Raw genomic sequence first — 221,064 nt, 5'->3', positions numbered from 1 at the left:
ATGTGCCGAGTTTGGAGAAGCATTGCCGTTACGGCGGCGCAGGCGTTTTACGTCGTCTTGGGTGCGGAGTACGGAAGTCACAATTATCTTGTTTGGATTCAGCCCCTTGGCGGTCAGTGAATCAAGGAAGTTGTGTCCGATGGTGTCCAGCAGGCTGGCGGCGCCCGGAATGAGATAAGGGATGGAATGCGTCAGTGAATCCACGGCATAGAGCTCGTTCGTCGTGATAGGTTGCAGTTGCTCCTTCATCTTTTCTGCTTCCTCGCGGGAGGAAAGCGCACGTATGCCGATGGCTTGGGCTACATTGAGATGTTTCTCGTTCAAGTCTCCGAAAGAACGTTTGTAGCTGACAACGCCCCGAATGTTGCGCGGTTCGTTCAACTTGAGCGACATGTCCTTCTTCTTACAGCCGGCAAAGGTGAATGTTGCGGCAGCTGCGACAATTATCAGTATAGGTAGGATTCTGGAAGAATATCTCATCTTATAAATGTACTATGTCTGTGAAAAATCTGCGTTAATCTGTGTAATCTGTGGTGAAAACCTTGCAAAGATAATTCAAACCTTCTTAAGTTTGCACTATCTTTGCACACAAAAAAGACCGTGCAACGATATTTTATATACCTGGCTTATGATGGCACCGCTTATCACGGCTGGCAAATCCAGCCGAATGGAGCGAGTGTGCAGGAGTGTTTGATGAAGGCGCTGAGTACCTTGCTGCGTCGCGAGGTGGAAGTCGTGGGAGCGGGGCGTACCGATGCCGGGGTGCATGCCTCACTGATGGTAGCTCACTTTGACAGTGATTCTCCTCTGGACACTGTTTTTATGACGGATAAGCTGAATCGTCTGCTTCCTCCCGATATTTCCGTATACCGCTTGCGGGCCGTGAAGCCCGATGCACATGCCCGCTTTGATGCTACGGCGCGGATGTATAAGTATTACGTCACTACTGCCAAGATGCCTTTCAATCGTCAATACCGTTGCCGTCTGTTCCAAACACCGGACTTTGAACGGATGAATGAGGCTGCCCAAACCTTGTTTGACTATACGGACTTTACCAGCTTCAGCAAACTTCATACGGATGTCAAAACCAATAATTGCAAGATTATGCATGCCGCCTGGACCCGGGTAGACGATGTGACCTGGGTGTTCACCATCCAGGCCGACCGGTTCCTGCGGAACATGGTACGCGCCATTGTCGGTACTTTGCTCGAAGTGGGTCGCGGAAAACTTTCTGTTGAGGGTTTCCGACGCGTCATCGAACAGAAGGACCGTTGTCAGGCAGGAACCTCCGTTCCCGGAAATGCATTGTTTCTAGTGGATGTAGCCTATCCGGAAACTACTTTTTTAGAATAAAAGAGGGATGCACTACAAAAACGTACCCCCCTCCTTTTAATTTTTAATTCTTAATTTTTAATTAACTCTATGTGGTTATTGCTTGCTTTCCTCTCTGCTGCCTTATTGGGATTTTACGATGTCTTCAAGAAGAAGTCGCTTCGTGACAATGCCGTACTGCCGGTACTTTTCCTGAACACGCTGTTCTCGAGCCTGATACTTCTTCCTTTCATTCTGGTATCTGCCTTTGCGCCGTCGGTGTTGGGAGGTACGATGTTTGATGTTCCCGTGGTGGAGTGGGAGGTGCATAAGTTTATTGTTGTCAAGTCGTTTATCGTGCTCTCTTCCTGGATATTCGGTTATTTCGGGATGAAGCATCTGCCGCTGACCATCGTGGGACCGATTAATGCGACGCGCCCCGTGATGGTGCTTGTAGGTGCCATGCTTGTGTTTGGCGAACGCTTGAACCTTTATCAATGGATTGGCGTGATGCTTGCCATAGTATCCTTTTTCATGCTGAGCCGTTCGGGCAAGAAGGAGGGAATCGACTTCAAGCATAACAAATGGATTCTTTTCATCGTGCTGGCTGCCGTTGCTGGAGCTGTCAGTGGGCTGTATGACAAATATCTGATGAAGCAGCTCAATCCGATGCTGGTGCAGTCGTGGTATAATGTCTACCAAGTCTTTATCATGTGCCCCATTATCTTGCTGTTGTGGTACCCCAAGCGAAAAGAAAGTACCCCGTTTCGTTGGGACTGGACCATTATCTGTATCTCCATTTTCCTTTGTGCGGCAGACTTTGTCTATTTTTATGCCCTGAGCTATGAGGACTCCATGATTTCCATCGTTTCGATGGTGCGTCGTGGAAGCGTTGTTGTTTCCTTCCTTTTCGGTGCGCTTTTCTTCCGTGAAAAGAATTTAAAAAGCAAGGCTGTCGACCTCATTTTGGTGTTGATTGGAATGTTCTTCCTATATTTGGGGAGTAAATAAACAAGAGATATATGGCAGAAGACCTATATATAAATGCTGGTAGCAAGACAGAGAAATATCGCGCTTTGCTTCCTCAACTGAAAAATCTGCTGGCAGGTGAAGATGACTTGATAGCCAATCTGGCGAATGTTTCGGCGGCGCTGAAAGAGACTTTCCATTTCTTTTGGGTAGGCTTCTATTTGGTGAAGGGTGAAGAATTGGTGTTAGGACCTTTCCAGGGACCGATAGCTTGTACGCGCATCAGGAAAGGCCGTGGTGTTTGCGGCACGGCATGGGATAAAGACGAGACGTTGGTTGTGCCCGATGTGGATGCATTTCCCGGACATATAGCCTGCAGCTCGCTGTCGCGTTCGGAGATCGTGGTTCCGCTGAAGCGTGAGGACGGTGAAGTGTGGGGAGTATTGGATATTGACAGTGACGATTTGGGCGGTTTTGATGAAACAGATGCCCGTTTCCTTGAAGAAATGATTAAAATGTTATGATAAGAAAACTGAGTGCTTTTTTGATTTTGGCTTTCATCGGATGGGGGTATTTGCAGGCCCAGGAAGCCAAGACGTGTTTTAAGAATATGCCGGATTCTATATGTCCGTTGCTTAGTGCCGTGAACCGTGCGGATTTTATAGACTTTCTGGAAAGTAAGATGAAAGCTGAGGTGACCAACAGCTTTGGTGGTAAATCGGAAATGACGGAACTTGCCCCGGATTATATACATGTGAAGATGACTCCCCAGAGCTCGTGGCAGATGAAGCTCTTGCCTGTCAACGACAGCACGAAAGTGGTTTGTGTGGTATCTACGGTTTGTGCTCCGGCTTGCGACAGCCATGTCAAGTTCTATACGACAGACTGGAAGGAGCTGGTTGCTTCGTCCTACCTGCCGGCATTGCCCGTTCTGGATGATTTTATCGCTGAGGCCGCGGATACGGTGGATGTCTATGAGTATCAGGATGCCCGTCGCCAGGCCGACATGCTGCTGATGAAAGCGGACCTTTCTGCGAAGGATGCCACGTTGGCATTCACTTTTACCACGACCGATTACATGGGTAAAGAAGCGGCGGAGAAACTGAAACCGTTTGTCCGCCGTCCTATTGTTTATACTTGGAATCAAGGGAAGTTCGAGAAATCCTCTACTTCACTTTGATTCTGTCGAATCCCTCTCCATAGACTCCGATGACTGCACTTTGTGATACAAAGGCATTGGGGTCTATGTCTTTTATGAGCCGGAAAATGATGGTGGACTCCCGCTTCTTGGCCAGCACGAACAGCATTTTTATCTCTTTTCCCGTATAGAAGCCCGAGGCGTTGATGACCGTTGCACCTCTGTGAGGATATACCTGGATGTGCTTGGCTATCTCCTCATATTTATCGCTGATAATAAAGAATTGTACGGACTGGCGGGCACTGTTCACCACTTGGTCGAGCACGAAGCTGCATATGTATAGAGTAACGTAGCCATACACCACCTTTTCCCAATCTTTTAGAACAAAGTAACTGGACGAGATGATGATAAGGTCACATATCAACATGACTCTGCCCAGCGTGATGTCGCGGTACTTGTTGATTACGGCGGCAATGATGTCCGTGCCGCCAGTACTGCCGTTGTTGGAAAAGGCGATGCCGATGCCGCTACCGCAGAAGGAGGCACCGATGACACAAGCCATGAAAGGCTGGTCGTGCAGGAGGACAACACCCTCGGTCAGTTTCTGGATAATGGAAAGGAAAAAGGTCAGGGTGAATACGGCAAAGATTGTCTTTACGCTGAACTTCCATCCCAACACACGTAGGGCAAGCAATAGAAGCAGAAAATTGATGGCGAAGTACGTATATTGGACGGGAAATCCAGTGGCAAAATATACGATGGATGCAATGCCCGGTACGCCACCGGTAGTAATATCGTTGGGAAGCAGGAAGACTGTCCAGCCGATACCATATAAGACCATACCCAGGGCAATCATCAGATAATCCCGCAGTTCGCGCATGGTGTTCTGTCGGGAGGGAACATTTACTATTGTTTTCATTATAATTTTATGTGGTTGTGAAAATGCGGGGACAAAGATACAAAAGATATCATTTGTTTGTTTGAGTATAAGATTGATATTTATATTTTGATGTTACTATGAGTTTTAACATACAATAGCTTGCTTTGATAAAATAATTATCTATATTCGCTTTTATAATTAACGGTGATTATTGACTTAGATGACTATGAAACCACTTTACCAAGATCTGCCATTCCCAATAGACAGTCATATACATTATTATATAGAAGACTTGCCGCACTTCATTGTACCTTGGCATTATCATCCGGCCATAGAGATAATGTATATAACTAGAGGTATAGGAACTCGTTTTGTCGGGGATTGCATAGAACAGTATGAGGAGGGGGATGTATGTATGATTGGCCCTAATCTCCCTCATGAATGGCGTAATGATGATGCTTATTTTGATAAGGAGTCTGGTTTGCGTGCTACGTGTATCTGTCTGTTCTTTAAACGTGAGATATTTGATCCGAATTTTATCAGATTACCAGAAATGAATAATATTCGTGATTTGATAGAGAGATCACGGCGTGGACTGAAGTTTACCGGAAATTCGAAATTAGAGATAACCCGGTTTATAAGGAGTTCGGTGAATGATGTAGGGGTTCGGAAGGTAACGAATCTTTTAACACTTCTTGAGCTGATGGCCACATCGACTGAGTATGAGTTACTGGCCTCAGTGGGATTTACGAATTCTGTAAATTCAGAAGATTTTGAGAGATTTAATAAGGTATACAAGTTTCTCGTCAAGAACTTTGCGACTTCCATTAGGTTGGAAGAAGTTTCGACTTTGGTTGGATTGACCCCGACAGCTTTTTGCCGTTATTTCAAGGAGAGGACCAAGAAAACCTTTGTAGAATATCTGAACGAAATGCGTATCGGTTATTCGAAAAAACTATTACTGGAAAACAAAATGAAGATTTCTACTATCAGTGGGGAAGTCGGATTCCCTAACTTATCTAATTTTATATCCCAATTTAAAAAAGTGACAGGAATGTCCCCGTCGCAGTTCCAAAAGCAGTTTGGAGTAAAGGCTAAACAAGCCATTTGATTCTACTATTTTATCATTGAATATTTGGTGGTTAGAGCCTTGGTTTTCTACTTTTTTTGCAAGGTTTTATCCATTTGCTGCGAATAATGGTAAAATACCATAATTATCGGAAAATATAGAGGAAAGAGCGAGTTCCATATCAGCGTACTTTTGCAATATAAGATTTTAAAAGTATGATGCTGATGAATGATAAGAGAACAAATGAGTCGCCTTTGCTCTTTATAAAGGATTCTTTGATCGGTGAAAATGTGAAGAGGAGTTTGAAGACTTTGGCTGATTTACGAGGTGTTTTTCATAATTGTGAGGCTTATGAACAGATGTCTCCTGATACTTTATTGTATGAGGTGACTTGTCATCTGCCGGTTGAAGAAGGAACGCCAGGGGGACTCTATTTCGGAATCACGAGAATTTATCCAGGTAAGGTTGGTGATGAGTATTTCATGACCAAAGGACATTTTCATGCCAATATGAATCGTGGGGAGTACTATTGGGGAGTGGAAGGTGAAGGCAGATTGATTATGATGGATCAGAACCGAAGGGTTTGGAGTGAGCGGATGTTTCCGGGTAGTCTTCATTATATACCTGGAGGGGTGGCCCATCGTGTGGCAAATATAGGATATTCTGTTCTGTCATTCGCTGCTTGTTGGCCTTCGGACGCAGGACATGATTATCAAGTGATTTTGGAGAACGGGTTTTCTGCATCTTTACAGTGTGTGAATGGCAATCCCCAATTGATAGAAATATGAATATGAAGTATATCATAGCTGTAGATTTGGGAGGAACCATTACAAAAGTCGGTCTCTTACGCAATGGAGAACTGGTAGACTATGTAAAAATGCCTTCTCGTCAAGATTTGGATATGACAGCAAGTTTGCCGGAGATTGAAAATGCAATTGATTTCCTGCTAAATTCAAATGGTGTGAAGCGCCTCTTTGGAGTGGGTATAGCTTTTCCAGGGCTAGTAAATAATAAAAAAAGCATTATTATATCTACGAATGAAAAATATGATGATGGAGTGGAGCTTGATTTGGATAGATGGGCGGATGAACATTGGGGAGCCCCCTTTTACATTGATAATGACGCACGGCTTGCAGCAATTGGAGAATGGCAATATGGGAGCGGCAGAGGATATGATAGCGTTGTTATGATGACTATTGGTACGGGCATAGGATCGGGAGTCATTATGAATGGTGAGGTAATGTATGGAAAGCACTTTCAAGCAGGTTCGTTGGGTGGCCATTTTGTAGTAGACTACAAAGGAAGGTTATGCTCTTGTGGAAACAAGGGGTGTGTGGAGGCTTTGTCCTCTTCATTCTTCCTTCATAAAATTATAAAGGATCATGCTTGCCTGTCTCCTTCGTTTAAAATGTCATCTCAGAATTATGATTTTAAAGAAATCTTCCAATTGGCGGAACAAGGAAATAGAGACGCGTTATTGGTACGAAATGAATGCATTGAAATATGGGGAGCTGCTGTTATAAATTTTATTCATGCTTATGATCCTGAAGTGGTGATACTTGGAGGGGGAATCATGAATAGCCATAAAGTGATAGTGCCTTATATCGAGGAACGGGTGTCAAAGTTTGCCTGGACTCCGAGTGCAAAAGTATCTGTGGTAGTTTCTAGCTTGGGAGATTATGCAGCTTTGTATGGTTTGGAATATTGTTTAAGAAAAAAGATAAAAGATGAAGTATTCTGCTAATTACGATAAATATCCTTTTGTGCAGGTGTCCTATAATTCGGATGACTGTATTTCCGGTTGGTTTGCCATTACCGATAGTATCAGTGAACGTTTGAAGGTACTGGAGAAGCCGTTGAAAGTGGTTGCGATTGAGTGCTATCAAGGAGTGTTTGAGAATGATATACGTAATGCTTTTGCCGGTAGGTTCAATAATGCTTTATTTGTTCATACAGATAGTGCGATGTTGCCGGAAGAGAAAATCAATGATTTTTTCTATCCTGATATTACCGATGATGAATTATTCGGCTATCTGACCCGGTATACAATGGAATGTTTTTTTGATTTCGATAAAGTTACTGGTATCCGGCAACAGATAGAAGATTTGCAGTCTGGTATTGTAATAGTCTATGGGGTTGGTGCGGCCTATCTTTGTGAACATCCTGATTTGTTGATTTATGCCGATATGGCAAGATGGGAGATACAGTCCAGATTCCGTAAAAATGAAATATCAAATATAGGTGTCAACAATAAAGAAGAACGAACCTCCTTGCAGTATAAAAGAGCTTTTTTCGTAGATTGGAGAATATGCGATAGGCACAAAAAGATGCTGATGGCAAAGGTGGATTATGTTTTGGATACGAACCGGCGCAATCATCCTAAGATGATTACAGGCAAAGCGATGTTTGAGGGATTGGAGAAAGCGGTAAATGGTCCGTTTCGTGTAGTTCCCTTTTTTGATCCGGGGCCTTGGGGAGGACAGTGGATGAAAGATGTTTGCGATTTAGAACGGACGATGCCTAATTATGCTTGGTGTTTTGACTGTGTACCTGAAGAAAACAGTCTGTTGTTGGCCTTTGGGGATGAGAAAGTGGAAATACCGTCAATTGATTTGATTTTTGCTTATCCCCGACAGTTATTGGGTGATGCTGTGTATGGCAGGTTTGGTGATGAGTTTCCAATACGGTTTGACTTTCTTGATACGATAGAAGGCGGCAATCTAAGCTTACAAGTTCATCCTTTGACTGAATATATACAACAGAAATTTGGGATGCATTATACGCAGGATGAGAGCTACTATATTTTGGATGCTAAGGAGGGGGCAACTGTATATTTGGGTTTGAAGGATAATATTAAACCGGAGGAGATGCTTGATGAATTGGAAAAATCGCAAAGGACTGGTGAATTTGAAGTGGAGAAGTATGTAGGTATTTATCCGGCAAAGAAGCATGATCATTTTTTAATTCCGGCTGGTACGGTACATTGTTCGGGAAGGAATAGCATGGTACTTGAGATTAGTGCAACCCCATACATCTTTACATTTAAGTTGTGGGATTGGGGACGGATGGGACTGGATGGCAGACCGCGTCCGATTAATATAGCTCATGGGGCTAATGTGATACAATGGAATAGAACGGAGTCTTGGGTGAAAGAAGAACTGATAAACAAGGTCTCTGTTATTGGTGAAGGAGATTCTTGGCGTGAAGAAAAGACGGGACTTCATGAATGGGAATTTATAGAAACAAGAAGACATTGGTTCACGGACAAAGTTTTGCATAAGAATGAGTCGGGTGTTAATGTTCTGAATCTGATTGAGGGACGTTCGGTGATAGTGGAAAGTCCTATAGGACAATTTTCTCCGTTTGTTGTCCATTATGCGGAAACTTTTATTATTCCTGCTGCCATAAAGGAATATACAATAAAACCTTATGGGGAGTCTGAAGGAATGGAATGTGGAACAATTAAAGCTTTTGTAAGACATCATGCATAAAGATAATTTTGATAAGGGGATTGATATAGGGATAACAGAAAATCCGTTAGGTTTTATTTATGGTAAGGACGTTTTTGGCCCGACAGTAGAAAACCGGTGGTTGGATGATATCCGGTCTAGTTTGTTGGATCCGAAATGTGAAGGACCGGATATTGTCTATTCTATAGCTATGGATGTGGGTAAGACTGTTCATAAAGCGCTTTTGCAAAAACAGCATTTGCTTTTTGGAGTAGTGGCTTATGCCAAAGGAAGTTTGGGAATGGAACCCATTCGCAGTCAGGGACATATTCATAAGGTCTCACCTTTTAGTCAATGGTCCACTCCAGAGGTTTATGAGATATGGAATGGAGAGGCGGTCATTTACATGCAAGAGTCGGCTACAGATGAACCGGGGAGGTGTTATGCTGTTTATGCACAGCCTGGCGATGTGGTGGTGGTCCCTCCATATTGGGTACATGCTACCATTAGTACGAATGCAGATGAATCTCTTGTGTTTGGTGCATGGTGTGACCGTGAATATGGTTTTGAATATGCTGAGATTCGTCGTCATAAAGGTATTGCATGGTATCCTGTTTTTGAGGGTGATGGATTGAAGTGGATCAGAAATACAAACTATCATTTTTCGGAACTGGTAAGAAAGGCTCCAAGAGAGTATCATGATTTAGGTATTGGGAAAGGTAAATCCATTTATAAAATTTTTGAAGATGCTCCGGATACTTTCTTATATGTTCCGAATCCGTCAGTGAAAAAGGAAGTTTGGATAAGTTTTGAACCCTAAAATATAAGTTTAATATGAAAAACAGACATATAATATTTTTAATAGCTACAGTTGTAGCAACAGGAGGATTGCTTTTCGGCTTTGATACTGGGGTAATTTCAGGAGCGATTCCATTTCTTCAGTCAGATTGGGGAATAGATAATAATGATGTTGAATGGATTACGGCGGCTGGTTTGTTGGGAGCTATGTTGGGGGCTGTATGTTGTGGGCGTTTATCTGATATATTTGGAAGAAGAAAAATCATATTGGTTTCTGCTGTGATATTTGCAGTGGGAGCGTTATGGTCAGGACTGGCAACGGATTTGACGAGCTTGGTTTTTTCTCGTCTGTTTCTTGGTATAGCTATAGGTGTGGCATCATTTACTGTTCCATTGTATATAGCAGAAATTGCTCCAGCTAAATCTAGGGGACGTCTGGTTTCAATGTTTCAGTTAATGGTTACAATAGGTATTTTACTTTCATACATGTCAGATACCTTTTGGGCTGATGAAAACAAGTTGGATTGTTGGAGATGGATGTTTTGGGCAGGTGTCGTACCGGCTTTGGTATTACTGGTAGGTATGTGTTTTGTGCCTGAAACACCTCGGTGGCTGTTGAGTAAAGGACGGTTGAAAGAATGTAGGAAAGTGTTGCAGAAAATAGAACCGGAAAATACAGTAAATGATTTAATTGGACAAATGGAGGTGGAAATAGAGAAAGATAGGAATAGTGCGGTAGGATGGCGATATTTGATGCAGCCTTGGTTGAGAACTCCTCTAATGATTGCTGTTTGTATTATGTTTTTTCAACAGTTTGTAGGTATTAACACAGTTATTTATTATAGTCCGAAGATTTTCCTGATGGCAGGATTTGAAAGTACACTCTCTGCTATTTGGGCTTCTGTAGGTATTGGAATTGTAAATGTTGTATTTACAGTGATTTCTCTTTATTTAGTGGATAGAATCGGACGACGAAAGTTGTATTTTATTGGTCTGTCAGGAATTGCCTTTTCTGTTTTGTGCCTTAGTGCTTGTTTTATTTATGCTAATCAGTTGGGCGAAATCGGAAGGTGGTTAATGGTCATTTTTATGTTTGGATATGTTGCATTTTTTGCAATTAGTATTGGACCTTTGGGATGGTTGGTCATTTCCGAGATATTTCCGCAGAAAGTACGGGGATTGGGGACTTCGATAGGTTCATTGGCTGTATGGATATTTAATTGCATTGTCTCCTTTACTTTCTTTAAGATTATAGATTTTTTTTCTATACCAGGTACCGAAATTGTTGTTGGACAAACGACTTCTGAGAATCCGGCAGGTGCATTTTTTCTTTATGGATTTATTGCCGTGTTGGGTTTGGTATGGGGGTATTTATTCTTGCCGGAGACAAAAGGGTTATCATTGGAGGAGATTGAACAGAAATGGAGAAAAAATAGAGAATGTTGAAGGAATAAATCATTAAAAAAATGATATATGAAAAATGGATTTTATTTTTTAGGTCTATGTATCTGCTTGTGTTTATGGGCTTCTTGCTCCAGTATGGAAGAAGTACGTGATTATAATGAAAAATATACGGGAGAGTATACGAGCAGGATTGCTTTCCCTATTGGGGGATTGGGGACGGGAATGTTTTGTGTAGAAGGTAGTGGTGCAATTTCTAATATGAATATTAGGCATAAAACTGAGATGTTGAATGAACCGACAATGTTTGCCGGATTATATTTGAAAGGGGTAGATAATGGTAGTATTGTTGTGGAAGGACAAGTACCGGATTGGAAAAAATTTGGCCAACCACAGTCAACAAAAGGATACGGCGGCACGTGGGGATTACCTCGATTTAAAGATTGTGATTTTGAAGTAAAATTCCCTTTTGCCAAATTGAGAATGAGTGACGATGAACTGAAGATGGACGTGACAATGAAGGTTTGGAATCCATTTATTCCTACAGATGAAAATAACTCAGGGCTTCCAGTTGCTGGTTTTGAATATACGTTTAAAAATAAATATGCTAAAGAAGTAGAAGCCATATTTTCTTATAATTCAAAGAACTTTGTAGATATTCGTAATGGAGGAGCATCTATTAGGCCAATTGAAAATGGTTTTATAATATCACAGAAAGGAACAGAAACGCAGCCGTTTCATCAGGCTGATTTTGCAATCTTTACAGATGAACCGGAAACTAAGGTTAATTATTGTTGGTTTAGAGGATGGTCTTTTGACTCATTCACGATGTGCTGGAATGAGATGAGCAGTGGGGTAATTAAAGAAAATCCTGCTAATATGGCGGATGCTCCCGGAGCTTCCTTGTATGTACCGTTTAGATTGCAACCGGGAGAGTCAAAGACAATCCGTTTATATATGGCATGGTACGTTCCTTTCTCATTAGTTCGTGAGGGATTGGAACCGATTGATGATGTAGATGTACCTATCGTACCTGTAGTTAATGAAAGAGGAGAGCCCGCAGGCTATATTGATACTTCCATTCAGTTGTCCGATAAATACCGTCCCTGGTATAGCAGTAGATTTGCAAATATAGAGGAAGTCGCAGACTATTGGATGAAAAATTATAATACGTTGAAAGAAAAAACAGAGCTGTTTACTGATGCATTTTATGCTACAACTTTGCCTGCTGAAGTTGTTGAAGCTGTTGCTGCTAATCTTACTATATTAAAATCACCTACGATTTTTCGGCAATACGATGGTCGGATGTGGAATTGGGAAGGTTGCGGTAATGAATATGGCTCTTGCTATGGTTCTTGTACACATGTTTGGAATTATGCTCAAGCTATACCTCATTTGTTTCCTAAAATGGAAAGAACACTGAGGGAAACGGAATTTTTTGTTAGTCAAGCTAAGAATGGGCACCAAGCATTTCGCTCTGCACTTCCTATCCGACCCATCAGACATAATTTTCATGCAGCAGCTGATGGGCAGTTAGGTGGTATTATGAAAGTATACCGTGATTGGCATATATATGGTAATGACGAATGGTTGAAGTTGATTTATTCATACGTACAGAATAGTCTTGATTATTGCATTAATACGTGGGATCCTAAAAGGAAAGGTGTTATAGAGGAACCTCATCATAATACTTATGACATTGAATTTTGGGGGCCTAGTGGTATGATTAATAGTTACTATACTGGCGCATTACAAGCATTTGTTGCTATGGGTGAACATTTGGAGAAAGATATGACAGAATATAGAGAGTTGCTAGATAAGAGTATTGACTACATGGAAAATCAATTGTACGACGGTGAATATTTTATTCAAAATATTCGTTGGAAGGAGTTGCAGGCTTCTGATCCGACGAAAGTACAGTCTGTCAATTCTAATTATTCGAAAGAGGGTTTGGATTTATTGGAAAAGGAAGGGCCGAAATATCAATACGGAAAAGGCTGTTTATCTGATGGAGTAGTAGGAGCATGGCTTTCTTTGGTCTGTGGACTGGACGAGGCTATAGATAGAAAGAAAATATTAAGTCATTTATTGTCTGTTCATAAATATAATTTAAAGAGGAATCTCAGAAAACATGTAAATCCTCAGCGCTCGACTTTTGCTTTAGGTGATGAAGGAGGCTTATTATTATGTTCATGGCCCAAAGGAGGAAAGTTACAACTTCCTTTTGTTTACTCCAATGAGGTATGGACAGGTATTGAATATCAAGTGGCTTCTCATTTGATGTTTGAAGGTGAGGTTGAGAAAGGACTTGATATTGTCCGTACTTGTCGTGATCGGTATGATGGAAGAGTACGTAACCCATTTAATGAATATGAATGTGGGGCATGGTATGCCCGTGCAATGTCTAGTTATGCTATGCTCCAAGCTTTGACTGGAATACAGTATGATGCAGTGGATTCTACTTTATATATTGATTCAAGGATAGGTGATGATTTTACGTCTTTTTTGTCGACGGAAACAGGTTTTGGTAATGTTGGTCTAAAAGATGGTAAACCTTTCATTGAGGTGAAATATGGGAAGATTGATGTGAAAAAGTGCTTTGTTTCTGACATAGAAACAGATTTTGTTAATTGATAGAGAAAGGAGGAATAATGGAAATAAGAAGAAAGTAATTATACAGTGGTGAATCTAATAATAGTTTGAAACACAAATAATCAAAAAAAATGAAAACAATAGACATTAAATCTAATAGCAGGATATTACATTGGGCATTTTATATTTTCCTTTTTACTGTTTTGAGTGTGGGAAGTGTATATGCATCGGAAGATACTCCGTCTGTATTATCCACTAATCAATCAGAAAAGAAAACAGTAAAAGGAAATGTGATGGATGAATATGGACAACCATTGGTGGGGGTAGCTGTACAAGTTAAAGGAACTTCATTAGGTGTTGTTACTGATTTGGATGGAAATTTTAGTTTTAGTATTCCAGTTGATAGTCGTGCCTTGTTATTTTCTTATTTGGGAATGAAAACTCAAGAGGTATCTGCCAATAAGAGTAACTATAAAATAGTGATGGTAGAGGATGCCACCCAAATGGAGGAAGTTGTAGTCATTGGGTATGGTTCTCAGTCTCGTGAGAAGATTACGACATCTGTGACCAAGCTTGATAAAGAGGCTTTGAAGAATGTACCCTATGCAAATGCAGCTTCAGCCTTACAAGGTACAGTGTCTGGTGTACGTGTGCAAAGTATTTCAGGGCAACCAGGTGCAGAACCTCGTATTATAGTCCGTGGTGGTACTTCCATTAATAATCCTAATGGTGCTACTCCACTATATATTATTGATGGTGTTATGAGGGCGAATATGGTTCATATAGCTTCGGAAGATATTGAATCCATCCAAATTCTGAAAGATGCTGCTGCTACTTCTATTTATGGAGCCCAAGGTTCAAATGGTGTTGTAATTGTTACTACTAAAAAGGGGAAGGCCGGTAAAACCAGAGTTGAATATAGATATAATCTGACAATTTCTGATATTGGTAAAAAATATGAATTTGCCAGTGCTGAAGAATTTTTGACCCTTATGAGGAAAGGTATGATTTCACCAGCGAAATTTGGAAAAGCTACCGAACAAAGATTGATAGGACATTTAGGTTATGGAACAGGAAATGATCTGACTAATAATACTGCCTTCTCTACTCAATACTTGACTGATGAGAATCGCTATAAATTAGATCAAGGGTGGAAATCAATGCCAGATCCAGTAAATCCGAGTAAGACATTGTTATACTCAGATACTGATTTTCAGGATAAAATTTATCGTACTGGTTTTTCTCATAATCACCATATTGAAGTTTCAGGTGGAACGGAAAAGGCTACCTTTAATATGGGATTAGGGTATATGACTAATGAAGGAACTGTTATTACAACTTCATATAAACGGTATAATTTTAGTTTGAATGGTTCTTTGCAAGCACGGGATAATTTGAAAATTTCAGCTAGAACTACTTATTCAAACTCGTTTACGTATGGTTCTCCATTAGCTGCAGATGCAACATTCTATCGTTCACCGGCTGCCTCACCTACCACTAAATTCAGATTTGAAGATGGTAGTCTGGCTCCAGGAGCTGCCCAGTATCTGGGAAATGCTGTATATCATATGAACAAGGCACAAAGAGAGTATGACTATCAGAATTTATCAATAGGAGTAGATGCAGATTGGACTATATTGCCAGGATTGTCTTTCAAACCAGCTCTTTCTTTATTTGAAGTGAACAGTAATAACTATACTTTTTGGGATGCTTTTTGGAATGGACCGAGAGATTATATAACTACAAGAAATGCAAATGCTGATACTTACAAATGGCGGCAATATCAGGCAGATGCTGTATTCAACTATGTTAAATCTTTCAATGAAAAACACAATTTGAATGTAACAGCTGGTTATGCTTATTATTTTAGGAAAGAGGCCCGTTTAGCAGCTGCTGGTAGAGGTGCTTCTACTGATTTGATTCCTACTTTGAATGCCTCAAGTGTTCCTGTAAGTGTGAGTAGTTCTATTACAGAGCGATCTATGCAAGGTATTTTTGCTCGTATAGGGTATGATTATAAGGATAAATATTTGATTTCTGTATCTGCAAGATATGACGGTGCTTCCAATTTGGGTACGAACAACAAATGGGGATTTTTTCCTGGCGTGTCATTAGGGTGGCATGTGGATAAAGAAAAGTTCTGGTCATTTATGCCTGAGAATCTAATGCGTCTGAAATTGCGTGCCAGCTATGGAGTAAATGGTAATATTTCAGGCTTGGGGGATTATACGGCTCAAGGTAGTTATAGTGTAGGATCTAAATATTTAGGTAATGCAGGTATCACTATGGGAACTATGGCAAATCAAGACTTGAGTTGGGAGGAGTCTAAGACATTTGATATCGGTACTGATATTTCCTTTTTTAATAATCGGTTAAACTTTATCTTTGATTATTTCAATCGTACCACAGATAATTTGCTGACAAATCGCACTTTACCTCATTCTACAGGCTTTGGCTCTATTTTCACTAATTTAGGGCGTTTACAAAATAGAGGTATTGAGTTGGAAATGAATGCAAGAATATTACCGGTATCCAGTTCTATTCAATGGTCATTAGGTTTTAATGCCTCGAAGGTGACCAATAAAATATTGAAGCTGCCAGATAATGGGGTTGAAAATAATCGGATTGGTGGTGAGTACATTTGGGATGCTAAACTGGGTAAACATACTTGGCAAGGTGGTTTACAGGAAGGAGGACGAATTGGAGATTTGTTTGCCTATAAGATGATAGGTGTATATTCTACTGATGAGGAAGCACAGAATGCTAATGAGCCGATAGATAATGTTATTACAGTCCCTGATAAAACCAAATATGGTGGTGATGCAAAGTGGCAAGATACTGATGGTAATGGTGTGATTGACAGTAAAGACCGTGTATATGTTGGTAATATTTATCCGGATTGGACTGGGGGTATTAATACTTCTCTATCTTATAAAGGGTTCGATTTGTATTGCAGACTTGATTTTACATTGGGTCATACCATATATAATTTTGCCAAAGGCTTTTTGGATTATAATTGGCAGGGTGATAATAATATGACGAAAGATGTCGTAAATCGCTCCTGGAAAGAACAAGGTGACAAAGCGGACATGCCGAGATTCTATTGGCATGGTGATCGTGGACAGCAGAATGCTATCCGAGGTAGCTCTTTGTATCATGAATCAGGAGATTTTCTAGCCATTAGAGAAGTTTCTTTAAGTTATACAGTTCCTGCAAATATCATACAAAAGATTCGTTTAAGCGGACTTCGGTTTACGGTTACGGGAAATAATCTGCACTATTTTACTAAATATTCTGGTCTTAATCCAGAAGAAGGTGGACAGGATAATGGTAGATATGCTATGCCGAGAAATATTATTTTTAGTGCAAATGTATCATTTTAATAAAGTAAAGTTATGAAAATTAGAAATATAATAAATAGTACAATAGCTTTGTTTATGGTCCTGACATTTGCTTCTTGTGATGCACTAGACCTTAAGCCAATAAGCTTTATAACGAATGAATCTTTCTGGCAGACAGAAGATGACGTGAAGGGTGCGTTAAATGGTATTTATGTCCAGTTACGAGGAGCTGCTGAACATGATTTGTATATATTGGGGGAAGCGCGTAGCGAAATACTGACTGTAGGTATCGGTGGATATGGCGGATATGATATTTATTATTATAATACGTTGACACAAGCTAATATGCCTATATCCTGGATACGTTATTATCAGATAGTCAATTCATGCAATCTTCTTTTAAAGTATGCTCCCAATGTGACTTTTAATAACGAGACTTCCCGCAATAAAATGTTGGCTCAAGCTTATACAATGAGGGCTTTCATGTATTTTGTGATGACTCGTACATGGGGGGATTTGATAATCCATACAGATCCTATTGAAAACACAAATTCAGAAGTCCTTTATAAAGAAAGAAGACCCCAAACGGAAGTTTTCCAACTGATAAAAGATGATTTGGAGAAAGCTTTGTCTTTATATCCGGATGACAATTTCGGTGATCAAAGAGCTATGTGGTCAAAACCGGCAACATTGGCTTTGAAAGCTGAAGTATATCTTTGGAGTGGAAAAAAAATGAATGGTGGAAGCAGTGATATTGAAACTGCATTAAATGCTTTGAATTCAATTAAAACGGATAAGCTTCGTTTACAGCCGGATTTTGCTGATGTATTTGCTTATGATAATAAGGGTAATGATGAAATCTTGATGAGTGTTAGATTTCAGGATTTGGAATCTGGTATTAACTATTTCAGATATATGTGGATACATGCGAGTGCTGTTCCTGGAGATGCTCCTCAAGAGGTAAAGGATATAGTTTATCCGATAGGGCCGGGACAAGGTATTATAGTAGCTTCGGACGAGTATAGAAAGCAATATACAGAAGATGATACTCGAAAAAATGCTTCTTTTCTTGAGATTTATTCTAAAGATCAGGAAACTGGAGAAAATAAATTTTATGTTAGTGTAGTATTAAAAGGTAAAGGCTTGGTGCGAGATGGTGATCGTATTTTTGCAGATGATATCATATTGTACCGTTATGCTGATATTTTATTAATGAAGGCTGAGGCTAAAAATGCTTTGGGACAAGATCCTTCTGCAGAAATTAATGAGGTCAGGAAACGTGCATATAAAGACAAGTATGAAGAGCATATTTATGTGAATAGCACAAAAGAGGCGAATGATGCAGCTATCTTGAAAGAAAGACTTTTAGAATTGGCTTTTGAAGGTAAAAGGTGGTGGGATTTGGTACGTTTTGACAAAGCCTTTGATTTGGTTCCTTCTTTGAGAGAGCATAAGGGGGAAGATTATATGATGCTGTTCCCCATTCCTTTGTCAACAATAAGCGTGGAGCCGAAAGTTACTCAAAATCCTGGTTGGGATAAATAAAGTATATTATTGAAATCTTTCCAATATGTTGTAACTTTACAGCATATTGGAAAGATTGATAAACGAACATAATAAAATTATATATGAAAAAGTCTATATTTCTCTTTTATTGTCTGCTTGTCCACTTGTGTTCTGCGACAACATTGTTTGCTCAACAGAATGACGTTTTGATACCAGGTGTCAAGAAAATAAAGGATGTAATAATATATAAGGATACCATGTTTTACTCCGCTTTTCCTTCAGCTGTAAAATTATCGAATGGAGAGATACTGGTATCGTTCAGAAGAGCTCCAGACCGTAAAGTCTTTAAGGAGAAGAAGAATAATCATTTGGACCCGAATAGTTATCTGGTAGTAGTGAGATCCAAAGATGGCGAACATTGGACCAAGGAACCGGAACTGCTTTATGCCCATCCGTTTGGAGGCTCACAAGATCCATGTTTGTTGAAGTTGAAAGATGGAACACTGCTATGTGCTAGTTATTTGTGGACATTTATTCGTCCGGATGGTTTAGCTGTTCTTAAGAAACCGTTCGTACAGAATACAGACGCTGTTTTTGCAGGAGGATATTTGCTCCGTTCTTATGATGATGGTAGAACTTGGAATGATTTGATTATACCTTGTAGCGTTCCGTCTGAAATAAATTATAGTGGATTGGGAGGTAAATTGCCGGCTTATAATCGTGGCGCTTTGTATGAAGGAAAAGATGGACGTATTTTTTGGGCAGTAGTAGCTTCTGATACAGAAGCTTTAAGAAATACGTCGGTCTATTTGCTTATATCCAAAGATAAAGGAAAAACATGGGAATACGGTACGAAAATTGCTAAAGATAAAAAGGTCTCGTTTAATGAGACTTCCATGTATGAAACGCCTAATGGGGATTTGATTGCTTTTATGCGTTCGGAAGCGTTTGGTGACCAAGCTTGTATTGCACGGTCCATAGATGGTGGGAAAACATTTGGTGAATGGAAAAGTATGGGGTTCAAAGGACATCCTCTCCAGGCAATGAGGCTGCCAGACAATAGAGTTTTGTTGACATATGGTTATCGTCATGAACCTTGTGGAGTTAGAGCCAGAATTCTTAATGCAGAATGTACAGATTTTGCCACGGCTCCTGAGATTATCATAAGAGATGATGCGGATGATGGAGATGTCGGATATACATGGGCTGTACAGCTGGATGAGAAGAGGGTATTGGTGGTATACTATATAAACTTTGACAGAGCCAAAGGTACTAGACATATACAAGGCTCTATTTTAGAGATTGAACCGCAAGGATAATTGTTAATACATAATATGATGAAGAGAAAACAAATTCCGGGCAATATGGATTCCAGCCTTCAAAAGATGTCTCGTCGTAAAGCATTGGCTACTATGGCAGGTGCCGTAGGATTGGCAGCATTACCTGGTGTAGGGCATGCATTGAATCCCATCAAGAAAGAACGGAGAGACATTCAAACCTCTGCTTTTACATCTATCCATACTATGCGTAACGCTGTATCTCGTCAGTTTACGACTTTTGACTTGAATACTAAGATTAAAGCCCATTTGGTTGGACCGGGTGAGAAATCTGTACTGGTAGATCACACTTCTCCTGGTGTAATTACCCGTATGTGGTTTACTATTAATGGTTGGTTTTGGGAAAATTGGGATTTAAGTAAGGAGCGGTGGCCTGATCCTACTATTTTGAAAATGCTGATTTTGCGTATTTATTGGGATGGTGAGGACTATCCTTCTGTAGAATGTCCGATTGGTGACTTCTTTGGTATAGGGCATTGTGAATATAAGCATTATATGTCCAAATATATAGGTATGTCCAGTGGAGGTTTCTATTGTTATTTTCCGATGCCATTTAAAAAGGTAAGGATAGAAGTGGAAAATCTTCATCACCGTTTGACTACAAGCGTTTTCTTAAATGCCAATTATGATCAATTGGAGAGTTTACCTGAGGGTATGGGACGATTCCATTGTTTATATAATGCTGGTACCAATCCTGGTTATGAACCATTAACCATATTGCAGACTAAAGGACATGGACATTTTATTGGCTGTTCCTTGTCCATGCAGAGTTGGCTTCCAAACTACTTGGGATATTTGGAAGCACCCGAGTTTATTTATATCGATACGGAAGACAAAAGTGTACCGACTATAGTTGGTTCTGGACTTGAAGATTATTTTAATGGTGGCTGGTATTTTAGGGAAGGTGAATTCTGTGGAGAGTTGCATGGAGTTCCTATAAAGGATCCGCTCCGTTCGATGGTGAGTATGTATCGTTATCATGAGCAAGATGCAATCTGTTTCAATGAAAGTTTTATTTTTGATTTTATAAATCCCCGTAAACCGGAGCAGACCCGGCCCTTTAAATTCTCTTCGGCGGCTTTCTGGTATCAAGACAAAGCTGTACCTCTGGCGTTCAAATTACCAGAGAAAGAAAAGTTGGTTGATTGGTATAGAATGCGTGATACAGACCATCAAGCTATACCATAAGATTGATATTTATATTTACTTTTTGAATTACTGAAATATGTTACTTGAAGATAGGATTTTGAAAAAATGGTTATTACCTTTTATATTGTCGGTTCTTATTGCCGTAGATTCCATGGCTCAATGCATTCCGGTGTACAAGGATTCTAGTATGTCTGTTGAACGACGGGTTACAGATTTATTGGGCAGAATGACATTACGAGAAAAAATAGCACAATTAAGTCATTTGCATGGTTATCAATTATACAATGGTCAAGAGGTGGATTACCAAAAATTAAGAGATGCAGCTGGTGATATTAGTTACGGCTGTATTGAGGGATTCAATCTTACTGGTGAAAATGTGCGGAAAGCATTTCATGCAATTCAGAAATATATGGTTGAAGAGACACGCTTGGGAATCCCAGTTTTTACAGTAACTGAGTCTTTACATGGCTCGGTACATGATGGTTCTACCATTTTTCCTCAATCTGTAGCCGTTGGTAGTACTTTTAATTTAGATTTGGCTTATCAGATGACTAAAGCAATTGCTACAGAATTAAGGTCCCAAGGGGTAATTCAGACTCTTTCACCAGGATTGGATGTTGTTCGGGATTTGCGATGGGGGCGTGTTGAGGAATCGTTTGGTGAAGATCCTTGGCTAGTGGGACAGATGGGGATTGCACAAGTGAAAGGTTATATTGACGGAGGAATATCTCCAATGTTGAAACCTTTTGGACCGGGAGGAGCTCCTTTGGGAGGGCTGAACTTGGCTTCAGTTGAGAGTGGAGAACGGGATATACGTAATATCCATATCAAGCCGTATGAGATGGCTGTTCGGAATACGGAAGTGAAGGCGGTGATGACCTCCTATAATTCTTGGAATGGCATCCCTAATTCTGCTTCTTCTTATTTACTGACGAATATTTTACGCAATGAATGGGGATTCAAAGGATATGTATATTCCGATTGGGGGGCAGTGGCTATGTTGAAGGATTTTCAGCATACAGCTAAGGATGATAGTGAAGCGGCTATCCAAGCCTTGACTGCGGGGGTGGACTTGGAAGCTTCCAGTAATTGCTATTGGGCTTTGGAGCAATTGATAGAGCAAGGCAGGTTTGATGAAAAATATGTGGATTTGGCTGTTGGACGTATCTTACGTGTTAAATTTGAATTAGGATTGTTCGAGAATCCATATCAGGGCGCTGACATGCCGGGAGTAGCCATGCGTACTAAAGAAGCGGTGGAGCTATCGCGCAGAGTGGCTGATGAATCGATTGTTTTATTGAAGAATGAAAATACTCTTTTACCCTTAAATTTGAATAAAATAAAATCATTAGCAGTGATTGGGCCGAATGCTAATCAAGTACAGTTCGGGGATTATACATGGAGCCGGAGTAATAAAGATGGGGTTACTCCACTTGAAGGCCTAAAGAAACGGGTTGGAAATAAGATAAAAATAAATTATGCGGCAGGATGTGATCTTATTACAGATAATAAATCCGGATTTGATGAAGCTGTAGCTGCTGTAAAAGCGAGTGACATGGCTGTTGTATTTGTTGGTTCTTCTAGTGCTTCACTGGCACGTGACTATTCAGATGCTACATGTGGGGAGGGGTTTGACCTCTCTTCTCTGGATCTGACAGGTGTACAAGAAGAATTGGTGGAAGAAATCTATGCAATAGGAAAACCTGTTATAGTTGTATTGGTTACAGGTAAGCCTTTTTCTATTTCTTGGATAAAAGAACATATTCCAGCCATAGTTGTACAATGGTACGGTGGTGAGAAAGCTGGAGATGCAATAGCTGATATGTTATTGGGAAATATTAATCCTTCAGCCAAACTTCCATTCTCGTTTCCGCAGAGCGTAGGACATTTACCGGTTTTTTATAATCATTTGCCAACGGACAAAGGATTCTATCGTCGTCCTGGTAGACCAAATGAACCTGGACGTGATTATGTTTTTTCTTCATCAGCTCCGTTATGGTCTTTTGGGCATGGATTGAGTTATACTACATTTGAGTATTTGAATGCTCATTATTCTGCAGAGTTATTACATCCATCTGATACCTTGATTGTCAGTGTATCTTTGAAGAATACGGGTAGTGTAGCGGGAAAGGAGGTAGTACAGCTTTATGTTCGAGATGTGGTCAGTTCGGTTGTGACTCCAGTCAAGCAACTGAAGGCATTCTCAAAACCATTCTTACAACCAGGCGAAATGCAGACAGTTGTTTTGAAGCTACCAATACAAGAATTGGCCTTATATGATTTGAGCATGAAAAAAGTAGTAGAAGAAGGGGAGTATGAAATACAGATAGGAACAGCCTCAGATGATATCAGATTACGAAGGACAATCTTTGTTGGCAGACAGCCGGTGACTAGTAATAGTCTTGGTCATAACGACTTCTGCATGGATGAAATTGTGAAGAATCCAGGAAGAAAGATAAAGGTTGCTGGTTGTGTCAGAGATGTACAAGCAACCCCTATAAGTGGAATTGAAATCAAATCTAATTATTCTGGTAGAACGGTTATAAGTAAGGAAGGCGGAAGATATTCCATTCTGACTGTAGAAAACGATGTGCTAACGATTTCTGCCAAAGGATTCGAGACAGTAAATATCAAGGTGAATAAACAAAAGGATATAGATATAAAATTGAATTACAGTCATGATTAAACACGAAATCAGATGGGAATACATATTGGTAATATGTATTATTCTCGGTACGTTACCTTGTAATGCACAGTCAGTAATTCCTATGCCAAAAGAAATGGTGATGGGAGAAGGTTCTTGGGATGTATCTGCCGATACACGTATGAATTACAGTAATGATGCGCTTACCAAAACAGTCAGTCTCTTTAATAATTATTTAGATGGACGGTTTGGGGTGACTTTGAAGAAAGGATCGAAAGGAAAGAATGCCATTCATTTGCAGATAGACAAGAAAATGCCTTTAGAGGCATATTCATTAGTTGTGGATGATAAGGGAGTAACAATCAAGGGAAGTGAAGCTGGAATATTTTATGGAATTCAGACATTGCAGCAGTTACTTGTTGATAAGGGAAATGGATGCATACAGCTTCCGTATATTATGATAAATGATGAACCCCGTTTTGGTTATCGTGGTTTGATGTTGGATGTTGCACGTTATTTTTACTCAGTGGAATATGTAAAAGAGTATATAGATTTAATGGCTCGTTATAAAATAAATAGATTCCATTGGCATTTGACAGAAGATGCCGGGTGGCGTATTGAAATAAAAAAGTATCCAGAATTGACCAAAATTGGGGCATGGCGTAATAGTACTCAGTGGGGGCATAATCCGACAGAACAAGATCGTATTCCACATGGAGGATTCTATACTCAGGAGCAGATTAAGGAGATTATCCAATATGCGGCAGATAGGTACATCACTATTGTTCCGGAGATCGATTTACCAGGACATACAATGTCTGTTTTAGCTACATATCCGGAGCTGTCTTGCACGGGCGGACCATTTCGGATACCGGAAACTTGGGGTATTAAGGAGGAAGTTCTTTGTCTCGGTAATGATAAAACCTATCGGTTTGTAGAAGATGTTTTATCTGAGGTGATAGATTTGTTTCCCGGTGAGTATATTCATATAGGCGGTGATGAGGCACCTAAAAGACGTTGGAAAGAATGTCCGAAGTGTCAACGACGCATTAAGGAAAATAAATTGAAAGATGAACATGAATTACAAAGTTACTTCATCCATCATTTGGATGAATTTGTAACGGGGAAGGGGCGAAAAATCATTGGTTGGGATGAAATCTTAGAAGGTGGTCTGGCACCGAATGCTGCTGTAATGAGCTGGAGAGGAGAAAACGGTGGAATTGCTGCAGCGGGAATGGGGCATAAAGTGGTGATGGCTCCCAATAACTATATGTATATTGATTATTATCAGAGTGAGGATTATACTAATGAGCCTTTAAATATAGGAGGACTGGTTACGTTGGAACATATCTACAGCTATGAACCTTATACGCCTAAGCTTACAAAAGAGCAATGCGGTTATATAATGGGGGTACAAGCTAATGTTTGGGGAGAATTTATACATCATCCTGATAAAGTGAACTATATGGCATATCCTCGGGCTATGGCCCTTTCAGAAATAGGTTGGTCACCTGCGGAAAAGAAGAATTATGCAGATTTCCGTGAAAGATTAGCGGGATGTTTGGCTGAACTGGATAGACAAGGGGTTACTTTCCGTATTCCCGAACCGATTGGTTGGGATAAAGCTATTGTTAGAGGCGGTAACGCGATAGTGGATTTGAAGCCGTCAGTAGAGGGTGCTGATATATATTATACCACAGATGGTACCGATCCTCGTTTATATGGAAAACTCTATACGGATACATTGCAGTTACCTTTATCTTTCAGTGGAGTAAATATAAAATGTTATCTCCGCCTTTCTTCCGGTAGAAGTAGTGCTGTTTATACAGTTGTAGCTCCTGATACAAAATAAAAAAATGATAATAAATACAGTATTTATGACGAAATATTTATTAATATGTCTGGTAGTTTGTGCACTGATTTTTCAAGGGTGCTGGCATCATGAGAGTGCGGTTGAACGTGGCTATAATGAGAAGTATATAGGTGAATATACGCGTAAAATAGCTTTCCCTATAGGAGGTATAGGCACGGGCATGTTCTGTATTGAAGGAACAGGAGCATTGAGTAATATGTCTATACGTCATAGACCGAATGTTTTCAATGAACCAACGATGTTTGCTGCAATTCATGTGAAAGGTTATGAGTATGGTACACGCATTCTGGAAGGGCCGGTTCCAGAATGGAAAAAATTTGGTGCTCCTAATTCCAGCCGTGGAGACGGCGGCTCATGGGGAATGCCCCGGTTTAAGGAGTATAGTTTCCAGTCACGTTTCCCTTTTGCGGAGGTAGAGTTGGCAGATCAGAATGTCCCTATAGATGTGAAACTGGTTGCCTGGAATCCATTTATACCAACGGATGAAGATAATTCAAGTCTACCGGTTGCTGGGTTTGAATATGAGTTTCATAATACCAGTAATGAGGAAGTACAAGCCGTCTTTTCATATAATAGTATGAATTTTATGCAAACTCCGGGTAGAGGTAAAGCGTATATAGATGCAGCAAAGAATGGATTCATTCTAAGACAGACAGGCACAGAGAATGAACCTTTCTGTCAAGGTGATTTTATGATTTATACTGACAATCCCCAGACGGTAGTTAATCATAACTGGTTTCGTGGAGGTTGGTTCGACCCATTGAGCATTTGTTGGGATAACTTGGAAGAGGGCAGAATGGAAGAGAATCCAGCAGGCTTGGAAGGAGCAGTGGGAGCTTCGTTATATGTGCCGTTTACTTTAGCACCTGGTGAGACTCGTAATATAAGGTTGTACATGGCTTGGCATGTCCCTTATTCACAAGAACGAATAGGTGGAATCCCACGTACAGATACTGATATCCCTGATGCACCAGTTTGTCCAGATGAATTGAGTAACTGTTATACTTATGAGAATAATTTTGAAGGGAATTACCGCCCTTGGTATAGCAGTAGGTTTGGCAGTATACAAGATGTTGCAAACTACTGGTTGGATAATTATGATGCATTGAAAAAGAATACTCAGTTGTTCACTGATGCTTTCTATGATTCTACTCTTCCACCTGAAGTTAAGGAGGCTGTTGCTACTAATTTGAGTATATTGAAATCTACTACAGTACTTCGCCAATACGATGGGCGTATGTGGAATTGGGAGGGAAGTCATGATAATTGGGGCTCTTGTCATGGTTCATGCACGCATGTTTGGAATTATGCGCAAGCTGTATCTCATCTTTTCCCAAAATTAGAACGTACATTACGTGAAACAGAATTTTTTGTGAGCCAGGATAAAAGGGGACATCAAGTGTTCCGTACGAATCTGCCTATCAGTCCTACTGTCCATGATTTTCATTCGGCGGCAGATGGGCAATTAGGAGGTATAATGAAGGTATATCGTGAATGGAGAATTATGGGTGATATAAATTGGCTGAAGATGATGTATCCAGCTGTGAAGAAAAGTATGGATTATTGTATCCGTACTTGGGATCCGAGAGAGGTTGGAGCTGTTGAAGAACCTCACCATAATACGTATGATATAGAGTTTTGGGGCGCGAATGGGATGATTACCAGTTTTTATGTAGGAGCATTACAAGCTATTTGCTTGATGGGTAAAACGGTAGGCGATGATATTTCCCGTTATGAAGAATTGATGAATAAAAGTAAAGCATATTTGGAGAGCAAACTTTTTGATGGAGAGTATTTTATTCAGAACATTCAATGGACTGGATTGGACGCTCCAGACCCAGTTGATGCCCAATCGTTTGTGACCCATTATACGCCAGAAGCTTTAAAAATCCTACAAGAAGAAGGTCCGAAATATCAGTATGGTAAAGGTTGTTTGTCTGACGGAATATTGGGCTCTTGGATGACATTGGTATGTGGAATGCCGGAGGTGGTCGATCGTCTGAAAGTAAAAAGTCATTTGATTTCTGTCCATAAGTATAACTTTAAAAAGAGCTTAAGTAACCATGTCAACCCTCAACGTTCCACCTTTGCATTGGGAGAGGATGGGGGATTATTACTTTGTACCTGGCCGAAAGGTGGTAAGCTAAAATTGCCTTTTGTATACAGTAACGAAGTGTGGACTGGAATTGAATATCAAGTGGCTGCTCATCTTATGTTTGAAGGAGAAGTGGAAAAAGGGCTTGAAATAGTGAGAACTTGCCGTGATCGTTATAATGGTCGTGTTCGTAATCCGTTTAATGAATATGAGTGTGGAGCATGGTATGCTCGTGCAATGGCCAGTTATGCTATGCTAGAAGGCCTTACGGGAATACGCTATGATGCAGTAGACAAAATTTTGTATATAGATTCGCGGATTGGAGATGATTTCACTTCATTCTTGTCTACGGAAACGGGTTTTGGTAATGTTGGACTTAAGGAAGGAAAGCCGTTTATAGATGTGAAATATGGGGTAATAGATGTACAGAAATGTATCGTTTCCGGTAAGGAAATTCAATTATAGTTTGGATAAGGTTCTTGATTATATACAAATTGTGAAATTTGTAGTATTGTAAGATTTACATGTATAGATTAGATGGTTTTATGAGAGTTCTGTGGGGCTGTGATTGTTCCACAGAACTATTTTTATGTTATTTGCAGATTTTTGCAACCAAACTTCATCTTTCTGCGTCTAATAAATAAAAAGAGGAGATTATGAATATGAAAATGAATTTTTCTATGGACGAGATTCGTCTTAAAGTAGAGGAGTATATAAAGAAAGGTAGTCGGGCAGCTGGTCGTCCCGTACTGACAGCTTATTATGTCCTGACTGCTGATTCTACTCCAGAGAGTGAAAGGACAAATATCATGATTGCTTTGGTGGCCATTGTGTTTCCTGCCGGTATAGAAGACCTCTTGGGACAAGTCTTTATGGTAGGGAAGGGATTTGCTGCAATCTATGCTTATAAGAAAATGAAGAAATACATCACTCCACAGATAAAGGATAAGGTAGAGGCAAAATTGGATGAGTGGTTCCATGAGAATGTGATGGAAGTAGTGGAACCGCTTTATCTGGAATAACAGTTCGCCACAAAGATCATACTGATTTGCGCAGATTGAATTTATATCGGGAATTTGTATCTGTGCGAATCAGCATAATCTCCGTGACGGACTGTTTATTGTTTTTTGCTCAAGAAGCGTCTGGCCAGATATTTCCGTACCGGTTCATCATAGAATTTCAAGCATAGATAAGCCAATAATATGTTCCATGCGTAAACACACAAGGCAACCTGCCAAGTCTGCTCCAACGTGAAGAGCTGGTTCTTGATGAGCCATGCATAGAACAAGTACATAAATGGATAATGTATCACATAGACTGGATAGGATATATCTCCCAGGAACTTGCATATCTGGGTCGATTTTTTATCCGTTGTGGTACCGGAAGCTCCTAACCAGACGAGAACCGGAAAAGCGATGATTACACAGAACGCTTCATAAATGCCATTTGTACAGACCGGTGTTGCACCTTCCAAGTAGGGCACTGAAAACAAGGCAACCAATGCAATGGTACATATCCAGAAAGCACCTTTCACCTTGATAGGCTTGAAGTTGCGCGACAAAAGCATGCCCATGGAGAAAGGAAAAAGCATCCTCAGCAATCCGCCGCCAAAGTTTATTCCGTCCAGTGTCCAGCCTACTCCCATATTTCCGTATCCGGAGACATCGAAAATGGCGAATGATGCCAATGCCACTCCCAGCAATATTGTCAGTACGGCGAGGGCTTTGTTTGATAAGCGGCGGATAAACAAGGCATAAAGGATGTTGCCTATATATTCAAAGAACAAGGACCAGCATGGACCATTCAAAGGAAACATTTCGCCATTACCACGGACTTCATAACCTGCACCTGGCATTGCGGGAATAAAAAATATAGTGCAAAGAAGGGACAGCATAATCATGGAGAAGGCAATATGTGTTCCGTCCCATTGTACGCATCCTTGAAGACAGAAGGTAATGGCACCCAGGACGGCTCCCATAATGACCATCGGATGGAGACGTATCAGGCGCCGTTTAAAGAAGTTTTTCATTGTGAGACTCCTGCCCCAACGGTCGTCATAAGCATACCCGATAACGAATCCCGATAGTATAAAGAAGAAATCTACAGCTAAATAGCCGTGGTTGAAGGTTTCGATAATGCCACCACCGGCAAAAGCATAGCCTTCGAATATATGATACCATATAACCATCAAGGCTGCTACGCCACGGAGGCCGTCGAGAAGGTCATAATGTGCTTTGGTGTCTGAAAAGGCAGAAGATGAAATGTGCGACATCTGTTTTTTTCTGTTGTTTGGTTAATGTTTTCGGATGTCAAAGATACGCCATGCGAAGCGAAGTTCTTTTGCTTAAAAGCAAAAAAGAACGGCAATCTTCTATTTTTTTGCGCGTACCCGGCTGAGAGTATAGATGGAAATACCCAGGAAGGCTGCCACATATTTTAGCTTCACCCGATTTATCAGTCCGGGGTAACGGCGGTTAAATTGTTCATACCGCTCTTTGGGAGGCAGTTGGAGCCTTTCCACAAACATATGACTGAGCTCCTTGTTTACGTTCTGATGCAGTATTCTGCCCCAGTTGGCTATATCAATATATGTTTCGTAGAGAGCATTTAACTTGTCTATGTGGATGACGTAGATTTTGCAGTCCGAAAGAGTTTCAATGCTTTCTACTGACGGCTGCTGATAGTACAGTGAATCCATTCCGAAGGTTACATCACCTTCCTGGCTGAACCAAGTGGTGGTATCTTGTCCGTCGTGATGAAATACGGAACGGGTGACCCCTTCCTCAATGAAATAAACCAAACGGTCTGTCACTCCTGCTTGTACTATATAAGTTCCTTTAGGATAGTGTCTTACCTGCATATTCATCAGCAATGCCTGAAGAGCTTCTTCGGAAACCGGATAAATCTGCCTGATTTTATGAATGATGTTGTTCATTGGAGGAGAGCTTTTTATTCGTTTACAAACTTACATAATTTTATTAACTAAAACTGAACTTTGATATACAAATGTGTGCGTTGCCTTATAAGCGTTTATGGTATAGTGGGATTTTTCTTGTAAAAGAGATGTTTGTTCTTTGAATATTGTATCTTTGTAGAAAACGGTAGCCTATGAATAAAATATTGGTAACATTATTGGCTCTAATCGGAGGCAGCTGTATTTCATTCGCACAGATGGAGACTGGAAGAGTTTCCGATACAGTTGAGGATACATTGAGAATAGAAAATGAAATTGTCGCTGTTGATACCGGATTTTACCAGTCAGTAGTCCGCTATGATACGGTGCGCTATAATTTGAAAATGCAGAGTGTTTACAAAAAGGCTTTTCAACTAAAGAATGATGTTTTTGTGGAAAAGATGAAAGAGCCGTGGTTAGATGATATTCTCAGAAATATCTTATTTAAATAACCATGAATTTGTGCTTTGCGTCATTCGGTTGACTTCCTGGTTTAACTCACTCGGTTAAACCACACTAAATTCAGCATTCTCTAAAAACAAAAATCAGATAGAAATCTTGCGATAACTATCTGATTTTCAGAAGAGCGGAAGACGGGGCTCAAACCCGCGACCCTCAGCTTGGAAGGCTAATGCTCTATCAACTGAGCTACTTCCGCAATTTTTTGTGGGCAAAGATGGATTCGAACCACCGAAGGCGTAAGCCAGCAGATTTACAGTCTGCCCCATTTGGCCACTCTGGTATTTGCCCTTTTGCACTTAAGATTCTATCTCAATTCTCTCATTGAGTAGGTTTGTTTCTCAATTGCGGTGCAAAGATACGACTATTTTTGTAAACTCCAAGCAAAATCTATCATTTTTATTGCAGTAATTGCACATTCGTCTCCTTTATTACCCAGCTTGCCACCGGCGCGGTCTTCTGCTTGCTCCATAGTATTGGTAGTAATTAATCCGTAAATTACTGGTACATCGCCACTTGCGTTTAATTGGGTAATTCCTTGGGTAGCACCCATGCAAACATAGTCAAAATGTGGAGTATCTCCTCTGACTACACAACCAATTGCAATAACTGCATCGACTTCGCTGTATTCGATAAGTTGGTTGGCGCCGAAAGTCAGTTCAAAACTGCCGGGTACTGTTTTTACCAGAATATTTTCATCTTTGGCTCCATGTTTTTTTAAGGTGTCTATGGCACCTTTTAGGAGAGCGCCGGTAATATTATAATTCCACTCAGATACAACGATGCCGAATTTCATTTTTTCCGCGCTGGGTACAGAACTGAAATCGTAGTCTGAAAGATTGTGATAAGCTGTTGCCATAAATAAGGAATTAAGAATTAATAATTGAAAATTAAAGGGAGAGGAGAGATAAAAGAGGCACGGACTACACGGATTCACGGCTATTGTGTCTTTCCGTGTTTTCCGTGTAATCCGTGCCTGAGATATTTTTATAATAAGGTATATTACTTCTTCAATAGTTTGGCTTGTTCGATATACTTATCGATATCCATTGCCTGGTATGAACGGAAGTATTTATCCTTGATAGTGGTATACGCCTGGATTGCATCGTCATACTTACCTTGCTTTACCAGGATTTCTCCAGCTTGCAGCAGGTAGATGGGGCTGAGGGAGTTGTTGTCGGCTTCGTTGGCGGCTTTCAGCAGCATGGAAGCGGCTTTGTCCAGTTGGCCGAGCTGCGCATAGCAGTTACCCATAGCACCTTTCATGGCAGGAGCTACCATTTGGTCGTCTCCGTCAAAGCTGTCCAATGCTTTCACTGCTTCGTCATATTTACCGAGGTGTGCATAGCAGAGACCCATATAGGCTTTTGCAAGATTGGCTGCTTTTGTGCCGCTGTATTCGTCTGCCACTTTTACAAATCCGGCAAAACCGATGCTATCACCGTTCAGTGCTTGTGCATAAGCGTCTGCTTCGAAGTATTCTTGCCCTTTGAATAAGGCAGCTTGTGCTTTTTCTTCACGGGGGTCTGCATAAAGGTTCTTGTACATCACTACACCGGCAATGATGATGATTACTGCTACTACAGCGCCGATGATTGCTTTTTTGTTCTTAATGAAAAAGGCCTCCGATTGTGTCAGTGCATCCTCCACGTTTAAGGCTTCATTCGTCTTTTTTTGTTCTGCCATTTTTATATAATCTTTTTGTTATTATTCTTATTTATCTATTTCGACCCGCAAAAGTAAGTTTTTTATAGCTATCAACGAAATTTAGCGGCATCTTTTTTTGTTTTGTATCAGAAAACACCGAAATTATTTCTACTTTTCAATAAGCCGGGCTTCACCTCTGTATTAAAAATAAGCAGGCTTATTTTGTACTGCTTTCGGTTTTGCATTATCTTTGTAACCGAACTCATCGTTACTATAATGATACTGAAACGTATATCTATACTCAATTATAAGAACTTGGAGCAGGTGGAGCTTTCATTCTCGCCCAAGTTAAACTGCTTTTTCGGACAGAACGGCATGGGGAAAACGAACCTGCTGGATGCGGTGTATTTTTTGTCTTTCTGTAAAAGTGCCGGTAATCCCATTGATTCCCAGAATATCCGCCATGATGCCGACTTCTTTGTTATTCAAGGGTTTTATGAGGCTGCCGATGGGACTCCTGAGGAAATCTACTGTGGTATGAAGAGGCGCCAGAAGAAACAGTTCAAGCGAAACAAGAAGGAGTATACGCGTTTGTCGGACCATATCGGCTTCCTGCCTTTGGTCATGGTCTCGCCTGCCGATTCGGAGTTGATAGCAGGAGGCAGTGATGAACGCCGACGTTTTATGGATGTGGTTATCTCGCAGTACGACAAAGAGTATCTGGATGCTTTGATACGATACAATAAAGCTTTGGTGCAGCGGAATACCTTACTGAAGAGTGAACAGCCGGTGGAGGAAGAGCTCTTTCTGGTCTGGGAGGAGATGATGGCACAAGCCGGTGAAGTGGTGTTCCGCAAACGTGAGGCCTTTATCCGTGAGTTTATTCCTATTTTCCAGTCTTTCTATTCATTCATTTCGCAAGATAGGGAGAAGGTGGGATTAAGCTATGACTCTCATGCCCGCGATGCCTCTTTGCTGGAAGTGCTGAAGGAAAGCCGTGCTCGCGACCAGATTATGGGCTATTCGTTGCGCGGTGTGCACAAGGACGAGCTGAATATGCTTTTGGGAGATTTCCCCATCAAGCGTGAAGGGTCGCAGGGACAGAACAAGACTTATCTGGTAGCGTTGAAGCTGGCACAGTTTGATTTCCTGAAACGTACCGGGACCACTGTTCCCTTGTTGTTGTTGGACGATATCTTTGACAAGCTGGATGCCTCGCGTGTGGAGCAAATCATCAAGTTGGTGGCAGGCGACAGTTTTGGACAGATTTTTATAACCGATACCAACCGCGAACACCTGGACCGTATTCTGCATAAAGTGGGCAGTGATTATAAGATGTTCCGTGTGGAGCAGGGAACGGTTGCCGAAATGAAGGAGGAAGAGGCATGAAGCGCAATAATGCCGAACAGATAGGTGAACTTATCCGTCATTACCTCAGGCAGGAAAGTCTGGAGTCTCCGCTGAATGAACGGCGGCTTATCAGTGCGTGGCCCGAAGTGCTGGGGCCTACCATTGCCTCCTACACCCGTGAACTTTATATAAAGAACCAGGTGCTTTATGTGCACCTCACTTCTGCTGCTTTGCGCCAGGAACTGATGATGGGGCGCGAGTTGCTGGTGCGCAACTTGAATCGTCATGTGGGGGCCCAGGTCATAACGAATATCATATTCAGATGAGCATCCTCAGCTCATCTATTCTTTCAATCTTCAGTTCCTTTAATTCCCGGACTGCCCGGTCATAATACATCGGAGTTTCCAAATCCTTGTTGTCATGCGCATCCAGTCCGATGATAGCTGTACAGCCTTCATTGGCAGCGATTCGCCAGAACTCCGGGCACGGGTAGGTGGATAAGCCGTGCGCTTCATTGTAGGCTACATAGCCTATATTGTATTCCAACGGGACATTCAGGCGTGCAGCAGTACGGCAGATGTGCCGGCTGATGGTAGTGCAATGGTGGTCGAACTTCGGATAGGAGCGCATGAACAAGTCCGGATGGGCAAGGCAGGAGAATAATCCGCTTTCCATACCTTCGATGGCGCTCTCTTCGTAAAGTTCGAGCATGTCGCGGCTGTCTGTATGATGGCCGAAGTAGGGGAACTTTTCATCGGTGTGGTAGTGATGGTTTCCGAAGATGATATAGTCCAGTTGGTACTTCTTGGTTTGCTCTTTCAGCCAATGGATATATTGGGGGAAGTATTCACATTCAAGTCCTATTCTGATGTCTATCCGGTCGTGGTATTTCTCACGGAGCGTCTTGAGACTCTCCACGTAGCCGGGGAGCTCCTCGGGGAGCATCCGCATGTCGGCTACGTAGTCAGTACGGTATTTCCAGGGAGTATGGTCTGAAAACCCGAGTATCCGGTAACCGCCTTTGATGGCACTGAGCACATAGTCTTCGTCATCTCCGGTGGCATGCATGCAGCGTGTGGTGTGTGTATGATAATTAGTTTTCATTGCGTAATGATTTCATCCATGCGTATATCAAACGGTTCCGCAGGAACTTCTTCTACGAGTTGAAACGGGAAGCAGATGCCGGCTTTGTAGGCTGATGGGATGCGGGGCAGAAGTCGGTCGTAGTAACCTTTACCGCGCCCCAGGCGGTTGCCGTTACGGTCGAATGCCACGCCGGGAACCACTATGAAGTCTATGTCTGCATAGTCGGTAAATAGCTCGCCGGTTGGTTCTTCGATGCCGTATGCGCCAGGTTTCAAGTCTTCGGGTCCGGTGTACAGCCGCAGTTCCAGGTCGTCACCTACAACTACCGGAAGCAGTATCCGCTTTTCGCGGCTCCACTTCCGGATAAATTCGTGTGTGTCCACTTCGTCTTTGAGAGAGTGGTAAAGCAGTACGGTGGTTGCCGCCCTGAAAGCAGGATGTGCCTCGAGGGCGGCAAGTATTTCAGCAGACTGACGCGTAGTGGAAGAGCTGTGTCGGGTCTTCAACAAAGCTACCTGCCTGCGCAGTTCTTTTTTCCTTTCCATCATCTTTTGTATCCTCTATGATTGGTGTCGCTTCCGGGGCTTTTGGGAATGCCTCGCCACGTTCCAGAATATCCAATGCCTTCTTGACGGTAGCATCGCTCTGGTTGATGTAGCGGATGTATTGCTCCCTTCCCAGTATGTTATAGATAATGTTGCCGTAAAGACTTCTTTCCAGTAGCTTGTAGGACTTGTGGATAAGCAGGTTGCGCCGCTTTACTCCCTTGGAGTCTGCAAAACGTACAAACTGCTCCACGATACCTTGGTGGCGAAGGTACTTCAACAAATCTTCTTCATTGTCGTATTCACTCAATTTCGCACGGTTGCGGTCGGTATACTGGAAGCTGAATTGCAGAATCAGTCCCTTGTTGCTTACTTCTATCAGGTAAGAAGATACTCCGGTTGTGTCTTGCGGAACGAATACGTCCGGCATAATGCCACCGCCGCCGTATACGGGTCTGCCCAAACCGGTAGAGTAACGCAGGTTTTCGTCCAGTTTGATGCTGTCTTTGGAGAAGAACTCGCCGTGTTCGTAACGGGTAATCCAGTCCATTTCGTATTTGCTGTCCTTGCCGTTCTCGTAGGGGCGCTGGATGCAACGGCCCGATGGGGTGTAATAACGGGCAATGGTCAGGCGGATGGCGGAACCGTCACTGAAGTCGATGGGTTGCTGTACGAGTCCCTTGCCGAAGGAACGGCGTCCTACAATGGTTCCGCGGTCATTGTCCTGAATGGCGCCCGCAAAGATTTCGCTGGCCGAAGCGGAACTCTCGTTTACCAATACCACTAGCGGCAGCTTCTGGCAACTGCCGGTACCGTTGGCATATTCCTCCATGCGGGGATATTTGCGGCCGTGGGTATATACAATCAACTTCCCTTCCGGCAGGAATTCGTTCACCATGCGTGTGGCGGCTTCCATGTATCCTCCGGTATTGTCGCGCAGGTCGATAATCAGGCCTTTGCACTTCTCGTGGCTCAGTTGGGCAATCGCATTCAGCAGCTCCACGTGTGTGGTACGTCCGAATTTGCTGATTTGTATATATCCGTAGTCATCGTCGAGCATATAGGCTGCATCAATGGTGTTTTGTGGGATGTCACCGCGTGTGATGGTGAAGTCGAGCAACTCCTTTTCCGTGGCACGCTTGACGCCTAACTTCACTTGGCTTCCTTTCGGACCTTTCAGGTTGCGCATGGCCTTTTCGTTTGTCAGGCCTTTGCCTGCAAAAAGACTGTCGTTGACCATCACAATGCGGTCGCCTGCCATCAGGCCCACTTTCTCGGACGGTCCACCGGGAATCACGCTGTTTACGTGTATCGTATCTTCTTGAATGGTGAACTGGATGCCTATACCGCTGAAGCTGCCTTCAAGTTCGGAATTAACCTCCTCCAGTTTCTGTGCGGGGATGTAGGTGGAGTGGGGGTCGAGTTCTGCCAATATCTGCGGCATGGCTTTCTCTACCAAATCGGTCATGTTGACGGTATCCACATACTGGTCGTCAATAACACGCAGCAAGGCATTCAGCTTGTTGGACGAGCTATTGATGATTCCCAGTTTATTACCGGCAAAATGCCTGGCATAAAACGTTCCGATAAGGATTCCCGCGACTACGCTGATTGCGATGATGAGCGGCATAAAGCGGGAAGTATTTTTTGTACTCATGATGTTTATTTACTATTAGACTATTTACAATTTACTATTTGGCTGCGCATGCAACTTTCAACTTTCCATTTTCAACTTTTCATTATCCATTGAAATAAACACTACCTCGATGCCTGCCCGTTTCAAAAGTTCGATACCATCTTCCAGGCGGTATTTCTCGGAGTAGACTACCCGTTTGATGCCTGCCTGGATAATCAGTTTGGAGCATTCTATGCAGGGGGAGGCAGTGACGTACATGGTGGCACCGTTACTGCTGTTGTTTGAACGGGCTATTTTGGTAATGGCGTTTGCTTCGGCATGGAGCACGTATGGTTTGGTGACGTTATTCTCATCTTCGCACACATTCTCAAAACCGGAAGGGGTACCGTTGTAGCCGTCAGAGATAATCATCTTGTCTTTTACAATCAGTGCACCGACCTGGCGGCGTTGGCAATACGAATTTTCGGCCCAAATGCTTGCCATACGTATATAACGCCTATCCAATGCTTCTTGTTTGTCTTTTGTAGAATCGTCCATCATATTTATGCTTTATCGTTGCGGGGTGAATCCCATGACTCTGGTTGTCGGTCCGTCTTTAAAATAGAGGGTCAGTGAATTGGCATCCCCTTCATACTTGTACACGTTTTGCAATCCGGAGATGAATGCCTTGGCCAGTGCATCGCTTTCTGCAGCCCCCGTAACCTTCACACTGATGCTGAGCGAGCCTGAAGCTCCGTCGGCTTTCCAAGTGCCGTTGACGCTTGAGTTGATGCCTTTTCCGTTGACGGTGGTGCCCATCAGTTCTCCATCCAGTTCGGTACCTTCAAAATTGAGGGTGAAGGTGTTTTTCTGATTATATAGCTTGTCCAGGCTCTTCTTCATCTCTTCCTCATTGTTGTTCCAAAGGTTTGGATAGAATTGGGCATTGCTGTCCTTATTGGTGAGTCGGCTGAGCTTCCATGTCTTCCCGGTGAATATTCCGATAACATCGTCCTCGTTGTCGCAGCCGCTTAGCAGGGGGAGCAGCGAAAACATGAGCAACATGCAAAAGATGTTCCTTATAAGTCTCTTCATTTCTTTATTCCATTTCTGATTAATAATGCGTCGATTGTAGGCTCTTGTCCGCGGAAGCGTTTATAGAGCGTCATCGGATGTTCCGTTCCGCCTTTGGAAAGGATATTCTCTCGGAAGGAGGCGGCAGTCTCCGGGTTGAAGATGCCCGTCTGCTTGAATAGCGAGAAAGCATCTGCATCCAGCACCTCTGCCCATTTATAACTGTAATATCCGGCAGAATATCCTCCGGCAAAGATATGGGAGAATTGTGTGCTCATGCAGGTTTCTGCCACAGAAGGCAGAATCTGTGCTTTTTCCCAAGCCTTCTTTTCATAGGCTTTCACGTCACCTTCAAACGGGGTGTTACGTGTGTACCAGGCCATATCGAGCAGGCCGAAGCTCACCTGGCGTAGGCAGGCGTATGCCGCGTTGAAGTTGGAGGAATCCACAATGCGCTGTACCAGCTCGTCCGGTATCAGTTCTCCGGTCTGGTAATGGCGGGCAAACGTATGCAGGAATTCCTTTTCGATGGCAAAGTTCTCCATGAATTGGGAGGGGAGTTCCACAAAGTCCCAGTACACATTGGTCCCGCTCAGGCTTCCGTAGGTGGAATTGGCGAACATACCATGCAGGCTGTGTCCGAATTCGTGCAGGAAGGTTTCTACCTCGCCGAAGGTCAGCAGGGCAGGCTTGTCTTGTGTCGGTTTGGTGAAGTTCATCACAATGGATATGTGGGGACGGCTGTTCTCGCCGGTCTTTTCGTCAATCCACTGTTCCTTGTAGCTGGTCATCCAGGCTCCCGAGCGCTTGCCTGCTCTGGGGTGAAAGTCGGTATAGAACACGGCAAGGAATTTCCCGTCTTTGTCGAAGACTTCGTAGGCATCCACATCCTTATGATAAATGGGAATATCCGGATTCTTCTTGAAGGTGATGCCATACAGCCTGGTTGCCAGGCCGAATACGCCTTGCTTCACGTTGTTCAGCTCAAAGTAAGGGCGGAGCAGCTCATCGTCGATATTGAACTTCCGGTCTTTCAGTTTATGGGAATAGTACGCCCAGTCCCACGGCATCAGGACGAAGTCTTCTCCTTCCGCTTGGCGTGCCAGGGCTTGCACTTCTGCATATTCTTGTTTGGCGGTGGGCGTGTAAGCCTCCAGCAGTTGGTCCAGCAGCTTATACACGGACTCACTGTTTTGTGCCATGCGCTCCTGGAGGTTGTATTCGGCGAAGTTGTCATAGCCTAGGAGTTGGGCAATCTCCATACGGACATTGGCCAGTTTCTTTACGATTTCCAGATTATTGCTGGCGTTGTCATGCGTACACTTCGTATTGTAGGCCATATACAGCTCACGGCGCAGGTCACGGCTGTCTGCATAGGTCAGGAAAGGGCCATAGCTGGGAGCCTGCAAGGTGAATACCCAGCCTTCGACGCCTTTTTCCCCGGCTGTCTCTGCAGCGGCTTCTACCGCGCTCTCGGGTAGCCCGGCCAGTTGTGACTTGTCGGTGATGACAAGCTTGTAGTCGTTCGTTTCTTTCAGGTTGTTTTCACTGAACTGCAGCGTCAGCAGGCTGAGCTCTTTGCATAAAGCCCGGTATTTCTCCTTGGCTTCTCCCTGGAGGTTGGCGCCGTTGCGTACAAAACCATTGTAAATATCTTCCAGCAGCTTGTGCTGTTCCGGGTTCAGCGTCTCTTTGTCTTGCTGCTCGTAAACCGCTTTGATGCGTGCAAACAGCTCTTCGTTCAGGCTGATGTTGTTTTCATGCTCGCTCATCATCGGCATGATTTCCTTGGCCAGTTCCTGCAGGTCATCGTTCGTTTCTGCGCTGAGCAGATTGCCGAATACGGTACCGACACGGTGGAGCATTTCGCCGGACTTCTCATAGGCCAGCACAGTGTTGGCAAATGTCGGGACTTCCGGATTGCGGATGATGGCATCTATTTCCGCATTCTGGCGGCGGATGCCTTCGCGGACGGCGGGTACATAGTCTCCGGTCTTGATTTTGTCGAACGGGACAGTGCCGTGCAGCGTGGAGTATGTTTCAAAAAAAGGATTTTGAGACGATATAGTGTTCATAAAGCAAAGCAATATTAGAGTTAGTATAATCTTCATCATGTTTAAAGGGTCTGATAAAAAACGAACTAGCTGCAAAATTGCAAAAAAAATAGGCGACTTCTGCAGAAGTCACCTATTTTTTATTATTTTCTAACTGTATATTAGCAGTTAACTGATGCCATGTGAGCAATCAAGTCAAGAACCTTGTTAGAATAACCGATTTCGTTATCATACCAAGATACAACCTTAACGAAAGTATCAGTCAAAGCGATACCAGCCTTAGCGTCGAAGATAGAAGTGCGAGTGTCACCCAAGAAGTCAGAAGAAACAACTGCATCTTCAGTGTAACCCAGAACACCCTTCAATTCGCCTTCAGAAGCTTCCTTCATGGCAGCGCAGATTTCAGCGTAAGTAGCAGGTTTAGCCAAGTTAACTGTCAAGTCAACTACAGATACGTCCAAAGTCGGAACACGCATAGACATACCAGTCAGTTTGCCGTTCAATGCCGGGATAACTTTACCTACAGCCTTAGCAGCACCGGTAGAAGACGGGATAATGTTGCCAGAAGCAGCACGACCACCTCTCCAGTCTTTCATAGAAGGACCGTCAACTGTCTTCTGAGTAGCAGTTGTAGAGTGAACAGTAGTCATCAAACCGTCAGTGATACCCCATTTGTCGTTCAATACCTTAGCGATAGGAGCCAAGCAGTTGGTAGTACAAGAAGCGTTAGATACGAATTGAGTACCCTTAACGTAAGTCTTTTCGTTAACACCGCAAACGAACATCGGAGTGTCGTCCTTAGAAGGAGCAGACATTACAACATATTTTGCGCCAGCTTCGATGTGAGCTTGAGCTTTGTCCTTGCTCAGGAACAAGCCAGTAGACTCAACAACGTATTCAGCTTCTACTTCGTTCCATTTCAAGTCAGCCGGGTTTCTTTCTGCAGTGATGCGGATAGCCTGACCGTTAACGATCAATTTGCTGTTTTCAACATCAGCTTCGATAGTACCGTCGAACTGGCCGTGCATAGTGTCATACTTCAGCATGTAAGCCAAGTAATCTACCGGGCAAAGGTCGTTGATACCTACGATCTGAATATCGTTTCTCTTCATTGCAGCGCGGAATACGAAACGTCCGATACGTCCGAATCCATTAATACCTACTTTAATCATTTTGTTTAAACTTTTAAGGGTTTTATAATGTTTAAAAATAAACTTTCGCCTATAAATTGCATTTCTTTATCGAATTGCGGTGCAAAAGTAAGAAAATGTTTTTATATTCGTAGCCAAAATCATAATTAAATAATTGAAAAGATGGGAAAAAGTTCATTTTTACAGGAATTTAAGGCTTTTGCCATGAAAGGCAACGTGATAGACATGGCTGTCGGTGTGATTATCGGCGGTGCGTTTGGAAAAATTGTCTCTTCCATCGTGGCAGATGTGATTATGCCTCCTATCGGGCTACTGGTGGGCGGTGTCAACTTTACAGACTTGAAGTGGGTGCTGAAACCTGCCGAAATGGTGGACGGAAAAGAAATTGCTGCCGTGACCCTGAATTACGGTAATTTCTTGCAGGTCACCTTCGACTTCCTGATTATAGCATTCTCTATCTTCATGTTCATAAAGTTGTTGACCAAGCTGACTGAAAAGAAGAAAGAAGAGGCGCCTGCCGCTCCTCCGGCTCCCCCTACCCCGAGCAAGGAAGAGGTGCTGCTGACCGAAATCCGTGATTTGCTGAAAGAAAAGTAATATCGAAGCGGAACTTCATAGGGGATGTCAAAACCCTCTTGACGCTTTTTTTAGGCGCGGATTACGTGGATTTCACGGATTTATTTTACTGAATCCGCGTTATTCCGCGTAATCCGCGCCTAATATTATAACATGATGAAAGCGTTCATGGCTTTTGATACATCCCCTAATGCATTTAACTCTCCCCGGTACCGCCGGAAACTGTCCCTTTTTATACTAAGCAGTAATCTTACCACAGCTGTGGTAAGAAAATAACATTGCTGTGGTAAGCAAGTTGCATAGCTGTGGTAAGAAAACAGCACGGTTGTGGTAAGAATAGCTTTTAGTATCCTTGTGGATAGTTCTAGCCTGAATTTAAAGCTGTTTTTTGAAAAAAAACGTTTTTCTGTCACATTATCCCTGATAATTCCTTTACTTTTTCTACTTTTGCAAATCATTTATTAAAGTCTATACGGATTTATATGCAAGAGAAGATTATTATTCTTGATTTCGGTTCGCAAACCACGCAGCTCATCGGCCGCCGGCTGCGCGAACTGAATGTCTATTGCGAGATTGTACCTTACAACAAATTTCCACACGGAGATGAGAGTGTAAAAGGAGTTATCCTTTCGGGTAGCCCCTTTTCTGTTTATGATAAGAGTGCATTCAAGGTAGATTTGAGCGGGATTCGTGGAAAATACCCCATTCTGGGTATCTGCTACGGTGCGCAGTTTATCTCCTACAGCAACGGTGGACGGGTGGAACCCGCCGGTACCCGCGAGTACGGACGTGCCCATCTCGGTTCCTTCGATTCGGAGAACGTCCTTTTCAAGGGGGTAAGGGAAAATAGCCAGGTGTGGATGAGCCACGGAGACACGATTACCGCCATTCCCGATAACTTCAAGACTATAGCTTCTACGGACAAGGTGGCGATTGCCGCTTACCAGGTGTCCGGCGAGGAGATGTGGGGAGTGCAGTTCCATCCGGAAGTATTTCATAGCGAGGACGGTACGCAGATGCTGCGCAACTTCGTGGTGGACGTATGCGGTTGCAGCCAGAGCTGGAGCGCCGCATCGTTTGTAGATACTACTGTGGCCGAACTGAAGGAGCAGCTTGGCAACGACCGAGTTATCCTGGGACTGAGTGGCGGTGTGGATTCTTCGGTAGCCGCCGTGTTGCTGCATCGTGCCATCGGCAAGAACTTGACCTGTATCTTTGTGGACCACGGACTGCTTCGCAAGAATGAGTTCAAGAATGTGATGCACGACTACGAATGCCTGGGACTGAACGTGATTGGCGTGGATGCCAGCGAGAAGTTCTTCAAGGATTTGGAGGGAGTGACCGAGCCTGAGCAAAAGCGTAAAATCATCGGCCGCGATTTTATCGAGGTCTTCGATGCCGAAGCGCACAAGATAACCGATGCCCGTTGGTTGGCACAAGGCACCATTTATCCCGACCGCATCGAGAGCCTGAACATTACGGGCAAGACCATCAAGAGCCATCACAACGTGGGCGGTCTGCCCGAGGAGATGAACCTCCGTCTGTGCGAACCGTTGCAGTGGCTGTTCAAGGACGAAGTACGCCGCGTGGGACGCGAATTGGGAATGCCCGAACATTTGATTACCCGTCATCCTTTCCCCGGTCCGGGACTGGCTGTCCGCATCCTGGGGGATATAACACCGGAGAAGGTGCATACTTTGCAGGAAGCCGACGATATTTTCATTCAGGGCTTGCGTGACTGGAAAGTGCAGGATGCCGACGGCAACGAGACATCGCTCTACCATCAGGTCTGGCAGGCGGGCGTCATTCTTCTGCCCGTACAGAGTGTGGGCGTGATGGGTGACGAACGCACCTATGAACGTGCAGTGGCCTTGCGTGCCGTTACTTCCACCGATGCCATGACAGCCGACTGGGCGCATCTGCCCTACGAATTCCTGGGTAAGGTGTCCAACGACATTATAAATAAGGTGAAAGGTGTGAACCGCGTGACCTATGACATCTCTTCAAAACCACCCAGCACAATAGAATGGGAATAAGACCGACTGAAATTATTAACTTAAAAACAATATAGAAGAATGAAGCAGGATATGATTGTGATTCTGGATTTGGGAAGCCATGAGAACACAGTGCTTGCCCGGGCGATTCGTGCGTTGGGAGTATATAGCGAAATCTACCCGCACGACATTACTGCCGCCGAACTGAAGGCCTTGCCGAATGTGAAAGGCATCATCATCAACGGCGGCCCCAACAATGTGGTTGACGGGGTGTCCATCGACGTGTTGCCCGAGATTTACGAAGCGGGATTCCCCGTAATGGCTGCCGGACACGACAAGGCGCTGTGCGAAGTGAAGCTGCCGCAGTTTACGGATGATGTGGAAGCCATCAAGGAGGCTGTGAAATCTTTCGTATTCGATACTTGCAAGGCTGAGGCGAACTGGAACATGACGAATTTCGTCAACGACCAGGTGGAGTTGATACGTCGTCAGGTGGGTGACCGTAAGGTGCTGCTGGCACTGTCCGGTGGTGTGGATAGCTCCGTAGTGGCCGCTTTGCTGCTGAAAGCCATCGGCGACAAGCTGGTTTGCGTACACGTGAACCACGGGCTGATGCGTAAGGGCGAATCGGAAGCCGTGGTGGAAATCTTTGGCAAGGAGCTGAAAGCTAACTTGATATATGTGGATGCCACAGACCGTTTCCTCTCCAAGTTGGAAAACGTTGCCGACCCCGAACGGAAGCGCAAGATTATCGGCGGCGAGTTTATCCGCGTCTTTGAGGAAGAAGCTCGTAAATTGGACGGCATCGACTTCCTGGGACAAGGTACCATCTATCCCGATATTGTAGAGAGTGGCACAAAGACAGCCAAGATGGTGAAGTCCCATCACAACGTGGGCGGTCTGCCCGAGGATTTGCAGTTTGAATTGGTGGAGCCGTTGCGCCAACTGTTCAAGGACGAGGTGCGTGCATGCGGTGTAGAGCTTGGATTGCCGTACGAGATGGTTTACCGTCAGCCGTTCCCCGGTCCCGGATTGGGAGTGCGTTGTCTGGGAGCCATTACCCGCGACCGCTTGGAGGCTGTACGCGAGTCGGATGCCATTCTGCGTGAGGAATTCCAACTGGCAGGCCTGGATAAGAAGGTATGGCAGTATTTCACTGTGGTGCCCGATTTCAAATCTGTGGGTGTACGCGACAATGCACGTTCGTTCGACTGGCCCGTCATTATCCGTGCCGTCAATACGGTGGACGCCATGACCGCAACCATCGAGCCGGTGGACTGGCCCATCCTAATGAAGATTACCGACCGTATTCTCAAGGAAGTGAAAACCGTCAATCGCGTTTGTTATGATATGTCTCCGAAACCCAATGCGACTATCGAGTGGGAGTGAGATTGACCAATGATAATGATAGCCTCACCTTAAAAACGGTGGGGCTGTTTTTTTTATAACAAAACAACAAAGAATAGAACAATGAAACTTTTATGTATGATTGCTGTCTTTTTGTGCATCCCCTGGGTAGCCTCTGACGCACAGAAGCAGGACTGGGGAAATTTGAAACGCTATGCAGAGGCAAACAAGGAACTGGTACGGAAGGGAAAACAGAAGGACCGGGTGGTTTTTATGGGCAACTCCATCACGGAAGGATGGGTGGCAAACGATGCCGCTTTCTTTGAAGACAACGGTTATGTGGGCCGTGGTATAGGCGGGCAGACTTCTTCCCATTTCCTGCTCCGTTTTCGCGAAGATGTCATCAAGCTTGCTCCGGCGCTGGTCGTGATAAATGCAGGTACCAATGACATTGCGGAAAATGCAGGCGCTTATAATGAAGAATACACTTTTGGAAATATAGTGTCTATGGTAGAGCTGGCACGGGCCAATAAGATAAAGGTGATTTTGACGTCTGTGTTGCCTGCCGCTGCCTTTGGCTGGAATCCTTCGGTGAAGGATGCTCCGCAAAAGATAATGCAGCTGAATGCCAGAATCCGGAAGTATGCCCAGGAAAACAAGATTCCTTATGTCGACTATTACAGTGAGATGGTGGAAGGCGACAATAAGGCTTTGAACTTCTCGTATACCCGGGATGGGGTACACCCCACTCTGGAAGGGTATAAAGTGATGGAAGCCTTGATAAAGAAAGCGATAGACAAGGTGTTGTAGGAAATTCCGGTTCAGGTGGCCTATAATAGCTTTTTTGCGTCGGGAATCATCATCTCGCCTCTGTGCAGTTCGAGCAGGCCTTTCTCCTGCATGCTGTTCAACGCTCTCGATACTCCCATACGGGTATCATTGACCACCTGAGCCAATTCTTCCATTTTTATTTTCAGTATTTTCCTGCCTGACGGACGTTCGATATGTGTCAGGATAAAGTTGCCGATACGTTTCTCAAGGTTGTCGGTGCTTTCTGCCCAAAGACGGCTGTTCAGGCTTTGGGCGCGGTTGCTGATGATATTCATGTAATTCAGGCGGAATATGTCATATTTGAACAATTCGCTCATGACGAAAGCCTTGCTGATGCTCACTGTGTGGGTCTCGGTTTGGGCGGTATAGGCTGAGACGTAGGAGGTGCTCATCCCGAACAGAGATTGTGGCTCGATGACGTAAGGTGCCTGAAAATATTCCGTGAAGCTGTATGATGTATTCGCAGATGAAGTACATGAGGAGATTTCACCTTTCAATACGAATATCAGTTGACTGCATGTGTCACCGGCTTTCACGATAACTTCGCCGGCTTTATGCTTTGTAAAGCTCAGCTTGACTTTCCCCAGGATATTGGTAAAGTCTTCTTGTGCGAGTCCTTGAAAGAGTGGCAGTTGCAGTAATGTATCAAACATTGTATTCATAATGCTTTTTCTTCTTGTTTTGAAACAAAAGTAGATATTATCAAGGTGTACTGTAAACTCTTTGCCCCTCTTTTTGTTTTTTTTATTGTTTCTTAAACGTGCTATTCAATCCTTGTAGACGAATCCTCATCCTTCTCCTCTTCCTTCTTATCGTCCTCATCCTCATTGTTTTCCTCATCTTCGTCTTCCTCCTCGTCTTCCTCTCCGGCAAACGGATCGGGCCGTTGGGGACCGTATCCCATAAAGCCTATGGCGCATAGCGTGCCTGCTATGGCTCCGCTAAGGTGTCCTTCCCAGGAAGTGGTGGCTTTGGCAAATTGTGGGAACATATTCCATACCAGGCCGCCATATAGGAACGTTATCAACAGTGAAATGGCGATAAGCGGTACATGTTTGCGCAGAATGCCGCTGAAGAACAGAAAGAAAGCCAGTCCGTATATGATGCCGCTGGCTCCGATATGCCATCCCGGTTTCCCTATAAGAAAGGTAAGCGCACCGCATCCTATCCAAATGGCAAAGAAGATGTAGGGGGCTATATGCCGGTAGAAATAGAACAGACACCACATCAGGAAAAAGAGTGGAATCGTATTGGCGAACAGATGCTTGAAACTGCTGTGTACCAGTGGATGTGCGAAAATTCCGAACACGCCCCGCTGTTCCATCGGATATACTCCCAGTCGTGTGAAGTTCCAATCCATGCCTGTCTCCAAAAACTTTAAAATGTATAAAATGAATAGCAGGAATAGGGGTATAACCGCCGCCAATGCCATTCTGCGTATATCATGCTTCATATTTCGTACAGTGATTGCTATTTTTGTACAATACTACGGAATATTTGACGAAAACCGAAAAAAAACTGACTTTTTATTTTGCCTATAAGCTTTAATTCGTATTTTTGGGCATCGCTACATGGCTTGTAGCGCATATACCGAAATAATTAACCTTTAAATAATGCACAACTATGAGTTATTTACGATTTGACAAGACCCTGATGATTAATCTGCAAGAATCTTTGCCAAGGGAGATATTGCGGACGAATAGGTCGGGAGCCTATCATTGTACAACAATTGTAGATTGTAACACACGCAAATATCACGGTCTGTTGGTGATACCGGTCCCCAACCTCGATGATGAAAACCATGTGCTGCTGTCTTCTTTGGATGAAACTGTAATTCAGCACGGTGCGGAGTTCAACCTGGGGTTGCATAAGTATCAAGGAAACCACTTCAGTCCTAACGGGCACAAGTATATCCGAGAGTTTGACTGTGAAAATATCCCCACAACTACCTATCGTGTAGGAGGCGTCATCCTTCGTAAGGAAAAGATTTTCGTACACCATGAAAATCGGATTCTGATTCGTTATACCTTGGTCGATGCCCATTCGGCAACCACACTTCGTTTCCGCCCTTTCCTGGCATTCCGCAGTGTGCGCGAGTACACGCACGAAAATGCGCAGGCAAGCCGCGACTACCAGTTGGTAGAGAATGGCATTAAAACCTGCATGTATCCCGGTTATCCGGAGTTGTTCATGCAGCTCAACAAAAAGAATGAGTTCCACTTCCAGCCTGACTGGTATCGTGGTATCGAGTATCCCAAAGAACAGGAACGCGGATATGACTTCAACGAAGACCTTTATGTGCCGGGATATTTTGAAGTGGATATAAAGAAAGGGGAAAGCGTTGTCTTCTCCGCCGGTATCTCCGAGATTTCTCCCCGCAAGCTGAAGCAGACTTTTGAGTCCGAGGTGGCCGACCGCACTCCGCGTGACAGTTTCTACCACTGTCTGAAAAACTCGGCGCACCAGTTCCACAACAAGCAGGGCGAGGAGCATTATGTGCTTGCAGGCTATCCCTGGTTCAAGTGTCGTGCCCGTGACTTGTTCATCTCCCTGCCGGGTCTTACTTTGGCCTTAGGCGAGCAAGATGAATTTGAAGACGTGATGAAAACAGCCGAAAAGGCTATCCGTGAGTTTATCAATGGAGAACCTTCCTCCTATAAGATATACGAGATGGAGCATCCGGATGTGCTGCTGTGGGCTGTCTGGGCTTTACAGCAGTATGCCAAGGAGACTTCGCGTGAAAATTGCCGGCAGATGTACGGTAATCTTCTCGAGGAGATTGTTGACTATATCCGTGAACGCAGGCATGACAATCTCTTCCTGCACGAAAACGGACTGTTGTATACCAATGGCACCGAGAAAGCGGTTACCTGGATGAACTCTACCGCCAATGGCCGCCCGGTTATTCCGCGTACGGGCTACATTGTAGAAGTGAATGCACTGTGGTACAATGCCCTGCGTTTTGTAGCCGATATGGTTCGGGAGGGGGGCAATGAAATTCTTGCCGATACACTGGACGCTCAGGCAGAAATCACCGGAAAGTCTTTCGTAGACATCTTCCGCAATGAGTATGGCTATCTGTTTGACTATGTGGATGGTTATATGATGGACTGGAGCGTACGTCCCAACATGATATTTACCGTTGCCTTTGACTATTCTCCGTTGGATAGGGCCCAGAAGAAACAGGTACTCGATATTGTGACGAAAGAACTGTTGACTCCGAAGGGCTTGCGTACACTGAGCCCCAAGAGTGGCGGATACAATCCGAATTATGTAGGTCCTCAGATTCAAAGAGACTATGCCTATCATCAAGGTACGGCATGGCCGTGGCTGATGGGTTTCTACATGGAAGCATATCTGCGTATCTATAAAGTGAGTGGCGTGTCGTTTGTAGAGAGATACCTCATCGGTATGGAAGATGAAATGACTTCCCACTGTATTGGCGCATTGCCCGAACTCTTCGATGGTAATCCTCCGTTTGTTGGAAGAGGGGCGGTGTCATTTGCCATGAATACGGCGGAAATCCTGCGTATCTTGAAGTTATTGTCTAAGTATAATTTATAAAAGGAGGAACGAAGATGAAAGTTTTAATGTTTGGATGGGAATTTCCTCCCAAAATATATGGTGGTCTTGCGGTTGCTTCTTATGGAATAACTAAGGGATTGAGTTTGCAGGGTGATGTGGAAACTACTTTCTGCATGCCCAAGCCGACGGGCGAAGAAGAGGACTTCTTGAAGATAGTGGGCATGAACCAGGTGCCTATCGTGTGGCGTGATGTCGATTACAATTATTTGAAGTCGAGGCTGACGCGCAACATGACGCCGGAAGATTATTATTCTTTCCGCGACCATATTTATTCGGATTTCTCTTATATGCACGTCAATGACATAGGCTGCATGGACTTTGCCGGCGGTTATCCCGGCAACCTGCACGAAGAGATAAACAACTTCTCGGTGATTGCCGGAGTAGTGGCTCGCCAGCAGGAATTTGATATTATTCATGCCCACGACTGGCTGACGTATCCTGCCGGAGTGCATGCCAAGATGGTGAGCGGAAAGCCGCTCTGTATCCATGTCCATGCTACGGACTTTGACCGTTCGCGCGGAAAAGTCAATCCTACCGTCTATTCTATGGAGAAGAACGGTATGGATTATGCCGACTGCATCATGTGCGTGTCCGAACTGACCCGCCGCACGGTTATTGAGCAGTACCATCAGAACCCCAAGAAGGTGTTTGCCATGCACAATGCCGTCTATCCTCTCTCGCAGGAATACCAGGACATTCCACGTCCCGACCATTCCAAAGAGAAGATTGTGACATTCCTGGGCCGTATCACCATGCAGAAGGGGCCGGAATACTTTGTGGAAGCAGCTTCGCTGGTATTGCAGCGTGCCCGCAACATCCGCTTTGTGATGGCCGGTTCGGGAGATATGATGGATGCCATGATTAATCTGGCAGCCGAGCGGGGCATCGCCGACCGGTTCCACTTCCCGGGCTTCATGAAGGGAAAGCAGGTATATGAGGTTTACAAGAACAGTGATGTATTCGTTATGCCTTCCGTTTCCGAGCCTTTCGGTATCGCTCCGCTGGAAGCCATGCAGTGTGGGACTCCTTCCATCATTTCCAAGCAGTCGGGATGCGGTGAAATTCTTGATAAGGTCATTAAGACCGATTATTGGGACATTCATGCAATGGCCGATGCCATTTATTCCCTCTGCACCAATCCTGCTCTCTTCCAATATCTGCAGGAGGAAGGCAAGAAGGAAGTGGATGGAATCACGTGGGAAAAAGTAGGCTTGAGAATCCGCGCCCTCTACGAGGATGTGTTAAGAAACTATGGTAAATAACAAAAACAATAATAGAAATGAGAACTATCTGTCTTTATTTTGAAATACATCAAATCATTCATCTGAAACGTTACCGTTTCTTTGATATAGGTACCGATCATTATTACTACGATGATTATGCCAATGAAACCAGTATCAATGATGTAGCCGAACGCTCTTATATCCCGGCATTGAACACCTTGATTGAAATGGTGAAGAATTCCGGAGGTGCGTTTAAAGTGGCTTTCTCCATCTCGGGGGTTGCGCTGGAGCAGTTGGAAATATATGCACCGGCTGTCATCGACTTGTTGCACCAGCTAAATGATACCGGTTGCTGTGAGTTCCTTGCCGAGCCTTATTCCCATGGCCTTTCTTCTCTGGCCAACGAGGATTGCTTCAAGGAAGAGGTGATGCGTCAGAGCGCTAAAATGAAACAAATGTTCGGTAAGGCGCCGAAGGTGTTCCGTAATTCCAGCCTGATTTATAATGATGAGATTGGTGCGATGGTGGCAGCTTTGGGATTCAAGGGTATGCTGACGGAAGGAGCCAAGCATGTTCTGGGTTGGAAGAGTCCGCACTATGTATACCATTGCTCTATGAATCCTAACTTGAAGTTACTGTTGCGTGACTTTAAGCTGTCTGACGACATCAGCCTGCGCTTCTCCAACTCCGAGTGGAACGAGTATCCTTTGTTTGCCGACAAGTACATCAACTGGATTGACGCTCTGCCGCAGGAAGAGCAGGTCATCAACATCTTTATGGAGCTCTCTGCTCTGGGCATGGCACAGCCGTTGTCTTCCAATATTCTGGAATTCCTGAAGGCTCTTCCATACTGTGCCAAGGAAAAGGGGATTACTTTCTCCACACCGACGGAAATCGTTACCAAACTGAAATCTGTTTCCCAGTTGGACGTTCCATATCCGATGTCTTGGGTGGACGAAGAAAGAGATACCAGCTGTTGGCTGGGTAACGTGATGCAGCGTGAAGCATTCAACAAGTTGTATAGTGTTGCCGAACGTGTCCATCTTTGTGATGACCGCCGTATCAAGCAGGACTGGGATTATCTGCAGGCAAGTAACAACTTCCGTTTCATGACTACCAAGCAAAGCGGTGTCGGCTTGAACCGTGGCATTTATGAATCTCCTTTTGATGCTTTTACCAATTATATGAATATTCTTGGTGACTTTATCAAACGTGTCGATTCTCTCTATCCGGTGGATATAGATAACGAAGAACTGAATGCATTGCTGACCACTATCCAGAACCAAGGTGCCGAGATAGAGGAACTGCATAAGGAATTGGAGAAAGCACAGGCCAAGTTGGAGAAGATAAAGGCTGCAGAAAAGAAAGAGAGCAAGGCTACAGCTAAATCTGCCGCAGAAAAACCGGCAAAGGCCAAGGCTCCTGCCAAAAAGCCTGCTGCAAAGAAAACAACTAAAAAGGCTGCTGAATAATATCGGCAGCTTGTCCCATCAATCAAAAAAGCCTTCCGCTCTACAATGAGCGGAAGGCTTTTTTATGGAATATCTGTCAGTTACTTGTTGAAACTGGTGTATGTAACTTCTATTTTCAGCGGAGATTCCACTTCGCCTTTTGCATTCTCTTTCGGGCCGCCTTTTAGTTTGGCATATCCCGGCTTGAGGTCGTTTTGGATACCGGTTATGGTTTTGTTGCCGCTGCTGCTTGTACTGCTGTCATAGGTAATGGAAACCGGAATCAGCAATACCTTATCCCAGTCTTCATTTTCTTTGTTCCAAGTTTTTTCCCACTCTGTCTCATTCCAAGAACTGCCGGCCTTTTCTTTGGCGGCTTTCTTGGCAGCTTGTTTTTCGTTGATGCAAGTGGTAACCAACCGGGCTATGTTGCTGAATACATATTGATTGGTAGCAAATGCATTGTGGGTGGTTGTAAATGAGGTAATATTATCCCTGACTTTGTTCTCTTCAAAGAAGCTCTTCAACTCCTGCTTACGTATCAACAGCACGTCATTAGGAGCACTCATGCTATATTTGTAGTCACTGTTTATATTGTAATTCGTGAAAGTCAGTTTCACGGCATTCAGGGTGTCATTGGTCAGTTTGTTGTATATTGAATCGTATGGCATGATAGCTTCGGTGAAGATACCGGCAGGAGATTTAATGTAAGTGTGCTGAGGTTCGGCAGCCTTTTCCTTTATCAAATCTGAATTCAGGAACTGGTTTGCCTGGATAACCTCTTTGGTAGAGGCAAATACAGTCTGCATGCTATAGAACAAAGAGTCTGTACCATCTTTTTTCTTCAGTGCTACACCGGTAGTATCATTTACGTAGTGGAAACGGAATTGCATATTCAAAGCCACATAATCCACATAGAGGATGGTTCCATCTCCGTAATCGCTCTTTACATATACTCCTTTGAAAATCTTGTCTATGAAAGTTGCGGCGTCTTTAAAGTATTCGGGATGCTCGCGATAAACCTTCAATATTCTGTCTTCGCCGAAAGTTTTCTTGTCCAATGGGAACGTCACATTGGGATAGAAAGTATAATAACCATTATTGTCCTTTTCAAATCTCACAGAATCCGGAACAGACGTATCGAAAGCTGAATAAGCCTTACGTCCGAGCAGGGACTTGGGGTCGTACTTGTTGTAGTATTCTTCTGGATTGATATTGGTATAGCGATTTTTGTCCAGCTTCTTGTCCAGTTCATAGATACTCATCCGGCATGCATTCAGGGAGTCGCCGAACCAACTGGAATAATAGACTGCCAGTTGCACTGAAACTACCGAGTCGGCAGTCATTGTACCAGTTGCCTTGATTGGATTTCCTTCACTGTCCCGTTCGGTCACTTTATACACTTCCGGAAGGGAGAAGTTTTCCGTACAGTTCAGCTCCGTAAGGAAACTTGTTTCGTAATAACCGAATTCCGGGTCGGAAAACTTGCCTATATAGCCGGTACTCGTTTTGGCAAATACGGAATCAACGGCAAATGAACGTGTTGTTACATTAAAAGTAGTAGTATGCGCTGACATGCCGTCAGAATCGGGCAACATACCCAGACCTAATGTTCCGGTGTTGTCATCGCATCCAAAGAAAGTCAGGACTGCCAAAAGCAATGTTCCCAGATATCTTACTTTCATAGTTTTAACTGTCTAAATCAATTTTATTTTTGTTCTGTTTCCCATACCTTGTCGTAGAAGTCGTTGCAGGCTTCAGCAAAGTTTTCGGGAGATTGATATTCCAATACCGGTTTTCCGGATTCGCGGGCATAGTTCAGTACTTCCTCATTGACGTGTTCGCTTTGCTGGATAATGCCGTCGGAGAAGTCAGCAGCCAGTTTGCAAAGTGCTGTGTAGTCAATGGGTTCCTTCAATCCTGCAATATCTTTCTTGGCGATGCCTTTCAACAATAGCTTGTTAGAGAAGTCTGCGTGGAAAGGTTGTTTGAAGTCATCTTCATAAAGGGAAAATATGACCTTGGCATCTCTGAAGGAAGGTTCGTCTTTATAGGCTTTTTTGATGTACAGAGGCGCTAAAGCGGTCATCCAGCCGTGGCAGTGGATGATGTCGGGACACCAACGCAGTTTCTTCACCGTTTCCAGTACGCCACGGGCATAGAAGATGGCACGGGCATCATTGTCTTCATACTCTTCACCATTTTCGTCTGTTACCTGCAAGCGGTTCTGGAAGTAGTCATCGTTGTCGATGAAGTATACTTGCATACGTGCAGACTGGATAGAGGCAACCTTGATGATGAGCGGGTGATCGGTATCGTCAATGATGAGGTTCATGCCGGAGAGTCGTATCACCTCATGCAGCTGGTTTCTGCGTTCGTTGATATTTCCCCATTTGGGCATAAACGTTCTGATTTCTCTGCCTTTTTCTTGAATAGCCTGAGGTAGGTTTCTGCCTACGAGGGACATTTCGGATTCTGAAACGTAAGGGGTAATTTCTTGGGTTATAAATAAAACCTTGTTCGCCTTTGTCATAATAACAATGTTCTCAATTATTCTGCAAAGATATAAAAAAAATCGGGCAATAAAGCAAACGGAGCCCGTCTATAATTCCTTATGAATTGTTAACTGCTTGTTATTCAGCGAGACAGCTGCTTCTGGAATTGCCGGAAAGTGTACTGAGTTTTGCATTAATTTGCGATATTTCTTCTTTATATGCTAAATAATGGTTTATTTTGCACCGCTTTTGCGAACAACCAAGTTATTATATAACCGATTAAAATGGAAATAGTACATACTATCAAGGACTTGCAGGCCGGACTTTCGGCTTTGAGAGCCCAAGGAAAGAAGGTAGGTCTGGTGCCTACGATGGGTGCCTTGCATGCCGGTCATGCCTCATTGGTGAAACGTTGTGTGGCAGAAAACGACGCTGCCGTAGTAAGCGTTTTTGTAAATCCTACCCAGTTTAATGACAAGAATGATTTAGTGAAATATCCTCGTACGCCGGAGGCTGACTGCCGTTTGCTGGAGGAGTGTGGAGCGGCATTTGTCTTTGCACCTTCAGTGGAGGAGATGTATCCGGAACCGGATACCCGCCGTTTCAGCTATGCGCCGCTGGACACAGTGATGGAAGGGGCATTCCGTCCGGGACATTTTAACGGTGTCTGCCAGATTGTGAGCAAACTGTTTGATGCTGTGCAGCCGGATCGTGCCTACTTCGGCGAGAAAGATTTCCAGCAGCTGGCAATTATTCGCGAGATGGTCTGCCAGATGAAGTATCCTTTGGAAATTGTAGGGTGTCCGATTGTGCGTGAGGAAGACGGGTTGGCTCTGAGCAGTCGCAATGCCCGTTTATCTGCCGAAGAACGTAAAAATGCACTGAAAATTTCGCAGACTTTATTTGAAAGTCGTACCTTTGGAGCTTCACATACGGTAGCTGAGACACAGAAGTTTGTGGAAGACACCATCGCAGCCGCCCCCGGATTGCGTTTGGAATACTTTGAGCTGGTGGATGGCAATACCTTACAGAAGATTACCGATTGGGAGGAAACTTCTTATGCTGTGGGTTGCATCACAGTATTCTGTGGGGAAGTCCGTCTGATTGACAATATCAAGTACAAAGAGCCTGCTGCCTTGTAATTTATAATTAGTAATTCGTAATTTATAAAGATATGATGATTGAAGTGTTGAAGTCGAAAATCCATTGTGCCCGCGTCACGGAAGCGAACCTGAACTATATGGGAAGCATTACGATTGATGAAGATTTGATGGATGCCGCCAACATGATTGCCGGCGAGAAGGTGTATATAGCCGACAATAATAACGGTGAACGTTTTGAAACCTACATTATTAAAGGCGAGCGTGGCTCTGGCAAAATTTGCCTGAACGGTGCGGCAGCCCGCAAGGTGCAACCTGATGACATCGTTATTATCATGTCCTACGCGCTGATGGACTTTGAAGAAGCCAAGTCGTTCAAGCCGACGGTGATTTTCCCCGACCCGGCAACGAACAAGGTGGTGAAGTAGTCTCTTTATTGAAATATGGAAATAAAGCCCTGTTTGCAATTTATTTGTAAACGGGGCTTTGTTTTACTTCTGATTCTTCTCCGCAGGGTTCGTATGAGAATGAGGAGCCGATTTAATCTTGTCGAGTAAATACAGAATCTCAGTTTGGACATCGAAATTATATCTTTGGTAATCCTGATAGGTGGGCATCAAGTCCGGATAAAGTGTGTGGGCACACCGGTCTTTGCCCGGAAAGCATATTTGTATGGAGTTGGAGATAGAGCCTTGCATACCGGTATAGGGTAGCCGGAATAAGGTTTGTTCCATGTAGGTATTGGGGGCTTGTCCGCTGGGTATTCCTACAAGGGTAGCACCCATTTTCCACAGATAGAAAGTGTAGTGGAAAGCTGCACTGAAGGTACGTTCGTTGGTAATGACGTAAATGTGTTCCGGAGTATAGAGCGCCTTTCCTTGTTGCTTTCTCAGTTCTTCCGGCACACTGGACATGCAGTTCTCGATGAAGTCGGTCCGTCGCTGTTCTATGTTTGTGGTGTCTGCTTCGTCCGTACTAAAAGTGTAGTCACCGTAGGCATAGTCTGTTCCGTATGCTTGGTTGAAATCCTGTAAGTTTGTCTGTAGTTTTTGCATGTAGAGGGGAGAGATGATACGATAGAATTCTATATCCATATCCGTTTGCAGGAAGTGGTCGCCGAACAGTTGGTAAAGTGTGGGTAGGACAATTGGAGTCCAGCCGCCGCTATTGTTGCGCAAATCTATGATGAGGGTGGAGGAGGCTTCCTTCTTCATCTCTTTCAGCATATGGGCGAAAACTTCGGAAAGGGACGGGAGTTGCCGAATGGCTTGCAGGGTATCGGCGGGCATATCTTGTTTCAGGATATCCCGATAATAGAATCCTATTTGCCGGTATAAATCTTTCAGCCCTTGTTTTTGCATATACTCAAAATTATCCCGTGCCATGATACTGTTGATATTGATGAGCATTATTTGCTTGTCGTTGTCTATGAACTGATAGGCCAGTTGTTTGTCTGTATAAGCTTTCCAACTGTTATTGTGTTGCATGGGTGTGTTTTGCACTTCCTGCCTTGACAATAAGGGAAGGGTTAATCCTCTTGATTTGCCGTCGGGAGTAAGAAGTGAGAGGTGAAGGTTGTCTTTCATTTCAGGGAAAAGCTGTCTCAAGAAATGTTCCGTAGGCATGGACCTGCATAGATTGGCATAACGGTCATATAGGTTTTCACTGGCTTGGATAGCGGCAGTGCGGGCCAGTACCTCTTCTAAAGAATCTCCGTTGATGGTTGTGATACGGCTACCTAACAAGTCTTTGTACGTTTCAGGGATTCCTTGAAGTATAATGCCGTCGGGGATGGTGCGTACTTCCAGTGCCAGGTAACGCTGATTTGCTTGTTGATTGGCTGTGGGAGGTAAAAGGTAGGTATGTCCGTCTTGCAGATTGGATAGGAAAATGCTTACCTTATCAAAAAAGGTCTGTTTCGTACCGGGAGTCCGGCGTAACTCGTTCTCCAGATGGAAAGCTTGTTCGTAGAAGAATACTTTTCCTCCGAAGCCGCTGTAAGGGTCGGGATGGGTTGCTGCCAGTTCTTTTACCAGATACCGAAAGTCTGAGGCAAGGGAATCCCCGTTTAGGGGCTCTTGGGCGCTTGCCAATAGGGAAGCCAGACAGGGAAGGAGGGATAGATAAATACGTTTCATATTCTTGAAATATTTAAATTGTATGCTAGAAGGGGAAAGTAGAGGAAGAGGTTGTAGTAGAATAAAAAAGGTGGAGTTCGTATGTCTCCACCTTTCATGACAGATTCTTATTTTTTTAGCTGTTCGTTCATCGCTGCTGCTGCCTTTCGTCCGTCTCCCATGGCAAGGATTACGGTAGCACCTCCGCGGACAATGTCTCCTCCGGCAAAGATGGTCGGGATGGACGACTGCATGTTATCGTTGACGGCAATCGTTCCTTTCCGGCCCAATTCCAGTCCCTTGATGGAGCTTGGGACAATCGGGTTGGGAGATACACCTACGCTGACGATGGCAAGGTCAATGTCGATGGTTTCCGTGGCTCCGGGGATGGGTACGGGACTGCGGCGTCCGCTGGCATCCGGCTCACCCAGTTCCATTTTCTGAAGCACCACTTGTTTCACTTTTCCTTGTTCGTCGGCAATGTATTCGATTGGGTTGTGGAGGGTCAGGAATTCTACACCTTCTTCCTTGGCATGTTTCACCTCCTCGATACGTGCCGGCATTTCTTCTTCTGAACGACGGTAGATAATTAGGGCGCGCGCTGCACCGAGGCGGCGTGCAGTACGCACGGAGTCCATGGCAGTATTACCGCCGCCTATCACGGCTACACATTTGCCGAAGGGAACCGGTGTATCGGAATCTTCACTTGCCGCATCCATCAGGTTGACACGGGTCAGGTATTCATTGGACGAGAGGATATTGATGGAGTTCTCGCCGGGGATGTTCATAAAGTTGGGCAGTCCTGCACCGGAAGCTACGAATATGCCTTTGAAGCCTTCCTCTTCCAGTTGTTCCACGCTGAGCGTCTTGCCGATGATACAGTCCTTGACGAATTCTACTCCCATTTTGGCAAGGTTGTCAATTTCCACATCCACCACTTTGTTGGGCAGGCGGAACTCAGGAATGCCATATTTCAATACACCACCAATCTCGTGCAGTGCTTCGAAAACAGTCACATCATAGCCATACTTCGCCATATCTCCGGCAAATGACAGACCGGCGGGACCCGAACCGATGACAGCTACTTTGATACCGTTCTTTTCCTTGATTTCAGGTATGGAGATTTGTCCGCTCTCCCGTTCGTAGTCAGCGGCAAAACGTTCCAGATAGCCGATGGCTACCGGCTTTTCGTTCATTTTCAGATGGATACATTTGGATTCGCACTGTTTCTCCTGCGGGCAGACGCGACCGCAGACGGCAGGCAGTGCACTGGTTTCTTTCAGTGTCTTGGCTGCTTCGAGGAATTCACCGCGCTCAATGTTCTTGATGAAGCGGGGGATGTCGATACCTACCGGACAACCTTCCGTACATCCGGGGTTGGCGCAGTCCAAGCAACGTTTGGCCTCTGTCAGCGCTTGTTCTTTCGTTAACCCTTGGTTGACTTCCTCCTTGCGGCTGTGCGAGCGGTATTCTGCATCGAGCTCGTTCATCTCCACGCGTGGAATGGCAGTCCGTTCTTTGGCTTTCATGGATTTGCGTAACTCCTGACGCCATGCAGCATTACGGCTTTTCTCATCTTCCATGTTTTCACCGGTAGCTTGGCAGGTCTGAGGTTCTTCCAGCTTGTGCATCTCCTCGCGTTCGATGTTTTTAAAAGCGCCCATACGCTTCAGCATCTCGTCGAAGTCCACTTGATGTCCGTCGAACTCAGGGCCGTCCACACATACAAATTTGGTCTTTCCTCCGATGGTGATTCGGCAGGCGCCACACATGCCGGTACCGTCAACCATAATCGTATTCAGGGATACATCCGTGGGGATTTCGTATTTCTTTGTCAGCAAACAAACAAATTTCATCATGATGGCGGGGCCGATGGCGAAACACTTGTTCACCTTCTCGCGCTTGATGACTTCTTCTACGCCTTCCGTCACCAGACCTTTTCGTCCGTAGGAACCGTCGTCGGTCATGATAATGACTTCGTCGGAGCTTTCGCGCATCTCCTTTTCAAGGATGATCAGTTCTTTGGTACGTCCTGCCAGTACGGTGATGACGCGGTTGCCGGCAGCTTTCAGCGCTTGTACGATAGGGAGCATGGGAGCTACGCCTACACCACCTCCGGCACAGACCACAGTACCGAAGTTGTCAATGTGCGTAGCTTGTCCCAACGGGCCGACAACATCCGTAATATAATCGCCTTCGTTCAGTTCGCAAAGACGGGTAGAGGAGAGCCCGACTTCCTGAACCACCAGTGTGATGGTTCCCTTTACCGGGTCGGCTTCCGCAATGGTAAGCGGCATACGTTCGCCTTTTTCGCCCACACGTACAATGACAAAGTGCCCTGCCTTACGTGATTTGGCAATCAATGGTGCTTCAATGACTAACTTAAAGACCTTTTCAGAAAAGTGTTCTTTGCTAATGATTTTATTCATTATCTAATAATTTTGTTGGTGTAATTACGCAATTACTGTCAGATTGATAGATTTTGCAAAGATAGGGGTTATTTGGTAATATCAAAAGAAGAATAGGGTAAAACTGCATGTTGTCACTGGATAACATTCCTTTGTCACTATAATTTGTTCACTTTCTACAGCCTGCCTACTTTTGAAATAAAAAATGAGGAAGAGTATGTATCGAAATGTTTTTTTAGGGGCAATTTTATTGAGTATGCCTTTGGTGGTTTGGTCGCAGCAGGATACGATTGCCGACCAGCGTTTGGAAGAAATTATGGTAACTGCTAAACTCCCGTTGGTAGAAATATCTGCCGGTAAAACAAGTTACCGGATGGATGCGTCAGTCACTCAAAGTACGGGAAGTCTTTATGATGTTCTTGCTTCCCTGCCGGGAGTCGTGATAGATTCCAATGGTAATATCTTGCTGAACGGACAAAGCGGTGCGACGATTCTGATGGATGGCAAGCCTACTTATCTTTCGGGAGATGAATTGATGAGTCTGTTGAAATCTACTCCTGCAACTAATGCTGATAAGATAGACTTGATAACCCAGCCTTCCGCACGCCACGATGCGGCGGGAAGCTCCGGGTTGATTGATATCCGTACAAGAAAAATCAGACTGCGCGGTGTGAATCTGGCCTTGAACGGCAATGGCAGTCTTGGACGGACGGGTAGCGGTTATGGAGGTGCCTCCATGAATATCCGGGAGAATAAGTTCAATCTTTATTTGAACTATTCGTATTATCAGGGGAAGGATGTCATAGACTTGTTTATCGACCGTGCGTTCGAACGGGATGGAGGAAGGATGATGCAGGACTCTTACCGGAAGCGTAGGAATTATTCGCACTATTTTCGTACCGGATGTGATTATTATCTCAATGAGCGGACAGTTTGGGGAGTCTCATTGGGTGGAAACTTTTCCCGGCAAAAGGAAAATGCAGGCATGTTTACGGAAATCCAAGAAATCGGAGTTGCGGGAAATACTTATAGCTATGCGGAGCAAAACCGAAACAATCTTTCTGCCGGGACCAGTATGGTGCACAAGCTTAAAAGAGAAGGGGGAGAACTCAGCGCTTCTTTTGATTATTTCCATTATTACCGTGTTGGAAACCAGTTGATGGATAGTTTTAAGCCCGATACATTGAAAGGGGACATGAAGGGAAATACCGACTTATATGTCGGACAGATAGATGCGGTTTATCCATTAAGTGAGGTTTGGAAGTTGCAGGCCGGAGTCAAAACCTCATTTGTTACGATAGACAATACGGCAGGTTATATGCGTCCGTCGGCTTCCGGCTGGCTGCCGGACGGGGCGCTTGGTTCCCGATTTGTATATGATGAAAATATCAATGCCTCCTATCTGCAAGCCGGCTATGAGAAAGACCGCTTGAAAATCTCAGCGGGTCTAAGGTTGGAACATACCCATGTACACGGGGATTTTGGAGGAAATACACAACAGAAAGACTCTTCGTTTACAACGAATTACTTCCATTTGTTTCCTACTATTGCTTTGCAATACGGTTTGACTTCGGAACATCTGTTTCAGCTTTCGTATGGCAGGCGTATTACCCGCCCCAATTATGGTGATTTGAATCCTTTTACCTATATATTTGATGACTATACCCATGAAGGGGGAAATACGAAGCTGCATCCTTCTTTCTCTGATAATATAGAGTTGGGGTATGTGTATCGTGACTGGTTTCAGACAGTGCTCTTTTTCTCGCATACAGATGATGCTATCATGAAGAGCTATCGCGAACAGGAGGGGCGGCGTATCTATGTAATGCCCCAGAATCTGTCTTCCTATGTACAGACGGGTATGCGTGTACATGCCGCCAACCTCTCACCTGTTTCTTTTTGGAAGGTGAATCTGACCGCTATCGGTATTTATAATAATTATGGTTGGACGGAGCAAGGGCAGAAAATGAAAAACCGTATGTTTACCCCGATATTCGGCTGCATGAACCAGTTTGCTTTCACTTCCGTATGGTCGGCCGAACTTTCGGCAAATTATAATGGACGAATGGCCTACGGACAAGCCACAGTACATCCGGCGCTGGAAGTGAATGTCGGCATCCAAAAGAAGATGTTCCGTAACAGATGCACCGTTACCTTGTTTGCCAAGGATGTATTCAACACCAATTATCAAAAAGTAGATATTCAATCTCCCGGTGTGCAGGCGTTTGTTGACGAACGGCGCAACAAACGTGTGCTGGGTATTGCTTTCTCTTGGCGTTTTCAAAAAGGCAGCGATACAAAAGAAAGCAGAAGGAAAAAAGAAATAGATGAAACAAAAAGAGTAAATTTGTAACTACTATGGGCAGACTGTGGAACAAATGGCTGATGCCGGCATTATTTGCCGTGATTCTTTTTCTATGTATTCGTGTGGCGAATGATATTCCGAAACATGAATACTATTGGGAAAGTAATGAGTGGAATTTCATGTTGAAGGATATGCTTGTGGTACTCTTCATGTCTTACCCTATCTTTTTTCTATTGAAGTATTGGCTTTGTTTGTGCCGGAAGCGGAAGTTGGTGTGGTGGCAGGAATACGGGGTGGTTGTCCTGACAGCTCCCGCCTGGTGTCTTCTGACGATGTGGGTTATCCGCTTTTTGATGGGGGTAAGTCTTGATTTATACGATGTGCCTATTCCCGCCATAGTCAGTATGTTGCTTGGCGGCTTCTTCTATATATTCTTGCGTAATCAGATGATACAGAAGGAAAACGAAGCTCAACGCCTGCAATTGGAGAAGATAAAAAATGACCAGCTCCAGACAGAGCTGAAATTCCTTAAAGCACAATATCATCCACACTTTCTTTTTAATGTACTCAATACGGTTTATTTTCAGATAGATGAGAATAATGAGGCTCCACGGCATACTCTTGAGCAATTGTCCGATTTGCTTCGTTACCAATTATACAATGACGGGGAGAAAGTGCAAGTTCGTGTGGAAGTGGAATATCTGAAACAATACATCAGCCTATGTAAACTTCGTGCTACGAAGCGGCTGCAGTTGCAGGTGCATTTCGATGAAATGGAGGCGCAGGTTGAGATTTATCCATTGTTGTTTGTACCGTTGGTGGAGAATGCTTTCAAATATGTGGGAGGGAACTATTTTATAGCTATGGATATGTGTCTGAAAGAAGGCAAGTTGTGTTTTAGTATTGAAAATTCTATACCGGAACCATTAGTGCACCAGAAAGGAAAACATGGAATCGGCATAGAAAATCTGAGGCGCAGGCTGGAGCTGCTATATCCGGAGCGTCATACGCTGGACATAAATAGAGGAGATACTTTGTTTAGAGTAAAACTTGTGATAGAATTATAGGATGAAACAGGTAAAATGTGTAATAACCGATGACGAGCCTACTGCATGTGAAGGATTGCAACGCTATGTGGAAAAGGTGGATTTCCTTTCTTTAATGGGTGTATGTGAAGATACTATGCAGTTGAACACTCTTTTGCAGACTGAGCAGCCGGACTTGTTGTTTCTGGATATTGAAATGCCTTATCTTTCGGGGCTTGAACTCTTGGCATCTCTTGCCCATCCGCCTCATGTGATTATCACTTCCGCTTATGAGCAGTATGCATTGAAAGGTTATGAACTTGATGTTACGGACTATCTGTTGAAACCGATTTCGTTTGACCGGTTCCTGAAAGCGGTGAATAAAGTACATGGTCTTTTGCAGCAGGAGAAATGGCCGGATGAAGCTAATAATTTTATATTTGTCCGTTCAGACCGTCAGATGCATAAGGTGTTGTTTAAGGATATTCTGGTGGTGGAGGGGCTGGAAAATTACGTCTGTATTTATACGGAAAGCACAAAGCTGCTTGTACGTTCTACCATGAAGCGTATGATAGAGGCTCTTCCTGGTGGAGTATTTCAGCAAGTCCATAAATCATATCTGATAAATTTGGAAAAGATTGAGATGATAGATGGCAATCGGATTATAGTTGGGAGGCATACTGTTCCGGTGGCACGTAATTTCCGCGAGGAGGTGTTTGCACGTATTTTGAAGAATACTTTGTAGTTGCGCAGGAGAAGCTTGTCATGATAAAACTCCGGGCACGAATTACATGGATTTCACGTTTTTTGCTAACCGCAACTGTGAAATTCATGTAATTCGTGCCCGAAAGAAAGTGTCAAAGGCGTATTGCTGCACGTGACTATTATGGCCTTAGTCTATTATTTCAAATCCCGTATACGGAACCAATGCCTTTGGTATGCGGATTCCTTCTGGAGTCTGGTTGTTTTCCAGCAAGGCGGCAACGATGCGTGGCAGAGCGAGTGCGGAACCGTTCAGCGTATGGCAAAGCTCTGTTTTCTTTTCTGCCGTACGGTAGCGGCATTTCAGACGGTTGGCTTGATAAGTGTCAAAATTAGAGACGGAACTTACTTCCAGCCAGCGTTTCTGTGCTTCGGAATACACCTCAAAGTCAAAACAGAGGGCAGCCGTGAAGCTCATATCGCCACCGCAAAGGCGCAGGATGCGGTAGGGGAGTTCCAGCTTTTGAAGCAAACCTTCTACGTGGTCCAACATCTCCTGGTGGGATTGTTTGCTGTGTTCCGGTTTGTCGATGCGTACCAGTTCCACTTTGGAGAATTCGTGCAGGCGGTTCAAGCCACGTACGTCTTTCCCGTATGAACCGGCTTCACGGCGGAAACATTGTGTGTATGCACAGTTCTTGATGGGCAACTGCTTTTCGTCCAGAATCACATCACGGTAGATGTTGGTTACGGGGACTTCGGCGGTAGGAATCAAGTAGAGGTCGTCCACTTCGCAATGATACATTTGCCCTTCCTTGTCAGGCAGCTGTCCCGTGCCGTAGCCGGAAGCGGCGTTCACCACTGTGGGCGGCATTATTTCCGTATAGCCGGATTTGCGTGCTTCGTCCAGGAAGAAGTTGATGAGTGCGCGTTGCAGTTGTGCGCCTTTGCCTTTGTATACGGGGAAGCCGGCACCGGTAATCTTGACACCCAGGTCAAAGTCTATCAAGTCATATTTCTTGGCCAGTTCCCAGTGGGGCAGGGCGTCTTTGGGCAGCTCGGTTTCCATACCACCTATTTTCTCTACTACATTGTCGTCGGCACCTACGCCTTCAGGCACGCTGTCGTAGGGAACGTTGGGGATGGTATAAAGCAAAGTCTGCAAATCGTTGGCAGCCTGGTCCATATTGGCTTGCAAGTCCTTGTTGACTTCTTTCAGCTCGGCCACGCGGCTTTTGGCGGCTTCTGCTTCTTCTTTCTTGCCCTCCTTCATCAGTTGTCCGATGGATTTGGAGAGTGAGTTGGCTTCTGCCAGGTTTTTATCTAGGATGGTTTGATTGGCTTTTCTTTTGTCATTGAAGTCCAGCACTTGTGCAATGGTTTCTTTTGCATTCTTGAAGTGCTTCTTTTCCAGTCCGCGGAGAACCGCGTCGGTGTTTTCTGTAATTTGTTTGATGGTAAGCATATCTTATACTTGTTTTTATGTTATTCGGTTTTGTGAGTGCAAAGATATGGAAAAAACAAATAAAGTGTTGCTTTTGACATAAAAGAAAGGGATGCAACCTATTCGGATTGCATCCCTTTTCCTTATTTCTTGTTCGGAAACTTATGCTTCTGCATTTTCTGCAGGGATAACAGAAACTGAACGTCTGTCTTCCTTGCCCACTTTGAATTGTACAGTTCCGTCTACTAAAGCGAAAAGAGTGTGGTCTTTTCCCATACCGATGTTATTACCCGGGTGGAATTCAGTACCTCTTTGACGAACGATGATGTTACCTGCTTTGCAAGCTTCGCCACCAAATATCTTAACGCCTAATCTCTTGCTCTGTGATTCGCGGCCGTTCTTAGAACTACCGACACCTTTTTTATGTGCCATTTCTTCTTACTGTTTTAATTGATTAAGCTACTACTTCTGTAATTGTTAACTCTGTGAATTGTTGACGGTGACCGTTCAACTTACGATAACCTTTTCTTCTTTTCTTGTGGAAAACGAGAACTTTATCGCCTTTTACCATGTTTGATACGACCTGACAAACAACCTTTGCACCCTCTACTGTGGGAGCGCCTACAGTGATGTTGCCGTCTTTGTCTACCAAAAGAACCTTGTCAAACTCTACTGTTGCACCGTTTTCTGCATTCTGGATGTGGTGTACAAACAGCTTTTTGCCAGCTTCTGCTTTGAATTGCTGACCGTTGATTTCTACAATTGCGTACATTTCTTATATATAATGTATAAGTTAGCTCCGTCGGGTGGTCTCTAATCACTTAGAAAGCACTTGGTCGAACCCGGTGCGGAATAATCGGGCACAAAAGTACTCTTTTTATTCTAAATGGACAAATGTTCTTCTGCTTTTTTGTTCTTTTAATGCAGATTGTACTTTTAGCCTATTGGAGAAAAACTGTTTCATCAAAGAAAAACAGTCTGTGTAGGGATGGTTTCTGTTACAAAATGAATTTCAGAACATAGATACCGGCCAGCATCAGCGCCATTACAAGACACGCGAATATGACGAGTAGCACAAGACTGTAAGTCAGCATGAGGATAGTGCGCCAAAAGCTTCTCCACCAGGTGCAGCGGTACAATTGTTTGTAATTCCAACAGAATAGGACGAAAATAAGCCATAAAGGCAGCTCATACAAATCGTCTACCTTTGCGTACCCGTTGAAAGGCAGCACGATGATGCTCAGTAGGAGTATCTGGCAAGCTATGTAGGCTTGTATGAACACATGCTCCGTGGTATTGTAGTTTAACTTATATTTCCGGCGTCGGAAGGCAAGTTGGGTGGCAAGTGCAAACAAAGGCAGTGTGGCAATGATGCGGAATGCCTTGTTTCCGTGTCCCCAGCTCTTCATCAGATTCCATACTTTCATTAGGAAAGGAGAGTTCTGGAAGACTTTTTCCAGTCTGTCTCCCACTTCCGAGGTGTCGTTTACAAATTCATCGATGAGGTCGCCATCATCGCTGTTCTGTTCGGATACCTGTGTGGCAGAAGTGGAGTCGTTCTTCTCTTCCAGTTTGTTCAAGCTTTTCTCCAGGCTTTTTATAGTGATGGCGAGGGCTCGCTTTTCCTCTTTGCTATAGGTTTTCTCCATCTTTTTGGTAAGCTTCTCTTTAGCGGCAATGATTTCTTCTTTGTCTGTCTGCTCTGTCTTTTCCGTCTTTTCTTTTTTGCTTAGGGCTTCCGGGTCTACCAGTTGCACAGCCATGATATAAAGGGCTGCAAGAATGAAGAGTGTCTGGAACGGGCGAAAATACTCTACACGCTTACCACCGATGAAGTCTCTAATCATGTACCCCGGACGGTAGAGGAGTTCCAGAAGGGTACGTCCAAAGCCATTATCTATATTGAAGAAGCCTCCGGCAATGTTTTTAAGCGCGTTACTCAACCGATAGCGTGGAGTGTTACGGCTTTGTCCGCAACGGTTACAGTAGTTGCCGGTATAGGTGGTGCCACAATTCAGACAGGTGCAGGTTTCGTTGCCAGCGGGAGGAGTTTTTCTCCCTTGTATCAGCTTGATGTGAAATGCGCGTAAGCGTACTGCGCAGGGGTGCCACCATGAGTCGATGAAAGTTCTTGCTTTGTTGGGTAGTATCCTTCTTTTTTGGAGGATACCCCACAATGTCAGTATGAAAACAACCGGGAAGAAGTTGCTGTCGTCGGTCATGTCCAGCTCTTCAATAGCCAGCCAGAAGAGTGTCACTAGAAGGAGGATTTGCCAGACGCTTATCCTTTTCTGTTTCCGGGGAGAAGTGGCATGCGCATTTTCCGGCCGGATGGGATTTTCAATCTTGAATATGGAAGGATGCTCCTCCTGAACTGCCAGCAGTTCTTCCAAGGTGTTCATTATTTTCCGGTGTGGGTACTTCTCCAATTCTTTGGCAGTGGTTACTCCGTGGGTGACTCCAGCAAAGTCTACTCCGGCCGCTTGGGCTGTTTCCGCATCTACCGTGCTGTCGCCTATATAGAGGGTCTCGGCTTTGCTGACATGTAGCCGCTTAATGGCAAGGAGTAGCCCTTCGGGAGATGGCTTGGCGGCTTTCACGTCTTCACCACCCACGATGATGTCCATAAAATCTTTAGGAAAATGCTGGTCGAGGAGTTCCTTGATGCGGAATCGGTATTTGGTCGAGATGATTCCGATGCGGGCGCCGGAGTCCTTCAGTGCAGTCAGTACGGACTTGGTTTCCAGGAAAAGCACCGTGTTGACAGTCATATGCGTATCGGCCTCTTTTCGGTATTCTGCCTTGAATCCTGCCAGTTGTCCGGCATCTGTCACGCCGGTGAGGATGGAAAAAGAGTCTTCCAGAGTCTTGCCGATAGTACGTTTGATGTCGTCATCCGTCACCTCTGTATATCCGTGACGGGTCAGTACGTTGCGGAAACAAGTGACGATTCCGCGGGAAGAATCAGCAAGCGTATAATCAAAGTCGAAAAGATAGGTCGTGTAATTCATTGTGACTTTTTGTGACAAAGATAGTGTAAAGTATATTTTTACAAAATAAAAAAGAGGATTAATCGGAATTTTGTATTACTTTTGTTTGCATGAATTCTGTAGAAAAGTGACAAGATGTGTAAGTGTTTTATCCGGTTAGGTTGTTATACTATACACGTTAACCCTATAATGTTATGAATTTGATAAAATCTTGTTGTTTGTTTGTGGTCTTTTCATCCTTTCTGGCATGCACCTCGCAGGTGTCGGATGTGAAGAGTGTGTCTTATACAGAGTTTGTGAATCCCTTTATCGGTACAGATTTTACTGGAAACACCTATCCGGGTGCTCAGGCGCCGTTTGGCATGGTGCAGCTCAGTCCTGACAACGGACTGCCGGGCTGGGACCGTATTTCCGGATATTTTTATCCGGACAGTACCATTGCAGGCTTTAGCCATACCCATCTCTCCGGAACCGGCGCTGGTGACTTGTATGACATCTCTTTTATGCCGGTGACATTGCCTTATAAGGAGGCGGAAGCTCCGCTCGGCATTCACTCTTTGTTCTCTCATTCGGAAGAGTCGGCAAGCGCTGGATATTATCAGGTGCGTCTGAAAGATTATAATATAAATGTAGAGTTGACGGCCACCGAGCGTTGTGGCATTCAGCGGTATACTTTCCCAAAAGCCGATGCTGCCGTTTTCCTGAATTTGCGGAAAGCCATGAATTGGGATTTTACCAATGATTCTCACATAGAAGCCGTCGATTCGGTAACGGTGCAAGGTTACCGTTACTCTGACGGTTGGGCACGCGACCAGCGCCTCTACTTCCGTACACGTTTCTCCAAACCGTTTGCTGCGATGCAGCTCGATACAGCTGCCATAGAGAAAGAAGGCAAGCGGATAGGGACATCTGTCATTGCACGATTCGACTTTCAGACTAAGGAAGGAGAACAGATTCTTGTCAGTACTGCCATCTCCGGTGTAAGTATGGAAGGGGCGGCACGTAATCTAGCAGCAGAAGTACCTGATGATGATTTCGACAAATACCTGGCTGCTGTGCAGGATGATTGGAACGAACAATTGTCCCGGATAGAAATAAAATGCGATGACCGCGATGAGAAAGTCAAGTTCTATACAGCTTTATATCATTCGATGATTGCTCCTACCATTTACAGTGATGTGGACGGCGCCTATTACGGTCCCGACAAGCAAGTGCACCGGGTAGAGGGCTGGACAAATTACAGTACTTTCTCCTTGTGGGACACTTACCGTGCGGCTCATCCTCTCTATACTTTTATTGAGCCGGAACGGGTGAATGATATGGTGAAGTCCTTCCTCGCCTTCTTCGAACAGAACGGCCGCCTTCCCGTATGGAATTTTCAGGGGGGCGAGACAGATATGATGATAGGTTACCACTCTGTGCCGGTTATTGTAGATGCCTATCTGAAAGGTATTGGGGACTTCGATGCGAAAAAGGCCTTGGAGGCTTGTGTAGCTACTGCCAATATCGATTCCTATCGTGGCATTGGGTTATATAAGAAATATGGCTATGTTCCTTATAATGTGACAGATCAGTATAATTCGGAAAACTGGTCACTTTCTAAAACACTGGAATATGCATATGATGACTATTGTATAGCCCGTATGGCAGAGAAGCTGGGCGATAAGGAGGTTGCGGACGAGTTTTATAAGCGTTTCCGTAATTACCGGAATGTCTACAATCCGGTAAGTTCTTTCATGCAGCCCCGTGATGACAAGGGAGAGTTTATCCGGAACTTCTCGCCGGACGACTATACTCCGCACATCTGCGAGAGCAACGGCTGGCAATACTTCTGGTCTGTGCAGCAGGATATTGACGGTTTGATAGTTTTGACCGGAGGTAAGGAACGGTTTGCCCAGAAGCTGGACAGTATGTTTACTTACAATCCTTCTGCAGATGATGAGTTGCCTATTTTCAGCACCGGGATGATTGGCCAGTATGCGCATGGAAATGAGCCTAGCCATCACGTCATCTATCTGTTCAATGCTGTGGATCAACCTTGGAAAACCCAGAAATATGCAGCCCGGGTGATGCGTGAACTCTACCTGAACACTCCTGCCGGTTTGTGCGGCAACGAGGATTGCGGACAGATGTCCGCCTGGTATGTGTTCAGTGCGATGGGCTTTTATCCGGTAGACCCGGTTGGTGGAAAATATGAAATCGGTACCCCCCTATATCCGGAAATGAAGATGCACCTGCCCGGTGGAAAGACCTTTACGGTACTGGCGCCGGCGGTGAGCAAGGAAAATTGCTACATTCAATCTGTCAAACTCAACGGTAAGAACTATGACAAAAGTTATATTACGCATGAACAGATAATGGATGGAAGTGTTTTCGAATTTGAAATGGGGGATAAGCCAGGTCAGGCATGGTACAGTCCCCGATAACCGGCTAACATATGAATGAACATTTCGACTTGACATATAAATCCCTTTTCCGCAGGTATTATACCAACCTGCTGTTCTATGCCACACGCATTGTGGGGGAAGAAGATGCGGAAGATGTGGTACAGGATGTTTTCGTGGAGCTGTGGAAGCGGAAAGATACCATGAAGGTGGGAGAGCAGATTCAGGCTTTTCTGTATAGGGCGGTGTATACCCGTGCCTTGAACGTTCTGAAGCATCGGGACATTGTGAGTGGCTATGAGGCTGTCATGCTCGAAATCCATAAAAAGAGGGTTGAGTTCTATCAACCTGACAGCAATGATGTGGTGAAACGGATAGAGGATGCCGAACTCAGGAGGAAGCTGTCCGATGCCATCAATGAATTGCCGGACAAGTGCCGGATGGTATTCAAACTCAGCTATCTGCATGATATGAAGAATAAGGAGATAGCTGATACAATGGGAGTGTCATTGCGTACGGTGGAGGCCCACATGTACAAAGCTTTGAAGTTGCTGCGTGATAAACTGGGGTATCTGAACCTGATGTTGGCTCTGTTTTTCATCGGGAAAGTAAGTGTTTTTGCGAGCAGCGTTGTTTTATTATCATAATGAAGGAAAGAATGAATAAGTTGAATGAGGAGATATTGGCCAAGTTCCTTATGGGTGAATGTACGGAAGATGAACTTCGTGAGGTGAACGCCTGGCTGGAAGAGTCGGGTGAGAATGCACGCGAATTGTTCAGGCTGGAGGAGATTTACCACTTGGGGAGACTGGGGGATACTTCGAATACACAAGACATAGAAAAGGCCGAAAAGCGATTGTTTAAAAGGCTGGAACAAGAGAAGACGAAACAATACAAGGTACGGAGGATGGTTGGGTGGATACGGTATGCGGCCGTATTTGTGGGCTTCTTCCTTTTGGGTACTTTCGGCTATCTTTTTTATCAGACTTATAGCCAGCCGGAAACATTACTGGCTGTCACCACTCATGATAAGATTAAGGAACTGAAACTGCCGGATGGAACCAAAGTCTGGCTGAATAAAAACACTACCCTGAAATATCCACATGAGTTTGCAGGGAAGGGAAGAAAGGTTTATCTGGAAGGAGAAGGATATTTTGAGGTGATGAGGAATCCGGAAAAACCGTTTGTCGTACAGAGTGAGGTCATGCAGGTCAGAGTATTGGGAACTGTTTTCAACCTCAAGTCTGACAAGGCTAAGATGTCTGCAGTAGCTACCCTTTTGAAAGGCGAAGTAGAGGTGAAAGGTAATCATGGCGAGGGTATGATTATCCTTGCCCCCGGACAGAAAGCCGAGCTGAACGGAATGACTAGGCGTCTGGTGGTGAAGCAGGTGGATACGGGAATCGAAAACTGGCACAATAATGAGTTTGTCTTTGAGAAGGCTGACCTATACACCATTGCGCGTACATTGGAGAATTCGTATGGGGTGAGGGTAATTCTGGCACCGAACATAGATGTAAGCAAGACTTACTCGGGTACACTGAAGAAAAAAGAGAGTGTAGGGGCTGTGCTGAATCTGATAAAGAATGCCATTCCATTGGAGTATAAAATTGTGGGGAACAGTGTTTTCCTCTCCTCAATGAAGTAGGAAGGCCGCACAAATTCGAGATATGACGAGAAGAATTTATTTAATACTAACAACTTTCTAATATTATGCGAAAATTAATCCTATTGTTTTTTTTTGTGAGCAGTGCTTTATGGCTGCATGCCAAAGACTTTACCCGGTATGTCAGTCCTCTTGTCGGCACGCAGTCTACTTTCGAGCTTTCCACCGGTAATACCTATCCTGCGATCGCACGTCCCTGGGGTATGAACTTCTGGACTCCTCAGACAGGTAAGATGGGTGACGGCTGGCAATACGTCTATACCGCGAACAAGATCCGTGGTTTCAAGCAGACACACCAGCCCAGTCCCTGGATTAACGACTACGGGCAGTTCTCCATTATGCCGGTGGTTGGCAAACCCGAGTTTGATGAAGAGAAGCGTGCAAGCTGGTTCTCCCACAAGGGCGAAGTAGCACTTCCTCATTATTATAAGGTATATCTTGCCGAACACGATGTGGTTACCGAGTTCACCCCTACCGACCGTGCCGTATTGTTCCGTTTCACTTTCCCTGAAAATGATCATTCATACATTGTTGTCGATGCCTTTGACAAGGGCTCTTATGTGAAGATACTTCCGGAACAGAATCGTATTATCGGTTATACTACCCGTAACAGCGGCGGTGTTCCCGAGAACTTCAAGAACTATTTCGTGATAGAGTTCGACAAGCCTTTTACTTATAAGGCGTCTGTAGCCGATGGCGTCTTGACCGAGAATAAGGTTGAGCAGGAAGCCGGACATGCCGGTGCTGTTATCGGTTTCAAAACCCGTAAGGGTGAAGTGGTACATGCCCGTGTAGCCTCTTCTTTCATCGGTTTTGAGCAGGCTGACCGTAACTTGAAGGAGCTTGGCAATGACAATTTGGAAACACTGGTTCAGAAAGGTCAGGATGCCTGGAACAAGGTGCTGGGCCGTATTGATGTGGAAGGCGGAACCCTTGACCAGTACCGTACTTTCTACTCATGTTTGTATCGTTCCTTGTTGTTCCCGCGTGCATTCTATGAACTGGATGAGGCGGGAAATCCGATTCATTACAGTCCCTACAATGGGCAAGTGTTGCCCGGCTATATGTATACGGATACCGGTTTCTGGGACACTTTCCGCTGTCTTTTCCCATTCCTCAACCTGATGTATCCGTCGGTGAACAGGCAGATTCAGGAAGGTCTTGTCAACACCTATAAGGAAAGCGGTTTCTTCCCCGAATGGGCAAGTCCGGGTCACCGTGGCTGTATGATTGGCAACAACTCTGCTTCCGTACTGGCAGATGCCTATCTGAAAGGTGTGAAGGTGGAGGATGTGCAGATGTTGTACGAAGGTCTCATCAACGGTACAAAGAATGTCCATCCCGAGGTCTCTTCTACGGGTCGCCTCGGCTATGAGTATTACAACAAGCTTGGTTATGTTCCCTACGATGTGAAAATCAACGAGAACACTGCCCGTACTTTGGAGTATGCTTATAATGACTGGTGCATCTACCGCATGGCAAAAGAACTGAACCGTCCGAAGAAGGAGCAGAAACTCTTTGCGGAACGTGCCATGAACTATAGGAATGTATTTGATAAGGAAAGCAAGCTGATGCGTGGTCGTAATCAAGACGGCCAGTTCCAGTCTCCTTTCTCTCCTTTGAAGTGGGGTGACGCCTTTACTGAAGGTAACAGCTGGCACTATTCCTGGTCTGTATTCCACGACCCTCAAGGTCTGATAGACCTGATGGGTGGAAAAGAGTCTTTCGTAGAGATGCTTGACTCTGTATTTATTGTCCCGCCCTTGTTCGATGACAGCTACTACGGCCAGGTAATCCATGAAATCCGTGAGATGACAGTGATGAATATGGGTAACTATGCCCATGGCAACCAGCCCATCCAGCACATGATTTACCTTTATAACTACGCCGGGGAACCTTGGAAGGCCCAATATTGGCTTCGTCAGGTAATGAACCGCATGTATACTGCCGGTCCCGACGGTTATTGCGGTGACGAGGACAACGGTCAGACTTCCGCGTGGTATGTCTTCTCTGCACTTGGTTTCTATCCGGTTTGCCCTGGTACGGACGAGTATGTATTGGGCGCCCCTCTGTTCCGTAAGGCTACCCTCCATTTCGAGAACGGTAAGTCCCTGACAATTGACGCTCCGGATAACTCACCGGAGAACATGTATATCGAGTCTCTCAAGGTGAACGGCGTGGATTATTCCAGGAATTATCTGACGCATGGCGATTTGCTGAATGGCGGTACCTTGAGGTTTGATATGGGCAGCCAGCCTAATATGAAGAGAGGTACGCAGCCGGAAGATTATCCTTATTCTTTCTCGAATGAACTGAAGAAGTAAAGAATAGTAATAATATAGTAAGAAAAGGGTTGCCTCGAAAATAAGTTGATATATCATTTTGTTATTTACTATCTGTATTATAGGTGTTTTTCTTGAATCAGGTGGAAATAATTATTTACTTCGTTAGTAATATTGAGCAAAATGATATATCAACTTGTTTTCGGGGTAACTCTTTTTTTTAGGATTAATGATAAAAAAGATACTTTTTCAGTAAGTGTATTTTCATTGTCTGTTGTTTTATATAGGAATGCGAGAGAATGAATCTCTCGAAGTAATTTATTGTATAACCTATAAATTGTGTTTATGAAAGACAATTATGCTTTTCGGAGTTCGACGTTCATGCGGGCTTTATTAGTTTTGTTGTTCATGGCAGTTTCTATCCAGTGGGGCTTTGCCCAGTTAAACCTGAATGTGTCTCGCGGCACATTGGGGACAGTCATTGAACAAATCAAGTCTCAATCCAAGTATCAATTTTTTTATGACGACAAACTGGCTGCGTTGCCGGTAGAAAACGTCAAAGTGAACAATGCGTCTATAGAAGATGCTTTGAATGTTATTCTCAAAGGGAAAGACATTTCCTATAAAGTGGAGGATAACATCGTTTATCTTTCTGAAAAGTCTGCTGCTCCTCAAGAGGGCAACCAACAAGGGAAAGAACGGACGATTACCGGAGTCGTGTCAGATGACATGGGACCTCTGATTGGTGTGAATGTATTGATAAAAGGTACTAGCAACGGGTGTATTACCGACCTCGACGGTAACTTTACGCTGACCACTACGGAAACGAATCCGGTGATTGTATTCTCTTATATCGGTTATACTACGCAGGAAATCCCCGTGAAAGGTAATGCACCGATTAATGTAATGATGGCCGGAGATACCCAACAGCTTGAAGAAGTTGTGGTTACTGCACTCGGTATCAAGCGTTCGGAAAAGGCATTGTCCTACAATGTACAGCAGGTGAATACAGATGCCATTACTTCCAATAAAGATGCCAACTTTGTGAACTCATTGAGTGGTAAGGTAGCGGGTGTGAACATCAATGCTTCTTCATCCGGTGTAGGTGGTGTATCAAAGGTAGTGATGCGTGGTACGAAATCTATCATGCAGTCTTCCAATGCACTTTATGTAATTGACGGTGTGCCTATTTTCTCTGGCCGTGGTACTGCCGGAGGTAAGGAGTTCGACTCCCAGGGATCTTCAGAACCGATTGCCGATATCAACCCGGAAGACATCGAGTCAATGTCAGTCCTGACTGGTGCCGCCGCTGCTGCCTTGTATGGTTCGGAAGCTGCCAACGGTGCCATTGTCATTACTACAAAGAAAGGTAAAGAAGGTAAGGTGAGCCTTACTGTCAGCAGTAATACTGAATTCACCAATCCGTTTGTGATGCCGAGCTTCCAAAACCGTTACGGTACGGGAACCGGTGGTGTGATGAGCACTTCAGGAGCCATGAGCTGGGGAGCGCCTTTGTCTGCAGCCAATAACTACAATTACAGCCCGAGAGATGATTATTTCCAGACGGGTATTGTAGGAACAGAGAGCATTTCTTTGTCAACCGGTACAGAGAAAAACCAGACGTATGCATCGGCTGCTGCTGTAAACTCCAAGGGTATTGTTCCCAACAACAAATACAACCGTTACAACTTTACGGTACGTAACACCACTACTTTCCTGGACGACAAGATGACTCTGGATTTCGGTGCAAGCTATATTCTGCAGAATGACCAGAACATGACGAACCAGGGTACTTACAACAACCCGTTGGTGGGTGCTTATTTGTTCCCGCGCAGCAACGACTGGTCTGATATCAGCATGTATGAGCGCTATGACGCTGCCCGTAAAATTTATACGCAATACTGGCCGGTAGGTGACGAAGGTATGGTAATGCAGAATCCTTATTGGATTAACTACCGCAATCTGCGCCAGAACAAGAAGGACCGCTATATGCTGAATGCCGGTTTGAGCTATAAGATTCTGGACTGGCTGACTGTTTCAGGACGTGTACGTTTGGATAACTCCAACAATGATTATACAGAAAAGTTCTATGCTTCTACCAATACACAGCTCACCGAGAGCTCTTCACGAGGTCTTTATGGTATTACCAAGACGCAGGACAAACAGTTGTATGCAGACTTCCTGGTGAGTATCAACAAATATTTCGGTGAAGATTGGTCACTCCAGGCCAACGTCGGTGGTTCATTCTCCGATATACGTTCGGATGCAATGAAGACCCGTGGTCCGATTGCTGACGGGGGCGATGCTTTCAACGGCGAACCGGTAGGCTTGACCAACTACTTTGCCATTCAGAACCTGAGTGCCAGCAAGACACAGCGTTTGCAGGAAGGATGGCGTGAACAGACCCAGTCTCTCTTCGCTTCGGCTGAGCTTGGTTACAAGAACACTTACTTCTTGACGCTGACCGGACGTAACGACTGGCCTTCACAGCTGGCAGGTCCCAACTCCAACAGCAAATCATTCTTCTATCCTTCAGTCGGTGGTTCTGTTGTACTGTCTGAGCTAATGCCTAACTTGAACAAAGATTATCTTTCTTTTATAAAGGTTCGTGGTTCATGGGCATCTGTTGGTAGTGCTTTCTCCAGATATTTGGCTAATCCCCACTATGAATGGAATTCAAGTTCCGGCCAGTGGAGTATCACGACCCAATATCCGTTGTACAATTTGAAACCTGAACGTACCAATTCTTGGGAAATCGGTTTGAACATGCGTTTCCTCAAGAACTTTGAATTGGACGTGACATATTACAATGCCAAGACTATGAACCAGACATTCAACCCGCAGTTGCCTGTCAGCGGTTGGTCGGCTATGTATATCCAGACTGGTGCCGTACGTAACTCCGGTATTGAGTTGTCGCTGAATTACAAGAATACCTGGAAAGATTTTACATGGGATACCGGTATAACCTTCTCCAGTAACAAGAATAAAATCCTGACTTTGGCAGACAATGCCATCAATCCCGTTACCGGTGAGCTGTTCTCTTTGAGCACGTTGAATATGGGTGGCTTAGGTGATGCCCGCTTCTTGCTGAAAGAAGGTGGGAGCATGGGTGACCTTTACTCACTGCGAGATATGAAACGTGATGCCAATGGACAGATTTTTGTGGACCAAAATGGAACGGTTGCTACGGAAGCCATAACGGACCCGGATAAATACATCAAGTTGGGAAGCGTACTTCCTAAAGGTAATTTGGCTTGGCGTAATAACTTCATTTGGAAGAATTTCACAGCAGGTTTCTTGATTTCAGCCCGTTTGGGTGGTGTGGTTTACTCACGTACACAAGCTATGTTGGACTATTACGGTGTGTCCGAGGCTTCTGCCGATGCACGTGATTTAGGTTACGTGTTGGTGAATGGTAGAGATAAGGTAAACCCCGAAACATGGTACGGTGTAGTAGGTAGCGGCACGTCTGTTCCCCAATACTACACTTATTCTGCTACCAATGTTCGTCTGCAGGAAGTATCTTTGGGTTACACCATCCCCAGAAAGTTGTTGAATGATGTGTGCGATATCAAGGTTTCGTTGGTAGGCCGCAACTTGTGGATGATTTACAGCAAGGCTCCTTTCGATCCCGAAAGTGTAGCTTCTACCGATAACTTTTATCAGGGAATAGACTATTTCATGATGCCGGCTTTGCGTAACATCGGCTTTAGCTTGAGCTTTAAATTTTAATACCAAACGATATGAAAAAGAAAAATATTATAAATAAATTGATTGTTGCTCCGTTGGTTATGGGCTTTATGTCCTGTACCGGCAATTATATGGATATCAACTCCAATCCTTATCAACCGGGTGATTTGACTCCGGATGATTATGCACTGGGTTCTGCCATGAGTAACTTGGCAAGTACGGTTATCTCATCAGATGTCAATACGGCACAGTTTACTGATTGTTTGTTGGGTGGACCGTTGGGAGGTTATTTTGCCGATTCAAATGCCGGCTGGTCCAATACAATATCCAATTTTAATGCTACAAATGACTGGACGCGTGTGTTCTTGATAAGTGACCGTATCATTTCAACACTTTACGGTAACTTGAGCACAGTGAAACAAGTATCGGAGAATACCAATAATCCGGTTCCTTATGCCATTGCTCAAATCATAAAGGTTGCTGCCATGAGTCGCGTGACTGATGCGTATGGTCCTATTCCTTATTCTAAAATCGGTCAGGATGGCAAGATTACCATTCCTTATGATACGCAGGAAGAAGTATATAACGCATTCTTCAAGGAACTGGACGAATCCATCGAGGTGCTGACTGAAAACAGAAATGCGGCGTTGGTTGCTTCTGCAGATTTCGTGTACAGTGGTAATGTACAGAAGTGGGTGAAGTTTGCCAATTCATTGAAACTGCGTTTGGCTATCCGTATTGCCAATGTAAGCCCTGCTAAGGCTAAAGAAATGGCTGAAAGTGCAGTGAATCACGAGTTGGGTCTGATTGAAACAAATGCAGACAATGCTACATGGAAGTATTTCGGTACAATTAGCAATCCGTTGTTTGTGGCAGTACGTTACAATGAAGAAGCTTCAGGTGGTGATACCCATCCTGCTGCCGACATCATCTGCTACATGAACGGTTACAACGACAATCGTCGTGCCAGCTATTTTGAGGAATCAAAATGGCCTGGAGAGACTTATGTAGGATTACGTCGCGGTATCAACCTCAGTAAGATGAAGGAGTATTTCATCAATTATTCACGTGTGAAGATTTCCTCTTCTGATCCCGTGCTTTGGATGAATGCGGCAGAAGTTGCTTTTTTGCGTGCTGAAGCCACTGCAATCTATGGTTTCAACATGAAAGGAACCGCTGCTGATTTTTATGAACAAGGTGTCCGTCTCTCTTTCGAACAGTGGGGAGCTACCGGTGTAGACAGCTATCTGGCTGATGAAAGCAGTGTACCTGCTCTTTACAAAGATCCCGCCGGTCTTAATACTTATGAAAAGAACCTTTCAGCCATTACTGTCAAGTGGAATGAAGGGGCATCCAAGGAAGAAAAACAGGAACGTATCATTACCCAGAAGTGGATTGCGAATTGGCCGTTAGGTAACGAAGCTTGGGCTGACTATCGCCGTACAGGCTATCCCAAACTGTTGCCTGCAACCAGTGAAGGTAACTTGAGTGGTGGAATTGTTGATAGCGAGAAAGGTGCACGCCGTATGCCTTATCCTTCTGAAGAATATACAAGTAATACTGAAAACGTGCAAGAGGCAGTAAACAGCTATCTGGGTGGACCGGACAACATGGCTACTGACGTATGGTGGGCACGCAAATAATAACAATAAATGCTGAATAATTATGAAATTATATAAGAAATCATTCAAAGGAATCGCGCTGGCAGCTTTTTCCGTATTGGCATTGTCTGCCTGCTCCGACTGGACGGATTCAGAGAGTATTAAACTGAAAGAACCCGGAATCGACGAACAGTCTCCCGAACTGTATGCCAAGTATCTGAAGAACTTGCGGGAATACAAGAATTCTGACCATAAGATTGTATACGGCTGGTTTGATAATAGTGAGAAAGTTCCTTTCAGCCGCGGGCAGCACATGTCGGATGTTCCCGACAGTCTGGACGTAATTATTGCGACTACTCCCGATTTGGCGGAATTCGAATTGGAAGATATTGCAAATGTACATGAGAAGGGAACGAAAGTATTCTATTCCATCAGCTATGACAATATCTTGAAGGAACATACCGACAAGGTGAAAGAAGGAACAGAAACATCTGCATTCTCGGCTTATCTGTCGGCTGAGCTGAACAGACTGATAGCTCTTGAAGCACCTTTCGACGGTATTGTAGCCGAGTATCGTGGTAGCAATCCTATCTACATGTCCGAAGCCGACAAGGCTGAAGCAAAGGCAAATCAGGATACTTTCTTCGGTGTGATATCCAACTGGAAGAGTGCCAATTCAGGTAAGCAACTGGTGTTCCAGGGGTATCCTGCCAACCTGATAGGCCAGTCTGTGCTCTCTTCTTGTGACCATATCATCTTGATTACAAATGATGTCACGGATGTTGCCCAACTGGGGATAGAAGCGCTTCAGGCCTTGATGGCAGACGGTGTTCCGGCTGACCGCTTCATTGTATCGGCATCTACCGTCTCTCTGGATACAACAGATAAGACTACCGGATATTACAATGCTTTGAGAGCTCTGTCGGAAGCTGCTTATTGGGTGACAGAACCGTCTGCAGAGTTTACAAAAGCCGGTCTGGCTATTGAGAACATGCAGAATGATTACTACAATGCCACCAATACCTATCAATACGTGAGAGAAGCTATCAATATTATGAATCCTGCTCCTAAAAAATAAAAGAATATCATGAAACTGAAAAGTATATATTTAGTATCGATGGCATTATTGGCAGGTGTATTTGCTGCTTGTAATGATAATGACGTTGAGAATTTCGATAATCAGGTGTATATCAACGGCTCGGCGATGACCAGTACTGTGTTGTTGAAAAACACTGTTTCCGATACGGAAGGTTCATTCCGGATTTCAATGGCCCGTCCTGAATCGCAGGATATAACTATTGCCTTGAAGGCGGACCCTTCACTGGTAGCTACTTATAACGCTACCTATTATGACACAGCCGAGGCTCTGCCGGAAAACTATTATACGGTAGAAACTCCGCAGGCTACCATTTTGGCCGGTGCTGTCATTTCAGACGACATCACTGTCAGCTTCAAGAACTTGACGGAGCTGGACCGTGAGAAGGTATATGTATTGCCGGTTACGGTAGACCAGGCAAGCATCGGAGTCTTGAAGAGCTCCGGTACCATGTACTACGTGCTGAAGGGTGCCGCATTGATTAATACGGTTCCTGATATTACCAAGAATCTGGTTTACGTAACTTGGACCAATCCAGATGTAGCCAATAATATGAATAAGCTGACGGCAGAAGCGTTGATTCGTGTAAGCAAGTTTGACAAGATGCTGACTTCCATTATGGGTATCGAAGGTAAGTTCCTGCTCCGCATCGGTGATGCCGGAATTCCTCAAAACCAGTTGCAGGTGGCTACAAGTAGCGGCAATGTGACCGATGAGAGTCTGGTTATTCCGACAAACGAATGGACACATATCGCTGTGACCTACGATGCGGATGCAAAAACAGTTATAATCTACATCAATGGTAAGAATATGCTGGAGACTACTTTGGACTGCGGAGTCGTGAACTGGGGCCAGACCATGACCGATGAAGGTAACGGATTCTGGATTGGCCATTCATACAATCGTGACCGTTGGTTGGAAGGTAATATCTCAGAGGTGCGTATCTGGAACAAGGTGTTGACATCAGCAGAAATCAATGCAAAGGACCACTTCTACCAGGTAGAGCCGGATGCTGACGGACTGGTTTCTTACTGGAAGTTCGATGAGGGCGCCGGTACTGCCATTCACGATTATAGCGGAAATGAGAACAATGCTACTGCAGTGGAATCATTGACTTGGACTGCTGTGGAACTGCCCGCTAAATAATTTAGTTATACCTTAATTCAAATAAAAAGATATTGATTATGAAATATATGAATCATGTAAAATCAGGCTTGCTGGCAATGGCTTTTGCATGTGCAGGAATATGCTTCACCGGTTGTGAAGATGATGTTGTCATCAACACCGGCAACAGCGATAAGCTGGATACTGTGGATGGCGTGTATGGCTATGTAAAGTCTGCCGCCGGTGCACGTGAACTTACTCCGATTTCTGTTTTTGGCGACAAGGTTGCTACCGGACATCTCTATTTTGAACTGAGCAAAGCTGCAGAGCAGGATGTTACGGTGACCTTCAAAGTGGACGAAGACGTTTTGGAGGCTTACAATAAGAAGAATGGAACAAGCTATAAAATGTATCCCGCCGATAAGCTGAGCCTGGCGAACGGTGGAACTGCCACTATCAAGGCGGGCGAACAGAAGTCGGCTTCTGTGGAACTGAATATCAATGCCGGAGGCACAATCGGACAGACTTATGCTGTTGCCGTTTCTGCATCTGCCAATAACGGTGTGGAAGTTTCTACAAACAATCAGGAATATATTTACTTGGTAAAGCCTTTGGCTGCTATTCCTGAGAGTATCAGTAAGGGTGATATACTTACACATTGCTTTGTGGAAGTAAATGACGAGAACATCTTGAATATGGGTGAATATACCATGAAGAGCAACGGAAAGCCTTTCTTTGATGTAGTCAGCATTTTTGCTGCCAACATCAATGTGGATAGCAAGACCGGTCGCGTACATGTTTTCTGCAATGACCAGGTTTCCTTCTTGCTGAGAAATGCGGATAAGTTCATCCGTCCTTTGCAGGCTAAGGGCATTAAGGTGGCTATGACTATTCTTGGCAACCATGACGAGGCTGGTATGGGTAACCTTTCGGAAGCTGCCGCCAAAGACTTTGCCAAGGAACTGAAAGCTTACTTGGATATCTATGGCTTGGATGGTATTGACTTTGATGATGAGTACACCAGCTACAACAACTCCAATCCCAGCCCCGGCTTCGAAACACGCTCACGTGCCAACTTCGCGCGTTTGGTTTATGAGTGCCGCCAGGTATTTGGAGACAAGCTGATCGGTGTGTATGAATATGGTTCGCTCGACTCTCCAGACGGTGAGGTAGAGGGTATGAAGGTAGGTGACATTGTGGACTATATGACCTACGGTTACTACCAGAATCAGAATCCCGAGGGAGCCTTTGGCCGTGAAGAGTCTCATTTTGAGAACCTGCCCAAATCCAAGTATGCTCCGCTGCCTTGGAAGATTAATGATGAGTTGAACGGAGGTTGGAGTGGATTTGACAAGAGCAAATTCCAGAAAGTGAAAGATGAAGGTTATGGCATTCAGATGTTCTACAATCCCAAACCGCTGGTGTATCAGTATTATACGTTGCTTTCGGAAATAAGTAAAGTACTTTTTGATGATGAAGTGGAGTGGAGCGGCAAGTACTGGAGCCGTATCGGTGAAGCTTATCAGGGCAAAATGTTGGGTTATGAAGATTTGGTCGGCGAGTGGAAGGTAACTTCCAGCAATTCTCTCTTTACCTATGTGGATGAAGAAGGCAATCCTCGCTGGTGGGATTGGAAAGGCAGTCAGGAGTTTGAGAAGAATGTAATTATAGAGAAGGATGAAGAAGGTACCGGATATGTGGTTTACAACTGGGGCACTTTCCCCGAAATCACCGGTAAGTATCCGATGCATTGCGATTACTATAACGGTGCACTGCTCATCTATCCGCAAACCATTCATGAGGGCGATGCTGAAGACCCTGCTACCTACAAGATGCATTTCGGTACTTACAGCAAGAATTTCCAGTGGAAAGCATATCCTAACTATGATGATTACTATATGGATGGTGCTATTGCTCCTAACGGTGATATGCATATCTATGGCTTGGGCAACAGATGGGCTATCAATCCCTATAAGTATGTAGGCGGTGAGATTGAGACCGACATCTTCCCCGATGTTCCTTACTTCGTGAGTGAGAACTATACGATGAAGAAGGTACGCTGATGCCGTGTTTTCCGTAAACTGAGGTTTCGGAAAACGGATGCTTGAACCTTTTCATACATGAAACAAAGGAGGGCTTTGCTCAAAGTAATAGGGCGGCCCTCCTCAAGCATTCTCATATAACAAGATTCTATTATGAAGCTATACACCTACTTATACAATAAACAATATGAAGAAAAACATGAAATCTAGTTCCATACTGTTGGGCGGACTTTTTCTGCTGGGGGCGGTTTGCAGCTGTACCCAGACGGCACCGGACTATGCGTCTTACGTCAATCCGTTCATCGGTACGGGTGGACATGGGCATACCTATCCCGGAGCGGTAGTTCCCAACGGGATGATTCAGCCCAGCCCCGACACGCGTATCTACGAGTGGGATGCCTGCTCCGGATATTACTATGCAGATACTACTATCAACGGATTTTCACATACCCACGTCAGCGGTACGGGTTGTGCCGATTACGGGGATGTGCTGCTGATGCCCACTGTAGGTCGGCAGGATTACCACTCCATGGGCTCGAAGAGCCAGCAGATGGCGTACGCCTCTGCCTTTTCCCACGAGAATGAAACAGCCGAACCGGGATATTATTCCGTATTTTTGGACCGCTACGGGGTGAAAGCCGAACTGACCTCTACCAAACGTGCGGCGATTCATCGCTATACCTTCCCGAAAGCGGAAGATGCAGGCTTTATCCTCGACCTGGATTACAGTATCCAGCGCCAGAAGAATGAACAGATGGAGCTGGAAGTAATCAGCGATACTGAAATCCGTGGACGCAAGAAGACTGTATATTGGGCTTTCGACCAGTATATCAACTTCTACGCTAAGTTCTCCAAACCATTTACCTATACGCTGGTCACGGACTCCATGGCATTGGACGAAGGCGGTCCGCTTCTGCCTACAGCTAAAGCTTTACTGCAATTCCAGACGGAGCCCAATGAAGAGGTATTGGTAAAGGTAGGTGTGTCTGCCGTGGATATGGACGGTGCCCGCAAGAATGTGGAAGCCGAAATCTCCGGATGGGATTTTGACGGTGTGCGCCGTGCTGCCCGCCAGCAGTGGAACACTTATCTTTCCAAGATTGACATCGATACGAAGGACAACGACCAGCGTACCATGTTCTACACGGCACTTTACCACACGGGTATGCAGCCCAACTTGTTTACCGATGCTGACGGACGTTACTTTGGTATGGACTTGAAGCCCCATCAAGGCAGGGTGGACGAGCCTATCTACACCATTTTCTCTTTATGGGACACTTTCCGTGCCTATCATCCGCTGATGACGATTATTGATCCTGAACTGAACGAGGCTTTCATCCGTTCGCTCATCCAGAAGTCCCGCGAGGGCGGCGTCCTGCCTATGTGGGAACTGGCCGGAAACTATACGGGTACCATGATTGGTTATCATGCAGCCTCCCTCATAGCGGATTCTTATGTAAAGGGATACCGTAACTTCGACGTGCAGGAGGCTTACAAGGCTTGCCTCCGTACGGCAGAATACGATACGACGGGTATTATCACCCATCCTTTGGTTGTGCCGCATCTGATGCCGCAGGCCAAGTACTGGAAGAACAAGATTGGCTACGTGCCTTGCGATAAAGACAATGAATCTGTGGCTAAAGCTTTGGAATATGCTTACGATGACTGGTGTATCTCCGTACTGGCAGGTGCCTTGGACGACGAAGCCAACCGCGATAAGTATGCGGCTTTTGCCGAGGGATATAAAGTTTATTTCGATCCGAGTACCCGCTTCATGCGTGGACTGGACAGTGAGGGCAACTGGCGTACGCCTTTCAACCCCCGCGCTTCCAATCACCGTAACGATGACTATTGCGAAGGTACTGCCTGGCAGTGGACTTGGTTCGTTCCCCACGATGTAGACGGATTGGTGGAACTGATGGGAGGACGCGACGCCTTCATCGGCAAGTTGGATTCTCTGTTCACTGCCGATTCCAAGCTGGAAGGTGAATCGACCTCGGTGGATATTTCCGGTCTGATAGGCCAGTATGCCCACGGCAATGAGCCGAGCCATCACATTGCCCATCTCTACAACTACGTAGGCCAGCCCTGGCGTACGCAGGAGATTGTGGATGAGGTGCTGCATACGCTTTACTTCAACAACCCCGACGGACTTTCGGGCAATGAAGACTGCGGACAGATGTCTGCATGGTACATACTGAATGCGATGGGCTTCTATCAGGTATGCCCCGGCAAGCCGGTATATTCCATCGGACGCCCGTTGTTCAACGAGGCGACCGTTCATCTGAAAGATGGCAAGTCGTTCAAGGTGATAGCCCATAACAATAGCCGCGACAACAAGTATGTGCAGAGCATTGTGCTGAACGGCCATAAGCTGGAGACTCCGTTCTTCACGCATCAGGATATAGTGGACGGCGGTACGCTGGAGCTGACTATGGGCAGCGAACCGCTGAAGTGACACAGATAATATACAGAAGGGATGAGCCGAAAAAATCATAATCCTATATCGTGGGTCCCCACCGTATATTTTGCCATGGGATTGCCGTTCGTGGTGCTGAACATGGTTTCTGTGCTGATGTTCAAGGGGCTGGGTATCGGTGACGCGCAGATTGCTCTGTGGACGTCGCTCATCATGATGCCCTGGACGCTGAAGTTCCTTTGGAGTCCGTTCCTTGAAATGTTTAAGACGAAGAAGTTTTTCGTGGTACTGACGCAGATGGTTACCGGAGCAGGTTTTGCTCTGGTGGCTTTGGCGTTGCAGTTGCCATTCTTTTTTGCGGTGTGCATTGCGCTGCTGGCGGTGATTGCTTTCAGCGGAGCCACACACGATGTGGCTACGGATGGTGTCTATATGTCGGAACTGAGCAAGCAGGACCAGGCTAAGTATATCGGTTGGCAGGGAGCCTTCTACAATATAGCGAAGATTATAGCGTCCGGTGGACTGGTCTGGCTGGCAGGTGCTTTGTTGGTAGGTTTCGGTGGGGTGGAGGGTGCCACAGAGGCAGTCCGCCACGAGGCTACCCGGCATGCATGGATGACGGTGATGTTGATATTGGCGGCGGTGATGTTGCTGCTTGGCTTCTATCACATACGCATGCTGCCGTCGGGCGGTGCGGCTGCATCCGGCACCAAGTCGGCAAGGGAGACGTGGGAACAGTTGGTGGCGGTAATCAAGGATTTCTTCTTGAAGAAGCACATCTGGTACTATATAGCGTTCATTATCCTTTATCGCCTTGCCGAGGGTTTTGTCATGAAGATTGTCCCTCTTTTCTTGAAGGCGGAGCGTTCGGCAGGTGGCTTGGGACTGAATGAGCAGCAGATAGGTTTGTACTACGGCACTTATGGGGCGGCCGCCTTTGTGCTGGGGTCACTGTTGGCAGGCTATTACATTTCGCACCGGGGATTGCGGCGGACGCTGTTCTCTCTGTGCTGCATCTTCAATCTGCCTTTTGTGGCGTATACCCTGCTTGCCATGTACCAGCCGGAAAGCGGGTTGCTGATAGGTAGTGCCATCGTGCTCGAGTACTTCGGTTATGGTTTTGGTTTTGTGGGACTGACTTTGTTCATGATGCAGCAGGTGGCGCCGGGAAAGCACCAGATGGCACATTATGCCTTTGCTTCGGGCATCATGAATCTGGGTGTGATGTTGCCGGGCACAATCAGCGGTTTTGTCAGCGACTGGTTGGGGTACGAGGCGTTCTTTACCTTCACGCTGTTTGCCACCATTCCGGCGTTCCTCATTACGTACTTCATACCATTTACGTATGCCGATGAGAAGAAACAACAATAACCAATTAATAATATAGAGCAATTATGAGCAACAAAATCACAATGCCTTGGGAAGAACGGCCGGCAGGCTGTAAGGATGTAATGTGGCGTTATTCGGAGAATCCCGTAATAGACCGCTACCATATTCCGTCGTCGAACAGCATTTTCAACAGTGCGGTGGTTCCGTTTAAGGATGGTTATGCCGGTGTGTTCCGTTGTGACAACCGGGCGGTGCAGATGAATATCTTTGCCGGTTTCAGCAAGGACGGCATCCACTGGGAAATAGAGCATGAGCCAATCAAGTTCAAGGCCGGGAATACGGACATGATAGAGTCCGAATATAAATACGATCCGCGCGTGACATGGATTGAGGACCGCTACTGGATTACGTGGTGCAACGGCTACTACGGCCCCACCATCGGCATCGGCTATACTTTCGATTTCAAGGAGTTCTTCCAGTGCGAGAATGCTTTCTTGCCTTTCAACCGCAACGGTGTGTTGTTGCCTCAGAAGTTCGATGGCAAATATGCGCTCTTGAGCCGTCCCAGCGATAGCGGACATACTCCTTTTGGCGACATCTACATTAGCTTCAGCCCTGACATGAAATTCTGGGGCGAACACCGCCATGTGATGGCTCCTACGCCTTTCCCCGAAAGTGCCTGGCAGTGTACCAAGATAGGGGCAGGTTCGGTACCGTTCCTCACGGACGAGGGTTGGCTGATGTTCTATCATGGCGTGATAACCACTTGTAACGGTTTCCGTTACTCCATGGGAGCAGCTATTCTGGATAAGGACAATCCTGCCAAGTTGCTCTACCGCACCCGTGAGTATCTGCTTGCGCCTGCTGCTCCTTATGAGTTGCAAGGTGATGTTCCCAACGTGGTGTTCCCTTGCGCAGCGTTGCAAGATGGAGAACGTGTAGCTGTATACTACGGTGCAGCCGATACGGTAGTGGGGCTTGCCTTTGGGTATATCCGCGAGATTCTGGAGTTCACGAAGCGCACAAGTATTTTGTAAGTACCAAGCAGTTGGCAGGCGCTCGGTATTGCTGAAAAGCGCCTGCCGTAACTGCCTTATACTTAGTGTAATATCACTGCAAAAATACTGCATGCTTTTTGCAGTGCTACTGCAAAGCCGTTGCAGCGCCACTGCAAAGCTGATGCAGCGTCACTGCAAAACTGTTGCAGCGCTACTGCAAAGTAGTTTGCAGTGTCACTGCAGACCGTTTGCAATAACTTTGCAGAGTGCATGCAATGACACCGGCATGGGTAGCGTGCTCACTAACTAATAAAGAACAAATCCTTACTATATTATGAAACGACTGATTACTTTCTGTATCATCTCCTTTGGAATGCTCACGGCATCTATGGCTGCGGAGAAGCATCCTGCGGACTATGTGAATCCTTTTGTCGGTACCACTAACTTCGGTACCACGAATCCGGGAGCCGTCTGTCCCAATGGAATGATGTCCGTAGTGCCCTTCAACGTGATGGGTTCGGAGGACAACAAATACGATAAAGATGCCCGCTGGTGGTCTACTCCCTATGAGTATCACAATTGTTTCTTCACCGGATACTCGCATGTCAATTTGAGCGGTGTGGGCTGTCCGGAATTGGGTTCTCTGCTGCTGATGCCCACTACGGGAGAGCTGTCCGTAGATTATAAGGAATATGGAAGCCGCTATAAGGACGAGCAGGCATCCCCCGGATATTACAGCAACTTCTTGACCCGCTACAATGTGAAGACGGAAGTGACGGCAACTCCTCGCACGGGTGTGGCGCGTTTCACCTTTCCTGCCGGGCAGAGCCATGTGCTGCTGAACCTGGGCGAAGGCCTGACCAATGAATCGGGAGCTTTTCTGCGCCAGACGGGTAAATGCGAGTTTGAAGGTATGAAGCTGCTGGGTACTTTCTGCTACAACCCACAAGCCGTTTTTCCCATCTACTTTGTGATGCGTGTCAACAAGCAGCCCGCCGCTTCGGGCTACTGGAAGAAGCAGCGCCCCATGACCGGTGTAGAGGCCGAATGGGACCCCGATAACGGACGCTACAAACTTTACACCCGCTACCAGAAGGAACTGGCGGGAGATGATATCGGCGCCTATCTTACATTCGATACCGAAGAAGGCGAGCAGGTGGAAGTCCAGATGGGAGTCTCTTTTGTGAGCATGGAGAATGCCCGCCTCAATCTGGATACCGAGCAGCAGGGAAAGAACTTCGGTCAAGTGCTGGAAGAAGCCCGTCGCCGCTGGAACGATGACCTCTCGCGCATCCTTGTGGAAGGAGGTACGGAAGAGCAGAAAACCGTTTTTTATACGGCACTCTATCATACGCTGATACATCCCAATATCCTGCAAGATGTGAACGGGGAATATCCCGCTATGGAGAGTGATAAGATTTTGACTACCCAAGGCGACCGTTATACCGTCTTTTCTTTGTGGGACACTTACCGCAATGTGCACCAGCTTCTTACGCTGGTATATCCCGAACGGCAATTGCAGATGGTGCGCTCCATGCTCGACATGTACCGCGAACACGGCTGGCTTCCCAAATGGGAACTCTACGGACGTGAGACGCTGACCATGGAAGGTGACCCTTCCATTCCCGTCATCGTCGACACCTGGCTGAAAGGTCTGCGCGACTTTGATATAGAACTGGCCTACGAAGCCATGCGCAAGGGAGCCACCCTGCCGGGAGCGGAGAACCTGCTCCGTCCGGACAATGACGACTACGTGTCATTGGGATATGTGCCCCTGCGGGAGCAGTATGACAATTCCGTTTCACATGCCCTGGAATACTATATTGCCGACAATGCTTTGTCGCGCATAGCCGCTGCGCTTGGCAAGAAGGAGGATGCCCGTCTGTTCCACGAACGTTCGCTGGGCTACAAGCATTATTACTGTAAGGAGTACGGTACTTTCCGTCCTATCTTGCCTAACGGTGAATTCTATGCTCCTTTCGACCCGAGGCAGGGAGAGAACTTTGAGCCGAACCCCGGATTTCACGAAGGTTGTGCCTGGAACTATACTTTCTATGTTCCCCACGATGTGAAAGGGCTTGCCCGGCTCATGGGTGGAAAGAAGCCGTTCGTAGACAAGCTTCAGCGTGTGTTCGACGAAAGACTGTACGACCCTGCCAACGAACCGGACATTGCATACGCCCATCTTTTTTCTTATTTCAAGGGTGAGGAGTGGCGCACGCAGAAAGAGCTGCACCGCCTTTTGCAGAAGTATTTCAAGAATGCCCCCGACGGAATTCCCGGCAATGATGATACCGGAACGATGTCCGCTTGGGCTATCTTCAATATGATGGGCTTTTATCCGGATTGTCCCGGAGAACCGGCTTATACGCTGTCTACTCCGGTATTTGATAAGGTGACCATAAAGCTCGACCCTAAGTATTGGGGACGCGACCAACTGGTGATAGAGACGGAACGCCCGTCGGCAGAGTCGCTTTATATCCGTGAAATGGAACTGGGAGGAAAAAAACTGTCCCGATATCGTATCACTCATGAAGAACTGGTGCAGAGTGGAAAACTGCGATTTAGTCTTCGATAGGTATTGTGAGTCAGGATAGCATCGGTGATGGTTTAGGTTGCCCGTCGTTGACAGAGTTCATGTCAGTGGCGGGCTTTTCTATGCAGGTTGGCTTCCGGTAGGTTGATAGGGTATTTCGAACCAGAATTCGGAACCTTTCCCCGGAATAGAGCTGACGCCCACTTTTCCGTTCATTTTCTCGGCAATCATGGTGCAGATGGAGAGTCCGAGACCCGTGCCTTGTTTAAAACTGTTTAGCTTGACAAAGCGTTCGAATACATCCTTTTGCTTTTCAGGAGGAATGCCGCAACCGGTATCACGGACAAAGAAGCGAATCCTGTCTTCTTGCGGCAGGTGATAACCAATGTCGATGAAACCTTCTTCCGTATGCTTGAGGGCGTTTGACAGATAGTTGTTCAGTACTTGTCTTACCCGTTTGGGGACTGTGTGAATAATACAGTAATCCGCACCGGGCAGGAGACGTATACTGACTTCGGACGGAAGTTTCAGTTTTGCCATCGTCTGCATTTCATCAAGCGTCTTGTTTACATCCATATCTCCTTCTGTGAATTCGAGAATGCCGGCTTCGATGCGTGACAGGTCGAGAATATCATTAATCAGTTGCAGCAGCAGTTGGGTGTTTTCTTCGATGATATGTATGTATTCCTTTGTATCTTCGTCTTGTATATAATCGGAAAGTATGGAGGAGAATCCGACGATGGCGTTTAGCGGAGTACGTATCTCGTGGCTCATGTTGGCGAGAAAAGCCGATTTCAGGCGGTTGGCTTCTTCTGCTTTCTCTTTGGCTGCCAGCAGTTCGGTGATGTCCAGTGCAGAACTGACAATCCACCTCTCTTTCCCTTTGTTGTAGGACACCAGCGTTTTGTGAAACGACAGAATATACTCTCTGCCTTTGGGATTGACAAAGTGTTTGATGTAGGACTGGGGAATTTCCGACTCTTCAACTTCTTTGTCTGTCTCCTGAATGAAATTATCTTGCATTAGGGGTTTGAACTCCTCTTCATAGTGTCCCACAATATCCTCAGCGGGGACTTCCATCATCTCTGCCGCTTTTTTGTTCCATATCAGGTAGCGTCCTTCATCGTTTTTGTCTTTTACTGTCGTGGCGATGGGGAGGTTCTCCAGAATACTTTCAAGGAAGAAACGGTATTTTTCGTTTTCCCGGCGTTGGACTTCATCTTCCGTAATGTCGCGTATGAAGGCTATGACATAATTTCTGTTGAGGTAGACCATGCGCACTGCGATATATAGTTTCTCACCACTTTCTATTCTTATCTTTAGGGTCAGGCTGTCCGAAGTGCGGGTATTCAGTACGCGTAACAGCGACGTCATGTATTTCCGGCATTCATCGGCGTCTGTCACCAAATCTTTGATGTTGAGAGTTCCCAGGTTTTGGAACGGAAGTCTGTTCGCCTTTTCGGTAGGTGTATTGAGCAGTTTTACGACAAAACCTTGTCTGTTCAGCAGATATACCGGAATGTCTATTGCCCGGATAATCTGCCTGTTCAGACTTTTGTATTTATAATTTATCCAGTATAGAAAGCTTGCAGATGTAGCGGCAATCAACAGAAATAACTGTATTTCTCCAAATAATGTAAGATGCATACGCGGTATCTTTCATTTCGTCTGTCCCCGTTGACGAAGGTTATTATATAAAAAGCGCGAGGACTGTTATTGCCTATCTGCATTCGAGGCTCTGGAAAATGCCCACGTCATAAATAGACAACAGTCCCCACGCCTAAGTATATAATAACATAGACGTGAAGAAACTGTTGCTATCATCCCATGACGTTTATTGAATTTTCCAGATTCCGAATAGGCAGGGATAATAACTTTCGCTTCTTGCGTTCTTATCGAATCAAGTCAAAAATGGCCGTTATCACTATAACTGCCAAGACTTTGGTGCAAAAGTAGTATATTTTTCGGGATGTACGATATGATGAGGAGAATAAAGTGTATATGCAAACAAAGCGTGATGGTATTTGACCGTCACGCTTTGTATAGCTTGCCATTAAAAGTTGTTAGAGAGAATTGTTAGAGGATTTATTTCATGGCTTCTATGGTGTATCCTTGTTGTTTCAGAAGGTTCAACACTCCATTGTCTCCGGGCAGGTGCCCGGCGCCGACTACGAAAAGGGTGGGGGCTTCCGTCATGATGGTAGGCATCTTTTCAACCCATGCCTTGTTGCGGTTGTCCAGCATGGCTTCCATCTCACCGGGTAGTGGGTCACATGAATTGCCGTCGCGCTCTTCCATCAGTTGCAGCATGGCGTCCAGGTCTTGCTTTTCATAAGTGGCAATCAGGCGTTTGCTTTGGTCGATACCTTTCTCAATGTCGCTGATGGCGCAGTAGAGGAGGCTTGCCTGGCGTTGCAGCGTCTGGCTGTTGAACAGAATGTCTATTTGTGACTGGGCTGTTTCCAGACCGCCAATTTTCTTGCCTTGCTGTGCGGCCTGCTGCTGGAAGTAAGTGTCAAGCTGTTCTTGCGGGTTGAAGCCCGGAGTGTGTTTCATGTAGAGCAGGATGACAAGCTGCTGGTTGATGGCAGCCGGTTTCAGTTGTGCCAGCATGGCAATGTCCACCATCATGTTTTCCTTGATGGCTTTGCCTACTTCTTCGTATTGTTCGGGAGTAAAGAGGCTTTGCAGCGTGGTGTCTTTGGGCATCATCATCTGCTGTTGCATGCTTTGCATGAAGGCGGGAGTCGCCATTTCGCTCATCACAACTTCCCCGTAGACTTGGGCGGTTTCGCTCATGGCCTGCGGCATGGCGGCAATGCTGTCCTTGATGCTGAGTGGAGAGAGGTGATAAGTACCGAAAATATAGGATGGTTTCTCTAATCCTTTACCGGATACTTTCCATAAAAGTTGTGCATTGGCGCTCAGCGCAATGCTGATGAATAAGAGGATGCCTAAAAGTTTCTTCATTGTTTTCTTCTTTTAATAGTTTCTGGACTATCAGTCGGGACAGAGTAAAGAAAATCACAAGAAGGGAAAAATTAGTATTATTTTATTCTTCCTCCGCAGAGCCAGTGTTGGGTGTAATATTTTTCCCGGAGGTTGCTGACTATGACTCCCTGGCTGGTGCTGGCATGTATAAACTTGCCGTCCTTGAGGTAGATGCCTACGTGTGCCACTTTTTTGCGGGAAGCACGGCTGGTGAAGAACACCAAATCTCCCTCACGCAAGTTGCGGCGGGAGATTTTACTGCTCTCTTTCAGTTGCCCGTCTGTGCTTCTCGACAGACGGGTGTGGTAAACTTTCTTATACAGTTGCGATACCAGTCCGGAGCAGTCCGTTCCACGTTTGCTGTCGCCACCTGCGCGATAGGGGGTGCCTATCCATTCGGAGGCATGGATGTATAGCTTGTGGTTGTCCTGCAGTTCAATATCCACTCCCAAACGGACGGATGCCTGCGCCAGGGCTTTGTAGTCCAGGCGTGGCGCGGAAGTATGGCAGGAACTTAAGCCTATCAATATGATGGTAAGAGCTACTATATAAGAAAGATATTTTTTCATGCTTCCGAATTTTTTTCTTCTACCGTTTTATCTTCTTTTTCCGTTATTTCTTCTACGGCTTCTTCTTCTACCGTTTCTTCTACTACGGCTTCTTCCTCCACGCCGACGTTGAAGTAAGCTTCCAGTTCCTGCTCGGCAGAGTTGTTCTCATTTCGTATATCGCGGATAATAACACCGTTTTCCAGCAATGCAATACGCGGGCAAACGTCCACTGTATGATTTAGGTTATGGCTGGAAATGATGACGGTGGCTCCGTGTTCTTCATTGTATCTTTTCAGCAAGTGTTTGATTACGGACTGTGAACTGGGGTCAAGGAAGTTGAACGGTTCATCCAGAATCAACAGTTGCGGATGGTGGAGCATGGCGGAGATGATGCCGATTTTCTGCTTGTTTCCGGCAGAATAGTTGCGGATGAATTTCTTCTGGCCCATTACCTCGCCGTTCATGAAGCGTTCGAAGGGAAGCAGGCGTTCGTCTACTTCCTCTTTCTTCAGACCATACATCTTACCGATGAAGTAGAAGTATTCTTCGGGGGTGAGGTAGTCTATCAGGAAACCGTCGTCTATAAAGGCTCCCGTGAAGTTCTTCCAGTCCTCACTTTTGCTGACGTCAATGTCATTGATGGTTACATTGCCCCGGTCTGCCTGCAGCAAGTCAAGAATCAGACGGAAGAGGGTGGTCTTGCCTGCACCGTTGTTGCCTACCAGTCCCAGCATATCGCCTTGCCCGATGGTGTAGTTCTCTATATCTACGGCTTTTTTTGTGCCGAAATTCTTTTGTAAATTGTTGATGCGTATCATGTTAGTGATTGATGTTTAATGATTTCTATTTCTGTCTACTGTCCCTGAAGCCTTCCATATTCTTGTAGCGGCGTTTCATGAGCCGGTGATATACATTCATCAGCCAGAATTTGGAAGTGGCGATAAATGCCACGCCGATGCCGATAAGTATCCAGGGGGTGACCTCTTTGCCAAAGATGGCATTCAGTGCAAAAAGCAGCAGTAAAGGTATGCCGAAAGCACCTCCTGAAATCAGATTCTGCAGACCGGTGCCTATATTCTGCCGGCTGGTCATCTTTGAATTCAGGTCGGTAGTCTTGTTGTTGTAGACTGCCAGTTGGAACAGACAGCAGTATACGGCTCCCGGAATGAATATCAGCCATGCAATGCAACCGAGTACGGATACCTTCCCGGTAACCATACCGGGAATCATCAGAATCGTAGGAATGAGCAATGCAATGCTGTACAGTATGTATTTGGCACGCAGCAGCGAGTAGATAGATTCCTTGCGGCTCATCAGTCCGTCAATGTAATTGCCTTCGTAACCCATCAGTGTGCTGAGGAACATGATGCCGAAGATAATGTAATTATAAAGGACGAAGAAATCTCTCAGACCTCCGTCATACACATCGGAAAAGCTAATGATACTACTGAACATTATCACTACACCGGTGATGGAATAGAGCGAACGCTTACAAATCTTGTTGCGTAGCAATAACTTGAGTTCCAGTCTCATGTATTCGCCTATTTCGCCGTAGCGGTCGAGGAATTTGTATTCGGATACATGTTTTATCCGTGTATCTTCCACTTTGTTCAGTTCATTGTAGATGAGTTTCTGCATCAGGATGCGGTTGATGAACCACATGAGGGCGATGGCAGCCAGTACACCGATGAATGACAGTATATTACCGGTGATGAACCCTTCTCCCAGATTGACAAAACAGTCGAAAAGCGGACTGTTGTCCGGAATGAATAGTGCGGCGGCAATGCCACCATATACTACTACCGGTAATGCCAGCCACCAGATGCGCTCACCCATCAGTGTGCGGCACAACAAGAACCAGTAGTTATTGAATACCATCAGCAGCCAGATACCAATGCAATAGGTCAGCACACCACTGATTCCATAGAATTTGGTGACGGTGATGATGGAAAACGGAACAAACAGAAACAGCCAGAACAGATTGAAGCCATCCAGTCCGGAACGGATCAGCAGGAAGTCGATAAGACGGTTCCGCTTGATGGGAAGCAGCAGGTAGGGCTTCACTTCCTGGGTGGGTGTTTTTTGGAAAGGCAGGCGTATCAGGAAATCCAGCACAAGGACAAATATCAATCCGGAATTCATTACGTGATAGGCTTCTGTGGCACCGCCGTCAAAGGCGAATGCAAAGGTCGTACCGAAGAATATCAGGTAACCGGCCCAGAAGACAAACATGAAGTACATCCAGAATTTTCCGAATTTACTTTTTTCGTACATCGGATTTCGTTTTTCTGCCAGTTTTCCGTGCTTGCGCAAATCTAAGAAAAGACTCATAGTATTTGTATATATAGAGTTTGTATAAAAAAAGCTGCGCTGCCTTTCATCGAACAACGCAGCCTTCTGTGTGTATGGCTCTCTTATTCTTTGTCAGGAGTTTCAGGACTGATCATTGATACCTCAATCTCGTTCTTCTGCTTGAACAAGTCGTCGGTGAACTTTTGGATGTCCTTCACGGTGATGCTGTTGACAATCTGTTCGTAATCCTTTATCGGATTCATACCGGTGAACAGGTATTCGTCAATGCTTCCCAGCCAGTAGCTGTTTTCCTTCAAGTCTTCGGCGTGTTTTTTCAGCATGAACTCCTTCACTTTATTCAGGTCTCCTTCCGACGGACCTGCTTTGGCGATGTTGTCGAGTTCTGTAAAGATAATCTGCATCAACTTTTCTCTTTTTGCCGGAGCGGTTTCGAATATAATTTGCAGAAGGGCCTTTTCTTTCGGATATTTGCTTAACTGGCCGCCTACATATACACCGTAAGTGCCACCTTCGTCTTCACGTACCTTGGCTGTATAAACCAAGTCAAGAATCTGGCTGGTCATATCCAGCAGGATGTTATTTTTCAGGTCGTACTTGCAGTCACCGTTCAGCAGGACAAAATTCGACGCTTTGGCAGTTTCCTGCTTCCTTACGAACTCATTCTTATAAACTCCCTGGCGCATGTCGACTTTATTGTCCTTGAATGTTTCCTTGCGGTTGATGGCAGGCAGTGAACCCAGGTACTCGGCGATGAGTGGTTTCATTTCCTCCACATTCACATTTCCTACAAAGATAAAGGTAAAATCGCTGGCATCTTTGTAGCGGTCTTGATACATGGACAGAATCTTGTCATAATCCATCTTGTCAATCATGTCCGCCTTTATTCTGGCTCTTCTGGGATGGTGCATGTAAATACCGGCCGAGACAGAGTCACTGAACGCCACCTGGGGATTCATTTCCATATTCTGCAAAGCAGCTTTGTTGCGGTTCTTGTAGGATGCGAAGGCATCGTCGTCACGGCGTGGAGCGGTGAACGTCAAGTAAGTGAGCTGCATCATTGTTTCGAAGTCTTTCGGTGAACAGCTGCCATTGACGGTTTCTGTCTTGTCACCGATACCATAGCTGACGGAAGCTTTCTTGCCGGCCAGAACTTTTTCCAGGTCTACGGCACTGAAATTACCCAGACCACCGACACTCACTGCATCCAGTCCGTTGATGTTGATGATTTCCGAGTCGGGGAACAAGGAACTGCCGCCCAGGCTGACTCCCTTCATGCGGATTTCGTCTGCCTTGAAGTCTGTCTTCTTGATAATGACCTTGACTCCGTTGGAGAGTGTCAGCGTTGTAGTGCTGAATATATCGTCTGTCTGCTCGGATACAATCTTTCCGCCTTTCGGGGCTTCGGCCATCAAAGGTTCATCCGATACCTTGTCTACGTAGGCAGTCAGTTTTTCAGCTTTAATATCTTTCAGTATCTTCTTGATTGCATCTTCTGTCGGCATTTTCAATCCTTCCTTATCCGGACCGAGAATTGCGACTACCTGGTTACTGTCTGTCACGAGGGCTTGCATCATCTGGTTCAGTGCGGCAACCGGAATGGCGGGAGCTATCTGATTGATGATGGCGTATTCGTTTTCGATGCCTGGAATCGGTTCGTTATCGAGGAAATGACGGACATATTCATCCACGTACTCTTCATTCTTGCGTTTGTCACGCTCGTTATAAGCAGATTCCAGTTGGCGCAGATATTCGGCACGGGCACGGTTGTATTCCGTTTCCGTAAAGCCGAATTGGCGGGCGCGTTCTGTTTCGCGCAGGAGAGTGGCTATTCCATTTTCTATGGCATCTTCCTTGCAGACAACGACACCGGTGAAGGCATCTTTGGTTTTGGCAACAAAGAAATCATCGTCATAAGTGGCGGCATATATATAAGGAGGATTGGCGGTCTGTACCAATTCGTTCAGACGCGCATTCAGCATATTGTTGATGAGCGTGGTTGCATAATTCTGTACCAGATAGCCCATGTCGCCTTTCTGCTCGTCAGGAGTGGCTTCGTGCTTGTTGAAGATGAGGGCTTGTACATTGGACTGTTCCTTGTCCTGATAAACCAATACAATAGGCTCCTTGTTGTCGTTTACCGGATAGTACTCGCGTTTGGCAGCATTGGGCTGGGCGGGAATATCAGAAAACATTTTCTTGATTTGGGCTTCGATGGCGTCCACATCTATATCGCCAACTACCACAATACCCTGAAGGTCCGGACGGTACCACTTTTCATAGTAGTCTCTCAAAGTTTGCGGTTTGAAGTTCATAACGACCTCCATCGTTCCGATAGGGAAACAAGTGGCATACTTCGTTCCTTCGAACATGACTGGAAGCATCTTCTCCTGGAAGCGTTGTATGGCGCTCATACGGGTGCGCCATTCTTCGTTGATGACTCCGCGTTCTTTGTCTATTTCCTTCGGGTCCAGGGTCAAATCGTTACTCCAGTCGTGCAGAATCAGCAGGCAGGAGTCGATGGCTCCCGGAGTAGTGACCGGCACATTGGAAATGTTGTATACGGTTTCGTCTACGGAAGTATAGGCGTTCAAGTTCTCACCGAATTTCACCCCGATACGCTCCAGGTATTGCTTCAGTGCATCACCGGGGAAGTGGGTCGTTCCATTGAAACACATGTGTTCCAGGAAATGGGCAAGGCCGCGTTGGTCGGCTTCTTCTTGAATGGAGCCTACCTTTTGGGCAATGTAAAAGTCGGCCCGGTTTGCAGGCTGGCTGTTCTTGCGGATATAATAGGTCAATCCGTTGTCCAACTTTCCGATACGGACATTTTTGTCGACCGGGATAGGCGGCATTTGCTGTGCAAATACCTGCTGAAAATTGCAGCAAAGAATTAACGCTACAATCCATAAACCACGTAATAGATGTTTCATATTATTATGAATTTAAATTGTTCTTGAACTATCTGTCGGACAGCCCTTGGATAAATCACAACTTCTGTTGTTTTTTTCGGATTCCATTCCGGATAAATGGAATTTATCTGACTGCTTCCCGGATGCGGACCAATTTGGTCAGCAGGTCTTCCAGCAGGTCGAGTTTCAGCATGTTGGCGCCGTCACTCTTGGCTACGGCGGGATTTTCGTGGGTTTCGATGAACAGTCCGTCTACACCTACGGCAACACCGGCTTTGGCTACGGTCTCGATAAGTTGCGGCATACCTCCCGTGACGCCACTGGTCTGGTTGGGCTGTTGCAAGGAGTGGGTTACATCCAGGATGACGGGGAAACCGAAGGTCTGCATTTCGGGGATGCTGCGATAGTCGATGACTAAATCCTGATAACCGAAAGTAGTTCCGCGTTCCGTCAGCATGACGTTCCTATTGCCTGCTTCCACTACTTTATCAGCCGCAAAGCGCATGGCAAGCGGAGAGAGGAACTGCCCTTTCTTGATGTTGATGGTTTTTCCGGTTTTGGCGGCGGCTACAAGCAGGTCTGTCTGCCGGCAGAGGAAGGCGGGAATTTGCAGAATATCCACATATTCGGCAGCCATGGTGGCTTCTTCGGCTGCATGAATGTCGGTCACGGTAGGTACTCCGAAGGTGGTGTGCACTTTTTGCAGTATCTTCAGCGCCTTTTCGTCGCCGATGCCCATAAAGGAATCCAGGCGGGAGCGGTTGGCTTTGCGGTACGACCCTTTGAATACATAGGGGATTTGCAGTTTTTCGGTGATAGTCACGATACGTTCGGCAATGCGCATTGCCATTTCTTCTCCTTCGATGACACATGGACCTGCCAGTAGGAAGAAGTTTCCGGCAGGATTATTCTTTAATTCAATCATAGGTTGTTACTGATTAAGTATTTTCAATTGGGTATAATCAATGTTATTGCTTCATGCAGTACGCTGATGTCCAGTGGAAAATGACGGTCGAGAATACGTCCGTCCAAATCGACAGAGGCATTTTGCGCACGCAGCACTTTTACTTTTTGCGTACGGTAGGGCATCACTACCTTATGGTTCAGAATCCGCCCTTGGATAAGCATCCACAATCCCGACCATAGTTGCAGCAATTCGGGACGGTAAATGACGGAAACATCCAGCCAGCCATTATAGGGCACTGCACTAGGCGCTTGTCCGTATCCCCACGCACTGCCTATGCAGACAGTCATGATGCGTCCGCGTATATGCTCGCCGTTTATCTTGAGATGCATGCGGTACAGCTTCCGTTCGAAGATAATGGATAGCAGTGCCATGAAGTAAGAGAGGAACTTCACTCCCCAGAAACGCTTGCACTGGTCGGTGATTTTCACGATACGGGCTCCCAGGCCTATGTTGATGGCATTGAGAAAGTAGCGTGTCAGATGCTTTTCACCGTCGTAATAATAGCAGGTACCCACGTCTATTTTCCGGCGGCGGTTGTTGATGATGCAATCCACCGCTTTCTTGTAGTCCGAACTCATTTCCCAATAGTCGGCAAAGTCATTTCCTATACCATTGGGGATGATGCCGATGGCTATATTCTCCTTGTTCGGTGCATTGGAAAGCATGATGCCGTTAATGACGTCATTCAGTGCGCCGTCACCGCCTACTACAACAATGGTGCGGTAGCCGTTGTTGGCGAGGATGCCTGCCAGACGCTCTACCGAACCGAACCCTTCGGACTGCACATAGTCGTAAGGCACACCTTTGCTGTCCATGTATTCTTTGATTTCTTTCCACCGTTTCTGCACTTTCCGTGTTCCGGCTTTGGGGTTGTATATCACTCCCAACTTTTCGGGTTCTGCACTCATGATTCTATTTACAATTTGACTATTTACTATTTACGATTTAAATCACCCGGTCACTTTATCATTTCATCATCCTTCCAACTTCTTCTTTACAAAAGCTATCTTTTCTTCCATCGGCCACCGGGCATTCATCCAATGGATGGTAAATCCACGCCGTTCCATACCGCGGAACCAGGTCATCTGGCGTTTGGCAAACTGGTGGATGGCTGTTTCCAGTTGCGTGAACATCTCTTCATAGGTCAGCTTGCCGATGACATAAAGTGTCAGATACTTGTATTCCAGTCCGTAATAGATGAGGTCATCCGGTTGGATGCCTTGCTCTATCAGACGGCGCACTTCGTCTATCATTCCTTCTTCCAGGCGCTGGTGCAGGCGGCGGGTGATTTTCTCCCGACGCAATTCCCGGTCGATGTCCACACCTATGATGAGGCTGTTCATCTGGGGGAAGGAACGTTCGTCTACTGGGGTATGGGCATAATACTCTTCGATTTCGATGGCTCGTATGGCACGTTTGGCTGTGTCCACGTCCGTAGTATTGTGCAGGCTTTTGTAACCTTTCAGTATGTCGGTCAGTTCTTCCAGCGATTTGTCCGCCAGACGGGTGCGCAACTCAGGATTCTCGGGTACGGGCAGCAGACGGTAGCCTTTCAGCACTGATTCGAGATACATTCCGGTTCCTCCACATACAACGGGCAGGCAACCTTTTTGTTTAATAGTCTCGTAAGCATTCAAGAAATCACGCTGATACTCGAAAACATTGTACTTATAGCCCGGGTCGGCTATGTCGATGAGGTGATAGGGAATCTGTTTCCCGTCGACGGTATAGTCGGCAAGGTCTTTGCCGGTGCCCAGGTCCATCCCCCGGTAGATTTGCCGTGAATCGGCACTGATGATTTCCGTATGGAGTTCGGCGGCCAAGGCGGCTGCAAATGGAGTCTTTCCTGAGGCGGTAGGCCCTAATATGGCGATTAAATCATAGTCTGGCATATATAAGTTCTTGTTAATCTCATTACAAAGATAGTGCAAACCGAATGCAGAATAAAATGAACTCGTTCATTTTTTATGCTGAGGTGCAGCTTATCTTCGTGTTAGTGCAAAGATAATGCAAACTGGGAGTATAATGGAAAGAACTTGCTTATTTTTTTACGTGATGCTATACCTCCTTTTCTATTTTGAAGCAGAAAAAGTGAAAAAGGACGTGAAAACGAGCATTTATCTTATTAAAATGTGTTATGAAACATGCTTCTTTTCTTGGAAAGTTTGTCAATGTCCCAAAAGTCCGTACCTTTGCAATGTGTTTTTCATAGTATTAGATTTAAGGTTAACAAAGGTTGGAGTACAGCGGTACTCCTTTTTTTATGCCCTAAACTGAACTTTGGCACATTTTTTTCTGTACTTTTGCACTATATCTTGAATGAACAAACATATTCACCTTTTATGAAGCTCTGTATATAGCTACGCTCAACGAATAGCCCTGCTTGATAAAGCTATTCAGCTATCTGGCAAGCGATGCCCCGTTTGCCATAGAGATTGTATATCCTTTTATTCATGAATTTGCAGGATAGCATGCTGTACTTGTACAGTGTGTTGTTTTGTGCTATTTTATTGTTGAGCAATGCATTATACATATAAACAGATATGGCTTATCAACTTTCCGGTAATGATGAGCATTTTGATGGAGCAGCTGATAAATATAACCGATGCTGTTTTCTTAGGTCACGTTGGCGAGGTGGAATTGGGAGCATCTGCCATTGCAGGGATTTATTATTTGGCGGTCTACATGCTTGGGTTTGGGTTTAGTATCGGATTGCAGGTGATGATTGCCCGAAGGAATGGAGAATGTGATTATGGTAAGGCTGGGAAGATATTCTTTCAAGGTTTCTTCTTTTTATCGGGATTGGCCATTTTGCTTTGTCTGCTGATGCAGGCAAGTTCTTCTTTCATATTGGGAAGGTTGATTTCCTCACCGGAGATTTATCGGGCTGTAATTCAGTATCTGGACTGGCGCAGTTTCGGTTTGCTGTTTTCGTTTCCGTTTTTGGCTATCCGTTCTTTTCTTGTGGGAATAACATGCACTCGGGCATTATCGTGGGCTGCAGCCGTTGCAGTAGTGATTAATATTCCTTTGAATTATATTCTGATATTCGTTGGAGGACTGGGAATATCGGGAGCTGCCATTGCTTCTTCTCTGGCAGAGATGGGTTCTTTGGCGATGCTTCTTTTCTATGTATGGCTGAAAATAGATAAAGGGAAATATGGATTGAAACCGGTATATGACGGAAAGCTGTTGGTAGATGTGCTGAGCTTGTCGGTATGGAGCATGCTTCATGCCTTTATCAGCGTGGCTCCGTGGCTCTTGTTTTTTGTGGCGGTGGAACATTTGGGTAAAACGGAATTAGCCATTTCCAATATTACGCGAAGTGTATCTGCTGTCTTTTTTGTAATAGTCAATTCTTTTGCGGTCACTACGGGTTCGCTGGTTAGTAATGCGATTGGGGCTGGAGAAAGGAGGGCTGTTTTCATTATCTGCCGTAAGATACTGAGGTTGGGCTATTCTGCTGGATTTCCACTGATAGGGGTAGCTGTATGCTGTAATCGCTTGATAATAGGAATCTATACAGATAACGAACTGTTAACGGAGCAGGCTTTCATCCCTTTTGTTGTGACGTTGCTGAATTATACCTTTGCCTTGCCAGGCTATGTATATCTCAACGCAGTTGGAGGGACCGGTAAAACCCGGATTACTTTTCTTTTCCAAGTGACTACCACTGTCGTGTATCTGGGGTATCTTTATTGGTTAAGCGCTTGCACTCATGCATCCTTGGCTATTTACTTAACGGCAGAATACCTTTTTGTGATTTTGCTGGCACTGCAATCGGTTTTCTATTTAAGAAGTAAACAATAAACCGTTGGCGGAATTGACTTGGCATATCTTTCATGTTACCGATGTGATGATTGTTTTAACTTGTTGTCAATCAGAGAGTAATTTTGCCAACCTATTGCCGTGCTTTTGGCAAACTTTTGCCAAGCCGATGGCAAAGTTTTGCCAATGCGGTGGCAAAGTCTTGCCAAGAAGGAGGCAAAACCTTGCCAACTTGTCGGCAAGAAAAGATACACTATTGATGAGATACGCCGTTGCTTGCCGCATCTTGTACAAGGCTGTTGGGATAGATTTCCTTAATAATCCATCATCAGTGAGTTGCCGGTCTTGCCTCGTGAAATGTCAAGGTTAGGCGGTGCATAGCTCTGGTTACAGCTACATAAAGCATACTCTTGTCAATCTCCGAACGGTAATTTCTCTCATCCGTCTGTGGAATAATGACTTCGTCAAACTCAAGCCCTTTTGCCATGTGGGCAGAGGTGATGACGATGCCTTGCACAAATGCGGAGCTTTGACTTGATAGGAAGCTGATATCATTGGCATATGATTTCAGCACGTCTGCCATCTCCCTGGCTTGCTGCTCCGTCTTGCATATGATGCCAAGAGACTTATATCCGGATTTCCGGTAAGTGGAGATTAGTCCCATAATGCCGGACAGTTCTTCTACGGCACTGCCGAACTGCAGGATTTGTGGCTTTTCTCCATGCCGGGCAACCGGTTCCAGCTCTGCGTTAGGATGAATCTTTTGCGCAAAATCCGTAATCTCGAAGGTGGAACGATAACTCTTACACAATTTCATGATTTCACTTGCAGTCAGTGACTTTTGGATAGTTTCTGCTGTGGATGAACCATAAGGATTCACGGACTGTCCTGCATCGCCCAACACGGTTTTCCGGCATGGAAAGAGTTTCTGTATTACCTTGTACTGTATGGGCGAATAGTCCTGCATCTCATCTATCAACAGATGTTTGACTCTGAATGGCTGGTTCCCGTTTCCCTCCAATGCCAAGTGTAGGTATGCCAGCGGTGCCAAGTCTGAGTATTCGAGTGTATGTCCCTTTCGCATTTTGAACATTCCGGGATTATTTGTCCATTTAAAGAAATCTTTGTAGACTTGAATGTCGTTATTGCCTGCAAACATTAGTCTGATTTCTTTTTTCAAAAGGTTTCTGCCGGCGGTGGTTACCGTAAAGGCGTATTGTATTTTCAACATATCCAGCATATAATCAGCCATAGCATCAAATCGTCGGCGTATGGGATAACGGTTGAAACGTAGGTACTGTTCTTCAATAAACGGGGCAGGTATGGTGATGTATTTGGTCAGCTTCACGTCTGCTGCCTTGAAGTAGGTGTTCTCTATGTGGAGGATAAACTTGTCAAGCTCTGAAATGAAGCCGAAAGAGGCTTTATAGGCTATTCTGTCGATGAGGCTTGAGGATGGCTTCTCTAACAGTTCATTCACTAACCCGAAGTATGTTTGGTACTTGTATTTGTGTTCCAACACTCCGGAGAGTATTTGTTCCATACTGGTTTCGGGCACGGTTTCTTCTCCAAGTTCGGGGAGGACGTTGGAGATGTAATCGGAAAACACTTTGTTGGGGGAGACAATCAGAATATCTTTTGACGAGATGCTGTCTCTGAAGGTATAGAGCAGGTAGGCTATGCGGTGCAGGGCGATGGATGTTTTTCCAGAGCCGGCCACTCCTTGAATAATAAGCGTGCGGATATCTTCGTTGCGGATAATCCGGTTCTGTTCCCGTTGGATGGTGGCAACGATATTTTTCATCTTGTCATCTGCATTGGAACTTAACTCCTTTTGCAGAATGTCGTCATGGACGGTCAGGGCACTTTCAATCATAAATTCCATTTTGCCGCCCCGAATTCTGTATTGGCGTTTTAGGGAAATTTCTCCTTTAATCTCTCCCGATGGAGACCGATAGCCTGCTTCTCCTAATTCATGGTCATAGAACATGCTCGAAACGGGTGCTCGCCAGTCATGGATAAGGGTAGCTCGACTTTTCGGGTCATAGAAGGTATGGATGCCTATATAGATAGGCATCACTTTGCTGTTTTCTTTCTTTTCCAAAAAATCAATTCGTCCGAAGTAAGGAATGGCAAGTATCTTGGTGAGCCGCTTACGCTTGTTGATTACACTTTCCCCCAAGGCAAAATGGTTTAGGATGCTTTCGCGCATGGAGCGTATCTCATGCGGGTCGATGTCTTTGTTGGACCAGATATAGTCTTTGTATTCTGCCAAGGTGTCGACGTGGTCTTTCACTGATGCGTCGGTATTACCGATAACCTTTTTCAGAAAACTGATTATTTGCTTTAAATATTCTTTCTCTTGTTTCTCTGTTTGATTGAATGCCATAATTAGTTGTTGCTAAAAGATAAGACAGTGTGCAAAATTAGTGTATTGTATCGGGAAGGGAAATGGCTATTTATAGCTATATACTGGGAAGTTTTATATCTTTGCACATTCAAAAAAGTGGAGGTAAATGGACATTCATGAGCTTGCAAGGCAGAATCAGCAATCTGCATGGAAAGTATTGGAAGATACCCGTATTATTGAAGCATGGGAGCGCATTGGAGCAACCGTTCATTTGGTGGGCTCACTCCGTACCGGGCTGTTGGCGAAAAGTAGGGATATAGATATCCATATTTATACCGATAGGTTGGATGTAGGAGAGAGCTTTTCGGTCATCCGGGAACTTGCGGAACGGTTGCCTTTGCAGGAAATACAATATAGGAACCTTATCCATACGGAGGAAGAGTGTATGGAGTGGCATGCTTTATATAAGGATAGAGAACAGAATACTTGGAAGTTTGATATGATTCACATCCGGAAAGGTTCCAGGTATGATGGTGTTGTAGAAAAGGTGACTGCCGCTATTGCGGAGCGCCTTACTCCTGAGATTAGGAAAACGATATTGCAAATCAAATTCGATGTGCCGGATGGTGTAACGATTCCAGGTATAGAGATTTATCATGCTGTCTTTACGGGAGGTATCGGCACTTATAAGGAGCTTGAAGAGTGGCGCAAAACAAATCAGTTGGCGGACAGTCTCGGTTGGCTTCCGTAATCTTAGAGGTAGATACCAAGATTTTCTACTATATGGATGGCTTCCATTATATTGTTGGCATCTAACTTGCTTAGGATGTTTTTCCGGTGATTGTTCACAGTATAGATGCTCACTCCCAGCTGGTAAGCGATTTCCTTGCTTAGAAAACCTTGTCGGATGAGTCGTAATATTTCTTTCTCCCGGTTGGATAATTGTTTGTCGGGAGAAACAGTGCATGTTGGAAGCATCTCTCCCGTTTTTCTGTTCACCACCGTCCGTTTGATTCTTTCGATAGGGGTCTGGTCGGGAAGTATGTCCATTACTCCCATGATTATCCAGGCTTTACCATTCCGGTCTGTTTCTATGACTTGTTGCCGGCTACTTACATTGATATACTGTTGCCGTGCATTCAACATACGGAATTGAAATATTTGCCGGTAGTCATTTCTTTCTTCCGGTGGGAGTGAGTAGATGAACTGTCCATGCTCGATTTGGCATTCTGTGAGTTGAATTCTGTCATCAGGGTGTATTCTCTCTTCCAGTAAATCGCCTTGTTGCTTGATTGTCTTTATCCAAGTGGGATTGTATCCGAAAAGATGGGCAAAACTGTCGGATGCAAAATCGTATCTCTCTTTAAATACGTCAACTGTAAAAATACAGCTCTGACTCATTTGTGAGAACGCTTGCACGGATATTCTTTTCTTGTTCCATAAATCATAGTCCACATCGGGACCGCTAATCTGCTGTCTTGCCCATAATTCTTTGGGAGTTGTCTTGTTGGTAGTCATGGAACAAAGATAACTGATAATTTTCTTTTGAGCTTTATCTTTTACGGGATAATATTATTTCTAAGAATATGTTGTAGGGTTGGATTAAGTGGCTACCTTTGTAGGCCGTGTCATTGGGGACGCCGTGAATGAAAAGCAAACGAGTAATAAATTCAATATGTGATAAGATGAAAGATATACCGGCAGACAGCTTAATAAAGAATTATTTTCCTGTAGATTATATAGATTCTTTTTCTAAAGTGATGGTCACTGGGCAGGCTTTGACACCGGAAGATTTTCGCAATCTTGCCTTCAGCCGATTTCCTAAGTGGATTGGTTGGCTCATGAATTTCAGGAATGCGATTGTAAAGCCATTAGGACTGGATACAGCAACCAGATTTACAGATATGGTCTTGGATAAAAATCTGCATGAAGAAATTCTCGGAATGCCGGATAAGCATCTTGATTTCCATGTGTCCATGTGGTGCGGGGAATATCACGAAGGAAAACAAGAACTTCGGATTACTACTGTTGTGAAGTACAATAATTGGCTGGGAAGGGCATATTTCTTTATTATCAGACCTTTTCATGGGATAATAGTAAAGTCTATCTTAAAGCATGTTGCTGGGGATAGGGGGAGTGGGTGTAAATAAATACTCCCATTGAAATATTATCATTTCAATGGGAGTATTTATTTGAGTGGTGCCACCAGAAATCGTCATTTTGACTTAAGTGGCTGTATTTCTTATAGATATATTTTCAAAAAAGAAGTAATCTCCCGCTATTGCTCCACCAAATTTTTGCACTGCTTTGCGGCGAAATTCTTCACAACACATTTCCTTTTGCAAATATACGAGGAATCGTCATAATTTGGAAATTTTGGAAACTATTTTATGTGTTAATTCTTCATTGAAATATTCATAAAGGCATTATATGTGTTTTAAAACAAGAAATGTGATTGTAATCTATTGAATAATAGATTTTTGAAGAAGAAGAGTATAACAATGGGTAACGATATAGAAACGAGCGAACTTCTTTAGTCTGCTGTGTTTTTCCATTGCTTCAAATAACTCTACCACAAAGATAAATCATTTTGTTGAAACCTTGCCAAATATATCCATCATTCTTCGTATTTTTGTAATTACAAAGCATTTAACATGGATAAATTCAATGCGAATGAAAGTGTAGATACTACGAGATTAGAAAAACTATTTCTTGAAAGTGGCACACTAAAAGTATTTAGAAAAAATGAATATATGGTTCGTCAAAACGATAAAACTAACCATATAGGCTTTGTTGCATCTGGTATATTCCGTCTTACTCGCATAGATACGAACGGTAACGAATGGATTGTTGGTTACAGTTTTGAAAATGATTTTGTATGTGATTATCCATCTCTAATTAATAGAACCGATGCAACGGTTAGCATACAGGCAACAACTGATTGCGAGGTCTATTTTTTATCTCTAAGCAAACTCAACCAATTTTGGGAAACCGATATGGAAACACAGCGTTTAGGCAGGCGTATTGCCGAAACCATGTTTGCAGAGATATACCAACGCTTATTAGGGTTCTATTGCGATACTCCTGAACAACGCTATCAGACGTTAATGAAGAGATGTCCTGATTTGCAAGAACTAATAACTTTAAAGGAAATAGCACTTTTTCTCGGTGTAACTCCTGAAACTCTAAGTAGAATCCGCAAAAAACAACTGCAAAAATAGAGGTCTTGACTTTCGTCAAGGCTTTTTCGCTTTTTACTACCTAATATTGCCACCATAATGATAAACTGAATTATTATGGTAACTTACACTCACTTCGGCAAACAACCCGATGTTCTCAAACATCTTGTTCTCTGCGAGGTTCTTCAAATAGAAAAACCGCAGATATATGTAGAAACAAATTCAGCGTGTGCCATCTATACAATGACACATACTCCCGAACAAGAATATGGTATTTATCACTTCCTGAACGAAGCGAATAAAGATGCTACACTAAAAAACTCCCTTTATTATCAATTAGAGAGTGAAAGCATGGCAAATGGAAACTATTTAGGTTCTCCAGCATTAGCCATGAAAGTATTGAATAATGATGTTAAGGGGTGTCTATTCTTTGATTTAGAAAAAGAGGCACTGGAGAATATCGAATCATTTACAAGACACCAAGCTGTTGCACCACCAATTAGAACCTTTAACTGCGATTCGATTGATGGAGTATTAAAGCTATTGCCATCATTACCCAAATCCACGCTTTTACATATAGACCCTTACGAGATAGATAAACCCAATAGCAACGAGAATACTTATCTTGATGTATTAATCAGTGCTACTAAATTGGGCATGAAGTGTTTGTTGTGGTATGGATTTATGACCATTAACGATAAACAAGAACTTTATAAATACGTGTCGGAGAAGTTAAACAAGACAGGTATTAAGGATTATACGTGTTCGGAGCTGATTATGAACGCTATAAAAAAAGATACAGTAGTCTGTAATCCCGGTATATTGGGAAGCGGAATCTTAGCAACCAACTTATTCCAAAAATCTAATGCGATGATTCAGGGTTATAGCAAAAAACTGGTTGAAATCTACAAAAACGCTCAATATAAGAATTTTAACGGGAGTTTATATAATGATACTATAAGTAAAAAACGGAATATTAGAATCAAAAGACATCTTTAATTGTGTGAATCATGAAAGAATTATCCGAACAGAGATTTTTCCGGCTATTGTCGGAATATTCACAGAAAGAATTTGCCGTAAATGATTTAACGGCTGCATTACAGGAGCTTGCCAACCATTTGGCAAGCATTGCTATAAATGAACAAGACTACGCTGTATTATTACGCTACTTCTCCTTTGGACTAAACAGGCTCAAATCGTATCGCTCACAATTTGGGCAGGGGGAAAAATGCCTTGTTATTACTTGTTGATGAAGCAATAGGACTTGTAAATACAGAAATTCGCATACTCAATATGCGAATCAAATATCCGATTCAGTTTCAAAATCGAAAAAACAGCTTTCCACCATCACCGCTATACCTAACAGACGAGACCTATCTCATTGAAATAATGGAGCTTGTTAGCGGACTATTCCTATCTAAAAGAGTAGTAACCCATACCGGAACAGAATCACCCCTTACAGAAATTGGAAAAGCATTTGAATACCTCTTCAACATCAAATTGGGGGATGTTCACAAGAAGCATGAAAGCGTTATTAAGCGTAAGCCATCAAAAGTAACTGATTTTTTAGATACACTTCGCAAAGCTATTACCGAAGAAAGTAAGAATAAAGGTTATTTGTAAATCAACAACTTACCAACTATTTATAGGGGTGTACCACTGGTACACCCCTAACTTATTTGCATCCATTTGCCGAACTTTGCTTCATCAATCGATTGAAAACAATAATGTTGAACTAAAAAATGAAAGCAAAATGTATATAGACAATGAAAACTTCGATAAGTGGATGGAACGACTATCGAAAAAACTATCCGAAATCGGGCAAGACCTGAAATCTCTTATCAATACAGACAATGTACTGGACGAAAATGATAAGATACTTGATAATCAGGATTTAGCATTCCTGCTAAAAGTATCTTTCCGAACCCTGCAAAGGTATCGGGCAAGTGGTAAGCTCCCTTACTTCACGATTAGCCATAAGACCTATTATCGTTCGGCTGACATTCGGGCATTTGTCCAAGAAAATGCAGATTCAACGACCTACGAGCGATTTAAAAAGGAAAATCAGTTCGATAAGCAATATGAAGCAAAACAGGGTGAGTAATATTACCACCTGATGATGTACCACCACTCCCCATTTAGCTGAAATCGCCTCGCTCTGTGGCTCGGCTCATTTCGCTAAATGAAGCAAGAGGGAACTGGACTTTGTCCTGTTCTTCCCTCTTGCCCTGCGGGACAAAGCCTTCGGCTTTAAGAGGTTACATTCGTAACCGTTTATAACAGTGATTATAAGCCTGAAACTTATTTCACTCATAATCAACCGAATAAATCTCACATCCTTCATAAAAAAGTTATAATCATGGATAAGACTAATAATATATCCACACTTACCACCATCGGCATAGACCGGCAGACGGGAAAGTTGATAGATAAGCTCTGCAAACGCTATTCACTGAAAAAGGGTGAAATAGTCCGGTTGGCATTTGTCTATATTGATAAAGCGTGTATCAACCCATCGGAAGCACCGGAATCTGTAAAATCGGAACTGGCGAAGATAAACAAACGGCAGGACGACATTATCCGCTTCATTCGTCACTACGAGGAAGAACAACTAAATCCGATGATACGAACCGCCAATTCTATTGCGGTTCGGTTTGATACCATTGGCAAAACATTGGAAACTCTTATTCTTTCGTGGCTGGAAACCAGTCAGGGAAAACAAACAGCCGTATTGCAAAAAGTAAGTGAACAGTTTAGCAAACACGCTGACGTAATCAACCAGCAAGGGAAGCAACTAAACGCACTCTATCAGATACACCAACGGGATTATAAAAAATTGCTTCAACTGATACAACTCTATTCGGAGTTATCCGCTTGTGGTGTGATGGATAGTAAACGGAAAGAGAGCCTAAAAGCAGAGATTATCAATCTGATAAACACGTAAAGCCATGCACATAGATTTTGCCCCATCATCGGGTGGAACGTATAACAATGCAGGAAGTAGCCGCCAATTAGTTTCATATATGGAGCATGAAGATTTGGAACGTATGGAGAAAGGTATCTATACCGATGGCTTTTTCAGTCTGACGGATGATAATATCTACAAATCAAAGGTTATTAAGGATATAGATAGTAATATTGGGCAACTGTTGAAAATAGATGCTAAGTTTTTTGCCATACATGTCAGCCCATCAGAAAGTGAACTTCGGGCAATGGGGAATACTGAACAGGAGAAAGCCGAAGCCATGAAACGATATATTCGGGAAGTCTTTATTCTTGAATACGCCAAAAACTTCAACAAAGGACTATCCGAAGCGGATATAAAGTTTTACGGGAAGATACATTTTGACCGTAGCCGTTCCGATAACGAACTGAATATGCACTGCCATTTGATTGTAAGCCGGAAAGACCAAACTAATAAAAAGAAGCTATCTCCGCTAACCAACCATAAGAACACCAAGAAAGGAGCAATTAAAGGCGGTTTTGACCGTAATAACCTATTCAAACAGGCAGAACAGGGATTTGACAAGCTATTCAGCTACAACCGACCTCTATCCGAATCTTTCGAGTATTACAACACGATGAAGAATGGCAGTGTTACCGACCAACTGAAAATGCAGGAACAACACATTATCGATGAAGGAAGAATGAATACAGACAACCATGTCGGCATATATGCAGATAAGCAGGAAGAAATGACAGAAAACAAGTTTCCAAATAATCAATCTATCAATCAGGAAGATAAGAAAGAAAATAAACATACTTCCAATCTGCCGAATTTAGGACTATCCTCTGCATTAGGTTTGCTTACTCCCGATATAAACACCAATGAAGAACAACAAACACCCATGAAAAAGAAAATAAAAAAAGAAACCAAAGCGGGGATTCAGAAGATAGTCAACAAAAGCCAATAATATGAATGAGTACGAAGAAATAAAGGAAACAATAGATACATACCTGATGAAACGGTTTAAATATCGTCGTTCGCTTGTGTACCTGACAACCGACAATGTTATAAGCACCCGAAGAAACAGCCGTATAGACCTGTACTTGCGTATCAGAAGAAAAGAAAGTACATTCCCGTCCGATTGCCTTATTATCGCCCGAATCAGCTTCAAAAAAGAACGTGTCGGACATGGTTCTCACTTAGTGAAGTTTTTAGCAGAAACAGCCTTAAAATACAGCTTTAAACATATCGGAATAGAATCGACAAACGACAAAAGTGGTTCTTTTGCCCGAAAATTAGGATTCCAACCTATTGACGGTTCAAACTATGCAATAGCCGTGAACAATCTTATAGATTATTTTCAAGTTAAAGATTGAGTTAATATAGTTCTTTATTTATTTGATTTACAAAGATACATTCCAGTAATAGAACGCCAACACCAAGCCGCAAGCGGTTTTTAGAAATTTCTTCCTTTTTGCTTCACAAAAAGAGTAAATTTCTAAAAAGTGTTGTCTTATCTATTCCCTACATGAATGAGATGTATATCAATTAAAAAAAATATGTGTTGGGATTGGGTGTATTACGCCATTCGCAGCCATTTCCTACCTCTGCATCACATTTCATAAAACGAACCTGCATTCTGCTTTTCTTTGCCTGAAAATCATTGCAATGAGAATAATTTATTAATCAATAAACGTATTTTATTATGGATATAATAGCAATCAAAAGCAAAACGTTCGAGCAGATGAAAGAGCGTTTCAAGGGTTTCTCCAATCAAGTTAAAGACCTTTGCGGGGATAATCAGGACAAAGAACAATGGTTAGGTAACGAAGATGTTTGCGCACTCCTGCAAATATCGCTGAGAACATTACAGTCATACAGGGATAGCGGTATGCTGCCATTTTCACTGATTGGACGAAAATGTTATTATAGGGTATCGGATATGCAGCAGTTAATAGACAACTCTAAAAAGGAATCCCGATGAAAGAAAAAATATACATGGACGAAAATTTGTTCGATTTAAGTGTGTTGGTCGGCAATTGGGAAAGTGTAAACCTGAATCCGACTATAATCATATACAGGAACGACAACAGCTATTTACTTAGCGTAATTCACATGAACGAAACAAGTCGTCAGGCAAGCCCTGCCACTTATGAGATTCAGGAAGATGAAGACGGGTTCTTTATTAACTATAACCTGAAACGGATGGCTATCAACTATGACAATAAACTGGATATATTGACCCTTTCCGTATTAGGTGACTATATACGGAACTAAAAGATTCTACAATGGAAATATTAGACAGAAAATCAACGGATATTGCTTCTTTATTTGCGGATTTGGATGAACTACTTAATACTATTGAGCAGACTCTTAAAAATCGTACTCCGCACCTGAATGGTGAAAACTTCCTTTCAAACCGTGATGTTTGCCGGATGCTTCACATTTCGTCTCGTACCCTACAAGATTGGAGGGATAATGGGAGAATCCCGTTTATTCAGATTAAAGGGAAAATTCTGTATAAGCAGTCTGAAGTCCTAAAGTGGCTGGAACAGAATCGCTGATGGTAAGCTGTTTTAAATGAATATCTTAAAAAAGACTTAGTAAATTACTACTAAGTCTTTTTTTATGAGTATTTTTGTAGAAATTTATACTAAATAAAAAATATGAGAAAATATTATAGAAGAATTATTTTTTCAAAAACTCCGCTAAAAACACAATTTAGATACAGAGATGTATTTCAGATATTGCCCATTGTGTCTAACTCTGCGCCAATAAATCCTTTAGCAAGACATTTTCCTTTATTCCTTGAATATTATATAGATTTTGACGGAGATGAAAGAGAAATAGATATCTTCGAAGACTTGGCAGCTCAACAGAAAAAAGAATTTGAGCTTATAAACTTGTTGTCTGTTTTGACAAATCATCGATTCTTTAAATATTTATCTGATAGAAACGAATGGGCAATTATGACACCCAACATTGGATTTGATAATTTGAGTGAAGAACAAAAATTATTATATAATAACCAAAATAGTTCTTGGGTCATTGGAGGATATATGTATCCGAATTTAAAGAAAGAACTTGAGATAGAGCAACTATCGGAACAAAAGCATCCAGAGACACCATTAATATCGCCGTATTATCAATATTTCACAAACAATCCTGTAGAAAATCATGAAGGAAAAATACGATTTCCAGAAACTATCGTAAGTTGTTTGGATAATTATTTTTCCTTATCCGAGAAAGTTTTGAAGAAAGTAAAATCATGCATATACTTAACATGCGATGGGATTGATATTCAGGATAATAAACGAAGCTTAGCTTTTCTATCATTCGTTTCAGCGATAGAGGGATTGGTAAGTTTAGAGGTTGCTGATGATGAAATAACTTTCGAGTGCCATAACTGTAAGACGATTAAGGATTCTCCACATCAATGTCCAAAATGTGGAAGACCAATTTGGGGTATTAAAACAAAATTCGTTGAATTTTTGAGAAAGTTTGTAGCTGGAAGTGAAAAATCAGCTCAGATATATCGAGAAGTTTATAACTTGCGATGCAAGATAACTCATCAAAATCAATTGTTCTCAGGTGACTATGATTTGTCATTAGACCAAAATAAAATGAATTTGGAACACCAAGACTGGATAATGAGATTAAAAACATTACAACTGGTAAGACTAAGTCTTTCAAACTGGTTAATGTATCCAGAAAAAAAGTGTAAATAAAAAAACATGATTCAAATATTATTTATTTGGTCATAATAGTCAATTTGCATTGTTCAATTCTTTCAAATATTTCATAGTTCAGGGATACTTTATGGGTATTATATTCATAATGATGTTCCTTATTGTCTGCGATTGAACAAATTAAATTATCAGGAAGCATAATGTCTAAACAATTGAATATCTGTCGTAAAACTTCTGTAAATGTCTCTATTGCTTGATCCTTATCCTGTTCATAACCGACATCCAGTATTACTTCTAATTGGTTGATATGGGTTTCCTCACCAGTCAAATACAAAGCAAGCGTATTAGGTATTTTTGTTATATCATCTATTCCAAATTTGTGATAATTAGTCATTGACAAATAACAATCATCACCTGCATATGATTTATGCCATTCATCTAATTTTCCAATGCCAATCTCGGAAAGTAAATTGATGACTGTTTGTATGTCATTAAATTTAAGCAATTTTGCTTTATCAGATATAATATATTTAGGTTTCTTGGCGACCCTTTTTATATACTCGTCAGGATTTTCTTTTGAGGAATCAAAATGAACCTGATATTTCCAAATCCGTTTTAATGTATTCAAATTAACATTCGCATATTTTAAAGTCGCTCTTATCAACCCCTTACTAATTTTAGATTCTTTATTTCTATGAATATGTTTTACTACAGTAATATAGCTTTCATAATTCATATATAAAGCTAAAGCATAAAAGTATGGCAATGTTAATATCGCCAACAGGATAGGTAATAGGAAAGATTTTATATTGGAAACAGAGAATAGAAGTTCATATTTTGTAATTGTTTTATATACAACATACACAATTAGACCAAGTCCTATCAATCCCAATACATTCTTACAAAAAGTAACGACTTTTTTCTGATTTTCCTCCTGCTTTGAAGAATGTTCTGCAAAAACTTCCATAATAGAAAACAGGGATACAACAGGAATAAGTACAAGTTCTCCAATTAAGCTAAGTGTATAAAAATTAAAGAGAAACTCCCAGATAACGATAACTTTAATATTGTCTTTTATGAGACTTGAGAAATAGTTTACGTTTTCAATCTTATTAATATTCATAAATAAAACAATCCCTGAAAACAATGTCCAGAATACAGTATCTTTTAGTAGAGATATATCCCAGAATCCTATGACTGATAAAATAAAGACAACAAGCAGTATATATATTAACAGCGTACAGAAAGCCAGAAAAAGTTTTCTGTTGAAAAATGCTTTGATAACACGAACTATAGAGTTTCTAACCTCCTTTGTTCTAATAGCAAAAATTAAAAGGATAAGAAACCATATAAATATAGCTATTTCTCTTGTTGAAAATATGTTTGATAAATTGTTCATTTCAATTATCCTAATATCAAAATTAGGATTGCAAAGATACTTATAATTACTTGAAATGTTCGCATTTGCAGCACTTGACTTTATATTACCATGACTATCCCATAAATATAAGAGGTTGAAAAACGAAGAAGGAGAAAACCTTACTTTTTCTCCTTCTGGTTTCACTTATTCCTTCAACTGATAGAAGTCTCTATCAATTCCATTGATAATTTTGCTTGCCAATCAGCACTTGCACAAATACTCCTTTAGGTCGTAGAACTTCCCGAAGAAACCACTCTCTCAATAGCTTTGCGTTTTCCGAGTTTATCCGAAACGCCATAGCAATAATAAATTCAAGACTAAACTCATAAGGAATATGTTCGATTCTGTTCCCTCTCTGGGTAAGGTCGCATTTACAGACCGTTTCTATATCGAAAACATTTGCCTTGATAATTCCTTGAATGCAATCATCAATCGTTTGCGTATACACATCGAACAGTTCTATTAATTCACATTTCCTCATCCAAACCGTTCGGTTTATTGGATTGAACACTACGAATTTACGACACTCGTTATCCATTCTTATTTTCAAAGTTCCTTTATCTGTTGTTTCCATGCTCATTCTTTTAAATATTCGATACAGTCAAATTACTTCCCACTTTCTGCATATCATTCAAAATACTTTGGTCTAATACTCTCGCATAACGTTTCGTCATACTGATATTGGAATGACCTAACATTTTTGCAACGTTTTCAATGCTAACGCCATTAGCGAGGCAAACAGAAGTGGCATATGAGTGGCGGGCTGAATGTGTGCTAAGGTTCTTCTTAATTGCGCATAAATCAGCTATTTCCTTCAAATAACTATTCATCTTTTGATTACACGGTACAGGTAATAATACATTCCGTTTTTCACATAGCGGATAATCTTTATATTTTTCAATAATATCCAAAGGAACTTCCAACAGCGGGATATTACACATATTCTTTGTTTTTTGCCGAGCCTTACGAATCCAATAATTTCCCTCCCTGTCTTTTACAATATGTTCCGCTGTAAGTTGCTTCACATCTATGAACGAGAGACCAGTAAAGGCACAGAAAATGAAAATATCCCGAACCAAATCTATACGAGGTAATTCAAACTTTTTGTTAATAATCGTTTGCAGTTCATCCCATGTTAGAAACTCCCTATTCACTTCTTTTTCATGGAACTTGATTCCTATAAAAGGGTCTTTGCTTATCCATTCATTGGCAAGAGAACGGTTTGTAATCTTTTTCAGGCACTTCATGTAGCGGATAACCGTATTTTGGGCACATTCCTTTTCTGTTTTCAGATAGAAGTCAAAAGCACGAATAAATTCTCCGTTTATATCTTTAAGAGGTAAATCATCTTTGTCGTATTTGATTTTAATGAGTTCCGCCAAATAGCGTTTGCAGCTTTCGTAGCGGCGTACAGTAATTAAGGCAAAGTCTTTACCTATTAATTGTCTGCATTGGTCGTTATGCTCCTGAAAAGTAGCTATAAGTGTTTTCGGTTCTTCTTTCTTTTCCAAGCTAAAGAACTTATCCCGAAGGATAGTAGCCGAAATAGGCAAACCTTCCTGCTTCAAATCAGCATGGATATTATACAATTTAATTCGGGCTTCTTCGATAAACTTGTTTAGGTCGTTTGATTTGCGGTCTTTACCACGAGAACATTCTTTCGCCTGATTCCATAGGGAAGGGGTAATACTTTTACGGATATTCGTTTCAGAACGAACATTATTAACCGTAATCCGCATACACACAGAGGCTTCACCATTCTTCAATAGTTTTGTTTTCTTTAGGAAAAATAAAACACTAAATGAATTTCTTTCCATCATTTTTCTACTTGTTTTAAGTGATACAAAATTATGGAAAAGTGGAGAGAGTTTCGTTATGTAACATGCTGACAAACAGAGTCAAACAAAGACAAAAGGTGGAGATGTATTATCTCCTGATTTGCTCCACCTTTTGCTCCACCGAAGTAGGTTGAAATTTGCTGTTTTTTGCGTAGCGGGTAAAAATAAAAACTCCCGATATTCGTTGAATATCAGGAGTTTACTTCTTTTTGCTTTCTCTAAAAGTGGTGCCACCAGGAATCGAACCTTTTGCTTCGGTTTATTCTAACTCCTTGAGTGACTGTACCTTTTTGCTTTATCTTTTATGAAAACCATTGAATTGGCCTTACGCTAAATTCATTGTTTTTCTTTACTAATCTGACAAAATTTGTCTCTTTGACACTGCAAATATAATACACAGGTTCGATTTCTGCAAATATTTTCATTCCTTTTAATTATAGTTTTCAACAAGAGAAAAAAATAAAAATATGTGCTTAATTAAATGCATTAAGAATTTATTTATTGTTTGGGGTGTTGACTTTAAAGTTGGAAATTTTGCTTCGCAAATCATTAGAAAGATATACCCCTTGAATCTTTATTTTGCATGAATAAACCAAAAGCACTAAAAGAGCAAAAATACAAATGACGACTATTTCACTAGGTGCCAAAAAGTTTGGAACTGACTTGGGCATGAAGGCACCTGCAAAGAGATCTACTAAACATAAGATTATGGCTCCCACCTTTCCTAAAGCACTCTTTACCTTTCTTGATTTTTGTATCTCTATATCGCTTACAATTTGTGCAATCACAGTATTATTGGTTTTCATTGCATATTCTTTCAACGTAAATATCGAAACTTCTTCATTCTTAAATAGAAAAATATAATTCCCAATTAAGGGTACTGCTAGTGTACATAATGCAAAGAGGATACAAGTAAAAAATTTCACAGTCCAAATACAGACAATACCTAATATTACGAATGGAATCAGGTTTATTAGAGTTAAATCCTGAAACGTAATTCCAGGTTCTTTTTGGGGACAACACACACCTAAATACAAATCTGTAAACACCAATAGAATAAGGACATTTGTCCATATATCCGTATCATAAATCTTGTGGTTGTCAAATAACGCAATCAAATCTTTCATGTTGTTCATAAATACTTTTTTAAATTAATAGTTTATAGTAAAGCGGCAGTCAACAGTTTTTAAATTTCCATTGTATTAAAATATAGAGTTTATACAGAAAAGAAACAGGGCTATTGGTTATCAATATCCTAAAACCTTATTCGATATAATGTCTACAGATTATACCATTCAAATATATTATGTGTTATTGGATTCTACAAATATACAGATACTATTCAGAATGTCATAACTTCTCCATAAATATTATTTTGTACAGTTTTGTTTTACTTATAATTCATGCCTTTATCATACTTTGCGGCATTGCTGCATGAAGGAGGTGTGCATGCCAAAACAGAAAAGTTTTTTTGAGCCATTCATGTAAAAAGGATATACAGGATGTCATCTGATGACTTTTAATGACATCTGATGACATTGCTTTTTATGTTTCGGGTATAAAGCGGTTCTTTGTCGTGTATTAATAGTGAACTAACCCTTGAAAATGAGATGCCATGAACATACAAGAAGCAAAGAACATCAGGCTTGTTGATTTTTTAGCCGGATTCGGATACGAACCGGTAATACAGCGTGGGAACAGCGTATGGTACAAATCGCCCTTCAGGACGGAAAAGGAAGCCTCTTTCAAGGTTGACCTCCATAAGGAACTGTGGTATGATTTCGGTCTGGGGAAGGGAGGGGATATTATAACGTTGGCCAAGGAGATTTATCGGACACAAGATATAGGTTATGTATTACAGTGTATTGAGAATAAAAGAGCCGTACTGAAACCGGTTACTGTTTCCTGTCCGTTTGAAAAGGCATATCCCGCCTTTCAAGATCTGAAAATCATTCCTCTTGCCAACCGGATACTGCTTACTTATCTGAAGGAACGGTGCATCGATCTGGAAACTGCCCGAAAAATATGCAGGGAAGCCCATTTTAAACGGAATGGGAAGAATTATTTTGCCATCGCTTTCCCTAATATTTCCGGAGGGTACGAAATCAGGAACAGGTATTTCAAGGCTTGTATTGCTCCCAAGGACATCAGTCGCATCATTAGCACGCCGGAAAGCAGGATTTGCTATATTTTTGAGGGGTTTATGGATTTTCTGTCTTTCAGACTGGCTTTTCCATCTTTGGAAGAGGGGGATTATATAGTGTTGAATTCTGTCAGTAACTTACAGAAGGCTTTTTCTTTCCTTTCACAATATGACGGCATCCGTTGCTGTCTGGATAATGATACCGCCGGGAAAAATGCGGTGCAGGCATTAAAGGACAAATACGGAATCCGTATATGCGATCTTTCGCATGAATATTCCGGATATAAGGATCTGAATGAATATTTGTGCGGGAAGAACAATCTGCTCCATATCTAATAGAAGTTTTGAAAAGACTGCCTTATGATATGCCCTTGTTTCCTTCCTGTCATATGTGGCAGAAGAAAACAAGGGTGATTTTTCATGTGGTGATACTATGTTAATAGTAGAATGTGGTCAGATGCGTTTTATGGTCTTTTACAATCTTTACTTCCTGCATCTGTCCGTATATCTCACGCATGGATACCGGACAATCCATCTTTTCCCATTCTTCCGGGGAAATTCTCATGTCGGAATGCCTGAAACACAGCATGACCATTTCCTGAGAATCCTCTTCTGCGAATATGGTACCTTCATGATCGTTGACAAACTGTTTGAGTCCATCCTCATCCTTACAGGATATTTCTCCGACGTACATATCCTCGCCCGACCGGGTGTTTTTGCGGATATGGATTTTGAACCATTCCCGGCTTTCCGGCTGTTCAGGTGCGCCACACTCCCACAGGGCTATTTTCGCATCGTAGTAAACCTCCCCGTTTTCACATGCCCCGTAATGCCCCCAATGCTTGAAACGGCCGGTAGTCCATGCCTTGAACCTTACATCGCCTGCCTTTACCAACAGACACTCACCGCCATGCATATCGCATTTGATACCCTCTTTGTCACGGGACACGAATGGAACACGGGAAAAATCCCGGAGTATAATGTCATCTCCATATACGGCATCTATAAAGAACAGCCGGGAACGCTCACCATAACCGGAAACAAAGAACAGGTTGTCTCCTGTCCGTAGATACCGGTCGGAGCGTGTCTTTTCGATGTGTTCCACCATGGTATTCACTTTATCTATATCTTCCTGTACAAGTCCGTGTATCCGATCATACCAGTAGTTCAGGCGGATGAAAGTTTCTTTGCTATACTTGTTTGTTGTCTGAATCATAATTTTCTTATTTCGTGATTAAACATTTCCGGCTTTGGCAAAGCCGATATTTCTATCTCTTACATGTCAGACATTTGTCTTTTGCTCTGATAGTGCAAGGCTTGGCGAAAAAATACCGCAGCGAAGCGAGGATGATTTTTTCAGCCAACCAGTCCGAAGGACCGCCTTGCGCATCAGAAGCAAAAGGCTACCTTTACATGTAAGAAATAGAAATGCTGACTGATATATGATTCCAAAATAAAAAAGGTGAGTATTTACGATAATATCCCAAATAGGCTTATCTGATTTATAATAACTGAAATCTTAAACTTTGAAAAGGAATTGAACGTTTTCAGATACAATACGTTATATTTGCATTTTTATAAGAAAAAACTACCGTCATAGTACCCAAATGACGGCAGTTTTATAAAAATTGCAAAATCGTATTAGAGTACGACTTGATAAAAGCAATACAAAATTACTTTTCAGTATTGTGAGTTCCTGAAGCTGTAATTTTGCATACAAGACGGTCATTTTGGCGTGAAGCATTGTTATCCCATTGCAAGGGACGGAGGTTGGATAGATTATCAGTTCCACCTTTTGAAACAGGAACGATATGGTCTATTTCCCAACCATATTCACTATTTCTATTTCCGTAGAACCTTCTTCCAATCCAAGCCTTGCATTGGTCTTGACGCCAAACAGCCGGGTCATTTCCAGCAACTGGTGTTGCCTTTTCCCATACTTGTTGAATGGTTTCTTCTGAAAAAGCCATAATATGCAATTTTAATTCGGGGAATCTTTGTATACGATAAGTTTATGTCGCCCCTGCAACAAGATTGTATCGTATATGTCTCTTATTCTCAGTTTTCAGGGGAGAAGTCTATAAAAGCCTGTCGCATATCCTCACGGACTTTAAGAAAAGGCTTGCGATACCTTATGGAAAAGGTAAACAAAATGAGTGCCAATACCCTTTTCCTGACAAAATGTCATAGCAATCTATGCCCAAAGTTATCAGATATAGAATAAAGAAAATTTGTAGATATAAATAGAACAATTATTTCAATTGAAGTACAAGACCGCGGTGGTAAAGAAGCGAATATCATCGTCAAAGGGGAACGGAACAATCAGATTATGTTTGAGGAACAGTTTGATTATAAGGACGAAGAAAAGTACTCTTTACGTCTTCATCTTCTGAAAGGGCGATTTATGGAAAAATTTTCGAAACTTGGCGAGAGTGTAGGTATTCTTTGTATCCGTAAACTATTCAATGATATAACGATACGGAGTAAAATGAAAGCTAATCCCGATTATAGAACACTTGATAAATAAAACGTTATGGAAGCTCAAACAACATGGACTGCTTTAAGGCATAGTCTCAAGATAAATTATTGGAGTGACCAAAAACAATGCTGGGTTAAGAAAGTAAAGAAAACCGCAGAGCAAGCTCCCAAGGTTAAATTTAGATAAAGGCAGGATTATTAGAGCCTTCAAACATAGTTCCTATTCTGACGTTGAAGTTCTTGCCCGTATTCTTATAGCGGTACATTCCATCGCCACGGTTATATACTTTGGACGTAGGGGTCATAAGGAGAAACAGGAATACCGTTTGCCCAGCGTTGCTGTTCCAGATACTTGATGCAGCTTTCCTCTGTAGGAAATGCTTCCAAGAGGTCATATAAAGAAGTGAATTTACCAATATTCATCTTACTAAAGTTTATAGTTCTTGCTATATATAACTCTGGTGAGAAAAGTTGCTTGGGAAAACAGTTATCTGTGTATATAGAAATACCGCCCAAAACTCTTGTTCTGAACGGCATTATTGGCAAAGTTAGTTAGGGTATTGTCGTAAATACTCACCATAAAAAACTTATAATCTGCCGGTTCTGTAATAAGAAAGCCATGAAACCCTCTCTTTTTATCGTTTCCATGACTTTCTTATGTTTATGTCGTGATACTTGGAAACGGGTATTACCAATGATTAAATGTTTCCACCCTGTTTTTTTCCAACAGAACAAGAATGTCCTTTTCCTTATATAATAATTTGCCTCCTACTTTGTAATAGGGCAACCTGCCGTTCATTCTGTAATCAGCCAGCGTTCTTCGTGTCAGCTTTAATTTCTCCGCCAACTCGCTGTCGGTAATGTAACGCTCTCCGTTCAGGACCGGACGAAAGTTTTTCTCCTGGTCATCCAGCATTTTGGACAGGGTGCTTATGTTCCGAAAAAAACGTATAATCTCAGGGCTTTCTTTGGTCAGTATGAATTGAGTCATAAGGATTCGGGGGTTACATGGTGAATACTGTTTTCCAAATAACGTATAATCTCCTGACGCCTGTAATATACCTTGCGGTCTATATGGCTGTAAGGGATAATCCTGCTTCTCCGAAGTTGCAACAGCTTTCGGGGCGAGACATTCATAAGCATACACGCTTCCTGGTTATCAATCCAGTCATCCATACTACAGATGCCTCCTCCGCATGTTTCACGCATTTTCTTTTCAACGGCTTCCAAAGCCTCATTCATTTCCATGAATGCCTTAGCTTCGATACATACAAACTCCATAAACTCTGCTTTTTTTGTCCGGCACGAAAATACGGGAAGTAAAAGTCGTGGGCAAAAGGATGTCATCAAACGGCATCAGATGTCATCAGATGTCAGAGACCGCTCTGTTTGGGGCAGCAAATTAAAAGAATGGCTAAAAGTCTGTTTCTTTACCGGAAAAACAGTATTTTTATCCCGGGCAATCTGTCCGAAAATAAAAAAACAGGAAATATGGAACTGATAATCAATGCAACATTATTACTAGCGGCTATCGTTCTCTGGATATACGGACAATACTGGAGGAAAAAGTGCGGCAAGGTGCTATGCCAATATGCAGCAGCCTACGATGAGCGGGAAGACAGGGAGAAACCGCTACGTCAAGCCATCATAGCAGGAAATCCTCATGCACCGCTGTTATATGCGCTGACTTGTCCTGAGCTGTTTGATAAAGTCCGTCCGTTGCGATTGTTCTCATTCGGGAGCATTCGCTGCGTGTTTGCCGGCTATTATTTTCCCAAACGCTTTGAAAGCTGGCTTTGTGATGACCAGTTGGCATTCGTGCAAAAAGTATATGATTTCAAGGATGGAAAAGACAGCTGTACGGAATATTTTTCACAAGCATTCCTGCTTCTTTCCACTGATGAGGATATTACTGCCATGTTTATGCCGTGCAGCACATCAGACCGCTATTACAGACGTTTCTCAGGCATTGCCAGTTTTCTGGAAACGCATGGCTATGTCCGTTCAGGACTGGATTTAATATGCATTACGGAAAGCAGGGAGTGTAAACACGCCTCAGAAAAACGTTCCGAAATAAATACCGCCAACTATATGATGTCAAACGCCCTGTATGGGAAGAGGGTCGTGATTGTCGATGACTTGCTGACCAGCGGGACCAGCCTGCTGGAATACGCCCATAACCTGGAAAGGGCCGGTGCCAAAGTGGAGGGTGCCGTATTTCTTGCCAGAACCTTTCAGATGCCTTCGCCGGCAAGAGTAAAACGCCTGGTATGGAAACGCCATCTGCTTGCCCGAATTTGGCGAAAACAGGCGGGGTATTTTCTGTAAATTGTAAAGTTTACATTCGGATTTTACAGTTTTACACTTCAAAAATTTACACTTATTATCCTCCAACAATAATTTTGAGATTATACAAACTTGATTATCAAAATGATATGATATTCATATAAACAGAAGCGGACAGTACGGCATAGATTTTTCACTAAAGATGGCATATACTCTTGAGAGTGCGCACAAGAAAGGGTATTTCAGTAATAACCTTTAAAATACAGGAGATACATGCCATGATGTATATAGACAATGAAGTGCTCGAGAAAATGATAATGACCATAGTGGAAGGTTTTGACCGCATAGAGAAGAAACTGGACAGGATGGGACGTGTGAAAGAGTTCTTGAACGGTGACGAGCTTTTGGACAACTATGACATAGCCCGGCTGCTCAACGTGTCGCTGCGGACAGTCGCCCGTTACCGGGAAAAAGGACTGATCCGCTATTACCAGACGGATGAGAACGGTAAGAATTTCTACAGGAGTTCGGATATACAGGATTTTTTGCAGAAACGGGGAAAGAAAAACTGAACGGGAGAATGTGGATATGCGGAAGTTGTGCTAACTTTGTCTTATAAACGATTGTTATGAAGACAAATACCAATTCCAGATATGCCGTTGCGGTCCTTATTGACGGGGATAACGCCTCCTTTGAGAAGATGGAGGATATAATGGGCTTTGTTTCCCGTTATGGGGATGCCGTCGTGAGACGAATTTATGGAGATTGGACGAGGAAATCGCTTTCCGCATGGAAGGAAACTGCCCGGGAGCATGGATTCAGGCTTGTACAGGCTTCCTCCCATGCTCCCGGAAAGAACACGACGGATATTGCACTGGTCATAGACGCGATGGATATTCTTCGTGACGGGCGGGCGGACTGTTTCTGTCTGGTAGCCAGTGACGGTGATTACAGCCTGCTTGCCCAACGGATACGGGAAGCCGGATTGAAGGTGCTGGGATATGGGGAGGGCAAGACTCCCGTATCGCTGGTACGGTCCTGTTCCGTGTTCCTGTATGCCGACCGGAAGGAAAACAAGGTTTCGGACAATACTCCCGAATTCTTTATCCGAAGGGACATGGAGTATTTTGACAAGGCTTTTGAGCAAGCGGCTGACGGCAAAGGGGAGGTGTCCCTTTCGCTGATCGGCGGCGCATTGAAAAAAATGATGCCCAAATTCAAGGTCAGGAGATATGGATGCAAGACATTGGGCAAACTTTATGAAAGGCTGGACCGGTACGAGCTGGTCATGACAGACAAGGGAGTGGCAAGTGCCGTGCGGCTGAAAGGCTGAACCGCACGGCGGGAATAATCAGGAACCGTCAGTTTCCTTTTATGCATCCTTGCCATGGCATAAAGGAAACTGACGTTCGTTGTCTATACCGGGATGGGATTTATCCGTAGTGTATCGAGATTGAGATAGGCCCCCCGGTAGAATGTCCTTCCTTCCCTGAGCATGCGCCACAGGATGTCGCAACCGGTTTGTGCCAGTATGGAATTGATGAAAAGGTCCTGCTTCTGCAAGGCTTCCGCCAGCGAGCAGCTCGGCCCCGAATCCTTTTCCTTGATGGTGGAGTAGCGTACCTCTTCGGTAATGACATTCATGCGGGGAATGGCCAGGTATTCGTTGGATACGGGCTGGAGGATCTTGCTACGGATGTTCCCTATCAGGACCTGTCCGGTGGTCCGGGCATTGCCGAAGTCCATCCAATATATGGGTGATTGCTCGTTGTTGGAAGTGTGTTCCCGGTGTTTCTTCAGGAATCGCCAGAGGTTCATCCGGGAGCGGGTGTTGTCAGTACAGGTGACGATGATGTTCGCCAGGACGGGTTCTTCCCGGTCCGCAGAGGCTTTCAGCGGATAACGCTGCCCTTTTGCCTCCCACGAGAAGCCGAAAAAGCGGTTGATGCGGGTCACAAGTGCCACCGCCTTGTTCAATCCGAGTTCCGATCCGCTGAACAGCTGGCGTCCGATGTTCGCTTCCGTAACGGTATCGGGGTCGAAGACCGTCACGTGCAGCCCCGGATGTCCGAGTGCCTGCAATGCCACGCTCATCCGCGCCAGACCGGTGGCCACCTGTGAGCCTGTACCGCCCGCACCGATTACGAAGACGGTCACGGGATGGTAGGGGTTGAGCAGGTATTTGTCTGTATAATGAATCTTTTTCATGCCAGTAAGTCTTTAAGTCGTTTGTTCATGGGTTTCAGTTCGTTCTCGTCAAACGGATTGGTGCGTGCCTTTTCCGTTACCGAGACCAGGTTGCTTTCAGTCGGATTCCTGTTTCCTCCCAAATGGGAGAATTCGCTGAGCCAGAAACGCTTTTCCCAATATTCAAGGAGCTTTGAGAACGTCATTTCTTCCGGAGTTTCCAGCGAGGCGTTTCCCAGACAGACACTGCTGCCCGTGACATTGAAGAAAGGAGCGAGGAAAAGCGGGCTGTTTTCCGCCAGGACTTCTCCCTTGTAGGAGAATATCTCCATCCTGTCGCCGGAAACCTTGTAGATGACGCCGGGCATATTGAATGTCCCGTCGGGAATATTCAGGCTTCCGGCAAAGAACATCTGCCGTTTTCCGGGCGGATTGTACCAGATATACCTCTCGTGCCCCTTGCGGACATCACACCACAGCATGTTGGCGGGGATTTTCCCGTGCGGCACATTCAGCCGGTCATCCATATAGGATTCCACCAGGGCGTTCATGAACTCATAGGTAACGGGAGCGGCAGCCTCCATCCTGCCCCTGTCGTTGATGGGATGCAGTTCGAGGTAATACGTCCCGCTCCTATAGTTGTTCTCACGGTATTCATATGCGATCAGTGCCGCCTTGGGCACCATTATCTGTTTAAGTTTGCCAGTCAATTCATTCATATCGTTCATTTTAGAAGTTATCAGCTATATGTTTTGTAAAACGGTCCAGCCATTTGGAAAGCCTTTCCGGGTAGTCGCCCATTTGTAGGAGACAGTCCGTTTCCGGTGTCAGTAGCTTGTATGTGACCGGGGTAAGGGCATAAGTCTCCTGGTAGTCCGAGTTCATATACCCCTTTATACACTCTGCCAGTGCATCGCAGGTGGAATAGACCAGCATGACCTGGCTTTCCATTCCCACCGGGTAAAAATCGCGCTCCTCCTCATACGCCCAATCGTACAGGTAGTCTGTGAGGTCCGGGCTTTCCGGGGTAATCAGTGCCATGCCCTCCCTTATCAGTTCCAGCAGTTTTTGCTCCTTCCCCTTTTTTGCCCGGTAATTCCGTACTGCCTCTTCCAGAGAGTTACAGAACGGTTTTCCCGACATCCGTTTGAGAGCTTCTGCCCGTTTCCCGGACTGGTAGGAATCCGCCAGCCGCCTGTTCGCCCTGATCTCTTTCGGGGAGGCGTCGGAATCCCGGTTTTCCCAGTCTTCCAGTTCCTCTATGGCAAAATCATAGCAAAACGCCTCGGTGACATTGCAGACTCCGTGATGCCGGACGAATTGCCGGACGAACTCCCTGACAATGTTCCTCAATGATACGGGAAGCCGTTCCGTAAAGTCGATGGGAATCCAGAACAATGCGGGTTCCGGCCAGTCGTGGTATCGGAACAGGCAGAAGTGGAGCCTTCCGTCTTTCTCTTCCAGATTGACACACTCCGGCACGTTCTCTTCCATAACCTTGTGCAGTTCGATGATTTTCAGACGGGGGCTGCCCCCTTTCCTGTATCGGAAAGGGAGCTTTATACCCATAAGTCCGGCATAGTTCAATGCCGATTGATAGAGATAATTGAAATTATCCGGTGTCGTGAGATTGACCAGGGAACCGTCATGTTCGTATTTATGCCAGAAATCCGGTGCGAAAGGAGTGATTCTGCCGGTCAGAAAAGCATTGTGCCTCCCGGTGGCGGCAGTATCCTTCTTTTTTGTCCCGAGATTCCTCTTCGGATGTCTGATGCGCCGATCGAGCGGATAATGAGTCCCGCCAGATTTTCCTTGGCTGATTCTGATAGCTGTCTGCATGGTTTGTCCTCCTTTTTCTTTCTCTTGCCCATACGCTTATCCTTTCACTCCGATGGTTGTCTTGAAGCGGTAGACCGCCTTGTCCTCCTCCCATTCCGGCCCGTGAACGGTCGCCGTTGTCAGTTCGGGATAGGTCATGGAGTAGAAGTCCATCACCTCGTTTACGGACAGGCTGCTGTCCGGATCGCTCAATACCAGTTCCTTGGAGTCCTTCTTGAATTTGAAAATTCTCTGTAATCCTTTGATTTCAAGTGCCATAATTTTTCTATTTTATAAGGTTCAACAATATACCATGTCCATTTGTGCCATGTCCGTCATGCGGCATTCCTTCGGGAAGTCCGGATATTCTGCGTACGGGTCTTCCCTGAGCATTTCCCGGTCATCCTCGCAGTCCTTGTCGAAGTTGTACATTACAGCCTCCTGCACCGGTGCATACTGTGACGGAGCCGGTTGCATCCATTGCTTTCCGTCTATCTGCGGTTGCGGCATCTGTACCGGTTGATGGAACTGGATACCTTGCGGTTGTGGAACCGGTTGCGGTTGTGGTGCAGGCTGCGCGTATTGTACGGGCTGCGTTTGCGGCTGTCCGGGATATACTGCCGGTTGAGGCGTTTGCGGTTGTGAGACGGGTTGCGGAACCGGAGACGGCTGCTCGGGCAAGAACATCGGGATTTGCTCTCCGCTCCGGTATTGCGGTGCCGGGGCTGCCGCCGGTTGCGATGCCGTTTGTTGTGGAGCCGGCTGCGGCTTGGGCATTGGCGGTTGTTCCATACCGAACAGGCTTCCCTCCGATGCCTTTTTCTGCACTTCCGCCATTTTATCGTCGATTTCCGCTTGCTTGTCCGGAAGTGCCAGCACCTTTGCCTGCTTGAGCCATGTCAACGCTTCGGAATAGCGTTTGCCGGTCATGGCATCCTCCGCCTTCTTAAGCAATTTTTCCATCTTTTCCCGTTTCTCGCGGACCTCTTTGGACTCTTTCTCCACCGCAGACCTGGCGGCTTTGCTTTGTGAGGCCGCCTGTTCCGCCTGCTTCTCGAACGTTTCCAGGTTGGTAAGGATGCCCTGCGCTTTCTGTAAAGGTGTGCCGACAGCCTGCAGGAAGCCTGCGTCCAGCTCTTCCGGCGTGCCGTTCAGGATGAGCGGAACGATGCGTTCCCCATCCTTTACTCCTGACCGTCTGGGAACAACGGCCACCGTCAGGTTGTTGTTTACTCGTCTGATGTTGATGCTCAGGTCTGTGCCTGCCGTAATCATTTGGTTGATTGCTTGAAAAAACATAATGGTAAAATTTAAAATGTTATACATGGGTTTCCTTGAAAAAATCCTTCAGGATTCTCTGCCTGTCCGGATTCGAGGCGATGCCTTTCAAGGGCTCCAGATAGTAGCCGATACGTTTCGGTCCGTCCGTCGTATCGGGAATCTGTCTTTTTACAGGTCTCACACGGTTTGTGGTGGGCCATGCAGCCGGCATGACCGGAGCCGACGGGGTAAATGTAAAAGTTCTCATATCTTCAGCATTTAATGATTATACAAGCATGCCCATGGCAATCAGGACAAGGATTGTTTTCAGGATGAAGGTGAATGTCCTGAAGATAAGACTGACCAGAGTTCCCGACAAAAGGAACAGGACGAGCAGATACACGGGAATGATACCTTTGCTGTAGAGCAGGCATATTCCTGCAAGCAGAACCAGTGAGACCACTTGTTTGCAGATGTTTTCGATGAGTTGCAGTTTCATGTCTTTAATTTTTTAAGAATGAATAAATAATCCCATCGGGATATGTTTTCCCGATTTTATAGGCCTCCGGCCCTTGGATTGCCTTTTTGCGCAAGGCTTGGCAAAAGAAAATACCGCAGCGAAGCGAGGATGATTTTCTTTTAGCCAACCAAGCCCCCAAGGGGGGCCGCCTTGTGGCAAAAACGAGGCAATCCAAGACCTTTGCCGCTTAAAAGCGGAAAACGTATCTTGCACATATAAAAAGAGAGGCACGGACCCTAGTCCGCACCTCTCTTGTACCCTGACATGCCGGCAACCGCTTACATGGAGCCATGTGGCCGGGCTTCTTCCGGATGGTTCCGGAATATCTCTCCGGTCACCTCATTTACCGTTTCCAGCACGCCGTCCAGAAACTCCTTCTGCGTGAGCTCCCCCCGCTCTATGCGTACCAGTTCCGTTTCCCAACCGGAGGTGAGGGAGGCTTCCGCCACTTTCATTCCACGTACCGTCTCATATAAAAGAAGGCCTTTGGGGGTCGGGATGATGTACCTGCCCGAATAGCGGATGTATTTGCGGTCCAGAAGCGTACGGATGATGTTCGTACGTGTGGATACGGTTCCCAGTCCGGCCTTGTCCATATAGTCCGTCAATTCCTCGTCCGTATAGGGGGAAACAGGCAGGGATTTCCTGTGTATGAGGCTGCATCCCGCCACCGGCAGCGTCTCCTCCCGCAAAAGTTCAGGTGGAACGGGGCAGAGGACACAGTTTTCTGAAACAAGGTGTTCCCTCTGGAAGACACCGAGCCATCCCGTTTCCAGGATACGGTATGTACGGATTCGGAACTTGCGTGCGGCGCATACCGTTTCAACCGTTGTGTATTCCACCTTACACGGTGGCATGAACGTTTCCAGCATCCTGCCGACAATGAGCGTGTAAACCAGCCTTTCCTCCCTGTCCAGCTCGCCGGGCTGTACGCCGGTGATGACAATGGCATGGTGCTCCGCCGTATCCTGTGTCCCGGTCATACCTTTCCTTGCCGTAAGGTTAACCATACCGGCATATTGGCGGAAATCCTTGCCGGACAGCAACTTTTCCATAACCGGAGGTAACATGTCATACACATCCCGGGGCAGCAGGCGGCTGGAAGTGCGCGGACAGGAGATCAGTTTTTTCTCGTACAGGCTCTGGGTGATTTCCTGTACCCGTATGGCCGTCAGGTTATGGTAACGGTTCGCATCTTTCTGAAGCTCGGTCAGGTTATAAAGGGCCGGCGCGCCGATTTCCTCTGTCCGGCTGCCGACAGCCGTGACACGTGCATACCCTGCCGCCTTGCAGTCCTCGTACAGTTCCAGGGCGTCCCGGCGGTTCCCCAAGTCTTCCACGTGGCGCATCTTCATTATTTTCCCGTTCTTGCAGAGGCTGATGAACACGGGCCAGCTGTCAGCGGGAATGTGGTTCTCCCTCTCCCGGTACCGTCCGCTTATGGCCGCCAGTACAGGGGTCTGCACCCTGCCCAGCGAATTGTTTCCGAAGCCTACCGCCTTGCAGACGGCATAGCTTGAATTGACCCCCAGAAGCCAGTCGGCCTTGTTGCGGCTGTCTGCCGCCAGGAACAAGTTGTCGAACAGGGCGCATGGGCGGAGGTTTTCCATGCCTCTGGTGATGGCCTCGTCCGTCAGGGATGAGATCCACAGGCGGAGGCAGGGTTGCTTGCATCCCAGAAAGCGGTAAAGATACCGGAACAGCATTTCCCCCTCACGGGAAGCGTCGGTTGCCGCAATGATGGTGTCGCACGCGTCGAACACCTTGGCTATCACCTTCAACTGGAGTACCGCATTGATATCGGGATTCCATCCCGTATCCGTCTTGACGTGCCTTACCGTCAGGAAAGGAGGGGGCAGCAGGGGGAAGTCCTCCCGCTCCACCCATGACGTACCGGAATCTTTCGGCATCGCCAGGGAAAGCATGTTGCCGTATGTCCATGTCACCATGTATCCGTTTCCGGTCATGTATCCGTTCTCTTTTCTGTCTGCTCCCAGAACTCTTGCTATCTCTCTGCCCACATTGGGCTTGTCAGTCACTATCGCTATCATATTCTTTTTCTTTTTGATGTTCCGTGCCGTTTCTGGCGGCACGGAACGTGGGTTAAACCTGTTGTTTCCCGGTTAAATTTCCGGTGTCTCCTTCTGACGGAGACCGTTTATTTCCATGACCGGTCTGCCGTTGCCGTCAGGTACCAGCTTCAGCGTGGCGTCCATCGTCAGGCTGATGACCGGTGTGCGGAGTTTCAACGGGGCGATTTCCGTTTCCTTGCCTTGCAGCAACAGTTCCATGTCACCGCTGGTTTCCAGTTGTTTTTTACTGATGCCGGCGGCCTCCAGACCGTTCCAGTCAATGTCTTCCGCCTTATAGATGTGGCGGACATTCTGATTCGTATTCATACGATTCGGGGATTTTAGGTTTGTGTAATTCGTTCTGTTTCCCTTTGGCCGGGTTATACCGCCTGTGAAGCGCCTTTCTTCTGTTCCTGCTGCTGCCCCTGTGCGGTCTCCGTCTGTGCGGCACGACGGGAAGTATCCCGGCGGATATCCGGATTCTCCTGGAAATATTGCAACTGTCCTGAATAGGGGTTGACTTTCAGGTAGGAGCTGAAGGACTGCCCGTTGTTTTTCAGCCCTTCGACAAGGATGGTCTTTCCATCCTGAAGGTTCGCCCTTTCCTGTGCCGTGAACACATGACCGTAAACCTCCGCCGGGATGCGTGGCGCCTGCTGCTCGTTGAACCCGTCCGGCGTGCGTGAATACATCGTCCTTCCGGTATTCATGTCCAGTTTGACAAACGAGGAGAATTCCTCTCCCGTACGTCCGATCATGTTTTCCAGATAGACCGCCTGTCCCTTGCGCAGGGTTTCCTTGTCCTCGGGTGTCAACTGCACATTGCATATTTCCTTGGGGATATAGATCTCCCCCGTTTCCGGGTTGTGGCGGGTGTAGTTCGGGCGTCCCGTTGTCTGGTCTATCGTGACAAATGAGGAGAATGTCCCGTTTCTGTTCTTGAACTTCATGTCCTCCACCAGGATGGTATGCCCCTCGCTGAGCATCTTTATCTGGGTGGGCGAGAGCGGCACGCCCCCGATGGAACGCTCGTTGAAAATCTGGTTTTTCGGGAAGATGAACTCCAGCCCCCTGCGCTCGGCGCTGTACTGGAGCGTGGCGTCGAACCCCTTTCCCGCCTTGGAGGTCATGCCCTCCACCTTGACGGGCTGTCCCTCCTTCAGCAACCTGATTTCCTCGTCCGTAAGCCTTACCCCGCTCACTTCCTGCGGGATGTAGACATGCTCCTGGCGGACAGCGACCAGCTCGTTGGTGTTCTTGTCGATGGAGATCAGGCAGGGGGTATATTCACTGCCACGCAGGTTGAGTTCCGCCACACGCCCCATGTTGCCGCTCTCACGCAGGTTCTTCTTGTCCTCCTCGCTGAAGTTGAATCCGAAATAAGGGCGTTCCAACTGCGGCTCCTTGCGTATGCCGTGAATGGCCAGTCCCACCTGTCCATCCTGTTGCGGGATGAGTGAGAGCCTTGCATCCAGTTTGGCTGTCAGCAAACCGGAAAGATGGATTGTCAGGGGCACCAGCTTGTTGGTCTTGTAGCCCTTCAGCATGGAATCAAGGAGTCCCTGCTGTTCTAGCGAAGCCTTTGAGATTCCGACCTTTTCCAACTCCTCCCAGTTGACCATGTTCTCATTATACCGGTAATGCGGTCCTTGCGACTCCTGCGCTGCCTGTTGAGCCTGGGGCTGCTGCTGTTGCTGTGCCGCCTGCTGTACCTCGCTCTGTTGCAGGGGTTCCTGCGGTTGTGTCTCTTTGTCTGCCATAGCTGTTTTTTCTTTTTGGTTTACACTTTGTTCCTTCTTGTTTTCTCTCGGACGGATTTCGTAGCGTTTGAGGAACTCCTTCACTGCGTCCGTCTTTTTCCCTTCCGCCAGGTCCTTGATGGCCTGCTTGTTCATCTTGTAGTCGTGGAAGGTCATGCGGAGCAGGCGGAAATGGGTAGGTTCCTTGAGCTGGCTCCAGAAATTCTTGATGAAGTTTTCGAGTATGCTCGAGTTCTTGTCGAATTTCAGGAATGAGTTCTCATTCTTCTCGTCCGCCGGAACCGTCTTGACCTTCCCGTCCTTGTCGATCTCGCTGACTACTTGTACACCGGCTTTCGGGTCGCTCTTGTTATGGACCAGCATCAGTTCGGTGATTTGTTCCACCGGAAGTGCATCATTCTTAGCCCTCGGTTTTCGGGTCCGTTTAGGCTTTTCGTTCAGGTTCTTTTCCTGTGCCATACATTTTCCTTTTAGGGGTTAATAAATTGCTTTGACGCTTCAAATGTATAGGCTAAATTTGAATAAAACGCTGATTTTCAAAAAGGTGTCATCAGATGTCATCAAATGTCATCATATGTCCGAAAAAGTGGTTTTCAGATGAGGGTGGAATGTCGGCGAACAGGGGGAAAGCCGGGCAAAAAGAAATATGCGACAAGAAAAAAGAGAAGCGGTATGTATGGCAGGAGAAGGAGCAGGCGGAACAAACAATGCGGAACCATGCAGAGCGGAGGGAGCTGAAGCCCCCTGTCTTCTCATGGCTTCTTTTATTTTTGCGAAAAGATTCTTGTGAGACCTATACCCCAGACGGTACATGTGGGATTTCGTGGGGTATGAGATATGCCTTCCTCAATATCCGATATTTTTTATCCATGCGTCACGTCGGTCGCAGTTTGCCCCTGTAATCGTTTCTCAAATCGAATTTGGATTGCCGCCGCATTCTTTTTCGTGAAAATTTTCCACGGCGAAGCCGCAAGGAAAATTTTCACGAAAAAAGTGTAGGAAATGCGGCTGGCAAGACTAATTCGATTTTCCTTTGATGAAGGGGGAAACTGTTCTGGCAATATCCATCCGCCTGTCCTTTTAACATATTATTTGCTAATACCATGTATGCTCATTTTTTTATAAAGGGTGGGGCGGCTTATTCCCAGCAACGCCGCCGCTTGTGTCAGGTTTCCTTTGGATATGGATATTGCCGTCTTGATTTGTTCAATGTTCCTTTTCTCGTCTTTCTGCAAACATTTGTCTATCTTTTTTTTCTTGGCAGAATTCGGAGCATCCGTTTCCGTCTGTTTCAACCGTAAAAAATCGGGAGTTATCAAATTTCCTTTGCATATCAATACCGCCGCATAAACAACCTGTTTCAACTGCCTGACATTTCCCGGCCAGCTATACCCCAACAGCATTTCTTTTGCCGGTCCGTCAAAACCCACCACCTCTTTCCGGAGTTCCGCACAAGACTGTTCCCTGAAAAAATCCGCCAGGGGAAGTATGTCTTCCAAACAATTTTGCAGCGCAGGTACGGTAATCGTAAAGTCATGGAAACGATACAACAAGTCTTTGCGGAAACGTTTCTCGGCCACCGCCTGGAACAAGTCCTCGTTGGTTGCCGCGATGATACGCACATCCATCCGCCTGTCCTGTTTCCCGCCCACCGGACGATAGCTCCGTTCCTCCATGGCACGCAACAACATCCGTTGTGTCTCTATTGAGAGATTCTCCACTTCGTCCATGAACAAGGTGCCTCCCTGCGCTTCCAGGAAATACCCCGCCTTTTCCTCGGTAGCCCCTGTGAAGGCTCCCTTGACATGGCCGAAAAAGGCGGAAGCGGCCAGATCTTTGGACAAACTGCCACAGTCAACCTTAATATACGGTTTGTTGGCTCTGAGACTCCTCCTGTGTATCTTATTTGCCAGATGTTCTTTTCCGGTTCCCGTGTTCCCCAGTATCAACACTGTCATGTCTGTTGGTGCAACCAGGTGGATATATTGGTTCAATTCGCAAAAAGAGGCACTCCTGCGTTCGTAAATCACTTTGGAAAAAGTATCGTTTGCCGCTTTTATCTTTCTTATGGCGGGTAACAGCTTGTCTTCAACCAGTGGTTTGAGGATAAAATCCTCCGCACCTAATTTCATGGCATGGACGGCAGAATGTATCTCCTCATAGTTGGTCATCATTATGAACGGATGCATGTACCCGTTATCCCTCATCCATTTCAACAAGGCGGTACTTTCCCCGTCCGGCAGCCTTAAATCCGCCAATACCATATCATCCTCATGGATGGAACCCCTAATCATTTTTTTTGCCTGTGCCAGCCCGTGTGCCTTCATTGTCTTAAAGTCCGCCTTTTGCAAAAGACTACAGATATAGTCACAGAACAAGATATTATCCTCAATAACAATCACTTTCATAGATTTTCTTTGCCTGTTGTGCCAAATAAATTATTTCTTTTCCTTTATCCAATACTTTTTGAACAGTCCGTTTCAATTCTTCAACCGAAAGCTCCCCGGAACCCTGAAGCAGCGCAAACAATTCACGTAGCGGTTTACCGGCATGAATAATCTCCCATGAGCATGTCAGATGGTGTACCCACTCCTTCAGTGCCTCGTGATCATTCTTTTCCGCACTCTCAGCCACCGCTTCCATATCCTTTGCGGTTTCCTCAATCAAGGTATCAAGCATCGCCTTTTTGTCTCCATGCTCCAACAGAGTATGGAAATCAATTTGTTCCAACTGCCTTTCGTTTCCTAAGCATTCTGCGCATACCTGCAACAATTCCTCAGCCGAAAACGGTTTTTTCAAACAAGCCGAAAACCCCGCCTCACGCAGGTCTTCCGCCTTGCAGCTCCCCGAAGCGGTTGCCGCTATGACCGGAATGCTCCTTGAATTTCCCACTTTTGCCATGCGCAGGAGTTTCAGCACCTCAAACCCGTTCATCTGTGGCATTTTCAAATCCGTAATCAACAGGTCATAGCTTTGGCAACGTACATGTTCCATCAAGTCACGTGTATTCTCACATACCGTACAAGTGACTCCATGATGCGCGAACATTTCCCTGATCGCAGCCAACAAGACGGTGTCATTGTCCAATACCAGAACCGTAAACGGCTGTATGGGAATCCTGTCCTTGTCGTTGCCGTTCACACTTTCCTCTGCCACAGGCAAGGGCAAGTAGACAGTAAAACGGCTGCCTACACCTTTCCGGCTTGTCAGCTCTATCCTGCCTTCCAGCAACTCGACCAGGCTTTTGACTATTGAAAGCCCAAGGCCGACCCCTTCTTCCGCAATCGCGTTGGGAAGCCGTTCGAATGCCGTAAAAATACGCGCCTGCTCCTCGTCATCCATACCGGTTCCGGTATCTTCCACCGTAAGCGCCAATATCCCTTTTTCAAATCGCGTACGTAATGTCACCGTTCCCTGTTCTGTAAATTTAATCGCATTTGACAACAGGTTGCTCCCTATCTGGATTATTCTTTTTTTATCCCCGACAACAACCGCATCCCCGGCACTTTCCATGTTTAAGGACAAGTTCTTTCCTGCCGCCAACGGCAGGAAATCCGTTTCCAATACCTCCATGACAGAGCATAACCTGAACGGGGCGGGACTGGCTTTTTCCTTGCCGCTTTCCAAACGGAAAAATCCCAGCAGGGCATTCAGCATGGAAGCCATATATTCTGCCACCTGCCGTATATTTTGGTTATACTCCTTACGTTTCAACGTCCTCCTCTCCGTGGCAAGCAATTCCGCATAGCTGCTGATGGTGGCAAGCGGAGAACGTAAATCGTGCGTCACCGCCAGCATGATTTTTTTTCTTGCTTCAATCAGCTTCTTGTTTTCAACGACAGTCTGCCTCAACTGCCGGACCGTATCCTCCAATCTTCTTTTATAGCGGTTTATGCGTATCATATACCTGTGTATAACCAGATAAGACCCTACTAATAACAGTATCATGAATGCCGTCAAACCAATGACTACGGCAAATGATTGTTTTTCAGCCTTTGCAATCCTATCTTCCCGTTTCTTCAGCTCTGTTCTTGCCGCCTTGTCCATGTGTACAATCATCTGCTGTAGCTGCTTGTTCAACATTCTGTTCTTTCCGGCTAAATAGTTCGTCTGCTCAGCCAGTTCCCGGGTATATGCCTGATGTTCGCCCACTACCTTTTGGTTGAGTGCATAAAGCATGGAAGCCGTGGAGGGGGAATCCGCCTTATCACGTTTTCTGAACAGCCTCTTCAGCAATCCCCCCTTTTTATTGGTTTCCCGTTCACTTTGTCTGGCAATAACCGGAATTTGTGCCGCAATTTCCTGACTGACCTCTTCCTGTTTATGCACCAGAGATATGATTTTTTGCATATACAGTTCCTTGTCTTTCCATAAAGTACGGATACTGTCCATGTGGGAGTTGGGATTGCTGTTGTTAAATTCATATAACAAGCTGTCAATATGCTGTTTCCGTTTGCGGAATGTAAGAAAATCCTGCTCGTTCCATTCCATGAAGGTTTCACACAATAAAGAAAGGCTAAGCATTTCCACATATATATCATTCATGTCATGTTTCTGACGGTTGATTCCCCGGACTTCCACTTCCCGGACCTTCATCTCTTTCCATTCATGGATACCGGCGTATACAATACAGCTTATGATTATAATTTTGGTGATGTACCCGACCGCTATTGGGGCGAGAAGAGGTTGCGAACATAAAGATTGTCCCAACAATTTATTCCAGCTTTTCAATTATCTACTTCCTTTTCTGATTAGTTATACTCAATTAAAAATCCTTTGCAAAATAAACCGACCAGTCGGTTTGTTTTGCAAAGGTAAGTTTTTTCCAAGAATAATGAAAGGAGAATTTGTTTCAGCAAATGATATTTAACAGCTTATCTGCCTAAAGACCAATGTTGTGGCTCAAAAAAAGGAAAGAAATACAAACGTTGAGATTACATTTTTAAGAACATACCCAAAAACGTCTTACCGATGGAGGTGTTCAATATCTGCCTGCTGAATTCCGCAGTATCGTTTACACACATCTTATGGTTGCAAGCCATATTTGAAAGGAAGTCCTGTTCCTTGGCAAAAAGTTCCTGGTACATTTGAGAAAAATCGTCCATATACTCGTGGGCGGAAGATACAAACTGCATATAATGCATCAAGCCATTACCATTCAATTGTTCAGGAAAACTGTTTATCACCCGTTCTATCGGATTCCGGTACAGCCTTAGAAACTCATCCCAATTTTTTTCTACTGCTGAGTCTATTTCGGTTGGAAGTTGGGATGCAGGAAAAAAACACATTTTCACAACCGCATCCACCAACAGTCTTTTGGAAGGAAAATAATGAATGACGGCCCCCTTGGATTTATGCACGGCAAACGCCACATCACAAAATGAAGTTTGTTTCATACCTTTCGCGATGAATAACCTATACGCCTCCTTAATAATCCTTTGTTTCAAGTTCGGGTTCATCTTACAGCTATATTACAGAAGAAATAGCACAGATGCAATCAACAACCCAAACGTGGCAGTGGAATGCCTAGAGATGAAGCTGACGCACCTGTGCTATATATCTTAATATAGCGCAAGCTGTCATATTCCATCTTATCTCTTTGAAATTTTCCACTTTTCGTTTGAAAGATGATATATGATACTATACTATGTCGTTTTTATCTGCGCAAAAATACGCTATTTATCGTTTATTTCCAAACTTAAACCACACTTAATAATACAGTTCCATAAGAAAAACGCCCGCTTTCAGGAACAAGCAGCAATATTTTTTCTCCAGATGTAAGTTCGTGCGTCTTCCAGAACTCATCCAAAATTGCGAATATAGCTGCTGAAGCGATATTGCCGACCTTTGGCAAATTCGTGAACCATTTGCCCTCATCAATTCCGATTCCCGTTTGTTTCAACTCATTTATTATTTTGTCATAAAAGAACATGGAAGAAACATGAGGCAGTACATAAGAAATCGTATCCGGTGATACTTTGTGTTTCTCTAAACAATATTTGATATGTTTTGCCCAATATGGTACAGCCTTTTGTTCCAATAATTTAATATCTTGTTTTACTGTAAAGAGTGAACGATCTACAAAATCTTGAGAATTAAATGCTTTCCAACTTTTTAATTCTCCATTTTCTGTTTTTTCTGCCCCCATAAACATACATGTTGGTAATTCATTCGCAAATGAGGTCATTTCCACCCATTCAACCTTTAAAGCCTTTTCATTACCAGGATTGTCTTGAAGCAATACAGCGCTGGCCCCATCACTCAACATGAAACGTAGAAAATCTTTCTCCAATGCCATGTATGGCTTTATTCCAAGATTAGCGCATTTCTCATACTCTAAATCATAGTTTTTGGATAGCAAGCCAGCTGATGCCAATTCTGAACAGCTACAAACAGCATTCTGTTTTTCACCAGATAAAATACTCCAATAAGCGATTTTAAATGCTTGAATGCATGACAAACAAATACCGGCTGATGAATATATTTCCATTGGCTTGTTTTTTAGCAAGCCATGTACCATAGAGGCGTGTGAGGGTAATATCTGATCCGGACTAGCAGTTGCGCACGCTAACAAATCCAAATCCTGCATTGGAAGAGGATGTTTCGCCAACAGACTATATATAGATTGTGCCGCCAAGTCTGCATTAGTATGTGTCATAGTCTGATTAGTATCAATGGCATAGAAGCGTTGCTTTATACCATTCTGTCTAAGCACAATGTTTTTGACACGAGAGTGTGAACCGGAAATTAAGCCCAAATACTCCTCTATTTGGTCATTGCCTATAGGAGAGTTGGGGAAGTAAACTGCTGTTGTTGTTATAAAAACTTCTTTCTGCATTTAAATTATATTTTTATTAAATTATAAATGAATATAAATTGCTTTTTTAGCTCTGGTATATTTAATCCGTTTTCTAGGGCATCATTATAAGATTGCCCAAAGAAAAGATATTTAAACTGTTTGGCAAGATACCTGCAATCATATTGTTTATTTATTTCTCCCTCATTCTGAGCCTGTTTCAATATTCTTTCCCACAACAACAATTCTTTTTGTGTTATTATTGTTGTTTCTTTTGTGAAATTAGGATAAAATTTTTCAGCTTGTAGAATTAAGTTCATATATGCTCGTGTTCCATTAGTTTTAGCTTCCGGCAAGATGAACTGAGTTAAATAATTCATAGTACGCTCAACATTAACAATATAGTGTTCTATAAATTCATATAAAGACATGGCCTTTGAAGTTTGCAGTTTGTTGTCAACATCCTGCTTTCGGAGTATATATTGATCTATCACATCAATAAACAATTCTTGTTTTGTAGGATAGTGATATGACATACATCCTCTCGACAAATTGAGGCTTTTCTCTATATCTTTTAAGGGGACCATGCTATAATCTTTTGTCAGAAACTGTTTGAAAGCAGTCTCCCTTATTAAAGCTTTTGTTTCTGAACCTTTTGTTCCTTTCATGATATTCTTTTTTTTGCATCATACAAAAGTAGTTCTTTTTAAAAGAATATGCATTTTGTTTTAGTATTATTAAATATGCCTTTTTTATATGAGTCAAAGCCTTTTATGCATTTACGGCACACCGATTTGCAACACCTTTTTATCTTTTGTTTCCTATGCGATATATTATTTTTCACTATATTTGTTTTCAAATAAGCCGATTAGTCGGTTTGTTTAACATAGGGGAACCCAAACAGAAAGTGGAATTTCAAACAGAGATGTTCCCCTGTGTTTTTCATTCCATATTCCGATAATTCATCCATATTCCATTTATTGCACTCAAAAAAAATACCGACTGGACGGTATTTTTTTGAGTGCAAAAGTATAAATATCCCCAACAAAAACAAAGGGAAAAGCCAATTATGCATCCTATCGGCAAAAAAATACCGGTAAAATGTACATTATTCGCTTTTCCCTATGAGGAACAATATGCAGTTGTCTTATCTCGAAACCATCTTTATATTAACCTGTACCCCCTGAGAGTTTAAAACACGAACCGGTGTCTTTTCTCCGGCTTTCAAATAGAACAAAAGATAATCTTTCGCACGCTGGGACTCGAAGAGACCTTTTTCACGGTATTCGGCAATCCACTTTTGGATCATCGGAATCTGCCAGCGGTTCATCAAGATATAGTAACCGAAATAATACTCCAAATCGCTCAAGAAAATATTGAGTTTCAGGTAATCCCACCAGAACTGCTCTTTCCTTTTGCTTTTGGCGTTGAGTATGACGACCTGATGCCCATAAGTGTCACGGGGATTTTCCCAATCCTGTTGGGAGACAAACACATCGGGAACCACATTGTCGGCATGGTCTTTTGCCGGAATGAAGTGAGACAAGGATTCGATGGAATCCTTTATCTTTTCATATAAGGATGGTTCGTACTCTTTGTTGTACAGTATAACATCCCGCAAACGGGTGGAAGTGAGATGGGTCACCACGGAACGTCCTATCATACAGTGATCCGGAACAGTCATTACCGATGCCAGCCTTTTCATGAATCTGATTTCCGCTTTTGCCTGTTCTTCCTTATCCGATTTTTTGAAAGGATAATCTGACCAGGCAATCTTCCGCATTCCCCGATGCAGGCCCGTGAGCTGCAAGCCCGCATAAGCGCAGAAAATGGAAGCACGAATAATCTTGAAGATAGGGGTACGGTCACCCTCGTGTGCCACGTAAGGCAGGTTTTCCACTCCAAAAAGCATTTCATTTTCCGCTATCAAGTCGGCAGAGATTGTCTTGCCTTCTTCCAGCCGTCCCTTAATCTTGAAATTACGTTTTTGATATCCCCAAGTGTGAACAGGCCGCGTAGCTATCAGCGTCACACAATAATTGCCATTTTGCGGCGTGAAATCTACATTTTGCGGCGTTGCATTGAGCATCAGTTCGTTCAGCAACTTAATCTTTTGGGTATAGTCCATAAACAATTGGTTTTAAGTGAAACATTTTGTTAACAGTGCAAATGTAGGCATCAAGTTTCGTACCGGAGTTCCGTTTTTCGCCGAAAATCACTGCAACCTCAATAATATATTCTATTTTCATTCGAGCAAACACTTTCCGTTCGGCAACAAACCGATTAACGGGTCTGTTTTTGCAAATATATCTTTTTCCCTTCAAACAAGAGGAAAATGCAGGATTTATTTTTCAGAAAACAATACATAAACAGGCTACGCAATCAATCCGCAATAAAAAGGGAGCATAAAAGAACGGTGGCAAAGGATACCAGAATCCGACGGGAGACTATAAGAACGAGATTTCCGTATCCGGCAATACATCGGAAATATTTTCAACCGGATTGATGGAAATTTTAGCAGCATGTAACCAAGACAACTTTTGCTTTAGTTTTTGCATCCAAATACTCATACGGACCTTATGTCCTTTTTCATCTGCCACATCCAGTTCTATACAGGCAATGACGACTATCTTTTTCTGCCTGTCAAGCAGCAACCGGTTAATCCGGGTGAAAAAATCTTCATCGTTGGTTGAGAAACGTGCCGCATTGGTTGCCGTAGCAATCGTGTCCCTGACTTTGACTGCAATCCTGCGCATCAACTCATCGCCTTTTGCCTGAAAAACCTCCTGAGTCTCCGCATCGTGCGTATGCCCCCTGTAATTCTTCACCTCGACCAGGAACAGCTGTCTGTTATCGTGAATGCCCAAGAAGTCCACCGCCTTGGTAGGTTGCAAGGCATTGCTTACCTTTTTGTGTGCCAAATGTTCATCATACTTGACAACAGCCCATTGGGGAGAACTAAACTTGAAGCTTATACCGCTTTCCTGAAAATCACTCATATCTGCTGATGAATTGTTGTTCCAAATCGTAAAATGCCGCATATTCCTCCAATATCGGATTGTTCTGTATGCCTGCCAAGGTTTCGCTTTCCTCTACCATGATTCCCTTATCTTCTTTTTTCAAGCCGAAGAACTTGACGGATATGTTCGTGTGCTCCTTGTATTCGGAATAGAGAGAAAGCGTATGTGTAAGCAGGTAGTCGTGAGTGGCGACGAAAATCTGCAAGCCGCATTCCTGAAGCACGCGGATAAACTTTGCCACGACTTTCACAAGAGCCGGATTCAGGTTGGCTTCGGGCTCGTCCCAGAACAGGATGGTGTCCGCATTGATTTCCCCATTCAGTATGAGGTACAAGATGGAAGCCAGCTTGCGGAGTCCTTCGGCTACCAAGTGCGCTTCCATGTTCCCTTTTTCTGTCTGTATATAGAAACGTCCGTTCATCTGCAAGACCTTGAACTGCAATTCCTGCTCCAGCAACTCGATGGCCGGTTTCAACGGATTGTCTTCCGACTCACGCAATATGGGGAGTGACAACGCGTGTGCCAGGTTGATATACGTTTGGTCAAATGAGATTTCACGTTTACTGCTCAAACCGATAAAGCCTTCGAACAAAGAGAACATCTCACGTGGGGGAATATAGATAAAGTGGCGGTCGTCCCACTTTTCGTCCGTTTCTAATTTTACAGTTGTTTTGGATGCGGATGAGAAGCTGTATTGCAACAGTTTGCCGTCTATCGTGACTGTAATGTTTGCCCTGCCTGAAGGCACTCCCTTGTTGACCAGGTTGCCTATGACATCCGGCTTGAAATAAAATATCATGTCTTCCGCCAAGATATACTCAAACTGTTCCTTGGAAGCTGAGTTCTTGCCGAGGAAGTCATGGCGTGCCTGCAAAGTTGCCGCCAAGCATTTGAGAACGTGCGTCTTGCCCGTACCATTCTTGCCAATAAGGACGTTTATCCCTTTGGTGAAATCAAACCGGGTATTTGCAAAGCCTGTAAAATCAGTTAATAATATGCTGTTAATCATTGAATATGTTTCATTTATACTAAGTAACTACAAAGGTAATTTAAAAAACGGAAGCGACAAACCCGGTTTTAAAAAAGTTATGATTATTAGCCTTATGTTTTAGAACTATCAATGATTTGCTGACAGCACCGGAAGCCCGTATTGGCGGAGGGAAACTTGATTTCAGTCTTATTGATGATACTCATGGATTTTCCCTTATTGACGATGAGAACCGAAACGAGTTTATTGGTTCATTCCAAAAAATAGAGGAATTGGATTGGGATGCCATAGCAACGGACAAAGGGCTGGATTACAAAATGTATAATTAAGAATAAAAAAATCAAGCGTTATTTTTCAGATGACCTATGGAAGAAAGGCGTTAAGAAATTCAGAATTACTCAGCGGAACAGGTGTTTTGGTTATGTGGATAATGGCGTTTTTTATGTGTTGAGGTTTGATTTGGATCATGAGTTGAGTGATGTGGGGGTAATGCTTTGTACAGTCTTGGTGTATTTTTAGTAGAAATAGAAAGCTGTCCAAAAACTCATATCCTGTTTATCTGCATTATGCTATGTTTTAGATAAGAGTTCTTGTACAGCTTGATTATACCTTTTCTATTTTAAGTCCTTTTACTAATTAACAAACAATCGCAAATTTATAAAGATTGGTATCTTGCTTACCTCCATATACTTTCAGAGGAAATTTAAGAATTACCAATCCTAATACTCATAACCGGCAGATTATAAATCCGCAGGGATGGAGAAATTTAATTCGTTTCTTTGTACTAGCATAAGTTTTAAATATTGGATATTTGTTGATTTTTAAATCAAATATAATAATACTCACGGCTTATGCTATTTTATTAGCAAACTATTTTGCAATTACAAACATAGGAACTAATATAAAGTTCGCATCTATTTCGTGTCCCATGTTTATTTTGTACAGAATAGGAATGAATCGGTCTGTCTGTTTTGAAAACATATCCTTTTTGCACCCAAAACGGAAATAGGAGTGGCGTTTTTTAAAAGATTGTTTTCCAAACCTTATCGTTTGAAAACTTTTACTGAACATAGACCACTCCCTATTAGGCTTACATCTCCTATTGATAGTGTTAGAATTCCGTATCATAATGGGATTATAAATCCACCGGAATGGGTACCAACGTCTTGATTCGCAGAATTCAATTATACAGAGTTATTTTCTCATAAATTCTAACTTTCATTTTATTATTTGTATATCTATCCTATTTAGAATGTTAGAGTGAATTGCATCTATTGACGCATTGCTACATTTTTCAATTGTCAATTTAATTAGTTGTGGTAGTTGTTCAATAGTTAAAATATCTTCTAGATATTTGTTTCTTGCAAGATATAATATTTCAATTGGTAGATATTCAATCCCTTTTAATTCTTTAATTTTTGAACAATATATATGTAGTGCATTTAACTTCTTTAGTTTTTTTAATTGTTGTAGATTATTGTTAGCAAATTTTACCAAAACAAGACTTGTCAAAGAAAGGGCATTCTCGAATAAAATTCCCCTCCAATATTCACATCCCAAATGAATGATATTAGGGAATTTAGAGATGTCTATTGTAAATTTTTGTTTTTGTTGGATATATATTTTCTTTATATTTTTTAGAGAATAGATTGAATTTAAATTTGAGATATTTTCCCAAATGCCAACAAATGATATTACTTGCAAATACTCGGAAAGTTTTTCTATGTTAATAAAGTCAATCAATATATCATTGGACATATTGACAAACTGAATTTGAGATATTTTTATTTGTCTAGCAAATTCTATACCTTCTAGAAAATCATCTGCATATATTGTTAGATATTTTCCATCAATATTTTCTCGTATATTTTTATCTAATGACATTTTATTCCTTTTAATTGTTTAAATTCAGCTTCAAAATCATCTGCTTTTTTCATTATATCATCGTATAATGCTCTGTTTTTCTGATATGCATCTGTTAACATCTTTTCTCCTGGGGAATTGATTTGGTTTAGAAAATCTATGCTTGTGACAGCTTGATTTCGCCTCATAAGTGCTGCTTCAACCATGAGACCTGTATTATTATTACCATAATCAATATGTAGTCCTTTTGTGACATTTGTGTATCCACCAACTCTAATATCCATAGACTGGTACATTCTACTTTTGGGTCCTTTCCCTATATACCACTTCTTGCCATCTGTAAACATATAAGTTCCTGTAAATCCGAAAATATCAACACCAATATTGGTATCATATATATATCCATAAAATGTCGGATTAGAACTATATAGTCTTATGGGATCTTGTGAAAAGTAACTACCAGTTTCAGGTGAATAGTATCTGAATCTATTATAATACAGTCCTGTTTCCTTATCCTCATATTGTCCTTGAAACCTGAAAGGGCAATCATTTAAAAAAAATCCTTCAAAATTTACGACTTTCCCATATATATCTAAAGTACATTCCCATGTTTTGTATCCTTTTTCATCATACATCTGTATAGGTGTACCCAAATAATCGGACACAATGGAATATTGCTTGCCATCCTGTATCTTTGCCGTAGGTACAAATGTACCTGCCTCGAACACCCAGGTAGTAATATCTTCTACCGGTTCTTTTGGAGGGATGTTTTCCTCTTCGTCCGATTGTAAGCCAATGGCTTTATAGCTCCATTCGTGTAAAGGTACGTTTCCGTTCCACACCCAGCGTGTGATCTTTCCGAAATACCGCTTGGCAGTGCGGCGCCCCAACGCATCATACCGGAACTCCACCGGTCTTCCGTCCGGGCGTATAACCTTCTTCAGCATCCCGTTGGAAGTCCACTCGTAGAACCATCCTGTACCTGTAGCCAGACAGCGGATGCCGCGCTCCTTCTCCATGCGCTTGTAGTCGAACTTTACGCCCGTTTCCTGCAACTGCTTGAACTCACGGAAAACGAGGTTCCCCTCGTCATCGTAATGATAGAAACAATCCGGGTCCTCCAAAAGTTTTCCTCCGGCACCGTACTTGCGGTCTTTCCTGTCCGGTGTCTCAAAGAGGTTGCCCACGAAGTCCGGCACACGGTAAATAACATCCGTTTCCGAACCTTGCATAGTCTCCTGCCGGATAAGGAAGTCGAAACGGTCGTAGTCGTACCGTGTGACAGTACCCGTCAACTCGTTCTCCTTGGAGAGCAGGCGGTTGGCGATGCCCCATTGGTAGCGGTAGGCACCTTTCTCTATGCCGCCTGACCGCACCGACTTGCGTATCTCCCTGCCGAAACAGTCGCGTTCCGTCCTGACAGTCACACCGCCGGAGAAACTTCGCTGCACCTCCAGCCCAGTATTGTCACGTACCCATGACGCCTGCCAGCTCTCGCCTGCTTGCATGGTCTGCAAGTTGCCTTCCCGGTCGTACGTATGACGGATGTCCGCTCCCAGGCTGCTGGTGATGCGGGTACAGTTGCCCTCGCTGTCGTACGTGCGGTTGACGATATATTCTCCCTGTTTTTCCTCTATAATCTGTCCCGTCTTCCTGTCGCGGGTGAACTCCAGCAGGTTCTCGCTGTTCTTCGCCTTGATGAGCATTCCGTCCTTGTCATACGTGTAAAGAGACACCTCTCCGTCATACTGTTCTTCCTTCAAGATATTGTCCAATCCATCGTACAGGTATTCCGTCCATTTTTCCCCGGGGCGGTTCACACGGGTAACACGTCCCGCACCATCGCGCTCGTACTCACGCCGCAAGCCGTCGAAACCTATTTCCGTAACGACTTGCCCCAGCCCGTCCAGCTCAAAGAAATAGTTGTCGCCTGCCTCGTTGCCGATGCGGCGGAGCTGCAACTCACTGTTGTAGCCGAACGTAATCCAGTGCCTGTCCTGCTCACGGCTTTTCAATACCCCCAACGCCCCGTAGGTAAACTTTACCTCACGGATGTTGTCCTTGGCATGTACCATGTTCCCCATGGCATCGTACTCAAACAGGTGCACATTGCCGTCCGGCTCTTCCAGCCGTATCAGGTTGTCCGCCCGGTCGTAGGCATAACGGGTGGCATTGCCTTTGACATCCACCGCCTGTACGAGCCTGCCCCTGCCGTCATATTCCCACCGACGGAACAGCCCGTTGGGGAACTGCAGCAGCTCCAAATCGTAACGTCCGTTGAATGTGAGCGTATAGACACGCCCCTGTCCGTCCGTTATGGTTCGCAACACGCCTCCCTCGTAGGCATATTTCACTGTTTCTCCGCCCAACGTGGTACGGCTGATGACCCGATCCTGTTCATCATAGTCCCATGAAAGCCTTTTGCCTCCCGGTGTGCGGAGTGAAACCAAGTTACGGTTTTTGTCATAGTCCAAGAAGGTGTCCTCCTCGTTTTCGTCCGTTATCCGCACCGGCCGGCCGAACTCGTTGTAGGCGGTCTTACGGGTATAGCCTTCGGGATTGACCGTGACCTCCAGCTCCTGAAAGCTGTTGTATTGATGACGGGTAATTCCTCCGTTGGCATCCACTATCTTATAGATGAGTTTGTCCTCACCGTAATAATATTCGGTTTCGGCACTTTCCCCGTTACGAATATGGGTATATCCCTTGCCGTAACGGATGAAATATTCCATCACGCCTCCATCACCCCATGTATGCACACAGCGGGCATTCTCCCCCTTACCTTCATATTCCCAATGGAAGGACATACCCCCTTGGTTGGTAAGCAGTACCAGCAGGTGCCCGCCGGAATAGACGAAATGCTTGCTGACATCCAGCGCATCGATGGTTTCCACCATGTCGCCCCGGTCGTCATAACGGTAGCGGACCAGCTTCACCTCCTCACCGTCCTGATTTACGGATACGCAGAGTACCCGTCCCGACTCGTCGGTCTCCACTTTCAGGAATTCTCCCCGTGAGGATATGATTCCTGCCAGCCTTCCCCCCGAAGCATATTCGAAGCGGACCCGGAACCCATCCTTCGCAGAAATGCCTGACACCATGCGGTAGCCGAAACGGTTTTCAGGACCGTCAAAGCGGTATTGCAGTCCCCGGATGTCTGTAAGCTGATAACCCCGAGTGTCGAGCGTCCAGGACAACTGCTCCTTGCGGTCAAAATAGCAATCTCCGGGTTTCAGCACGGGCAGGAAAGACTCCCGTCCGTCAGCATGGCGGAACAGAAAGGCTCCTTCCTCCAATTGCCGTATTCCCAGATTGTAGCTATGATGCCAATTATACCCCAACGGACCGTCCACGGCGGCGTCGCTGTAATAGGTACGTTCCCAGACGATAGGGATGGGGCCGGGCAGCTCGAAATCCACGTTGGTGTGATATACCCTGCCTGTGGCAGCATCCACCGGTTCGCCGAATGTCTTGCATTTTATGGGCTGGAGGATGTCCGCCAGTTTGTTCATACCGTTCTTTCTCAGTCTGTCAATCAGGTTCTGGAATTGGTCACCTATCTTCTTCCACATTTTACCCAAGCCCTTCAGCCCGAACTTCATTGCCAACGCGAATATGTCAATGGTAGGCGGTCCGCCCACAAGCACAGGCTTGCCTACCGATGTGATGGTAGAGAGCATGGAAGTGGGAGCAAGCAAAGCCTTGCTCACCTTCTTGGGCTTTCCCTTGCGGGGAATTGTGGGTACTCCTACGATATTGCAGGAGAGCGCCGGATGTGTGAGGGTGGAACAGGGCGCACCGTCCGCCAGGACTGTGGAACTACCCATCCACATTTCCGACTCGGACATTCCGCTGACCAACGGAGCCGGATGCAGCACGAACGCAGGCAGGTGCACAATGCCGATGCCCGCCTGCGCAATCCACTGGTTGTGTACCTTTACCGACGGGGCCATGCTCTTGAGGATGCTGCATGCCACTCCCGCCACTCCGCCGATCACAGGCGGAATAGCCGCCGCTATGCCTGCCATGATGTCCGCCATAAGGTCGTACACCTTACCCACGTGAGGTACAGGCATGATGGGGGAGGGAGGGGTGACGGTAGGATGCATGTCTATCCCTATGGACAGATCGCCGAACTTGGCGACAGGCATACCCGGCATGGAAGGAAGCATTCCGCCCAAACCAGCCTGAATCTCGTCCAAAGCCGCCTTGGAGTCTGCAAAAAGGTCGGCAAAGCCCCGTCTGACACTACTATCGCCGGTAGCGTCAGCTATATTCTTGAACACATCTGACATGGTGAGAAATTTTTAGAATGTAAAAAAGAAAACAGCCGGAGTCACCAACCGGAACACTCCGGCCGTCTAAGAAAGGACTTTATCTATGCATCCTGCGCATAATCGCTGTTCCAGTCGTTCTCGTCATCCCCTTTTGTACCTTCCAGCTTGATGACAAAACTCTTTGCCGGGAAATAAGGAGTCAGGTGAATGTCGAGGAAAATGCGGTCTTTCTGCTTCGGGTCACGCTCGAAACGAAGAATCTTGAACTTCTCAATCAAGCGTCCGGGTCCCTGTATGCTGTCCAAGAACTTGCTGATCTGACCACGCAAATCCCTTTCCGCCTTGCTGTTCCAGTTTTCAAAGGCACGGCGGTTGAGGAAGTCCATCAGCACTTTCGTCACCCAGTCGAACACACGGACCACGGAATAGGTCTGCAATCCCAGATTATCCCCATTGAACAGAGTCTTGGCAGAGAAAGCCATCACCTTGCCGTACTCCTTCACCATCGGAATCAGGCCAATCTTCTCGATTTCAGAGATCTCACTCTTTTTCAGGTTGAATGCAACCCCGTCCACCTCACTCATGGAACCGTACTTCTTTCCGGCGGTAACCTGTGCCATTACCGTCTTGTACACACTGCCCGCCAACGCCGCAGAAGGAGGAATCAACAAATCTTCCGTTTCGCCCAGTTCCGCATAACGTCCGCGTCCCACCAGGTAATTGCAGGTCATACATACATTAGACTTGTACACATCGCCTCCCGAAAGGTTGGAGTCAAAGAACATTTCTATAACGTCATCCGGCTTTTCCAAATCAGCGAAATCGGTGTAAATCATCACCTTGTTGTCATGTGCTATCTTTGCCCATTTTTCAATCACCTTGTTGGAACCCAAATACCCGGGAATAACCAAAAGAGAGTAGTTGGTACGCAAGTCCAACCGGTCATAGTTCGCACGAAGCTCGTTCGCAATGGCATCAATGAAGAAAGAATTGTCCAAATCGGTAAGCTGGTCCATCGAAGCGTTCACGATGGAGATGTTCTTGATCTTGTCGGAATCCGTATTCTTGTAGAAGAGCATGACCGTGCGGTAAGACTTCTCCAACTGCTTGACCTCCTCTACCGCCTTCAACTGGTTTTGGGAAAGCAGACCGGATACCGCCGCCGATTTCTTCTGGCACAATTCCACCATCTCGCCGATGGATTTGTTACCCTCCAGCATATCCAGCCACATTTCCAGCCGTTTTTTCAGTTCCTTGCGCTCACCCGTCCGTTCAGGATCGGAAAGGAATATGTTCCGCCGCGCCTTACGTTCCGGGTTCAGGTTCTGTATGCCGTCCACGGAAGATTCCAGGACATTAAAACCTCCAAACTTAGCCAGAACCTGCAATTCTGCATTCAGATTTCTGGACTGCTCCACAGCCTGTTGCTGCTGTACGGCAGCTTCTCTTTGTGTATTCTGTTCGCTCATAACTATCATTCATTAGCAGGATTAGACTTCTCGTTGTTCTTCAAATCGTCCAAAATGGCGGAAATCGCATTGACGAAAGCCCCGCGTGTCTCCGGATTTTCCAGTACCCGTTGCAACACCTTGTTGGAGCGCAATGACTTCTCCATCCTGTCCGCAAACTGTTTCTCCGCATTCAGCCCGGACAAGAAAGGACTCTGTTCCGTCATCTTCTTGACAGAAAAATCGCCGACATTTTGAAAACGGAAATTTTCCTCTACGGGAGCCCCCTCCGCATCCGAGAACTCGATATCTATTTCCGGCCGGAAATGTGCAAACACTTCGTCGATGTTGGTCAAGCCTGCGATCACTTCGGGAGCCACCGGTTCGTCTTTTGTCAACTGTTCCACCAATAACGTTCGGTTTTGTGGAATTTCCGCAATACCTTCGGAAGCGTCAATCTTCACCTCGTTTCCGCCGATTCCATAATTTCCAAGGTCCATACTTATTCAATTTTAAATTAAAAATATATGTTAATTAAATCTCTGTCAATTGAAAATCCCCCCTTTTCTTCTGGCCTTCGCCAACTGCATGTCCGGATTGTCCACCAATTCCTTCCAGTCGTCCCCGAGCCACTCCCGGAGCTGTCCTTCCAAAATCGAGACATCAAGCGGGGAACGAACCTGTCTTCCTGTGTGAAGAGCCAGATGTGCCGCGTAAGTGAACGTGGAACTCCGCCTGATTTCCCCGGAAAGGTAACTCCCCCCGGACAGGGCGAGCAAAAAATATTCGAAAGCCTGTTCCATCTTCCCATCTTCGTAGCGCAGGAAACCACACATGCGGTAGCCTTCCATGACATAATAAGGGTCTTTTTGCGTGATGGCTTTCCGTGCCATCCCTTCATACAAGGCAACCGCCTCCTCCCGTCTTTTCCCGGCCGTCAGAATCGCCGCTTTCATGGATACGGCCATTTTCCAATAACTGTATCCTGCCGCTTCGCCACTTTCCATCGCCTTCTCCGCCTCTTTGATGGTCGCATCGCTGTACTTCATGCTATGCCTGTATTCCCGGATCGCGTAACACGCCTCAGACGCTATGAACAGAGCGGAAGTCCGGATATTCGTATCCTTCATTTCTTTGGAAATATCCAATAGTTTTCGGATTTCCCTGTCCAATAATTTCCAATCCTGCTTTTGTGTACAATCCATGACAACCGTCACCTGCTGCTTGAACCGGTTTTCAGGCGCAATCAGGTCATTACCGCTATCCGACCGTGCCATCCGGTTATGCAATGCCGCCGCCATATCGAACCGGGGGCGTATGCAAACCACCTCCCGGGACTCGTCCAGCCTGACATTCCTGTTCCCTTTCAAATCAATGGTTGTCATCCGGATTCCCTGCGGGACGCCCTCTTTCAGCACATTGCCGAACCATCCTGTCCGGGAGCACCCCCTTTCCTGTTCCGGAGGAAAGTACAGACAGAAAAAGGCATCATCCAACCGGGAGATACATGCTTTGAAACGCAACATCTCTCTCCACAAGTTGCCCGCCGTATGTTCAACCGACACATCGGGGGTATATTCTTCCTTCAACAGCCCGTCGTGCCGCAGAGCCCTGAGAATATCATACTTCTCCTCAACCTTTTCCGAGAACCAGCCCGCATATTCCTGCCAGAGCTGTTCGGCGTATTCCTCGTCATCCCCCTTATACGGAGTATCAAAACGAAAGAATATATCGTCGAACCGTCCTACCGGAGAACGTTCTATTTCCAAAAACCTGTCCACCAGGTCCACATCATTCTGACCGACAATCCATACAGACAGTTTCCAGTCCCTGTTACCGGCTATGTCCGCCCAGTAATCGACCGCTTTGTAATATTCCTGTATAACAGATGCAGATGCTCCCATAACCAACCGGATTACGAATTGATTTTTACCATTCCTCCCGAAACCGCCACATCCGCCGTGCCTTCTATTACGAGGTTCGTACCGTTGAGCGTCCCAGTCCGGGTGGTCAGGTCATATTCTTTGGCCGCTTCCATTTTTATATTGGTACCGCTTCCACTGATTATATTCTTCTCGCTGCTGAGTACCATGTTCTCGTTGCCGGACAACAACGTCACGCTTTTCCTGCCTTCAATGGAAATGGTATCCGCCTGCAAGCCTATCGACTTTTCGTCCATTATGATGACCGATTCATCCTCGTTGGTAATGGTAACGCTTTTTTTCGCCATGACGGTAATGGCATCCGTGCCGTCCAGCAGAATCAGCTGCTTTCCCGTCCGGTCAGTAATGACGATACTTCCCGTCTCATCATCGAAAACGATGGCGTTACCGCTGCGTGTGATGATGCTTTTGGTCTTGTTGTTCTCATCGCCACCTTTTCCCGAAGCGGAATGGAACATGGCTCCCGTTACATAAGGGCGATCCGGATTGCCGTGCTCATAGCCGACCATGACCTGGTCTCCGACTTCCGGGACAAATACCCATCCGCGATTTTTGGGAACCGCATCGCTTACTCCCGCATTCGGACTCTGCACCCTGATCCAATTGGTTGTCTTATCATTCTTCTGCCAGTCGAAAGCCACTTTCACGCGTCCCTGCCCCTTCTCATCATCGTTCTTCCTTACCGTAGCCAGTTCCGGCAACGCCAGCGGAAGCCTCACATCGGGGACAGGGATATGTACCGTACCGTCCGGAATACCGACGAAGGAGTTCGTATAGTGTCCGTCACGGCGTACCTCGTGCACGACTTCGACAATGCGGAACTTTCCTAAAGGAGACAGACCCATCCTGTCAGGGAAAGAGACATCAATGATTTCGCCGATCCTGATCCGGCAAGTCTTTCCTATGCCCTTTATATTCAATAGATTGGCTCCGGATTCGTTTCTGACGACTTTCATCTGCTCGTCCAATCCAGCCTTGTCCGTTATATGAGGATTGGCTGCCGAGGTTGTTTTTGCGGCGTATGCCTTTTCGGAGCAACCGTGTGCAATGGACTGAAGATCGTTCATACCATCCGGTTTGGCGGGCGTATCTGCATTATGCTGTTTGTTCTCCTGCGCTACATAATCGTATCTTGCAGATTTTCCCGGTATCAGGTTGGCAACCAAACGCACTTCTTCCAGATCCATGTCGTAAACGATTTTCTCCGTATTGTCCTTCTCCGGCTTTCCGAAATACACTTTTGTCCCATCATAATAGAACCACTCCCCATAGAGTGCCGAGAGGCGGTTCATGAAGTCAAAGACACTCTCATTATACTGCGCCATATAAGGTATAGGCGTCGCATACTTGGGGTTGGAAACCAGGTTGACCTTTCCATATTCCTGTGTCGCCTCCTTTATTATGGTGGAAAGGGACTGGTCCATCCATGAGTCGAGTGTCCTGTTGTTCTCATAGAGTATCGTAGGGCTTGCTCCATGAATGGCCACTCCGCCTGTCTCACCCATGCTTCCAACCATTTCCACCCGAGTGATGACACCCTCGAAATCATAACTTTCACCCGTCTGCTTGTGGGCAAACGAAATGCTGGCGGTCTCCCCGATGTAACCGATGAATTTTTCCGGGGTTTGTTGGAACGTATTGTTAGGCGACAGATAATTCACCACCACGGTAAAGGTGTGATGCCGGTTAAAACCCTGACGGAGACACAATGAAACGAACTTCTGCTCTTCTCCTTTCACGGTCACTTTAGTAGCCACCAAATTCAGAAAACTTGCTCCCATACTATCTTAAACTATGAATTTCAATTATTAAACCGACCAGTCGGTATGTTTTTTGGTGCCGAAATAACCGGAATTGGTATATTCCGGCACCTTAAAACTTTGATTAGGAAACAACCGTTAGTTGTTTTCCGGCCAATCCTGTGTAAACGTAGCCTCGTCCATTTTCACGGTCTGTGCGGAAATGGCGAACTTGACTGTCATCGGATAGGCGTTAGCCACATTCAGTGCCTCCTCATACTCTACCACGTAACCGTTTTCGAACACCAGTTCCTTCATTTTGGCATCCTCATCCGCTTTCTTGAAGACGATGTTTCCGTTTACAGGCTGGTACTGCTTGAACATTTTATCCAGCACAATGGTATCGGGAGTCGATTCGACTTCCACATAGATTGTGCCACCATAAATGTCAGATGCCGGACGACCTTTGGGGTCCACATCACGATTGAACTTGACTCTCCAGTTCAATACATCAAACTCTCTTGAGTCCGAGAACTTAAATGACGCTTTAAATGCCATAGTCTCAAAGTTTTAAATTAAACAATAAATTGATTTTGAAATATCCGGTCAGAGGCGGTCTGTTGTTACCCTGTCTTTGTCCTTCAATTTCTGCGCCCAATATATGGCATTTTCTGAAAACTACAAAGAACTTTCGAGGATTTTTTCTTGTTTTTGTTGGAAACATGCTCACAAGCATAAAAAAACAATGGTCAAAAATAGCTGGATTATTTTTTTTGCCTTATATTTGCAATGTTCTCCTGCGCAATTTTTAAATCTTAATGATTATGGATACAGGAGTTGGTTTCATTAATCTTGATGATTCTGTAAAAATTGCGCTTAACATAGCACTTGCAGTGGCTCGTGAAAATGCGAACGAGTGTTATACTCCCTCGCATTTGTTGAAGGCTCTACTTCATAAGGATGTAGGGCTACGAGATTTTATAATAAGTATAGGTAAGGATTTAGGCTATCTGGAGGAGTGGGCGGACGTGTACATCGAGCAATGCCCGAAATCCACCCGGTTGTCCGAGATCAAGCCATCGGAGCAGATAGACTCCGTTTTCCGAGCCGCCGATGACGCACGAATCCAGTTCGGGCTGTTCGACATCAATCCCATCTGCGTGCTATTGGCACTGACAAAGCCCGGTGTCGCTTTTTCCAGTGACCAGCTCAGGTCTTTCCCCATTCTGGAAAAGGATATCCATTCCATATATATAGGTAACGGACAGCCGGTATGTTCTCATGCCGCCACGGCGGATGCCTATGTTCCGGCCTCCGCCTCGTCCTCTTTTCTGGCAAAGTATTGCGTGGACCTTACCGCGGCTGCGGCAAACAGGCTGCATCCGGTCATCAACCGCGACCGTGAAAACCGTATGGTCATGGAGATACTGGGAAGCCGGAGCAAGTCCAATGTTCTGATAGTCGGCGATGCCGGTGTGGGAAAAACAGCACTGGTTTACGGGTTAGCCTGGGATATTGTCAACCATAAGGTGCCTTCGTTCCTGGCTGAAGCCCGTGTCTTCGAGTTAGACAACGCCTCCCTGATTGCCGGAGCCACCTATAAAGGAGAGATTGAGGACCGCCTGAAAAATATCCTGAAAGAATTGCGGAATATCGACAATGCCATCCTGTTTATTGACGAAATCCACGTACTGCTGGACAACCGGCAAGGAAATTCCGGTGCGGGGAATGTATTGAAACCCGAACTGTCGCACGGCGACCTGACGGTCATCGGCGCCACCACCATTGACGAATACCGCAAGATCATTGAGCCGGACCATGCTTTCAGCCGCCGTTTCGAAACCGTGCAGATAAGCGAGCCGGACATAAAGTCCGCCATCCAAATGCTGCACTCCGTGCAGAAACAATATGTGGACTACCATCAGGTAAGAATCTGCGACGATGCCGTAGCCGAATGTGTACGTCTTGCCAAGCGGTACGTGAAAGACCGCCGTCTGCCGGACTCCGCCATCGGTCTGCTGGATATGACGCTTTCCGCCATCAAGATGGTCAATGAAACAGGGAAAAAGGACACGGAGACTTTGCTGTCCGGATTGGATGAGATAGAAAAGGAAGAGAAAGAGCCCCATGAAAAGACGGAAGAGCTGAAAACGCTGCTTTTCCTAATGCACAACAAATTAAGCCCTATCCTTTTAGGCGTCATCCCTGACGAGGCGGATATCCATGAATTACAGGAGTATGAAGAACTCGCCGCTTATCTGCGAAACGCATTGAACGCCATCCTTCAATTTGCCGAAAAGAAAATAGAGGAGGTAGGCATCTACGAGGTGGCCGCCGTTGTCGCCAGCAAGACAGGCATTCCTATCGGCAAGATACAATCACAGGAGAAAGAACGGCTACTCAATATGGAAGAGTATCTGCGGCGACGCGTCGTCGGACAGGACCAGGCTTTGAAAACGCTGACGGACGCCATCCTTGAATCCCGTAGCGGCATGAACAAACCGGGACAGCCCATCGGCTCCTTCTTCCTGTTGGGACCGACCGGTACCGGCAAGACCGAACTCGCCAAAGCACTGGCGGAAGCCCTGTTCAATGACGAGAAATCCATGATTCGCTTTGACATGTCCGAATTCAAGGAGGAACATTCCGCAGCCCTGCTTTACGGAGCACCTCCGGGATATGTGGGCTATGAGGAAGGCGGTATGTTAGTCAATAAAATACGCCAACAGCCATACGCCGTAGTCCTCTTTGACGAGATAGAGAAAGCGCATCCGTCCGTATATGACATTTTCCTGCAAATCATGGACGAGGGGAAGCTGCATGACCGTTTAGGCAAAGAGGGGGATTTCTCCAACTCCATCGTGCTGTTTACCTCCAACGTGGGCAGTGAATGGCTGACCAGGCAACTTGAATCCGGGAATGTTCCGCCCACCACCCAGATCATGGAGGTAATGGGACAGTATTTCCGACCGGAGTTTCTGGCACGCCTGTCTGAAATCGTTCCGTTCTCCCCCATCCGTGAAGAGATACTCCTAAAAATATTCGATATACAGTTCAACGGAGTCAGAAAACTTCTGGACAAGCAGGGTATCGGCATCACCATCAGCGATGATGCCCGGAAAATGCTCGCCCACAAAGGCTTCACTCCCAAATACGGTGCCCGCCAAGTTGCCGGGGTCATCCGTAACTACCTGCGCAGACCGATTTCACGGCTTATCATCAACGAGAAGTTGGGCAAAGGAAAAAGTCTGGAGGTAGGTCTGGACGAACAGAATGAATTAACCTGGAATATTCACCAATAATCAAGTATCGTATGTTTGGATATACCGTATTCTTAAAGATAGGCAACCTGGCTGCCTCCTCACTGACCGACATGTACAAGGACAGCTACCAGCTCATCGGCTGCGAATTCGGATTTGCCCAAGGGATAGACATCAAAGGACAGGCACAGACCGAGGTAAAAGGCGGTACGTTCTATGTGACCTACCCTCATCTTCCCAACCGTGACATGATCCAGTGGATGCTGGATGCCCGTAAATACCAGAGCGGAGCCATCGTTGTCCATGACAACCAAGGCTCCACACTCGAAAAGATACTCTTTGAGAAAGCGACTTGTGTGGATATGGAAATCAGCTATATCCGGCAGGGCAAAAGCTATATTGCGACCAAACTGACCGTACAGGCACAGAAGCTGGCATTCGGTACAGAAGAATTTGAAAATCAGTGGGTGTTTTAAAAACAGCAGCGTTATGGGACTTTTTAATTTTCCGCAAGTGGACAGCAACGTGAATGTCATATTCAGCGTTGACGGCGACGAATATGCAGTGGAACAGTTCAAAATAGGTTTTCACCAGCCAGTAGATAACCTAAAGAACCAACCGGAAGGCGAAGTGCGAGGGGGACGAATCATGATAACCCTTTCGCAGACGGTGAAAAACAACATCTACGGATGGGCTGTTAAACCGTGGGTGAAAAAGAACGGGGCAGTGCTGTTCAAGACCGGTACGTCTGGGGTGATATTTGAGGTGGCGTTTACGAATGCGTACTGTATCAGTTTGAAACGTTCTATAGGGATAGGTATAGGTTTAAATACCAGTTTAATGCTATCTCCTCAAATAATCAATATGAATGGTATTGAATTTGATAATAACTGGGTAAAATAAAGAAATATGTCTAAAGAAAATGATAGTACGATAATTTATCCTGACTTGTTCTTGTTGAATAATAAGATAGGAAATTTTTATACAGGTCATGTACTTGGATTGGGATATGCTTTTGTACAACGCCTACCATATGATGTTGTACAAGGAAACGATTGCTATTCTAAAATAATTGATATTCAATGTGTTGATCAGTCAGAAGAGAGCAAAAATAAAGGATTTAATCTTGTCGCAGATAAATTAAAAAACAATATTCTAAAGAAAGATTCTTTAGGTAATTATTATGTTGTATATCAAGGCGAGAAGAAAACACTTCTTTCAAGTGATGATTTAAAGATTCATTTATACTCTCTTGGTAATGATACAATGGTAAATGTAGAAATATTGTCTTACAAATATAATGGTGAGTTGAAAGGATGTTGTTGTGAGAAAATAGAGCATACAGGTGAATTACAGTCTTTTGAATATAATTTTAGTACAAATATTACAGAAATAATATGGGGATTATCTGCTGCGAGTGGAGTGGTAGGTACCGCTGTAGGTCCTTTGAATGAGATGTTTGTAATGGAAAAAAATTTTTATGATAAATTCTTGAAAACGCCCCCTTATTTAGATCGTTTATATAGAGCAAGAGAATTTTCTGAGAATTTATCTCAATCCTTGAAAAATAACGGAATAAATGTATCTTCAGAAAAATTAAATGACAAATTAATACCTAATACATTAAAGACTATAAAAAAAGGTCTTTTATGGGCAAATAGTGCTTTAACAGCTTTTGATATTTTACACTCTCAACAGTTAAAAGTTTCCCATTTAGTTTCAATTTATATGCTAACATCAGCATTTCCTGTTTCTTGGGTACTTGGTGGAGTTGTTGTAGGTATAGATATATTACTTTATGCAAATACTGAAAAGTCTTTAGGTGATTGGATAGATCATTATGCTGGAAAAATTGGTTTGGGTGATGAAAATGGAATTATTTTAGGAAAAGGTAGGAAATATCATCAAGTGCAGAGACATTATGACGATGATTTTATCATAGTGCCAGATAATACCCGAGTGGTTAAATCTATAATGAATAATTTGTATGAAAAAGATTATTGACTATTTATTTTATAGATATTACATAATAAGTATTAAGAATGAGGAATTTCCTCGTTTTGGAGCAACATGCGTTCTATCTGAAATTGTTACAATTACTTATTTGTTTATTATATTAATACTATCATTTGTTTTAACAGGAGATTTTTTTTTACCAAATACATCTGAAGAAACAAGAATTATAATAGGGATAATAGGTTGTTTTCTTCCTTGGATTATAATATACCTTTTTTACAATAAGAAAAGAATTAATACCCTATTAGAAAAATATAAAGACAATGTTTACAATGTTAAATATTCAGATAAGACAGTGTTAAGTATTAGATATGTAATACCAACGGTTGGCCTTTTGTTGATGTTTTTTCTTTATCAATTTAAATAACAATAATTTATGAAAGAGTATAAAACATTAATCATTTATACAATTTCCAATGACCAATCAAAAAAGTCATTTGAAGAAGAACTGGAGAAATACGGATTGGAACGGGTAGGAACGCAAGACATCTTCGCCCTCCCTTTAGAGGAATACCGGACGAAGGTACAGGCATTCAAAGCCTACCTGCGGGCCTATGTACGCAAGCATCTGGACAGCCAAGACACAGTACTGTTCGTGGAGTCACGCATGAACGAGGAACGGACTCTGACCGCTATGCTGCAAACCAATCTGACGAGTGAAGAAGAATAAAAAAGTATAAGGATATGAGTGTACAATCGTATATCAAGTTCTGGACAGCCGAACCCTCGGAGCATGAAGAAGTGCAGGCATACGATCTGCTGGGCTACGAGTATGACTTCCGGAAACAGACCACCTATAGCGGGCAAGTAATCGGAAAGACATACGGCGGCAAAATACGGGTGAGTATTGCCGGATTTCCAACGGAGGAACTCTTGGAATGGATGTTCAATTCAAGAATCCTGAAGGACGGAGAGGTGATGAACACTTCCGGCCTGCCCGGTACTCCCAAAGAGATCATCCGTTTCAAGGGAGCAAAATGCCTTGAGTTCAACGTACATTCAACAACCAAAGAGAGCCGTACCTCACTATTCATCCACTTCCGGGAAATGGAGACCGGCGATTCGTGTCACTTAAACTTATAATCATGAACTGGTTCACTTCATTGTTCAAAAACAAAAAATCCTCAATGCCGGATGACCGCTACGTGATGCGGATGTCCGTCTGCCATGAGACATACAGCATTGAAGAGTTCGACCTGCAATTCAAGCGGAATACAGACCGTGACGGGTTGCCTGAAGGTGAGGCATACGGCGGATTCGTCACCTGTACCCTTACCGGTATGCCGGGTAACGAACTGTTGAGATGGGCCGCATACAGCGACTCCCGTGAGGACGGCGAAATACGGATTTATCAGAAGGACCAACCTGACCAACAGGCGGCATTTGCCTTGCGCTTTGTGGAAGGGAACTGCATCCGCCTGCAACGCAAGGTTGACCGTATATCCCATTCCGGCAGCATCGTCCTTCTGTTTGCGGCAAGGACGATGAGATTTACGAACGAAGAATTTGAAAACGAATGGCACTGACAAGCATGGAAACAAAGTTTTGCAAATTGCCCCTGGATTTTGGCGCCTTGCTCAGCGAGGATGTGGAAAACAGCCGTCTCGTATCCTGTTCGGAAATCGAGTCCATCGACCAGTTTATCGAGCTGCTTATCAGTACGGCTCCCGGCGAACATGCCTTTGACAAGGAGTTCGGCTGTGAGATCTTTTTCCTCGACTTTGAGAGCATCGTTTCACACACCCGTTGGGAAGGGCAATTCTCGGAATACATCACCAAGGCGATCACCCAGCATGAGAAGCGGCTTACGGGTGTGAATGTCCGGGTCATCATTGATGACACCACCCGGCAGGACAATGTGTTCGACGCTCCCGCCGTAAAGAAACGTGTACAGGTATATGTATATGGAACCTTGGTGCATACCGGAGAAAAACGCTGTTTCTATTATGTGATTTATTTAGGACCCATTTCAACCCGATAAGAGGCGTATGAGTACAGAAAAATACAATAAAGAGCAAATCAGAAACCGTATGCTGAAATACGCCGCGGCTTTCTGGGGAATAAAAAAGGCGGAGAACTTCGACCCGGTTGTCAAGCTCCTGCTGGAAGCCTTGTCCAACGAGGTATATATGTTGGGAGAGGATTTTACCGCCATCGAGACCAGGCTGCTGGAAAAGACCGCCCGAATCCTTACTCCGGGCATACTGACCTCACCCTTTCCCGCACACGGCATCGTACACGCCTATCCCATAGAGCCATGCTATCAGATAACCAGGGAGTCAGGCATGTATTACGAGAGCGATTCCCTTACCCGAAAACTATCGACCGGAAGCGTGTCGTTTTATCCTGCCTGCGATACCCTTCTGCACAAAGCCGATGTGAAATATATGGTCTGCGACGACCTTCTCTACCGGATAGCCCCAACCTTGGAAAAGACCATGATTGCCCGTACGGAAACAAGGATGCCTCCACGTACCGTCTGGTTAGGGGTGGCGGTGGATGAATCCATTTCCGACCTTGAGGACTTTTCCTTCTATCTGGATTTCCCAAACCTCATGGAGAGCTATGAATATCTGCTCCTGCTCCCCTGTACGGAATGGTCCGTAGAGGGGAAGCCGGTTGTGATGGAACGAGGCATCCATGAAAGGACAACCATACCGGAAGAGCCGACCCGTACCTTTTTCCAAAACTACGATGTGATGTCCGTCATAGACAGGGAAGTCATGGATATTTACAGCAAACATTTCTTGAAGGTATCGCAATCCTTTCCATTTGACAGTTCCTGGAAGAAAAACCTTCCGGACATCCTGCGCTCCTGCTTCAAAGAAGCCGTCCTTGAGAAAATGCAGGACAAGCTGGTCTGGGTGAAGATACAGTTTCCCGCCCATTTCACGCCGGAAGTCCTGGAAGAGCTGCATGCCGGCATCAATATCGTACCTGTCGAGAACAAGACACTGCATGAACAAACAACTCCCCTTGAGGACACCTTCAGGGTGGTGCCATTACGCACAGGCAACCATGAGTCCCTGCTGTCCGTACACAGCGTGAAAGACTCCGACGGGAAGACTTATCATGAACTTCTCTATCCCGAAAAGGATTCTACGGAAAGCAATGGAACCTACTCCATCCGCAAAGGCGGATGCGAACGTTTCGATTCCCGTTCCGCCAAGGAACTGCTCGGCTACCTGTCAGACCTGCTCGATGACGAGACCCATGCCTTCCATGCCGTTTCAAGCATCAAGCTACAGGCACTTACCACCCAGATGGAGCAACTGATGGCACAAATGAAGCAGACAGCCGACAGCATGAACGAGTCCAGGGAGACTCCCTATTATCTGATGATCGACCAGTTGTCCGGCAAGGGACAGATTACCGTCAAATACTGGACCACCAACTGCGAGGTGGGCAACCGGATACAGGCCGGTGTGAACCTGTCACCCAATGCCACCACTTATCTGGACTCGAAGACACTCGCGCTGGTCAGCACCACCTACGGTGGAAAACAAGCCCCCAAAAACAGGGAACAGATCGACATCTACAAATACGGTTTCATCTCGCACGGCCGAATCCTGACACAAAACGACATAGCCAGTTTCTGCAAGAAGGAACTCGGTGAGCTATTGGTGCGGACAGAAATCCGGAACGGAGTGGAGATCAGCCCGATGCCCCATGAAGGGCTGGTGCGTACCAAAGAGGTCCATCTGATTCTTGGAACGAAACTGGATGAGCCTTCGCAGGAAAAACAGATAAAAGACAACCTGCGTACCAAACTCTCGGCCTGTTCGCCGGACACATTCAACTACCGGATATTCATAGAATACAATAAAGCATAAATATCATACTTATGAACCCAGTTACCCAACATCTCATTTCATCGTACCTGCTGATGCCGCTGCTAACCGTGATTTTCGGAATCGCGGCCTATTTTATCGCACGCAAGAACAAACTGCTCAACAATAGAAAACTGATCGTATATCTGCTGTTGTGCGGCATGATTCTTGCCCTGCCCGCCCTGTGCGGGTTTATGGACTATAGCTTCATGCCCTATGTCTATATCCTGCTGGTTGTCCTGTACTGGACTGCCGGACATTATAACCGGTTCATCCTGCGCAAGGTATTCGCCTCGGGCAAGGAGATGCCATCATTCGGCATCCAATGCCTGCTGACGGTTACGGTCACGCTATTGGGAGCCGGACTGTTCTCCGTGGTCTTCAACCTCTGCAACGAACTCCAGTATGGAGTCTGGGCCTCCACCTGCCTGCTGCCTTTTGTATTCCCGCTCCTGTATACCCAAACGGTGAACAGCTATTTTGACATACCCATTGAAATCTATAAAGTCTGGAAGTATTCAGAGGAATATGACTCGGACACCCTGCGCATCAACCGCAAACGGAGCATCGTGATGGATGTGGAGATATTCCGCAAGGTGGACGATCCGGCATCGGAACGTATTACCGGCAAGGCATCCGAGGATGTTATCTTCGGACAATGGTTCCAGCGCATGATCGACGACTGCAACCTCAAATCGCCATCCTCTCCCATCGTGTACAAGAACGAGGGCGGTGCATATTACGAATGGGTATTCTATACCAAACCCTCCTTTTTCAAAAGGCGGTTCTATATAGACCCGGACCTCACGCTTGCCGACAACAGGCTGAAACAGCACGATGTAATCATTGCCAAGCGTGTGGCGAACGAACTTGTAAAGTATAATGAATTTTAAATAGAGACGTCATGATAGGAAAACAGAGCCAGAAGAAAAAATACCCGCTGGTAAACTGGGCGGACGGAATGCCTGTCAACAAAGGGCATTTCACGCAACAGGAAGACCACTTTACGGACCGGTTGTGCGAATACCAGTCATTTTATCTGAACCGCAACACCTACGGACTCCTGCCGTTCAGAAAAGGAGAATCCGTTTCCGGTGATTTCAGCATTACGGAACTTGTTACCGGCACTTTGGAAGTCCGTCTGAAACGTTGCCATGCCCTTACGGCCGGAGGCTACCTGATAGATTACGATGCCGGTGACGATGACGAGCTGACCGCCAGTTTCCATATCTCCACGGATGAAACGGAAGAAAAGGACCGGCGCTGGGATGTCATACTGATGGCAGACCCTTTCGAGCATCTGCCATCGGGCGTTCCGGACGAGAAAGAGATAAGCCCCCGCCAGCCCAATGCCCTGCCCAAATACGCATTGAGCGTGTTACCGACCGGACAGACAGACGGAAGCGAGTTAGGAAGACACTTCCTGCTGATCGGCCGCCTGCGTAAGAACGGGAACCGTTGCGAGGTGGACGGAAACTTCATCCCTCCATGCACGAGCATGTCCAGTCATCCGGACCTGAAAGGCTATTATACCAAATTCGGCCAGCTTGTCGATTCCATCGAGAAAGCCTCGTTTGACATCCTTGCCAAGGTGGAGAATGCGGAGAAACAAACCGACCTTGCCACCAACATCGGTATGCTGTGCCGCCATGTCATGCTGTTCATATCCGACATCTATTTCTCTTTCCGCAATGAGGGGCAGTATTACTCGCCGCTGCGCTTTTTGAACGTGTTCTCCACGTTGGCGCATCATCTGTATGTATGCCTGAGTTTTATGGACAAGGAAGAGAAAGAGGACTTGCTGAAATATTTCAACGAGTGGAACGGCATCACCCCAGGCGCTTACGAAGGTCTGCTGAGGGAAAACAGCGGTCTGCTGTACAACCACCACAATATCCGCCAGCTGATGGTTACGGCAGAACGTTTCCTATACCTGTTCAATGACTTGTGGACCACTCTCAGCCGTCTGGAGTATATCGGCAAGCACAAAGAGAACATCGTGGTCGCCGAACGTTCCAGACAACCGAAAGAGTCCAGCGAATCACGCTGGAACATCTTGGATTAATCCCTCATAAACGAACAGCCATGACAGAAGAAACAGATAAAATCGTATGTTTTGACGAACATCCCCATTCGTTCAACCTGCCGGATACGGACTTCAAGGCGGAAGTGGTTGCCAGCGGGCTGAAAGAAGCCGGATATGACGCGGAACGTACCCTCATTTCCAGAAAGGGGGATATACGGCGCGGATTCTCGAAAGACATTCATGACATCCACTCTGAATATTCCCATTACGACCTGACGGACTACCTGTATCTTTATGTGAACAGGCGGAGTCTTTATGACGCACTGCCCGAAGGCATATTCCACAAGAACCTTTACCAGTCCGAAAAGATATCGAAGGAGCAGGTGCTGGATGAAATCCGTGTCCACCGGGAAGAGGAGTTCTTCGCCCGCCGTTTCTTCAAGCCTTTTGAAATCTCCCTGGACCATATGCTGGTCACTTTCCAAAACAAGGAACGCCGCATAGACGAGATGAACGTGCATCCGGATTTCGTGAGTATCTTTTCCGGACAATGGCCCGTGCTGGAACTGCTGCCAACCCATTTGGCGGTCATGCTTGTCCATATGCTTGCCTATATGGAGCAGATTACGGCCAGTCCCTCCAAGATCGGCGAGTGCATGACCATCCTGACGGGTGTGCCCGTCCATCTCAGGAAAGGAGACAAGTGCGTGGTGGAAGCGGATACCGGCCTTATTCCCAAATTGGGAAGCTGTATCCTGGGAGACAATATGGTTCTGGGAAACAGTTTTGCCGACGGTACTTTCCGGATGCTGATGGAAATCGGCCCCCTGCCCGCCCGGCGGATGGAAAGTTTCTTCCCCGGTGCCATCGACTGCCAAATATTGAATGCGCTGGCGGAGCTGTTCCTCCCTTCGGACAAGGAGATACAGATCCGCTACATCATCCAACAGGAAGATGCCCGGTTCAGACTGGGGACCCCAGACGAACAAGGCGCCTATCTGGGCATCAGCACTTATTTATAAACACAAAAATTATTCTATATGAAACCGAAAAACAACACAGAAGTAAGGAAAGCCTATTTGAGGTTCGCAGGCTATCTGACGTGCTGCATCATCCTTGCGGTAACCATCTTTGCCTGTTTCCTGAAGACCTCCGGCATAGAAGTAAAGCGGATTACGGAACAGGCACTGGAGTATGACCACATCTATGCCAAGGAGCTGTCCCTGTCGAACAGCGTGGATTCCGTCTACCAGTACATGAAACTGATGAACACTTCCCCCCAGATCAACGACATGCTCCTACAAAGCGTTGTCAGTACACGCAAGATGAACCTGCTCAAATATGTCCAGGGCATGGATGCCAAGGATTGCAGGCTCTACAGGCAACTTTTGGGAAACATCAACATCTTCCTCGGAGTAAAGGACTCCATCCGTCTGCTGAATATCCAGGAAGAGATGGTGAAGAAAGACCTGATGCAATGTATTCAGGATAACTGGAAGACACGGCGTAACCTGAATGTCGGTCCCAACAACAATCATAAATAAAACTGTAAATTTATGGATAACAACAGAAAGACAATGAACAAACGGGAAATCTTCATGGGGCATGCCTATGTATTCCTGTTCTTTTTCCTGACGACCGTAGCGTGTTGTCTGGCGATATTCATGTGGAATTCGGATTTTAAGATATTTGAACAGAAAGAGTTCGTGAAAATCAAAATGAACCGCATTAAGGAATTCCAACAGGAGCAGGCGGAATGCCAGCTTCCGACAGACTCCCTGTTCCGTAAGATCGAGGCGTTTGAACCGGGCGTTTATGCCCAATATGAGGAGGACGATATCCATTATCTGATAAACAACTTGCGGAACACATACGAAAGAAACAACTGGGACAAGCGTTACAAGCTGTTCATGCATATTGCCGACTTTTATGCCATGTGGCTGTCCGACAAGAAACAGCTATGGAGCATCGAACAAAACATAAGCCTGTTCAAAGCCAATCTGGAAGAGTGCGAGATCGGCTTGCGGAAAAAAGAGGAAGACCTGCGCTCGGGCACTAAAAATGGAAAATGACATGGGAAAAATCTATACCAGAAAGATTCTGTTCGTAATCGCAGCCATGCTGCTATGCGTTCTTGTCGCCATACTGATCCGGCTGTTCTTTTCCAACCGTACCATACGGATGACACTGACCCCCATAGAGGTGGAAACCGGAGAAGCCGTCCATTACGCGGACAGCACCCGCAACGCACGTTCCTGGCTTTGGGAGTTCGGCAACGGGGACATATCACACGAACGAAGCGGAGAATATGTGTTCAAGGAACCCGGCCGCTACCAAGTACGCCTTCAGGTGGACGGAGGACTGGAAAGGAAACAGATCATCACAGTACACAAGAGCCGGGATGACTACGGAAGCGACGAACTTGTCAGGATGAAAGCACCTGCAACCGCCTTCCAGGGAGAAATCGTATCTTTCAAAGGATACGGTCCGTCGAAAGAATGGCGCTGGCAGTTCGGAGAGTCCGGAATTGTCGATTCGCGGGAGCAGAACCCGCTCTACGCCTATACAGAACCTGGCATATACGAGGTTCTGCTGACTACGGAGAATACCCAATATCCGGTCAGGCACACCATTGAAATCCTTCCCCAATATACGGAGAACGACTCGACGGACGTGCTTGTCATTATCGGTAATGACATCCGTGAACACTTGCAGGCCATCGTGGACGGCAAGCCGTTCAATACCCATTACAATTATATCCTGAAAAAATACCTTTGCGGAAATCCGGACATAGCGGTAACTGTCAACAACAGCAAGAAGAATGATTTCTATTCCTATTGCCAAGGACTGAAAATCATAGCACGCAGGAAAACCCTTATAGACGAGGTGTTCGTCGATATGGGAAACAACCTGAACAACGAATGTGTGATGCAGCTGATGGTAACTCAGCACGAACGCTTTTCCGAATCAAAAAAATAGAATGAGGCATGAAAAAGAACTATATATCGGCACTTGTTAAAGGAGGATGGATTTGCGGATGTATCGCCTGTATGATATCCTGCGGACCTGTACACCGTTTTACCCGGATAAAGAATGTCCCCCGTGAGTATATGCGGAACTATTCCGTGGAAGGAGTGAAGGTTCCACGCAGCCAGACACTGTTCAGGCATACCCCGTGGATCGTTTTTGCCCGTGAAGCCGGAACGACCTATCTGAGTCCGAGCGGAAAGAACGAGATGCAGGCGGTGGAATATATGGACGCGTTTTTAGTCATCAAACGAAAAGGTGACTGGCTCCGGCTGATCCGGTACGACCCCGCCATCCTGAAAAACGGGAGGCTGAAAGAGTGGAAGCAGGCCAAGTATTGCGGGTGGATCAACCAGAACGACCTGTTGCTGACCCGGAGCGGCTTTACCGATGTCGTTACGGGATTCAAGAACAAGCAGGTGGTCATGCTGACCGACACCCTGGCGTTTGCCGATCCCGATGCCTATTTTGCCAACGATTCCGTAAAGCTGTTTAAAAATCCCGACCTGACGCAAGAAGCGGGCAAAATCCCATTCTACGGTATCGTGTATCCTTATCAAACAGTTGCGGACAAAGGATGTGTCCTCGTGGCGAACAAACCGCAACTTGACGCAGACAGTATCGGGCAGACCGCCATCGGATGGATGGACGGGAGGTTGCTGACCGCTCCCGAACAGCAGCTCCATATAGACATAGCCTCGCTGCCGGACAGCACGCTTGTTTTCAAAGACCGGGAACGGAAGGACACCTTACATCTGTCATCCGATGAGATGCGACAAAAACTGCAATTCGCCGATAACCAACCCACCATCCGGTACAGCCCGGTGTTGTCCTACCGGCACAATGATACGGCGTTCTGTTTCAGAACGCATGTGCCGATGCCGGTCATAGACAAACGGGAGAGCTATGTGCTGAACGTCAACGGGCATCCGATATATTACGGCACATTCAAACACAAGATTGAGGAGGACCTGCGAAAAATAAATCTCATGTTCGTCCTTGAAGGGAAAGAGAGCACCATCCAGCGGTTTCCTGCCGTGGTGAATGCCATCCAGGGATTACAGTCGCAACTGGCAAATGACGAGAGCTTTTCTTTCAAGTTCGGCGCCGTGCTTACCTTCAACGAACCGGACAACCGGGAGGACCCTATCTGCAAGCTGACTCCCGACTACATGGAATTGCTTGACTTCCTTTCCGCCAAGGCACGCAATGCCGGGCAACTGAAACCCACATACGGGCGGTTCGGCAACTGGTCCGGCCTTCAAATCGGGGTGGAACAATTCAATAAATGTCCGGATGAGACCAATATTCTGGTTGTTATCGGAGACAAAGGATTCAACAGCGAGTGGGCGGACTCCACCTTGGTGAACAAATTGGTAAAGAACAACTGCCGTCTGCTTGGTTTCCAGCTCTATGGAGGAGAGCCGGACAACTTCAACAACTTCGTGCTGCAAATCGGGAACATGATAGACTGCTCGGCACCACGCATCAGCCGGAAGAAACGGGAGCTGATTGTATATCCCGAGCAAATCAGGAATGAAAGCGAATACGCGGAGGTGAACCATAATATCTATTGCCTGGATTTTCCCAACCGGAGCATGACGCAGGGATGGCTGGTGTTTCCGCAAAAGAACGAATCGCTGGAATTGGAAGGACTGACCGCCGCCGTGGACTCCATGCTGCTGCAAGTGAAGTTTGACAATACCCTGTTGAGCAACAGCCTGGCAAGGGCATTCGATGAAGTGGGTACACACCGATATAGGACGGACTCAACAATGACAGATTATTACCATATCCGCCAGCCGGATGTGCAACCCATATTGTCCGTACTTCCGGGTATCGAACCCGCCTGGAGCCTGCCTGCGCAACCTGTCGCATTGCCGGACTCGCTGTCCTCCACACTGGACTATTACCTGCTTGTCAATGAAGAGGAGTTCAAACGGTTGAGAAAATATGTGGAAGCACCCGCCAAACTGATTGTGGACTATAAATACGAGGCGGTCAAAAAGAAAAAGCGGGCGAAAGCGGATATTTGCGACTGTCCGGACGACTATCTACAGACAGACACCGAAGAATCGACCGTGCGCATCAAGACGGACAGCCTGAACGTGCCGGAATATGCCTCAACCCGACATGTAAGAAGAAAACTGGTCAGACATTTCCTTTCAGAGCGCAACAGGGACAGATATTGCAAGGTGGGGAGAAAGACTTTCCTGAGAATGCCCCTGTCAGAGGTATTGCAAAGGTTTACCTCCTGTCCGGCTGACTATCCTTTCTTTGAGGTTTACCGTGTCAAGGACTTGCGGAAAAAGAAAATGATTACGGATGTGGAACTGGACATGCTGATTGAATATTTCAAGGAAAAGAAAAAACTGCTGGACGAAGCCGCCGGCAAGTCATTCCAATCCAACGGGCAGACGTACTACTGGATCAGCCGTGATTTATTACCTTAGTCATTCACCTGAAACTGTATTATCATGATTTATGAAACTATTCTGAAAATAAGAGGAAGGGAGGTGCCGATACTCTATTATAACTATCGGTGCCACGTCCGGCACTATGATGACCCGAATCTGAGAAAAATCATGCAACTCCACATCCAAGTCTGCGAGGAAATCGGCAATCGGGAGTGTCTGCCGGTCGAGGGAGACCTGATCACGCTCGCGTTTGAGTGCAAGGGTGAAGAGCAGTTCTTCTATGACTGGCTGAACGAAGGAACCATGCACAACGGGGAAATCCATTTCATCTACAACGAAGTGGAGATTGCGGATATTTTCCGGTTCTGGGATTGCTATTGCGTGAAAATAGAGGAATACATGAGTGTCGGGAACGCTCCGATGATGATGGTGGCGTATTTGTCGCCGGGGATTATCAAGAGGAATAATCTGGAGGTGAGGGAGAAGGTTTGGAAGGTGTCGGATGTTTCTAATGGAAATGCTTCTTCTATACAAGAAGAAAATGATAAAAATGATTATATATCAGAAAAATCCTCATCTTCTGTAACAATTTTTATACTTTCTGTTATACATGTGAAACCTCCGTTTAAATTGAAAAGAAAATTCCAAAATAATCCTCATTATGAAAAAGAAATGAGGAGACAACTAAAAATGCAAGAAGATGGGATTAATAAACTGACAGTTTTTGAATGGTTAACTAATCGAAAGACATTTAAAGAAAAAGGACGTTCGTCTAGTCAAACTGCTCAAAATGATGCTCGAGATGCATATAAAAGACGTAAAATGTTTGATTATATGTTGTTATCAGCTGAAAATTTTAAATATGATGAAATTACAAAGAAAGTTGAAGATGGATTAAGTTCATTGGCAGCTTTGCATAATCCAGATCAAATTGCGGGTGGAAATTTTGATGATGTGACTGAAATGGGAGATAAAAGAATAAATTCATCTATTGGTTCTCAATGGGGTACTAAAGACAAGGGACGAGCCCAAAATTTGGAAGATGAATTACTAAAGGTATTAGAAGGTCCTCCTAAAATAGATGAAGAACAACAGAAATATATAAAGATGAATGTTATTTTTGCAGAAGATTTAGAAATCATAAAATAATAAAGTTATGTATGAAATGTTTTTATTTAATAGTGTTAATTCAAAGATAACACAGAATGTGAATGAAGAATTCATTTTGAAATATAGTGACTATAGCTGTGAACAATTAAATTCTTTGTGGAAAGAGGTTGGATTGGGTAGCTATTATAATGGACTTTTTAAAGTTATAGAACCTAATGATTTAAAAGATATAATAAATCAATGTTATATAATGGATGATGATGAATCCTTATTGCCTTTTATGTGTACTGCTTTTGGTGATGTTTTTGCTTATGTTAAGAATAAAAAATTTGGGAACTATGTAGTGTTTTTAAATATTAGATATGGGACATCTTTGATTATTCCTGACAATTTTGTAGCTATTTTTAATAAGGTAATTCCCAATCAAAGTTTTTTAAAAGGATGGTTTGATTTAGAAAACTATGCCTTTGTAAAAGAAAAAATTGGCGAAATAGATTTTGATGAATGTTATGGATATTTCCCTACATTATCAATGGGGGGCAATGAAAGTATAGATAATATTAGCATTGTAAAAATGATTCCTTATATTGATATGAATGTTCAAATGATAGATGTATTCGAACGAGCAGATAAATTGTAACTTGAAATAAAATATATATATTATATGAGCGAAAAGCAAAATATAAATCATTTTACTTTGTCATTCGTGTTCCTTTTATCTATTAGGCATAATTATGACTATGCAATGGATTATATGGAAAACGTAGCTCGGAACTTCACAAAGAAGTATCCCAGCTACCTCATCCATAAAAAAAGCGAAGAGAAGATAAAAGCCTTTTTGACTAATACAGTCAAAGTTAAAGTGGAGACCTTTGCCGATGCAGAAGCGAAGAACATAACCGTGACCGAAGTACGTGAGATAGCGGACTTGATAGCAGAATATGAGGGCATGGAAGGAGAACGAAACAGTTCTTCACCTTTTGGCAATCATCCTACGGATGCTCCCTCTTTGGGTAGTACCGGAGTGGAACTTGCCATGAGCGTGGATAACGGGGCTTCGGATATCCGTCCTGTCAATGTAGCCAAACCTACGGGTGTATCGGGGAAACCCAAGATAATGAAACGAAGTGTTATCCGTGTAACTATGGAGTTGGAAGTGCTGATGGAAACCAAACAATACCTGCATTTCTTGCAGGAACTGCCAGAGTTGTTCAGCCTGCATGAGTTTCCGAACCTACGTTGCAGAGTAACATGGATACAGAAACGGGTGAGCTATCAGGAATCTCCATTGCCTATTGAAGTGAAGGTTGTGGAAGACCGTAAATACCAACGCTGGTTTGTAACCTTTACGGTATTGATGGTGCTGTGCTTTATCGGGATTATCACCCTGTTCTTTTCCGTTCCGAACCTGTACAAGCAGGACATCCACTTCCTGCGGAACGATACGATTCATCAGGAGTTTTCCATCTCCAACAGCCGCATTGACTTGAAGGATGTAAGCCTGACGAACCATGGCGGGAAAGACACACTTGTCATCAAGGATAAAAAGATAATCATAGCCAAATAAAAAGCAATGGAAAATTCGATTCAGATACAAGGGATAAGAAACATGCTATCCCATAGCGGATGCCCGGAAGACCTGCTGGAGAGCTACCTGCAATTCCTGCAAACCGGAGGCCAACAGGTGCAGATTGTCAGAGGAGAAGTCTTTATGATGTTTGAAAAGGAGGCGCAATACCGCAAGAGAAGGAATGAGGAGATGAAAGGAACCGTAACTTTCTGTAAAAATGACGGAGATAATGTCGGGGAATACAATACAGGAGTGTTTATCGGGATGGAATTTATCCAATGCTGTTTCAACTATGGGATTCCGGCACGGGTGCTGAATGTGCGGAGGGTGCATGGGGAAGTGGCGGAGGTAGTTGTGGGGTTTGGGAAGTAGGTGAAAGAACTGACGATGCTGCGTGTAATAGCAATATTGCTTAAAAGTTTTGTCTTAAATATTGTTATGATAGTGAATTGATTGTTGCTATTGGTACTAAAAGTGATGACTTTAGCCATATCAATAGAATAAATTAGTATATTTGCAATAGTATATATTTAATAGAATGATTGAGATGAAACGTTTATCAGAAGAACTTTTGGAATATTTTAGCAACACCCCAGAAGAACAATTACAAAAAGATTGGGAGGCTATACACAGCAAGTATGCTTATGGACCGGAAATCAATCAATTTATTGAAGAATGTGAAAAGAATGCCTTGCACAATGAAATTGTAGCCGGTATCTACGGAAGCCATCCAACATCCAGAGTGAATGTAGAATCCCCTATATCCCAGGATTTCGGGTCTGACTCATATTTGCCTATGGCAGTATAAAACACTAAAATACATCATAATGAAGCAAGCCGTTTTTTCGCTAAAAAATTACTCCGTAGTCAACGTAATGCTTGACTTGGAGAATATTCCACCCCAATGTATCTTCGATCTGAAAATAGAACCATCCGGCATCTATTTTCAGAGAGAAAGACAGTATGTATTGACTCTGGTATTCAAGGCTTCATATAAGAAAGAAAATACTGACTTTGAAGTTATAAACATCAAACTTAAAGCCGTCTTTTCTTTTGGGGACATGGTACAGGCTGACAACATCCCTCCTTATTTTTATGCGAACAGCATTGCTATCATTTTCCCTTATGTACGTGCCTTTGTAAGTACTATAACATTACAGGCAAACGTAGCTCCGATAATGATACCCACACTGAATGTATCGTTGTTGGAACATGAACTAAGGAGAAACACGGTCTTAAAGTAAGAAGCCTTCAATGAACAGAATCATATACCAGACCGTTGAAGACAGAGGGAACCCCGACTATGTGGAACAACATGGTCCGTTCATTTGTACGAATAAAAACGCATGGCTTGGAGAAGGCTATTATTTCTGGGATACAATTATAGAACTTGCCCATTGGTGGGGAAATCTTTGCTATAAGGACAGCGGATATATAATCAGCCAGTCTGCTTGTGATGACAAATTAGAAAAGGTATTTGATTTGGTTGGAAGACCAGAGCATCTGACAGAGATGAAAAGATGTTCGGAAATCATCACTGAAAAGTGGCACAAGACGACTGTTTACGTTCCTGAAATTATTGCGTACCTGAAACAATATACCCAGTTCTCGACTCGCTACAAAGCCATCAGAGCCAATCCTTTGAGTACTTTGCCGAATTCGTACAGCCAATCTTTTCTGTTCAAATTCAACAACCGGAACAAGGCATTCATAGATGTATGTCCTGCTATTCAATTTTGCTTTTTCGATAAAAGCCTGTTTACGGAAGACTACCTGATTGTCTATCCTGAAATGTATTGTCAAAATCCTGTCATATAGGCATTATCATACAAAGAAATGATAGTGTGAGGGAAGCTTTTATATCATTTCCCGCACACTTCATGGAGATTTAAGGGAAGATGAATCATTCTTTCTTCTTTGATGATTTTTCATCATCCAACCCCAATCGCTTGCATAACTCCGAATCTCTTTTGATACGGTCCATCTCTTCGTTGATGATAGCCTGTGCATCCGCCTTGATCTGGTCGTAGTTGCGCTGTATCTGCTGCATCATGATGTCATTGCCCTCCTTGTCCTTGAATTCGTTGATGATGGGGATTTTTTTGTAAGCCTTTTCCTCCGCACTTACCTTTGCATGATCCACGACGATTTCGGCATGGAAAATCTTTTGGTCTATCCTCTCACCGAAATTGTCGGACACGGCACCGACAAACATGCCCTGCGAGAGGGTGGCTATCTTGGAAGCCGGGATGAGGGAGTCCATCTGTGTATTGATGGATGTGGAGACATCCTGCCGGTTGATGGAAACCGACTGGCGCTGTTGCAATATCTTCCCGAAACGTTCGGAAAGCGTCTTTGCCGTTTCCCCAACCACCTGTCCGCTGAATATGTTCCCCACCGTGTTCTGCACCACTTTCGACTCCTTTTCACCATAGTCCCGGTTGAGCTGGGAGAAATCCTGAAATCCCAGGCAGACCGCCACCTTGTTGGAACGCGCCGTTGCAATCAGGTTGTCGAGTCCCCGGAAATAAATGGTGGGCAGCTCGTCTATGATGACCGCACTTTTGAGCTTTCCTTTCTTGTTGATCAGCTTCACGATGCGGGAGTTGTAGAGGCCGAGTGCCGCCGAATAGATGTTCTGCCTGTCGGGATTGTTGCCCACACACAGGATTTTAGGCTCCTCCGGATTGTTGATGTCCAAAGAGAAATCATTGCCTGTCATCACCCAATAAAGTTGTGGGGAAATCATGCGTGTAAGGGGGATTTTTGCGGAAGCGATCTGGCCCTGGAGCTGGTCCTGAGCTCCTGATTTCCAGGCATCCATAAAGGGGGAAAGGTAATTTTCCAGCTCCGGATAGGAGGTCAGAACGGTAAACAAGTCCGAATAAGGCTTGTTGAGCAGCTCCACCGCATGAGGGAAAGTACAGTACATTCCGTTCTTGTATATTTTGAGGTACCACACGATTGCCGCCAGCAGGATAATCGGCGACTCCACGAAGAAATCCCCCTGCTTTTCAATCCAAGTCTTGTTCAGGTTCAATAAGATGGTATAGCTTGCCTCGTACGCGTCGGAGATGTCCGTCATGAACTCCGGCGTGATGGGGTTGCAGCGGTGCGAGCGGCGGGGGTCATCGAAATTGATGACATAGAACCGGGGTCTGACCTTGTACTTGTCCATATTGTTCAGCAATGTGTTGTAGGCGATGGTGGAAAGGTCGTCGAACTTATAGTCGTAAAGGTAACAACTATACCCTTTGCCAATCATCTGGCGAATATAATTGTTCACCACCGCGTATGACTTGCCGGACCCCGGCGTACCCAGTACAATCGTGGCACGGAACGGGTTCACCACGTTGATCCATCCGTCATTGAGCCTTCCACGGTATTGGAATCTGGTCGGCAGATTGACAGAATACTCATTTTCCATCAGCTGTGTTTCCTGCCCGAAAGACTCGTTCTCATTGTTGAACACATCGGTCATCAGGTTGTTCTTGTAGAGCCGGCTCATCCATAACCCCGCCATCAGCAGACCGAGATAACCGGTGGTAAGCGTGCTTACATACATTATGGTACTTGCCGTATGTGGCAGCGGCAAATCCAGCAGCCACCAGTTCAGAAAAAAGAACGTACATCCGGCAACCAGTGCCGCATAGATTTTTGGCCAGGTGATTTTCTCTCCCTTGACCCCGTGCGTGCCCATACAGGAGATGGCCAGCAAAAGCACCGCCAACAACTTACTCCAGAGGATGTTGTCGAAAATGCCCGTGTGAATGTTGAAGTTTACCAGAATCTTGTCTATGACCGCAAGATTCAGATGCCATGCGGTCATGCTCGGATAGCAGTACACATAGACGTGCACCACCAAAAGAAAAATACTCACAGCCCTGCCGAATTCCATTATCTTAGCGAGAGCCCTCAAATCGTCTTCCTGTTGCATAAGGATTGTGTATAAAAAGGTTGATACTTGTTTTGTCTAAATGCCACGCTTGCGTCCGGCCTTCTTCTTTTTCTTCATGCGGCGTGCGAAGGCTTCCTCCTCGTAATCCCGCGGATTGGTTTCCATAGAAAGAATGCCTGCCGCCAGTTCGAGCGTGCTAGAGGATTCGTGACGGTGATGCTGCCAAAGCTCTGCAGCGGAATGTCCACCCCGTTCCTTTTCGGGTATGTTTTCCAACCATTTGAAATAGTCGTTGAACACATTGGCGGAAAACTCCTTGCCCATGCGTGAGCCGTTGAACACCTCCCGACGGTTGTGGTCAATAAAGGTGACACCATAGATACGTCCCCGCTCATTCTCGCGGAAAACCACATCAATACGCCTTTGCCCGAGCAGTTCCACAAACCGTTTCCGTGAATCCGCCTGCCGCAAGGCACGAACGATGTCCGCCTGTATGGAGGGTGCCCATTTCCCGTCCTTGAGGTCTTTCAGGTTCATCAGCATCCGCTTTTCCAACTGTTCATTTCCGAAGCGTTTCCCAAATCGGGAACTCTTGAACGGCGGGCTGACCACCTTGCCGGTATCATCCGTGGCCGAATAGACAATACCGGTATATGGTGTACCGTTGTATTCTCCCCTGACCTGTTTCGCCTCGATGTTGAGCGTGGAAAGCAGCGCATTGTATTCCCCGAAGGTTTGGAAATGGTAGCTTTCCAATACGGCTTTAAGGGTATTGCCTACCTGATGGCGGACATCCCCCAAGGAAGCGTCCACCTTCCTCAGCTCCGCTTTCGGATTCCGCCTTTCCGTGTCCGCTCCGTTGCGCAGGCCGAAATCCGTTTCCAGTTCCCGGCAGGCGGTCATGGAACGGCGGTGCTCGTAGGCATCGCTTATCTTTTTCCCCTGCTCGTCCACACAGACACTGACAATATGGATGTGGGTGTTGTGGGTATCGGCATGTTTGTAGGCGATGTAAGGCTGGTTCCCGTAGCCCATCTTCTGCATATACTGGTCCGCCAGTTCCACCAGCTGCCCATCGGTTAGCCGGTCTTCCGGTGCCGGAGAGAGCGAAATATGCAGGACGGGCTTCTCCGTGTTGCGGTTTGCCAGCAGGTAGTTCTCGAAAGAGAGCAACGCCAGGCGCATGTCCTCGCTTGGCAATCCAAGCCTGTCAGAAATCATACGGTTGCCCGAAAGAATCTCGGCGGTACCCGCCGCCACCTTGCCGTGGTTGTAGGCGAGCGCCCCGTAAAGGCTCATGCCGTGACTTATTTTTGCAACCATTTCCGCTCGTATTCCTGGGTCAGCGCCATGACTTTTTTACAGACAAGCATCAGTTCGATGCTCAGTTTCTCCAGCTTGTAGAGCAATGCCATCGCCCGTTTCTCCCCGAAATTGTTCTTCAAGGCACGGACGACCTGGTTGTAGTTGTTTCCGACAGCCTGAAACTGTTTGTGAAACTCGGTCAGTTTGATGTAATAGTCCATTGTAGCCTTGTCGATTCTCACGACTTTAATCTGTCCCGAAAAGATGGATTTCTTGATGAACAGCGTGCGGTCCCCGGCTCCCGAATCCGCCAGCAACTTTTCAAATCTTGTGTTCTCCTCGGCGTTCAGGCGGAAGCTGTACTTGCGGTCCGCCGGATCACTCTTGGGCTTTCTGCCCGTCCTTGTCCCTGTTGTTCTCTCCATGCACATGAGATTTTTGGTTTGTACTTTTTTCTCTTCCGGAATCCGCGACTTTGGAGCGGATTCCCCCGCCCCGGGAAGGGGCGGGCAAGTTGGTTCTTGTCGGACAAAAGACTTTTTGTCGGACAAGGACACAACTTGCTCTGTTCGCTTGAACAGAGAATCCTCCTTCGTCGGATTGCTGCGCGACGTTCACGGCGTGCTGTGGTCCGGCGAAGTCAGTTCCTTTCCATTGTCTGATTCCGGTTTTGCAAAATTAGACAGTGATAACCGATTGGTAAACAGCGTTTGATATGACATTTGATGACATCTGACGACATCTGATGTCAGGTAGGGGAAATGTTGGCGGAAGTTTCAAGAATAGCCGCTACTTTTGGCACAGTGCATGAGGGCATACATTGGAACATTGTCCTGTAAGGTGTATTGCTTGCCTGCCACAGGTGGTGCATGACGCGAATGCGGTATCATCCATGTATGCGCAATGCCATATATGCCGCATGGCAGTCCTGCATGACGGGACACATTGCATCCGTGCAATGCAGTATGGGGTACATTGAACTCCATATTGCATGAATGCAATGCACCTTATACGGCAACACCCTCCGGCAACCGGCATTACACTGATGCAATATGGTATGCAATGTATTCATGCAAACAGGCAAGCAATGCGTAATTGCCATATACCAACGGATGCATTGCCGTGTGATGAAACGAAAAAATCCAGACAGATATGAAACAAGTCATACACTCTAAATTCAAGCCTATGAAGAGAGAACCTTTATTTGTCGCTTTGAGCAACCAGAAAGGCGGTGTGGGAAAATCCACGTTCACCGTGTTGCTCGCCAGTTATTTCCATTACCTGAACGGATATAACGTACTTGTGGTGGATTGTGATTATCCACAGCACAGCATCAGTGCCATGCGGGACTGGGAAGTGGGGAACATTGAAAAGAACGTGCATCTGCAAAACCAGCTGGTGGAACAGTTCGGAACAAGCGGCAGGAAAGCCTACAGCATCCTGAACTCCACCCCGGAGGAAGCTAGGGAGACGGCCGGCCGCTTTCTCGAAAAGTCGGATCTGGACTATGACCTTGTCCTTTTTGATCTCCCCGGTACCGTGAATGTGCCCGGTGTCTTCCAGTCCGTGATCAATATGGACTATGTATTCACTCCGATTACACAGGAAAGGATGGTAATGCGGAGCAGCATGTCTTTTGTCCTTGCCATCAGGGAATACATGCACCGGCATGCGGACGTACCCTTGCGTGGCATCCATATGTTCTGGAACCGGATGGACAAACGGGTGTCCAAAGGGCTGTATAACGGCTATACCGAAATTTTCCGCTCTCTGAAACTGCCGGTGCTGGAGACCGTCATTCCCAGTGCGGAACGCTACAACAAAGATTCCGGGATGAAGGGGCCCCTGTTCCGCAGCACCTTGTTCCCTCCATCTCCCTCCGCAGTGAAAGGAAGCGGTCTGGACCTGTTGGTAGCGGAAATAGAAACCGTACTGAAACTTCAATAAAACAATTATGGCTACCAAAAGAAGAACGGATTACCAAGTGGACGAGGAGGCATTGAAACGCATGATGGCAGGAGATGTAACCGCTTTGGAAAAAACGGTTTCTCCGGAAGGGGAATCGGAAACAAAAAGTCAGGCTGGGCCTTCTCAGGAGAAACAGGAGAAGAAAAGCGGCCTTTCCAGACAGCAAATAAAGAAATCACCGGATGGAGTGGCTGATTCAGATGAATACCGGAGACGGTTTCTGAAAGTGAGACTGTCGGGAGCAAGAAGGCAGACCTATGTTAACGATGCATTATACAGGACTGTTGCCAAAGTATTGCCGGTCATTGCACCGGATATGTCCGTCCCGATGTTTTTAAGCAGTGTCCTGTCAGACCATCTGGAAAGGTACCAGGACATCATCAACGAGATATATAACCAGGAAGCCACACAAAAACCGATAGAATGGAAGAAATAGTTTATTTGTCAATACGGCTCGGCTGTACCGCTTATCTATTATATAAGGTATGGGAGCAGAAAAAGAGAATAGGTAAGATATGCGATCTGCTTTATACTCCCCGTAAAAAAACGGAAACGGAAAAGGACTACCGCCGGAATCCGGAAAGTGCGGCAGATGTGATGGGGGCCACCCGTTTTGTCTATCTGGATGAGAATGCCGGAAAGACCGTTGCCCCTTACATGAGCCAGCAGTTGGAAATGGGAAGCGACCTTATCGGCAAGGATGAGGATATTCCGGAAGATGAGGTGGAATGCAAACTGCCTTTGGAGGAGATGAGAATGCTGAAAGACGAACAGGAGGAGCTGGACAGCCGTTCTCCCGAGGCGGAAGCCATTGTTCCGGCAGTCACTCCTGCCGACCTGCTCAATGTAGGTGACGTGCTGCTTAATCTGGACGGTGCCGGTTCGGATGAGGACAAATCATACCGGGCCGCCATGACACTGCGTGCCATCCGGGAAACGGACATGTTCGAGCTGTTCTCCTCCCAGGTGGAGAACAAGAAACTGATAGAGGAGCTGATGGAAAGGTATGTGGATGAGGAAGGGAATGCTCTGCCTTTAAAAAAAGAGAGGAACGTTTCCAAACCTGTCGCAGACTGGAGGAAGCTGGTCTGAAAGTAATATGCTATTATGCCACAAAATTCCATATTGTTGAATATTATATATAGGATATTCATTATGTACCCAACTTTGTATTTTTCTATAATCTATGAAAAAGGTTGAAGTTTGTCTTTTGTTAAGGGTAATAGAAAGGAACAAACACTCAAAACATAGAAATCACGGGGACAACTCAGAAAATCGGATACTTCCTCACTGTTGCTTACGATTCAAAAGTAAAAGAATGAAATTATCCTGATTTGCTGACAGGAAAAACTATAACTCAATTTATTAAATGAAATTTCTTTATAAGAGACCTATAAACGACTATAAAAAAGTAAGGAGCTGCTTACCAAGCCAGCTCCTTACTTTTTCTAATGGATGAAAATCCGTTTCCCTGCTTCCTTTTGCACAATATTTTTGTCGTACTTTATGTGCATAACAAGATATCATAGAAAAAATCACATTTAAATTTAGTGTTCCATTACATGGTTTTGCATTGCTCCTTGTTCACAACTCTATCTCTGAATAACTTCATATTAGTAAAGTTTCGGGAAATATTTTGAACAAGTTCCAAGTAATTATCTCTGCCATCTTCCCATTTATGATAAAACGGCTTTATGGAAACACAGTTTTCATGTTCAAAGACGGTATTTAGTAATGTTCGGTCTGAATTTCCGCAAGAATACCCCATTATCAAAACTTGAAAAGGTGCAGCTAAAAGAAATTCGAGCAAATCATGATAATGTCTTGTTTCTAAATATTTAACGGATTTGACATATCTAAGTAACTCATTGTCATTCATATCAAGAATAGACTGGTAACTTTTGTCAAGTTCATCCCCATAGCCAAAAATTATATTTTCAGGTTTTTCTAATTCGCCATGAATATAATTGTGGGTAATATTAAAGTTACCATACATCTTAGCTGTTTTTGTATAGTTGAAACTCAGCAACATGATACGTTTAGGGATAAGTTTATCGCGTTCTCCATAATTGTATTCAACATCTGCAAGGCTGGATATATTCAGCCCAATGTTATCCAGAGCTTTCTTTTTTCCTTCTGTTGAGAAATCAGCAGGATCAAAGAAGTCAATTATTGCATTTTGAAGGTCATTCCTTACATTGTCTGTTTCTATTGTATGGAGGTATTCAATTAATTTTTCTTGAAGGAATGCAAATTGTTCATTCAACTCACTGATTGTATAATTACAACCAGGGCTATCCATGCCAACTTTCAACAGTTGGTAATAGTCGTTTTCAATATCCACCCATCCTTTGGTTTCTATTGATTGCAGAATAGTTTTAAAAAAAGGGCAACATTCAATAGAGAAAATGTTTGGTTGGTCCTTGATATACTGAATAACTTCGCTTCCTGAGTATCTTTCTTTACAATAGATATCCTTAAAAAAACATGAGTTGTTGAAGACAAAAACATTCCAGCAATTAATGCCTACATTATCTTTGATAACCAAACGGCAAAGGCAATCTTCTGATACATTTGTAGTATTACCGGAAAAAGTATACACTCGTTGGTCCCAATACCAGTTGATAAAATCCATATAACTTGTTTTAAAGCCATGTGCCATGTCAAATCCGTTTCCTATGATAACAAGTCTATTCATTCGGTTGTAATGATGATGTTAGTGTTATTGACTTAAATTATAGAATAATCTCCTTGCTCTTCATTTACAAGAAGTGGCTTTAAAAGCGTTTCCACCGACTCAAAAGTATCTTGTTTTGAGAAGTGTATCTTTGGTTGTCCCCACCATCCTCTAATGAATTGCTGGTATTGGTATTGCAAGGTACGGCGAGGTGCCTGCGCCAAGCAGCTATTATAAAAGGAGTCCACAATGTCAGAATGGTAATTGGTCAATGAAAAGAAATACTGCCAAGTTTCTGATATTTCATTCGCGTTGAATCCGGGACGTTCAATTATTTCCACTGCATCCAATCTATGAGCACCATCATGTTTAGAGAATGCAGCTTTAAGTATTTCACTTGCCTCCTTATCAGAAGAAGGTGCGCTATACCCAAAGATTGTTACCTTGCCTGCTTTCGATATGTAGTACTTTGCAACACTCCATTGGTCACGGATAAAGCTGTCGCTGTTGTAATCCTTTTGTTCTACAGGATACAGCAAAGGAACAGCGTTGTATGGTTTGCCACACTTTCTGCAATAGTTTTGTATAAGACCAAAGGTCATACAGTCTTTGCACACACCAGCCCCCACATTTCCATGCAAGAACAGAATCTCTGGTCTGTTCCAGGTAATCTTTGCCACTCTGTTATATGCTTGGATAAGCAGACTATCCCAGTTGAAGGATACAATGCAGTCTTTTTCTGTGAGCGAAAGAATCAAAAGGTCGTAGATGGTCAAGAAAGATGGAAGCTGCACATTTGAAAAATATTCATAAAGTTTTTTTTCCATTGCTATCCGTGCGTTTTTACACTCATCACCACGTCTAAACAGCTCACTATATATATCTTCAAGATTCTTGCTTTTCGTTTCTAACATAAATCCTTCAAGGATTCTATCTAACCCGACCTGTTCAATGGCTTCATTCATCGTCGGGCAAGATTTTCCCATGACCGCTCTTGAAGCACCAGCTCCAACTATCACGACATGAGGGCGTTGGCAATACAAATCTTTAAGGTTTTTCTTCATACACTAACTGATTAAATATTTTGCCCATAAGCAATTGTTGCATCATGCTTTATTTTACGGCCTCATATTTTGTTCGCTTTGTTTCAGGCACAATAATTTCATTGTTCATACTTATAAGTATGAAAGTTATTGTTCTCTGTTTGGCTGTTCTTGAATATAAACAGATATATTACTTAAAAATGCCTTATCAAGGTGTGATATTGTTACTCTCTTTATACACTACTACATGATACACTATTTTTAACCTGTTTACATTGGCCATAAAACTGCGTTTGATATGCAAATATAGCTATTTTAATCCAATATCAATAATAGTCGTTTTTGACAAGAAATCAACTTTATGGAATTTGCTGGCTTTTGTATGGCAATTATATAAATGGTACAGAAAAACATGTAACCGTTTGAACAATCCATGTTTGTGCCAAAATCATCAATTAATCATGTATTATGCTTGAGGTAAGCGTCTCCGCAATGACGTAAAACAATGTTGAAAATCTCTGTAGAGACGCGCAAAAGCACTTGTTGGATGACATCTGATGACATCTGGTGACATCTGATGACACCTCTGAATCACAGCGTATTATCCCTTTTTATCTTCGCCGTCGAATTCAAATTTATGTCTTACCCAAACGATTCGACAATGAAGAGAAGAATCCTTTTTTCAGTGATGTGCGCGGCGATTGCCGCCGGTGCTTTCGCGCAGGGCCAAGGGCAGGGCCTTGCCGGTATCAACGAGGCGACCAGCCTCATGACCTCGTATTTCGATCCCGCCACCAAACTGTGCTATGCCATCGGTGCGGTGCTCGGCCTGGTGGGCGGCATCAAGACCTACGGCAAGTTCTCCAGCGGTGATCCCGACACCTCGAAAACCGCCGCCAGCTGGTTCTTTGCCTGCATCTTTCTGATTGTAGCCGCCACCATCCTGCGTTCCTTCTTCCTCTAAGCGGTATGGAGTATCCTGTAAACAAGGGGGCGGGCAATCCCGTCGAGTTCAAGGGGCTCAAGTCACAATACCTGTTCGTCTTCGCGGGCGGTCTGGTGACGGTGCTCCTGGCGGTGGTCATCCTTTACCTGGCAGGCGTGGACCAATGGATATGCATCCCTTTCGGGACCGTATCCGGCGGTCTGCTGGCATGGGCGGTGTTCCGGCTGAACGCCCGCTACGGCGAACACGGTCTTATGAAGCTGCTGGCGGAGAAACGCCATCCGCGCTACCTGATCCACCGCAAGAGAGTTTTCAGATTATTTGCAAAAAGAAAAAAACGACAATCATGAGAAATGTATTGAAAGCGGAAACGCTGGAACGCAAGTTCCCCCTGCTCTCGGTGGAGAACGGCTGCATCGTGAGCAAGGACGCCGACCTGACCGTGGCCTTCGAGGTGGAGCTTCCCGAGCTGTATACGGTGACGGCGGAAGAGTATGAGACCATGCACTCCACCTGGATAAAGGCCGCCAGGGTACTGCCCGAGCACAGCATCGTCTGCAAGCAGGACTGGTTCACGAAGGAGAGCTACCGTCCCCAAAACGGCGGGGAGGAACAGAGCTTCCTCTCGCGCAGCTATGAGCGGCACTTCAACGAGAGGCCGTACCTGAACCACCGCTGTTACCTGTATCTGACAAAGACCACCCGTGAGCGCAACCGCCGGCAAAGCGACTTCAGCACCCTCTGCCGGGGATTCCTGCTGCCCAGGGAGATTACCGACAAGGACATGGCGGCCCGTTTTCTGGAAGCGGTGGAGCAGTTCGAGCATATCGTGAACGACTCCGGCCATATCCGGCTGCGCCGCCTGGAAACGGAGGAGATTACCGGCACGAAGGAACGTCCCGGGCTGGTGGAGAAATACCTCTCCCTCTCGATGGAGGACGAAACCGCCGTGCTGCAGGACATCTGCCTCAAGCCCGGACGGATGCGTATCGGGGACAAGCGGCTCTGCCTGCACACACTTTCGGATACGGAAGACCTGCCGGGCAAGCTCTCCACCGACATGCGCTACGAGCGTATGTCCACCGACAGGAGCGACTGCCGCCTTTCCTTCGCCGCACCCGTGGGGCTGCTGCTCTCCTGCAACCACATCTACTCGCAGTACGTGTTCATCGACAACGCGCAGGAAATCCTGCAGATGATGGAGAAGAACTCGCGCAACATGCTCTCTCTGTCACGGTATAGCCGGAGCAATGCCGTGAACCAGGAATGGACGGAGATGTATCTGGACGAGGCGCATACCAAGGGAGTGCTTCCCGTCAGATGCCACTGCAATGTCATCGCCTGGGCGGAGGATGCGGAGGAGTTCCGCCGTATCAGGAACGACACGGGCAGCCAGCTTGCCATGATGGAATGCACCCCCCGTTACAACACCGTCGACACCCCGGTGCTTTACTGGGCGGGCATTCCGGGCAATGCGGGCGACTTTCCTGCCGAAGAGTCATTCTATACGTTCCTGGAGCAGGCGGTCTGCCTCTTTGCCGGGGAGACCAATTACAGAAGTTCTCCCAGTCCGTTCGGCATCCGCATGGCGGACCGGCAGAACGGCATTCCGGTGCACGTGGACATTTCCGATCTTCCGATGAAGCGCGGCATCATCACCAACCGCAACAAATTTATCCTGGGACCAAGCGGCAGCGGCAAGTCCTTTTTCACCAACCATCTGGTGCGCAACTATTACGAGCAGGGAGCGCATATCCTGCTGGTGGACACGGGCAACAGCTATCAGGGGTTGTGCCGGATGATCCACGACCGCACACGCGGCGGGGACGGCATCTACATCACGTATGAGGAGGACAATCCGATATCCTTCAACCCGTTCTACACCGATTCCGGACAGTTCGATGTGGAAAAGCGCGAGAGCATCAAGACTCTGATACTGACCTTGTGGAAACGGGAGGACGAGGCACCGAAACGTTCGGAAGAGGTGGCGCTCTCGGGAGCGGTGAACGCCTATATCCGTAAAATTACCGGGAATCGGGAGGCAAGGCCGGACTTCAACGGCTTCTACGAGTTCGTGGACGGTGACTACCGCCGGATGATAGCGGAAAAGAAGGTACGCGAGAAGGATTTCGACATCGACGGCTTCCTGAACGTGCTGGAGCCTTTCTACAAGGGTGGCGACTACGACTTCCTGCTGAACTCCGACAGGGAACTGGACCTGACAAACAGGCGGTTCATCGTGTTCGAGCTGGACAACATCAGCGGCAACAAGGTGCTGCTGCCTGTGGTGACGCTGATCATCATGGAGACCTTCATCGCCAAGATGCGCCGCCTGAAAGGAATCCGCAAGGTAATATTGATAGAGGAATGTTGGAAAGCCCTTATGTCCGCCAACATGAGCGGCTATATCCAATATTTGTTCAAGACCGTCCGGAAATATTTCGGTGAGGCCGTTGTGGTGACCCAGGAGGTGGACGACATCATCAGCTCCCCGATTGTGAAGGAGGCCATCATCAACAACTCCGACTGCAAGATCCTTCTGGACCAGCGGAAATACATGAACAAGTTCGAGCATATCCAGCGGCTGCTCGGCCTGACGGAGAAAGAGAAAAGCCAGATACTCTCCATCAACCAGGCGAACCATCCCGGACGTTTTTACCGTGAAGTCTGGATAGGGCTTGGCGGCACCCGTTCGGCGGTCTATGCTACGGAAGTGAGCGCGGAAGAGTATTTCACGTTCACGACGGAAGAGTCCGAGAAACTGGAAGTGCAACGGCTTGCCGAGGAGCTGGACGGCAACCTGGAACTTGCCATCCGCCGGATGGCAGAGAGAAAACGAGAGGAACAAAGACAAGTATCAACCCCAAAAAGAGAACAATGAGAAACAAATCCCTTATGAGACTGGCGGTGTGCCTGATCGGTATGGCCGCCATGGTATTGCAAGGCTGCTCGGAGAGCGGCACCGACCGTGACAAGCTCTGCGGCTCGTGGAGCAGCGTGGAAGGCAAGCCGGACGTGCTAGTATATAAGGAAGGGGAAGCCTACAAGGTGACGGTGTTCGCCCGCAGCGGAAAGATGCGCCGTCTCAGGCCTCAGACCTACCTGCTGGTTGAGGAGAACGGGAACCTGTTCATCAACACGGGGCACCGCATCGACATCTCCTACAACGAGGCCGCCGACGTGCTGACCTTCTCCCCGAACGGTGACTATGTGCGGAAGGAGGAACGCCCATGAAAGCGAAGTCACTCCTGATCGGAACGGTACTCGCCCTGTGCGGCACCGGCGCCAATGCCCAGTGGGTGGTGACCGATCCCGGCAACCTTGCCCAAAGCATCATCAACATGTCGGACAACATCGCCCATACCTCGAAAACGGCGGTCAATACGGCCGACAGCTTTGCGGAGACGGTGAAGATTTACGAGCAGGCCAAGAAGTATTACGACCAGTTAAAGGCGGTGAACGACCTGATACAGGACGCCCGCAAGGTGCGCGACATCATCCTGATGGTGGGCGACGTGTCCGACATCTATGTAACGAACTTCGGCAAGATGATGAACGACGGGAACTTCTCGCCCCGCGAGCTGGACGCCATCGCCTTCGGCTACACCCGCCTGCTGGAGGAGAGCAACGGCGTGCTGCAGGATCTCAGGCAGGTCATCAACGTGAGCACGCTCTCCATGACCGACAAGGACCGCATGGACGTGGTGGACCGCTGCTACTATGAGATGCGCCGTTACCGCAACCTGGTGAGCTATTACACGAACAAGAACATCGCCGTGAGCTATCTCCGTGCCAGAAAGAAGAACGACCTGGACCGGGTGATGCGGCTTTACGGGAATGAAACCTCCAAATACTGGTAGCCATGATGCCGTTGTCGATAGATTTTGCCAACCTGCATACCATACTGGCGACCCTGTATGACGATATGCAGCCCCTTTGCAAGGACATGATGGACGTGGGAAAGGGACTTGCCGGGCTGGGTGCCCTGTTCTATGTCGCCGTCCGCGTGTGGCAGTCGATGGCCCGTGCCGAACCGATAGATGTCTATCCCCTGCTGCGTCCCTTCGCCATCGGCATCTGCATCCTGCTTTTCCCCACGCTGGTGCTCGGCACGCTGAACACCGTGCTCAGCCCGATAGTACAGGGTACGCACAAGATGCTTGAGGGGCAGACGCTGGATATGGAACAGTACAGGGCGCAGAAGGAGGAACTGGAAAGGGAGGCCATGCTGCGCAATCCCGAAACCGCCTACCTGGTGAGCGACGAGGAATTCGACCGTCAGCTGGACGAGCTGGGCTGGTCAACCATAGATACCGCCTCCCGCCTGGGCATGTACGTGGAGGTGGGGATGTACAATCTGGAGAAGAAAATCCGTGACGCCTTCCGCAGCCTGCTGGAACTGATATTCGCGGCGGCATCGCTGCTGATAGACACCGTGAGGACCTTTTTTCTTGTCGTGCTCTCCATACTGGGACCGGTGGCGTTCGCCTTCAGCGTATGGGACGGTTTCCAGTCCACGCTCGGGCAGTGGTTCACGAGGTACATATCCGTTTATCTCTGGCTTCCGGTCAGCGACCTGTTCAGCACCCTGCTCGCCAAACTCCAGGTGCTGATGCTCCAAAATGACATTCTGGAATTACAGAACAACCCCGACTACTCGATAGACAACTCAAATAGCGTCTATATCATATTCATGCTGATAGGGATTATCGGGTACTTCACCGTCCCGACGGTGGCGGGCTGGATCGTACAGGCGGGCGGAGCCGGAAACTTCAGCCGTAACCTGAACCGCACGGCCACGAAAGCGGGCGGTTTCGCTGCCGGGGCGGGCGGTGCCGTACTGGGGAATATCGGGGGAAGGCTGCGGGGCAAATAGGCTCTATGGCAACCCGTTTCCGTGAGTCGGGCAACTCAAAATGACAAGTCGGGCAACTCACGGTTCTGAGTCGGGCAACTTGGATTACCGGGTTGGGCGACTTGTCGGAAGGAGCCGCCCGGTCATACCGGAAACATTTATTTATTCATTCAAACCAATCATTCGCTAAATGGAATTCAAGTCATTGACCAACATTGAGAGCAGCTTCAGGCGTATCCGGTTGATGCTGGCTGTCTTTACCGGCTGCTGTGCGCTCATTACCGGCTATGCGTTGTGGAGCTCGTACCGTTTCGCCGAGAAGCAACGGGAAAAGATCTATGTGCTGGATAAGGGCAAGTCGCTGATGCTCGCCCTCTCGCAGGATCTTTCACAGAACCGCCCCGCCGAGGCGCGGGAACACGTCCGGCGTTTTCACGAACTGTTCTTCTCGCTCTCCCCGCAGAAGGACGCGATCGAGCACAATATAGGCCGTGCCCTGCAACTGGCGGACAAGAGCGCCTATCACTACTATGTGGACTTTGCCGAAAAGGGATATTACAACCGGCTGATTTCGGGCAACATCAACCAGGTGGTACACGTGGACAGCGTGGTGTGCGACTTTGCCGCCTATCCCTACAAGGCGCGTACATACGCCCGGCAGCTGATCATCCGTGAGAGCAACGTGACCGAGCGAAGCCTTGTCACCTCCTGTTCGCTCCAGAATACGGGGCGTTCGGACGACAATCCCAACGGGTTCATCATCGAGCAGTTCACCATACTGGAGAACAGGGATATAAGGAGTGTGGAACGATGAGAGGGAAACCTGCCGTCTTAAAACGTGCGGACAGCCGTATCCGGCTGTTCTGCCGCCGGCTGACCGGGAAGCAGCGCATTGTCTTGACAAGTGTCGTCTCGCTTCTGTTCACGGCAGCCTGTCTGTACTCGGTTGTCTCTTCCGTGTCCCGTTTGGGGGAACGGAAGGGCGACATGAAAACCGGGCATATCCGGCCCGTCATGTTACGGCCGGAAACAACAACCATTCATTCAAACATCCAGAAACATGAAAATGGACTTTCAGAAAATCAGGGAACGGCTGGGGCTGTCGAGTGACAAGCCGCTGACTCCCGAAGAGAAGCGCCGACGCGCGAGGTATATTGTCTATCCGCTCTTCTGCCTGCTGTGCGCCGGATTCCTCCTGCTGGTATTCAGCCCGTCGGAAAAGGAGAAGGCGGAAAAGGAAAAGGGCAAGGGATTCAACGTGGAGATGCCCTCGCCGAAAGATTCGGAAATGGAGGGCGACAAGGTAAGCGCCTACGAGCAGGAAGCACTGGCGAAAAAGGAAAAATGGCGCAGGGGAACCTTCCAGGAGATGTCCGAGCTGCTCAACAAGGACAGTCAGGATACTGCCGGCCTTACCGCAGGAAAAGCCAACACGGAACTTCCGCCGGAACCGGAAACGGGGAAATCCCCCGGCTCCGTCCATTCCTCCGCGGAAGCCTACCGGAATATGAACCGCTCGCTGGGTGCTGTATATACCCGGAATGAAAACCAACAAAATGCCGATCTGCTCCGCCGTATAGAGGAACTGGAAAAAGAAAAGAGACCGGCGGAAGGACAACCGGAAGGACAGACCCTGGAAGAAAAGATGGCACTGCTGGAAAAGTCTTACGAGCTGGCCGCCCGGTACAACGGGAAGCAGCCGGATGCCCCGGCTGCCGTGAATGGCCGGAGCGACCGGAAAGACAGGACAGCCGTCCGCCCGGTGAAACAGGTACAGAATCAGGTGGTGTCATCGCTTGCACAACCTATGGGCAATGAGGATTTCATCGCCGAATTTGCGGGAGAGAGGAATACCGGTTTCCACACCCCTATAGGCAGGACACTCCCTTCCGGCAGGAATACCATCGCCGCCTGTGTACACGGTACGCAGACCGTATCGGACGGGCAGGTGTTGCGCATCCGGTTGCTGGAGCCGATGGCGGTGGACGACCGGCTCATTCCCCAAGGGACGGTATTGACCGGCGGTACACGCATCCAGGGGGAGCGGATGGACATACTTGTAGAAACGGTGGAATACAAGGGCACGCTGTTTCCGGTGGAACTGGAGGTATATGATGCCGACGGACAGCAGGGAATCCTCGTGCCGAACTCGATGGAGTATGATGCGGCGCGTGAGATAGCCGCGGGTATGGGCACCTCAATGGGGAGCAGCATCAACATTTCGACGGATGCCGGGGCGCAGATTGCCTCGGACGTGGGCAAGGGGGTAATACAGGGCGTGTCGCAATATGTGGAAAAGAAAATGCGTGCGGTGAAAATCACCCTGAAAGCCGGACACCGGCTGTTGCTGCACTCTCCCGAAAAATGAAAAGAGAAAAGAAACCAACCATTTATTCACCAACCAATCAAGAACGCACATGAAGAAGATTCTGATGATGTTTGCCCTGATTATGGGCGCAGTGGCTGCATACGCGCAGCAAGGCAGCGGGGATTATTACGAGGGATTGAGCCGCAAGATCGGCTTCAGCCAAATGATTCCCCCGCATGGTCTGGAAATCACGTATGACAAGACCGTACATATAATTTTCCCCTCTCCCGTAAGATACGTGGATTTGGGTTCCCCCAACCTGATAGCGGGCAAGGCGGACGGTGCGGAAAACGTCATCCGTGTGAAGGCGACCCGGAAACATTTCCGCAATGAAACCAATATGAGCGTGATAACCGAGGACGGCAACTTTTACACATTCAACGTCAAGTATGCCGACGAGCCGTTGCTGCTGAACGTGGAGATGTGCGACTTCATCCATGACGGGGAGTCGGTTAACCGTCCGAACAATGCGATGGAAATCTACTTGCAGGAACTCGCCGGGGAGTCGCCCCGTCTGGTACGGCTGATCATGAAATCCGTGTATGGGCAGGACAAACGCAAGGTCAAGCACATCGGCAGCAAGCGGTTCGGGGTTCAATACCTGCTCAAGGGGCTTTACGCACACGGCGAGCTGCTCTATTTCCATACCGAGGTGAAGAACGCCACGCACGTGCCTTTCGATGTGGACTTCGTAACTTTCAAGATTGTAGACAAGAAAATCGTGAAGCGTACCGCCATGCAGGAGCAGGTCATCTATCCGCTGCGTGCCTTCAACTATGTGACCCGTGTGGACGGGAAGAAGAACGAGCGGACGGTGTTCGCCCTGCCCAAGTTCACCATCCCCGACGGCAAGAAGCTGGTCGTGGAGATGTACGAGAAACAGGGTGGCCGCCATCAGTCGTTTGAGGTGGAGAACGAAGACCTTGTACGCGCCGAGACTGTCAATGAACTGAAAGTAAGATGAGTGCCATGAAAAGAAACTTCATCTTCATTATCCTCCTGCTTGCCCTCTTTACGGGGCAGGCGGAAGCCCAGCGCCGGCTGCCGGGGATGAAAGCCGTCCGCTTTACCGCTGAAATGGCCGACGGCTTTTACAGCCGGGCAGACCGCCATGATGCGGGCTACGCCTTTTCGCTGGCTGTTGCCACTTACACAAAGAAAGGGAACCAGTGGGTGTTTGGCTGTGAGATGCTACAACGTAATAACCCTTACCGGAACACGTATGTCCCACTGTCGCAATATACAGGGGAAGGCGGTTATTATCATACAATCCTTTCCACATCCGGCAAGTCTTTCTTTCTGAACCTCGGCGCTTCCGCCTTGCTGGGCTACGAGGCCGTGAACAACGGAAACCGCCTGTTGGATGACGGAGCTTCCTTGCGCAAGTATGAGTCCTTCATCTATGGAGGCGCGGTGACACTGGAAGCGGAGGGATACCTGTCGGACAGGATAGCCCTGCTGATACGCCTGCGTGAACGTTTTGTATGGGGTGGCGCTTCCGGCCGCTGCCATTTCCAGTATGGAGCCGGAGTCAAATACATTTTCTAACCTTAAAAAGAACATATACCCATGAAAAGAAGAATCCTTGATTTTATGATGACAGCCTGTTGCATGGTATTTTCCTTTCTTGCCCTTGTCGCTTGTGACAATGAGCTGGATATCAGACAAGAATACCCGTTCACGGTGGAGTCCATGCCGGTGGCGGACGAAATCGTAAACGGTGAGACGGTGGAAATCCGTCTGGAAATCAAGCCGGAAGGAAACTTTTCCGGAACTGTCTATACGCTGAGGTATTTCCAGCCCGACGGAAAGGGCAGTCTGAAGATGGAGGACGGAACGGTACTGAAACCCAATGATCGTTATTTGCTGAACGAATGGAAATTCCGTCTTTACTATACCTCGCAGAGCGGCAAGGAATCACAGACCATAGACCTCTATTTTGAAGACAATTGGGGAAATCTGCAACAGTTGACATATGATTTCAATGGAAAGGATGCGGAGGAGGAAGACAATAATACGGAGGCCGCATGAAAAGAATACCGGTTATTATGATTTTTCTGTCACTTGTTCTGTATGGCAAGGCGGAAAATCCCCCGTCTGACAAGGATAAGGCGGTAGCCTGCATCAAGCGGTGGGAAGGCTGGCACCGGGGGAAAATGCCTTACATCGGTTACGGACACCGCCTGCTCCCCCATGAGAAGCTGACCGAGAACCTGAGTGAGGCACAGGCGGACTCACTTTTGAGATGCGACCTTGAACGGTGCCTGAACGTATTCCGTAAATATGGAAAAGACTCGCTTCTTTTAAGTCTGTTAGGCTTTAATGTAGGCTGTTACCGTCTGATCGGAAACGGCAAGATACCTAAAAGCAGACTGATTCAGAAACTGGACGATGGTAACCGGAATATTTACAGGGAATATATATCGTTCCGCTGTTATCGGGGGAAAGTCATTCCAGGCATAGAGAGAAGAAGAAAAGAGGAGTTTGAACTGTTCTATATGCCGTAGATTGAAATTATGCAAAGCCGTGAACGGACGCTTGCCATCGCCGTTCACGGCTTTAGTCTTAGCCACTCTTAATTTACCTTTACCCGGTTCATCAGCTGCCCCGATATTTCATGCAGTTCCCGGCAGCGTTCCGGCTGCTGTTCCCTTGCAAAGGCGGTGATTCCCTGTGTCAGTTTCCAGAGCGTGGCCCCGCCTGTCACTCCGTCGTCAGGATTGTTGTTCATCAGCAGTTTTTCCACCTCGCGTCCTTCGTTTTTCAACAAGGCTCCTTTCTGCACCAGATTCTTCAGTTCCTTGTCGAAATCCACGTCTATTTCCGATGCTCCTTGAATTTCGATGGCCTTCTGCATGATGGTGTCTTTGCTGTACAGTCCTTTGGTCAGGTCGGAAACAGCCGATACGGTGGTCTGCGTGTCCAGTTCGTAGGTCTTTTGGGAGAGGGACAGGGATTCCGGCAATCGGCCTCCAAGGTGTATCTGCCGCATGACGGACTCCCTGACCATCCCGTTCAGGCACGCCCCGTTGAGCAGGAACGACCGCATATCGACCGATCCGTTGCCATAGTCGGATGTGGAGAAGCGTGCTCCTGCGAAGATGATGACCGTTCCGTTCTTACGGGTGGGTATCTCTATCGGAGTGGGCAGGATTGTCTCACACCATACTTTCGTGTCGTTCATATAGGCATCGGACACGACCGCCCCCTGTCCTCCCGCCTCACGGATGAAAGCGGTCAGGATATCCACCGAGTTCAGCCGACGGTAGGAGTCTGACAATACGCCCCGGACTTCCATTCCTACCGCCCGTATCAGTACCCGTGTACGCTCGGTCCATCCCGAATGCTCGTTCAGGATGGTGGCGCACAACTGTTTCTGCCAAACATCTCCGGCGGAAAGCTCGCGCAGGTATTTGGCGGGAATGCCCATCTTCTCCGAAATCTGGCTTATGGCGTTGCCGTGTAGGTTGAAGTTCCCTTCGGGCATTGCCATCTGTACCCTTCCTTCCGCTTTGAAAGAGATAACGGGGCGTTCCTTGCTACGTTGGCTTACCCCGATGGGAGCGATGAAATCCTGCGCGATCCGTCCCTCACTGAGCAGACGGTTGATGGTGTCCATGACATCCCCCTGCCTGCCTTCTATCATTCGCCGTACCTTGTTGATGACTACCTGGTTGAGTCCCTGCTGTTTCTGTACCGGTGCAGTGGCCGGCATGACTGTTGCTTCCATATTTCTTGTTTTTAAAGTCGTTGATAAATTACAATTTGTTCTTATGGCTTGTCCTGCTTGTTTTAGTAAATTCAGATCTGTACTCTTCTGACAGACGGATATAATCCTTTTCGCTATATCCGGCCGTTCCGAACAGTTCATAATATCCGGGGAAGGGTTTTCTTTCCGTTTCCGGTATATGCGTGCTGGTTTCCTTATGGCAACAGATGATGTGCCGGACAAACCGGTAGCACTTGCAAAGATCCGCCAGGATGGTGTACTCGTTGTCCGTATGAGGTTCATAATATCCGCAGGAGAGATTGACGCAGGATACTTCCAGCCCGTTCCTTTTCAATGCCGCCACATCCGTAGCCAGCCCCTGTGCAGGCTTGTAACCGTACCTCCGGGGATCTACCGCTGAAATGAACTCATTGGAGCAGAGCCTCATTCCGTTGATTTGTGTCACCATGTCCCCGTTCCCTTTCCGGTCGCACTGGATGACGAAACGGCAGTCGGAAAAGAAGGACATGTCGGCATGGCCGCTGCCTATGCATCCTATCTCCTCCTGTACGAAGAAGGCGCATTTCACCGCCTTGAAATCCTCCAGGCATTTCAGGCAGATCCAGATGCCGTTCTTGTCATCCGCGCCGATTCCGGCCATCCGTTTACGCTTGCGGTCATAGCCGACAATCATCGAGTCCGCCACAAGATGGGCCGCATAGGTGCCTGTCTTGCGCCGGTGTACCTCGTCCATGTGCGCCACGACACAGGGGTAGCTTTTCCGGTTGCCTTTGACCGCGTAGATGTTTCCGTGCCGGTCTTGCCGGAAAGGAATCCCCATCCGCCTGAGTTCCCCGATGATGAACCCGGCCATCTTCCCCTCCTTGCCGGAGGGGGAGGAGATGTTGTAAAGAGCCATTAATTTTTCCATGATACTGACTTTTTAGGAGATGAACAACTTTTCGATTTGCAGGTACCGTCTGAACTCCGGTACGGGACGTCCCTTCTTGAAGAGGAAGGACGGATATTTCTTTCCCTTGTATTCCGCGGACGTGCCTTTCAGTACTTTTCCGAATACGGTGGATATATAGAACATGTCCTGACAATTCTTGCAGAATGCCGTATCCGGAAAGGAATGTATCTTTCCGCATTTGGGACATACATATTTTCTCCTGTTTGCGCGCCCTTCCGTGCTCCGGCAGGTGGCTATGCTCGTGTCGCCCTCCGTATTTCTCAGTTCCAGGTTACCGTCCGTCAGATGGAGGCTGTAGAACGTGTCGAGGTAAGGCACCCCTTTCTTGTGCCACCTGCAGGCGGGCACTTTCACCGTCAATGAGACCTGTATATTGTCTCCGGCCGCCCATTCCTGCCCCTCAATGGGATTCAGTACGGTGAAATCCGTTGTATGTGTATAATCGTTGTATCTGCGTCGCAACAGGATGCCCGCCTCCTGCGCCTGCTTGCGGATCAGTTCGGCGACGAATGCGTGTGAGGAATAGATGCGGTCCAGCAGGGAGGCGGCAATCGGTGTGTTTATTGATTTCCACAATGTTACCTCGTTCCATACGACAGCCCGTCCGAGTATGTTGTTGCTCTCGTCCCTTGCCACAAGGATTTTAGCGCCGGCGAAGTTGGTATAGAAGTCAGCGGCGTTGCGTGCCTTGTCCTCATACCGCATACAGGAACTGTGCAGGCTGGATGTGTCACTGTCGGAGATGGGGCTGTAGTTGCTTTCCAGATAGGCTTCCATGAAGTCGTTCATGCTTTCATGCAGCCTGACCGTGACTTTGCTGTCCAATGAGAGGGCGCTACAGAAATAATTGATTTCGTCGGGTGAGTACTTGGGCAGGTTCCTGAACAGTTCCACAAACGTGGAGGGTTCCAGGTCTGTCCGGTTCTCCGGGAACCAGGGTGCCTGCGGGTTGTTCCGGTCCGGGAAACTGGGATGGGCCAGATCCTTGCTGCAGGCCGTGAACACGATCCGGATTTTCTTGAACGTGCCTGCTTCCGTCCGCTTGCGCTTGGTGGAGAAGCAGTTGTAAGTACCGCGTATGATCTCTTCCACCGGTACGTTCTTTTTTACTTCCGAAAGGATGTCTTTGGCTATCACACTTCCGTTTTCCGCCGCATGCACCAGGCGGGATTTCAATTCATTGCTAACATTCAGTTTCATAATCATTCGTTTTATTGTTTATAAATTCTGCCATGTTTTTATGGCAATTGTTTCTTGTCCGGCTGCATTTGGCGCAATTTCTCTTTCCGCTTTCTGAGCAGGTCAACGGACATGTTCCTGCTTGTCCGATATTCCTCCTCGCTCATCCGGCGAATGGAAGGAATGCCCGTCTGGGTCAGTGTATGGTTTACCATCCAACCGTCCATGAAGTTTTCGGGGCAGAGGCTGTCATGGTGGATGACTTCCCCCACGCAGCCGTGAATGAGCATATTGCATATGGTCATCAGGCAACAGGTACGGTTGACATCTTCCGCGACAAGATAATTACCCAGGTGGCGTACATGATATGCCAGCAGGAGACGCCCACTTCCGCAGGTAGGGTCGTTTATCCTCTGCCCGGTCTTTTTTTCGTCCGTTTCCGTACACATTACCATCAGGTCGCAGATATGTACGGGAGTGAAGAACTGCCCTTGCGCCTGTTGTCCCTTTCTGGAACTGAGCGCCATGAAAAGGTCTCCTAACGCGTCATACCAGGATGCGGCCTCCAGCTGCTTCTGCATGAGCCGCACCCATTCCGCAAACATTTTCATGAATGCGGCATTCTGCTGCCGCTTGTACCTCCAGTCTTTCAGCGGAGGAGCGCCCGGTGAGAATCCGTGTATGACGTAACGCAGGAAATCTGTGAACACGTTCATCGGATCGTACCCGTTCAAGCCTGCAAACTCACAGATTGTCTTTTCAAGTGGCCGGACTTCTGGGGATGTCTCATAGCGTGTCATATTGTTCTGTTTTTTTATAGAAGGTTACTGTATGTCCGTTATGGTCTGTCCGTATCTTGACGGGGGAGACGCCAAGGAAAAAGAGGTGCGTTTCCGCTTTCAGCATGTTCCATTCCCATGTGGGAAGTTCCTTCCATTCCATACGGTATGCCCAGAGTATGAACAGACCGGGACGGAATCCGTTGAAAAGTTCTCCGTGCAGAATCCCGACCAGCCGCTCCAGTTCTTCCCGCGAGTAAAGGGTGAATGACTCATTCCGATAGATAAAGGCATCAGCCGGTTCAATATCCGGCTGACACTCGATGATGTATCTCGTCCATTCTTTTGTGGTGTACTTTCCGTACAGAGGATCGGGTTCCGTGTATTTCCATGCCCTGACGAATGTGTGGAAGAGGACGGCACCGTTCCTGTGCCTTCCGGTATGCCCCCACATCCGGAACTGTTTGCTGCGTATGCCATCGGGAAGCAGCAATTCCGGACCGGTTATAACCCAAGGACCTCCTTCCGTATTGTAACCGGTACACTTTTCATTTTCATGGCAGAAAGGTGTCTGTGGGAGAAGGCAAATATGGACTTCCCGGTCATCGCCCCTTTCAATGTGTGCCTGCGGATAATAGTCACCGCCACGGGTAGTATAAGTGACGACATCCCCTGCGGTCGGTAAACTGACTCTTTCCCTGTCCTCCCGCATCCTTGAAATCAGCCGGTTCACCTTCTCCACGTCGCACTCCTTTATGGAACAGGCACACCCTTCATGCCTGTTGAGCAGAGTCAGACTTTCCAAATCATAAAAATTACCGTACTTCATATTGAGATCGTTTTTGTTGGTACAATTTGACCTGGCGGGCAACCATATCACAGAACTTCTGTCCGTTCTCCTTCTCGCTTCTGAAATAGGCAATCATGTCCCAGAGATTCTGATTGAAGTAGCCGGTCCATTTTTCGTAGCAGTGACTTCCATAGACCTTTCCGAACGTTTCTTCGAAAAGTGCAGGAGTCAGCCCTTCATCTCCGTGGTGGTTGTATTGCCACAGGGAGACAAGCAGCAGCCGGTTATAATCCAGTGTTTCCATATCCGTTCTTTTTTAAGTAAAACATCGGCCTACATGGGTAGGCATTTTTATTTCTTGGTGTCTTTCCGGCCTGTTTGCCGGGGATTGCGGCAAGGCTTGGCGAAAGAAAATACCGGAGCGAAGCGAGGATGATTTTCTTTCAGCCAACCCAGCCCCTGAAAGGGGCCGCCTTGCGCAATCAGCCTGGCAAACGGCTATCTTTACAGCAAGAAATGAAAAAGCAGACCTCGGATTCTCTGTTCTGAAGTCTGCTTTTCGGTCATTGTCGAGTCTCATGTTTTTCAGGTATGTATCTGCCATCCGTGGAACGGCTGCAATGTTACGGCAAACGATCTGTCAGGTATTCCATGATAGAGCAGACCTCCCACGATACCTGTCCTTCCGTCGGGATAGCGCTGTGTAAAGCCGAACGAGTACGGGGCATGGTCGTAGTAGAGTGAGATTTCACAGGGACAGTCAGGGTTTTCTTCCCAGCTTTTCAACCGTTCCAGACATTTTTGGAGCGAGGTGTCACCGATGGATTCGGCATAGCGCCTTACATTCTCGAAATGTTCTTCATTCAGGATTTTCATGACTTTTGTATTTTTATCTGTTAAACACGTCCGGCTCCGGGAGCCGGTATTTTTATTTCTCGCCTGCCTGACAGTCCCGTGGCCGTACCCGCAAGGTTTGGCGAAAGAAAATACCGCAGCGAAGCGAGGATGATTTTCTTTCAGCCAACCCCGCAGGGGCCTGACCTTGTACGGGTACACAGGACACGGGACTACCTTTGCAGGGTGGGAAATAAAATATGCGGTTGTTCCTTGTTGCGGGATCTTGTATGGCTTCCGGAGATAATCTTCCTGATTTGTTCGCCATTGCCGGACAAATGGTGTATCTTTGCAGTTTCTAATTTCAGGATCATGGAAAACTATATAAAGAAAGCGGCGGATGCTTTCCTTGTGGAGCGTCCGTATGGTATGCGTGTGGATTACAGGAAGAAAGGGTTCGTGCTGTTTAACCGTAACCTGAACGTATTGGGTAATGCGGAGCATGCCCGTCTGGAAGAACTGCCTCTGGAGCGGTTCAATGTGGAGGAGATTCCGTTGGATGGTGAAATTGTGGAGGAACATGCGGGATTTACCGATGTATTCTTCTATACCAATCTGACCAATCCCTATGCCGGATATGCGCTGAATTTGCAAAAACTGAAAGCCTATAATCAGTTTATGTTTCCGCTGGCAATGGTGCTGAACCGTGAATTGTGAGGCCGGAAGATGGCAGCGGTAACAGCCGGATGGAGCAGGCCGTTACCGCCAGTTTTTATTATTTGCCCTCTCTTGTTGCTATAAATGCAAGATAATCGCCCGCAGCCTTATGGCATCCGGTAAAGTCCGGTGTCCGGCAGCCTTTGATTTTCCGGAAACTGACGGTGCCGTTTCTGTCAATGCCTCTTACATGCCTGTTGAATGTCCCTTTGGTTCTGATATGGATGTCAAAACCGTCCCTTCCGGTGATTTCAAGGAACATTCCTCCCGTGATTCGTTCCCCGTCCAGAAATTTCTGTTTCTGCTCATCGAGCAGCCGCTGGTGTTGCTCTTCCCGCGCTCTGCGCTCTTCCGCCTCTTTCTCCTCCTGTTCCCTGCGTTTCTGCTCCTGCCTCCTTTTGTATGCCTCACGGGCTTGCACCAGGGGGGTGGTGTCAAGTCCGAGAGTCTCGAACACGCGGACGGAGATCAACCTGACAAAGGCTCCTCTTTCCGCGCCCTGAAGCGTATCCGCGATCCAGTTCCTGCAATAGGCGGCAGTTTCGTCCCTGCGGTTTTCTCCGTTGAGGAACCGGCGTGAATACTGCCCGCTGGAGAAATAAACGTTTTCAATCCGGCAGACCACATGGAAACAGTCATCGTCCTCATTCCCATATTCGTTCTTTCTAGACAGGGAGAGATATACATTCTCGGCGTACGGCTCCAGTTCCATATAAGGAGCCACGACGGTATTCCCGTCAGACCTGTACTTGAATACTTTTGCTTTCATACTATCGTTCAGTTTGTCGGTTGTTGCATATTTCATCTATAATCTCTTTCCCGCTTCTTTCACCCTTCAGGAAGGCAAGAAAGCGCCTCAAAAAGAGCCGGGCACAGTCAGTTCCCAGCTGGGAGCTTTTACCGTCTTTGGTAGCGCATACCGCAAAACGCCCCAGTCCGAAACTGTCCTGTTGCGGTACGATGTGGTAAGACAAGTCCTCGCTTGCGTTGATGTGCAACCCACGACGGAAAACATAGAAAGTTTTCGGGATTCTTCTGTCGGTATCGATTTCCATACGTTTGTAACCGTGATGTTCCAATAACCGGACCAGTTCCCTGTTTGTCGGAATTGTATGTCCGATCCAGTCCGGCCAGCTTATATTTTCTATTGTGTGTCCGTAATTGTCATATAATATGTCGAACTGTTCCTGGTATTCATCGTAAAATTCCCCGTTCCCGTTGCACATTTTCTCCAAAGCGATGCCGTTTTTACGGACAAGGGCAAGGTCTCCCAGTCCGCACGCGATTTCATTGAGCAGCGTGCGTTCCTCATCCCTGTCCTTTGCCGTTCCGTAAATTCTAAGCCGGGAATACCGGTGTAGCGCCGAACGGGACGGCATATCCAGTTTTTCCCATATCCCATCGTTTCCTATAGCCTGTCTGGTGTTTTCCGGAAGTCCGTACCACCACTTGTCCAAATTGTTTGTATCCATAATTTCTGAATCAGATTGTTTTTAAATTCTGTTTTGAGTACCATGCCTGATACGCGGCGGCATACTCCTGACGTTCCCGTTCCAGGGAATTTCTCATCTCAGGGGTGTATCCGAGCAGGCGGATGTATCCTCCGTTATAGCCGGTGAGTTCGCACCTTATTCCGGCTTCCTCCAGTTTGTCGATGCGTTTTTGGGCCATTTTTGCGCTTGAATATTCCTTCGGCCAAAAATAGACTTCGCCCCGTGAGCCGAAACAGTCTTCCCCCAGAATTATTTCCCCGGCATACTTCCGGCTTTCGATGAAGCCGAAACGCGCTTTGCCCAATGCCCGGCGCATTGCCTTGTGTGCCGGACCTTCCGGATGCTTGAATACCTCCGGCTTGTCTTTGCTGCCGAGTTTGGGCGGTTCCACCTTGTACGGCTGTTTGTAACTTCCGATTCCGAGCGTCAGGTAAAAGTTGGTGTGAAAATAGTCCGTCATGGGGTCGCTGTCATCGAAATTGTACGACATGATGAAATCGCAGATATTCACCATTACATCCTTTGCCCTGTCCGTCAAGGATTTGTCTGAATGGATATGATGGTGGTTGACATCGCCTTGAACTTTTCCGGACTCTTTGGTGAACGCCTCGAAATCCGCTTTCATCAACCGGATATGGATGGAGTGGTAATTCTCCCGTCTGACAGAGAACTTGTATCCCGGATAGGTCTCCTTGAGCCATGCCCGTACCAGTCCCACGATTTCAGGAGCGTGCTGCCCCTTGTAATTGCGGCCTTTCCAGCGGTATTCGTTATACACATACTTGGTGTATTCCTTTGCCGTGGCTCCCGGATAGTCATATTCATATCCGGTTGAGGTCGAGGGAATATCCGGTTTTTCTTTCCAAGCCTCAAAAAGCCTTCCAAACTCGGTGTTCACCTGTTGCATGATTGCGGTGTCACCACCCTTGTCCGGGTGGTGCTCCAATGCCAGCCGGCGGTATTCTTTCTTCAAGTCCGCCAGAGAGTGTATGTTCTGAAAATAAGTCATAGCCATAAGTTTTTTATGCCCCTGCGAGGCGGTTGATAAAATATTCCCGGTAGTCAAGGTCAAGACCGAGGTTGAGACAGGCCGTTTCCATGTCATCTTCTCTCAGGTCGTCCGCCTCCTGCAATTCGCGCAGGTACCGGATTTCGGAGTCCAGGTATTCCTGTGCTTCCGTTTGACCGCAACCGCATGAGTTGCAGATCAGACTGATAATGTTTCCCTGCATGCTGTTTGATTTTTTATGTTTCTGTTCCTGTTTCTGAGGCCTCGTCCGTCGTATATCGAGACGGCCCGTTCCACCAAAAGCCTGCGGTTGTCTTCCGAAAGTTCCAGATAGAACCGTTCCGCCGCGCCGAATGTGCCCTTGTCTGTCGCCACGCACCATTTTTCCCAGAAATGCGGGTACATGCCGCCATACACGGTTTTGCATTCCTCCTCGCTCCAGGCGTTCCACATGTAGTAGAAGAAACTGGAGACGGTATTTTCCGCTTGATATTTCATGGTTCTTCTATTTGTGATTCTACATTGTTTGTTTCTCTCAGTTGATGCCACACAGCCTCATACATCTCATAAAGCCAGTCTATGTTCTTCGCGCCGAGTTCAAACGGGCTGTGACACTGCACCTCGTCACCGCTTTCTTTCTCTTCGGCAAGGACGGTCAGGCTGTCCGCCGTTACCCGGAGTCCTGTCACCCTGCATTCATATGGTTCTCCGTTCTTGCCAAACCATATCACCCAGACCGGATCATAATCCTCTTCCGGAAGACGAATTTCTTTCACGCAGTGAGCATGGAGCAACTGCCGTATCGCGTCGATGATGTCCCCCCGCAGTTCCTTGATCCTGCCGCTGAAATCAACGGCTTCTGACGGTAAACTTCCTTTTCCGCCTCTTTCCTGCAAGGAGAGAATCCGCGTGTCGGGATGGATACAGAAATCCCAGTCCAAAACTTCATCGTCATCGCGTGTCGTGTGGATATCGCCGCCCAAAACAAGACCGCAATCGTCATTTACCATTCTTTTTGCTTCATCGCGGTCTTCTGCCGCTACCGTGTAAGTGCCCTCGAAGGAATACCTTACTCTTATGTCATATCTTTTCATGATTCTTTCCATTTGATTGTTGATACCAGATTCATTGCCCGGAAGGATTACCGGATATTCAATATTGCGCTAAAGGCATGTGGGTCAAGCCTGTAAAACGTCGGAAGGTTAAGTGTGACCATCGGGTAGCTTACCCAGCCGCTCTGACGTCTATAACCTGTATCCTCAGCCAATTTGTTAGACAGAAGGAACTCCATGGCATCAGGATTGTTGTTGATGTCCACGAATGCCCTGTCAGGCAGTGAGAATGCCGCCTTATCTTCTAAGTTGACCGTCAGGACCGTGTATATCTCATGGGTCACGGGATCTTTCAGAGACAATGCCGGCCAGCCGTTATGGTACATTTCAATCACGATTGAGAGACGGCTTTCCTGATACAGGAAAGTCTCTTCCATGGACGGATGGTCGCATTTGACAATTTCAAAATCATCCTCCCCTTTGGTAAATGTCACCATCGGATAGGATACATCGACAAAACATTCCTCTTCCCGGTAGCAGAGATGTTCTTTTCCCTCTGAACGGATTATAGCCAATCGGGTGTTCATATTCGTAACTGGTTTTAAAATTATTGACTTGCAAGTTAATTGGCCGGCATTCACCTGCCTGTTTCTTTAAACGTGTGATTGTCACCGCCTGCGGACATTTGGGAGAGTTGCTGTCTCACCGCCTTGATTTTCCCAATCAGTTCGTCCTCCCTTCGGAATGAGGGGGTACATTTGGTACGCCTCATCCCGGCTCCCCAGGGGATGCCGCCGCATACTTTTCTCAGGCGTGCCTTTTCGCTTTCCAGGGCCGACTCCAGACGGGCCAGCCTGCGTCGCAACGATTCTTCGGTCACAGTTCTCATGATTTCATTGTTTTTTTAGTATGGTGACGGGTCGGAAAGACAGTCACCATACCGTCGTTATGTGTTACGTTATATTTTAGCTTTTTCCCTTTTGATGCCTCTCAGGACGTACAACAGGTGCAGGAACAGCTCCCTGTCGTAAATCCGGAAGAAGAACGGCTCGCCTGTTTCCCTGACCGTTCCGGTAAAAGACACGGACTCCCGGTTCACGGGATATTGGAGGAAGTTGCCGTTTGCCAGCAGGGTGTGCTTTTTCTTCATCACTTCGCCTAGGAACTTGTCCATATCGTCGTTTCCCTCATAGCCGGAGAAGTAGAGGAAATGATGACGGCGCAGGCTTCGCAGGATTTTGGCGGTTTCCAGCCTTACATCCCTGCCTGACGATTCGTCCGTTCCTCTCATCAGGTTGCAGATGAACTTCTTCTCGCCATTTATGTCAAGAAACAGATAAGGAACTATAATTATAGAGGCATGCCGTGCGTGGTCAGAGATGACCATCGGCTTTTCTTTCAGGATGTCTCCTTTGAAGGTAATGTTCCGGTAATGGTTGTCCATCTGCCGTTCCAGTTCCTTTCTTGGCGTGGTAACGGAGCGGAGTCCCGTGAAGTAGCGTCCGCCCGCCCGGAAGCAGAACCGGTAGATGTCCGCATGATAAGGCTCTCCCAGGAAAAAGAAATTCCGGGTATGGCGGATGGGGGGCAAGACATCCATGTAGTCGAAATATCTTTCTTCCGTAATCTCACTGAACGGGGCGCAGAGGGATTGCAGGTGGATGCGTATCATCTTGCGGACGGTATTTCCGGACACGGCTATGAGGTACGGGTTCTTTTCCCTGTCCCTCAGTTCCTCCAGTGTCTCATGATGGTAGTCGCCGTGTATTCCGTCAGACATGGTGGTCACGCAACTGCCGTCAAAACTGCGTGAATCGACTACGAATTTCAGTTTGTCGTTATTCATGGTTCAGATGTTTTGAAGGTTCAACACTCTCTTGGCGGCACTGAGGGCATTGGAGGTGAGCTGCCGTTGCCATGCCTTGTTTCTGGGTGACCAGCGGAATCCGGAGGATTTCAGTTCCTTGCGTCTGTTGTCTTCGGGAATCCTGTCAAACAGGATCTGAAGGCGGTCTTCCCCATAGTTCCATACAAGTGTCCCGCCCTCGAACGGCACTTCCTTGTTTTCCCGGCTTTGCACCGCTTTCAGCCTTTCGCGCATCCGTTCCGCAAGTTCCGGCAATTGGAAGAATTTGTTTCTCGGGGTGATGACGGGTTTCCTTACCCTTGCGTTATATTCGGAAATGAAGTCCACGGCCCTGCGGACGATTTCCACTTCCCCGTGATTGGCGAAGGTGGATACCTTGTTCAGGATGCTGCTGACGAACAGGGCACGGCTATAACCCCGGCATTGTCCGGTATCAATCCCGTGGATGGTGTCGGCGCTGCTCCTGATGTCGCGTTTGAGCGTCTGCCATGCCTTTTCCAGTTTTTCTTCCTCCGGTCGTGCGGCTTCCTTTTTCCGTCTGACGGCTTCAAGAACCTTTTGCCGCCAATTGCGGAACTCCTCGTAGCGGTTCTGATAGCTTCTGTCCGTATTCTCCTGCCTGTGGTAATCGAATCCGCCCCGTCCCGTCACCATCGGGTTGGCGCAGCGTGAGAGGGCCGAGAGCTGGGCGGACAGCTTTTGCCGGTAGGCGGCGATGTATGTATCCCGTTCCTCTTCCTGCATGATTTGCAGGTCGTTGTGCAGCTCCTCCCCGTAAATCATGATGTCCGTCTCGCCACGAATCTCCGGGTCGAAGGAGCTCCATGCGTATGCGTCGCAAGCCTGTTTCCACATATCCTCCAGATAGCCCGGATGTTTGAACGCTACGGCTTCCCAGTCTTTGAAGTCCCTGGAATGCAATTCATTGCGGTCTTCCGGATTTCCGTACAGGTGTACATAGTTGCCCGTTCCATGATGCTCCTTTCTGAAATGGAACGGTACGGGAGGATGGTCCGTACCCTTTTCCCGGATCATCGTGACCCGGTGTGCATTCTCTGCGGTAAGGCCCGTTACTTGTTCTTCCCGGACCTTTGCTGTTGTTGTTTCAGTCATAACCGTTGCCATTCATAAATTATTTCTACCAGTTCTTCGTCCGCCAGTTTTTGGATTTCCTCGTCCGAGCAATAGCAGGCGATTTCCTCGTCCAGCTTGAAAGCTGCCGGGTCAAGGCTTCCGATGCCGTCCAGCAGTTCCGGCACCAGGCTGTCTGCGACAACCGTATAGCTTCCGTCCCTGCCTTGCACCTCCCGTGCGGGATAGCTCCTTTCCCGATAAACCAACATTCTCATTTTCGGATTGGCACCCTGCTGTCCTTTGTGGACTTTGCCTGTCGTCTCTCTGTTCATACCTTCATTTTTTTTAGTTTGTTTGACATGATCGGCTCCGCGGAGCCGGTTTTTCGGTTTCTTACTTGCCGGACTGTCCTTTGCAGGGGATTGCGCAAGGCTTGGCAAAAGAAAATACCGCAGCGAAGCGAGGATGATTTTCTTTTAGCCAACCAGCCCCTGAAAGGGGCCGCCTTGCGCAATCAACCCGGCAAAGGGCTATATTTGCAGGTAAGAAATTGAAAGAATGGCAGTTATTCCTGATCTGTCCTGATACAAAAAAAGCCATCCTCCGGGGACGGCTTTAATGGTGTGTCGTACGTCTATTGCGCCAGACGTTCCTTCACATTGTTCATCGCCTCTTTCAGGCTGCTGTTCATGACCCGCGCATAATGCTGCGTCATGCGTGTGGAGGCATGTCCGAGCATGACGGACACGTCCTGCAAGGGTACATTGTTGGCGAGCGTGACGGTCGTCCCGAAAGTGTGCCTGGCCACGTGCGTGGTCAGGTTTTTCTTTATGCCGCAGAAATCGGCGATTTCCTTGAGGTAGCTGTTCATTTTCTGGTTGCACATGACAGGCAGGCAGCATCCTTTCTTTATGCAGACCGGATGTTCCCTGTATTTCTCCAATATGGCCAGTGGAACGGGCAGCAGCGGGATGTTGCTGATGGAAGACGCTTTTCTGCGGTGTTCCAACTTGACCCTTCCCTTCCTTATCCACCAGTCCCCGAGATTGTCCTGTACCAAGTTTTCACCACTCAGAGTGGCGACATCGGAGAACGCCAGACCGGTGAAACACGCGAAGACAAATATGTCCCTGACCAGCTCGAGCCGTGGGATGGTGAATTTCTTTTTCATTACGGTCTGCAACTCGTCGTAGGTCAGGAATACCGGATCGGTCTCGTCCTGCTCCATCTTGTAACCGTAAAAGGGATTCTTGCGCATCCATTCCTTTGCCAATGCCATGTTGGTGAATTTCTTGAAACATTTCATATAACGGACTATCGTGTTACGGCACAGTCCCCCCTCCGTTTTCAGGTAAATGTCAAACGCACGGATGAACTCCGGTGTCAGCTCATGGAAGGTGATATCCTCCTTGCCATAATAAGAGGGGATAAGCCGCTGCAATTTCTTCACCACGTTCTTGTACCGGTTGATCGTGACGGGAGAGTAGTCTATGCCTGCCAGTGTTTCCATTTCCCCGATGCCTTCCATCATGGTACCGAGCAGTGTACGCATTCCGGTGTCTTTCCCGAAGACACGTTTCAGGATCAGTTTCGGGGTAATCAGGGCCTGTTCCAATACCAGCTCCTTGTGTTTTTCCAAGGCGCGTGCGTGCAGTTCGGCAATATAGGCGTTCAGTGCCACTGATGCCCTGTCCCTGCCTTTACTGCATCCTTTGGCGGCGTTCCATAAGTTCAGGGGCACGCTTCTTTGGATACGTACATCGTCATAGTCTCCATTGATGGTTATCCGCATCAATACCGGTGCCTCACCGTTTTTCAACAATTTCGTTTTAAGCACGAAAAACAGAATGTTCATTGTTCCCTGTTTCATCACTTTTGTTTTTTGAGGTTTACATTCAATTGTTTCGTCAAAACCGGATGGCATGAGGACGTGGAGCGAAGTGTTAAATTCGGTGGCTTTTTTGGGGGACTTGTGGAAAAGCCATAAAAATCCCATTTTTCTCAAGTTCGAATTGCCTTTTGTATCCCGGGTTCGATTCCTTTTTTTTATCCCGATGGGAAATACCGAATTTTTAAACTTCTTTCACATTTTCAACTCCATCCGGTCATGTGTGCAAAATTACTTTTTCACACCGGAGATTGGAATTGTCAAATAGTTGAAAAACAATGAAGTATGATACATATTCAGTGGCTTTTTCAAAAGCCTTAAAAAAAGCCACTGAATTGGCGAAATCCAACTTCACAAATATGTAATGAAATGCGTAGTGAGGGTAAAAAAAGAACCCTTGAACTATCTCTAATTCAAGGGTTTTCTAAAATTGAAAAGCTTTTTGGTGGTGCCACCAGGAATCGAACCGGGGACACAAGGATTTTCAGTCCTTTGCTCTACCAACTGAGCTATGGCACCATGTTTATCTCTTTTGCGGTTGCAAAGGTAGTGAAACTTTTGGACTATGCAATAGCTTTCATAATAAAAAACGCTGATGATTGGCTATGTAGCTAATTATCAGCGTTTATGATTTGAGAAAAAATACTGAAAAAGTTTTATAGTTATGCTTTTTCCGCTTCTTCTTCCTTCAAAGGATTCCATCCTTGTGCTTTGAGTTCAAACTCTTGACCGTCACGGGTAATTAGGGCGCAGCCTAATTCCGGTTTGGTGATATGGCCAATCAGCTTGACGCCTTCCATTTCGGCAACCTTTTCATGGTCGGCAATGGGGACGGTGAACAATAACTCATAATCCTCGCCTCCGTTCAGTGCACAAGTGCTCAGGTTCATATTGAATTCTTCTGCCATTACAGCCGTCTGATAGTCGATAGGAATATGTTCTTCGTAAACTCGGCAACCCACTTTGCTTTGGGTACAGATATGCAGTAATTCCGAAGAAAGTCCGTCCGATATATCCATCATGGAGGTGGGTTGTATACCTTCTTCTGCCAGTTTCTGAATGATGTCACGGCGTGCTTCGGGCTTCAGTTGACGTTCCAGAAGATACTCCTTCCCCGAGAAGTCCGGTTGCAAGTCTTTGTCACCTCCTTTGAGCACCGCCTTTTCGCGTTCCAAAAGCTGTAGTCCCATGTAGGCGGCACCCAAGTCGCCGCTGACGCAAATCAGGTCGGTTTCGCGGGCACCATTGCGGTAGACCACTTTTCCTTTCTCACCCTCGCCTATGCAGGTGATGCTGATGGTAAGCCCAGTATAGGAAGCGGAGGTGTCTCCTCCCACGATGTCAACATCATATTCTTCGCAAGCCAAACGGATGCCGGCATAGAGTTCCTCCATGTCTTCTATACTGAAACGCTTGGATATGCCCAAGGAAACGGTAATCTGCTTCGGTGTGCCGTTCATGGCATAGATATCAGAGAAATTGACTACGGCCGATTTATACCCCAAATGCTTGAGCGGTACATACACAAGGTCGAAATGGACGCCTTCCATCAGCAAGTCGGTAGTAACGAGCACTTCCTTTTCGGCCGGGTAGGAGAGGACGGCGGCATCATCTCCGACACCATATCGGCTCGACTCGTTCTTTAGTTCAATGCCTTCGGTGAGGTGTCGGATGAGGCCGAATTCACCGAGGGTAGCTATTTCTGTTCTCATGCTTTCTTATGCTCTATTAATCAATTCACGCATAATCTCTGTCATTCTCGGTTGCGCCTCGTCCGCAGCTTTCTGCACTTCTTCGTGAGAGACTTCTACGATTTTACCTTCTACCCCCAAGTCTGTAATGACAGATACGCCGAACACTTTGATTCCGCAATGATTTGCCACGATGACTTCCGGCACGGTGGACATGCCCACTGCATCGGCACCCAGAATATGGAACATCTTGTATTCCGCAGGTGTTTCGAATGTGGGACCTTGCGTACCGATATAGACACCGTGCTGAACCTTGATGCCCTTTTCTGCCGCAATGGCGTCGGCCTTACGAATCAGCTCTTTGTCATAAGCTTCGCTCATATCCGGGAAGCGAGGACCGTAAGGTATGTTTTTGCCACGCAATGGATGTTCGGGGAAGTAGTTTATATGGTCGGTGATAATCATCAGGTCACCGATCGCAAAATCCGGATTTGTGCCGCCACTGGCATTGGAAACGAATAAGGTCTTGATACCCAGTTCGCGCATTACACGTACCGGGAAGGTTACTTCCTTCATGGAATAGCCCTCGTAAAAATGGAAACGTCCCTGCATCGCCATGATGTCTTTATGGCCCAGTTTGCCGAAGATAAGTTTTCCGCTGTGTCCCTCTACGGTAGAGACGGGGAAATTGGGGATTTCTTCGTACCTTATCTCATACTTTTCAGTGATTTCACCGGCAAGACTGCCGAGTCCGGTACCGAGGATGATTGCTGTCTCAGGCTGGGTGTGCATCTTTCCCTTCAGAAAGGCTGCTGTTTCTTGAATGCGCTCTAACATAGCCAATAATGTTTTGGTTAAATATATATTGTTGATTTTGTAAGATTTCTATTTCTATCGGCAGCACGTAGATGTACGGCTTTAGTGTTTCGTCCAGTGCGGGATGGAGTTTCAACCTTGCCGCATCTTTCTCCGTGGTGATTATCAGTCTTTTCCACTCTTCCAGGTGCAGGAATTGTTCCTTTATTTGCAATAAATCCTTGGGAGTAAAGTCATGATGGTCATCAAATGCCAGCAATTTGACGTGCGGCGTGTAAGATTCCACTTCTTTCTGCAAGGGGGCGGGGGAGGCGATGCCTGTCACTAGCAGTACTTGCTCGTCTCCGGTGAGGGAGGAGAGCACTTTCCAGCTGTTCGTTTTCTCGGGAAATAGCGGGGTCAACATTCCATAGCGGAATCTGGAGAAATACAGTTGTTGGTATGGATAGAGGTGGAGCCGTTTGGCTATGATGTTGAAGTCTATCGGCTTGATGTCATCCGGACATTTGGTGACGATGACCATCTGTGCCCGGTTTTTACCGCTTGAAGGTTCGCGGAGTCTTCCGGCAGGGAGCAAGGCATCATCGCATAGTAACCGGTGAAAATCGGTTAGTAGAATGTTCAGTCCGGCTTTTACATGGCGATGTTGGAAGGCGTCGTCCAGGATGATGGCTTCTACAGTGGGATTTTCCAGTTTCAGCAGTTGCTCAATGCCGTGACAACGGTTTTCGTCTACCGCTACCCGTGCATTGGGGAATTTATTTTTAATTTGATACGGCTCGTCACCTATTTGCCGTACATTGCTCTTGTCATCGGCCAGTACATAGCCTCGGCTTTTACGCTTGTAACCCCGACTGAGGGTGGCTACATTCACTCCGTTTTTTTGTAATAGCTTTATCAGATATTCGGTATGTGGCGTCTTGCCAGTTCCGCCCACAGCAAGGTTGCCCACGCATATTACTGGAACGTCAAAACTCTTTGACCGGAGCCAGCCCCAGTCAAAGAGTTTATTTCGCAAGCATACCCCTATTCCATAAAGCCATGATAGGGGATATAGCCAATGATATATCTTGATAAAGTTTTCCTCCATTTATTGAATATTCAGTTCAAAGGGTACACGTGCTTGTATACGGTCACATTTGTCAAAATTCTCCAGGACGCTGAACTGCTGGTATATCTCGCCTATTGTGCCTTTCAGCATGCGTGCTTTGACGTAGTTACCCGGATTGGTGTTCATCAGGCTTTCAAAGAAACTTTCCTTTTTCGGATAGCTCATCACGGTATAGGCATCTACTCCGGCCTTTGCAATGGCTATGTCCAAAGCTTTGTCCAAACCACCCAATTCGTCGACCAGTCCTAGTTCCTTGGCCTTGCTTCCGGTCCATACACGGCCTTGGGCAATTTTATCCAGGTCTTCCTTGCTGATGCCTCGGCCATCGGAGCAGCGGGTGAGGAAGAGGTCATATCCGTTGTTCACATACATTTGCATCAGCCCTTTTTCACCGTCATTCATCGGGCGTGTCAGCATGCCGAAGTCTGCGTATTTATTGGTTTTCACTACATCAAAATTTACCCCGATTTTATCAGTCAGCCCCTTTGCGTTGGGGAACATGCCGAAGATGCCGATAGAACCCGTCAGTGTGGTAGGCTCGGCCACGATGGTGTCTGCATTACAAGAAATGTAGTAACCTCCTGAAGCTGCATAGTCACCCATGGAAACAATGACTGGTTTCTCTTTCTTCAATTCGCTGACGGCATACCATATCTGTTCTGAACCATAGGCGCTTCCGCCCGGTGAGTTTACGCGTAATACTACAGCTTTTACATCTTCGTCATCTTTCAGCTTGCGCAGGTCTTTAATCACCTTTTTAGAGTCGATGCCTTCTTCGCTGGAGGCAGAAGATGAACCACCGTCAATTTCTCCATAGGCATAGTATACGGCAATCACATTTCCACTTTTGTCTTTGGGAACGTTCTTCTTTACGTTAATCATGTCCTGCAAACCAAGTACGGGCATGCGGTCGTCTTTGTCGATGCCTACCATCGCTTTCAGGTAGTTGCGCACATCATTCTTATATATTAATGTATCGACCAGTCCGCATTGCACACTTTCTTCTGCGGGATAGAACATCAACATGCGGTCGGCAATGGCGTTCAGTGAGTCTACAGATATTTTGCGTGATTCTGCAACATCATTGGTCACTTGTCCCCAGATGGAGGTCAGGTAAGCGTCGATTTGTTCACGGTTGGCAGGGCTCATTTCGGTAGAGATGAAAGGCTCTACAGCCGATTTGTAGGTACCTACTTTGAATATCTGCATTTCTACTCCGATTTTGGCCAGCAAATCCTTGAAGAACATGGGGGTAGCGGCCAAGCCCCTCCACTCGACCATACCTTGCGGGTTCAGCAACACCTTGTCGGCTACACTTGACAGATAATAAAGACCTTGGGAATAGCTGTCACCATAAGCTACGATGAATTTTCCCGATTCCTTGAAATCCTTCAATGCATTGCGTATTTCTTCGCGTGAAGCAAATCCTGCACCCAGCGAAGTCGCTTCTATATAGATACCTTTAATGTCGTCATTCTCTTTTGCTTTTTTGATAGAGGAGAGGACATCATCCAGGCCATAAGTCTTATAATTGTCTCCCATAAGGGCATCGAACGGATTGTCTTGGCTGCGTTCAGCCAGTGCACCATTCAAATCCAGCATCATAATGGAGTTTTTGCGTACTTGCGTTTCTGACTCCGAAGATGATACCATGCTGAAAACCACCAGAATACTGATGAAAACTAAAACAACGACTGATACGATGATGCCGGTAATGGTGGCAAACGTAAATTTCAGAAAATCTTTCATTGCACTTTATTGTTTTTAGTATGCTAACTTTTAAAAGCTAACAAAGATAAATAATTAGGTTGATATTTACCCTATCTGTCGCTGAGTTTTTCGGTTTGTCACAGTATTGTGGGAGATTTCATTCTCTTTTCTTTTATCTTTGAAGTATTTCATTTCGTTCTTTATGGATAGTTAGTTTCTAAAATGCCAGATATAATTGCTATCTCTTTACTTTCTGAGTCTGTTTCTCTAAAAACTAATCTTTCCACAGCAATGTTCTTTTCTTACCACA

General features: G+C 45.6%; 207 protein-coding genes and 3 tRNA genes. 109 read left to right on the top strand and 101 right to left on the bottom strand.

All coding sequences use genetic code 11. From position 1 onward, the window contains the following. The coding region (locus DWZ03_RS16525) for a DUF5715 family protein (protein ID WP_120130427.1) at positions 1–480 on the bottom strand (480 nt) is incomplete at its 3' end. A 120-nt stretch (positions 481–600) separates the two neighbouring features. Between DWZ03_RS16525 and truA the strand changes: the two genes are divergently transcribed. The 4 genes from truA (at position 601) to DWZ03_RS16505 (ending at position 3,460) form a co-directional block, all read left to right on the top strand. After that, complete coding sequence (gene truA, locus DWZ03_RS16520) at positions 601–1,353, top strand: tRNA pseudouridine(38-40) synthase TruA (RefSeq protein WP_034523355.1); 753 nt, start codon at positions 601–603, stop codon at positions 1,351–1,353. Positions 1,354–1,422: 69 nt separating this feature from the next. Next, the gene (locus DWZ03_RS16515; protein ID WP_120130413.1) at positions 1,423–2,322 is read left to right on the top strand and encodes a DMT family transporter; all 900 of its coding nucleotides are present in this window, start codon (positions 1,423–1,425) and stop codon (positions 2,320–2,322) included. A gap of 11 nt (positions 2,323–2,333) precedes the next feature. After that, positions 2,334–2,804 carry a GAF domain-containing protein gene (locus DWZ03_RS16510; protein WP_005835425.1) on the top strand — a complete coding sequence of 157 codons (471 nt, stop codon included), beginning with the start codon at positions 2,334–2,336 and terminating at the stop codon, positions 2,802–2,804. Then, positions 2,801–3,460: a DUF3256 family protein gene (locus tag DWZ03_RS16505; RefSeq protein WP_035449988.1), complete on the top strand. Its 660-nt coding sequence runs from the start codon at positions 2,801–2,803 to the stop codon at positions 3,458–3,460. Before DWZ03_RS16510 ends, DWZ03_RS16505 begins: the two co-directional genes overlap by 4 nt. On the opposite strand, the gene DWZ03_RS16500 is transcribed toward DWZ03_RS16505, so the two are convergent. After that, positions 3,447–4,337 carry a YitT family protein gene (locus DWZ03_RS16500; protein WP_005823655.1) on the bottom strand — a complete coding sequence of 297 codons (891 nt, stop codon included), beginning with the start codon at positions 4,335–4,337 and terminating at the stop codon, positions 3,447–3,449. The genes DWZ03_RS16505 and DWZ03_RS16500 overlap by 14 nt on opposite strands. 187 nt (positions 4,338–4,524) lie before the next feature. Between DWZ03_RS16500 and DWZ03_RS16495 the strand changes: the two genes are divergently transcribed. The 15 genes from DWZ03_RS16495 to DWZ03_RS16425 all read left to right on the top strand — a co-directional run bounded on the left by DWZ03_RS16495 (position 4,525) and on the right by DWZ03_RS16425 (position 28,574). Then, the gene (locus DWZ03_RS16495) at positions 4,525–5,409 is read left to right on the top strand and encodes an AraC family transcriptional regulator (protein WP_016272606.1); all 885 of its coding nucleotides are present in this window, start codon (positions 4,525–4,527) and stop codon (positions 5,407–5,409) included. Between the two features lie 182 nt (positions 5,410–5,591). Further along, positions 5,592–6,155: a glucose-6-phosphate isomerase family protein gene (locus DWZ03_RS16490; protein WP_009037083.1), complete on the top strand. Its 564-nt coding sequence runs from the start codon at positions 5,592–5,594 to the stop codon at positions 6,153–6,155. After that, positions 6,152–7,111 carry an ROK family protein gene (locus tag DWZ03_RS16485; RefSeq protein ID WP_005823650.1) on the top strand — a complete coding sequence of 320 codons (960 nt, stop codon included), beginning with the start codon at positions 6,152–6,154 and terminating at the stop codon, positions 7,109–7,111. The genes DWZ03_RS16490 and DWZ03_RS16485 overlap by 4 nt, the downstream gene beginning before the upstream one ends. Further along, a complete protein-coding gene (locus tag DWZ03_RS16480) occupies positions 7,095–8,858 on the top strand; it encodes a class I mannose-6-phosphate isomerase (RefSeq protein WP_016272607.1) in 1,764 nt (587 codons plus the stop codon). Before DWZ03_RS16485 ends, DWZ03_RS16480 begins: the two co-directional genes overlap by 17 nt. Continuing rightward, the gene (locus DWZ03_RS16475; protein WP_005823648.1) at positions 8,851–9,636 is read left to right on the top strand and encodes a glucose-6-phosphate isomerase family protein; all 786 of its coding nucleotides are present in this window, start codon (positions 8,851–8,853) and stop codon (positions 9,634–9,636) included. The genes DWZ03_RS16480 and DWZ03_RS16475 overlap by 8 nt, the downstream gene beginning before the upstream one ends. 14 nt (positions 9,637–9,650) lie before the next feature. Continuing rightward, positions 9,651–11,060, top strand: a complete 1,410-nt coding sequence (locus DWZ03_RS16470) for a sugar porter family MFS transporter (protein ID WP_016272608.1) — start codon at positions 9,651–9,653, stop codon at positions 11,058–11,060. A gap of 27 nt (positions 11,061–11,087) precedes the next feature. Continuing rightward, on the top strand, positions 11,088–13,649 hold the full coding sequence (locus DWZ03_RS16465) for a GH116 family glycosyl hydrolase (RefSeq protein WP_008665498.1): 2,562 nt from the start codon (positions 11,088–11,090) through the stop codon (positions 13,647–13,649). 89 nt (positions 13,650–13,738) lie between these two features. Beyond that, a complete protein-coding gene (locus DWZ03_RS16460; RefSeq protein ID WP_120130412.1) occupies positions 13,739–16,990 on the top strand; it encodes a SusC/RagA family TonB-linked outer membrane protein in 3,252 nt (1,083 codons plus the stop codon). Positions 16,991–17,002: 12 nt separating this feature from the next. Continuing rightward, positions 17,003–18,493, top strand: a complete 1,491-nt coding sequence (locus DWZ03_RS16455) for a RagB/SusD family nutrient uptake outer membrane protein (RefSeq protein ID WP_005823643.1) — start codon at positions 17,003–17,005, stop codon at positions 18,491–18,493. Positions 18,494–18,576: 83 nt separating this feature from the next. Beyond that, a complete protein-coding gene (locus DWZ03_RS16450; protein ID WP_005823642.1) occupies positions 18,577–19,773 on the top strand; it encodes a sialidase family protein in 1,197 nt (398 codons plus the stop codon). A gap of 15 nt (positions 19,774–19,788) precedes the next feature. Beyond that, the gene (locus DWZ03_RS16445) at positions 19,789–20,979 is read left to right on the top strand and encodes a glycoside hydrolase family 172 protein (protein WP_120130411.1); all 1,191 of its coding nucleotides are present in this window, start codon (positions 19,789–19,791) and stop codon (positions 20,977–20,979) included. A 37-nt stretch (positions 20,980–21,016) separates the two neighbouring features. Next, positions 21,017–23,626, top strand: coding sequence for a glycoside hydrolase family 3 N-terminal domain-containing protein (locus tag DWZ03_RS16440; protein ID WP_120130410.1), 2,610 nt, complete (start codon positions 21,017–21,019; stop codon positions 23,624–23,626). Next, on the top strand, positions 23,619–25,436 hold the full coding sequence (locus DWZ03_RS16435) for a family 20 glycosylhydrolase (RefSeq protein WP_120130409.1): 1,818 nt from the start codon (positions 23,619–23,621) through the stop codon (positions 25,434–25,436). The genes DWZ03_RS16440 and DWZ03_RS16435 overlap by 8 nt, the downstream gene beginning before the upstream one ends. A 25-nt stretch (positions 25,437–25,461) precedes the next feature. Next, on the top strand, positions 25,462–28,017 hold the full coding sequence (locus DWZ03_RS16430; RefSeq protein ID WP_120130426.1) for a GH116 family glycosyl hydrolase: 2,556 nt from the start codon (positions 25,462–25,464) through the stop codon (positions 28,015–28,017). A gap of 191 nt (positions 28,018–28,208) precedes the next feature. Beyond that, positions 28,209–28,574: a hypothetical protein gene (locus tag DWZ03_RS16425; RefSeq protein ID WP_005823632.1), complete on the top strand. Its 366-nt coding sequence runs from the start codon at positions 28,209–28,211 to the stop codon at positions 28,572–28,574. Positions 28,575–28,669: 95 nt separating this feature from the next. Here DWZ03_RS16425 and DWZ03_RS16420 read toward each other — a convergent pair whose 3' ends face one another. Then, entirely contained in the window at positions 28,670–29,824 is a 1,155-nt protein-coding gene (locus tag DWZ03_RS16420; RefSeq protein ID WP_120130408.1) for an acyltransferase family protein, read from the bottom strand. Positions 29,825–29,923: 99 nt separating this feature from the next. Continuing rightward, entirely contained in the window at positions 29,924–30,487 is a 564-nt protein-coding gene (locus DWZ03_RS16415) for a Crp/Fnr family transcriptional regulator (protein ID WP_120130407.1), read from the bottom strand. Between the two features lie 173 nt (positions 30,488–30,660). Between DWZ03_RS16415 and DWZ03_RS16410 the strand changes: the two genes are divergently transcribed. After that, a complete protein-coding gene (locus DWZ03_RS16410) occupies positions 30,661–30,957 on the top strand; it encodes a hypothetical protein (protein WP_057282023.1) in 297 nt (98 codons plus the stop codon). A 133-nt stretch (positions 30,958–31,090) separates the two neighbouring features. On the opposite strand, the gene DWZ03_RS16405 is transcribed toward DWZ03_RS16410, so the two are convergent. From DWZ03_RS16405 to DWZ03_RS16390, 4 genes are all read right to left on the bottom strand, one after another. Further along, positions 31,091–31,163, bottom strand: a tRNA-Gly gene (locus tag DWZ03_RS16405). A 9-nt stretch (positions 31,164–31,172) separates the two neighbouring features. Then, a tRNA-Tyr gene (locus tag DWZ03_RS16400) sits at positions 31,173–31,255 on the bottom strand. A 73-nt stretch (positions 31,256–31,328) separates the two neighbouring features. Then, entirely contained in the window at positions 31,329–31,823 is a 495-nt protein-coding gene (ribH, locus tag DWZ03_RS16395; protein ID WP_005823623.1) for a 6,7-dimethyl-8-ribityllumazine synthase, read from the bottom strand. Between the two features lie 143 nt (positions 31,824–31,966). After that, entirely contained in the window at positions 31,967–32,650 is a 684-nt protein-coding gene (locus DWZ03_RS16390) for a tetratricopeptide repeat protein (RefSeq protein ID WP_057282025.1), read from the bottom strand. 237 nt (positions 32,651–32,887) lie between these two features. On the opposite strand from DWZ03_RS16390, the gene recF reads away from it, so the two are divergent. Together recF and DWZ03_RS16380 are read left to right on the top strand one after the other, a co-directional pair. Next, on the top strand, positions 32,888–34,000 hold the full coding sequence (recF, locus tag DWZ03_RS16385) for a DNA replication/repair protein RecF (protein WP_117749665.1): 1,113 nt from the start codon (positions 32,888–32,890) through the stop codon (positions 33,998–34,000). Then, positions 33,997–34,287: a DUF721 domain-containing protein gene (locus DWZ03_RS16380; RefSeq protein WP_005823615.1), complete on the top strand. Its 291-nt coding sequence runs from the start codon at positions 33,997–33,999 to the stop codon at positions 34,285–34,287. The genes recF and DWZ03_RS16380 overlap by 4 nt, the downstream gene beginning before the upstream one ends. On the opposite strand, the gene DWZ03_RS16375 is transcribed toward DWZ03_RS16380, so the two are convergent. The 7 genes from DWZ03_RS16375 to gap form a co-directional block, all read right to left on the bottom strand. Next, positions 34,280–35,065, bottom strand: a complete 786-nt coding sequence (locus tag DWZ03_RS16375) for a histidinol-phosphatase (RefSeq protein WP_005835445.1) — start codon at positions 35,063–35,065, stop codon at positions 34,280–34,282. The genes DWZ03_RS16380 and DWZ03_RS16375 overlap by 8 nt on opposite strands. After that, positions 35,062–35,592: a 5-formyltetrahydrofolate cyclo-ligase gene (locus tag DWZ03_RS16370; protein WP_057088372.1), complete on the bottom strand. Its 531-nt coding sequence runs from the start codon at positions 35,590–35,592 to the stop codon at positions 35,062–35,064. Before DWZ03_RS16370 ends, DWZ03_RS16375 begins: the two co-directional genes overlap by 4 nt. Further along, on the bottom strand, positions 35,510–37,249 hold the full coding sequence (locus tag DWZ03_RS16365) for a S41 family peptidase (RefSeq protein ID WP_008666099.1): 1,740 nt from the start codon (positions 37,247–37,249) through the stop codon (positions 35,510–35,512). The genes DWZ03_RS16370 and DWZ03_RS16365 overlap by 83 nt, the downstream gene beginning before the upstream one ends. A 57-nt stretch (positions 37,250–37,306) precedes the next feature. Next, positions 37,307–37,765, bottom strand: coding sequence for a deoxycytidylate deaminase (locus DWZ03_RS16360; protein WP_005835453.1), 459 nt, complete (start codon positions 37,763–37,765; stop codon positions 37,307–37,309). 12 nt (positions 37,766–37,777) lie between these two features. Beyond that, positions 37,778–38,302, bottom strand: a complete 525-nt coding sequence (locus DWZ03_RS16355; protein WP_117749666.1) for a DUF4847 family protein — start codon at positions 38,300–38,302, stop codon at positions 37,778–37,780. Beyond that, positions 38,299–40,356 (bottom strand): M3 family metallopeptidase, encoded by a 2,058-nt coding sequence (locus DWZ03_RS16350; protein ID WP_117749667.1) that lies wholly within the window; start codon positions 40,354–40,356, stop codon positions 38,299–38,301. Before DWZ03_RS16350 ends, DWZ03_RS16355 begins: the two co-directional genes overlap by 4 nt. Before the next feature lie 140 nt (positions 40,357–40,496). Further along, positions 40,497–41,507: a type I glyceraldehyde-3-phosphate dehydrogenase gene (gene gap, locus DWZ03_RS16345; RefSeq protein ID WP_005835458.1), complete on the bottom strand. Its 1,011-nt coding sequence runs from the start codon at positions 41,505–41,507 to the stop codon at positions 40,497–40,499. 141 nt (positions 41,508–41,648) lie between these two features. Between gap and mscL the strand changes: the two genes are divergently transcribed. From mscL to DWZ03_RS16320, 4 genes are all read left to right on the top strand, one after another. Next, entirely contained in the window at positions 41,649–42,083 is a 435-nt protein-coding gene (gene mscL, locus DWZ03_RS16340; RefSeq protein ID WP_016272618.1) for a large-conductance mechanosensitive channel protein MscL, read from the top strand. 461 nt (positions 42,084–42,544) lie between these two features. Then, positions 42,545–44,098 carry a glutamine-hydrolyzing GMP synthase gene (guaA, locus tag DWZ03_RS16330; protein ID WP_117749668.1) on the top strand — a complete coding sequence of 518 codons (1,554 nt, stop codon included), beginning with the start codon at positions 42,545–42,547 and terminating at the stop codon, positions 44,096–44,098. A 39-nt stretch (positions 44,099–44,137) separates the two neighbouring features. Continuing rightward, positions 44,138–45,445, top strand: coding sequence for a glutamine-hydrolyzing GMP synthase (gene guaA / locus DWZ03_RS16325; protein WP_117749669.1), 1,308 nt, complete (start codon positions 44,138–44,140; stop codon positions 45,443–45,445). 81 nt (positions 45,446–45,526) lie between these two features. Further along, positions 45,527–46,213 carry an SGNH/GDSL hydrolase family protein gene (locus tag DWZ03_RS16320; protein ID WP_117749670.1) on the top strand — a complete coding sequence of 229 codons (687 nt, stop codon included), beginning with the start codon at positions 45,527–45,529 and terminating at the stop codon, positions 46,211–46,213. Between the two features lie 20 nt (positions 46,214–46,233). Here the strand turns inward: DWZ03_RS16320 and DWZ03_RS16315 are convergent, their stop codons facing one another. Then, positions 46,234–46,896 (bottom strand): Crp/Fnr family transcriptional regulator, encoded by a 663-nt coding sequence (locus DWZ03_RS16315; protein ID WP_057088357.1) that lies wholly within the window; start codon positions 46,894–46,896, stop codon positions 46,234–46,236. A 101-nt stretch (positions 46,897–46,997) separates the two neighbouring features. Beyond that, positions 46,998–47,687, bottom strand: coding sequence for a rhomboid family intramembrane serine protease (locus DWZ03_RS16310; RefSeq protein ID WP_057088355.1), 690 nt, complete (start codon positions 47,685–47,687; stop codon positions 46,998–47,000). A 170-nt stretch (positions 47,688–47,857) separates the two neighbouring features. Here DWZ03_RS16310 and DWZ03_RS16305 point away from each other — a divergent pair, with 170 nt between their 5' ends. Genes DWZ03_RS16305 through DWZ03_RS16295 form a run of 3 tightly spaced genes read left to right on the top strand, consistent with a single transcriptional unit; the run spans position 47,858 to position 52,514 of the window. Continuing rightward, on the top strand, positions 47,858–49,798 hold the full coding sequence (locus DWZ03_RS16305; RefSeq protein ID WP_057282030.1) for a glycogen debranching enzyme N-terminal domain-containing protein: 1,941 nt from the start codon (positions 47,858–47,860) through the stop codon (positions 49,796–49,798). Positions 49,799–49,812: 14 nt separating this feature from the next. Then, a complete protein-coding gene (locus DWZ03_RS16300; protein WP_008666090.1) occupies positions 49,813–51,081 on the top strand; it encodes a glycosyltransferase family 4 protein in 1,269 nt (422 codons plus the stop codon). A gap of 17 nt (positions 51,082–51,098) precedes the next feature. After that, positions 51,099–52,514 carry a glycoside hydrolase family 57 protein gene (locus DWZ03_RS16295; RefSeq protein WP_057256630.1) on the top strand — a complete coding sequence of 472 codons (1,416 nt, stop codon included), beginning with the start codon at positions 51,099–51,101 and terminating at the stop codon, positions 52,512–52,514. Between the two features lie 80 nt (positions 52,515–52,594). On the opposite strand, the gene DWZ03_RS16290 is transcribed toward DWZ03_RS16295, so the two are convergent. Together DWZ03_RS16290 and DWZ03_RS16285 are read right to left on the bottom strand one after the other, a co-directional pair. Then, on the bottom strand, positions 52,595–54,178 hold the full coding sequence (locus tag DWZ03_RS16290) for a DUF4270 domain-containing protein (RefSeq protein WP_117749671.1): 1,584 nt from the start codon (positions 54,176–54,178) through the stop codon (positions 52,595–52,597). A gap of 23 nt (positions 54,179–54,201) precedes the next feature. Continuing rightward, complete coding sequence (locus DWZ03_RS16285; protein ID WP_005823572.1) at positions 54,202–55,026, bottom strand: glycogen/starch synthase; 825 nt, start codon at positions 55,024–55,026, stop codon at positions 54,202–54,204. Positions 55,027–55,272: 246 nt separating this feature from the next. Between DWZ03_RS16285 and panC the strand changes: the two genes are divergently transcribed. Together panC and panD are read left to right on the top strand one after the other, a co-directional pair. After that, positions 55,273–56,130, top strand: a complete 858-nt coding sequence (panC, locus tag DWZ03_RS16280) for a pantoate--beta-alanine ligase (protein WP_117749672.1) — start codon at positions 55,273–55,275, stop codon at positions 56,128–56,130. A gap of 32 nt (positions 56,131–56,162) precedes the next feature. Then, positions 56,163–56,516 carry an aspartate 1-decarboxylase gene (gene panD, locus DWZ03_RS16275; RefSeq protein WP_005823568.1) on the top strand — a complete coding sequence of 118 codons (354 nt, stop codon included), beginning with the start codon at positions 56,163–56,165 and terminating at the stop codon, positions 56,514–56,516. Between the two features lie 63 nt (positions 56,517–56,579). Here panD and DWZ03_RS16270 read toward each other — a convergent pair whose 3' ends face one another. Then, positions 56,580–58,226: a S41 family peptidase gene (locus DWZ03_RS16270; RefSeq protein ID WP_117703444.1), complete on the bottom strand. Its 1,647-nt coding sequence runs from the start codon at positions 58,224–58,226 to the stop codon at positions 56,580–56,582. A 107-nt stretch (positions 58,227–58,333) separates the two neighbouring features. After that, on the bottom strand, positions 58,334–60,634 hold the full coding sequence (locus tag DWZ03_RS16265; RefSeq protein WP_005835472.1) for a bifunctional dihydroorotate dehydrogenase B NAD binding subunit/NADPH-dependent glutamate synthase: 2,301 nt from the start codon (positions 60,632–60,634) through the stop codon (positions 58,334–58,336). Positions 60,635–60,830: 196 nt separating this feature from the next. Here DWZ03_RS16265 and DWZ03_RS16260 point away from each other — a divergent pair, with 196 nt between their 5' ends. From DWZ03_RS16260 to DWZ03_RS16250, 3 genes are read left to right on the top strand one after another with little or no spacing between them, the layout of a single operon-like run. Further along, positions 60,831–62,966, top strand: a complete 2,136-nt coding sequence (locus DWZ03_RS16260) for a TonB-dependent receptor domain-containing protein (protein ID WP_243634968.1) — start codon at positions 60,831–60,833, stop codon at positions 62,964–62,966. 5 nt (positions 62,967–62,971) lie between these two features. Beyond that, the gene (locus DWZ03_RS16255) at positions 62,972–63,985 is read left to right on the top strand and encodes a sensor histidine kinase (protein ID WP_117749675.1); all 1,014 of its coding nucleotides are present in this window, start codon (positions 62,972–62,974) and stop codon (positions 63,983–63,985) included. Between the two features lies 1 nt (position 63,986). Further along, positions 63,987–64,688, top strand: coding sequence for a LytR/AlgR family response regulator transcription factor (locus tag DWZ03_RS16250; RefSeq protein ID WP_005828898.1), 702 nt, complete (start codon positions 63,987–63,989; stop codon positions 64,686–64,688). Between the two features lie 147 nt (positions 64,689–64,835). On the opposite strand, the gene serS is transcribed toward DWZ03_RS16250, so the two are convergent. From serS to DWZ03_RS16225, 4 genes are all read right to left on the bottom strand, one after another. Next, positions 64,836–66,110 carry a serine--tRNA ligase gene (gene serS, locus DWZ03_RS16245; RefSeq protein WP_005828896.1) on the bottom strand — a complete coding sequence of 425 codons (1,275 nt, stop codon included), beginning with the start codon at positions 66,108–66,110 and terminating at the stop codon, positions 64,836–64,838. 141 nt (positions 66,111–66,251) lie between these two features. Continuing rightward, positions 66,252–66,521, bottom strand: coding sequence for a 50S ribosomal protein L27 (gene rpmA / locus DWZ03_RS16240; RefSeq protein WP_005828893.1), 270 nt, complete (start codon positions 66,519–66,521; stop codon positions 66,252–66,254). A gap of 22 nt (positions 66,522–66,543) precedes the next feature. Further along, complete coding sequence (rplU, locus tag DWZ03_RS16235; RefSeq protein WP_005828892.1) at positions 66,544–66,861, bottom strand: 50S ribosomal protein L21; 318 nt, start codon at positions 66,859–66,861, stop codon at positions 66,544–66,546. Between the two features lie 226 nt (positions 66,862–67,087). After that, positions 67,088–69,100, bottom strand: a complete 2,013-nt coding sequence (locus DWZ03_RS16225; RefSeq protein ID WP_120130406.1) for an HAD-IA family hydrolase — start codon at positions 69,098–69,100, stop codon at positions 67,088–67,090. 173 nt (positions 69,101–69,273) lie between these two features. Between DWZ03_RS16225 and DWZ03_RS16220 the strand changes: the two genes are divergently transcribed. The 13 genes from DWZ03_RS16220 to DWZ03_RS16160 all read left to right on the top strand — a co-directional run bounded on the left by DWZ03_RS16220 (position 69,274) and on the right by DWZ03_RS16160 (position 92,268). Further along, on the top strand, positions 69,274–71,505 hold the full coding sequence (locus DWZ03_RS16220; protein WP_120130405.1) for a GH92 family glycosyl hydrolase: 2,232 nt from the start codon (positions 69,274–69,276) through the stop codon (positions 71,503–71,505). Between the two features lie 11 nt (positions 71,506–71,516). After that, positions 71,517–72,110 carry an RNA polymerase sigma-70 factor gene (locus tag DWZ03_RS16215; RefSeq protein ID WP_005828885.1) on the top strand — a complete coding sequence of 198 codons (594 nt, stop codon included), beginning with the start codon at positions 71,517–71,519 and terminating at the stop codon, positions 72,108–72,110. An 11-nt stretch (positions 72,111–72,121) separates the two neighbouring features. Then, a complete protein-coding gene (locus DWZ03_RS16210) occupies positions 72,122–73,111 on the top strand; it encodes a FecR family protein (RefSeq protein WP_005835480.1) in 990 nt (329 codons plus the stop codon). A gap of 65 nt (positions 73,112–73,176) precedes the next feature. Beyond that, positions 73,177–75,453 carry a GH92 family glycosyl hydrolase gene (locus DWZ03_RS16205; RefSeq protein WP_057097194.1) on the top strand — a complete coding sequence of 759 codons (2,277 nt, stop codon included), beginning with the start codon at positions 73,177–73,179 and terminating at the stop codon, positions 75,451–75,453. A 303-nt stretch (positions 75,454–75,756) separates the two neighbouring features. After that, positions 75,757–79,143, top strand: a complete 3,387-nt coding sequence (locus tag DWZ03_RS16200; RefSeq protein ID WP_117749679.1) for a TonB-dependent receptor — start codon at positions 75,757–75,759, stop codon at positions 79,141–79,143. Between the two features lie 11 nt (positions 79,144–79,154). Next, entirely contained in the window at positions 79,155–80,744 is a 1,590-nt protein-coding gene (locus DWZ03_RS16195; RefSeq protein WP_005828876.1) for a RagB/SusD family nutrient uptake outer membrane protein, read from the top strand. A 22-nt stretch (positions 80,745–80,766) separates the two neighbouring features. Continuing rightward, positions 80,767–81,780, top strand: coding sequence for a glycoside hydrolase family 18 (locus tag DWZ03_RS16190; protein ID WP_057282035.1), 1,014 nt, complete (start codon positions 80,767–80,769; stop codon positions 81,778–81,780). Positions 81,781–81,789: 9 nt separating this feature from the next. Beyond that, a complete protein-coding gene (locus tag DWZ03_RS16185; RefSeq protein WP_005828870.1) occupies positions 81,790–82,944 on the top strand; it encodes a DUF1735 and LamG domain-containing protein in 1,155 nt (384 codons plus the stop codon). Between the two features lie 38 nt (positions 82,945–82,982). Further along, positions 82,983–84,965 (top strand): BT_3987 domain-containing protein, encoded by a 1,983-nt coding sequence (locus tag DWZ03_RS16180; protein ID WP_120130404.1) that lies wholly within the window; start codon positions 82,983–82,985, stop codon positions 84,963–84,965. A 166-nt stretch (positions 84,966–85,131) separates the two neighbouring features. Next, complete coding sequence (locus tag DWZ03_RS16175; RefSeq protein ID WP_120130403.1) at positions 85,132–87,402, top strand: GH92 family glycosyl hydrolase; 2,271 nt, start codon at positions 85,132–85,134, stop codon at positions 87,400–87,402. 21 nt (positions 87,403–87,423) lie between these two features. Further along, positions 87,424–88,734, top strand: coding sequence for an MFS transporter (locus DWZ03_RS16170; RefSeq protein WP_120130402.1), 1,311 nt, complete (start codon positions 87,424–87,426; stop codon positions 88,732–88,734). A gap of 23 nt (positions 88,735–88,757) precedes the next feature. After that, positions 88,758–89,729, top strand: coding sequence for a glycoside hydrolase family 130 protein (locus DWZ03_RS16165; RefSeq protein ID WP_005828866.1), 972 nt, complete (start codon positions 88,758–88,760; stop codon positions 89,727–89,729). Positions 89,730–90,024: 295 nt separating this feature from the next. Then, complete coding sequence (locus tag DWZ03_RS16160) at positions 90,025–92,268, top strand: GH92 family glycosyl hydrolase (protein WP_120130401.1); 2,244 nt, start codon at positions 90,025–90,027, stop codon at positions 92,266–92,268. 78 nt (positions 92,269–92,346) lie between these two features. Here DWZ03_RS16160 and DWZ03_RS16155 read toward each other — a convergent pair whose 3' ends face one another. The 9 genes from DWZ03_RS16155 to miaA all read right to left on the bottom strand — a co-directional run bounded on the left by DWZ03_RS16155 (position 92,347) and on the right by miaA (position 103,849). Next, positions 92,347–93,873 (bottom strand): PAS domain-containing protein, encoded by a 1,527-nt coding sequence (locus DWZ03_RS16155; protein WP_117887406.1) that lies wholly within the window; start codon positions 93,871–93,873, stop codon positions 92,347–92,349. Between the two features lie 438 nt (positions 93,874–94,311). Continuing rightward, positions 94,312–95,196: a TraB/GumN family protein gene (locus tag DWZ03_RS16150; RefSeq protein WP_120130400.1), complete on the bottom strand. Its 885-nt coding sequence runs from the start codon at positions 95,194–95,196 to the stop codon at positions 94,312–94,314. A gap of 77 nt (positions 95,197–95,273) precedes the next feature. Next, positions 95,274–95,786 (bottom strand): C40 family peptidase, encoded by a 513-nt coding sequence (locus tag DWZ03_RS16145; protein ID WP_005828855.1) that lies wholly within the window; start codon positions 95,784–95,786, stop codon positions 95,274–95,276. After that, the gene (locus DWZ03_RS16140; RefSeq protein WP_120130399.1) at positions 95,783–96,586 is read right to left on the bottom strand and encodes an ABC transporter ATP-binding protein; all 804 of its coding nucleotides are present in this window, start codon (positions 96,584–96,586) and stop codon (positions 95,783–95,785) included. The genes DWZ03_RS16145 and DWZ03_RS16140 overlap by 4 nt, the downstream gene beginning before the upstream one ends. A gap of 25 nt (positions 96,587–96,611) precedes the next feature. Continuing rightward, a complete protein-coding gene (locus tag DWZ03_RS16135; RefSeq protein WP_120130425.1) occupies positions 96,612–98,099 on the bottom strand; it encodes a DUF5687 family protein in 1,488 nt (495 codons plus the stop codon). A gap of 83 nt (positions 98,100–98,182) precedes the next feature. Beyond that, the gene (locus tag DWZ03_RS16130; protein ID WP_120130398.1) at positions 98,183–101,011 is read right to left on the bottom strand and encodes a M16 family metallopeptidase; all 2,829 of its coding nucleotides are present in this window, start codon (positions 101,009–101,011) and stop codon (positions 98,183–98,185) included. Between the two features lie 103 nt (positions 101,012–101,114). Continuing rightward, on the bottom strand, positions 101,115–101,915 hold the full coding sequence (kdsA, locus tag DWZ03_RS16125) for a 3-deoxy-8-phosphooctulonate synthase (RefSeq protein ID WP_119993604.1): 801 nt from the start codon (positions 101,913–101,915) through the stop codon (positions 101,115–101,117). Positions 101,916–101,938: 23 nt separating this feature from the next. Next, complete coding sequence (locus DWZ03_RS16120) at positions 101,939–102,865, bottom strand: diacylglycerol/lipid kinase family protein (RefSeq protein ID WP_120130397.1); 927 nt, start codon at positions 102,863–102,865, stop codon at positions 101,939–101,941. 66 nt (positions 102,866–102,931) lie between these two features. Beyond that, positions 102,932–103,849 carry a tRNA (adenosine(37)-N6)-dimethylallyltransferase MiaA gene (gene miaA, locus DWZ03_RS16115; RefSeq protein ID WP_117966033.1) on the bottom strand — a complete coding sequence of 306 codons (918 nt, stop codon included), beginning with the start codon at positions 103,847–103,849 and terminating at the stop codon, positions 102,932–102,934. Between the two features lie 628 nt (positions 103,850–104,477). Here miaA and DWZ03_RS16105 point away from each other — a divergent pair. Then, entirely contained in the window at positions 104,478–105,767 is a 1,290-nt protein-coding gene (locus DWZ03_RS16105) for an MATE family efflux transporter (RefSeq protein ID WP_120130395.1), read from the top strand. A 286-nt stretch (positions 105,768–106,053) separates the two neighbouring features. Here DWZ03_RS16105 and DWZ03_RS16100 read toward each other — a convergent pair whose 3' ends face one another. Further along, positions 106,054–108,114: a HelD family protein gene (locus DWZ03_RS16100; protein WP_120130394.1), complete on the bottom strand. Its 2,061-nt coding sequence runs from the start codon at positions 108,112–108,114 to the stop codon at positions 106,054–106,056. A gap of 127 nt (positions 108,115–108,241) precedes the next feature. Here DWZ03_RS16100 and DWZ03_RS16095 point away from each other — a divergent pair, with 127 nt between their 5' ends. Beyond that, a complete protein-coding gene (locus DWZ03_RS16095) occupies positions 108,242–108,826 on the top strand; it encodes a nucleotidyltransferase domain-containing protein (protein ID WP_044468579.1) in 585 nt (194 codons plus the stop codon). 2 nt (positions 108,827–108,828) lie between these two features. Here the strand turns inward: DWZ03_RS16095 and DWZ03_RS16090 are convergent, their stop codons facing one another. Next, positions 108,829–109,593 (bottom strand): LuxR C-terminal-related transcriptional regulator, encoded by a 765-nt coding sequence (locus tag DWZ03_RS16090; protein WP_005835507.1) that lies wholly within the window; start codon positions 109,591–109,593, stop codon positions 108,829–108,831. A 167-nt stretch (positions 109,594–109,760) separates the two neighbouring features. Between DWZ03_RS16090 and DWZ03_RS16085 the strand changes: the two genes are divergently transcribed. From DWZ03_RS16085 to DWZ03_RS16025, 13 genes are all read left to right on the top strand, one after another. Further along, complete coding sequence (locus tag DWZ03_RS16085; RefSeq protein WP_005835508.1) at positions 109,761–110,225, top strand: DUF2867 domain-containing protein; 465 nt, start codon at positions 109,761–109,763, stop codon at positions 110,223–110,225. Positions 110,226–110,729: 504 nt separating this feature from the next. Further along, on the top strand, positions 110,730–111,296 hold the full coding sequence (locus DWZ03_RS16080; protein ID WP_117988000.1) for a Crp/Fnr family transcriptional regulator: 567 nt from the start codon (positions 110,730–110,732) through the stop codon (positions 111,294–111,296). A 75-nt stretch (positions 111,297–111,371) separates the two neighbouring features. Further along, the gene (locus DWZ03_RS16075) at positions 111,372–112,253 is read left to right on the top strand and encodes a hypothetical protein (protein WP_120130393.1); all 882 of its coding nucleotides are present in this window, start codon (positions 111,372–111,374) and stop codon (positions 112,251–112,253) included. Positions 112,254–112,264: 11 nt separating this feature from the next. Beyond that, positions 112,265–112,504 (top strand): hypothetical protein, encoded by a 240-nt coding sequence (locus tag DWZ03_RS16070; protein ID WP_117988001.1) that lies wholly within the window; start codon positions 112,265–112,267, stop codon positions 112,502–112,504. Continuing rightward, entirely contained in the window at positions 112,467–112,877 is a 411-nt protein-coding gene (locus DWZ03_RS16065; protein ID WP_173015046.1) for an RteC domain-containing protein, read from the top strand. The genes DWZ03_RS16070 and DWZ03_RS16065 overlap by 38 nt, the downstream gene beginning before the upstream one ends. A gap of 130 nt (positions 112,878–113,007) precedes the next feature. Beyond that, positions 113,008–113,358: a helix-turn-helix domain-containing protein gene (locus DWZ03_RS16060; RefSeq protein WP_117988631.1), complete on the top strand. Its 351-nt coding sequence runs from the start codon at positions 113,008–113,010 to the stop codon at positions 113,356–113,358. Positions 113,359–113,613: 255 nt separating this feature from the next. Continuing rightward, on the top strand, positions 113,614–114,198 hold the full coding sequence (locus DWZ03_RS16055) for a BfmA/BtgA family mobilization protein (RefSeq protein ID WP_120130392.1): 585 nt from the start codon (positions 113,614–113,616) through the stop codon (positions 114,196–114,198). A 4-nt stretch (positions 114,199–114,202) separates the two neighbouring features. Then, complete coding sequence (locus DWZ03_RS16050) at positions 114,203–115,168, top strand: DUF5712 family protein (protein WP_120130391.1); 966 nt, start codon at positions 114,203–114,205, stop codon at positions 115,166–115,168. 1 nt (position 115,169) lies between these two features. Next, positions 115,170–115,577 (top strand): GNAT family N-acetyltransferase, encoded by a 408-nt coding sequence (locus tag DWZ03_RS16045; RefSeq protein ID WP_120130390.1) that lies wholly within the window; start codon positions 115,170–115,172, stop codon positions 115,575–115,577. 329 nt (positions 115,578–115,906) lie between these two features. Further along, a complete protein-coding gene (locus DWZ03_RS16040; protein ID WP_120130389.1) occupies positions 115,907–116,185 on the top strand; it encodes a helix-turn-helix domain-containing protein in 279 nt (92 codons plus the stop codon). Beyond that, positions 116,182–116,478: a DUF3876 domain-containing protein gene (locus DWZ03_RS16035; RefSeq protein ID WP_229038803.1), complete on the top strand. Its 297-nt coding sequence runs from the start codon at positions 116,182–116,184 to the stop codon at positions 116,476–116,478. Before DWZ03_RS16040 ends, DWZ03_RS16035 begins: the two co-directional genes overlap by 4 nt. Before the next feature lie 11 nt (positions 116,479–116,489). Further along, complete coding sequence (locus DWZ03_RS16030) at positions 116,490–116,765, top strand: helix-turn-helix domain-containing protein (protein ID WP_120130388.1); 276 nt, start codon at positions 116,490–116,492, stop codon at positions 116,763–116,765. A 102-nt stretch (positions 116,766–116,867) separates the two neighbouring features. After that, positions 116,868–117,929: a hypothetical protein gene (locus DWZ03_RS16025; RefSeq protein ID WP_120130387.1), complete on the top strand. Its 1,062-nt coding sequence runs from the start codon at positions 116,868–116,870 to the stop codon at positions 117,927–117,929. Positions 117,930–117,951: 22 nt separating this feature from the next. Here DWZ03_RS16025 and DWZ03_RS16020 read toward each other — a convergent pair whose 3' ends face one another. From DWZ03_RS16020 to DWZ03_RS16005, 4 genes are all read right to left on the bottom strand, one after another. Next, complete coding sequence (locus DWZ03_RS16020; RefSeq protein WP_120130386.1) at positions 117,952–119,454, bottom strand: hypothetical protein; 1,503 nt, start codon at positions 119,452–119,454, stop codon at positions 117,952–117,954. A 28-nt stretch (positions 119,455–119,482) separates the two neighbouring features. After that, positions 119,483–119,884: a hypothetical protein gene (locus tag DWZ03_RS16015; RefSeq protein WP_120130385.1), complete on the bottom strand. Its 402-nt coding sequence runs from the start codon at positions 119,882–119,884 to the stop codon at positions 119,483–119,485. Positions 119,885–119,894: 10 nt separating this feature from the next. Continuing rightward, positions 119,895–121,127 carry a site-specific integrase gene (locus DWZ03_RS16010; RefSeq protein WP_120130384.1) on the bottom strand — a complete coding sequence of 411 codons (1,233 nt, stop codon included), beginning with the start codon at positions 121,125–121,127 and terminating at the stop codon, positions 119,895–119,897. A gap of 515 nt (positions 121,128–121,642) precedes the next feature. Beyond that, complete coding sequence (locus DWZ03_RS16005) at positions 121,643–122,284, bottom strand: hypothetical protein (RefSeq protein WP_044269005.1); 642 nt, start codon at positions 122,282–122,284, stop codon at positions 121,643–121,645. Positions 122,285–122,763: 479 nt separating this feature from the next. Between DWZ03_RS16005 and DWZ03_RS16000 the strand changes: the two genes are divergently transcribed. Further along, positions 122,764–123,627: a toprim domain-containing protein gene (locus DWZ03_RS16000; RefSeq protein ID WP_044269007.1), complete on the top strand. Its 864-nt coding sequence runs from the start codon at positions 122,764–122,766 to the stop codon at positions 123,625–123,627. Between the two features lie 100 nt (positions 123,628–123,727). Here the strand turns inward: DWZ03_RS16000 and DWZ03_RS15995 are convergent, their stop codons facing one another. The 5 genes from DWZ03_RS15995 to DWZ03_RS15970 all read right to left on the bottom strand — a co-directional run bounded on the left by DWZ03_RS15995 (position 123,728) and on the right by DWZ03_RS15970 (position 127,050). Then, entirely contained in the window at positions 123,728–124,507 is a 780-nt protein-coding gene (locus DWZ03_RS15995) for a DUF4121 family protein (protein WP_074783553.1), read from the bottom strand. Between the two features lie 457 nt (positions 124,508–124,964). Continuing rightward, positions 124,965–125,261 carry an HNH endonuclease signature motif containing protein gene (locus tag DWZ03_RS15985; RefSeq protein WP_044269012.1) on the bottom strand — a complete coding sequence of 99 codons (297 nt, stop codon included), beginning with the start codon at positions 125,259–125,261 and terminating at the stop codon, positions 124,965–124,967. Positions 125,262–126,048: 787 nt separating this feature from the next. After that, positions 126,049–126,192 (bottom strand): transposase, encoded by a 144-nt coding sequence (locus tag DWZ03_RS20060; protein WP_139147471.1) that lies wholly within the window; start codon positions 126,190–126,192, stop codon positions 126,049–126,051. Positions 126,193–126,457: 265 nt separating this feature from the next. After that, the gene (locus tag DWZ03_RS15975) at positions 126,458–126,760 is read right to left on the bottom strand and encodes a helix-turn-helix domain-containing protein (protein ID WP_074783554.1); all 303 of its coding nucleotides are present in this window, start codon (positions 126,758–126,760) and stop codon (positions 126,458–126,460) included. Further along, complete coding sequence (locus tag DWZ03_RS15970) at positions 126,757–127,050, bottom strand: helix-turn-helix domain-containing protein (protein WP_074783555.1); 294 nt, start codon at positions 127,048–127,050, stop codon at positions 126,757–126,759. The genes DWZ03_RS15975 and DWZ03_RS15970 overlap by 4 nt, the downstream gene beginning before the upstream one ends. A 210-nt stretch (positions 127,051–127,260) precedes the next feature. On the opposite strand from DWZ03_RS15970, the gene DWZ03_RS15965 reads away from it, so the two are divergent. The 3 genes from DWZ03_RS15965 (at position 127,261) to DWZ03_RS15955 (ending at position 129,388) form a co-directional block, all read left to right on the top strand. Further along, positions 127,261–128,097, top strand: coding sequence for a phosphoribosyltransferase (locus DWZ03_RS15965; protein ID WP_181980038.1), 837 nt, complete (start codon positions 127,261–127,263; stop codon positions 128,095–128,097). A gap of 236 nt (positions 128,098–128,333) precedes the next feature. Beyond that, positions 128,334–128,627, top strand: a complete 294-nt coding sequence (locus tag DWZ03_RS15960; protein ID WP_005864565.1) for a helix-turn-helix domain-containing protein — start codon at positions 128,334–128,336, stop codon at positions 128,625–128,627. Between the two features lie 56 nt (positions 128,628–128,683). Continuing rightward, complete coding sequence (locus DWZ03_RS15955; RefSeq protein ID WP_117681478.1) at positions 128,684–129,388, top strand: NYN domain-containing protein; 705 nt, start codon at positions 128,684–128,686, stop codon at positions 129,386–129,388. 83 nt (positions 129,389–129,471) lie between these two features. On the opposite strand, the gene DWZ03_RS15950 is transcribed toward DWZ03_RS15955, so the two are convergent. The 18 genes from DWZ03_RS15950 to DWZ03_RS15840 all read right to left on the bottom strand — a co-directional run bounded on the left by DWZ03_RS15950 (position 129,472) and on the right by DWZ03_RS15840 (position 148,497). Then, positions 129,472–130,263 (bottom strand): PRTRC system ThiF family protein, encoded by a 792-nt coding sequence (locus tag DWZ03_RS15950; RefSeq protein ID WP_117681479.1) that lies wholly within the window; start codon positions 130,261–130,263, stop codon positions 129,472–129,474. Then, entirely contained in the window at positions 130,260–130,961 is a 702-nt protein-coding gene (locus tag DWZ03_RS15945) for a prokaryotic E2 ligase family D protein (protein ID WP_117681510.1), read from the bottom strand. The genes DWZ03_RS15950 and DWZ03_RS15945 overlap by 4 nt, the downstream gene beginning before the upstream one ends. 10 nt (positions 130,962–130,971) lie before the next feature. Beyond that, the gene (locus DWZ03_RS15940; RefSeq protein ID WP_117681480.1) at positions 130,972–132,081 is read right to left on the bottom strand and encodes a hypothetical protein; all 1,110 of its coding nucleotides are present in this window, start codon (positions 132,079–132,081) and stop codon (positions 130,972–130,974) included. 36 nt (positions 132,082–132,117) lie between these two features. Further along, positions 132,118–132,339, bottom strand: a complete 222-nt coding sequence (locus tag DWZ03_RS15935) for a PRTRC system protein C (RefSeq protein ID WP_005942675.1) — start codon at positions 132,337–132,339, stop codon at positions 132,118–132,120. Positions 132,340–132,360: 21 nt separating this feature from the next. Then, the gene (locus tag DWZ03_RS15930; RefSeq protein ID WP_117834293.1) at positions 132,361–133,359 is read right to left on the bottom strand and encodes a PRTRC system protein E; all 999 of its coding nucleotides are present in this window, start codon (positions 133,357–133,359) and stop codon (positions 132,361–132,363) included. Positions 133,360–133,378: 19 nt separating this feature from the next. Continuing rightward, positions 133,379–133,588, bottom strand: a complete 210-nt coding sequence (locus DWZ03_RS15925) for a hypothetical protein (protein WP_117681481.1) — start codon at positions 133,586–133,588, stop codon at positions 133,379–133,381. An 18-nt stretch (positions 133,589–133,606) separates the two neighbouring features. Then, the gene (locus DWZ03_RS15920) at positions 133,607–133,819 is read right to left on the bottom strand and encodes a hypothetical protein (RefSeq protein ID WP_005942681.1); all 213 of its coding nucleotides are present in this window, start codon (positions 133,817–133,819) and stop codon (positions 133,607–133,609) included. A 299-nt stretch (positions 133,820–134,118) separates the two neighbouring features. After that, entirely contained in the window at positions 134,119–135,891 is a 1,773-nt protein-coding gene (locus DWZ03_RS15915) for a DNA topoisomerase (protein ID WP_008778772.1), read from the bottom strand. A gap of 72 nt (positions 135,892–135,963) precedes the next feature. Beyond that, positions 135,964–136,239 (bottom strand): DUF4099 domain-containing protein, encoded by a 276-nt coding sequence (locus DWZ03_RS15910; protein WP_117681482.1) that lies wholly within the window; start codon positions 136,237–136,239, stop codon positions 135,964–135,966. 53 nt (positions 136,240–136,292) lie between these two features. Next, on the bottom strand, positions 136,293–138,131 hold the full coding sequence (locus tag DWZ03_RS15905; protein ID WP_117834287.1) for a DUF3945 domain-containing protein: 1,839 nt from the start codon (positions 138,129–138,131) through the stop codon (positions 136,293–136,295). A 629-nt stretch (positions 138,132–138,760) separates the two neighbouring features. Beyond that, on the bottom strand, positions 138,761–140,080 hold the full coding sequence (locus DWZ03_RS15890; protein ID WP_005942696.1) for a sigma-54-dependent transcriptional regulator: 1,320 nt from the start codon (positions 140,078–140,080) through the stop codon (positions 138,761–138,763). Further along, positions 140,061–142,382 (bottom strand): hybrid sensor histidine kinase/response regulator, encoded by a 2,322-nt coding sequence (locus tag DWZ03_RS15885; protein WP_117884380.1) that lies wholly within the window; start codon positions 142,380–142,382, stop codon positions 140,061–140,063. Before DWZ03_RS15885 ends, DWZ03_RS15890 begins: the two co-directional genes overlap by 20 nt. A gap of 224 nt (positions 142,383–142,606) precedes the next feature. Then, entirely contained in the window at positions 142,607–143,131 is a 525-nt protein-coding gene (locus DWZ03_RS15875) for a TetR/AcrR family transcriptional regulator (protein ID WP_074783566.1), read from the bottom strand. A gap of 239 nt (positions 143,132–143,370) precedes the next feature. Further along, positions 143,371–144,510 (bottom strand): StlD/DarB family beta-ketosynthase, encoded by a 1,140-nt coding sequence (locus tag DWZ03_RS15870; RefSeq protein ID WP_117884353.1) that lies wholly within the window; start codon positions 144,508–144,510, stop codon positions 143,371–143,373. A 5-nt stretch (positions 144,511–144,515) separates the two neighbouring features. Continuing rightward, positions 144,516–145,136 (bottom strand): TetR/AcrR family transcriptional regulator, encoded by a 621-nt coding sequence (locus DWZ03_RS15865; RefSeq protein WP_117884351.1) that lies wholly within the window; start codon positions 145,134–145,136, stop codon positions 144,516–144,518. A gap of 479 nt (positions 145,137–145,615) precedes the next feature. Continuing rightward, complete coding sequence (locus DWZ03_RS15855; RefSeq protein WP_117884348.1) at positions 145,616–146,596, bottom strand: pseudohemocyanin; 981 nt, start codon at positions 146,594–146,596, stop codon at positions 145,616–145,618. A 319-nt stretch (positions 146,597–146,915) separates the two neighbouring features. After that, positions 146,916–147,467 carry an NERD domain-containing protein gene (locus DWZ03_RS15845; protein ID WP_117884346.1) on the bottom strand — a complete coding sequence of 184 codons (552 nt, stop codon included), beginning with the start codon at positions 147,465–147,467 and terminating at the stop codon, positions 146,916–146,918. After that, complete coding sequence (locus tag DWZ03_RS15840; protein ID WP_117678108.1) at positions 147,460–148,497, bottom strand: AAA family ATPase; 1,038 nt, start codon at positions 148,495–148,497, stop codon at positions 147,460–147,462. The genes DWZ03_RS15845 and DWZ03_RS15840 overlap by 8 nt, the downstream gene beginning before the upstream one ends. A gap of 116 nt (positions 148,498–148,613) precedes the next feature. Between DWZ03_RS15840 and DWZ03_RS20275 the strand changes: the two genes are divergently transcribed. After that, positions 148,614–148,805 carry a hypothetical protein gene (locus tag DWZ03_RS20275; protein WP_229533167.1) on the top strand — a complete coding sequence of 64 codons (192 nt, stop codon included), beginning with the start codon at positions 148,614–148,616 and terminating at the stop codon, positions 148,803–148,805. An 889-nt stretch (positions 148,806–149,694) separates the two neighbouring features. Here DWZ03_RS20275 and DWZ03_RS15825 read toward each other — a convergent pair. The 7 genes from DWZ03_RS15825 to tssD (DWZ03_RS15795) all read right to left on the bottom strand — a co-directional run bounded on the left by DWZ03_RS15825 (position 149,695) and on the right by tssD (DWZ03_RS15795) (position 160,304). Continuing rightward, on the bottom strand, positions 149,695–150,360 hold the full coding sequence (locus DWZ03_RS15825; RefSeq protein WP_117884342.1) for a hypothetical protein: 666 nt from the start codon (positions 150,358–150,360) through the stop codon (positions 149,695–149,697). Further along, positions 150,351–154,634, bottom strand: coding sequence for a DUF6531 domain-containing protein (locus tag DWZ03_RS15820; protein ID WP_117884340.1), 4,284 nt, complete (start codon positions 154,632–154,634; stop codon positions 150,351–150,353). Before DWZ03_RS15820 ends, DWZ03_RS15825 begins: the two co-directional genes overlap by 10 nt. 83 nt (positions 154,635–154,717) lie before the next feature. Next, entirely contained in the window at positions 154,718–156,094 is a 1,377-nt protein-coding gene (locus tag DWZ03_RS15815; RefSeq protein WP_181980037.1) for a DUF5458 family protein, read from the bottom strand. Continuing rightward, positions 156,091–156,564, bottom strand: coding sequence for a hypothetical protein (locus DWZ03_RS15810; protein ID WP_005942760.1), 474 nt, complete (start codon positions 156,562–156,564; stop codon positions 156,091–156,093). Before DWZ03_RS15810 ends, DWZ03_RS15815 begins: the two co-directional genes overlap by 4 nt. A 45-nt stretch (positions 156,565–156,609) precedes the next feature. Further along, positions 156,610–157,968 (bottom strand): hypothetical protein, encoded by a 1,359-nt coding sequence (locus DWZ03_RS15805; protein WP_117834239.1) that lies wholly within the window; start codon positions 157,966–157,968, stop codon positions 156,610–156,612. A gap of 11 nt (positions 157,969–157,979) precedes the next feature. Next, positions 157,980–159,788: a type VI secretion system Vgr family protein gene (locus DWZ03_RS15800; RefSeq protein WP_117681492.1), complete on the bottom strand. Its 1,809-nt coding sequence runs from the start codon at positions 159,786–159,788 to the stop codon at positions 157,980–157,982. Positions 159,789–159,905: 117 nt separating this feature from the next. Next, positions 159,906–160,304: a type VI secretion system tube protein TssD gene (tssD, locus tag DWZ03_RS15795; protein WP_005942768.1), complete on the bottom strand. Its 399-nt coding sequence runs from the start codon at positions 160,302–160,304 to the stop codon at positions 159,906–159,908. Positions 160,305–160,570: 266 nt separating this feature from the next. Here tssD (DWZ03_RS15795) and DWZ03_RS15790 point away from each other — a divergent pair, with 266 nt between their 5' ends. Genes DWZ03_RS15790 through tssR form a run of 17 tightly spaced genes read left to right on the top strand, consistent with a single transcriptional unit; the run spans position 160,571 to position 176,358 of the window. Next, entirely contained in the window at positions 160,571–163,048 is a 2,478-nt protein-coding gene (locus DWZ03_RS15790) for an ATP-dependent Clp protease ATP-binding subunit (protein WP_117884376.1), read from the top strand. Positions 163,049–163,059: 11 nt separating this feature from the next. Continuing rightward, the gene (tssD, locus tag DWZ03_RS15785) at positions 163,060–163,482 is read left to right on the top strand and encodes a type VI secretion system tube protein TssD (RefSeq protein WP_005858603.1); all 423 of its coding nucleotides are present in this window, start codon (positions 163,060–163,062) and stop codon (positions 163,480–163,482) included. Between the two features lie 13 nt (positions 163,483–163,495). Next, complete coding sequence (gene tssD / locus DWZ03_RS15780; RefSeq protein WP_117884338.1) at positions 163,496–163,909, top strand: type VI secretion system tube protein TssD; 414 nt, start codon at positions 163,496–163,498, stop codon at positions 163,907–163,909. Positions 163,910–163,915: 6 nt separating this feature from the next. Continuing rightward, positions 163,916–165,010, top strand: coding sequence for a hypothetical protein (locus tag DWZ03_RS15775; RefSeq protein WP_117884336.1), 1,095 nt, complete (start codon positions 163,916–163,918; stop codon positions 165,008–165,010). Further along, entirely contained in the window at positions 164,994–165,389 is a 396-nt protein-coding gene (locus tag DWZ03_RS15770) for a sodium transporter (RefSeq protein WP_117884334.1), read from the top strand. Before DWZ03_RS15775 ends, DWZ03_RS15770 begins: the two co-directional genes overlap by 17 nt. 9 nt (positions 165,390–165,398) lie before the next feature. Next, entirely contained in the window at positions 165,399–165,692 is a 294-nt protein-coding gene (locus DWZ03_RS15765) for a hypothetical protein (RefSeq protein WP_117884332.1), read from the top strand. Between the two features lie 14 nt (positions 165,693–165,706). Further along, entirely contained in the window at positions 165,707–166,105 is a 399-nt protein-coding gene (tssD, locus tag DWZ03_RS15760; protein ID WP_117884330.1) for a type VI secretion system tube protein TssD, read from the top strand. 2 nt (positions 166,106–166,107) lie between these two features. After that, positions 166,108–166,548 (top strand): type VI secretion system tube protein TssD, encoded by a 441-nt coding sequence (gene tssD, locus DWZ03_RS15755; protein ID WP_233556149.1) that lies wholly within the window; start codon positions 166,108–166,110, stop codon positions 166,546–166,548. Then, entirely contained in the window at positions 166,539–167,003 is a 465-nt protein-coding gene (locus DWZ03_RS15750) for a GPW/gp25 family protein (RefSeq protein ID WP_005942788.1), read from the top strand. Before tssD (DWZ03_RS15755) ends, DWZ03_RS15750 begins: the two co-directional genes overlap by 10 nt. Before the next feature lie 7 nt (positions 167,004–167,010). Next, entirely contained in the window at positions 167,011–168,855 is a 1,845-nt protein-coding gene (locus DWZ03_RS15745) for a type VI secretion system baseplate subunit TssF (RefSeq protein ID WP_117884328.1), read from the top strand. An 11-nt stretch (positions 168,856–168,866) separates the two neighbouring features. Next, positions 168,867–169,745, top strand: a complete 879-nt coding sequence (locus tag DWZ03_RS15740) for a TssN family type VI secretion system protein (RefSeq protein WP_005942792.1) — start codon at positions 168,867–168,869, stop codon at positions 169,743–169,745. An 11-nt stretch (positions 169,746–169,756) separates the two neighbouring features. After that, entirely contained in the window at positions 169,757–170,917 is a 1,161-nt protein-coding gene (locus DWZ03_RS15735; protein WP_117678120.1) for a hypothetical protein, read from the top strand. Between the two features lie 20 nt (positions 170,918–170,937). After that, positions 170,938–171,900 carry a type VI secretion system baseplate subunit TssG gene (locus tag DWZ03_RS15730; protein ID WP_074783320.1) on the top strand — a complete coding sequence of 321 codons (963 nt, stop codon included), beginning with the start codon at positions 170,938–170,940 and terminating at the stop codon, positions 171,898–171,900. Positions 171,901–171,918: 18 nt separating this feature from the next. Next, positions 171,919–172,422: a type VI secretion system TssO gene (locus tag DWZ03_RS15725; protein WP_005942797.1), complete on the top strand. Its 504-nt coding sequence runs from the start codon at positions 171,919–171,921 to the stop codon at positions 172,420–172,422. A gap of 12 nt (positions 172,423–172,434) precedes the next feature. Next, a complete protein-coding gene (locus DWZ03_RS15720) occupies positions 172,435–172,950 on the top strand; it encodes a type VI secretion system transmembrane protein TssO (protein ID WP_005942799.1) in 516 nt (171 codons plus the stop codon). Position 172,951: 1 nt separating this feature from the next. Continuing rightward, entirely contained in the window at positions 172,952–173,857 is a 906-nt protein-coding gene (locus tag DWZ03_RS15715) for a PKD domain-containing protein (protein ID WP_117884373.1), read from the top strand. An 8-nt stretch (positions 173,858–173,865) separates the two neighbouring features. Continuing rightward, complete coding sequence (gene tssR / locus DWZ03_RS15710) at positions 173,866–176,358, top strand: type VI secretion system protein TssR domain-containing protein (RefSeq protein WP_117884326.1); 2,493 nt, start codon at positions 173,866–173,868, stop codon at positions 176,356–176,358. Here the strand turns inward: tssR and DWZ03_RS20270 are convergent, their stop codons facing one another. After that, positions 176,359–176,646, bottom strand: coding sequence for a hypothetical protein (locus DWZ03_RS20270; RefSeq protein ID WP_233556152.1), 288 nt, complete (start codon positions 176,644–176,646; stop codon positions 176,359–176,361). Between DWZ03_RS20270 and tssD (DWZ03_RS15705) the strand changes: the two genes are divergently transcribed. From tssD (DWZ03_RS15705) to DWZ03_RS15675, 7 genes are all read left to right on the top strand, one after another. Continuing rightward, entirely contained in the window at positions 176,539–177,471 is a 933-nt protein-coding gene (gene tssD, locus DWZ03_RS15705) for a type VI secretion system tube protein TssD (RefSeq protein ID WP_243634971.1), read from the top strand. The genes DWZ03_RS20270 and tssD (DWZ03_RS15705) overlap by 108 nt on opposite strands. Before the next feature lie 7 nt (positions 177,472–177,478). Further along, on the top strand, positions 177,479–178,072 hold the full coding sequence (locus DWZ03_RS15700; protein WP_117884322.1) for a T6SS immunity protein Tdi1 domain-containing protein: 594 nt from the start codon (positions 177,479–177,481) through the stop codon (positions 178,070–178,072). 24 nt (positions 178,073–178,096) lie between these two features. Continuing rightward, entirely contained in the window at positions 178,097–178,999 is a 903-nt protein-coding gene (locus tag DWZ03_RS15695; RefSeq protein WP_117884320.1) for a translation initiation factor 2, read from the top strand. A 6-nt stretch (positions 179,000–179,005) separates the two neighbouring features. Next, positions 179,006–179,374 carry a hypothetical protein gene (locus tag DWZ03_RS15690; protein ID WP_117884318.1) on the top strand — a complete coding sequence of 123 codons (369 nt, stop codon included), beginning with the start codon at positions 179,006–179,008 and terminating at the stop codon, positions 179,372–179,374. A gap of 166 nt (positions 179,375–179,540) precedes the next feature. Beyond that, positions 179,541–179,810 carry a hypothetical protein gene (locus DWZ03_RS15685; protein ID WP_117834196.1) on the top strand — a complete coding sequence of 90 codons (270 nt, stop codon included), beginning with the start codon at positions 179,541–179,543 and terminating at the stop codon, positions 179,808–179,810. A gap of 19 nt (positions 179,811–179,829) precedes the next feature. Further along, positions 179,830–180,246, top strand: coding sequence for a protein-export chaperone SecB (locus DWZ03_RS15680; RefSeq protein ID WP_117678129.1), 417 nt, complete (start codon positions 179,830–179,832; stop codon positions 180,244–180,246). 10 nt (positions 180,247–180,256) lie between these two features. Further along, positions 180,257–180,820 carry a hypothetical protein gene (locus tag DWZ03_RS15675; RefSeq protein ID WP_074783311.1) on the top strand — a complete coding sequence of 188 codons (564 nt, stop codon included), beginning with the start codon at positions 180,257–180,259 and terminating at the stop codon, positions 180,818–180,820. A gap of 85 nt (positions 180,821–180,905) precedes the next feature. Here DWZ03_RS15675 and mobC read toward each other — a convergent pair whose 3' ends face one another. The 4 genes from mobC to DWZ03_RS15650 all read right to left on the bottom strand — a co-directional run bounded on the left by mobC (position 180,906) and on the right by DWZ03_RS15650 (position 185,191). Next, complete coding sequence (gene mobC / locus DWZ03_RS15670; protein ID WP_117884316.1) at positions 180,906–182,939, bottom strand: conjugal transfer protein MobC; 2,034 nt, start codon at positions 182,937–182,939, stop codon at positions 180,906–180,908. Positions 182,940–182,975: 36 nt separating this feature from the next. Beyond that, the gene (mobB, locus tag DWZ03_RS15665; RefSeq protein WP_117678131.1) at positions 182,976–184,223 is read right to left on the bottom strand and encodes a conjugal transfer protein MobB; all 1,248 of its coding nucleotides are present in this window, start codon (positions 184,221–184,223) and stop codon (positions 182,976–182,978) included. Beyond that, positions 184,208–184,630, bottom strand: a complete 423-nt coding sequence (gene mobA / locus DWZ03_RS15660; RefSeq protein WP_117678132.1) for a conjugal transfer protein MobA — start codon at positions 184,628–184,630, stop codon at positions 184,208–184,210. Before mobA ends, mobB begins: the two co-directional genes overlap by 16 nt. A 351-nt stretch (positions 184,631–184,981) precedes the next feature. Further along, positions 184,982–185,191, bottom strand: a complete 210-nt coding sequence (locus DWZ03_RS15650) for a hypothetical protein (RefSeq protein ID WP_074783307.1) — start codon at positions 185,189–185,191, stop codon at positions 184,982–184,984. A gap of 166 nt (positions 185,192–185,357) precedes the next feature. Here DWZ03_RS15650 and DWZ03_RS15645 point away from each other — a divergent pair, with 166 nt between their 5' ends. Genes DWZ03_RS15645 through DWZ03_RS15635 form a run of 3 tightly spaced genes read left to right on the top strand, consistent with a single transcriptional unit; the run spans position 185,358 to position 187,265 of the window. Beyond that, positions 185,358–186,152: a ParA family protein gene (locus DWZ03_RS15645; protein ID WP_005636912.1), complete on the top strand. Its 795-nt coding sequence runs from the start codon at positions 185,358–185,360 to the stop codon at positions 186,150–186,152. Positions 186,153–186,159: 7 nt separating this feature from the next. Continuing rightward, entirely contained in the window at positions 186,160–186,609 is a 450-nt protein-coding gene (locus DWZ03_RS15640; RefSeq protein WP_117678134.1) for a DUF3408 domain-containing protein, read from the top strand. Beyond that, positions 186,597–187,265, top strand: a complete 669-nt coding sequence (locus DWZ03_RS15635) for a DUF4122 family protein (protein ID WP_117678135.1) — start codon at positions 186,597–186,599, stop codon at positions 187,263–187,265. Before DWZ03_RS15640 ends, DWZ03_RS15635 begins: the two co-directional genes overlap by 13 nt. Before the next feature lie 466 nt (positions 187,266–187,731). Here the strand turns inward: DWZ03_RS15635 and DWZ03_RS15630 are convergent, their stop codons facing one another. Then, positions 187,732–188,871 (bottom strand): AbiH family protein, encoded by a 1,140-nt coding sequence (locus tag DWZ03_RS15630; protein ID WP_117884314.1) that lies wholly within the window; start codon positions 188,869–188,871, stop codon positions 187,732–187,734. A 32-nt stretch (positions 188,872–188,903) separates the two neighbouring features. Further along, positions 188,904–189,914 carry a hypothetical protein gene (locus DWZ03_RS15625; protein WP_070737736.1) on the bottom strand — a complete coding sequence of 337 codons (1,011 nt, stop codon included), beginning with the start codon at positions 189,912–189,914 and terminating at the stop codon, positions 188,904–188,906. A 640-nt stretch (positions 189,915–190,554) separates the two neighbouring features. Here DWZ03_RS15625 and DWZ03_RS15610 point away from each other — a divergent pair. The 13 genes from DWZ03_RS15610 (at position 190,555) to DWZ03_RS15550 (ending at position 200,569) form a co-directional block, all read left to right on the top strand. Further along, complete coding sequence (locus DWZ03_RS15610; protein WP_005840906.1) at positions 190,555–190,857, top strand: DUF4134 domain-containing protein; 303 nt, start codon at positions 190,555–190,557, stop codon at positions 190,855–190,857. A gap of 5 nt (positions 190,858–190,862) precedes the next feature. Next, positions 190,863–191,189, top strand: a complete 327-nt coding sequence (locus tag DWZ03_RS15605; RefSeq protein WP_005636934.1) for a DUF4133 domain-containing protein — start codon at positions 190,863–190,865, stop codon at positions 191,187–191,189. Continuing rightward, on the top strand, positions 191,186–193,720 hold the full coding sequence (locus tag DWZ03_RS15600) for a TraG family conjugative transposon ATPase (RefSeq protein ID WP_117678138.1): 2,535 nt from the start codon (positions 191,186–191,188) through the stop codon (positions 193,718–193,720). The genes DWZ03_RS15605 and DWZ03_RS15600 overlap by 4 nt, the downstream gene beginning before the upstream one ends. Beyond that, on the top strand, positions 193,717–194,073 hold the full coding sequence (locus DWZ03_RS15595; RefSeq protein ID WP_005636939.1) for a DUF3876 domain-containing protein: 357 nt from the start codon (positions 193,717–193,719) through the stop codon (positions 194,071–194,073). Before DWZ03_RS15600 ends, DWZ03_RS15595 begins: the two co-directional genes overlap by 4 nt. Further along, the gene (locus DWZ03_RS15590) at positions 194,070–194,699 is read left to right on the top strand and encodes a DUF4141 domain-containing protein (protein WP_005656895.1); all 630 of its coding nucleotides are present in this window, start codon (positions 194,070–194,072) and stop codon (positions 194,697–194,699) included. The genes DWZ03_RS15595 and DWZ03_RS15590 overlap by 4 nt, the downstream gene beginning before the upstream one ends. A gap of 2 nt (positions 194,700–194,701) precedes the next feature. Then, the gene (gene traJ / locus DWZ03_RS15585) at positions 194,702–195,715 is read left to right on the top strand and encodes a conjugative transposon protein TraJ (RefSeq protein ID WP_008778744.1); all 1,014 of its coding nucleotides are present in this window, start codon (positions 194,702–194,704) and stop codon (positions 195,713–195,715) included. Between the two features lie 169 nt (positions 195,716–195,884). Continuing rightward, complete coding sequence (gene traK / locus DWZ03_RS15580; RefSeq protein ID WP_005636947.1) at positions 195,885–196,508, top strand: conjugative transposon protein TraK; 624 nt, start codon at positions 195,885–195,887, stop codon at positions 196,506–196,508. Beyond that, positions 196,505–196,804: a TraL conjugative transposon family protein gene (locus DWZ03_RS15575; RefSeq protein ID WP_005656892.1), complete on the top strand. Its 300-nt coding sequence runs from the start codon at positions 196,505–196,507 to the stop codon at positions 196,802–196,804. The genes traK and DWZ03_RS15575 overlap by 4 nt, the downstream gene beginning before the upstream one ends. Continuing rightward, positions 196,755–198,062: a conjugative transposon protein TraM gene (traM, locus tag DWZ03_RS15570; protein ID WP_117678139.1), complete on the top strand. Its 1,308-nt coding sequence runs from the start codon at positions 196,755–196,757 to the stop codon at positions 198,060–198,062. Before DWZ03_RS15575 ends, traM begins: the two co-directional genes overlap by 50 nt. Positions 198,063–198,111: 49 nt before the next feature. Further along, the gene (traN, locus tag DWZ03_RS15565; protein WP_117678140.1) at positions 198,112–199,026 is read left to right on the top strand and encodes a conjugative transposon protein TraN; all 915 of its coding nucleotides are present in this window, start codon (positions 198,112–198,114) and stop codon (positions 199,024–199,026) included. Beyond that, positions 199,023–199,610, top strand: coding sequence for a conjugal transfer protein TraO (locus DWZ03_RS15560; RefSeq protein ID WP_117678141.1), 588 nt, complete (start codon positions 199,023–199,025; stop codon positions 199,608–199,610). The genes traN and DWZ03_RS15560 overlap by 4 nt, the downstream gene beginning before the upstream one ends. 21 nt (positions 199,611–199,631) lie before the next feature. Next, positions 199,632–200,093, top strand: a complete 462-nt coding sequence (locus DWZ03_RS15555; protein ID WP_005828717.1) for a DUF3872 domain-containing protein — start codon at positions 199,632–199,634, stop codon at positions 200,091–200,093. Then, entirely contained in the window at positions 200,090–200,569 is a 480-nt protein-coding gene (locus tag DWZ03_RS15550) for a glycoside hydrolase family protein (RefSeq protein ID WP_117678142.1), read from the top strand. The genes DWZ03_RS15555 and DWZ03_RS15550 overlap by 4 nt, the downstream gene beginning before the upstream one ends. Before the next feature lie 68 nt (positions 200,570–200,637). Here DWZ03_RS15550 and DWZ03_RS15545 read toward each other — a convergent pair whose 3' ends face one another. The 7 genes from DWZ03_RS15545 to DWZ03_RS15510 all read right to left on the bottom strand — a co-directional run bounded on the left by DWZ03_RS15545 (position 200,638) and on the right by DWZ03_RS15510 (position 206,368). Beyond that, a complete protein-coding gene (locus tag DWZ03_RS15545) occupies positions 200,638–201,792 on the bottom strand; it encodes a hypothetical protein (protein ID WP_005828713.1) in 1,155 nt (384 codons plus the stop codon). Positions 201,793–201,820: 28 nt separating this feature from the next. Beyond that, complete coding sequence (locus DWZ03_RS15540) at positions 201,821–202,702, bottom strand: hypothetical protein (protein WP_005828711.1); 882 nt, start codon at positions 202,700–202,702, stop codon at positions 201,821–201,823. Between the two features lie 12 nt (positions 202,703–202,714). Next, a complete protein-coding gene (locus tag DWZ03_RS15535; protein ID WP_117678143.1) occupies positions 202,715–203,950 on the bottom strand; it encodes a hypothetical protein in 1,236 nt (411 codons plus the stop codon). A 32-nt stretch (positions 203,951–203,982) separates the two neighbouring features. Beyond that, on the bottom strand, positions 203,983–204,723 hold the full coding sequence (locus DWZ03_RS15530) for an N-6 DNA methylase (RefSeq protein ID WP_007851225.1): 741 nt from the start codon (positions 204,721–204,723) through the stop codon (positions 203,983–203,985). Next, the gene (locus DWZ03_RS15525; protein WP_005636601.1) at positions 204,710–205,531 is read right to left on the bottom strand and encodes a DUF4121 family protein; all 822 of its coding nucleotides are present in this window, start codon (positions 205,529–205,531) and stop codon (positions 204,710–204,712) included. Before DWZ03_RS15525 ends, DWZ03_RS15530 begins: the two co-directional genes overlap by 14 nt. Beyond that, positions 205,518–205,796, bottom strand: a complete 279-nt coding sequence (locus DWZ03_RS15520) for a hypothetical protein (RefSeq protein WP_005636603.1) — start codon at positions 205,794–205,796, stop codon at positions 205,518–205,520. The genes DWZ03_RS15525 and DWZ03_RS15520 overlap by 14 nt, the downstream gene beginning before the upstream one ends. A 281-nt stretch (positions 205,797–206,077) precedes the next feature. Then, positions 206,078–206,368 carry a DUF4120 family protein gene (locus tag DWZ03_RS15510; protein WP_005942846.1) on the bottom strand — a complete coding sequence of 97 codons (291 nt, stop codon included), beginning with the start codon at positions 206,366–206,368 and terminating at the stop codon, positions 206,078–206,080. 330 nt (positions 206,369–206,698) lie between these two features. On the opposite strand from DWZ03_RS15510, the gene DWZ03_RS15505 reads away from it, so the two are divergent. Continuing rightward, a complete protein-coding gene (locus DWZ03_RS15505) occupies positions 206,699–207,043 on the top strand; it encodes a hypothetical protein (protein ID WP_117678144.1) in 345 nt (114 codons plus the stop codon). Between the two features lie 58 nt (positions 207,044–207,101). On the opposite strand, the gene DWZ03_RS15500 is transcribed toward DWZ03_RS15505, so the two are convergent. From DWZ03_RS15500 to DWZ03_RS15450, 11 genes are all read right to left on the bottom strand, one after another. Beyond that, positions 207,102–207,812 carry a hypothetical protein gene (locus DWZ03_RS15500; protein WP_117884312.1) on the bottom strand — a complete coding sequence of 237 codons (711 nt, stop codon included), beginning with the start codon at positions 207,810–207,812 and terminating at the stop codon, positions 207,102–207,104. A 1-nt stretch (position 207,813) separates the two neighbouring features. Further along, entirely contained in the window at positions 207,814–208,515 is a 702-nt protein-coding gene (locus DWZ03_RS15495) for a hypothetical protein (RefSeq protein ID WP_117884310.1), read from the bottom strand. Positions 208,516–208,525: 10 nt separating this feature from the next. Then, a complete protein-coding gene (locus DWZ03_RS15490) occupies positions 208,526–209,545 on the bottom strand; it encodes an LPD29 domain-containing protein (protein WP_117884371.1) in 1,020 nt (339 codons plus the stop codon). Positions 209,546–209,558: 13 nt separating this feature from the next. Beyond that, a complete protein-coding gene (locus tag DWZ03_RS15485; RefSeq protein WP_005802673.1) occupies positions 209,559–209,768 on the bottom strand; it encodes a hypothetical protein in 210 nt (69 codons plus the stop codon). After that, positions 209,744–210,043 (bottom strand): hypothetical protein, encoded by a 300-nt coding sequence (locus DWZ03_RS15480; protein WP_005637786.1) that lies wholly within the window; start codon positions 210,041–210,043, stop codon positions 209,744–209,746. Before DWZ03_RS15480 ends, DWZ03_RS15485 begins: the two co-directional genes overlap by 25 nt. Beyond that, positions 210,040–210,639: a hypothetical protein gene (locus DWZ03_RS15475; protein WP_038607716.1), complete on the bottom strand. Its 600-nt coding sequence runs from the start codon at positions 210,637–210,639 to the stop codon at positions 210,040–210,042. The genes DWZ03_RS15480 and DWZ03_RS15475 overlap by 4 nt, the downstream gene beginning before the upstream one ends. A gap of 47 nt (positions 210,640–210,686) precedes the next feature. Further along, positions 210,687–211,184 (bottom strand): DUF4313 domain-containing protein, encoded by a 498-nt coding sequence (locus DWZ03_RS15470; protein ID WP_025017653.1) that lies wholly within the window; start codon positions 211,182–211,184, stop codon positions 210,687–210,689. Between the two features lie 50 nt (positions 211,185–211,234). Then, on the bottom strand, positions 211,235–211,486 hold the full coding sequence (locus DWZ03_RS15465) for a hypothetical protein (RefSeq protein WP_005634966.1): 252 nt from the start codon (positions 211,484–211,486) through the stop codon (positions 211,235–211,237). A gap of 69 nt (positions 211,487–211,555) precedes the next feature. Continuing rightward, positions 211,556–212,443, bottom strand: a complete 888-nt coding sequence (locus DWZ03_RS15460) for a hypothetical protein (RefSeq protein ID WP_117678146.1) — start codon at positions 212,441–212,443, stop codon at positions 211,556–211,558. A gap of 3 nt (positions 212,444–212,446) precedes the next feature. Continuing rightward, positions 212,447–213,589: a hypothetical protein gene (locus DWZ03_RS15455; RefSeq protein ID WP_117681687.1), complete on the bottom strand. Its 1,143-nt coding sequence runs from the start codon at positions 213,587–213,589 to the stop codon at positions 212,447–212,449. Further along, positions 213,574–213,870: a hypothetical protein gene (locus DWZ03_RS15450; RefSeq protein WP_070737847.1), complete on the bottom strand. Its 297-nt coding sequence runs from the start codon at positions 213,868–213,870 to the stop codon at positions 213,574–213,576. Before DWZ03_RS15450 ends, DWZ03_RS15455 begins: the two co-directional genes overlap by 16 nt. Positions 213,871–213,897: 27 nt before the next feature. Between DWZ03_RS15450 and DWZ03_RS20465 the strand changes: the two genes are divergently transcribed. Beyond that, entirely contained in the window at positions 213,898–214,092 is a 195-nt protein-coding gene (locus DWZ03_RS20465; RefSeq protein ID WP_081342751.1) for a hypothetical protein, read from the top strand. An 80-nt stretch (positions 214,093–214,172) separates the two neighbouring features. On the opposite strand, the gene DWZ03_RS15440 is transcribed toward DWZ03_RS20465, so the two are convergent. The 6 genes from DWZ03_RS15440 to sppA form a co-directional block, all read right to left on the bottom strand. Beyond that, positions 214,173–215,408, bottom strand: a complete 1,236-nt coding sequence (locus DWZ03_RS15440) for a site-specific integrase (protein WP_117678159.1) — start codon at positions 215,406–215,408, stop codon at positions 214,173–214,175. Positions 215,409–215,869: 461 nt separating this feature from the next. Beyond that, positions 215,870–215,945: transfer RNA gene (locus DWZ03_RS15435), tRNA-Phe, on the bottom strand. Positions 215,946–216,088: 143 nt separating this feature from the next. Further along, complete coding sequence (gene thiL / locus DWZ03_RS15430; RefSeq protein WP_005828671.1) at positions 216,089–217,138, bottom strand: thiamine-phosphate kinase; 1,050 nt, start codon at positions 217,136–217,138, stop codon at positions 216,089–216,091. Positions 217,139–217,144: 6 nt separating this feature from the next. Next, positions 217,145–217,954 carry a purine-nucleoside phosphorylase gene (locus tag DWZ03_RS15425; RefSeq protein ID WP_005835556.1) on the bottom strand — a complete coding sequence of 270 codons (810 nt, stop codon included), beginning with the start codon at positions 217,952–217,954 and terminating at the stop codon, positions 217,145–217,147. Further along, the gene (lpxK, locus tag DWZ03_RS15420) at positions 217,893–219,023 is read right to left on the bottom strand and encodes a tetraacyldisaccharide 4'-kinase (protein WP_120130383.1); all 1,131 of its coding nucleotides are present in this window, start codon (positions 219,021–219,023) and stop codon (positions 217,893–217,895) included. Before lpxK ends, DWZ03_RS15425 begins: the two co-directional genes overlap by 62 nt. Further along, on the bottom strand, positions 219,024–220,793 hold the full coding sequence (gene sppA / locus DWZ03_RS15415) for a signal peptide peptidase SppA (protein WP_120130382.1): 1,770 nt from the start codon (positions 220,791–220,793) through the stop codon (positions 219,024–219,026). Positions 220,794–221,064 lie beyond the last annotated feature (271 nt).

Source organism: Bacteroides sp. AF29-11 (assembly GCF_003602895.1).
Classification (GTDB): Bacteria; Bacteroidota; Bacteroidia; order Bacteroidales; family Bacteroidaceae; genus Bacteroides; species Bacteroides uniformis.
This window is presented reverse-complemented; position numbering and strand designations above follow the sequence as displayed.

Coding starts and splice junctions, on each gene's coding strand:
- DWZ03_RS16515 (WP_120130413.1), top strand. CDS start 1,423: ATGTGGTTATTGCTTGCTTTCCTCTCTGCTGCCTTATTGGGATTTTAC.
- DWZ03_RS16510 (WP_005835425.1), top strand. CDS start 2,334: ATGGCAGAAGACCTATATATAAATGCTGGTAGCAAGACAGAGAAATAT.
- DWZ03_RS16505 (WP_035449988.1), top strand. CDS start 2,801: ATGATAAGAAAACTGAGTGCTTTTTTGATTTTGGCTTTCATCGGATGG.
- DWZ03_RS16500 (WP_005823655.1), bottom strand. CDS start 4,337: ATGAAAACAATAGTAAATGTTCCCTCCCGACAGAACACCATGCGCGAA.
- DWZ03_RS16495 (WP_016272606.1), top strand. CDS start 4,525: ATGAAACCACTTTACCAAGATCTGCCATTCCCAATAGACAGTCATATA.
- DWZ03_RS16490 (WP_009037083.1), top strand. CDS start 5,592: ATGAATGATAAGAGAACAAATGAGTCGCCTTTGCTCTTTATAAAGGAT.
- DWZ03_RS16485 (WP_005823650.1), top strand. CDS start 6,152: ATGAATATGAAGTATATCATAGCTGTAGATTTGGGAGGAACCATTACA.
- DWZ03_RS16480 (WP_016272607.1), top strand. CDS start 7,095: ATGAAGTATTCTGCTAATTACGATAAATATCCTTTTGTGCAGGTGTCC.
- DWZ03_RS16475 (WP_005823648.1), top strand. CDS start 8,851: ATGCATAAAGATAATTTTGATAAGGGGATTGATATAGGGATAACAGAA.
- DWZ03_RS16470 (WP_016272608.1), top strand. CDS start 9,651: ATGAAAAACAGACATATAATATTTTTAATAGCTACAGTTGTAGCAACA.
- DWZ03_RS16465 (WP_008665498.1), top strand. CDS start 11,088: ATGAAAAATGGATTTTATTTTTTAGGTCTATGTATCTGCTTGTGTTTA.
- DWZ03_RS16460 (WP_120130412.1), top strand. CDS start 13,739: ATGAAAACAATAGACATTAAATCTAATAGCAGGATATTACATTGGGCA.
- DWZ03_RS16455 (WP_005823643.1), top strand. CDS start 17,003: ATGAAAATTAGAAATATAATAAATAGTACAATAGCTTTGTTTATGGTC.
- DWZ03_RS16450 (WP_005823642.1), top strand. CDS start 18,577: ATGAAAAAGTCTATATTTCTCTTTTATTGTCTGCTTGTCCACTTGTGT.
- DWZ03_RS16445 (WP_120130411.1), top strand. CDS start 19,789: ATGATGAAGAGAAAACAAATTCCGGGCAATATGGATTCCAGCCTTCAA.
- DWZ03_RS16440 (WP_120130410.1), top strand. CDS start 21,017: ATGTTACTTGAAGATAGGATTTTGAAAAAATGGTTATTACCTTTTATA.
- DWZ03_RS16435 (WP_120130409.1), top strand. CDS start 23,619: ATGATTAAACACGAAATCAGATGGGAATACATATTGGTAATATGTATT.
- DWZ03_RS16430 (WP_120130426.1), top strand. CDS start 25,462: ATGACGAAATATTTATTAATATGTCTGGTAGTTTGTGCACTGATTTTT.
- DWZ03_RS16425 (WP_005823632.1), top strand. CDS start 28,209: ATGAATATGAAAATGAATTTTTCTATGGACGAGATTCGTCTTAAAGTA.
- DWZ03_RS16420 (WP_120130408.1), bottom strand. CDS start 29,824: ATGTCGCACATTTCATCTTCTGCCTTTTCAGACACCAAAGCACATTAT.
- DWZ03_RS16415 (WP_120130407.1), bottom strand. CDS start 30,487: ATGAACAACATCATTCATAAAATCAGGCAGATTTATCCGGTTTCCGAA.
- DWZ03_RS16410 (WP_057282023.1), top strand. CDS start 30,661: ATGAATAAAATATTGGTAACATTATTGGCTCTAATCGGAGGCAGCTGT.
- ribH (WP_005823623.1), bottom strand. CDS start 31,823: ATGGCAACAGCTTATCACAATCTTTCAGACTACGATTTCAGTTCTGTA.
- DWZ03_RS16390 (WP_057282025.1), bottom strand. CDS start 32,650: ATGGCAGAACAAAAAAAGACGAATGAAGCCTTAAACGTGGAGGATGCA.
- recF (WP_117749665.1), top strand. CDS start 32,888: ATGATACTGAAACGTATATCTATACTCAATTATAAGAACTTGGAGCAG.
- DWZ03_RS16380 (WP_005823615.1), top strand. CDS start 33,997: ATGAAGCGCAATAATGCCGAACAGATAGGTGAACTTATCCGTCATTAC.
- DWZ03_RS16375 (WP_005835445.1), bottom strand. CDS start 35,065: ATGAAAACTAATTATCATACACACACCACACGCTGCATGCATGCCACC.
- DWZ03_RS16370 (WP_057088372.1), bottom strand. CDS start 35,592: ATGGAAAGGAAAAAAGAACTGCGCAGGCAGGTAGCTTTGTTGAAGACC.
- DWZ03_RS16365 (WP_008666099.1), bottom strand. CDS start 37,249: ATGAGTACAAAAAATACTTCCCGCTTTATGCCGCTCATCATCGCAATC.
- DWZ03_RS16360 (WP_005835453.1), bottom strand. CDS start 37,765: ATGGACGATTCTACAAAAGACAAACAAGAAGCATTGGATAGGCGTTAT.
- DWZ03_RS16355 (WP_117749666.1), bottom strand. CDS start 38,302: ATGAAGAGACTTATAAGGAACATCTTTTGCATGTTGCTCATGTTTTCG.
- DWZ03_RS16350 (WP_117749667.1), bottom strand. CDS start 40,356: ATGAACACTATATCGTCTCAAAATCCTTTTTTTGAAACATACTCCACG.
- gap (WP_005835458.1), bottom strand. CDS start 41,507: ATGATTAAAGTAGGTATTAATGGATTCGGACGTATCGGACGTTTCGTA.
- mscL (WP_016272618.1), top strand. CDS start 41,649: ATGGGAAAAAGTTCATTTTTACAGGAATTTAAGGCTTTTGCCATGAAA.
- guaA (WP_117749668.1), top strand. CDS start 42,545: ATGCAAGAGAAGATTATTATTCTTGATTTCGGTTCGCAAACCACGCAG.
- guaA (WP_117749669.1), top strand. CDS start 44,138: ATGAAGCAGGATATGATTGTGATTCTGGATTTGGGAAGCCATGAGAAC.
- DWZ03_RS16320 (WP_117749670.1), top strand. CDS start 45,527: ATGAAACTTTTATGTATGATTGCTGTCTTTTTGTGCATCCCCTGGGTA.
- DWZ03_RS16315 (WP_057088357.1), bottom strand. CDS start 46,896: ATGAATACAATGTTTGATACATTACTGCAACTGCCACTCTTTCAAGGA.
- DWZ03_RS16310 (WP_057088355.1), bottom strand. CDS start 47,687: ATGAAGCATGATATACGCAGAATGGCATTGGCGGCGGTTATACCCCTA.
- DWZ03_RS16305 (WP_057282030.1), top strand. CDS start 47,858: ATGAGTTATTTACGATTTGACAAGACCCTGATGATTAATCTGCAAGAA.
- DWZ03_RS16300 (WP_008666090.1), top strand. CDS start 49,813: ATGAAAGTTTTAATGTTTGGATGGGAATTTCCTCCCAAAATATATGGT.
- DWZ03_RS16295 (WP_057256630.1), top strand. CDS start 51,099: ATGAGAACTATCTGTCTTTATTTTGAAATACATCAAATCATTCATCTG.
- DWZ03_RS16290 (WP_117749671.1), bottom strand. CDS start 54,178: ATGAAAGTAAGATATCTGGGAACATTGCTTTTGGCAGTCCTGACTTTC.
- DWZ03_RS16285 (WP_005823572.1), bottom strand. CDS start 55,026: ATGACAAAGGCGAACAAGGTTTTATTTATAACCCAAGAAATTACCCCT.
- panC (WP_117749672.1), top strand. CDS start 55,273: ATGGAAATAGTACATACTATCAAGGACTTGCAGGCCGGACTTTCGGCT.
- panD (WP_005823568.1), top strand. CDS start 56,163: ATGATGATTGAAGTGTTGAAGTCGAAAATCCATTGTGCCCGCGTCACG.
- DWZ03_RS16270 (WP_117703444.1), bottom strand. CDS start 58,226: ATGAAACGTATTTATCTATCCCTCCTTCCCTGTCTGGCTTCCCTATTG.
- DWZ03_RS16265 (WP_005835472.1), bottom strand. CDS start 60,634: ATGAATAAAATCATTAGCAAAGAACACTTTTCTGAAAAGGTCTTTAAG.
- DWZ03_RS16260 (WP_243634968.1), top strand. CDS start 60,831: ATGTATCGAAATGTTTTTTTAGGGGCAATTTTATTGAGTATGCCTTTG.
- DWZ03_RS16255 (WP_117749675.1), top strand. CDS start 62,972: ATGGGCAGACTGTGGAACAAATGGCTGATGCCGGCATTATTTGCCGTG.
- DWZ03_RS16250 (WP_005828898.1), top strand. CDS start 63,987: ATGAAACAGGTAAAATGTGTAATAACCGATGACGAGCCTACTGCATGT.
- serS (WP_005828896.1), bottom strand. CDS start 66,110: ATGCTTACCATCAAACAAATTACAGAAAACACCGACGCGGTTCTCCGC.
- rpmA (WP_005828893.1), bottom strand. CDS start 66,521: ATGGCACATAAAAAAGGTGTCGGTAGTTCTAAGAACGGCCGCGAATCA.
- rplU (WP_005828892.1), bottom strand. CDS start 66,861: ATGTACGCAATTGTAGAAATCAACGGTCAGCAATTCAAAGCAGAAGCT.
- DWZ03_RS16225 (WP_120130406.1), bottom strand. CDS start 69,100: ATGAATTACACGACCTATCTTTTCGACTTTGATTATACGCTTGCTGAT.
- DWZ03_RS16220 (WP_120130405.1), top strand. CDS start 69,274: ATGAATTTGATAAAATCTTGTTGTTTGTTTGTGGTCTTTTCATCCTTT.
- DWZ03_RS16215 (WP_005828885.1), top strand. CDS start 71,517: ATGAATGAACATTTCGACTTGACATATAAATCCCTTTTCCGCAGGTAT.
- DWZ03_RS16210 (WP_005835480.1), top strand. CDS start 72,122: ATGAATAAGTTGAATGAGGAGATATTGGCCAAGTTCCTTATGGGTGAA.
- DWZ03_RS16205 (WP_057097194.1), top strand. CDS start 73,177: ATGCGAAAATTAATCCTATTGTTTTTTTTTGTGAGCAGTGCTTTATGG.
- DWZ03_RS16200 (WP_117749679.1), top strand. CDS start 75,757: ATGAAAGACAATTATGCTTTTCGGAGTTCGACGTTCATGCGGGCTTTA.
- DWZ03_RS16195 (WP_005828876.1), top strand. CDS start 79,155: ATGAAAAAGAAAAATATTATAAATAAATTGATTGTTGCTCCGTTGGTT.
- DWZ03_RS16190 (WP_057282035.1), top strand. CDS start 80,767: ATGAAATTATATAAGAAATCATTCAAAGGAATCGCGCTGGCAGCTTTT.
- DWZ03_RS16185 (WP_005828870.1), top strand. CDS start 81,790: ATGAAACTGAAAAGTATATATTTAGTATCGATGGCATTATTGGCAGGT.
- DWZ03_RS16180 (WP_120130404.1), top strand. CDS start 82,983: ATGAAATATATGAATCATGTAAAATCAGGCTTGCTGGCAATGGCTTTT.
- DWZ03_RS16175 (WP_120130403.1), top strand. CDS start 85,132: ATGAAGAAAAACATGAAATCTAGTTCCATACTGTTGGGCGGACTTTTT.
- DWZ03_RS16170 (WP_120130402.1), top strand. CDS start 87,424: ATGAGCCGAAAAAATCATAATCCTATATCGTGGGTCCCCACCGTATAT.
- DWZ03_RS16165 (WP_005828866.1), top strand. CDS start 88,758: ATGAGCAACAAAATCACAATGCCTTGGGAAGAACGGCCGGCAGGCTGT.
- DWZ03_RS16160 (WP_120130401.1), top strand. CDS start 90,025: ATGAAACGACTGATTACTTTCTGTATCATCTCCTTTGGAATGCTCACG.
- DWZ03_RS16155 (WP_117887406.1), bottom strand. CDS start 93,873: ATGCATCTTACATTATTTGGAGAAATACAGTTATTTCTGTTGATTGCC.
- DWZ03_RS16150 (WP_120130400.1), bottom strand. CDS start 95,196: ATGAAGAAACTTTTAGGCATCCTCTTATTCATCAGCATTGCGCTGAGC.
- DWZ03_RS16145 (WP_005828855.1), bottom strand. CDS start 95,786: ATGAAAAAATATCTTTCTTATATAGTAGCTCTTACCATCATATTGATA.
- DWZ03_RS16140 (WP_120130399.1), bottom strand. CDS start 96,586: ATGATACGCATCAACAATTTACAAAAGAATTTCGGCACAAAAAAAGCC.
- DWZ03_RS16135 (WP_120130425.1), bottom strand. CDS start 98,099: ATGAGTCTTTTCTTAGATTTGCGCAAGCACGGAAAACTGGCAGAAAAA.
- DWZ03_RS16130 (WP_120130398.1), bottom strand. CDS start 101,011: ATGAAACATCTATTACGTGGTTTATGGATTGTAGCGTTAATTCTTTGC.
- kdsA (WP_119993604.1), bottom strand. CDS start 101,915: ATGATTGAATTAAAGAATAATCCTGCCGGAAACTTCTTCCTACTGGCA.
- DWZ03_RS16120 (WP_120130397.1), bottom strand. CDS start 102,865: ATGAGTGCAGAACCCGAAAAGTTGGGAGTGATATACAACCCCAAAGCC.
- miaA (WP_117966033.1), bottom strand. CDS start 103,849: ATGCCAGACTATGATTTAATCGCCATATTAGGGCCTACCGCCTCAGGA.
- DWZ03_RS16105 (WP_120130395.1), top strand. CDS start 104,478: ATGCATTATACATATAAACAGATATGGCTTATCAACTTTCCGGTAATG.
- DWZ03_RS16100 (WP_120130394.1), bottom strand. CDS start 108,114: ATGGCATTCAATCAAACAGAGAAACAAGAGAAAGAATATTTAAAGCAA.
- DWZ03_RS16095 (WP_044468579.1), top strand. CDS start 108,242: ATGGACATTCATGAGCTTGCAAGGCAGAATCAGCAATCTGCATGGAAA.
- DWZ03_RS16090 (WP_005835507.1), bottom strand. CDS start 109,593: ATGACTACCAACAAGACAACTCCCAAAGAATTATGGGCAAGACAGCAG.
- DWZ03_RS16085 (WP_005835508.1), top strand. CDS start 109,761: ATGAAAGATATACCGGCAGACAGCTTAATAAAGAATTATTTTCCTGTA.
- DWZ03_RS16080 (WP_117988000.1), top strand. CDS start 110,730: ATGGATAAATTCAATGCGAATGAAAGTGTAGATACTACGAGATTAGAA.
- DWZ03_RS16075 (WP_120130393.1), top strand. CDS start 111,372: ATGGTAACTTACACTCACTTCGGCAAACAACCCGATGTTCTCAAACAT.
- DWZ03_RS16070 (WP_117988001.1), top strand. CDS start 112,265: ATGAAAGAATTATCCGAACAGAGATTTTTCCGGCTATTGTCGGAATAT.
- DWZ03_RS16060 (WP_117988631.1), top strand. CDS start 113,008: ATGTATATAGACAATGAAAACTTCGATAAGTGGATGGAACGACTATCG.
- DWZ03_RS16055 (WP_120130392.1), top strand. CDS start 113,614: ATGGATAAGACTAATAATATATCCACACTTACCACCATCGGCATAGAC.
- DWZ03_RS16050 (WP_120130391.1), top strand. CDS start 114,203: ATGCACATAGATTTTGCCCCATCATCGGGTGGAACGTATAACAATGCA.
- DWZ03_RS16045 (WP_120130390.1), top strand. CDS start 115,170: ATGAATGAGTACGAAGAAATAAAGGAAACAATAGATACATACCTGATG.
- DWZ03_RS16040 (WP_120130389.1), top strand. CDS start 115,907: ATGGATATAATAGCAATCAAAAGCAAAACGTTCGAGCAGATGAAAGAG.
- DWZ03_RS16035 (WP_229038803.1), top strand. CDS start 116,182: ATGAAAGAAAAAATATACATGGACGAAAATTTGTTCGATTTAAGTGTG.
- DWZ03_RS16030 (WP_120130388.1), top strand. CDS start 116,490: ATGGAAATATTAGACAGAAAATCAACGGATATTGCTTCTTTATTTGCG.
- DWZ03_RS16025 (WP_120130387.1), top strand. CDS start 116,868: ATGAGAAAATATTATAGAAGAATTATTTTTTCAAAAACTCCGCTAAAA.
- DWZ03_RS16015 (WP_120130385.1), bottom strand. CDS start 119,884: ATGGAAACAACAGATAAAGGAACTTTGAAAATAAGAATGGATAACGAG.
- DWZ03_RS16010 (WP_120130384.1), bottom strand. CDS start 121,127: ATGGAAAGAAATTCATTTAGTGTTTTATTTTTCCTAAAGAAAACAAAA.
- DWZ03_RS16005 (WP_044269005.1), bottom strand. CDS start 122,284: ATGAACAACATGAAAGATTTGATTGCGTTATTTGACAACCACAAGATT.
- DWZ03_RS16000 (WP_044269007.1), top strand. CDS start 122,764: ATGAACATACAAGAAGCAAAGAACATCAGGCTTGTTGATTTTTTAGCC.
- DWZ03_RS15995 (WP_074783553.1), bottom strand. CDS start 124,507: ATGATTCAGACAACAAACAAGTATAGCAAAGAAACTTTCATCCGCCTG.
- DWZ03_RS15985 (WP_044269012.1), bottom strand. CDS start 125,261: ATGGCTTTTTCAGAAGAAACCATTCAACAAGTATGGGAAAAGGCAACA.
- DWZ03_RS20060 (WP_139147471.1), bottom strand. CDS start 126,192: ATGAATATTGGTAAATTCACTTCTTTATATGACCTCTTGGAAGCATTT.
- DWZ03_RS15975 (WP_074783554.1), bottom strand. CDS start 126,760: ATGACTCAATTCATACTGACCAAAGAAAGCCCTGAGATTATACGTTTT.
- DWZ03_RS15970 (WP_074783555.1), bottom strand. CDS start 127,050: ATGGAGTTTGTATGTATCGAAGCTAAGGCATTCATGGAAATGAATGAG.
- DWZ03_RS15965 (WP_181980038.1), top strand. CDS start 127,261: ATGGAACTGATAATCAATGCAACATTATTACTAGCGGCTATCGTTCTC.
- DWZ03_RS15960 (WP_005864565.1), top strand. CDS start 128,334: ATGATGTATATAGACAATGAAGTGCTCGAGAAAATGATAATGACCATA.
- DWZ03_RS15955 (WP_117681478.1), top strand. CDS start 128,684: ATGAAGACAAATACCAATTCCAGATATGCCGTTGCGGTCCTTATTGAC.
- DWZ03_RS15950 (WP_117681479.1), bottom strand. CDS start 130,263: ATGAAAAAGATTCATTATACAGACAAATACCTGCTCAACCCCTACCAT.
- DWZ03_RS15945 (WP_117681510.1), bottom strand. CDS start 130,961: ATGAATGAATTGACTGGCAAACTTAAACAGATAATGGTGCCCAAGGCG.
- DWZ03_RS15940 (WP_117681480.1), bottom strand. CDS start 132,081: ATGCAGACAGCTATCAGAATCAGCCAAGGAAAATCTGGCGGGACTCAT.
- DWZ03_RS15935 (WP_005942675.1), bottom strand. CDS start 132,339: ATGGCACTTGAAATCAAAGGATTACAGAGAATTTTCAAATTCAAGAAG.
- DWZ03_RS15930 (WP_117834293.1), bottom strand. CDS start 133,359: ATGTTTTTTCAAGCAATCAACCAAATGATTACGGCAGGCACAGACCTG.
- DWZ03_RS15925 (WP_117681481.1), bottom strand. CDS start 133,588: ATGAGAACTTTTACATTTACCCCGTCGGCTCCGGTCATGCCGGCTGCA.
- DWZ03_RS15920 (WP_005942681.1), bottom strand. CDS start 133,819: ATGAAACTGCAACTCATCGAAAACATCTGCAAACAAGTGGTCTCACTG.
- DWZ03_RS15915 (WP_008778772.1), bottom strand. CDS start 135,891: ATGATAGCGATAGTGACTGACAAGCCCAATGTGGGCAGAGAGATAGCA.
- DWZ03_RS15910 (WP_117681482.1), bottom strand. CDS start 136,239: ATGAATACGAATCAGAATGTCCGCCACATCTATAAGGCGGAAGACATT.
- DWZ03_RS15905 (WP_117834287.1), bottom strand. CDS start 138,131: ATGGCACAGGAAAAGAACCTGAACGAAAAGCCTAAACGGACCCGAAAA.
- DWZ03_RS15890 (WP_005942696.1), bottom strand. CDS start 140,080: ATGAAAGTGATTGTTATTGAGGATAATATCTTGTTCTGTGACTATATC.
- DWZ03_RS15875 (WP_074783566.1), bottom strand. CDS start 143,131: ATGAACCCGAACTTGAAACAAAGGATTATTAAGGAGGCGTATAGGTTA.
- DWZ03_RS15870 (WP_117884353.1), bottom strand. CDS start 144,510: ATGCAGAAAGAAGTTTTTATAACAACAACAGCAGTTTACTTCCCCAAC.
- DWZ03_RS15865 (WP_117884351.1), bottom strand. CDS start 145,136: ATGAAAGGAACAAAAGGTTCAGAAACAAAAGCTTTAATAAGGGAGACT.
- DWZ03_RS15855 (WP_117884348.1), bottom strand. CDS start 146,596: ATGGACTATACCCAAAAGATTAAGTTGCTGAACGAACTGATGCTCAAT.
- DWZ03_RS15845 (WP_117884346.1), bottom strand. CDS start 147,467: ATGAGTGATTTTCAGGAAAGCGGTATAAGCTTCAAGTTTAGTTCTCCC.
- DWZ03_RS15840 (WP_117678108.1), bottom strand. CDS start 148,497: ATGATTAACAGCATATTATTAACTGATTTTACAGGCTTTGCAAATACC.
- DWZ03_RS15825 (WP_117884342.1), bottom strand. CDS start 150,360: ATGTCATTAGATAAAAATATACGAGAAAATATTGATGGAAAATATCTA.
- DWZ03_RS15820 (WP_117884340.1), bottom strand. CDS start 154,634: ATGTCAGATGTGTTCAAGAATATAGCTGACGCTACCGGCGATAGTAGT.
- DWZ03_RS15815 (WP_181980037.1), bottom strand. CDS start 156,094: ATGATAGTTATGAGCGAACAGAATACACAAAGAGAAGCTGCCGTACAG.
- DWZ03_RS15810 (WP_005942760.1), bottom strand. CDS start 156,564: ATGGACCTTGGAAATTATGGAATCGGCGGAAACGAGGTGAAGATTGAC.
- DWZ03_RS15805 (WP_117834239.1), bottom strand. CDS start 157,968: ATGGGAGCATCTGCATCTGTTATACAGGAATATTACAAAGCGGTCGAT.
- DWZ03_RS15800 (WP_117681492.1), bottom strand. CDS start 159,788: ATGGGAGCAAGTTTTCTGAATTTGGTGGCTACTAAAGTGACCGTGAAA.
- tssD (WP_005942768.1), bottom strand. CDS start 160,304: ATGGCATTTAAAGCGTCATTTAAGTTCTCGGACTCAAGAGAGTTTGAT.
- DWZ03_RS15790 (WP_117884376.1), top strand. CDS start 160,571: ATGGATACAGGAGTTGGTTTCATTAATCTTGATGATTCTGTAAAAATT.
- tssD (WP_005858603.1), top strand. CDS start 163,060: ATGTTTGGATATACCGTATTCTTAAAGATAGGCAACCTGGCTGCCTCC.
- tssD (WP_117884338.1), top strand. CDS start 163,496: ATGGGACTTTTTAATTTTCCGCAAGTGGACAGCAACGTGAATGTCATA.
- DWZ03_RS15775 (WP_117884336.1), top strand. CDS start 163,916: ATGTCTAAAGAAAATGATAGTACGATAATTTATCCTGACTTGTTCTTG.
- DWZ03_RS15770 (WP_117884334.1), top strand. CDS start 164,994: ATGAAAAAGATTATTGACTATTTATTTTATAGATATTACATAATAAGT.
- DWZ03_RS15765 (WP_117884332.1), top strand. CDS start 165,399: ATGAAAGAGTATAAAACATTAATCATTTATACAATTTCCAATGACCAA.
- tssD (WP_117884330.1), top strand. CDS start 165,707: ATGAGTGTACAATCGTATATCAAGTTCTGGACAGCCGAACCCTCGGAG.
- tssD (WP_233556149.1), top strand. CDS start 166,108: ATGAACTGGTTCACTTCATTGTTCAAAAACAAAAAATCCTCAATGCCG.
- DWZ03_RS15750 (WP_005942788.1), top strand. CDS start 166,539: ATGGCACTGACAAGCATGGAAACAAAGTTTTGCAAATTGCCCCTGGAT.
- DWZ03_RS15745 (WP_117884328.1), top strand. CDS start 167,011: ATGAGTACAGAAAAATACAATAAAGAGCAAATCAGAAACCGTATGCTG.
- DWZ03_RS15740 (WP_005942792.1), top strand. CDS start 168,867: ATGAACCCAGTTACCCAACATCTCATTTCATCGTACCTGCTGATGCCG.
- DWZ03_RS15735 (WP_117678120.1), top strand. CDS start 169,757: ATGATAGGAAAACAGAGCCAGAAGAAAAAATACCCGCTGGTAAACTGG.
- DWZ03_RS15730 (WP_074783320.1), top strand. CDS start 170,938: ATGACAGAAGAAACAGATAAAATCGTATGTTTTGACGAACATCCCCAT.
- DWZ03_RS15725 (WP_005942797.1), top strand. CDS start 171,919: ATGAAACCGAAAAACAACACAGAAGTAAGGAAAGCCTATTTGAGGTTC.
- DWZ03_RS15720 (WP_005942799.1), top strand. CDS start 172,435: ATGGATAACAACAGAAAGACAATGAACAAACGGGAAATCTTCATGGGG.
- DWZ03_RS15715 (WP_117884373.1), top strand. CDS start 172,952: ATGGGAAAAATCTATACCAGAAAGATTCTGTTCGTAATCGCAGCCATG.
- tssR (WP_117884326.1), top strand. CDS start 173,866: ATGAAAAAGAACTATATATCGGCACTTGTTAAAGGAGGATGGATTTGC.
- DWZ03_RS20270 (WP_233556152.1), bottom strand. CDS start 176,646: ATGGATTTCCCCGTTGTGCATGGTTCCTTCGTTCAGCCAGTCATAGAA.
- DWZ03_RS15700 (WP_117884322.1), top strand. CDS start 177,479: ATGTATGAAATGTTTTTATTTAATAGTGTTAATTCAAAGATAACACAG.
- DWZ03_RS15695 (WP_117884320.1), top strand. CDS start 178,097: ATGAGCGAAAAGCAAAATATAAATCATTTTACTTTGTCATTCGTGTTC.
- DWZ03_RS15690 (WP_117884318.1), top strand. CDS start 179,006: ATGGAAAATTCGATTCAGATACAAGGGATAAGAAACATGCTATCCCAT.
- DWZ03_RS15685 (WP_117834196.1), top strand. CDS start 179,541: ATGATTGAGATGAAACGTTTATCAGAAGAACTTTTGGAATATTTTAGC.
- DWZ03_RS15680 (WP_117678129.1), top strand. CDS start 179,830: ATGAAGCAAGCCGTTTTTTCGCTAAAAAATTACTCCGTAGTCAACGTA.
- DWZ03_RS15675 (WP_074783311.1), top strand. CDS start 180,257: ATGAACAGAATCATATACCAGACCGTTGAAGACAGAGGGAACCCCGAC.
- mobC (WP_117884316.1), bottom strand. CDS start 182,939: ATGCAACAGGAAGACGATTTGAGGGCTCTCGCTAAGATAATGGAATTC.
- mobB (WP_117678131.1), bottom strand. CDS start 184,223: ATGGTTGCAAAAATAAGTCACGGCATGAGCCTTTACGGGGCGCTCGCC.
- mobA (WP_117678132.1), bottom strand. CDS start 184,630: ATGGAGAGAACAACAGGGACAAGGACGGGCAGAAAGCCCAAGAGTGAT.
- DWZ03_RS15650 (WP_074783307.1), bottom strand. CDS start 185,191: ATGGAGTTCAATGTACCCCATACTGCATTGCACGGATGCAATGTGTCC.
- DWZ03_RS15645 (WP_005636912.1), top strand. CDS start 185,358: ATGAAACAAGTCATACACTCTAAATTCAAGCCTATGAAGAGAGAACCT.
- DWZ03_RS15640 (WP_117678134.1), top strand. CDS start 186,160: ATGGCTACCAAAAGAAGAACGGATTACCAAGTGGACGAGGAGGCATTG.
- DWZ03_RS15635 (WP_117678135.1), top strand. CDS start 186,597: ATGGAAGAAATAGTTTATTTGTCAATACGGCTCGGCTGTACCGCTTAT.
- DWZ03_RS15630 (WP_117884314.1), bottom strand. CDS start 188,871: ATGAATAGACTTGTTATCATAGGAAACGGATTTGACATGGCACATGGC.
- DWZ03_RS15625 (WP_070737736.1), bottom strand. CDS start 189,914: ATGAAGAAAAACCTTAAAGATTTGTATTGCCAACGCCCTCATGTCGTG.
- DWZ03_RS15610 (WP_005840906.1), top strand. CDS start 190,555: ATGAAGAGAAGAATCCTTTTTTCAGTGATGTGCGCGGCGATTGCCGCC.
- DWZ03_RS15605 (WP_005636934.1), top strand. CDS start 190,863: ATGGAGTATCCTGTAAACAAGGGGGCGGGCAATCCCGTCGAGTTCAAG.
- DWZ03_RS15600 (WP_117678138.1), top strand. CDS start 191,186: ATGAGAAATGTATTGAAAGCGGAAACGCTGGAACGCAAGTTCCCCCTG.
- DWZ03_RS15595 (WP_005636939.1), top strand. CDS start 193,717: ATGAGAAACAAATCCCTTATGAGACTGGCGGTGTGCCTGATCGGTATG.
- DWZ03_RS15590 (WP_005656895.1), top strand. CDS start 194,070: ATGAAAGCGAAGTCACTCCTGATCGGAACGGTACTCGCCCTGTGCGGC.
- traJ (WP_008778744.1), top strand. CDS start 194,702: ATGATGCCGTTGTCGATAGATTTTGCCAACCTGCATACCATACTGGCG.
- traK (WP_005636947.1), top strand. CDS start 195,885: ATGGAATTCAAGTCATTGACCAACATTGAGAGCAGCTTCAGGCGTATC.
- DWZ03_RS15575 (WP_005656892.1), top strand. CDS start 196,505: ATGAGAGGGAAACCTGCCGTCTTAAAACGTGCGGACAGCCGTATCCGG.
- traM (WP_117678139.1), top strand. CDS start 196,755: ATGAAAATGGACTTTCAGAAAATCAGGGAACGGCTGGGGCTGTCGAGT.
- traN (WP_117678140.1), top strand. CDS start 198,112: ATGAAGAAGATTCTGATGATGTTTGCCCTGATTATGGGCGCAGTGGCT.
- DWZ03_RS15560 (WP_117678141.1), top strand. CDS start 199,023: ATGAGTGCCATGAAAAGAAACTTCATCTTCATTATCCTCCTGCTTGCC.
- DWZ03_RS15555 (WP_005828717.1), top strand. CDS start 199,632: ATGAAAAGAAGAATCCTTGATTTTATGATGACAGCCTGTTGCATGGTA.
- DWZ03_RS15550 (WP_117678142.1), top strand. CDS start 200,090: ATGAAAAGAATACCGGTTATTATGATTTTTCTGTCACTTGTTCTGTAT.
- DWZ03_RS15545 (WP_005828713.1), bottom strand. CDS start 201,792: ATGGAAGCAACAGTCATGCCGGCCACTGCACCGGTACAGAAACAGCAG.
- DWZ03_RS15540 (WP_005828711.1), bottom strand. CDS start 202,702: ATGGAAAAATTAATGGCTCTTTACAACATCTCCTCCCCCTCCGGCAAG.
- DWZ03_RS15535 (WP_117678143.1), bottom strand. CDS start 203,950: ATGATTATGAAACTGAATGTTAGCAATGAATTGAAATCCCGCCTGGTG.
- DWZ03_RS15530 (WP_007851225.1), bottom strand. CDS start 204,723: ATGACACGCTATGAGACATCCCCAGAAGTCCGGCCACTTGAAAAGACA.
- DWZ03_RS15525 (WP_005636601.1), bottom strand. CDS start 205,531: ATGAAGTACGGTAATTTTTATGATTTGGAAAGTCTGACTCTGCTCAAC.
- DWZ03_RS15520 (WP_005636603.1), bottom strand. CDS start 205,796: ATGGAAACACTGGATTATAACCGGCTGCTGCTTGTCTCCCTGTGGCAA.
- DWZ03_RS15510 (WP_005942846.1), bottom strand. CDS start 206,368: ATGAAAATCCTGAATGAAGAACATTTCGAGAATGTAAGGCGCTATGCC.
- DWZ03_RS15505 (WP_117678144.1), top strand. CDS start 206,699: ATGGAAAACTATATAAAGAAAGCGGCGGATGCTTTCCTTGTGGAGCGT.
- DWZ03_RS15500 (WP_117884312.1), bottom strand. CDS start 207,812: ATGAAAGCAAAAGTATTCAAGTACAGGTCTGACGGGAATACCGTCGTG.
- DWZ03_RS15495 (WP_117884310.1), bottom strand. CDS start 208,515: ATGGATACAAACAATTTGGACAAGTGGTGGTACGGACTTCCGGAAAAC.
- DWZ03_RS15490 (WP_117884371.1), bottom strand. CDS start 209,545: ATGACTTATTTTCAGAACATACACTCTCTGGCGGACTTGAAGAAAGAA.
- DWZ03_RS15485 (WP_005802673.1), bottom strand. CDS start 209,768: ATGCAGGGAAACATTATCAGTCTGATCTGCAACTCATGCGGTTGCGGT.
- DWZ03_RS15480 (WP_005637786.1), bottom strand. CDS start 210,043: ATGAAATATCAAGCGGAAAATACCGTCTCCAGTTTCTTCTACTACATG.
- DWZ03_RS15475 (WP_038607716.1), bottom strand. CDS start 210,639: ATGAAAAGATATGACATAAGAGTAAGGTATTCCTTCGAGGGCACTTAC.
- DWZ03_RS15470 (WP_025017653.1), bottom strand. CDS start 211,184: ATGAACACCCGATTGGCTATAATCCGTTCAGAGGGAAAAGAACATCTC.
- DWZ03_RS15465 (WP_005634966.1), bottom strand. CDS start 211,486: ATGAGAACTGTGACCGAAGAATCGTTGCGACGCAGGCTGGCCCGTCTG.
- DWZ03_RS15460 (WP_117678146.1), bottom strand. CDS start 212,443: ATGAATAACGACAAACTGAAATTCGTAGTCGATTCACGCAGTTTTGAC.
- DWZ03_RS15455 (WP_117681687.1), bottom strand. CDS start 213,589: ATGGCAACGGTTATGACTGAAACAACAACAGCAAAGGTCCGGGAAGAA.
- DWZ03_RS15450 (WP_070737847.1), bottom strand. CDS start 213,870: ATGAACAGAGAGACGACAGGCAAAGTCCACAAAGGACAGCAGGGTGCC.
- DWZ03_RS20465 (WP_081342751.1), top strand. CDS start 213,898: ATGATCGGCTCCGCGGAGCCGGTTTTTCGGTTTCTTACTTGCCGGACT.
- DWZ03_RS15440 (WP_117678159.1), bottom strand. CDS start 215,408: ATGAAACAGGGAACAATGAACATTCTGTTTTTCGTGCTTAAAACGAAA.
- thiL (WP_005828671.1), bottom strand. CDS start 217,138: ATGAGAACAGAAATAGCTACCCTCGGTGAATTCGGCCTCATCCGACAC.
- DWZ03_RS15425 (WP_005835556.1), bottom strand. CDS start 217,954: ATGTTAGAGCGCATTCAAGAAACAGCAGCCTTTCTGAAGGGAAAGATG.
- lpxK (WP_120130383.1), bottom strand. CDS start 219,023: ATGGAGGAAAACTTTATCAAGATATATCATTGGCTATATCCCCTATCA.
- sppA (WP_120130382.1), bottom strand. CDS start 220,793: ATGAAAGATTTTCTGAAATTTACGTTTGCCACCATTACCGGCATCATC.